Raw genomic sequence first — 230,686 nt, forward strand, 5'->3', positions numbered from 1 at the left:
GGATCATCCCCGCAGGTGCGGGGCACTTGCTACCGCTGCCACCCTCGCACCAAAAGAGGGGGGATCATCCCCGCAGGTGCGGGGCACTTGAACCCGGAACATTCATAATCGGCCAATCAAAGGGATCATCCCCGCAGGTGCGGGGCACTTCTTTTTGTCTGCTAGCGAGCGAGATAAAGACGGGGATCATCCCCGCAGGTGCGGGGCACTTTAGTAGTGGGGTCTTGAATAGTAGCATCCTGCGGGATCATCCCCGCAGGTGCGGGGCACTTAGCGCCCATGAAAATTAATTCATTGATTGAGCGGGATCATCCCCGCAGGTGCGGGGCACTTTCTTTCTCTAGCGTCTCTAGCTGGCAGATCGCGGGATCATCCCCGCAGGTGCGGGGCACTTCGCAACCGGCAGTAAAGCTACCGTTATTGTTCGGGATCATCCCCGCAGGTGCGGGGCACTTGTCTCCAAGCGTCTACGCCCAGCATCAGCCAGGGGATCATCCCCGCAGGTGCGGGGCACTTCCGGTAGCTAGATCAGTGTTAGAGATTATCTCGGGATCATCCCCGCAGGTGCGGGGCACTTTTACTGGTGGTCGTGCCTGGCTTGTCCGTGATGGGATCATCCCCGCAGGTGCGGGGCACTTATAGCGCGGTAGACGCTAGAAAGCTGGGTAGCGGGATCATCCCCGCAGGTGCGGGGCACTTATAGCGCGGTAGACGCTAGAAAGCTGGGTAGCGGGATCATCCCCGCAGGTGCGGGGCACTTTTTGGCTAGAACTATGTGAAGCTGGTCCGCCAGGGATCATCCCCGCAGGTGCGGGGCACTTGTAGCAGAAATGTATATAGACCCATCAGGCAAGGGATCATCCCCGCAGGTGCGGGGCACTTGTTGAGGGCGGCTTTCATCATGCCCTCAGTCTGGGATCATCCCCGCAGGTGCGGGGCACTTCGCGGGGGAAACCCTAGACGCACCTAAACCGCGGGATCATCCCCGCAGGTGCGGGGCACTTGCGGGCGGGCGGGCGGATCCGGTTAGCCTTTTGGGATCATCCCCGCAGGTGCGGGGCACTTCACCGAGCGCCCGCGCTTGCACATGGTCAAGGGGGATCATCCCCGCAGGTGCGGGGCACTTGTCGGCGGCGCGTTCTTGCCAGGTCTGAGGCTCGGATCATCCCCGCAGGTGCGGGGCACTTTAAATCGCGGCTATCCCTCGCCGCTTTAACTCAGGATCATCCCCGCAGGTGCGGGGCACTTCGGGGCAATGCACAGCCTAAACCATGCACCGCCGGATCATCCCCGCAGGTGCGGGGCACTTTAGTAGTGGGGTCTTGAATAGTAGCATCCTGCGGGATCATCCCCGCAGGTGCGGGGCACTTTGGTTAAGGTCATGACTTTTAGAGCCGGGCTTGGGATCATCCCCGCAGGTGCGGGGCACTTCTGTGCATTGCCCCGCCTTTGCGGGGATATACGGGATCATCCCCGCAGGTGCGGGGCACTTGGTAAGTCATTAACGCGCCATTCCGAACGGCCGGGATCATCCCCGCAGGTGCGGGGCACTTATACAAATACCCCCGCGCCAATCGGCGCAGAGGGGATCATCCCCGCAGGTGCGGGGCACTTTGGGCGGGCAATAGTGAAGCGGCGTCTAAGTCGGGATCATCCCCGCAGGTGCGGGGCACTTGGGCTGGTGAATCCAGTGGAGACAGATAAACGGGGATCATCCCCGCAGGTGCGGGGCACTTGGTGAGGTCTTGGGTTAGCTCTTTAACCCAGCGGGATCATCCCCGCAGGTGCGGGGCACTTAGACCTTTCTCCAGGTGGCCGGGACTTTTTCCCGGATCATCCCCGCAGGTGCGGGGCACTTTACTTGCGGGCCTTCCTGCTGAGATAGCTAAAGGGATCATCCCCGCAGGTGCGGGGCACTTGTAAGATTCGCTGCGCCCGTCCGTGTAGATTACGGATCATCCCCGCAGGTGCGGGGCACTTAAGCTAAAAGAACATAAACCCCAAATCGACCAGGGATCATCCCCGCAGGTGCGGGGCACTTGCCTCCCATGCCTACGCCGGCACACACGATTTAGGATCATCCCCGCAGGTGCGGGGCACTTTCTTCCAGCTCAATCTTGTCTAGCTTATTTTCCGGATCATCCCCGCAGGTGCGGGGCACTTGGTGCAGTAAACGGGGCTAGCAGGCTTTGGCAGGGATCATCCCCGCAGGTGCGGGGCACTTGACGCCGTAGCGCTCGATGGGATCGCGCTCGCCGGATCATCCCCGCAGGTGCGGGGCACTTCGCGGCAGTTAATCTTTAGGTTTGCCCGGTCCAGGATCATCCCCGCAGGTGCGGGGCACTTTTAAAGGATATTCGCGCTTCGGATCGTTTGCGGGGATCATCCCCGCAGGTGCGGGGCACTTGGGTAATCCTCCACGTCTACCGGGGCCGCAACGGGATCATCCCCGCAGGTGCGGGGCACTTCTGAGTTTGACTCCATGTATGACACTATCCGGGGGATCATCCCCGCAGGTGCGGGGCACTTTTCCCATGGCGTCCCTACCCTAATAACCTTTTGGGATCATCCCCGCAGGTGCGGGGCACTTATGAGATAAGAACTGAAGTGGGCGCCCCGGCGGGGATCATCCCCGCAGGTGCGGGGCACTTTTATTAACGGTCTGGACGCTATGGCCCCGAAAGGGATCATCCCCGCAGGTGCGGGGCACTTCGCTAAAATCTATAACGCGCTAGACCCCCGCAGGGATCATCCCCGCAGGTGCGGGGCACTTATAGAGGCGGTAAACGCCCGGGTAATAATCGGGGGATCATCCCCGCAGGTGCGGGGCACTTCGTAGAATCGACCTCAGCAAGCCAAGCAGTATCGGATCATCCCCGCAGGTGCGGGGCACTTTTTTTCGGGGTCAATCTTGGTTAACTCCATTTGGGATCATCCCCGCAGGTGCGGGGCACTTAGTTTTTCCGGTTTGGCTTTCGATAAAGTCAACGGATCATCCCCGCAGGTGCGGGGCACTTCAACTGCGTGCCAGATCCGTTCATGTTCTTGGGGGATCATCCCCGCAGGTGCGGGGCACTTACTCGATGAGCTGGGATATCGATCCAAAATATCCGCTCCTATAGCCATCCTATAGGTAGTTACCGAAGATATTAGGGTTTACGCCTACGCATTTTCCGGCGCCTGGCAGCTATTGACCACCCGTAGCCTTCGTTACCTTTGGATACCTCTTGCTGCCAGCCTGGTCCTCGATTGCGCCCCTCCCCTGTCTGACTATCAGACCTAATTCGCTCCGGATGCTGCAGCAAAGTCATTCCTTCGAGTTCAACTGGATTCCATTTATGCCCAGCCGAGCGCAAGGCATAACCCTGCTCATTATTGGTGTTATATATCAGCAGCGCTTTACCCTGTTTCCGCTCCGCAACCACCAAATCCCATAGATTCTCCCTTACCCGGGCAGATAATCTTCCCACGAAAACTCCCGGGGACGCCTCTAACAACCAGCGAGTTATATGTCCGCGCAGCCCCGGCGGGCAAGCCGTCAAGATTAAAACCATCAAAACGGAGCTTCCCCCGTCTCGGCTGCATAATTAGAGCCGCCCTCAACATTTCCTTGATAGTAATCCCACAGGCGAATCCGGTTCTCCTTAACATCAACGGACGCGTCCCGCTCTCCGGTAAGCAAGAAGATAATATCTTGCGCGCACCGTTTCAGCAGTCCTTCTCGAAAAACCCGGTCGCGCAGCTTAATCCGCATTCTGGTAGCAACATCCTGCTCCCCCTCGGAAACAATCTGGAACGCTAACGGGATTACAAATTCCGCCTTGTAAAGATCCGCGATATCAAACACAAACGAACGCGAATGGCCGGTATGCACTATTCCGAGTCCCGGCGAACAACCGAGAGCACAGATGACCGCATGCGCAATTCCATATAAAGTGGCGTTACCAGCAGAAAGCGCTTGATTCACCGGATCGCTTGCCTGAAAATCTTGGGAATCAAACACTCTGCCCGCCCAGGGAACTCTATATTCATCTGCGCACCGTCGGTAGAGCATTTTCATGCGGTGCCCCTCCCGACCCCGCAACTGCCGCATGGACAGCCCTTCCACGTCCTCATCCCCAAAACGCATTTGGTACATTGCCCGGGCAACTTTGATTCTTTCATTTTGCGAGGACGAGCAGTGCGCTTGCAGCTGCAGCAAGACATTCGAGTCAGCCAAGCTGCGCCCACTAGCATAGAAGCGCACCCCGTTTTCGCCAACCCAGACCACGCTTACCCCGGACTCCCCTAATAGGCTCATCGCCTGGTGAGACACCGTAGACCCTGGCCCCAGCAGCAACGCTGATATCGTTGCTGCCGGGACATGCACCGTACCCTGTTCATCCCGCAGGGTCAGAGCATTTTCTGCACGGTGAACGATACAGCGTTCCGCATAGAGGAATGACCAGCGGTCTTCCACCCGCGGCAGTGATTGCCGAGGGACGGGCTTATTTGCGAGGCCACCGCTCATTACTAACCTACCTAGGAGCTAGGGTTAGCAGGCCGCATCCGTACGCCTTCGCTGCTCCTAAACCATTTAGCATGGCGCTGCGCAACAGCTCAGGATCTTTTACAGTCAGAATTCCTTCGAATGCTATCCGGTTCAAGGTAACTAAAGATCCCGGTTTACCCGATTTTCCTCGCTGAAAACGGATGCGCTCTTTTTCCACGATTGCCACCGCCAAATCAGCTGCTTCGCCAGCGCTCGGATCGGCAGACACCTGAGGAATCTCGAACCCCCAACCCTCTGCTCTAGATGCCAACCAATTAATGCGGTCTTCATCCCTAACGATTGGAATCCGCTTAGAGTGCTTCTCCCCTTCAGCTTTCACTGCTCGGGTAGGAGTTGCCACTAGCCTAAAGTTCCAACTGCTTCCCTCCGCGAGTTGCTCTAAGAAATGCTGATAGCTTTTCACTCCGTACGAGGACGCTATTTCTGGCCACCCTGCCTCCTCGGCAAGTTGGGTTAAATCTGGTCGCACCGGAGACTGAATATAAAGGTAGTAGCCTTTTTGGTGTCGATCCAAACGCCAGAGAATCCGCGGTGGTTCCCCTCCCTCCCATTGGGATTCATGGAAACAGTTCTGCAAGATGGCAGCGTGCATCCGCTCCATGGAGGCGAGCAACCTGGCAGCTCCCCGTCTCCGAGGGTTTAAGGCACACCGTGCAAGATAATATTCGCTCACCACATACCTCCCGGATTGTGGGTGGTTAAGAACGATGGCTCGGTTTCGGTAGCTGCGATATCGGTCTCCACCTCGCATTTCCACCTAACTACGTCACGCCATTCATATTGGCGATAACGGGAATTGAAACTGAGCGGAACATCGTGCACTTGGTCAAAAATACAGTCTTCACGCCGCTCCGCCGGTAGTAAATCCAGATCTGCAACTACCTCTAAACTTACTTTTCCATTTTCGAGGTCGAGGGGTGAAGAGGACAACCAGTCAGTTTTCCGTGATATTTTCTTTTGATACCACGCGGCTGCCTGCCAGGGGTAAGCAGCAAGTTCATCTACCAGATTACCTTCTGACAGCTTTGGCCGGATAGGAGTCATAGGAGGAAACGCCCTTCGCCCTAAATACAGCGGAAATTTTGGTTTAACCAAGGCATCATTAAGGGCTTCAATCAGGCTGGTTTCCCCGCTAAGCCCAACGACAAATACCGCGTCTGCCAGGTAATAGCGGTCAGACAGAGGATAGGAAGTCTCGCCATCAAAGGAATGGGTGGTATGAAAATCCCGTTCCCGAGTTCCCGGTTGATCGATGCGAACCGCCATTTTCAGGTCTACTAAATCCTCAACAGGATCCACCCGGCGGCGTCCTTGCGCTGCCGCTAGTAGACCGATGATCCCACTTTTGGAGGGTTCTGAGGAGGTCCTTCGTTTAGTAAATCGAGATGAAGTCCCCCATGACTGCATCGGACCTTTGAGGGTCAAAAGCATATTCTTCATGACTATTCACCTTTGGCAAGCAGTTCAGTCACCAGGTTGTCTAAATCCGAAACTAACTGAGGGAACGCCACTGGTTCTTGGATTTGCCGAAGCTGCTCCCGCGAGTCCCCGACCCCGCAGGTGAACTGGGCATGAGGCTTGACCCCGTATGCATCCTCGATATCAGCTGCCTCTTTTACTAGCCGAGACACGGAGGGCGCCAAGAATCCAGTATCTTCCCGGGAGGTAACCGCGTTCTCGAACGCGCCTACCAGAGAAACTGGCTGATCATCACGCACGGAAACGTAGATTGCTTCCGGTAGCGTGCGATTAGCAAAAGTGTTTTGTTTACCGGTGGGCATGGCTTTAACAAATGCCTGGGCGAACGCATCAACTGCCCGAACCGTGGCATCGTCACTCCCCAGGTTTTCCCGCAGCATATCCAGATTGATAGTGGCGTATCGATAGAGCGTTGAGGAATTAAACTCGACCGTTCCCATCATTCCCGCTCCCGCATCGGTTTCCGCTTGATCTTGGGACTTTACGTCATCAACTGCGGTGAAGAAATCGAATTCGTTTTCTACGCTGTGGGTAGAAATAGCGTGTGCTACCTGGCAGGAGGCATCGACATTCACTGATGCGTCATCAGCTACCATGCGACCAAACAGAGCCAAATCTACAGAGTGATTCCGATTCAACAGCTTTTCAATTTCCCGTTTCTTTGGCTTTTCGTCGTTAGCAGCTTTATCTACCGCGTATTCTGCCAGTTGTCGCAGCTGTAAGGAGGATAGGAACACCAAGTAGGTGGAAACATCATTACCGATCTCTTCCTCGGCATTTTTCTTTGCGCGGGGGGCTTTTAGCTTGATTCCCAGCGCTTTAAATACGTCGACCGCCAGTTTCGCAGACTCCGGTTCCAGATCTGGGTTTTGCGCCGCTATCTGTTCAGCCAGCAAATCCACAATCCGATTGGTCCGATAGCCTAGCTCATCTTGGTTGAGGAAGTCGCCAAAGACTTGCCTAGTCTCCCGTTTCCAACACTGCGAGGAAACTCGTGCCCGGCGTTGTCCTCCAAAAGTTGCAGTCTTGGGGCTTCCGGAATCATCTCGGTTTACGCAGGATGGGGGAACGTTTTGCAGAATATGAAAATCGATAAAGCTAGTCATGATAATCTCCTTTATTTGGTCTGTGAGTTGGTTTCTGATTTTTCGGTTTTTTGTCGGGCGTAGCCTCTCGCCCAGGAGAGGGTAACTTTTTGTCTACCCCCGGGGATTGCGAAGCGATAAAGGTCTTGCGCCAGCAGCCCGTAGTCAATAGCAATCGCGGCACGAGTTGATCCCAGCTGACCGATTAGCCCTTTTAAATGGTTGAAAAACCCGGAAAAAGTTGTGGACATAACCGCGGCGTCGAAATGACGCCGCACCGCTTTCTCGTTATCCATGCCTTCCAGCCATGCCAACCTAGAGACTGCTTCTCCCAGGTTTACCCCCCGTTGATGCATGGGGGTGGTTCTGCCTCGCTGATGGCGAGCATATAGCCATAAAGCCCCGCGAATTGCCTGCTCCTTGGCGGTCAACAAATCTGAAGAGGAATTATTGCCTGCTTCTGGGAGATCCACTAGGTGCCACACCGAGGGTGGGAAAACATAGAGGTCTTGAGATGCCTTGCGTAGCTCAGCCAAATCGGCACGAGCTTGCGGCAAATCGTTTAAATACCTCTGCTGCAAGAACTCCACCCGTTTTAGTACCAGCCACCCCAATTCGTTGTACTGGCTCTTATTCGATTCATCCTTTTGCGCTATATCACTCATGTGTTTCCTCTCCTTCAAGCGATACCGCCATTGTTCGTTTTACTTTTCTAACATCTAAATCAAACCGGTTGATACAGCTAGGGAAATCGATAATCTCCTTTTTTTCATTTACTCGCCCCTTCATGGCTGTACCAGGTACCGCAGCAAGCAATTCAACCTCCATTTTCTTTGCTATCCCATAACCAGATTCCCACAACGAATGAAGGTCATTATTTGCTGCCCCTGTCCCTATAATCCAGGCTCTGAACTCTTCATCAATCTCGGAATAGAAGCGCTCCCGCGCTGTCCGAGTCGCCAGGAAAGCATCCTTACCCTTTTCCTTATTGTCTTTAGCGCCAGTGGCACGCTGTAGATTCTCCGCTAACCTGGCAAGCGCACTAGCTAACTCATCAAGCAGTTCCATCCCGGTTTTCACTAAGTACAAGGATTTTCGGTCTTGGCCGGTCAAAAGACGAGAGGGAAGAACAAGGTAATCACTGACCACTTCCTCGAAAAATGATTTGTTGGAGCCATACACGTACCCGCAAGAACGCAAGCGGTATGTTGCCGATTCCGGCAGATAGCCGTTTGATAGCAACCATCCCAGCCAACGCACGACTGCTGGCGGCAGGCTTGCTGCTACCTGAGTATTTTTGTAGGTTACAGGTTTCCCAGGAAACTCGGGTAACAGGGATGTCAATCCTCTCCACAGTGCACGGCTCGGATCATGCTCAAGCGGCATATAAGTTACCCGTTTATTTTTCCTGGTTTGAGTCTTAGAGAATCGCCAAGCTCCCATAGGTTCTCGGATCTGCGCGTTAGCAAGTGCGGAAGTTTCCTTTTCTCCTAGTCGATCTCCCTGGCAAAGCACCACCCCGATTACTGAGTTACCGTCATCAATCAGCCTTACCCTCCTAGATTGCCAAGTGAGCATATCGGCCAGCCCCTGGGGATAGATTTCTGCCCGTTGCCCTATCGGTTGTTCTTCACGTTCCCAGGCAGGAAAATCTTTTTCCGGATTGGTAGCAACAATTCCAGTAGCCTGAGCTTCCTCGCTTTGTTCCCCGGGAAGTCCGATAGCAAGGGTATTCAGCATCAGAGTTGAAAATAGAGTTTCCCCTTCTACATAAACCCCACCTTGCGCACCTACCCAACCGGTACCAATAGGGGGCACTAAATTCTTATCGTTTCTTCTTTCATCTCCTTCAGCTGCCGGCAAATTTCCAGAAGGAACGTAAGCTTGCAAGTGTATAAGCTGCGCAGCTGCCTCGGGATAGCTTATCCTTTCCAATTCCGTACCTATACGCATGGTGAAAAGTAAGTTATTATCTGGCACATCCGAGAGAAATTTACGTACCCCAAAATGACTACCGTCTATCTTTTTAATCTTGGGATGCTGAAAAAATGGGTAATCAGGGTCAAATAGAAAAAATCTATCTTTCCAGACATCGAGGTATTGCCTTACTAACCTCAAGGTTTCTTTAGAATTTTCATGAGCCTGCTGCCACGCCGTCGCATCCCACCCGCAATTAGCAGTGCTGGCAACATACAGCGTTCGCTGCATGATCGCCACCATGATTCTAAGCACCGCGAAACTTACGGCGTCCTGTCCAAAAGATATTCTCCGAATCTCAGGCGAGCGCGAAAAACAATCCTGAAGCGACAGCATCTGACGCTTTCCATCATCGAACGTAACGTAAATCCAGGGCTCATCAAGTAGGTTAAACTTTGATTTTTCAGTCATTACCCCTCCTCCTCTGAAGCAGTCTTTGGTTCACTTGTAGGTTCTTATTAAAAGGCTAACCACATTTGGAGATTCGCTATTGATTTTGCGTTAATTTCGCATTTTTATGCGAAATTCGCATAAAACGCAGATTCACATACCGGAATCAGTATCAAAAATTTGCAAACCCACGTCTCTCCGGTAGGAAATAGTTTTCCCAGACCCAGTTCGGTATTCCCCACCCTGCAGTGGCAAGATTACTTGGCCTCGCAGCATATAATCTTTTTCCCAATTGACCCCCAGGTCACGAGTTTCCTTTTCCAGCTCGTGAACGAATTCATCAATGACCTCCTCAAGACCTCGGTCTTTCACCCGCAGGCGCATGGAAGGTATAGACACTAAAGACCGCATTATCCGCTCGCGCAGCGCTCCGCTCGGCAATTCTTGTAAATCGATTTCTCGAGATTCTGGGTGGCGATCAGTAGGAATCGTCCCAATGTTTTCTCCGCGCTGTTCTACCAGCAGCACTTCCACTCCGGAATCGCCATCACGAACCCCAACGATTCCCATTTCATCGGGATCACCATCCGGATTATCGCCGCCAAGCCAGCCAATCAAGGAAGCGGTAGCACTATTAGTCGGCGGAGCTAACAGTCCCATAGCTGCGCCCTCGGTTTTAGAAAGCGCTTTATCTTCCTTTTTCTTCTTTGTCCGCTCTAAGGTATCGCTCCATAAATCGGGGGTGACCACGCTTTCCTCATAGACAGCAGCCACCGCCGTCCCGATATCTTCAGGAATCCGCCAGACCTCCCCCGCGTCCTCCCTATCAAGAACATAAGCCGCAGTTCGCAGCAGCACGTCCTCGTCGTAAACATAGCTAGAGCCCGGATCTACTTGCGGCTTTGAATCCTGCTTGCCGGGTACGCCCATTAGGATGCAATGCGGCTGGGCAACCGGAAGAGGGCGAATATCCCTCTCGTGACGATGCACCCGTCCCATACGCTGAAACAGCAGGTCAATCGGCGCCAAATCGCTGTAAAGAACATCGAAATCAATATCTAAACTTTGCTCAACAACCTGGGTTCCCACCACGATTGCCCGCTTAGGTCGGCGAGATTTTCCGGGTTTTCCAAAGGTACGCACCAGCCATTCGTCGTTATCTTGGCGATCTTGCTGGGTGAAACGCGAATGCACCAAACGCACATCCTCCCCGAATATACCCCGCAAAGTTTCATAGGTAAGTTGCGCATTAGCGACCGTATTGCGAACCACCAGGGCACATCCCCCATTTTGGAGTCGCGTTTGAAGATCTGCGACCAGCCCAGCATCCCCCTCCCAATGCTCCACTTCGATCTCTTTGGTAGCTAATACCGGCAGAGGGCGAACTTGAACTCCTGGCGCATCTGAATAAGAAAGCGCTGGATATATGGGCGTTTGCGAGGACGAACCCGCCCCTTCCCCTTTGGCTTGCGCTGCGACTTGTTTTCCTCCCACGCCTACCGGTTTCCGCATCGCCGGAAATACCGAACCATCAAACGGTTCCGAAACTTTGTCCTTCTCTCTAGCAGCTTGCTTCAACTCTTGCCCTTTTTCATAGGCTGCAAACAGCTCTTCGCGCGCTCTCCGGGTGAGAGTAGCCGATAAAGCAATTACCGGAACCCCGAACGCCCCCAGCCATTGCACGGTTCTCTTCAGGAATTGGCTGGTGTAGACATCGTAGCTGTGCACCTCGTCAATAATGACAACTTTGTCGCTAATCCCCAGATGCCGTAAACTCACGTGTTTGGTTTGCAATGCCGAAAACAGCAAATGATCCACTGTACATACCACTACCGAGGCCAGCAGGGCGGCTTTCTTGCTAAACCAGCGATGCACTACTGCCGACTGCCTGCTGTGACCAGACTCTTCATCAATACCCATGGAAGAGCTCTCTCCCGGGGAAACCGCATTGCCGGCACTGGCGATTCTTCCGTATTGGAGTTTCTTATACGCACTGTTCAAAGCCGCGTTTCCGTGCTGCAGTTTTAGGCTAAAACCGGTCTTTGCAGAAGCTTGTGCCCATGCAACTACCCGAGTAAACATCGCGTCCGTAGTAGCTTTCGTAGGCAGGGCTATCAAAACCCCGGAAGTTCCCGCCCGCTTAGCCAAGATGGTGGCCGCCATTAACGCCGCCTCGGTCTTCCCCGCGCCCATAACTTCCTCAATTATCATCATGCCGGGTAGCGTAATTTTTTCAGCGGCTTCTACGGCTGCCACCTGCGCGGGGCGAGCATGAGCATCAGAGCCTAAACCGAATAGGGTTTGCAACAGCTCATCGGGATCTTGAGATAGTATTTCCGGCTGCCAGGAGGGCGGTAAATGCAGCTTCGACCAAGCAGTTTCTGTCCGCTGGCGATGACGCTCAGGAACTAGTAGCCTTTTCGGATACAAATCATCCCAACCAACCAGCGGAAAAAGTTCTTGATTTGAGGAGATCCAGTCTGCCATCACGGTAATGCCTGCCACCAGGCTTTGCCAGGTAGTTGGGAAATTCAGGCCCTGGCACTGATCTACAACCTCTTGGCTGCCAGTCCAGTTCATCCACCATTCTAGTAGCTCCCGGCGGACCCGCCTCCAGCTGTCATCGCCGCTAACCACCGCATGAAGATTGGGATTCGCCATATCACGATGTCGCTGCCAAGACACCGGACGCCCGTGGTGAGCACCGATTATCGATCCCAGTTGTTTGGCACTTCTCTTGGATCGGTTTTCCGGATTCCAGCGCGATTCTAGCCATCTTTCAAACGCTATTTCGCCTATCCAAGAGTGTGGGCTATCTCCGCGCAGTTTCTCTGCCCGCTGGTATTTACGAGGGGAATCGTTATTTTTAAATATCCGTTCATAAAGTTCGGTGTTCTGGGTAAGGAACATAGGCGAGCATTTCCCAATGTCATGCGCGCCCACGATTAGCTTTAGTAAGGCTAAAGCTTTCTCAGAAGGTTCGTTAATCCCCTCTACCCGCAGTAACGGCTCTACCAATATCTTCCGCTGTCGAGGGGACAGATATTTATCCCATACTAGTTCGGCAACTTCTCCCGAATCTGCCATATGCACAGCGAGCGGCAACCATTGCTTACCTACGTCCTCGGGAGGAGCCGAATGCCAAAAATTAGTTTTTGCCCAAATTGACAACGCCGTTTCGGAAAGAAAAAAATCTGAGACCACTCTTTTAGTAAACCCCTTAGGAGGGCGAATATCTCGGGTTTTATAACCTATCCTTTGACCGCTGCAACGGTCATACCATCTCCGTGGCTCGCGTAAGGAAGTAAATTAAATCAGATCGCAGGTAGCGCCCGCGCTCACCCAGGGAAAGATAAATAAGTCCCTATCTGAAAATAACTAGAAAACTACTCTCCATGTAGTTTTTTTTACGTATTAAATGTATTATTTAATACATGAGCGGTATTTTTTTCCCCAGAGGCTTGGCTAACCGGTTGGCAGCTAGCTCTGGTCTGCCGGTACAGATTTTAGAGGGACGACGTGCGGTGGGAAAGACCACGTTGCTACAGAATCTTACGTTAGCTAACGGGGAAAGACCGGAGTATTTCAGTTTTTCTACGGATAGAGAATCTTTGCGCGCCGCAAAGCGTGACCCGCAGGAATGGTTGTCACGTTTGCCGAAGTATAGCGTTATTGATGAGGCGCAACTTTTGCCCGACGTGACCCAGCACGTGAAGTCAGTTGTAGACCCGGTCGAGGATAAACACCGTTTCATTCTATGCGGCTCGGCCGGTATTGGGCGGGCTCGCCAGGGAGAGGCGGATTGGCTAGCAGGAAGAGCACAGCGCTTTGAACTGCTGCCATTTTCCGCTAGTGAGCTTACTGGACGTTCCCTCTTGGACGGTTATTCCCTGGTTGATGCGTTGTTTCACGGGGATTGGGCCTCGGCAGCTGAGCAAAGTTTTGTTTCTTCCGATGCGGATTTGATTGCTGTATTGCGTTATGGGGGGATGCCCTCGTTATGCATTCCGGGAGCGAATCCCGGAATAGTTAATCTAGCTCAGCTGAACCAGCAGGTTCTTTCCGAAAATGAGATGTCACTGGGGCGCGAGTTAGTCCCGGGTCAGGCTGTCGATATTTTGCGGGCGAGAGCGCTCCTTGACGCGCTCCTAGCATATCCTGGTGGCATTTTAAACAAAGATCGTTTAGCCAACGAGCTAAAGATGGATGTTCGTACAGTGGGGCGTTATCTAGATATTTTAACAGAACGCTTTTTGGTATATAGTTTGGCTAACTTTCGAGGCTCGGCGGCGAGTGTGGGGCGGGGAGCTCCAAAAATGCACGCAGTGGACACCTCCACGGTTTGCGAGTCCTTATCGCGCCGCGGGCATGATATTTCTTCTTTCCCTGCTACCGCCGGCCAGGTCTTGGAGAACTGGGTTGCTAATCAGATCAGAGCGGAGATTGGCTGGGCAAGCACCAGCTACCAGTTGGGGTATTGGCGTGTGCGGACGGGGAATCGTGATGACGAGGTAGACCTAGTTCTGTTAAATGACACTTCTGGGGCAGTGGGTGTGGAAGTCAAACTCACCAGCACTCCTAAAAGTTCAGCTTTTCGCGGCTTACGCCGTTTCCGTGAGGAATGCGGCAAGGTCGGGAGAAAATTTCGCAGAGGTTTTGTAGTTTGTACTTGCGAACGAGTAAAGAAAATTGAGGATGGTATGTGGGCAATCCCTTACCAGCTCTTGGGAGATTACCCTGCGCCCTCACCAGAAGAGCTAGGTAAAAAACCTAGGGTGTTAGCTTCCCAAAATAAATCCCTTGTAGAAAGAATAAGTTTGAAACCAACCGAAGTGATCCTCTCCCCCGGACAAAAAACTGGCACCGAGTCCCCGGCCGCAACTATATTTGTTAGCTACGCGCATGCCGACAACGAAACCGTATACGGTGGATTGCTTAAACTGGTTGAAAAAATTGCTGATCAATACGAAATGAAAACCGGCGAAACCCTTAGCATCTTTACAGACAGTGACGTGAAATGGGGGCAATCATGGAAAAAAGTCCTGAGGTCTGAACTGGAGACGACCGCGTTCCTACTGAGCTTTGTCAGCCCTCGTTACCTCAAATCCTCTGATTGCCGCGAAGAAGTTGAGAGATTTGCAATTGCAGCCGAAAAAGCCAAATATAAGGCCATTCTTCCCATACTCATTCAAGCTATTCCTCAAGCATTGCAACAAGATTCTCTATGGAAAAAACTTCAAAGCTACCAGTATGAAGAAGTCAGCGTTACAGACCTTAGGTCTGAGAACCGACAGGTGCTAGACGAAGTGGCTGACAAAATCTCGACTAGCCTGCAACAGACAGTTGAATCCAGGCAAGAACTCGCGGCAACTACCGCTGCCTTGCAAACCAGACAAAAACCCGACGAACCCCAAACCCGCATTACCCTTGAAGAGATCTTGGAAGGAATAAAGGAAGTCTCTGAAACCTTCAATGCAGACGCAGAAACATTTGGCAAAGAACTAGACACCTTAGGTGACCAGTTAAACCAAAGTATCGAAGCCATTACCGTCGGAGAATTTAAACCCGCCATCATAGCTAAGCACGCCCGCCTTTTGGATCCGCAAGCAAATCGTCTGGAAGATGCAGCTTCTAAACTAACCCACGACTGGGAAATGATTAGAGAGCGAATTAATGGTTCCATAGAAATAGGCAAAGACCTGTCAAAAATCGGGGAAGAGGATCTTTTACAAGACCTCAGCATCTCCCTGGAACAGCTTGCTACCCAAACTCGCGTGCCGGAACTGGATACCTTGAAGCAGGTGTTGCCCTTACTTGGACGAATCTCCCGACTCCTCCGCCCCACAGAACAGTCAATTATGGCGGCGCTTCGCACCCTGGAAAGCATCAACACCGAAGTCGACGCCCTGCGCGCCTACGCAAACCAGTCCCGGAAATAAGACGCGCCACCCGATACTTGATTAATCAAGTGAATACGGTGACCATAAACCTAAGAAAGCAACAACTAAAGCGTACGGGTTTCCCGCTGCTTGCAAAGGGGCAATGAGTTAGTCCGCTACTGTTTTAGCTCAGGTTTTTTGCACGGCAAAGATCGCGGGGAAACAGGGATAAATCCAGACCCTGTAACTACAAGCTGGGCAGCCCTTTTACAGCGTAAGACCCACCAGGTGACCGACTGCGCCAGTAATCAGCATGGCGAGGGCGCCGCCGATAATTACCCTGACCACTGCGCGTTCTCGGGGAGCTTCTGAGAGCCATGCCGAGGTGTAACCTGCTAGACCTAGCGCCACCAGCGTGAAAAGGAAAGTGGTGACAAACTTGGAAGCCGGAGGGAACAGTAGGATCGCCAGCATCGGCAAGACTGCGCCTAAGACAAAGGAAAACGCCGAAGAAAATGCCGCGTTCCAGGGGTTAACGAACTCTTCCGAATCGATAGAATAGCGAGCCTCTACCTGTGCCGCTACCGGGTCAATTGCGGAATACTCTTTCGCTACCAAACGGGCAGTCGCAGTTGACAGACCCTTATCTTCGTAGACTTTAATCAAACCCGCTAGCTCCCCCTCGGGATCTTTTGCCAGCCGGCTGCGCTCCTTTTGCACCAGCGCTTTCTCAGTATCCTTTTGGGTAGAGACAGACACGTATTCGCCTGCCGCCATGGAAATAGCTCCGGCGACCACTGCTGCCATCCCGGCAGTAAAGATTGCCACGTTATTTAGCGGATCCACAGCGGCCACCCCGACTACTACCCCCGCAGTAGAAACGATGCCGTCATTAGCGCCCAGCACCCCGGCACGCAACCAATTCAGCTTGGAGGCCGTCTTTACGCTTTCGTCAGCATGCTCGTCACGCTCGTGCGCGCCGGAATAAGTACCGAGAATTCTTTCCCCTACCAAGCTCATTCGACACCCCCATTTATCTGCAAGTTTTAGCTTTCCAGCTATCTTTCTGACTACGCGGTCAGAATAACAAGCTAAGACTTTTCGAGTGCGAAAAAATGGGGATATGAAGGGGGCGCTGCTAAAGGTTAGGTGCAGTAGGCGCGTTCTCTAAGGCAAGGCGGACCAAATGAAAATTCTGGGCTTCCGGGCTCGCGTTCTAGAAAAATGAAAGAGGAAATCGTGCGGCGGGGTCAATCCCCTACATCAACGCGTTAGCTGCCAGGATCTGTCCGTAAATGGATTTTCTGCCGTATCTAACGAAGGAAAGTAGGGCTAACCTTAGTTAAAATTTGCATTGACCAACCAGAGGAAACACCCTGTAACCGGCACAAACACCGCCTTTTTAACCACAAAATTACAGGATTAACGAAAGGGGTGTCTTGCGCAAATCGTTCTGCCTAAAATATCAGGGTCGCAAATACGCAACGCCCTTGAAGGCTACAGTAATGAACCCGTACGCAGGGACTGACTTACGCTTCCCAATTCTCCAGGAAATTCCGCACTGCGGGGGCTCCCCGATATGAGGCTTGCGCGCCCACCTTGGTAGTAGCCAGGGAGGAAACCGCGGCGGCCAAGCAGGCACCATCGGCCAGTGTGCAACCGGCAGCCAGCGCCGAAAGCAAAGACCCCATGAAAGAATCCCCTGCTCCGGTGGTATCTACCGTATCCACTGGGAAAATCGGGATCCGGGTCACCTCACCATTATCTAGCACCAGCGAGCCGTGACCACCCAAAGTCAGCACTACCTGTGTCATTCCTAGTGAATCAACCGCCTCCCGCAACTGATCAAGGTTTTCAACGTCTATTTCCCGGCCACTTAGTACCGCCAGCTCGTGTTGGTTAACAATCAACACATCAACTAGTTTTAGGAGAGAATCAGGCACCTGGGTTATGGGCGAAAAGTTCAGCACTACCTTAACGCCCGCCTCGTGTGCGATTCGAGCTGCTTCCTCAACCGCGTCCATCGGAGCCTCCAGGCACAGCCCCAGGGTTTTCGCCGAGGTTATCAACTTGCTTTCTTCCCGAACTAGATCCGCATTCACCAGTGCGTTTGTCCCGGCTGAGTAAACGATAGTGTTTTCTCCCGCCGCGTCCACAGTGATCAGGGTTGATCCCGATGATCCTTCGCGGCGTTTCACCCCGCTAGTATCTACGCCGGCACTTTTCAGAGAGGCCATTAAGAGGTCGCCATACCCGTCATTGCCAAGCGCTCCGATAAGCTTCGTTTTCGCCTCCAAAAGGGCGCAAGTAACCGCCTGATTAGCGGATTTACCTCCCGGCAAAGTCACCAGGGGACCGCCGATAACGGTTTCTCCAGGGCCTGGTAGCCGCTCGGTTTCTACGGTCAAATCGGCATTGATCGATCCCACCACTGTAACTGGCGCTCCTATAGCATCCAGCACTGTCTGCGCAGTTAGCGCAATGTCTTTCGTCTGGTTCATATTTCCTCACAATTCGTAAAATTTTATTTTGCTAATTTTGGGGTTGAGTCCCGCACCAGCAGTTTCGCGGTAGCGTTCTTTTCTACTGGCTTACCGCTTTTACCAGCTATTCTTTCGAGTAACAAGGTCACAGCCAGATCGGCCATCTCAGTAATTTCAGTATCTATCATGGTCACCGGAGGCGTCATCGCCTCTAACCAGTTTAGACGGTCAAAGGTGGCAATTCCGATATCTACCCCGGGGCGAATCCCGTTTGCTTTTAAGGCCAGCATCGCCCCCAAAGTGATCACCCCAGAGGCACACACCAGAGCATCTGGTGCCTTTTTTGCCAGTACCTGTTTTATCGCCGCGTCTCCTCCGGCCTCTTGAAATGGGGTCGAATAAGCCTGCACCTCGATAATCCCCGCATCCGCGAGCGCCGCGCGCAGCATTTTCTGCCGCAAGTCCCCGGTGCTGGTTGACTCCGGACCAGATAGCACTGCCACGGATTTATAACCGTTGCCAGCGAAATGCGCAGCGAGCTGCGCTACTGCCTGGCTAAAATCGCAGCCGACACTGTCAATCTCGGCTCCAGCAATTTTGCGGTCGACCGCCACCGTTGGCACTTCCTGAATATAGGAAAGCAATTTCGAGGTCGGTTTTCCGGCGGGAGTAAGCAACAACCCATCGATATTCTGCGAAAGCATAGTCGCTACTACATCTGTTTGCGCATGTGGTTCTTCTCCCCCGTTACCCAGCATTATCTGGTAACCCTTCGCTCTGGTTTGCCGTTCGATTCGGTCGGCAAGTTGCGCGAAGAAGGGGTTAACGATATCCCCCACTACCACCCCGATGAGTAGGCTTTTCCCGGCGCGCATCGACGCGGCTCTCACGTCTTTGCGATAACCAAGCTGGTCCGCCATCTGACGTACCCGTTCCTTAGTACTCTCAGGAATCGTAGGGGAATCGTTGAGGGAACGCGAGACCGTAGACACGTTCACGCCTAGTTTTTCGGCGATCTGTCTAATAGTAGTCATCGCGTTCCCCCGTACGATATCTCGCGTCTTAGCTTACGGTTTCGCCTTCTCCAGCTGCCTTCGGAATCAGGAATGAGGTTCCTAAAGCCAAAACCAGCAGGATTCCACCAGCGATAATAGCCCCTAGATGACCGCCGTAGCCTCCACCTAGAGAAGTCATCACCGCATAGAGCACCGCGAAGGAAATACCTGCCCCCAGGTTGAAAGCTCCCGCGTTAAGCCCGGGTAGGTAACCGGGATTATCGGAGGGCGAGAGCACAATCCCTAGCCCGTTGAGCATGATATTCACGGTACCGGCATAGGTTAGACCTGCGAGTATAGATACCAGCAGCAATATCCAGGCGGCAGCGCCGTTCATGGTAAATGCCAATATCGCTAGGGAAATGAGCGCTCCGATGAGGCCGTAACGCAGTACTTTTCGATAGCCGAAGCGTCCCGCAAAGGTGCCCGCGACCGGCCCCATCACTAGACCGGCGAGCGCGTAGGGCGTGAGGGTCCAGAAAGATACCACATCCGCGCCTAGCCCCGCCCCAAACTTGGTGTCTTGGGCAATAGAGGGCACAATCCCGTTCATGATCGCGAAAATACCGGTCATTGTGAGTACGGTAGTCAGCAGCAATGCCCAGGTGCTGCGCGAACGCAGGTAGTGCCGGGTGACAAGCGGATGTTCGGTATTGCCTTCTTGGCGCCAGAAAAGCATGAAAAATATTGCGGCGCCTACTATTAGCCCGATTACCAGCAGCCAGTTGGCATCTTGTAGTTTGGCAATCTCATTGATGGCGGTCAGCGCCGCCCCGACTGCCACTACCAGGTAGAGCGTACCTAGCCAATCCATAGGCTGCGGTTGATTGACAGTGGATTCATCGGTTAGGAAACGTACTGCTACTGCCGCGATTACCGCGATTACCGCCATCGTCCAGAACACTGAGGCAAACCCGAAATTCTTAGCTAACCAGCCGCCAGCGATAGCATCGACACCGGCAATACCACCATTAATTGCGGTGATAACCCCCATGAGGGTGCCGTAGCGTTTGGGATCTGGTACCGCTACCCGCAACATGATTAGACACAGGGGGACGGTCGGACCGGCCACGCCTTGGATAGTGCGACCAATGAATAATAGGGCGACTGAACCGGTAACTCCCGCCAAAGCCGAGATCACACACCCCAGAGCAGTCAGTAACATCATGGCGGTTAGCAGCTTGCGGCGCCCAATCATGTCTCCTAGCCGCGGCAGGAACAGACTGAAGAGGGCGGCTGCCGTAAAGAACACCGTCTGGGTTAGACCAATCATCGCTGCAGTGGTGTGGAGTTCTTTTTCCATGAGCACCAGGGCAGGTGAAAGCATTGAAGCATTTAACTGGAAAGCGAAACACGCCACCAGTAGCGCGGTCATCACCGCGCCTACGGAACGCACTTTGTTCATTAGGCATCACCTTTCTGGACGCGATCGATAGAGTCGATAACCAGATCCCAGAAACGGTCAAAATCCAGGTGGGTAGCCGCCTTGGTGTGGCAATCTTCCCCAGCCGGTTCCCTAAAGTCGGCTACCGTCATCCCCACGGTCAGCTCCCCGTGTAGCTCAATGTCGATGGGTACCCGCACAGTTTCTACGATGGAGGGGTCGATTAGATAGGCAACGGTACAGGGGTCGTGTACCGGCGGGAAGTCAAAGCCTTGTGAATCTTGATAGGCTTTGCTGAAGAACACGAATAGATCCAGTACAAACTGGGCAACCGGGCCGCCAAGATCTTGGATCTTCGCGGTGATTTCATCGGTAGCCAGTGCCTGGTGGGTCAAATCTAAGCCCACCATTACTACTTCCCACGGCTCATTGAATACAATATGGGCGGCCTCAGGATCCACCTTAATGTTGAATTCGGCAACTGCCGACCAGTTACCTACGTGGTACCCCCCGCCCATGAGGACGACTTCGCGTACGCGTTCTACGATGCGCGGTTCCTTACGCACTGCCATCGCGATATTGGTGAGCGGGCCAGTGGGAACCAGAGTGATTTCGCCGGGCTCGTGGCTCATAATAGTGTCGATGATCAGGTCGACTGCATGCTGGTCAACCAGCGGCTGCGGTTCTGGAAGTTCTACCCCATCTAAGCCAGATTCTCCGTGTTGCTCCGGTGCAACCTCGGCCTTGCGAACCAGAGGACGATCGCAACCGGCGGCGATGGGCACGCCCTGCATACCGTAAACGGTGGCTATCCGCTGAGCATTATTGGTGACCTTCGCTAGTGTTTGGTTTCCACCAACGGTAGTTACAGCCAGTAGTTCGATCTCGGGGTTGGCGTGGGCAAGCAGCATGGCAATGGCATCGTCATGACCGGGATCGCAGTCCAGGATAATTTTTCGCGACATCTTTGTCTCCTTTGAGCGATTACTAAATCGTTACGCAAACGTTTGCGTAACTTGAAACTAGCACAAGGATCGTGGAGCCACAAGAGTTTTTAGGAAATTTCCTACTTTTTAACGCTCATCTAAAGAGTGCGTCTAGGCGCATCTCATAAAGAGGGTGCACGCGAACTTTCACCCGCCCAGGATCGCAGCCGCCAACAGATGTTTTTTGTTTCTAAGTCGGCACAGGTAGCGGTTTTATCCGAGCAGGCGCGGCAAGCTTAGAGCCCGGAAAATACCTTTGGTATTTTCCGGGCTCTGGACAGGAGAAAAAATCGCTGCTACGGCAGGGTCGCGGCCGGTAAACAACGTACGAGGACGCAGAGTTAGCGCGGGCAGCGGTTTTATCCGAGCAGGTGCGGTGGGCCCAAGAATTCGGAAAATGCCTGCGGTCTTTTTCCGAATTCTTGGGCGGGAGGAAAAATCGCTGCCCGTGCCGGGTCGTGGAAGCTAACAGCGACACCTTACGACCCCGCACGGGCAGCAAATTCTATTGGCGTAGCCCTCGGCTAGGCCTCTTGCTTCTCTTTGCCGCTACGCTTGTTTTCCTCGTCTGGATGGCCCATGCCAGCGCTGGGGCTAAACCAAGTCCAGGCCAAGAAAACTAAGGCAGTAACGAACAGCCCTACCCCGGAATACATATTGGCGTTGATCGGGGTGTTGTTGATTCCGTCTAGCTTATTTGCCACATAGTCCGGAACCGTGGCGGGCTCAATCACCAGACCGCAAATGATCAGGAAAAGTCCGATAATGCCCAGTACCAGACCACAAATAACTCGAATATCGTAAATGTGAATCTTTCGTTTCATTTCTATTACCTCCCCCTAGTGGAACAACGAGTTCAAGGCGATCACGAGCACTCCGGCCACAATCGCTAACGGAATTGGACGGCGCAGCAGCGGCAACTCGTGGAGCTTCGGATCCACGCGGCGTTCTTTCGGCGTAAGCGACCAGACGAACCCTTCCAGTTCGCGGTAATCCTTGGGCTTGGTGAACATGGAAACTAGCACGTTTACCAACACGCCCACTACGAACGCGGCACCAGCAGCGATGAATGCTTGGCCTTGTCCGGGCAACTCTAAAACCTTGTTCCAGCACAAAACGTTGACAAATAGTGCCGCTAAAGTACCGAACAGCAGACCTGTCCAACCGCCGGAGGGCGTTGCCCGCTTCCACAACATACCGATAATGAACGAGGCGAACAGCGGCGCGTTGAACATGGAGAACAACTGTTGCAGCAGATCCATAATATTGGGGTACAGCGAAGCAATCAGCGCCGTAAATACCGCAACGGTACAGGCCACTACGGTGGCGTTGCGGCCTACTTTCAAATAGTGCTCATCGGATTCATTCGGCTTGAAATAGGCCTCATAAATATCGACTGTAAACACGGTGTTAAACGCAGACACGTTCGCCGCCATACCTGCCATAAAGGAGGCCAACAGGCCGGCGATTGCCAAACCTAGTAGACCATTGGGCAGCAAATCCCGCATCATCAGCAACATGGCATCGTTATAGCTAACTTCATAGCCAGCCGGAACGTGAGAGGACAGGTTCGCGAGCGCTTCCTTGCCTACCCCCATATATTTCGGTCCGCCTTTAAGCCGCACGATTTCGGGAATCAAAACCCCCGCTACCATACCTGGAATAATCACCAGGAAGGGAATAAACATCTTTACGAAGGTTCCGATAATCGGAGTCTTTTGCGCGGCAGCGATCGAGTCAGAGGCCATCGCGCGCTGGACCTCGACGAAGTTAGTGGTCCAGTAACCGAACGCCAAAACGAAACCAAGCCCCATAACCAGACCAAACACTGACATCGCTGGGGAGTTAAACCCGGAAAGCAAAGTACCCGGCCAAGAATGCAGCTGGTTAGCTGGATCCTGATAGACGGGCTTAGTCGCTTCGCCCGCCCACTTGGTGATCTTTTCGGTTAGTCCCTGATATCCGCCTACACGGTAAAGGCCAATCAAAGTAACCGGCAACAGCGCGGCTACAATTACGAAGAACTGCAGCACCTCGTTATAGATAGCAGCTGCCAGGCCGCCGATGCTGATGTAGGTCAATACAATCAATGCCGCGATAACCAAGGAAATCCATAGCGGGATTCCCAACATTCCGTTAACGATTTTACCGAGCAGGTACAGGTTTACCCCGGCGATTAGCAGCTGAGCGAGGGCGAAAGAAAGCCCGTTAATCAGGTGCGCGGCGGTGCCGTAACGCTTGAGCATGAACTCAGGAACCGAACGTACTTTCGAACCGTAATAGAACGGCATCATCACTACGCCTAGGAATAGCATCGCGGGAATCGCGCCTACCCAGAAATAGTGGAAAGTAGGCAGACCATATTGCGCGCCGTTGGCGCTCATTCCCATAATCTCAACTGCGCCCAAGTTTGCGGACACGAATGCCAGGCCGGTTACCCAGGCCGGCAAAGAGCGCCCACCGGTCAAGAATTCATCAGATGAGCTGGCTTTCCGCTTCATCATGAACCCCACGGCCACTACGAACGTGAAGTACACGATAATTGGGAAATAGTCGTAAAACTTGGGCTCAATCAGGGTGGTTGCCTCATTGGGCATCAATAGTATCGGGTGGATCATTCCCTCCCCCTTGCTAAATTTAGGACATCATTATCCCGTCACAGCTTAGGGAAATTTCCGAGAGGGGAATCGCCCGGGGCTTTGGCGGCTATCTGACACTATAATGTGAAAACTAACCCTAAAAAGTAGATTTTACCTAATCTTTTACAACAGTTTTGAACATGGCCGCTGGCTTTTACACTCCCCCCATTGCTTCCCAAGCTTTACTTTAGGTTCTGGTGCTACTTTCTCTCTCCCCCAAGAATCCTGATTTTTCAATATCTTGCTCTGGGTCGTATCCTTTTGGTGTATTTCACCAAGGAGATCGCCCAGTAATGACAACTGAATCGAAAACAAAAGTAAAAGAACTCACTATTCGCGGAGTGATCATCGGGGGCATTATCACCCTAATTTTCACCGCCGCGAATGTATATCTAGGGCTGAAAGTGGGGCTTACTTTCGCCACCTCGATTCCGGCGGCAGTTATTTCGATGGGGATTCTGCGGTATTTCAAGGATCATACCGTTCAAGAAAACAACATCGTGCAGACTATCGCTTCGGCAGCTGGCACTTTATCGGCAATCATTTTCGTGCTGCCTGGCCTAATTATGGTGGGCTGGTGGAGCGGCTTCCCCTATTGGACGACTGCTGCCCTGTGCGCCCTCGGCGGGATCTTGGGAGTCACCTACTCTATTCCCCTGCGCCGCGCCCTGGTAACAGGTTCTAACCTGGCTTTTCCCGAGGGGGTAGCGGCAGCAGAAGTCCTCAAAGTAGGCGACACTCACGAAGGCGCCGCGGATAACCGCCGCGGCCTGCACGTGATTATTTGGGGAGCGATTTCCTCGGCATTCTTTTCCCTGCTCACCAACCTGAAAATCGCGCTCTCCAGCGTGACCACCGCTTTCAAAGTTGGAGCCGGGGGAACCATGGTCGGTACCAGCCTTTCCCTAGCCTTAATCGGAATCGGCCACCTGGTCGGCCTGGGGGTCGGCATCGCCATGGTTACCGGCATGCTAATCAGCTATGGGGTGCTGCTCCCCTACTTTTCTTCCGGCCAGCTCGGCACCGGAGATTTTGCCGAGGGCGTGCAAAGCGTCTTCTCTGGTGACGTACGCTTCGTAGGCGCCGGGACTATTGCGATTGCCGCTATCTGGACTTTCCTGAAAATCATCGCTCCGATTATCCGAGGCATGCGGGAATCCCTGGCTGCATCCCGCAGGCGTAAAGCGGGGGTAGAAGTACCGGCCCAAGAACGCGACCTTTCCCCCGCCTGGGTCGTAGGCATCACCCTTGCTTTGATGCTTCCCATTGGGGTGTTGCTCTGGCTGTTCCTAAAAGGCACCCCTTTGGAACACCACACCGGTGGCCTGATTTTCTTGTCGATTCTGTTCATTTTGGCTCTCGGGTTAGCAGTCGCTAGCGTCTGCGGGTATATGGCGGGCCTAATCGGCTCCTCTAACAGCCCCGTTTCCGGAGTGGGAATCCTAGTAGCAATCTTGACTGCCCTAGTAATTAAGGCAGTAGTGCCTACTGGTAGTGACCCTAAGACCCTAGTTGCCTATACCCTATTCACTGCCGCTATCGTCTTCGGGATCGCCACTATTTCTAATGACAACCTCCAAGACTTAAAAACCGGGCAACTGGTTAACTCCACCCCCTGGAAACAGCAGGTTGCCTTAATTATCGGGGTGATTTTTGGTTCCCTGGTTATTCCTCCAGTACTTCACCTGATGAATAATGCCTTTGGATTCCAAGGAGCTCCGGGAGCCGGCAATAATGCGCTGGCCGCGCCGCAAGCATCCTTGATTTCGGAGCTTACCAAGGGGGTATTCGGGGGCGACATTGATTGGAGTCTCCTGGGACTAGGGGCCTTAATCGGGGTAGCAATCATCCTGATCGACGAGATTTTAAAGCACACCACTTCCCGTTATTCGCTGCCTCCGATCGCCGTGGGGATGGGAATGTATCTGCCTATCACCCTGACTATTCTGATTCCAATTGGTGCTACCTGCGGAGTTCTCTATAATCGTTGGGCAAAAACTCGCAAGAACCCGGAGGCGGCCTCCCGGATGGGCACCCTGCTGGCTACCGGTTTGATCGTAGGCGAGAGTCTATGGGGCGTGGTTTATGCCGCGATTGTGGGCACTACCGGCAGTGAGGAGCCACTGGCTATCGTGCCTGATTCCTGGTCGGGTGTGTCCTCCCTAGTGGGGCTAGTTATCTTCGTGGCTTTAGCCGCCTACGGCTACCGCTACTCAAAGCAGCAGACCGAGGCCTAGAGCCGACCAAGTAGATCGCCCCCCCCCGAGAGGCGGCTTTACGTACTCATAGCCTGCATACAGTTAACACCCACGTTGCTGCGCGGAGGCTTGCGAGGAAAGCGCGGGGAATCGGTTTTATCCGAGTGGGCGCGGTGGGCATAAGAATTTGGAAAACGTCGCCACGTTTTCCAAATTCTTGGGCGGGAGGAAAAACCGATTTTCCGCGCGTCACCAGCCCCAGACGCTCTTATTGATCTGTGTATTGGGGGCACGCAGGCATCTATAGCCAGCGACCAGGGAACTGCACTACGCTGGCCTGCGGCTCCACCAGCTTCACCAGGTCACGATGTTCTATTCCAGCATCCAGGTACGGGTCGCGGGAAGTAACTAGCCGGTAACCAAGCTTTTGATAGAACCCGATAACTGGCACTTGGGCTGCGACTTGTAGTAGCAGTGTCCCGCCACCCTCGGAATTCGCCCAGCTGCTAAGCGCTAAACGTTCGGCGCCGAGTACCAGTTCTTTACCGTTACCGCACCCGCGGGCTGCGGGAAGTACGGCGAAACGTCCTAAATTCCCGGTTATAGTGTCCCGCGGTAACTGAGGAAACATTTCTGCGAGGTCGGCGGGAATCCCGATTTTCGGTGGGGAAATCCGTCCGGCCGCGATAGTGCCGGAGGCATCTTCACCTAAAAGGTGGATGGTTCCCTTAGCAAAGTCGATATCGTCTATTTCTAGGTCAAGGGAGATTCCTTGTTCCAGGTGGAAAACCGCGAGGCGGGTTGCAAAAATATCGAGAATATCGCTCGCGCTTTCAGCTCGGCGTATTTGCATAGCGGTGCTCATATCTTTAAGGATATTTATTTTTTGTTTCTAGGGGAGACTTCCGCGGACTACTTCCAAATAAATGGCACTTATCCCTCCCGGTACATTATCCCCATCATGGAGCGCGGGTAATGCCAGTTGAGCACTCCCGGAGGAGCTACTGCCAGACAGGTGCCACATTCCAGACAGGCCGCGTATTCAATATCAACCGAGCCATCCTTGCGAGCAGTATAAACGTGAGCGGGGCAAACACGTTCTAAAAGTTTTCCGGCACCCGTGGCTTTAGCAAGTTCTTGGTCAATAGAAATATGGGATTCTTCTTCGTCAACCTCGTAAATATTGGCGGTGAGCCTCTCGGACACGCTTTCGGGAAGATATTTAGTCATTTTAAATCGACCTCACTGCTTGTAAACCAAGTTTCACCAGGCGGCGGATACTAAGTGGTGATTTCTTTAGCGCCGCCCGCGCCACCGGTAATAGGCGTTTTCGCGGGGTGGTATCCAGGTTATAGATCCCGTGGAGGATATCGGCCGCGAGCTCACCTACCTGGCCATACAGTTCCTGATTGTGCAGGAACTGGGGAGCTTTGGCGAAAGTTTCCATATCTTTGCCTACGAAAGTTGACTGGTAGTTTTCCAGATATTTATTTAAGGAGGACGCGCTAAAGTTTTCCGCTTCCAGTGCCGCATCAATGGCGCTGGCGGCAGCCTGGGCAGATCCGGCCGCCAAGTCCATTCCCCGAATCGTGAACCCGGTGTTAAGCGTAAATCCGGCCGCGTCTCCTATTAAGACCAGCCCATCGTGCACCAGCCCATGCTGCATGGCTTTACCGCCCTCGGCTACCAGGTGACAGCCATATTCGAGCAACTTTCCTTCCCGTAGGAACGGCTCGATAAAGGGATGCTTTAAGAAATGATCATGCAGGTCAGAGGAGGATAGCTGTTTTTTCTTCAGGTCATCTAGCATGGCCACGATCCCGACAGAAACCGAGTCCCGGTTGGTGTACAGGAAACCGCCGCCAGCTACCCCCTGGGTGCAGTCCCCCACCATTTGGTAGGCGGCGCCCTCCCCTTCTTGCAGATTGAAACGTTCTTTAACCGTTTCTTCGCCCAAATGGATAACGGATTTTACCCCCACCCCCAAGTGAGCGAGGGGTTCTTGGGGGCGAATCCCGGCGTATTGCGCCAGGAAGGAGTTCACCCCGTCAGCGGCCACGATTACTTTGCCGTAAACGGTGTCTTCTCCGGCGCGTACCCCACAGAACTTCCCGTCCTCGCGCACCAGTTCATCAACTTTCATGCCCGGCATGATGGTGGCACCGGCCTCTTCGGCCTGTTCCGCCAGCCAAGGATCCAGTTTGGCGCGCAAAACGCTGACGGCGTTAACTGGTTCTGCTAGGCGCTGATCCCAATACTCCACGTTGACCGCAGACTTCGGGTTCAGGAACGACAAAATGTTCTTGGTGATTTTTCGTTCAAGGGGCGCTTTTTCAATAAAGTCCGGAAAAATCTGGTTCATTACCTGGCAGTAAAACACCCCGCCCGAAAGGTTCTTAGCCCCTACTTCCGAGCCACGCTCAATCAATAATACCTGGTGATCGGCTTTTGCTAATAGGTAGGCACATACCGTTCCGGCGACGCCGCCGCCTACGATAATGACATCGAAATCGTATTCCACGCTCATGTTTATCTAGCTGCCTCCGTCAGGGCGGGTAGTACCTCGTATAAATCCCCAACAATACCGTAGTCTGCCTGTTTGAAGAATGGAGCCTGCTCGTCATTGTTGATAACTACCACGGTATCCGCATTAGACATTCCTGCAGCGTGTTGGAGTTGCCCTGAAATTCCAACAGCGACATATAGCTCGGGGGTAATATGTTGCCCAGAGATTCCTACGTAACGGTCACGTTCTAACCAACCAGCTCCTTCAGCAAGCGGACGTGAACAGGCAACCTCGGCACCTATAGTGTCTGCGAACTGTTCTATCAGCTTTAAGTCTTCAGCATTTTTAAAGCCTCTACCAGCAGCAACAACCCTACGCGCCGCCCCCAAAGGAGTTTTTACGTTCTCAGTTTTGTCTACCGAAAGTACTTGCACTTCGTAAGAAGCAGTAGATCCCTCCTCAATGTTTGGGGTATCTCCCTCGGTTTCAGTTCCCCCATCCATGACTACTACGGCCGGTCCGTTGATTCGGTAAGTTTGCAAGGTTATTCCCCCGTAGCGGGCAACGGTTATTTCACCGGGAATAACTTTTCGAACCCCGAAAAATATCGGAGCCCCAAGCTTTGCGGCTACCGCACCAGCTAACACCCGCGCGCCGGCGGTGTTACCAGCCAGAATAATATCTTCCGACTCAGGTTGCACACTAGCTGCCACTGCGGGAGCTAAAGTTTCTACCGGCTGATCGGGAGCTTTGGGAATATGAATTACCCGATCCACGCCTTTAATATCCGCATCTCCAACCAGTACCACATTAATTTTCCCGCCATAGTTCTCACCCATCTCTACCAGCGAAGAAATTGCGCCACCGGCAGCGATAATCCAGGTATCAGACATTTCTTTTCCTTTCCTAAAGAACGTTCTCGGAGTGTAGTGCAGCAATCAACTCGGAAGCTGCATTCTCGCCAGAGAAGATTTTCTGTTTACGCGTCTTAGATTCTGGTTTGCTGGAGCCTAGAATTTCTGGTTCGATCGAGGCAATATCCAGGTCTGAGATCGAAACAACCTCTAAGGGTTTCTTGTTAGCGGCTAACACCTCCCGCATCGCAGGGGGTTTTACCGTTACCGCATCCGAACTCATAGCCAACACCGCTGGAGTAGAAACCTCGAGAACTTTTACACCTCCAGCTTCAATTTGACTAACGCGATAACCCGCTTCTGCAGGCTCCACGGCGCACACATCTTGGAAACAAGGCCAACCCAAATAGCCAGCAATAAGGGCGGAGGTGATGCGCGCCCCCTCATCTATTGATGAATCCCCGGTTAGCACCAGTTCCACGTCCGGAACTTTTACAACTAATTCAGCTAAAGCAGATGCTGTTTTACTTGCGTTCCAGCTGGCGGTCTCCTCGTCCGCGACAACCAATGCCCTATCTAATCCACGAGATAAGGCTGTCTTCTTTGCCATAGACGAACCTACGCTCTTGCCACCGACAGAGATTCCCACCAAATCGCTACCTACCGTATCAGCTAAACTACGACCGACAGTTATCGCTACCGGATCATAATCTGAAAGTGCCGGTTTAACGCGACTCCAATCGACTTCTCCATCGTCTTTTACCAGTGCATCCTGTGGGTTTGCCGCGTATTTATACGCAACTACAATACTCACGTTTTTCTCCTTCCATAGGTGATGCTTTCGCGACGGCATGCCTACGGGAAAGCCCGTCTAATGACACTGCTACCTCGCTCTTGCATCGCGGGTTTTTCGTTTTTACAATTAGTTTGGTAATAAAATTTTTTTCCGCCAGAACGTGCATTTCCTGTGCTACGGTGAGGGTAGCTAGCCACTTTGAGGAGGATCTGGTGACACCGAAGCCCCAGATAGGTCGCCCCCGCGACACACTTGCTGATGGAAAAATTCTTCGCGCTGCCCTAACGGTATATGGACAATCTGGGTGGGCGGGTTTCAATCTTACCCAGGTGGCAAAAGAAGCTGGCGTAGGAAAATCCACCATGTACAACCGCTTCCGTAACCGCGAAACCCTGCTGATTTCCGCGTTCGAGCACCTAGTTAACGAACACGTTCCTACTGGTGACACCGTCCAAGACCTCCTTTTGGATGAAATTGAGTACCGACTGGATCTCTACTTTGGCCAATTTTCCCAGGCCGTGCGCCGAATCTTTGTGGAAATGGCTTCCAGCGATCAACCGGTGATCGCCAAGATTCATTCGATTACCTACGATCAACCGATTTCTCAGCTGCGCAGCAAACTGTGGAAGTTTAAACAAGCAGGAATTATTCCCGGCGACCAGTCGATCACTCGTTTGTTGGATGCAGTTGAGGGCTCGGTTCTGATGCGAGCTTTTTGCCTGGATCCTGCAAATATTGATTGCTTCAAAACCGAGTTCCACGAATACGCGGAATCGGTGGTAGAAGACCAACTCTCCTTGCATCGAGACCTCCATTCTGACCATAAACGCCTAGTTTCGTAGCCAGTTTCACGGGATAGATTCCTACCCGGGAACACGACCCCCGATCAGCGACACCCTTTCTTACTTAAACTCAATAATTCCCCAGTTCAAATGGGGTTTTGCGCCAGTTACTTCCGCATCCTCATCAACGAGACGGAATCTCAACTCTCCGGATCCTACCTGCCACAACTGAGTCTTCAGAACTTGTCCCGGAAGTACCGGACTGGTAATCCGCGTCTTGAAGCGAGTTATCCTCTCCGGTTCTCCTGGGAAATATTGCGCAATGGCGTGGCGCATGACCATACCGGCATATGAGATTGCGTGCAAAATAGGACGCGGCTGCCCGTTCTCCTTGGCATACTCCCAGTCAATGTGTTGAGGATGCCAGTCACCGGAAAGTCGATAGATTAGAGCTTGGTTTTCGGGAATGCGTTCCGTAACTTCGATATCGGCAGGACGCTCGGGCATCTCAACCAAGTCTTTTGGTGCTTTCGGGCCACCCCAGCCACCGTCATAAATGAGGCAATCCCAGGACTCGTTAGTGAAAAGAAGGTTACCGTCTGAGTCATAGGTTCTTCCTACATGTTGCGCTAGCAAACCTCTTCCTTCACCCCGATCAAATAGGCCTTGCAGTACTACTCTGGTTTCTAAGCGGTCGGACATTTTGGTAATTGGCTGCTCGAAGCGAATATCAAAACCCCAATGCAAAGACCCGGCATAGTTATACCCATAATCGATAGTGCGAGTTACCTCTTGATCGACAATCAGCATTGCTCCGAACATGGGAAGTACTTTGAGCTTGGGGGAACGGGGATCACCCTCGTTTAAATATTCCAGTCCCTCTTTTCCATCAATACCTGCTCCGCATCCTAAGGCGAATAACTCAAGATCACGGAAATTGTAGTCCCGAATGAAGGGACCGAACTCTTTGCCTACCATTTCTGTTTTTATGCGAGCCATGATTCTCCTTTGAATTTGTTTTAGGCCAACTTATTCTTTGCAACTTTGCCGTAATTTCCTTGCGGGAGTTCCCTGCGAAATTCCACCAAACTGGGAACTTTGTAATATGAAAGATTTTCTTGCGCGTAACTAATGATTTCCTCTTGCCTATATTTGACTCCTGACTCCAATACAATAAATGCCTTGATAGCCTGGTCTCGAATACTATCCGGCACTCCGATGACTGCTGCTTGCCGCACCCCTGGGCATTGCATTAAAACATTTTCGACTTCTGCCGCAGACACATTTTCCCCACCTCGTTTAATAAGATCCGAGTCCCGCCCTAGAAAGTAGTACCATCCGTCCCGATCTTGCAAAGCATAGTCATCAGTTCTTAACCATCCGTCCTTAGAGAGTACTCGCCTAGTTTCTTGCGGGTCCTCCCAGTAACCTGCCATCAAATTAATTCCGGGAGTTCCTTGAATTTCGATACGACCGCCCTCTTTACCTGAAACTTCCTCTCCCTGTGAATCCACCAAACGTACCTGATAAGTAGGGCCAACTTTGCCAATCGCGGGCCAACGTCGCTTTGTGTGAGGCCAATCAGTTATTACCCCAACTAGGCTTTCGGTTAACCCATAGTTATTCAATAAGGTAACCCCGAATCGAGCACAAAATTCTTGTTTTTCCCCAATCGTTACGGGCAGAAAATAGTGCATGTCTCGCACGCAGTGCTCCTGCTCTTCCAACTTTTTCGGCTGGCGGAGCATTGTCCGCACGATCATGGCCATACCCTGCACTAATGTCGCGTGACGAACCCGAGTTTCCTCCCAAAATCGTTTTGCGGAATAGCGAGACTGTAAAACCAGCGTTGCACCAGCGGTAATCACCGGGGCTAGCGCTGAGAGTTGGAAGTTGACATGAGAAACCACCATCGAAGTCAGGTAGCGGTCTCGATAAGTCATGCTCAACTCCCAATTCACATACAAACCAGAAAAAACTGCATTAGCGTTGGTAAGCATTACTCCTTTGGGAGACGAAGTAGTACCGGAAGTAAACATGATCTCCCAGAGATCAAGCGGTTCGACCTCCGTTGCCGGCGCTGTTTTATTAGCTTTTTCCAGCTCACCTAGTAAAGAGTTCTCCCCATGATCATCTATCAGTATGGCTGGGGGAGAAAAATCGGATAGCCCTGCTTTTCGATAGTAGTCTCGTCGCGTAACTACCAGACTTGGCCGAGTTTTGTTAACAATGTAGAAAAACTCTTTAACTGTCGAAGCTGCATTTACTGGTACGATCACCACCCCACTTTTGGGAGCAGCAAGTAGCGCGACCAGAAATTCGACGCAGTTATCTAGATAGACACATAAACGATCCCCCTTTCCTAACCCGCGCTCGCCAAGCAAGGCCGCGAATTGCTCGGTAAGATGATCAAACTCTTGATAACTGTAGGTCACAGATTCTTGAGTGTCAGTATTGACGAATACTAAGAAATGACGCTCAGGGAAGGCACTGCACTGTTGTCGCCAGATATCCCTAATCGTTGTTTCCTTAGCGGTGTCAAACATAGCTGAATCATTACGCGCGCCTACAATTTGGGCCGTGTCCTGTTCACTCCCCATCGAATCGAATATTGCCGGACTGTTTAAAACGTTCAATGTCTTCCGCGCTGAACCCGGCGCGTTCCAATACGTATCTGGAATCGGCGCCCAAAGCAGGCATCGGCCTCCAGAAACCACCAGGATTATTAGTAAACTTCGGGACAGTGTTCAATCCCTTGATTACCTGTCCTTGCGCGTTATCCCATTCGATAAAGCATTCTCTCTGCTTAACATGAGGCTCACTAAGTAGATCATCGAACTCATTGACCACCTGCGCCGCAATCTTGTGGGCAGAGAAATCTTTCTCGACCTCGAATTTAGACTGTGTTTTTAGATATTCCTCTAACTTTCTCTGAATCAAATCAGCCTGCGGACTGTCCAACCATAGGGCAGACGTGTCCTCGGGATAGTCGGCACTGCCCCATAAATCGCCCAGCCCAATTGTCTCAAGCAGATATTTGTTCTGAGGCACTCCATATACGCAAAGGCCAATGAAACCATCTTTACATTCCCACTCGCCAATAGCGCAAAGGTTTTGATGACGGGCACCAGGACGCGGGTATGTTATCCCTTCATTTAGGTAATCCATCATGTAGTAGGTTCCAACGCGAAGAATAGTTTCATACATGGCAACGTCAATGCTTTCCCCTTGCCCTGTTAATCGCGATTTGTGCAAGGCTGCCAAACTGGCGGCGATAATCATCAAGGCATTAAAGTAATCCGCGCCGTAAGGAGCAATGTTCATAGGCTGTTCGGGGCTTCCATTTTGCGCGATCAAAGCGGCATAAGCAGCTACCGTGAGATCATAGGCAGCGGTGTTAATTCTTGATGTGTCACCCCACTGACCATAACCTGATACATGCACGATAACTAGAGAGGGGTTGACCTCCCACAGCTGCTCATCGGTAATTCCTTTACGTTTCCATACCGGACCTTTAGATGCCTCGATAAAAATATCGGTGTCCTTGATAAGCCGTAGGAGTACCTCTTTGCCTTCGGAAGTAAAGGGATGGATAGAAAGAGAGCGCATATTTCGCCGTTCCATTTCTTTGACCCACTTGGTGTCCCGCATGGAGTCACCAGTCCAAATATTCTCCATCCAGGTCACATCCGCTCCCCACTCACCCATTATTGCTGCGGCGGTTGGCGCGGCAATTTCGACTGCGGAGTACAGAACCCTTACATCATCAAGCGCTCCGAATGAAGGCTTTTCTGTATTCATTTCTTTCCCCTAGCGGTAAGGACGCAGCGCCATAAAGGCAGTGTCCAGAATCATCATTTCGTCGGTTCCGCCAGAAACCCGGTCTACCCGTAAATCACGCCAGAACCGCTGTACTCGATGCTCACCTGCAATACCTATTCCCGCCAGTACCTGTAAAGCCTCGTCTACCACTTCGAATGCTGCATGCGAGCAGTAGTACTTAGCCATAGAACCCTCGCCGCGTCCGAGCAAACCTTGATCGTGACGCCAGGCAATTTCATAGAGCATATTTCTCATGTTGGTTAGTTTTACTTTCATATCAGCAAACTTCAGTTGAACCAACTGGTACTTTCCGATTGTGCTACCTCCTTGTTCACGCTGGTTGGCATACCGCGCCGCGTCCTCATAGGCGCAATAAGCCGTTCCGTAATTCGTTAAGGCAACTAAGAAGCGCTCCAGGTTAAAATCACCGACTACACGACGGAAGGCACCTCCCTCCTCTCCAAACCTGTCGGACTCCTCTAGTTCAACGTTTTCAAAATAGAGCTCGGCACATGAATCCATGCGGAGACCGAGTTTTTCTAGTGGCTCCTTGGTTATGCCGGGTTTAGACATATCTACAAACCACTCGGTGTATCTACTGGTGTCCTCACTGTCGCATGCCATTACCGCCATGTAAGGGACGTGCATTCCCGAAGTTTGGAAAGTTTTGTGACCATTTAGGTAAACTTTCCCATCGCGGCGAGTGTAGGTGGTCCGCATATCATCAAAAGACGAACCCGCTGACGGTTCAGTCATCGCATAGTTCAGTACTTGCTTACCGGTACCCAGGTAGGCAAGAACAGTTTCCTTTTGCTTGTCGGTGCCGTTATTCAAAACGGTCTCTAGCGCCGGTAGCTGATAGAGGACGTAGGTGGGGCCTCCCAAGCGCCCCAGCTCCTCATAGGCCGCGGTCATGGTGACCCAGTCCAAACCTAGACCGTCATATTCCTCGGGAATCGTTATCCGGTCAAAACCAACCTCGCAGATAGCTTTGACCCATTCCTCCGGGTAGGTATGGGTTTGGTCGCATTCGTGAAAATAGGTTTCCCAAGCTCTAGATTCCATAACTTCGCGAAAAGCATCAACCATTATCTGTTGATCTTCATTCAGTGAGAACTCCAATGATCTCTCCTTTCAATTAGGATGTTTCTAGGGCACTGGAAAGTTTTCCAGTGCCCAAGAAACCTCTGGTTTTACCGGGCAAATTTCTGGTAGAACTTACCCGCATTTTCGATAGCTTCGTTCGCTGCTTTCAGCATCCTGGAATGATGCAAAAAGGCGTGGATAGTCCCTGCAAACACATCTAGCTGCACTGGTAACTTATTCGCTTCCAGTATTTTCGCGAGCAGCCGGGAATCGTCCAGTAAAGGATCCAGCTCTGCGGCCGCCAAATATACTGGAGGCATCTGTTTGGTCAGATCGTTGCGGAAAAGATCAACGTAGGGTTGTTTAGTCTCGGACATATCCTTCAAAGCTAAACTTTTATAGAAATCAAAATCATCCTGGGTGAGTCCATCCCACCAGCCACCTAGCAGGCGGGCGCTTACTGAGTCATTTAGTCCAAACCACCCATAAAACAGCAGCAATGAGCGGATATCGTCAAGGTTTATTCCTTCCTCTCGCAAGGCCAAGAAGGTGGCAAGAGAAATATGTGCCCCGCCGGAATCCCCAGTAATTGAGAAATCCCGTGGATCTATTCCCCACTCTTCATGGTTTTCTTGCAAATAATGAAAAACCTTTACTGCCTCTTCGATCGGTTGCGGATATTTAGCTTCTGGCGATAGCGAGTAATCAGTCGCTACCACAGCTGCACCGGTTTCCTTGGCGATTAATTTGGCCATTCGATCGTGGGTATCAAGATTGCCCAGCACCCAGCCGCCGCCATGGAAAAACATGACACAGGGAAGCGTCTTCGCCTCAACCGGTCGGTACTGCCTGATTCTAACTTCGCCTGTATCGGTCGGGACCGTGTCATCGCGTACGTCCACCATTTCAGGGGGATTTTGGTTCCAGTATGCCCGTTCCTTGTTGTAAGCAATCCTCATTTCTTCAAAGGACTGATCCGTGGAATAGACTCCCTTTGCTAATTCTTCTTGCTTTGCTACCGCGCGCTCAGTCTCTTGCGACCACAAATGTGGTACATCAAGTTTGTTTACCATAACTTCTCCTTAGTTGTTCTTCTTTGAATGGGCCTCGTCCTCTAAGGCGGATTCTCCGAGTTTTTCTTCCACTTGTTCCAGCTTGACCTTATTCTTACGCACATAAAGTAGCAGGGCACCAGCAAATAGCACCGCCAGTAGAGCTGAAGCTGCGAGGATCAAGAAAATTTGCGGATATGCTCCGTTACCGTGTTTATCGATAAGCACCCCAAACCACGTAGAAGAGAACGTATCAGGGGCGAAACCGATAACTGAGAGGAGACCTGTAGCTGTACCGAAAACTGAGATTGGAACCTTACCCTCCGATAGCTGGGATGAAGCAACACCGTAGGCACCATTAGCCACAAAACCAAGCAAAATGGTAACGATAGCCCCGAATACCGCGAAACTAGCTTTGTGGGGCAGAAGCATCAAGCAAAGCATCCCACAAACTACGATCACAGAACCCCCAATAATGGCCTTTGAAGGAGAGCCTATCCGTTTAGTGATTACTCCAAAGATTGGTCCTGATATCAGGGTTACCGCGTAAGTACGAACGATAGAGACGAAAGATACTACAACCAGAGATGCGCCAAGTACGTTTTGCAGGTAAGGCGTAGTGTAAGCAACCCCGGTGTAATAGAAGTAAACGAAAAACATGGTTCCGGCGGACAACCAAACTACCGGCATCTTCAAGGCGGTCAGTACCATCGAAAAGTCGAAACCAGATGCCTCTGCAGATCCGATCTCCCCCACAAACTTAGGTACCAGGAAAATCGAAAGAATCCCCATTAGTAGCAGCAACCCCCCGATTACTGCGAGAGTGGTTGAAACTGCTAGGTCGAACTGTTTCCCGAACAGGCTAATAATTCCCATTTGTAAAAAGCCACAAACGAGGCCCACGGCTCCATATATACCGTAGGAAACGCCAATGTTGCGACCATAGGATTCTTCCTCCGAAATCAGCCTTACCAGCTTGAAGCGCACTCCCCACCAAACCAAGATGGTAGTGACCCCCATTGCCACAAAAACCAGCATCAGGGTACCAACAGATGGAAGCAGGGCAAATACAAATGTTAGGGCGGCAGTGGAAATTAATCCAGCAGCATTTAGAGTTCGCATTCTAAATTTGTCGGCCACTATCCCTGAAGGCAGATAACAAATTAAGGCAGTTGTCGCATATGCAGATGTCAATACCCCAAGATCGGCATTTGTACAGTTCAATGCCTTCATTAACGGGTCATAAAACACTATTTTCATATATGGAGGTAGATAAATCATTGAACTGGCCATTGATACTAATACCAACAGCATTACGCGTCTACCCCGGGAAAGGTCCAAGGCAGCAACTTCGCCGCTTCCAAATAGTTTCATAATGATTCCTTTCAAGTTATCCCTGAGGAAATTGGTATTGATAGGGTCGGAATAAAACCCTTTTTTCTTCGACGCTGAAGAAAATATTTTGATCTATTAAATAATGGAAATTACCATTTAAAAGACCAATTTTTAGATTTTCAATTACATATTGAAAAGTAAAAAGTTTCAGACGGCAATAGTCCAAAACTCTTTTATTTAGTCGCAATTCCCCGCCCCGGAGGCGGTGAGGCTCGTACGCACCTTTACGTACTTTACAAGCCGGCCTTTGCAGCCATGCCACGAACTAAGTTTACAAGAGCACCTAGCGCCTCGCAAGGATTTTTATGATATTTTATTTTAGAATCTTTTCATATTTTCATAAAGGCAAAACTACTGAGCCCCAATGCGGGACTAAAGTACCTTTATATTAATTTAAAATTCTACCAACTGGAACAATTTAACTGATATTCATTAATAAGTTAACGCTAATTTTTAAAAATTATTTTACTGTGAGCCAGAACATGCCTTATGGACGCATGCAGTCTTTAAATATCTGCTGATTATTACCAGGCTTCGCTCCCCTCCAACTCCTTGGAATCAAACTCTTCCCGCGCTGAAATAGCGAGTGATTCGCAAAATAATCAGAAGCAGAAAATTACCCTCGCCTTGTGGATTGTTAGACTGGCTTTACAGCGGTAAGGGAGGGCGATGAGCGGGCAACAGGCAGCTAGCGAGCCGGATCAGCGGGCTAAGCGACGCGAAAAACCGCGCGAAAAGAGTAACCGTCCTGCCCGTAACCGCGCAAAAGCCTTAAATAATGCGCCCGCTACTATCTCCTACCCCGAGGAACTTCCGGTTAGTGCGCGGCGGCAAGAAATCGCCGAAGCCATCGCCAACCACCAAGTGGTAGTAGTTTCCGGGGAAACTGGTTCCGGGAAAACTACGCAACTGCCCAAAATTTGTTTACAGCTAGGCAGAGGACGCGGAGCTTTAATCGGACACACGCAGCCGCGCCGGATAGCTGCCCGCTCAGTGGCTACCCGGATAGCCCACGAGCTGGGAGAAGACCTGGGAAAAACCATCGGTTTCCAGGTGCGATTCACCGACGTGGTGTCCGGCAAAACCATGGTCAAGTTAATGACGGACGGGATTTTACTAGCGGAAATCCGCACCGATCCCCTGCTGAAACGCTATGACACTATCATCGTGGATGAAGCCCACGAACGCTCCCTCAATATTGATTTCATTTTGGGGTATTTGGCGCGCTTGCTGCCCCGCCGCCCCGATCTGAAAGTTATTATCACCTCGGCAACTATTGATTCCCAGCGCTTTGCCGAGCATTTTTCCCGCCCCGGTTCCCCAGTCCCGATTATTGAGGTTTCCGGGCGCACCTACCCGGTTCAAGTGCGCTACCGCCCCCTGGATGGCTCCGATAGCACGGATGAGGACGCAGAGGGCGATGAGGAATCCTTCGAAGAAAACCGTAAGCACCTCCCGCACCAACAGAAAGAAGGAGCCACCCGCGGTGAAATAAAAGACCAGACCGAGGGAATCTGCCAGGCAGTTGATGAACTCTTTGCTTGCGGACCCGGCGATATTTTGGTGTTTTTGCCAGGTGAGCGAGATATTCGGGACACCGAAGCCGCCCTCGCCGCGCATTTAGGTTCCCGATACGTGCGCGCCGGGGAGCGCTCAACCGCTCCAGGCGCAGTAGAAATCCTGCCGCTATTTGCACGGCTATCCCCGGCAGAACAGCAACGAGTATTCGCCCCCCATCCTTATCCGCGGATAGTGCTGGCCACCAATGTGGCGGAAACTTCGCTAACTGTGCCCGGCATAAAATACGTAATCGATCCCGGTCTGGCGCGGATTTCTCGCTATTCCCAACGCACCAAAGTGCAGCGCCTGCCGATTGAAGAAGTCTCTCAAGCTAGCGCCCGCCAGCGGGCGGGGCGTTGCGGACGGATTAGCGACGGGATTTGTATCCGACTGTATTCGGAAGAAAATTTCCTGGAGCGTCCCCGTTTTACCGAACCAGAAATTTTACGCACCTCCTTGGCGGCAGTGATTTTGGCGATGGCCTCGTTAAACCTAGGGAAAGTGGCCGATTTTCCCTTTATCGACGCCCCCGATCCTAGGCAAGTCCGTGACGGGGAACAGTTGCTTTACGAACTGGGTGCCCTTTCCGAGCGAGACGAAAACTCAGCGGGTTACCGCCTCACCAAACTGGGGAAACGACTAGCGAAGTTGCCGATTGATCCTCGTCTAGCCCGGATGCTGATAGAGGCTGACCGGCGCGGCTGCGTATCAGAGGCGCTAGTAATAGTTTCGGCGCTTTCAATGCAAGATGTGCGCCTGCGCCCGCTAGAACACCAGGAAGCCGCCGATCAAGCTCATTCCCGTTTTTTGGATTCCAGTTCCGATTTCCTGACTTATCTGAATCTTTGGCGCTACCTGCGCACCCAATCCCGTGATCTATCCGGGAGCGCCTTCCGGAAAATATGTCAGCGCGAATTTCTGCATTACCTGCGTACTCGCGAATGGCAAGATCTTACTAACCAGCTGCGGCAACTATTAAAAGAACTGGGAATTAGCGCCCGCCCCTTGGCGAAACCATCCCGCTCGAGCTATCAGCCAGATCCGGAATTTCGCGAACTGATTGCGGCCTGCAAAAACCTCACCTCGAAATATTCTGACACGGATGCTATTCACCGTTCTCTGCTGGTAGGGATGCTTTCCGGGATTGGGAACTGGGACCAGCGCGCCAAACAGTACCTGGCTCCGCGCGGCGCCCGGTTTACGATTTGGCCAGGCTCGGGGCTCTCTAACCGCACATTCGATTGGGTAATGGCTGCCGAACTGGTAGAAACCTCCCGGCTTTTTGCCCGCAACGTGGCCCGGGTTAACCCCGATTGGATTATTCATGCCGGAAAACACCTGGTGAAACGCTCCTATGGGGAGCCGTATTGGTCGAGTAGGAAAGGCACTGCGCTAGTGCCGGAACGGGTCACCCTCTACGGGCTTACGATTGCCGCGGAGGTGCCGGTGCCTCTGTCTCGGCTGGGAAATAAACCGATGCCGACGCTATCGCCTGCGGCAAATAAGCTGGATCTGCCTGGCGAGCAGACCCCGCAAACCGCCCGGGAGTGGGCGCGTGCCTTCTTTATTGCTAATGCCCTGGTCAGAGGGGATGCCCCCTTGAACTATCCCTTCCTGAAACGCAATGAAAAGATGCTGGAGCGCGCCCGGGAAGTTGAGCAACGCACCCGCCAGGCGGGAATGGTGGCCGGTGAGGAAGCTTTGGCGGCTTTCTTTGCGCAGCGCTTGGGCAAGGAAGTAACCAATCCGGGAACTTTCGCGGCCTGGTTTAAACGTCAAGATGACCCCCATGTTTTGGATTACCCCGAGGACGTGGTGCTCACCCCCGCTGCCACCCAAAAAGCGCCCCGCAACTATTCCAGTGGTAAAGCCGCGGATCATTCGATTGGGGGCAGAACCGATTTGGCGGGCAAACTTACTCGGCTGTCTCGCGCCGGGTTCCCCGATCGCTGGATAGGGGCAGATTTTAGTTTGCCCCTGCAGTATCACTTCGCCCCGGGGAAGGAAGAAGATGGGATCACCTGCCAGGTTAGCTTGGAGCAGTTGCCCTACCTTAATCCGCAAGAGTTTCAATGGACAGTCCCGGGACTGTGGCCAGAGCTGTTCACCGCGCTAATCCGGGCATTACCGAAAACGGTGCGCCGCCAGCTAGTGCCTGCCCCCCAGGTGGCTGCGGAAGTCAGCGCGTGGATTGAGCGCGAACTGGCTAATCCCGCGGCTCCTGCTGGCGCTGCCGAAAGCCGCGAGCCTACCCCGGTACAGATTAAGCAAGAGGAAGCGCTGCAGGCATCTTTGGGGCGTTTAGCTGCTTGGGCAGGGATTGAGAAAAGTAAAAATAACGCGTCTACCAGTGAAAATCAGCCTAAAGTCCCGGGGAATGAAGACAGCGCGAAGAACGCCGATCCGGACCCTTCGGAGAGCGCAGAACAGGGAGAAAACGGGGACTTATCGAGGACAGGGACTCCCCAAGCCACTACAACCGCAGCGGCGGATACCTCTAAACATCCTGGCCATCACGGTCTAAAGGAAGTTTCGCCAAAGAAGAAGCAAACCGCCCCCTTGCGTCCGCTGGCTTCGCTGTTTATCGCGGCTCTCGACCAACTGCGCGCCGTAGAGGTAACCGCGCAAGACTTTTCCCAGGCGGTCACGGCTTTGCCCGCGCATTTACGGATTCGCTTTGCGCTGCGGGTGGGGAAGGAACAGATATATTCTCGCGACCTCGAAAAACTGCAAAAGCGTTACGGAAAGAAAGGACGCGCAGCCCGCAAGCAAGTAATCCGCGACGCGCTTTCGCAGGTGAGCAAAGCCGAAAGCGGAAAGAAAAACTCGACACCTTCGAAAAGGACTCGGAGCCGCGACGCAGCTAATAAAGCCGGCGGCCAACGTTTTCCGGAAACAGATTTTTCTCCCACTTGGCCACAAATACGAGAAAAAGCGGCAGTTTTACCTGCTGAGATAACCACTGCTGCTGGCGGGGTACCTGGTAAGGCCTTCCCGGGCTTACTGCCACAGCGCCTTCCCCGTCCCTTCGGATTATCACTGCTTTCGGGTCCGCAAAAAAACCGCTACGAAAACCCGCCTTCCGCCCAAACGAACAGCGAGAACCGCAGTCAGCAGAATTCCGCTTCCCCCACTTTCCCGGTGCGAGTAGCGCGCTTTGGAAACTTGCCGCAAGCTCAACGCTCCCACCACTTTGGGGTTACCTGTTTGCTTTGCTCCCAGCTCTGCCTGCCGCCTGGACGGATTTCCACCCGTTGGCCAGCGCATTTAGCCTTAAATCTGGCGGCACTGCCCTACGAAAAAGCGGATTTACTTGCAGATCTGCAGCTGGTAGCCACTTGGCGTTGCCTTAAAAAAGCCCAAGTCGATACCTGGCAGGTACGCGATGCTTCAGCATTACAGCAGTTAGCAGCAGATTTCCGGGACCGTTTCGAGGACGAGGTTTACGCCCTCGCCCGCGAAATTGGAGAGGTTGGAGCCAGCTATCGAGAAATATCAGCCGCGCTAGCTGGACATTTCCCTCTCAGCGCTTTAGCGGAAGTTACCCAGGTGCGCTCCCAGCTATCGCAGCTAATCTACCCGGGTTTCCTCTGGGATTTATGCGAGGGAGCTGCAGATTTAGGGCGTTACCTGAAGGCAATCGTTACCCGTCTTCAAAAGGCGAGCCAGGGGCAAAACAAGGGGAACCACCAGGAAGAACAGGCTTTAGCAATCTGGGAAGGCGCGCGCGAAAACCTGGAAAACCGAGAAGACCTAACCGCAGATCCTGCCGCCGTATCCACCCTCATCCATGGGTGCTGGCTGCTAGAAGAGCTGCGGGTTTCACTATTTGCCCAGCCCTTGGGTACGCGGGAGCGGGTATCCCTCAAGCGCCTGAGTAAGCTACTAAAGGATACCCATCTTTAAGCGACTCTCTTAAAGCAACAGTAAAATAGTGGCCGCGACCAGGGTGATTAGGGCGCCGATCCCTAAGCCGATCGCCACTCCCCCTAAGATTTCTTTAGCTACACTCGAGCGCGGACTCGGCGCCCCCAGGCGGGGAGAAGCACTCGACGAATGCTCGATAAAATCTGAACTGTTTTCCCAGGCTCCTAAAGTTTGCTCATTTGCAGACCCCTCCCGCTCCCGCGGCGGCGAAAAGGCCCCAGGAGATCCAGTTCCCGCCCCGATAGCCTCCTCAGTATTAACCATAATCGCTGGCGGTAAAGCTACCGGATGCCAAACGGGGGCCGCCGGTTCCACCTGCCCGCGAGCAGTCTGCCCCGACTGGGTTTCGGCCTCATCGTGCGCGGGAATAATCGGTTTTGCCGACGACAAGGAAGTCTTAGCATCCGCTGGGGCAACCCTCACTACCTCCTCCAGCGGTTGCGGCGGTGGGGGCTCCTTTAAAATTGGCAGAGCATCGAGGGTGCGCACCTGGTCAACTACTGACTTTAAGAGGGCGTAGGTCTGGGCAGCGCTGGGGCGAACTGAAGTCTCTTTCGCCAGCATTTGGGTAATCACATTCCACAGGGGGCCAGGAATTCCGGGCAGCATTCCCGGCATATCGTAGAACTGATGGTTTAAAACTTCCCCTACCGAGCCTCTAAAAGGGGTGATTCCGCAGAGCAATTCATAAAGGATCACTCCCAGGGAATAAATATCGGTTTTAGAACTGACTCCTTTGCCTTCAATCATTTCGGGAGCCATATAGTAGGGCGTCCCCGAGCGTTTAGTGGTCTGAATTTCGTAGCGGGGATCAATCCACCTGGCTAAACCGAAATCCGCGATTTTTGGCACCAGGTAGCCCGCTTGCCGTTTCAGCAAAATATTGGAGGGCTTCAAATCGCGATGCACAATCCCGGCGTGATGAATCGGGGAAAGACCAGCGGCAATCCCCATGCAATAGTAGACGGCATCTAAAGGCAGCAGCGTACCCCGCTTTTTTAGCAGCTCCCCCAAATCCCCGCCATCGGTATATTCCATAATGATTGCCATGTACTCCGGAGTTTGTACCAGATCATAAACTTCCACAATGTTTTGGTGACGCACCCCGGTAACCAGGTCTTTCTCCATCCGAAAACGCTGCACAATCCCGGGTTTAATCGCCAAGTTAGAACGCAAAATTTTGGCGGCATAAAGGTTCCCCCGCGAATCCGCGACCTTCCACACTTCCCCCATGGTGCCCGAACCTAGGGCTTTGAGCAGACGATAACCGGCGATATGAAACGGGATTTGCGAAACAGTGGAGCCGCCTTGGTTTACGGCTGGCATCGAGGGGGACCTATAGCCGGCCTCGTTGCCGAGCGTTCGCGGATCTGGTTCGAGATGCTCACTCACGTTCTATCTCCTGGATCTCGACAGTGGAACGGTGGTTAAGACCGCAAATATACCGTAAAAACCGATTAAGATCCCCAGGTTAGAGAGCCATCTTCCTTTATCCGGTTTCCATCGCTGATGCTTTTCCGGAATAGTGATGGGCTCTGGTTTCTCTAAGGTCTCCGCCTGGGGAGGCGCTTGTCCTAAGGTCTCAGCCTGCTGTTTAGCATCCTGGTTACGTCGATCAATCTTAGCTTTATTGTCCGCATAGGTTTTGTCCTGTTTTTGTTGTGCATCTATGGCTGACTGTCGGTGAATACGATTCAAATCGACCGAGGCAGCACCAGCTGAATAAGCCCATTGCGAGGAAACCGCGGAAGATACCACGTGTCCCGCGCTAGAATCCGCAAAATCGATAACGCCCCCACACATCACCAGCTGCACCATGAGCAGCACAATCATCACCGGAGTAGTTTGTTCCGCGCTGCGCACTAAAGCAGAAAAGAACAATCCTAAAGAGGACGCCGACAAGGTGGCCAGCAAACAGGCCAGGAAAAGTTCCCAACGGAAAGGCAGCGCCACCCCTCTATGAGGAACTCGATTTATTAAAGTGATTACCAGCGTGAGAATTCCCGCCTGCACCACTGCCGAAAGCCCGAGGCTGATGATTTTTGATAGCAGGTAGGCCCCAAGACGCAATCCCACCGCTGATTCCCGGCGGAAAATAGCGCGCTCGCGCACCAGTTCTCTAATCGCGGGAACCAGCCCCATCAGCACCGCCCCAAAGATCACGATTACCAGCAGCATTCCTGGCGATTTAATTCCCTCGGTATCCGTGCTGCCCACGAACCCGGTTTTGCCGGGAACGACTAGAGACAAAACCGCCATCACTAGCGGTAGGGCCACCGTAAAAATCACTACCAGCGGATCGGCCATCATCAGTCGCATTTGGCGGGAGAACAAGGTGCGACTTTGCCTAAGTAGAGAATGCTTTTTGGGGTTAATCAATTGTTTTTGCGCCGGAGCCGCCTTACTGCCCGCATGAACTCCGGCGAGCGTTAGCGACCTCCTTATATCATGGAGATTCAGCCGTCCCGAGGAGGCAAACATGGCTTGCATCTGGTCGGGAGCCTGCGAAAGTAAATCGTAGATTTCCGGAAAATCCTTCACCCCCAGGGGAGCAAAAAACCCTTTGATTCCCGCCGGCGGACCAAAGTAAGCCACTTTCCCCCCGGGAGCTAGCAGTAAAACATTATCCGCCATATGCAGATTGGCAGTTGAATGGGTAATAACTACCACGGTACGTCCTGGTTGCCCGTTTTGGCCGTGCGCCAGTTTAGCTAAAAGCCCCATTACTTCTCGATCCAGATTAGGATCCAGCCCCGAAGTGGGCTCATCCAAGAACAGCAAATCGGGTTCATCTAAAAGTTCCATTGCCGTCGATACCCGTTTGCGTTGCCCTCCCGACATCCGTTTTACTTTCGTATCTGCATGCGCTTGCAGATCAAGCTGATTAATGGCTCTCTGCACCGCTTCCTCGCGAACCTTGGCGGGAGTATTATCCGGAAAGCGCAGTTTAGCTGCGTAATCTAAAACTTTTCGCCCGGTCAAATCCAGATGCAATAAATCATCTTGGGGAACTGCAGAAATCCGCTCTGAAAGCGCCGAGGCATATTGGCTCATCTCCAAACCTTCAAAATAGGTGGCGCCCTTTTGCGGTTTAAGCTTACCCATCATGCAGTTAAGGAGTGTCGATTTCCCCGCTCCCGAAGGCCCAATTACCGCCAACAAAGAATCTTTTGGAACCGCAAAAGATACCTGGTCTAAAATAGCCTTTTTCGCCCCCGCCCCCTTTTGTCGTTCACTCGCGGTCGTGGGCACCTGGAAAGACATGTTGTCCACAATCAGGGTGTCGTGGCGGGGACCCTCAGCCACTATCCCCACTCTGACCAGCTTATTTTCCTGTAATCGTAGCGAAATCCTCCCCACGGTGAGTACATCACCCGGATGAATCCGCGCAGTACGTACCCGGAATCCGTTAATGAATACTCCGTTAGTTGACCCCAGATCAGTAACTGTTAACCCCCCATAACTGGTCGAAATCACAGCGTGATGGGAGGAAACCAACGGATCGGGCAGCACAACTTCGTTGTCAGCACCACGGCCGATATGGAAAATCTGTCCCGGAGCGGGAATCGGAATTTCGTTACCGGCACCCACTATTTCCCGGTTATCCGTTCTACCCAAATTAGTGGGAAGCCGGGCCGGGGCGGGGCGGGGCAGTTTTTTACCGACACCCAAAGTTGTCCACCCGCGAGGAACGAGCATATCGGAACGAGATAGAGACCGAGAGGGAGTATTAGCGGCGGTTTGTGGTATCGCTACCGGCGGCGGAGGCGGAATCTTCTCCACCCCTTTGGGGGTGGCAACTCGCGGCGGCAGAGCCGAAGCCGGTCGTAAAGACACCGCTGGAGCGGCACCCTTTTTCAGATTGTTGCCCACCATTTGCTCTTGATAGGTAATTACCGGAGCCGATGCTTGCATCCCCAGATGGAGCTGTCCGGTTCCTTCTAATAGATATTCCGCGCCGGGGCGTAATCTTTGCCCGCCGATGTATACCCCGTTAGTTGATTTAAGATCGGTAACTGTCCATCGCCCATTCAGGGAGGAAATTTTTAGATGGCTACGGGAGACTAAGGGATCTTGTATCCTCAACCCTGCAGATTTGTCCCGACCCACCACAATGGTCTGGCCAGAAGAGAGGGCAAGCGCTTTTCCTCCCCACTTCACCAATAGCTGCTTGCCCATGTGTCCTCTTTAGTGAAATCCTAAACTTTACTTTTTCAAGTTTACGGACTTGAGCGGCGAAAAGTTGCATCTGAATGGTTTAGCCTGGTTCATACGCTCAATTTTGCGAAGTTCCCGCAGATAGGCGGGGTGGTGGGGTGGAGGTCCTCCCCGGTATGTCCAAGTAAAAATATTTTCTACTTTGAAATCACGAGAGCATTCAGAGCAGGCTAGCACCCGGGTAGGGGTACGGAAACGCTCAACGCGGTGCCCGGCTTTACAGACCCCTATCCAGGGGGCGGGCAGGGAGGGCGCATCCGGGGATACTGTCCGCTCGCCACTTCCTCCTAGAGCTTTAATAGCTTGCTGCCACCGTTTTCCATGGCCCGCCCGCGGCCCCACCTGGGCGTGCGCCACCTCGTGTAAAACTACTTCCCGAGCGGCAGCAGCATCATATAGCGGTAGCAGATAGCGGGAAAAACTAATCCGTTTATCCCCAAAATGGCAGGCTCCGGCACGGCGGCGAGCATGATCGCAGCTCACTTCCCAATCCTGCAGTCCGCACGCATCTAGAGTGCGACGTGCCAGGTCTAATACCTCGTCCAACTCGCCTACTTTCAATAAATGCATTTAAAAACATAAACTAGGGCTGTTCCCCATGAATCCTAGCGGAGGCAAACTCGTAAATGACAACCTCACCCCAAGTAGCGCCAACGGTCTCTGCGCGGCGTGAAGTCACCCGGCAAAAACTATTCGCTGCCGCCCGGGAACTGTTCGCCAAAGAGGGACTAGGGAAAACCGGGGTGAAAACCCTATGCGAGGCGGCCGGTTTCTCCCGCGGCGCCTTTTACTCTAACTTCCCCGACTTTTCCGAATTTTTACGCCAATACGTCCGCGGCGAATTCACACAGGTATCCAAACAACTATCTCGGGCACAAACCCTTATTAACCAGAAATTACCCATCGGATCCGCAGCCTTAGAAGGTAGCTTCTTAACTACCCACTGGCCCCTGATAAGTGAAACCATCTCCTCCACCATGCTGTTTGAGCGAGATTTCGTGTTAACGCTGACCGAATTACGGGTCTATGCGGCACGCAACCGGGAATTTTTACCGTTTTTACGCAAAGAAATACTGGTACTTGAAAAGCAATTGGCGGAAATAATCACCGGCTGCCTACGTACCCAGGGTTTGCGGCTACTCGTCGATCCTCTCGACTGTGCTTTTGTGGTGGTTGCCCTCTGGCAAGCAGACCTGGTAAACCGTTCCGGTGGGGTTGCTTCCGGACAAGTTGTGCGCCCCTCCAGTCACTTCTTGGAAGTCGCCCTCCCGCGTTGCCTCGCCGGCATGGTTACCAGCGAATAGGCCCGGCAGCGCCCCTAGTGCCCCAAACCCTCTGCGGTAACCGGAGGTAGCGTCGACCAGGGGAAATTAATCCACTTATCGGTGTGCTTAAGTACGTAGTCGGGTTTAATAATCGACCGGGACTTTACATAGATACAGGCGCTTCTCGCTTCAGAAACCGTTACCCGCTCGCCCTCTTGCCCAGAAGGAATCCCGCGTTCGCGAATCAGCCGCATTACTAGCTCTAAAGTTTTCCCGGAATCGGCAACGTCATCTACTACCAGTACTCTCTTACCGGACAGAGCCGAAACATCCATCAGCGGGGGAATCAAGACTGGCTCGGGCAAGGTTTCTTCAATATCGGTGTAGAACTCTACGTTCATGGTGCCGATTGCTTTGAGCCCTAGCGCGTAAGAGAGAGCGCCGGCAGGCAACAACCCGCCACGAGCTACCGCCACCACTAACTCCGGCATCCACCCGGAATCTACGATATTCTGCGCAATTTGCCGAGTTGCGTCCCCAAAACCTTGCCAGGTGAGCACTTCCCGATCTTTAGTATCTGCCATAGAACTAGCCTAGCTATTTTTAGTGAACTTTTTTTGACTGGGAAAGAGCTTTTTCTTTTATCTATCTCCCCCACCGCCTCCACCTGGGAAAATAGTGCGTGTTCACCCGCAACAATCTGCTGCCAGGCTTAAACCCCTCCCCCTTTTGCTTTCTTTGCACTAAGCTGGGTAGCCGTGCGCTTTTTAAATGGAATGTCAGCGCCTTATGAGCTGACCTATGACGACGTGTTTATGGTTCCCTCACGTTCGGGAATCGCTTCCCGCTTCGACGTGGACTTATCTTCTGACGACGGCACCGGCACCACGGTACCCATCATCGTCGCGAATATGACGGCGGTTGCCGGTAAGCGCATGGCGGAAACAGTTTCTCGCCGCGGAGGCCTGGTCACCCTGCCTCAAGACGTTCCCGGCGACATCATCGCGAAAACCGTGGCCGAGGTTAAAGCCTGTCACACCGTCTATGACACTCCGGTGGTACTAGGTCCCCACGACACGGTAGCGGCGGCGCTTTCCCTGATTTCTAAGCGATCCCACCGCGCGGTACTAGTTACAGATGAGGAAAACCGCCCCATCGGGGTAGTTCCCGAGTCGGCATTGGCCGGGGTGGATCACTTTGCGCAGCTCCACACGGTAATGGATACCCATACCCTGCTCTTGCCGGAAGGGATAGGTCCCGAGGATGCCTACCGCCAGTTAGCCGAAGAACACCTAGGCCTCGGGGCGGTAGTCGATTCAGAGGGACGCCTAGTGGGGGTAATGACCGCCCCCGGGGCAGTACGTTCCTCTATCTACACCCCGAACACCGACCGGAACGGCAAACTGCGGGTAGCGGCGGCAGTCGGAATTAACGGTGACGTGGCTAGCCGCGCCTGTCAGCTGGTGGCAGCAGGCGTAGATGTGCTGGTAGTCGATACCGCGCACGGTTATCAAGACAGAACCATCCGGGCTTTGCAGGCAGTACGGGCTACCGGAGTGGAAGTACCGATCGTGGCCGGAAACGTGGTCACCGCAGACGCGGTATCTGAACTGGCCGCAGCGGGAGCCGATATTTTGAAAGTAGGAATTGGACCGGGCGCAATGTGTACCACCCGGATGGCTACCGGTGTTGGTCGCCCCCAGTTCTCGGCGGTGCTCGAATGTGCCAGCCGCGCCCATGAACTCGGGAAATCCGTGTGGGCTGACGGTGGCGTACGTCATCCGCGAGACGTGGCCTTAGCGCTAGCGGCCGGAGCCTCTAACGTAATGGTCGGTTCCTGGTTCGCTGGTACCCACGAATCACCTGGCGATATTGTGCGAGACGCGGATGGACGACCCTATAAGGAAAACTTTGGGATGGCTTCCCGCCGGGCAGTTCGTAACCGCAACGCCACTTCCCGTGGTTTTGAACGCGCCCGTAAAGAACTATTTGAGGAAGGAATTTCTACTTCCCGGATGTATCTGGATCCCGTCCGTCCCGGGGTGGAGAACCTAATCGACCAGATCCTGGCAGGAGTGCGTTCCTCTTTCACCTACGCAGGAGCGGCTAATCAGGCAGAATTCCGGGAAAAAGCAGTTGTCGGAATTCAAAGCGCCGCCGGATATAAAGAGGGCGCCCCCGTAGAAAGCTCCTGGTAAAAACGCTTCTAGGTAAGCGGTTACCCAATCAGACACCCAATAACTGACTAGCGAAAGGAATCACCTTGACCCGGGTATTGTTCGTATGTACCGGCAATATCTGCCGTTCAGTGATGGCGCAGGCGGTTGCCGCCCAAAAGGCTGAAGAAGAGCTACTAGATAATCTAATTTTCGATTCAGTGGGCGTTTCCGATGAAGAACACGGCAACCCCCCGGATTATCGCGCCGTACATATCCTGGAAGAGCGCGGGTGGTTGGTTCCCGACCACTACGCCCGTCAGATTAATCGCAATGATTTCCAGGATTTCGATCTACTTCTGGCCATGACCAGCGGTCATAAGCGTGCCCTCACCCGCCTAGCACAGCGTTGGGGAGCCGATGAAAGCAAAGTCCACCTCTACCGGGAGTTTGATCCCGAGGCCAGCTCGGACGATCTGGAAGTTCCCGATCCCTGGTATGGAGGCGAGCGCGAATTCGCCGACACCATCGAAGTTATCGAGCGGGTAACCCCAGTACTCCTAGAAGTCCTCTCCGAGCTCTCCTAACCCTTCTCACTAAATGTCCTCAACCTCGATAGAGACTTGTCTCCGCGCGCACTCGCATAAACGCGGGGTCAGGTTTTCTCCCCTGTAGACGTCCGCGCACAGGGGCGGATTTTGCCTCGCGCCCCGAAATCCGGAAAATGCTCTGGCATTTTCACGGATTTAGTGCCCGAAGCCTACCCTGCGGCATAAATCCGCCCCTGCACGCTAGTTGCGTACCTCGCGTGAGTCTCGTACCAACTATGTCCCTAGCGAGGGCTTTTACCGAGCCAGACCCAATACCGGAGGAAAAGCTAATCACGCGCACATAGGTGCGGTTTGCTTAGATTTGAGGTTTAGCGCTTAAAATCGAGGAAACGAAAAGTGATCGATAAGGGAACGCCAATGCCGAAAAAACCAGTCGAGGTTGAGGACATTATCAATAAGCATTCGGGAGGGTTGCAACGCAACCTTTCGAATCGGCATATCCAGTTAATCGCGATCGGTGGGGCGATTGGCACCGGACTGTTTATGGGGTCCGGGCGCACTATTCACCTAGCGGGCCCTTCAGTACTGCTGGTTTACGCCATTATTGGGGCAGTGTTATACCTGGTAATGCGGTGCATGGGGGAACTACTGGTTTCTGATCACAAGTATGGCACCTTCGCCGATTTCATTACTGACCTGCTGGGGCCAGGCGCCGGTTTCGTAGTGGGCTGGACATATTGGCTGTGTTGGATAGTTACCGGGACTGCCGAAGTGATCGCGATTGCCGGATACTTCAACTTTTGGTGGCCTGATCTGCCGCGCTGGATTCCCGCGATTGCTACCGTGGCCCTATTGTTTTTCCTCAACGCCCTCACGGTGAAAGCTTTCGGGGAAACCGAGTTTTGGTTCTCGATGATAAAAATCATCGCCATTATTGCTTTGATCTGCTGCGGGGCGGTAATGGTGATTATCGGGTTTACCTCCCCCGATGGTCAGCGCGCAACCATTACTAATCTCTGGTCGCATCCGGGGGTTACCGGCTCTGGGTTTTTCCCGAATGGTTTTTGGGGATTCCTAGGGGGATTCCAGCTGGCAATCTTTAGTTTCGTAGGGATCGAACTGGTAGGTACCACTGCCGCCGAAACCAAGGACCCCGAAAAATCTCTTCCCAAGGCCATTAACTCGATTCCCCTGCGGGTATTGCTGTTTTATGTTTTGGCGTTGGCGGCGATCATGTCGGTGACTCCTTGGGATTCTCTAGACCCCGAATCCTCCCCCTTCGTGGGACTATTCTCGCTGGTGGGGCTGGTATTTGCGGCCTCGCTAGTGAACCTAGTGGTAATGACTTCGGCGGCCTCGTCGTGCAACTCGGGAGTTTATTCCACCTCCCGAATGATGTACGCCATGGCACTGCGCAGTGATGCCCCAAAGATCTTCCGGAAGCTTTCCCGCCGCTCCGTACCCTTAAATGCCCTGATTGTTACCTGCCTGTTCTTGCTTACCTCCATTGCTCTGATGGCAGTAGGCGGCACGGTAATGGAAGCGTTTACCCTGGTAACTTCGGTGGCCTCGGTGCTATTTATGTTCGTGTGGGCCATGATCGTGGCCTCCTACGTAGAGTTTCGCCGTCGCCTGCCGCAAAAGCATGAAGAATCGATATTTGCCATGCCGGGCGGATATTTTTCTATCGCGGTAATCAGTGTCTTTATTGTGGCGATGGTATTAGTCCTTGCCCTCGATCCCGCAACGCGGTTCGCCATGTTGTCCAGCCTGCTGTGGATTGCTATCACCGCTGGGCTATCGTTCCTGGCAAGCCGCAGTCCCCACAACGCGAAAATCCGCGCCGAGTTTGCTGACCGTCGCCGCCGGGAACTAGCAGCCGCCCGTCAACACCGCACCAAATAACCGGACCCACAGATTCTAGATCCTTCCGCTTGCAGTTTCCCGCGCGGAGCCTAGGTAGCGCCTCGTTTCAGGTCGGTCGGTAAAAGCGCTCGGGGGACCCCAGTGACCCTCGCTTCGCTCGGCTCAAGCCCCCTCTCGCATCTTTTACCACCCGACCCTTATGCACGGGGAGTCCTATCGCCAGCGCTTTGAAAATAAAACAATACAAAGCAGTTCACTTGTTAGGTGAGTATCCGATGCCTTCAATGATGAGTTCCTGTTTGTCCTGCGTCATAAATCCGCCCCTGCGCGCTCCGTGCGTACCTCACGGAATTCCCGCACCAGCCGCAACCCTTGCGCGGGCGCTAGGTTTTATCCGAGTGGGTGCGGTGGGCATAAGAATTCGGAAAACGTCGCTACGTTTTGCGAATTCTTGGGCGGGAGGAAAAACCTAGCCCCCGCGCTGAACTAGCCACAGGTTCGCATCGCTGGGGAAAAAGAGAGAACCTACTCCCTCGCAGCATGAGTGCTTTTACCGACCGCGACCCGACATCTGCGGGGGAATTAACGGGAGACTTGGACTGAGTGGGCTTTTAGGTGGCGATAGCGACAAAGCGCCGCGAAAATGTCTTGGAGGCGGGGTGCCGCCAGGAAGGCCGGATAACGACCGGCAGCGAAGGCATCCCAAGCAGAGGACGCGAACTTGGCGTCGAAGCGGGCACACGCATCCGCAATGCTTTCTTTGCCGGTGGCGTCAGTGGCCAAAGCGCGGATGGCATAAGCAATGGCTTCTGCTTGCCCGGGATCAACTACTTGGGCGAGGGCGGAAATATCGATTTCTTCGCGGTTCAAGCGTAAAGTGGCGGTACCTTCGGCGCGAGTTTTTTCGCGCCGCCCCGAGGCAGGAGGCGGGCAGGCTAAAAGCAAGCGCTTCCTCACTGCCGGATCCGGCCAGGGAGCAGCTTCACTACCCGCGCTGCTGGCGGCGCTATCGGAGCTGCTCACCTCGTGCGCCTTAGCGGTGGCATCGTAGGGCAAATAGTTTTCTAGCAGCAGCACTTGATCCGCTAGATCCAGGAAATCGCCCGAACCTCCCATCACCATAATGGTGGATACTCCCAATTGGTCCCGGATGCCTCCCACCCGGTCAATTAGGGGAATAATCGGTTCGCTGCGCACCAGCTGCCGCATCCGGCTATCGCGCAGCAACAGGTTAGTGGCGGAGGTGTCTTCGTCAATCAGCAGCGCCTGCGAGCCGCACTCAATCGCCTCGGTAATCGCCGCGGCCTGCGAAGTTGAGCCTGAGGCATTTTCGGTAAAGAACTCCGTGGTGTCAGCCCCGCCGGGCAAAGAACCTATGAATAGGGAAATATCAGAGGCAGTTATCGCCCGTCCGTCCTCGGCGCGCACTTTTATCGCATCGGGCAAAGTGGCGACTAATTCGCGTCCATCCCCCGGAATATGGGGGTACACCGCGCGCTCTAAAGCTTCTAGCAGCGTGGATTTTCCGTGATAGCCGCCGCCCACAATCACAGTGATTCCTTTAGGGATCGCCATTCCCGATATTTTCCCCGCATGGGGCAGCTCTACGCTTTGAACTAGAGGCGAGGGAGTGTCCTGACCTAATACCGTCGGCAGCTGGAAAGGAACCGCACCTTTCATCGGTAAATCACTGATCCCGGAGGCCCGAGCCAGCAGTGCCCCATCAGCCACGAAGGCCACCCACCCGCGCTCACTAAGAATCTTTTGCAGGGCCACATGATCTTTCAGCGTGTGCATATGATGAGTAAGGTCGTCTAATTTCGGGCCGTCGTCCTCACCGAAACATACGGTTTTATAGACCAGTTCGCACAGGTCATAGTCCAAGAAGCGGGCAAAGTTACGCCCTAAAATTCGCCGCCCCGCCGCGGGGAAAGGTACTTGCACCCGCAGTTCCAGCCCTTCCGAACTCAAGGTTACCGAGGAGCGGGGCAGAATTTCTTGCCCGACCGGCGCGATCCGCAGCTGCGCTTCAGATTTCCCACCCGAACGCCGCGCCCCGAAAATTTTGCGGGCCCGCCGCGCCAAAAAATCGCCGGCAGCTATCCGCCCTAACTCATCAGCTGCAATCTCTGCGGGAATCTCGGTAGTAGCTAGCGGCACCAACACCCGGCAGGCCGAAGGCGGAGCAAAGGGGTCGGACTGTACGCGGTCGATGGAGAAAGTAAAATCTCCAAAACTCCATTGTCCGATTAGCTGTTTATAGCCGCCATAAGAGCGTCCGTCTAGTGATCTAGTTTTCCGAATTAGCTCATCTGCATCCCGCATAGTTCCCTATTCTATGCCGTACGCTGACTCGCCTTGTAGACTAGCTAAGTACCATGAGGCATTTTCCGAGCGCCACTAGGCGGCTGCACGGGTATTTCTGAGGATGAAAGGGATTTTTCGTGACTGACAAGCTGAAACTGGTTGACACAATCCAGGCAATCAACTGGAACGATATCCAGGACGATAAAGATCAGGAAGTTTGGGATCGGCTCACGGGGAACTTCTGGTTGCCAGAAAAGATCCCGCTGTCGAACGATTTGCCTTCCTGGAAAACCCTGAAACCGGAAGAACAATTGATGACTAACCGGGTGTTTACCGGCCTGACCTTGCTGGATACTCTGCAGGGTACGGTGGGCGCGGTTTCGCTGATTCCGGATGCCCGCACCCCCCACGAGGAGGCGGTTTACACCAATATCGCCTTTATGGAGAGCGTACACGCGAAATCGTATTCTTCGATTTTCTCCACCCTGCTTTCTACGACCGAGATTAATGAGTCGTTCCGCTGGAGTGAAGAAAACGAGAATCTGCAGCGTAAAGCGCATATCATCATGAACTACTATCAGGGGGATGATCCGGAAAAACGCAAAGTCGCGTCTACTCTGCTGGAGTCTTTCCTGTTCTATTCCGGTTTCTACGCCCCCATGTACTGGTCTGCGCACGCCAAGCTGACCAACACTGCGGATTTGATTCGCCTGATTATTCGCGATGAAGCAGTACACGGTTACTACATTGGCTATAAATACCAGTTGGCGGTCAATGAGTCCTCGCCCGAGCGGCGCGAAGAACTCAAGGACTACACCTTTGACCTGTTGTCAGAGCTGTACGACAATGAAGAATCCTATACCGAGGATCTGTATGATCCGCTGGGGCTGACCGAGGATGTAAAGAAGTTCTTGCGTTACAACGCTAATAAAGCCCTGATGAACCTGGGGTACGAGGCACTATTCCCCGCGGATTCTACCGATGTTAACCCCGCGATTTTGGCGGCACTTTCGCCTTCGGCAGATGAAAACCATGACTTCTTCTCGGGATCAGGTTCTTCCTACGTTATTGGCGAAATCGTCGATACCGAGGATGATGACTGGGACTTCTAAGTTGCTTTCAATGGGCGAGGACGCGGGGATGTTTTCACTTACCGTGGCCTAGCAACCCTATGCAAGAGCTCAAATCTGCTTTTTGACCCGCTTGCCTGTTAGGCAGGCGGGTCAAAATATTTACCGTTTTAGCTTTTAACTCCCCCACCCACAGCCTCCTTAATAGGGCTATCGTAAAGGTATGAGTGATATTCCTTCTTACCCACAGCCTCGTCCCGCTTCTCGCGTCCTCGTCACCGGAGCTTCCTCCGGTATTGGAGAGGCAACGGTGCGGCAACTGCGCGCCAGCGGCTGGGCAGTGATTGCGGTAGCGCGCCGGCGTGACCGCCTGGAAAAACTGGCGGAAGAAACTGGTTGCGAATTTTATAGTTGCGACTTAACGGACCGCGCCGCCGTTGATGAAATGGTCTCTAAACTGTTAGCAACCGGCCCGCTAACCGCAGTGGTTAATAACGCGGGCGGGGCGATTGGGACCGATTCGGTGGCCGCGGGCAAAGTGACGGACTGGGAACAGATGTACCAGCGCAACGTGGTTACGGCCTTGAACGTCACCCAAGCTACTCTGCCGGCGCTACGCAAAAATGGCGGTGACCTGCTGTATGTCACTTCTACCGCTGCCCTCGATACCTATCCGGGAGGCGGCGGATACGTAGCCTCTAAGCACGCCGAACAGATGATCCCCCTGACTTTGCGGCAAGAACTGGTAGGCGAGCCGGTACGGGTGATCGAAATCGCGCCAGGCATGGTGAAAACTGCGGAGTTCTCCCTGAACCGCTTGGGTTCGAAAAAGGCCGCGGAAGAGGTCTATCGCGGGGTGGCGAAGCCTTTAGTCGCCGAGGATGTCGCCGACTTAATCAGCTGGTGCCTGTCGCGTCCTCCCCACGTAAATATTGACCGGGTAATTATCCGCCCAGTCGCCCAGGCTACCAATACCCTGGTAGCCCGCTCTGAGGAGTAGACCGCACGTTGCTCGCTCGCGAGACTCTGCCCTCCCGCGGGCGATAGCGTGCAGCGCGGCCGCAAGCGCGCACAGGTTTGATCCCCGCAGGTTCCACCCGGTAAACGGGCTAGCCCGACCTCTAGGAAGCCCGCAAGAGGCCTAGAGCATACAGGAAACGCAGCCTTCGACTTCGGTTCCTTGCAGGGCGTGCTGACGCAACCGCATATAGTAGAGGGTCTTGATCCCCTTGCGCCAGGCATAAATATAGTTTTTGTTGACCTCGCGGGTAGTGACCGTATCCGGGTAGAACAAAGTAAGGCTGAGCCCTTGGTCTACGTGCTGGGTGGCAACCGCATAGGTATCAATAATCTTTTCCGGCCCAATCTCGTAGGCATCCTGGTAGTACTCCAGGTTGTCGTTATCCATATAGGGCGCCGGATAGTAAACCCGCCCGATCTTTCCTTCTTTACGAATCTCGATCTTGGACACAATCGGGTGGATCGAGGAGGTGGAGTTATTGATATAGGAAATCGACCCGGTTGGTGGCACCGCCTGCAGATTCTGGTGATACATTCCGTATTCGCGGACTTTTTCTGCCAGTTTCTTCCAGTCTTCGCTACTCGGCACCTTAATCGAAGATTTTTCTAGCAGCTGGCGGCACTTTTCAGTCTTGGGAGTCCAGTCGCCATTAATGTATTTTTCAAAATACTGCCCGGAATAGTACTGGGAATCTTCGAAACCTTCGAAGCATTCCTCGCGTTCTTTGGCAATCTTGCAGGAGGCTTTTATCGCTTCAAACGCCACCGTCAGGAAATACATATTGGTGAAATCCAGGGCTTCTTCGCTGCCGTAGTGTACGTGTTCGCGCGCCAGGTAACCATGCAGGTTCATCTGCCCCAAGCCGATGGCGTGGCTCATCCGGTTGCCTCGCTCGATCGAAGGCACCGCCCGGATATTAGATAGGTCAGACACACTGGTCAAACCGCGAATCGCGGTTTCAATAGTGGCGGAAAAGTCGGGGGAATCCATAGTTTTCGCGATATTTAGCGACGCCAAGTTACAGGAAATATCTTTACCCACCGTCGCATAGGTTAGATCCTCGTTGAACTCGCTCTTTTCCGATACTTGCAGAATCTCCGAGCACAGGTTCGACATGGAAATCCGCCCTTTAATCGGGTTAGCCCGGTTCACGGTGTCCTCGTAAACGATATAGGGATAACCGGACTCGAACTGGATCTCCGCCAGGGTCTGGAAGAAACGGCGCGCATCAATCTTCTTCTTGCGGATCCGTCCGTCCTCTACCATTTCCCGATAGTGCTCGGTGATGGAAATATCGCTCATCGGTTTGCCATATACCCGCTCCACGTCGTAGGGGCTAAACAGGTACATGGGTTCTTTATTACGCGCCAAATGGAAAGTAATATCGGGGATTACTACCCCCAGCGACAGGGATTTAATCCGGATTTTCTCGTCCGCGTTTTCCCGCTTAGTGTCCAAGAATTCCATAATGTCGGGGTGGTGGGCATTTAGATAAACCGCGCCGGCTCCTTGCCGCGCCCCCAATTGGTTGGCGTAAGAGAACGAATCCTCTAGCAGTTTCATTACCGGGACTACCCCGGAAGACTGATTCTCGATCTTCTTAATGGGAGCGCCCGCTTCCCGCAAGTTAGTGAGCGATAGGGCAACGCCGCCTCCCCGTTTAGAAAGCTGCAGCGCAGAGTTAATCCCGCGTGCGATCGACTCCATATTGTCTTCGATACGAAGCAGGAAGCACGAAACCAGTTCCCCCCGTGCTTTCTTACCCGCATTTAAGAAGGTGGGAGTGGCCGGCTGGAAACGCCCAGACATAATCTCGTCTACTATGCGCTTGGCGAGCTCTTCATCCCCGCGCGCCAGGTAAAGACCCACCATGCATACCCGATCTTCGAAACGTTCCAGGTAGCGTTTACCGTCAAAAGTCTTCAAGGTGTAGGAAGTGTAATACTTGAATGCCCCCAGGAAAGTGGGGAAACGGAATTTATAGGCATATGCCTGCTTAAACAGATCTTTGACGAACTGGAACTGGTATTGGTCGAGAACTTCCTGCTCGTAGTAACCCTCGCTAACCAGGTACCTCATCTTTTCTTCCAGGTCATGGAAGAACACGGTGTTCTGGTTTACGTGCTGGAGGAAATACTGGCGGGCGGCCTGTTTATCGGCCCAAAACTGGATCTTCCCGTCTTTGTCATACAGGTTCAATTCGGCGTTTAACGCGTGATAGTCCAGTTCTGGGGAAGGGGCGGTTTCCACTCCGGTGTCAGTTAGATTTTCTGCCAAAACTCACTCAGTCCTTTACGGCATATCTCAACATCCTGGGAGGTTCCCAAGAGTTCGTACTTGTACATAAACGGGATTTTCAATTTTTGGGCGAGAATATCGCCGGCAATGCAATACGCTTTGCCAAAATTGGTGTTTCCGCTGGCAATAATCCCTACGCAGTGTTCGCGGTTGCTTTTTTCATTTAAGAACTTGATTACCTGCTTGGGAACGGCGCCCTTAATATTTCCGCCCCCATAGGTGGGCACCACAATCACATAGGGCTCGTTGACATACAGGAAAGGGTCGCGAGGACGCAGGGGAATCCTTTTATTGCGAAAGCCTAGTTTCTCTACAAAACGCTTGGTGTTATTAGTCGCGGAAGAAAAATAGACCAGCAGAGGTTCCGAATCGCTCACCTTTGACCTGCCTTATCGCTCTTAATTTTCGCTAATATCTATTCTCACGCGTACGCGCTGTCACCGCTGCCGGAGCACTCCGCTTCTTAGCGCCGGGTACTTCGCGCGGTATCTTTTGTTTCTATTTCTTGAGGGCGCGGTTACCTTAAGCAGTAGCTGCTGCGCGAGCCGCGATTGCTAGTCCCTTGATTTTATCTGGACGGAACCCGCTCCAGGAATCGGCATCAGTTACCACTACCGGAGCCTGCACGAAGCCCAGGGACTTGACGTGTTCAAGAGCGTCCGGGTCCTGGCTCATATCAACTTCCGCGTAAGAAATACCCTGCTTCTTTAAGGCGCGCTTAGTCGCATCACACTGCACACAACGGGGCTTGGAGTAAACGGTGATCGACATTTTTCTGCGCTCCTTATTTTCGCTTTCTTCGTCTGCGCTATTCAAAGAATAACATCATTGTAGTTTTTCTGCCGCCAGATTTAGGCGATGAAGTAAACACTACACCTAGTAGTTACTTAACACCAGCACCCCAAGATAATGTGTTTGGGGATAACCGGTGGAAAGATGGCGCTTTTCTGGGGATACCCAGCAACCCTAATCAATCTACTAGCTGGCTACCCGGCACCTGCCTGCTTTTTAAGCAAATTTCTCCTTCAAGACGATTGGTGAGCGGTTCCACCAAAATTGTGGATAAAAACTGCCTTCGGCGTGTCGCAGGGATCCACGCGCCCGGCCAGATTTTACCTCCTGTAGCGGGTCTGGCTCGGTAAAAGCACTCCGGGGACCCCATGAGCTTCGCAAAGCTCAGCTCAAGCCCCTCTCGTATCTTTTACCGGCCGCGACCCGCGGACGGAAACCTCTATTACCAGCGCTTTGAAAATAAAAGAATACTAAGCAGTTCACTTGTTAGGTGAGTATCCGATGCTTTCAGTAATGAGTTCTTGTTCGCCCCTGCGGTATAAATCCGCCCCTGCACGCTCAGTGCGTATCTCTCAGTTCTTGTTCCCGCTGAGATGTTTACGTGTGTGGTACCAGCGAGCGTGGAGCCTAGGTTTTATCCGAGTGGGTGCGGTGGGCATAAGAATTCGGAAAACGTCGCTACGTTTTGCGAATTCTTGGGCAGGCGGAAAAACCTAGGCTCCGCGCGGGAAATCGCAGGAAGACAAATTTTCCCCGCGCTCACCCCAGCCCCGCAATGACGGCAATCTAGCCCCCCCCACGCGCGGATGAATGTAGATAAGGTGGTACCCAGAACAGCTACACAGTAAGGAGCAGGCGATGAGTGAGCGCATGAACGTGGAATCTTTCAACCTTGATCACACGAAGGTGGTGGCTCCTTTTGTGAGGGTGGCGGATCGTAAACGGCTACCGGGCGGGGATGAACTGGTCAAATACGATGTGCGTTTTTGCCAACCAAACCGGGAGCACCTGGAAATGGACACGGTGCACTCGATTGAGCATTTAACTGCGGAACTGATGCGCAACCACACCGATAAGTTGATTGATTTTTCGCCTATGGGTTGCCAAACCGGCTTTTATGCCCTGATGCTAGGGGTAGAACCGGACGAGTTTACCCAGCTCTTAGCACTGACTTTTGAGGATATTCAACGCGCTGACCAGGTTCCCGCAGCAAATGAGAGGCAATGCGGCTGGGGCGCGCACCATAGTCTGGAAGGAGCGCAGCAAGCCACTGCGCAGTTCTTAGCGGCTCGCGATAGCTGGAATCAGATCTACGCTTAGGGGATAAATAGGTTATGAACAGCTACGATACTGTTATTATCTGCGCGGAACTTACCGAGCTAGCTCCTTTGGTGAGCCGTGCTTGGCTTCAGGAATGTTTATTACACGGTTTGCAAACGTCCTACCAACCATCTAACCCCGAAAAAGCACTTTCCAGTCCGGTTAGGGAAGTTTCGGGGCTGCGTTTTTATTCCTTGGAGTTGCCGGAGATTCCTGGACGCGTCCTCGGGGTACAAAGCGGGGTGGGGATAGTGAACGCTGCCCGCGCCGCCACTATTTCCATCGAAGTTTTGGGAGCCCAGCAAGTGCTTTACTCGGGAACCGCCGGAGGGTTAGCTGCAGATAGCCAGGTGGGGGAAGTTGTTTTCGGCGACAACTACGTATTCCATAATGTGGATGCGACTGCCTTCGGGTATCCACCCGGGCAGTTACCGGGGATGCCTGCCAGTTACCCGGGCAGTGAGAAACTAGTTTCGGCTACCCACAGCCTTTTGCGCCCTAGCCCAGATGCAGGGAAGTCGGCTGGCGAGAACCAGGGAAAGATTAGGCTTAACCTGGCTTCCTTGGAAGCCGCGGGAGGAAATAGAGAAAAAGACGCGCTAATAAACGGCTTAGAAAATATTCCAGCGCGCTGCGGAACTATCGCTACTGGCGATTCTTTTATTACCGACGCCAATGTTTCCGAGGTTCGCTCGGCATTTCCGGCGGCTTTAGCTGCAGAAATGGAGTCAGCCGCCGCAGCCCAAGTCGCCTATTTATCCCAGGTTTCTTTCTTGGCGGTTCGCTGCGTTTCTGATCTCTGTTCCCCGCAAGGTCAAGACGTCTACCACGGTAACGCGGCGGTTTGTGGGGCAATCGCTGCGGCTGCCACCATTTGTTTACTCGGCACCGTCTAAATACTTACTAGCTGTATCTAAGTTTTTGTACCAGAATTTTCGCTGCCGTTTACACCCGATTAGCACTGCTTTCAAAAATACGGGTTAAGATATCCTAGTAACCTGTTTCTAAGTGGGAGAAAGTCATGAGCTCGTCTCGTCGTCGTAACCTCAAAGTAATCATCGGGGTAATAGTGGGGGTCGCCTTACTATGTTCGGCTATTGTGGTCGCTTACGCGGCAACTAGAAATTCTGCAGCCCCGAAAGCCGCAGCTTCGGCCACGCAAACTAAAACTACTCCCGCTAAAGCCAAGACTCCCAAGGCTACTCCCAGCACCACCACTCCCACCCCTACCCGGCCGGCAGTTGACTGCACCAAGGAAAAGTGCGTGGCGCTAACTTTCGACGATGGTCCCGGACCCGACACTCCCCAGCTCTTGGATACTTTAAAGGCAGAAAATGTTCCGGCCACTTTCCTATTGGTGGGCAAGATGGCTGCTACCTATCCCGATTCGGTGGCGCGGGAATTCAAAGAGGGGCACGCTCTGGGGGCTCATACCTGGAATCACCCGGACTTGAGAAAGCTTTCTGACGACAAAGTAGCCAGTGAAATCACTAGCACAGTAGATGCGATTAAAAAGGCTGCCCCGGATGCGCAGGTTACCTTTACTCGCCCCCCCTACGGGGCTTATAATCCCCGGGTCATTTCCATTTTGAAATCCTTGAACCAAGCGGCGGTGATTTGGGATGTCGATACTTTGGACTGGAAACATCGGGACCCGAATGCAGTGTTGGCAGCAGTACAAAAGGAAACCAAACCGGGTTCTATCATTTTGATGCACGATATTCACCGCACCAGCGTTCAGGCAGTGCCCGCGGTTATCAAGTATTTGCATTCCCAGGGATACACCATGGTTACGGTCCCGGAGTTGTTTGGGGGATCGCTAACTCCCGGCAAGATTTATTTTGATCAGAATATGGTTCGGGGAGATTAAACGCGGTTCCCCCAGGTTTCCTCGCGATTCCGGTTGAGAGTTTTTATTCCCTGACCTTTAGGGCTCCGGGGTGGTCATTGTATCTAGTTCCGCATCCGGATGCGCGGTAATCAGGTCATTCAAGGAGGACGCCGAAGCAATCATCCGGGCCATTCCGTGGGTGCCCACTACCCCGGCTAAGGCGGTTCCTAACCCCATCTCGGCGAGAGCGTCGGTTTGCAGTCCCGGCCAACCGTGCAATCTGCTTTGCAGATCGGTGGGGATTTGTGCGAACCCAATTCCGGCTGCAAATAACGCCCCCACTAGCCCCGCGATAGTCTCGGTTGCTCCTCCCAACTGCACCGCGAGGGAAATGGCACGTCGGAAGGCATCTTGTCCACTTAAGGGGATCTCTGAATGCTCGATTTTCACGGCTCGTAAGATTCCCACCACTGCTTGCAGGGCGGTAACCGCATCAGTGTTATCACGTGGCGGTTTGAAGTAGGTTTCCTCAGCCTGCTGTAACCACTCGCGCCATTGTTCACGGCGGGAGGGCGCGAGCAGAGCTATTCCGCTACCCAGATTTATCCGGCTTGCCCAGGACTCATCAGCCGGGAGCGGGTCGGTGACGGCGCGCCGAATCGCTTCCGCATAGATTACTGCTGCTTCGCTGGCTAAAGGATCCACATGAGTAAGTTCGGTTACTGCCCGCACTGATTCTGCTGTCCACTGGGGATCTTTTATCCGGGTGAGCCCCAAAATAGCGCAGCGGCTAAGCGGACCCGCTCCGCTGGTGCGGCGGGTACGCATATGAAAATAGGCGGCGGCGGAACGCATTTTTCGGGCGGGGTTCATATTGGAGATGTCATTGCCGGTGGTTTCTAGTACCACCCGGGTGGGAGCATCTACTTTGCGAGTTCCTCCCCGATACCAGGCCAAATAACGCGCAGCAATCGCATCTAGTCCTTCTTCGGTGGTTAAATCAATTCCGGTGACCGCTACTTCCGCTAAGCAGATCCCCAGCTGGGTTGCTTCCGACCATTCCCCTGGCCGCAACCGTCCCGCAGCTCCCAGCATTCGCGGAGTTCCCTCTAAAGGAGGAGTTCTAAACTCGTAGCCAACCCCGAGCACATTACCGCAGGTTTGCCCCACTAGGACGCCGCTAGCCCGATCCGCCATGATCGCTAGGGGTGCTTGTCCACCGCGCCGGACCAAATCATTTGGTTGCGCGGCGCGTTCCGGGTTTATTTCGCGTGCATCAGCCACCCTTTCAACTCTAATGCACCTGCCACCCGATAGGCGAGATTCCCCTGGCTAGAGCGCGTGGTTAGGGCCCTAGCCAGGGGTGAGAAAAACTATTTGTCTTTGTCAGCGAGCAATCTCACTTGCGGCGAGCCCGATGAGAAACTAACAGTCCCCCGCATCCTAAAGCTATTAACCCTACCGCCAGCGGAGCAGAAGTGCTGGCGCCGGTGGCAGACAGTACCGTCGGCACCTGCGGTGGCGAAGGAGGATTATTAGGTGAGGTAGGGGGAGGAGGTGTCTTTGGGAGGGCATATTGTTCATCAATTTCCGTCTCCGAACTTCGAAAAGCCTGCGTCCGCGAGTCCCCCTGATAGGTGGTGACGAACACGTAGGTGTCTTTACAGTTCAACCGGTCTAGGCTGAGAGGGTTCCCGTCTTTGTCTTTATCTACGGTATAAGTTCCGTTCTTAGCTGGTAGTTCAACCCTAGCTAAGGGTTCTATCCCCTGCGCATCTTGATCTTTAATAGGTTGGGGCAAACAGTAAAGGTCGTTATGTACTATCTGCTCGTCGGTTTTCCATTTACCACTACCGCCAAACTCTGGATGGTCGTCAGGGAATCCATTCAGCTCCACCTGGTCGGTCAGTATTTTGCTCTCTTTATCTGCTACTACTTTTGCCTGTGTTTTTACCCCGGGGGTAAACGGCAACACTTGAGTCTCCGCTTCCTCGAAGAAGTCGGGTACATAATCAGTTTTTAAGTAGGTACCTTCCGGCTGGGAGGTGCGATAAGCGGCAGCTACGAAGGTATAGAAACCGGGCTTGTCTATTTTATAGGGATCGGTTTCGTTAGAGATAGTGACCCCATTTTCGGCCTCTTCCGCATTTTTGGGGGTTGCGCCGAGCTGCCAAGTTTTTAATGGCTGGGACTCTGCCGGGATCTGTCCCGGGCCGCGAGCTGAGCTAAACGGTCCGTAAACCGACAGGTCGATCATCACGGTTTGCCAGGTGTCTTTTCCGGTATTTTTACCCCACTTTTCTTCCGGTTTCACCAATATGGAGTCGGTTAGTTCCGCTCCCTGTGTTAGCGGTTTCATTTGTGATTGTGTCTGCGTTTTTACTGCGAAGAATTGACGCGGTTCCACATTGGTTGCGGTGCTGGCAGCTATTTGCGATTTAGGCCCGGCGATCAGCAAATCCTGCCACCGCGCGTGTTCCCAAATTTCATAACTAACCGGCGGTAGCCCTGCCACCTGGACCTGGGCGCTAACTTTACCGGGGCCGGTTACCTCGATCGGGAGCTCTTTAACCCCGCTCGCGGAAGAAGCGGTTAGGGTTTTAGGCTGGCCCTTACTGGAAAAATGCGCCGGCCCCGATAAGGTAATGTTTTCGCGCAGACCGCTCATTGGGCGACCAGCCGCGCTTTGGAGTACCGGCAAGCGCAGAGTCCCTTGGGTTGTTCCCGGATTAGTTTTTATTTCTGGTGCCCCCATTCGGTAGGGGCCCGCATAGGCAGCGGCCTGATTCAAGAGCTGTTGGGCCCGGCGCTTGATCTGGGCGGAGGGCTTTTGTTTGGGGGTTAGACGCCCCGATAACGAATGAATTGCATATACGGTAGCCCCCAGTTCAGGGTCTCCTTTATCAATGGCACCGCGAAGTTGTCCGGCTAGGTAAGCTACTCGGTATTCTTGCGCTGCCGGAAATACTACAGTCGTTCCTTTTGCTTTGTCTTTAACTTCAAAGGTAGCTCCGTTAGATCGATATGCTTGCCCCGCACCGATTACTCGTCTCCCCTGGTAGTTAATCCACTTGTTGCGCGGAGAGTTAATCTGACGATCAGTGGCACAGACGGCCACTTTGCTACCATCTGTAGATTTACGAGCATTTAACTCTATTTTGGAGTTTCCATAGTTTTTCCAAGCCGCTCCGGGCCCTGCGGCTTGGGAGGTGTCTTGATCGGTAAAAACCATCGCTGAAGTCATTATGGCGATGGCGGCAGCTAACCCGATGAGGCTGAGGTGTTTTCGTCTCTGGGCTCGCTGCCGACGTCGAGGACTAATCCTTGAGGAGGAACCGGTGATCTGATTATTTCTTGCGGAAGGGTTACCGCGGTTTTTTGCTGTTTTCATATTCTCAGATTCCACCGTGGAAACCGGCAAAGCGAGATCCGAAAAATCTTTTCAGGGCATTCGGTAGCGGCTTGCCCTTGGGGACAATTTCCCGGGCGTATCCCCTAAATAAGTCGATTTTTTTCGAAAGTAATAGCCCATTTTTTACAAAACGGCTGGACAAATTAGCCGAAATATACTTTAATCACAATAGAAACATATGCAACACTCGCAACTTACACAACAAGATGGTCCCAATGGTTAGTAAGAAAAACAGTTTTAAAATAGCAGCCGGCATTCTCGCCATGTCCCTAGCGATACTATTGATTCCCCTGTCATCCGCATTTGGTGAAAGCGGTTTCCGGGCGGGAAACATTATTTCTGATGCCAATATGTACCAGTCGACCCCCTCCATGTCTGCGGCGGAGATTCAAAAATTCCTGAATACCCAAGGGGCAGCATGCCGCGGAAATGGATGCCTAAAAAACATCCGCCTAAACACTAGATCCTTCCAAGCGGACACGTTCTGTAAAGGTAGCTATCGGGGCGCAAAAAATGAGCCAGTTTCACAGGTTATCTACAAAGTCTCCCAGGCCTGCCAGATTAGCCCCAAAGTATTATTGGTGACCATTCAAAAGGAACAGGCCGGAATTACGCAGAACTTAACGACTGCTAAACAAAACAAACTTACCGGTTACGGATGCCCGGATGGAAAACCGTGCAATCAGGCATATTACGGGGTACAGAACCAAATTTATCAGGCAGCACATCAGTTCCAGCGCTACCGTATCAAGTCTGGGAACTATAGCTTCCGGGCCGGCATAACCACCAGTATCCCATTTTCTTATCAAGACGGTTGCGGCGCTTCCAAAGTAAAACTGGAAAACCAAGCGACCGCATCGCTCTACAATTACACGCCTTACCAGCCCAATCAAGCTTTGCTTTCCGGAAAGTCCGATAAATGTTCTTCTGACGGAAACTACAACTTCTTTACCATTTACAAGAACTGGTTCGGCAATCCGCGCGGCTCGAGCCCCGCAGCTCCCCCTACGAAGAAAGTTACCGTTCCCAAGGGCGGGTACACCGGTAGCTCTAACAGCACTAAAGCCCAAGCCGCCAAAGAGGTTCCTAACACCCCTCGAGCTACCAGCAGCAACGCTAACGCCGCTCAAAAGGTAGGCACGGCGAGCTCTAGCTCCTCCCGCACTGCTACAACTTCAAACTCTCAGGCTACTGCCAGCCGCCAGTCGGCTAACACTTCCAAACCTGCCGATAGCTCCCAGGCTGCGGCCGCTCAAAACGCCGCTGTGAAGGCCGCCGAGCAAGAAAAAGCACAACAGGCAGCAAAGGCCGCAGCGGAAGCAGCTCAACAGGCTGCCCAGGCTGCAGAAGCAAAGAAAGCTGCAGCCGCGGCTGAGCAAGCACGCGCTGCAGCCGCCCAGAAAGAAAAACAAGCCCAGCCAAAATCGGATTCCCAAGCCGCTAAGTCTCAGAACGAAGCGTCGGTGGGGCCCCAGGCGACTACCGCCAACTCGCACAAAACATTGCCAGCGAAGGCGGCTGCTAAGCCAGCAACCTCCAGCAATAGTCCGGCTCTGGCCAGTACCGGTACCGTCGGTGGCTCGGTGGCTCTTTTGGCGATTGCACTGGTAATCGCGGGTTGGCGGATTCGCAAGAACGTAATCGACAACCGTCCGATCCGCGTTAACTGTTAACGGTGGCCAGTACCTGCGCGATAATCTCTTGGGTCTGCTCCGGCCCGGAAGTCGCGCGGGTCTGCACACCAGTACGCACCGCCGGATAGTCGTTTCCATCCGGGTCCAGACGGTCTCCTACAAATATAACTTGGGCAGGTTCCAAGGTAGTTTGCGCCAGGAACTTTTCCACCCCGTAGGCTTTATCAATACCGCGCATGGTGATATCCACGGAAGTGGATCCCCCGGAAAGCACCGTTAGCTCTGGAAGGAGCTCTGCGGCGCGAGCGGCTAGCTTAGCCCGCTTAACCCCGCTGGGATCCCAGGCATCTTTTTCTGCTTTACCCGCCTGCTGCCCCAAAGCAGAGTAGGTAAGTTGCGAACCGCGATTTTCAATGATCTCGCCCACCGGATTCTCACACCAATAACCGAAAGTGCGAGCGACTTCTGCAATCACTTTTTCCGCCCTCTTAGCTAGAGCTGGATCCATGTCGAGGACGTATTTTGCCTGCCAAGTACCATCGACAAACCGGTAGTAACGAGTCCCGCAGGTGGGCATCAAATGTAGATTTTGAGGCCTAAGATTATGCAGGTCTAGAGGGGCTAAGAGCTGGCGGGAAAACTGCTGAAAGGATCCTCCACTAATTACTCCCGTGGGCAAAGATCGAGTAAGACGCGCAAATACCCTTGCCATTTCGGGTTCCATCTCCTGTTTAGAGGGGGTCAGGGTGCCATCGAGATCAAAAACCATCGCCTTTATCGCGCCCACTCTTCGCCTTTCTGCCGCAGTTTCGCAAGGTAGTCAAGCAGCCATTGTAAGGCTAAAAGCTAGAGGAAGACTGATTTCCCCGCGAAAACTTGGGTCCAGTCTCTTATATGGGCCCTGCAGAAAAACCGATACCCTCGCCCTGCACGCAACTATCTTCTGGGGATAGACCCTGAAAAACCAGTTAAACAGTATCCCTGCAATGGTTTTTTATAGCTCTGTAATCGTTTTCACAAAAGCGATTTTAATCTAAAACGTCCCCTATCTACCAGGCATTTTACCTCATTTTTGGCCAGAAAAGAGGCCGGGGTTCTCATATTTATTACCTAAGCATTGACTCTAACCGAAATCCGCCCCTATAGTGAATATGTAAACGTTTCCACGAAACGGAAAGTCTCACCGGATTTTTCGAATCGTAAGAACAGAAAGAGAGAAAATAAAAATGGCTACTTTCATTGCACCTTCGCTTCCGATGGCTTCTACTCAGCTAGAAGACCCCAAAACCGTTGCTGCTATCAACTTCATTGCATTATTGATTTCAGGCGTAGGGATTGCCTTGGTCGGCATTATCGCCGGCTACATGATCACCACAGTTTTAGGTGGATTACTTGCCGTTGGCAGCACCGTCGGTCTTGTGTGGTCGCTACGTTACTTCCAGGGCAAAGACAAGTAACTTTAGGCCACAACCAGCTTTTAGTTGTCCATAAAATTAAATAGGAGTCGTCACCAGCGACGCACCAAGTCTCGCCAAGCTGAGTATAAACAGGGCTGTAAGCTGCTTGACAGGTTGCGATTTGCAAACATGCAAGCAGCTTAGAACAGCTTCAGAGCTAGGCAGACTCTCTCAAGACTGTTAGATAGTGGGGCGGATGGATTTCCATCCGCCCCACTTGCAATTGCAAACACTCGCCCCACACATCGGTTATTTAGAGGCAGATTTACAGCATTGAGTACCGATTTCTAAGTTACTTACTGTAAATGTGCTGCATATAGGATTCGATTTCCTCCAAGGAACGCCCAGAAGTTTCCGGCATTATCTTGAACAGCACCACCGCAATGATCAGATTTAACAGCCCATACAGCGCGTAAGTTGTCGCTCCTCCTAGAGCGGCAATCATCGGGGGGAACGTCCAGGTAATGATGGCGTTCATAATCCACATACAAAAAATGGCAGTCCCGTTCATAATCCCCCGCACATTCGCCGGGAACATTTCACCCAGCATAGTCCATACCACAGTGCCGTTAGAAGACTGCACCACCAGCATGAATAGTGCCATCATGGCCAACACCAGGTAGCTGGCCCAAACCGGCACCTCGGCGTGTGAACTATGCGGAGCGATTACAAACTGGAATATCAAGGCGATTCCGATCAGAATAAACCCGACCAGGCTCACGTCCCAGATCAAAATGGTGCGCCGTCGAAACTTGGCCATCAGGATTAAACCGAATGCCGCCCCCACTACGCTCATCACTCCGTTAGCTACATGGGCAGTAATCGCGGCAGAAGTTCCCATCCCCGCAATATTCAAGACTTTCGGAGCGTAATACATAACCGTATTCACCCCGGTGGTCTGGTTGACAATCGCCAGGAAAATTCCCACGAACATTAGCTTCCGCAGCCAGGGAGTGCTCATCACCTCTCGGAAGGTTCCTTTTTTGCCGCGCTCTAGGCTCTGACGAGCCGCAATTATCTCGTTCAATTCCTCGGTGAGATCACCATCTTTTTGGGGATCTCGTACCCGCTTGAGAGAACCGATAGCCGCGTACACTTCCTGCTGCAATACGTACCAGCGGGAAGATTCCGGCATCAGGTGCATCCCCAACCACAGGGCAACTGCCGGAAGCGAACAAAGAACCAGCATCCAGCGCCAGGCTGCACCATTACCAGCAGACACGGTCATATTGGAGATGAACTCATGCACCACTTGGGCATCAGCATTGTTCAGATGGTTAGAAACCATCTGGTTCAAAGCATCCCAAGAGTAGACTCCGGCCCCCACTACCCCGCTTGGATCGGTTTTCACGGTTACCTGCGGACCGCCGTGAGCCAAGTTGATAATCGCATTCATCGAGAAGGCTAATAGCTGCCCAAACACAATCATCAGCTGATCAGCGGCGACCACAGTGCCGCGGATGCGCTTAGGTGCGGTTTCCGCCAGAAATACCGGCACCGTAGCCGAGGAACCACCGACTGCCATCCCCAAGATCAGGCGGAACGGATACATTACCCAGATATTGGGGGCAAAAGCATTTCCAAGAGCGCCGATTATAAATAGGATAGCCAGCAAAATCAGGTTGTGACGGCGGCCGTAACGGTCAGAGAGGCGTCCTCCAAATAGCGCACCGAAAGCTGCCCCCAGCGTGAGAATGCCACCAATCGCACCCTCTTGCAGCGGGGTAATTCCCATGCCGCCCGCGCCCTCGGGCATATACATATAGGGTAAAGCTCCGGAGATAACCCCCGTGTCATACCCGAACAACAGCGAACCCAAAGTGGCGACCGCGGTCACCGCAATAACTTGATAGCGCTTACCAGACGGTGGAGTTTCCTGCACCATCTGCTGAAGTTTTTCTTTACTCAACCCATTCAGAGGAGTTTTTTCCCTATTTATTTCCAATGATCTAGCTTCCTCTTTTAGTAGGTAAAGCCTACATATTGTAGGTGATGAAGCCCTTTATCTTGGCTACTTTATCCCATTTTCCTGCTTCTTCTAACGCTACCGCAGCCTCGGGGATAAAAAATATAAAAACGCGGGGTGAGTTACCCGGGAAATACCCGAATAAACTCACCCCGCGCCTTGCAGCTAAAGGAATCAGCTCAGAGGATTTTGTAGTCCTCTAGCGTTAACGATTACCTCGAAAAGCGGTAAAACTACTTGGCTTTCTCGATGATTTCGCTAACCCGCCAACGCTTGGTCTTGGACAGAGGACGAGTCTCCATAATCCGTACCAAGTCGCCGGTGCCGCATTCGTTGTTCTCGTCATGCACCTTGTAGCGCTTACGGCGGTTAATCACCTTGCCGTACAAGCGGTGCTTTACACGATCTTCCACCTGCACCACTACGGTCTTGTCCATTTTGTCGGACACTACGTAGCCCTGCAGCACCTTACGGTGATTACGCTCTGTAGTAGCGGTTTTCTCTGTTTCTTCGCTCATGAATCCTACTCCTCAACCTGCGGAGCGGTACGAATACCGAGCTCCCGCTCTCTAGCGATGGTGTAAATGCGGGCAATATCGCGACGCAACTGTCCGATCTGTCCGCGATCTTCACCGGCACCAGTGGCCAGTTGGAAACGCAGATTGAACAGCTCGGTCTTAGCTTCGTCTAGTTTCTTGGACAGCTGTTCTTCATCCAGCACATCCAAATCAGACATTTTCAGGCCCTTTGCCATTACTGATCACCGCCTTCACGACTGATGAACCGAGTCTTAATCGGCAGCTTGTGCTGCGCACGGCTCATCGCTTCCCGAGCGATATCTTCGGACACGCCCGCCAGTTCGAATAGCACACGACCCGGCTTTACCGGGGCCACCCACCATTCGGGAGAGCCTTTACCGGAACCCATACGAGTTTCGGCCGGCTTCTTGGTCAGCGGACGGTCAGGGAAAATGTTGATCCACACTTTACCGCCACGCTTAATGTAGCGTGTCATCGCGATACGAGCGGCCTCAATCTGCCGGTTAGTAATATAGGCGTGATCGAGTGCTTGAATCCCGTATTCGCCGAACGCCAGTTCGGTACCGCGCTTAGCCATGCCCTTACGATTGGGGCGATGCTGTTTGCGCCATTTAGTCCTACGAGGAATTAACACGTTACTCCTCCGTTCCGTTTTCTTGCGGCTTCTCGGCCTCGGCTACCGGCTTCTCAGCGGGAGCCTCAGCTGCGGGTGCCTCATTTTCCGAGGGCGCAGCTTCAGCTTTTTCTGCCTTGGCTTGATTAGCGCCCTCTTGACGGCCTTCACCGCGTCCTGCGCGACGTCCACCGCGGCCGCCTTCACGACCTGCGCGCCCGCGACGAGCGCCACCGCGTCCCCCGCGTCCGCCAGATTCGGCCTGTTTGCGAGCGAATTCGGTCTCGGTGAGATCGCCTTTATAGATCCACACTTTCACGCCGATACGGCCAAAAGTGGTGTGAGCTTCATAGAAGCCGTAGTCGATGAGGGCGCGCAGCGTGTGCAACGGCACCCGACCTTCACGGTAGAACTCTGAACGGGACATTTCTGCCCCGCCGAGGCGGCCCGAACACTGCACCCGGATGCCCAAGGCACCCCCGCGCAGCGCCGACTGCATACCTTTACGCATTGCGCGCCTAAAGGACACGCGAGCAGCCAGCTGTTCAGCAATACCTTGCGCCACTAGCTGGGCATCAATCTCGGGGTTCTTCACCTCGAGAATGTTCAGCTGCACCTGCTTACCGGTGAGTTTCTCCAGATCGCCACGCAGGCGATCCGCCTCTGCGCCCCGCCGGCCTATTACGATACCGGGGCGGGCAGTGTGCAAATCGACCCGTACCCGATCCCGGGTGCGTTCAATATCGATCTGGGAAATACCGGCGCGTTCCAGGCTCTTTTCCATGATCCTGCGAATGCGCACATCTTCATCAACGAAATCACTGTAACGCTGTCCCGGCTTAGTGGAGTCCGAGAACCAGCGGGAACGGTGATCGGTGGTGATACCTAACCGAAAACCGGTGGGGCTAACCTTTTGTCCCATTAGTCGTTCTCCTCTTCCTGTTTGCCGTCAGAAACCTCGATAGTGATGTGGCTGGTTCGCTTGAGGATCTGGCCAGCACGCCCTTGAGCGCGCGGCCGGAACCGCTTCATCGTGGGACCTTCATCTACGTACGCCCGCGAAACTTTCAGTTCCGCAAACGTATCTTTTCCGCCGGGCCGATCAGCTTGAGCGGCGGCGTTGTACATTGCGCTGCGAAGCACCTTGCGAACATCAGTTGCGACCGCCTGAGGAGCGAAACGCAGGATGTCGTAGGCCTCGAGGGCGTTCTTGCCGCGAATCAAGTTCACGACGCGACGCGACTTCTGCGGCGTAGAGCGCACGAAACGCGCTTTCGCCATGCCTTCCATCTTTGCCTTCTTTCTCTTCGGGCGCGCCTAACGACGGCGTGCCTTTCGGTCGTCTTTGTCATGTCCGCGGAAGGTACGAGTGGGCGCAAACTCGCCCAACTTGTGACCAACCATATTTTCGGTGACGTACACCGGAACGTGTTTGCGTCCGTCGTGTACCGCGATTGTGTGCCCAATAAAATCGGGGGTAATCATAGAGCGGCGTGACCAGGTCTTGATAACCGACTTTTTATTGGCGTCATTCAGAGCGTCGACTTTTTTCATCAGATGGTCATCGACGAAAGGACCCTTCTTTAGGCTACGTGCCATGATTTATCTCCTACCTAACGCTTCTTGCCGGTCCGGCGACGACGCACAATCAGGCGATCGCTGGCCTTATTCGGACGGCGGGTACGACCCTCGGGCTTACCCCACGGGCTAACCGGGTGACGACCACCGGAAGTACGGCCTTCGCCGCCACCGTGCGGGTGATCAACCGGGTTCATAACCACACCACGTACCTTCGGACGCTGCCCCTTCCAGCGGATGCGTCCGGCCTTACCCCAAGTGATATTGCCGTGGTCAGAGTTGCCAACCTCACCGATAGTGGCGCGGCAAGCAGCCTCTACGTTACGGATTTCACCGGAGGGCATACGCAGCTGGGCGTATTTGCCTTCTTTCGCCACTAGCTGCACGGAAACTCCCGCGCTGCGAGCGATTTTAGCTCCCCCACCAGGACGCATCTCCACCGCGTGAATCACAGTACCCAAGGGAATGTTGGTCAGCGGCAAGCAGTTGCCAGGCTTAATATCGGCAGCCGGCCCCTGTTCGATGCGGTCGCCCTGATGCAGTTTGTTAGGGGCGATGATGTAACGCTTGTCGCCGTCTGCATAGTGCAGGAGAGCGATATTGGCGCTGCGGTTCGGATCATATTCGATGTGGGCAACCTTTGCGGGCACCCCATCTTTGTCGTGACGACGGAAATCGATCACGCGGTAACGGCGCTTATGCCCCCCGCCACGCCGGCGGGAAGTGATACGGCCGTCGTTGTTACGTCCACCGGTTTTGTGGATAGGACGCAGCAGAGACTTCTCCGGATGGTCGCGAGTGATTTCCGCGAAATCGGAAACCGATGCGAAGCGACGCCCGGGAGTAGTCGGCTTGTATTTACGAATACCCATTACTTGTTCACCCCTTACGCAGACGCTTCGTTGAAGATATCGATTGTGCCTTCGGCGAGGGTAATAATGGCGCGTTTGCCATCTTTCCGCTTGCCATATCCGGTGCGAGTACGTACCCGCTTACCTTTGCGCGCAATCGTGTTTACGGTCTTTACTTTCACATCGAAGATTTTTTCGATGGCGATCCGAATCTCGGTCTTATTGGCTTTGGGGTCTACCTCAAAAGTGTATTTCCCCTGATCCATCAGGCCATAGGCTTTTTCCGAGACGATCGGGCGGTAAATAATATCCCGCGGGTTCTTAGTAACCTCGAGTGCCATTGCTTTACGCCTCCTGTCCGGTCTTATCGGCGATGAACTGGCGAATCGCGGCCTCGGTGAAGATAACGTCCTCGTTATTGAGTACGTCGTAAGTATTGAGCTGGTCAACCATCAGCAGGTGAACCTGCGGCAGGTTACGCAGCGACAAGATTTGCTCTTCTTCCGGGCGGGTAAGCACTACCAGAACGTAGCGCTGATCTACCAGGGATTCGATGTGTTCGCGGCCAGCCTTGGTCGAGGGGGTTTCCCCGGCAACCAACTGGGACACCAAGTGCATACGATCCTTGCGTACCCGATCAGTCAGGGCGCAAGCCAGAGCCGCGGCCTTCATCTTCTTGGGGGTGCGCTGGGAGTAATCGCGCGGGTGCGGGCCATGTACAACTCCGCCGCCCCGCCACTGCGGCGCGCGGATGGAGCCTTGACGGGCCCGACCGGTGCCTTTCTGGCGCCACGGCTTCCTGCCGCCACCACGTACCTGTCCGCGCGTTTTAGTCGAGTGCGTACCCTGACGGGCTGCCGCGAGCTGCGCGTTAACTACCTGGTGCATTAAAGAAATATTGGGATCCCGATCAAAGATGCTGGCGGGCAGGTCAATGCTGCCTACTTCCTTGCCAGCGGGATCAGTTATGTTTAGCGAAAGATTAGTCATAGTTACGCACCTTTCACTGCACTACGAATCAGAACAATGCCGCCCTTGGGACCGGGAATAGCTCCGGTAACCAGGACAATGCCCTTTTCAGCATCGATTGCCTGAACTTTAAGATTCTGGATGGTCCTGCGGTCCCCGCCCATGCGTCCGGCCATGCGTAGGCCTTTAAATACGCGTCCGGGGGTGGCGCAAGCGCCGATAGAACCAGGCTTGCGGTGGTTACGGTGAGCACCGTGGGAGGCAGAAACGCCGGCAAAACCGTGACGCTTCATAACCCCGGCGAAACCTTTACCTTTGGTCTTTCCGGTAACATCCACTTTCTGGCCGACTTCAAAAATGTCGGCAGCCAGTTCCTGGCCAAGAGTGAAATCGTCATTTCCTCCGGTACGCACCTCTACTAGGTGGCGACGGGGGCTGACTCCTGCTTTATTAAAATGGCCGGCAAGGGGCTTGGTGACTTTCCGCTGATCGATCTGCCCGAAACCGATTTGAATGGCGGTGTAGCCATCGGTTTCCTGGTCTCGAATCTGCGTCACCACGTTCTTGTCGACCTGCACGACGGTGATGGGAACGACTTTTCCGTCCTCGTCCCAAACCTGCGTCATGCCTAGCTTGCGGCCGAGAAGTGCCCGAGTGGGTACTGCGGCAGCCGGCTGGGTCTGCGTGGTCATAATTATTTTCCTTAGAGTTTGATCTCGATGTTTACGTCAGCGGGCAAATCGAGACGCATTAGCGAATCGACTGCCTTAGGCGTCGGGTCGACAATGTCGATGAGCCGTTTGTGCGTACGCATTTCAAACTGCTCTCGGCTGTCCTTGTACTTGTGTGGCGACCGAATCACGGTGAACGTGTTCTTTTCGGTCGGCAAAGGTACTGGGCCTACCACTGTGGCGCCCGCGCGCTGGACCGTTTCCACGATCTTTTTCGCGGACGAGTCGATGACCTGGTGGTCATATGACTTCAGCCGGATGCGGATTTTCTGTCCCGCCATTCCGTCTACCTCTTCTTCTTCCGTAGATGTTTCCCCGGTGTTTATCCCGGGCCTGCCAGGGGATTTCCTCCCTTGCTTGCGCCAAGACCGCAAGGGCGAACTTGGCCGGTTGCAAGCGCAAGAATCCCTAAAAAGTTTAGGGAGGTGATCTTCCCGGACGAACTAGGTCACCGGGCACGAATCGATTCCTGCGTTCTTGCTGCCGGGCGCTAGGAGAGCGGGTACGCAGAGCGCACCTTTCAACTAGAGCCAGTAAACTACTTTAACGCGCTTGTAAGAACCCTTTCAAGCTGCGGTCATGTGAATGACCCCACGTCCACGCATCCGGGCGTGTCGCAGCACTCATTTTCTGCCGCGCATGGGGTGCTTTTCGTAACGTCCTGCGCGGAAACTAGGTTTTCCCTCCCTTCCGCGCGACAGCAGGATCCTCCACGACTGACGCATCGGGGCTGCCGCGGTAAAAGCGCTCGGGGGACCCCAGTGAGCCTTGCTTCGCTCGGCTAGAGACATTATCTCACTGAGACAAATAGGTGCGTTTCCGATGTTGCGATTAGTGATTGCAACCGGTCTCTCGCATCTTTTACCATGCCAGCCCATTCGCAACTTCAGCACTTGCGGCTGTGTGACACCGTACCGCATGCGGGGGGGGGAAAGTTTTATCCGAGTAGGTGCGGTGGGCATAAGAATTCGGGAAACGTCGCTACGTTTTCCGAATTCTTGGGCAGGAGGAAAAACTTTCCCCCCGCGCGCACCTAGTAGAGGTTAGCTCCCGCGCGTGAACTGGCGCGGTTAAAGAACAGGTGTTTGGCAATGCTTGCGAATCCGTCTCATAGACCGCACTCTTCCCATAATTCTTCAATGGGACGTGATTTGCGACCATCGCGCTCGTATTCCTCAAGAGCTTCGCGCGTTATTTGTAAATCGTATTCGTCTTCTAGCCGCTCAAAGAAAGCCTGTTTAAAGGCGTCGCCAAGAGAGATTGAATGAATGCGCGCATAGCTGGAGGCTAGACGTTGTTCTTCGTCAGTCAAACTAATAGATATCGACATAATACAATCTCCCCTTTCCTTTACTTCATAGTATTCCGGTTATGGGCAAACACATCAGATGTCTGTTTCGGAAAGGCACGTAAGCGGCGAATTGCCTTTGTCGTCTAGTGCCGGGGCACTCAGTTCCCCAAACATCACCCGGTAGAGGACTTCTTTTTCCAAATCCATAGCTGCCATATCTACCACGTATGGCGTGGGGTTAAACGCAGATGCGCCGTGACCCCCAGGTTCACCTGCGAGGAAGGGGGTCAAAGGTTTAGCTTTCTTATTTCTTTTATGAATTGTTTATTCAGTTCTTTTGTTCTAAAAAACATATCCTCACTGTTTGAAAGCTGGTGACGCTTCGCTTTAATGGAAACTAATTCTAAGGTGCAAATGTAGTCAGCAAGCTGGAATAGCCTATAATCGCTCGGTTTAACTTCCCTTTTGGTCTCGACATCTAACAAGGTGTTAAAAACGGTATTGAGTACCAATCCAAGCTCACTTTGCCCGTTGTCATAATACAAAGCTCTCGAATCGAAGGACTGGAAAAATGCAAGATTATCTCGACAAAACTCCGCAAGTTCTTTCGCAATTCGAGCCTGAAGCTTGTCTTTGCTGTCCCAAAGTTTTTTATCGAAGGAAAAGGTCTTTACTTTTACAGGTAGGTGCCTTGCGAAATTTCGCATCACGAACATCAGGTTGCGTCGGGTTTCGTAACTGTAATTAAAATACTCGTTTTCATTACGAATGATGGGGGCGGTGTGAATGCAATGATTGGCGAACCCTAGGTCGGCTAAGCGGCGCTCTAGAGTTTCGAGGTATTCTGTGAGATTTTTTGATTGATCGTGTAAAACCAGAGTAAATAGATAGAAGGAAGAGGATCCTTTTTTGAAACCGAAATCTCCTGATTCGTCTACGAAAATGCTGATTCTTCGGTCGAGCAAACAGGCTTCCCCTCGGTAAAAGAAATGGCGGGAGATGTTCCCGCCAATGTAGGACCCGGTTCTCACGAACAGCCCTAGTAGTGCCATTCTACAGTATCTTCCCAGCCAAAACAACCCCCCGGGGCTCTTGGACTGCTTTTACCGAGCCAGACCCGGGCGGGCGAAAATCCCGGGCTCACGGTTCGCAGTAGATTCGACGCAGAGTAATCCCCCGCGCAGGCTTGGATACCGCGCGGGGGAAAAGAGTATTAAGTTGCGGTGGAGTTTCTTTAAGCTTCCGCGGGGGCTTCATCCTCTTGGCGACGGCGCCGCAAGGCGGCAACCAGGATGCCGGTACTAAAGAGTACGCCCGCTGCAATCAGGAATGGCACCACGTAGACACCGGTTTTGGGCATGTGCGGCTTGGCCGGGGGCGGGGGCGGGGTCGCGGGGGCCGGAGTTTGTTCCGCCATCATCTTGGGGGCAATCGAAATGTTAAAAGTCCATACGTGCAAGTCCGGGTTACCGGACGGCATGGTTATCAGGAACGGCTTAATCCGACCATATTTATGGGTAGTGTCTGCCGGTTTCTGATCGCTTACCAGGTACAGTCCGACCGGCAGGTCAGCGAAGGTAACGTTGCCTTGATCATCGGTGATCATGGTTTTTGCCGGCTCTAAGCCTTTGGTTTCGGCCTGCTTAACCGTCATCTTCTGCAGTTGCGTCCAGTCGGCGGTAGGCAAATCTACCCCTTTGACCCGGTTAATCTGAATCACCTGTCCCCCAGCCGGGCCATTAGGCAAGGCTCCCGGTTTAGGGTCATCATAGGGATTCGCAGCAGTCTTAGTTATATGTAACTGTCCGAGGCGCGCGGGATTGAAACTTGCGGGATCGAGGCCGGTGATGTCACCCACTACTACTGGTTGATCCGATTGCGGTGAAGCCATCGCTGAGGTTGGTACCAGGGCAAGCATTAGTGCGGCCAGCAGCCCCAAGCCTGCTTTCAGCTTGCGTCGCGTGCTGTTCACTGTGTCCTCCTTGCTTTTCGTGGCGGGTAATATGTAGTTATTTCGGCGTCGGTGGCGGGGATTCCCTCCCTGCCAATCGGGGGTGAAGCCCCTGAAGCTTTTTCTTCGTCCTCATTGCGGCGACGCTGTCTCCACAGCCACCAGCCGAGCAGCAGAGCAGCTAGGCAAGCCACAAAAATTATGGCTCCCATCCACCACGGCCATTCCAGCTTCCCGGGTCCGGCGAAAGGCTTACTTTTATCCATCGGCACCCGTACTCCAGTCACTAACAGCCGGTGGCTGTTAATACCGTAGGGCGTGCAGGTGAGGACGGTTAAAAGATCCTTGCCTTCTTGCCGCTGCAGGCTTTGCACCTGGTCGGGACGAACTACCCGAATCCAACGCACCTGGTATTTAAGCTCTTGCCCCGCTACCTGCACATAGATAGCGTCACCTTTCTTAACCTCGGTCAGGTTATCAAGCAAAGTGGCTGTTGAGAGCCCGCTATGCCCGGTGAGTACCGCGTGCGTTCCTTTACCCCCTACCGGGAGGGAGGATCCGTACAGATGCCCGATTCCGCGTTCTAGGGTGTCTGGCTGGGAACCGTGGTAGATAGGTAAATCTACTTTGATTCCCGGGATTATCAGACGCCCCATTTCCGGGACGATATTTAGTTGTTTTAGATACACCTGATAGGGGTTGTTGTCTTTGGCAACCCGCGCCAACCAGGGATCCAGGATGGGAGCCCCCGGGGTGTGCTGGTTATATGCCTGGGCTGCCTTAAAAGAATCAGACAGCTGCTGCCTATCAAGATGTTTTTCTGCTTTTGAATATTCGTAGGCGATCTGGAGTTGGCGGGCATTGTTCCATTGGGTTGCCACCACGGGGTATAACAACACCGCAATACCCGCCAACGCCAGGATTACGGGGATCAGAGTGGAACCGCGGCTGCGCTGAACTTTGCCTTTACGCTGCTCGGTGGCTCCGCTGGTTTTCTCTTTCTTCCCCAATTTTCGCCTTGCTATTTAGTGTCGGGGAGCAGGGTTGCTCCCCGACACTTTATTTTAGTTACGCGCGTACCCGATTGCGACGAGCATAGTAGTATGCTCCGCCCAGTAATCCGGCTGCCACAATCAGGAAGAGGGCAATGCCCGCTCCACCGGTTAGCGGTAGCTTCGAGAGGATATCTGAGCTCTTTAGGGTGTTCTGGTACTCGACCTCTACTGGTTTGTTCTGATCAGCAGCGGCTTTAACCGTGGCCTTATCGAAACCGACTTTCTCCACAGAGCTACCCAACTCGTAACCGGTAGGTGCCTTGGTCTGTACCACGCACAGACTATTGTCACGAGCCGCTAGGGGTTCTGAACTAGCTACTCCGGCTTTCAACCCGGTCGCGATTGCGGCACCAGTGGTGGAAGGATCCCCGGTAGCTGCATCGTCACAAGCATAGACGCTAAACTCTGCGTTTTTATTGTTGATATCGGTTTGTCCGTCCTTGTTGTTTACCTGCAGCTTAGCCATCGGAATATCCGGCTGGTCTTTAGGATCAGTTTCACTGCCGCCGTTTTCACCTTTCTCCGAGTCATAGTTGTAGGCTGCTTTGTTCTTAATGACCCAGTTACTTGCCGGTTGACTCCAAATGGGGTCACCTGCGGGGGCAATCTTACCGGTCAGGGTCACTCGTAGGGTCTTACCTGAGTTGGCATCCAGCTTGGCAAGGCCCGTGGCAGTCAGCTGAATTCCGTAGGGGTTTTCAATAACTGTGTAATCAGCAGCTTCTAGCGCTGTCTTGGTGTTCCCATCTACAATCTCGACCTTCTCAATCGTAGAGTTGGCCTTATCAACCTTCAGCGGCCCCGAAGGAGTATCAGTGACTTTGTAGGTCTTTAACTTGTCACCTTGAGCTTTCGCGGTCAGAGTAGGAATCGGGGAGTCAATCTCGAAGGTCATCTTGGAACCCGGTTTAACTACCTCGTCTTTAGGGGTGATGTCCTTCTTGGTGATCTTGCCCGCGGAACCGTTCTTGGGGTACACGGTTACGGTATCCATCCAGGTTCCATTATCCGGATCAGTCATCGGAATCAGGATTATGGACGGGAGCGCCGCCTTGTAGCCGGTAGGAGCCTTGGTTTGGGTCAAACGGTACAAACCGGGCTTGACCGTAAACGAAGTCTTGCCATCGGCACCCAAGTCTTTCGTCTCTTCAACTGCCGGGCTTGCCGGAGTGAAGTTAGCGGGAGTCGCCTTGGTGGCCGCATTGTAACCAGCGGTAGTGGTCACATCGTAGTCACCTTTTTCCAGCTTGAAAGTACCCGAGGGCAGTTTATTAGCTGCATCAAAATGACCGCTCTTACCATCGGCGGGAACTCCGCCTTCACCAATCTGGGGCTCTACCGAAATCGTGTAATCTTTGTTGGCATCGATCGCGGGGGCGGCGCTGGCGCCAGGAGCGCCCACTGCTACTAAGCCCAGGGCAGCCATGCCCAAGGCGGCAGCTAGTGCCATCCCCCTCCGAACAAATTTCTTAGTGTTGGAAAACATTTTTACCTCATTTATGTTTTTCTGTTTATTTACGTTTGGAAATTTTCTTAACTTCTTTGTTTTAAGATGTTTGCGCGTTACCCCCTGTTAACCCGGGGTCGGTGCCAGACCGGAAAAATCTTTCACGAGCTAAAGACTGTCTCCAGGCGGCAAGCATCCATCCCGCGGGTAAGCGTGGCAGGCACGCGCGGTGAATTATTTTCATTCGCGCCTCCTATGCCACATCACGGCTGCCGAAGCGGCCACCAGGGAGATTCCCACCAGCCACAACCAGGGCAAATAGCCACCGGTCAGGGGGAGATTCCCAACTCTTACGTCCGCCAATTCGATCTGCCAAGCCTTGACGGTATTGTCCGGCGCATAGGTGGCTATCAGACCGGAACTGAAAGCTTCCGGATCGAGCTTGACTACGGTGTCTTGCTCCGCTTTCTGATCGGCAGGATCTAGGGCGACGGCAAACTTCCAGCCGAAGGGGAACCTTTCGCCCGCATTCGTGCCGGCATTGGTATTCCCCAGCAGGTAGTTGCCAGGTGGCAGTTCGGTCTTCGATTCATACACACCCGGCTGGCCCTCAACTGGCACCAGCTCGATCGGCGTCCCGGCACTTTCGTCTGCCTTTCTCTCATATAGGGAGAAGGTAGCATCCGGAACCACCTGTCCGTTAGGCTTGGGAGCCGTTGCCTTATAGATACGCACTTTGGTGCCGTTGCTGTAAACCGAGTACAACACCACGCCCTGCTTGGTGGTTCCATCCAAAGTAATCTCGAAGGTGCCCTTGCCAGGATCCGTATCCTTAACTGCCAGCTTGGTCTTGTTAACTTGGGAGAAATCCATGTTGTCATAGAAATAGAATCCCAGTTTATCCACGTCCCAAGGCACCCAGTTGCCTGCCACTTTCAGGTACGGTTTCGCCGAGGTATCCGGTTTGGTACCGGTCAGCTTGCAGGTGGTACCCACCGGCACCAGCGGGAGCCGCACGAAATTGCCGCGCCCTGCCTCGGCGGTACCGGCTATCGCGGGATAGCCCCCATCGGGTACCGGCAAACCAGCCGGGCGAGTACAGGTGTAGTTGTACGCGTACTTGTTGGTTTCCGGCAGTACCTCATCGCGGCGCTTGCCCTCTACTGCGGTACCTATCTGATATTGATCGAAAGGCACCAGATAGAAGTCCTCGAAGGTAATAGTAGTTTCCTTCTTACCTTCGGGGTCCAGACTGAGCGGGGTGACCTTTAAGGCATCCGGGGTTTGCGAGTTGCCCAATGCCTCAGTTTGCTCGGTAGCCCCCTCGGTTACTACTTTGGCACTGGGGTTCAAGTACACCTGCGGATCCTTGTACTTGGCAACCGGGTCTTTCCCGGTCTGGTTTTCATGCCAGATCTTACAAGTGGAGCTGGCGGGGACGAAGTTACCGCCGTCCTCACCGGAGAGCAAGGTGAGTTCACCAGTGCTCAAGGTGGTCTTATCGTTAGCGCTCAAATCCATAGAGCCCTCGTACACCTGGGGGTTACCCTGAGCATCTCGCAGATACTTATCGGTGCATTGATAGTGCGCCCTATAGCCAACTTCCCCTTTGTCTACCAAGGCTTGCCCCACGGACATATAGGAGGCCGCATCATCTTTTCGCACCTTCTGCACCACTTTTAGTTTGGCGGCAGGACGCACGAAATCGTTATTGATGGTAAAGAGGGATTGTTTTTGTGTACTCCCCTCGCCACTAACATGATTGGGGTGCACAATGAAGCCCACAATTCCCTGGTCACCACTCATTAGATTCAGGTTAGAATCATCATCTACCTGCGAATTTTTTCCTTTGTTATAGCTAAATAGAGCCCTCAATCCGGCGGCATCTGCGGTCTGCGTGTCTTGGGTTGGATCCTTCGCAATGGTGGTAGTCACCTTGGCATCCAACTCTGGGAACTTTTCCTCTGCCAAAACACAGCGATACCCGACTGGAATCAGCTGGTTGGCAACAGCATCCTCCCACTTTCCAGGCTCAGTGGCACTTTCTTTAAAGCTCAACGCCACTCTAATAATGGCGGCAGCGCTACTATCGGGAGGCAACTCCGCGTCTCCGGCTCCAATTAGGGGCGGCGGCCCGCAGTAGAGGCGAGCGTCAAAGGTCTTACCTCTAGCTAAGGGCGCCCCATTGCCGGTATTAGTCAAACTTACTTTCACCTGGGTTTTTTCGAAGACATAGTTATTCCAAGAAACCATAGCGCCGGCAAAGTTCTCGGGCAGGGTGCTGGGAACTACCGGGTTACGGGGATTCCCATTCTCATCTTTTAAGTTGTCCCCGACAGTGGGTTTATTGGGATCATTGGGTGTGAATGCTCCGTTTGGCCCTGCTTTTCGGTCACGAGGCAAGAGCACCTGGACTTTAATCACTCCGCCCACATTTTCGGCGCGGCACTTATCGGAAGCATCCGTACACTTTTCGTTTCCCTCCCGGTCACGACCGCGGTAACCATTGGTAATCTCCCAATAGTGACTCCATACGGTTTCGTCTACTTTGGCACCATCGGGATCTTCAGTGACGGTACAAACCGCGCCCGCCGGCAGGGCATCAATCACGTGCCATTCACCCTGTTGGAAACGACCCATCTCAGTGCTGGCACTGGGATGCAGGTCTTGCAGCCTAGAAGCCAGGTCATCGCCGAAAGTAGCTTGGGCATCGGTTCGTAGCCCAATGTCACGGGGCGCGGGGATATTGATTGGCTTTCCATTCAAGGAGCAAGACCAGCTCACCGGGAAGTGCTTATCACCAGAAACAATAGTTACGCCTTCGCCACCGACTTTCTTCTTCAGGTTGAAAGTCGCCAACTGCAAGCGGTAATCCCGTTGCAAAGTGATTGTTTGCCTATCAGCAGGGGTTTGCCCATCGGCAGAGGTCCACTGATAACTATATTTATCCGCGCTGGCAGTGCCCCCGGCACCTGACCAGGCGGGATCCTGCAAATCGGTTCCAGGAATCTTCAAAGTCGTTTCGTTGGTGGTAGCCGTACAGTCCCAATTGGCGGGTACTTCCAGGGGCGTAACGGTACCCTTATTAGACAGCTCCGGCGAAAAAGTTGCCGTAGATGTTACCGCGCCATTTTTGTACTGGCACTTAACCTCAAGAGGAACCTTGGTGCTATCAGCATCATTGGGGGCAATCCCCAGGACGGCTTTACGCCATTCATCCGGAACAGTAATCCGGTCGCCGGTGGCGGTACTATTGGCATCCTTGGAAGTCCACATGCTGGAGTTAGCTGCCAGATTTACCGTGGTAGTCTTGGCCTTAGCCCATAGTCGAATAACCACGCTAACGCTGCCACTTCCGCTAGGAGAAGTGAATTGGGTGTTGATAGGGGCGGGATTTGCCTGGTTGATATCATCAACATTCGCCCACTTCCAATCTATTCTGCCTTCTAAATCGGCAAGCGGAGCCTCCACCCGGCAATCCGACCCCTCGGGGATAGTAGTGGAAGGGACGATGGTGCTAGTACCATTCTTCAAATCAAGCGTGATGGGTACGGGCGTTATGTCCGCTCCGGCGCTTGTTGTACATTTAACCTGCGCGTCCAAAGTATCGGGAATACTCAGGGCATCGTACTGGGGACGAGATTTCACCAGCCCCTGTACCGAAATGTCACCCGCGCGTGGCAGCGAATACTTGGTTTCCAAATTGGCGGTAGATTCGCTTTCGGCGATCGTCACCGTCTGTGGAGGAGCCTGGTACCTAACATTCAATCCCGCAATGTCTTGCGGCTCTGATTGAATGGTGCACTGGGAACCAACCGGCAGGTTCTCCAAGGACTTGGAAGTAGTCTCGGTGCCATTTGCCGGGATGACTAACTCATTGACTGTCTGCCCCGCTTCTCCTGGCAGCTTACAGGACACCGTAACTTTATTATCCTTACCTTTTATGGTGTCCTGCATGGTGGAATCCGGGATCGGCTGTCCCCAGGCTATCTTATGGTTTATGGCCAGGTTAGCCAGCTTATAACTAAGGTCGTTATTGACGGTAACCGGAGTTTCAATCGTGGTGTCAGTTATGGTGGTGCTGATTGGACCCGGCATCACCAGCTGGGCGTTGGGCACAGCAGCGGGAGCCCCGATCGAATCCTCGGTAAGATCACATCTAACCCCGGCCGGCACCTTTTCCACTAGCTTAGACTCGGTGGACTTAACGCCAAAGCTTAAAGTGTCTTGACCGTCAATCGGCAGGGTAACTCCCTCGTCGGTGCATTTCAGATGCATGGGGAAGGTCTGCCCAATACCCTGGTTAGCGGCCTCGCCGGTAAGCTCTTTAGTTACCCGCAACTTGCCTTCCAAGCGTTGCAAATCCTCGGTTATGTTAATAACTTGTTTGCCGGGAGAGTGTACCCAGAAGTAGTTGTTGCTGCAGGCTTTAGGAGTTTTGGGTTTGGTATCGTGGTCTGCCTGACAGATAGTAGATTCGTAACTGTCCCTCACGACTACGCCGGGGATATTTACCGACTCGCCCACCCCGGTACCTGGTCCGTGAATGTTCTGGTTCGGGGGTACCGTTGAAAGTAAACAGTGAGTACCGACCGGCCAGGCATCCTTGCCGTTTTTATCCTTCCCCAGGATAACTTTGGCGGTACCATCGGTTTCCACCCCTACCCAGTCGACTCCTACGTAGCCGGGATAGGTTCCGGTATTTGTCTCCGGCAACTCCGGGAGTTTAGTGGGGTCAGCCATGAACCGGCAGTTATAGTACACCGGAACCTTTTTAGGTAATTTGCCCTCTGCGATTTTTTTCGCCAATGCGGGATCATTCTTGGAGTTAGAGAAATGCAGGGTAACTTCGACGTGCGCTCGCAGGGAGTTATACACAGTATGCGAAACCAGCTGCGAGTCTTTTTCGGTGGTGACAGTGGGATCCTGAAGCTTGATTTTACCCACGATGATATTCTTTACCGACTGCTTTTGATCTTTTATTTTCTGGGTTTGAGCCTCGTCTACCGCAAAGTTAGTTCCAATAAAATAGCTGTCAGAAGTAAATTTCATACTCGCGGTAGTGACGTCATACCCCTCGGGCATCTCGATGGTTTCCGTGATAGTACACTGGGTGCCTACCGGAACTGGCGTCGGAGTTATTTGAAGTTTGGCCAACTTGGCGATAATGTTCAACTCTTTAACCTGTTGGGGACCAGCGGTCGTGGGGGCAACAACATAGTCATCCGGGTTGTCTCCCAGGGGATCTTTACACTCCCACTTATACGAGTATTTGGCGCCATTAGTGTAGTGAGGAGGCTTGCCCCCGACTTCGTAACGAATCTGATCATTAACTGCTGAAACGGTCTTTTCAAAGGTCAACTTTTGCAGCGGGCGCGAGTAAGTCCCACACTTAATCGAGAAAAGCTCACTAATCTTATTCGCAGGGATCTTAAATCCGACTTTATTGTTTGCCGGATCATCTATCTCATCAGGCGTGAAAGGTGCGCTCTGTCCATTGGTTCTACTCAAACCATTACAGCGGACAATCTTCCCCTTAAGTTTAGTATGCCAGTATTCAGTGGTATGCCGGGGGAAAGTAATATCCACCCCGCCGGTCATCTTGGCCTTAGTAAGGCTGATTACCAAGCGACCATCTTTACCAGTTATATGGTTCTGGGGGGGTGCTGCGGAGGTATCTACGGGGGTGAAATCAACCCGTTGACCAGCATTGGGTTTTACATAGCGGAAATCTTGATCTACCAGGTCAGAAGTGAGGGAAAAGTGGGTATCTTCCCACATCCAACGGCGCATAGTGTTCTCAAAAGTACCGTTGGCTACGCCGTCCTTCCATGGATTTTTGAAGTAGTCTCCGTTTGGATAGCCGTAATAACCGCCGGGAGACCCGCCGGCGTTATCAGAGGGGAAGGGTACGTATTGATAATTCGGCGTCGATTGAGCTGGGTCCTCCGCACCGGTCAACGCGCGTAGGAACATATGCCGGGTGGATTCACCACCACCGTCTGGATTAGGAAATCTGTCGACCCAGTCCCCCATACCCATAGTGCGAACATCCGCTCCCAGACCGCGAATCATCCGCGCAACATCTAACATTCCGGCGCGACCGGGATTAGCTTCCAGCGGAAGCCATTTCCACTTACAATTATGGAGATTCTCGCTGTCTACGTTTTCGGGATCATCAACGAAATTACCCTCTTCGTCATGAACAACATTCCAGTTGGGATATACACCATTATTGGTATTAACACATCTGCCGTCACCCGGACTCGTGTACACAGATTTACTAAGGTGCCAGTGAGGATCTGACATCGACATGATAATGATCTTGGAATAAAGCGGCCGGGGCACAAAATTGGGGTCACCGGCATGCTCAGCTAGTTGTGCCTGCTTGTAGCGGTACATATCGCGATAGAGCTTACCCAGCCCCCACTCACCATTGCCACCATAGCCACTTTGGATATTGCCGCCTTCGCCATTGGTGGCATCTAAGGACCAAACTTTATCCATTACCTTGTTATATCCAGCCTCATCTGCCAGGGAGGTCGCTTGCAAGTCGGGAGTGTTATTCCCGTAACGCCCCTCATCTTGCTTGCGGGCATAGTGATAGATACCTACAGACAGCGGGGAGCCTTTGAGCTTCTCAATTACATTCGCTACTGCCTGGTTTTGATCCCAGTTCCGGCAATTAGCGTTCCGAGCTCCCCCATTAAGACGCTTTCTATTCGCAGGTATCGCTGGGTAATCCTTCGGGCAATCTTTATTTGCAGTACCGGTAATGCCGCCGCCCATGGTTTGGTAACCATAGAAAGACCCGAACTCAAACACTAAGGCAATAGAACCAGCGCTCTTGATGTCCTGGGATTCCGCTTCCCGAGGAGGATCCGAGGGCCAGGGGTCATCTGGTCCCCCAATGATGGGGTGAGCCGGGTCAGAGGGTACTGCCTGCGCTTTAGGGAGCGCCAATACCGCCACCGGAATCAACGCGAGCACCAGCCCCAACAGGGTCAGCACCGCGGTCAGCTTTTGATATCGCTTATGTCCTGCCACGTTGCACCTAACAATCCTAGTAAAACTACGCCCCCCCCGGGTTACCCGGCAAGGGGGCGAGCAAGATACCTTTGGAGTCAATCCTAAGTTAAAGCGCATTAACCCGTCAAGCACTTTTAAAGATCACGTTCAGCGTGCTCAGATAATGAGATGGATAAAAAAATCGCACCCCGAGAGGTAACTCTCGGGGCGCGATTTAAACTAAAAGGTTAGTTTACAGATCGATCTTGGTTACACGACCAGAACCAACGGTGCGGCCACCTTCACGAATAGCGAAGCCCAGGCCGATCTCCATAGCGATCGGCTGAATGAGCTCCACCGAGATTTCGGTGGTGTCGCCGGGCATAACCATTTCCTTGCCCTCGGGCAGGGTGATAACGCCGGTAACGTCGGTGGTACGGAAATAGAACTGGGGACGGTAGCCAGAGTAGAAGCTCTTGTGGCGGCCACCCTCGTCCTTCTTCAAGATGTAGACCTGACCCTCAAACTTGGTGTGAGTGGTGATCGAACCGGGCTCTACTACAACCTGGCCACGCTCCACGTCTTCACGCTTGGTGCCGCGCAGCAACAGACCGGTGTTGTCGCCAGCCTCGGCCTGATCCATCGACTTGTGGAAGGTCTCGATACCGGTAACCGTGGTCTTCTGCGGTGCGCGAATACCCAGGATTTCCACCTCGGAGTTGAGCGGGAGCTTACCGCGCTCCACACGACCGGTAACCACGGTGCCACGACCGGTAATGGTGAAGACGTCCTCGATCGGCATCAAGAACGGCTTATCCAGGTCACGAACCGGTTCCGGAATGTATTCGTCAACCGCTTCCATCAGTTTCTGAATCTGGCCAACCCACTTCTCGTCGCCTTCCAGCGCCTTCAAAGCAGAAACCTGAATGACCGGGGCGTTATCCCCATCGAAGTCCTGGCTGGACAGCAGGTCGCGGCATTCTTCCTCGACCAGTTCCAGCATTTCTTCGTCGTCAACCATGTCGCACTTGTTCAGAGCAACCAGGATGGCGGGGACGCCCACCTGACGAGCGAGCAGTACGTGCTCACGGGTCTGAGCCATGGGGCCGTCAGTTGCGGCAACCACCAGGATCGCGCCGTCCATCTGAGCTGCGCCGGTAATCATGTTCTTGATGTAGTCGGCGTGACCGGGGGCGTCTACGTGTGCGTAGTGACGCTTCTCGGTCTGGTATTCCACGTGGGAAACGTTAATGGTAATCCCGCGTTCGCGTTCTTCCGGAGCGTTGTCTACGTCCTCGAAAGGAGTAAACGCGTTCAGTTCCGGATAGGTGTCGTGCAGCACTTTGGTGATAGCCGCGGTCAAGGTGGTCTTGCCGTGGTCAACGTGCCCAATAGTACCAATGTTAACGTGCGGTTTATTCCGCTCGTACTTAGCCTTAGCCACTTAATGTCCTCCTGGACTCGGGTAGTTATCTATCGCTTGGTTGTCAAAGTAAAGGTTAACACCCAACGCGAATGATCTCCTACGGGTTTTTCTGTGATTTTTAATAAATTAAAAGGTACCCGCGAGGGCTATTCGCCTCGGGTCTTAGCAATGATTTCCTCAGCAACTGAGCGGGGGACCTCATCGTAGCTGTCAAACTGCATGGTGTAAACGGCGCGACCCTGCGTCTTTGAACGCAAGTCACCCACATACCCGAACATTTCCGACAGCGGAACCTTTGCCCGGACTTCCTTCACTCCATTGACATCGTCCATGGACTGAATAAATCCGCGGCGAGAGGAAAGGTCGCCCATCACGTCGCCCATATACTCTTCTGGCGTCCGGACCTCAACGGCCATAATCGGCTCCAGCAAAGTGGGCTTAGCGCGGCGAGCGCCCTCCCTCAAAACCATGTTACCGGCAATCTTGAATGCCATTTCTGAAGAGTCGACGTCATGGTAAGCACCATCCGTCAGGGTCGCTTTGATACCGGTTAAAGGATAACCAGCCAAAACGCCCCCCTCCATGGCTTCTCGAATGCCCTGGTCAACCGAAGGAATATATTCACGAGGAATACGTCCGCCGGTAATCTTATTAACAAACTCGTACGGTTCTTCCGCATCCGTGGGAAGCGGCTCGAAAGTAACCAGTACCTTTGCGAACTGGCCAGAACCACCGGTCTGTTTCTTGTGGGTGTATTCCACATCCTCGACCGTCTTGCGGATGGTTTCGCGATACGCAACCATAGGCGCGCCCACGTTTGCTTCCACATGGAACTCGCGTTTCATCCGGTCAACTAGCACGTCCAGGTGCAGCTCGCCCATACCGCCAATCACGGTCTGGCCGGTCTCGTCATCTAGACGCACGGTAAAGGTCGGGTCTTCTTCTGCCAGGCGCTGAATCGCAATCCCCAGCTTCTCCTGGTCAGCCTTGGTCTTGGGCTCGATGGCCACGTGAATAACCGGATCCGGGAAGTTCATCGATTCTAGAACTACCGGCTGATCACTCTCACACAAGGTATCGCCAGTGGTGGTGTCCTTCAAGCCCACAAAGGCGTAAATGTTACCAGCGTGCGCAACCTCAATCGGATTTTCCTTATTGGAGTGCATCTGGAAAATCTTGCCGACGCGTTCACGCCGTCCCTTGGTGGCGTTCAGCAGCGGGGAGCCCGCCTTGATGTGCCCGGAGTAAATCCGGACATAGGTCAGCTTGCCATAGAAGGGGTGCGCGGCAATCTTAAATGCCAGCGCCGCCAAGTGGGCGTTCTCGTCCGGAGGACAAAGAATTTCTTCTTCCTCGTTATTGGGGCTGTGTCCTTCCAGAGCCGGAACATCCAGCGGAGAAGGCAGGTAACGCAAAACGCCATCCAGAACCGGCTGTACGCCCTTGTTCTTGAAAGCACTGCCCGCAAACACCGGGTAGATTTCGCTCTTCAAAGTGAGTTCGCGAATACCGGCGATGATTTGATCATTGGTGAGCTCACCGTTTTCTAAGTAAGCCTCCATCAATTCGTCATTGGCTTCGGCCGCCGCGTCAATCAGTTTCTCGCGGTATTCTTCAGCGCGATCTTTCAGGTCAGCGGGGATTTCTCCATATTCGAGAACCGCACCCAAAGTGGGGTCTCCCTTGGATACTTTCGCGCCCTTCTTATTAGCCTCTGCAGCCTGCTCTTCGCTGAAAGTTTCCGGGAAGTAAACAGCCCGCATTTCCAGCAGGTCAACGATTCCCTTGAACTCGGCCTCGGCACCAATCGGCAGTACCATTACTACCGGCTTTGCGTGCAGACGATCCTCAATAGTCTTTACCGAGTAGTAGAAATCAGCACCCAGTTTGTCCATCTTGTTGACGAAGCAAATACGGGGTACGTCATACTTGTCGGCCTGACGCCACACGGTTTCAGATTGGGGTTCTACACCCTCTTTACCGTCAAATACGGCCACGGCACCATCGAGGACGCGCAGGGAGCGCTCTACCTCTACGGTGAAGTCAACGTGACCAGGGGTATCAATGATGTTGATCTGTTGGTCATGCCAAAAACAGGTGGTCGCCGCGGAGGTAATGGTGATCCCGCGTTCCTTTTCCTGCTCCATCCAGTCCATGGTTCCGGCACCATCGTGGGTTTCCCCAATCTTGTAGTTGATGCCCGTGTAGTACAGGATGCGCTCGGTTACAGTGGTTTTACCGGCATCAATGTGAGCCATGATGCCGATGTTGCGAACCTTAGATAGGTCAGCAAGCACTTCTAATGCCACAATTGTTCCTTCCGGTCAGAGTTACCAGCGGTAATGGGCGAAAGCCTTGTTGGACTCCGCCATCTTGTGCATATCTTCACGACGCTTCACCGCAGCACCCAGGCCGTTGGAAGCATCCAAAATTTCGTTCATGAGGCGTTCGGTCATGGTCTTTTCGCGGCGCTGCCGGGAAAAATCAACCAACCAACGCAGCGCCAAAGTGGTCGCCCGCGAAGGACGTACTTCCACTGGCACCTGATAGGTAGCGCCACCGACGCGGCGAGAACGCACCTCTAGGGCAGGACGAACATTTTCCAGGGCGCGCTTTAGCACGCTGACTGGTTCCTGCTCGGTACGTTCACGCACGCCCTCGAGCGCGCCGTAAACAATACGTTCCGCCAAAGATTTCTTGCCGTCTAGCAGCACCCGATTCACTAACTGGGTGACGATGGTCGAGTTGTAAACCGGATCAACTGCCAAAGGGCGCTTGGGAGCTGGACCTTTACGAGGCATACTACTTCTTCTCCTTCTTCGCGCCGTACTTAGACCGACCCTGGCCACGGTCACGCACACCCTGGGTGTCAAGCGCGCCGCGCACGATGTGGAAACGCACACCGGGCAGGTCCTTTACACGTCCACCGCGCACCAGCACGATGGAGTGTTCTTGCAGATTATGTCCCTCGCCGGGGATGTAAGCGGTCACTTCAATGCCGCTGGACAGACGAACACGCGCCACCTTCCGCAGTGCCGAGTTCGGCTTCTTCGGGGTGGTGGTGTAAACACGAGTACAAACGCCGCGACGCTGGGGCGAGCCCTTTAGCGCGCGAGTTTTACTCTTCGCCTTCTTAGTTGAGCGTCCTTTGCGGACCAACTGTTGGATGGTAGGCACTACTTCTCCTGTTACTTAATGTCGAAACACTTGCCACGCGGTACCGAAATATCTGCCCCAGAAACGGGCATACTGCACCGCCGGGGCCGGCCCGCAAGGTTAAGGCTGCACAGGATGCTGGCCTAGGTAATCAGCGGATCGCGCCTAACTGACTTACCCTTAACGTCCGGAGCTCAACGGAGAAGAGCCCGTGCCAGAAAAATCTGGCTAGTTCGGGGCCCGGTATCGCGGGCACCATGATTAAAATTAGCCAGCCACCCTGTCGCTGGTCAAACCGGATTAGCAAATAAAAGCCCTTTTGTGACTGATTCCATGAGTAAAGCTCCGATTTTGGGATCCTGCGTCAATATTACAGGCGGGTTCGTGTCGGGTTGGTTCCTGGCTTATTATGAGGAATCGTGTGTTCATCTAGCCTGCCCGCGAGCGAAGATTTGCAATACCGCGTATCTAGGCTAAGCAATCGCGAGTGCAGCTTTGAGCAGGTATTTGAGCTTTTAGAGCAATATCAGCATTTGCTTTCACCTGCCACAGCTGAGCGCAGCACCCTTACGGTTTGGAGCGGGGAGCGACTCAAGTTGGCGGGCTTAGGAATAGCTTGGCAGGCCAGCTTTAGCGGCGAAAACAGATTTGCGGCTGCCGAGGACGCCTGGCGGGATCTGTGTGAAACTAGCCAGCATACGACTGGTAGCGAAGTTGAAAGTTCCGAGGTAGCTGCCGGTTTCTCGCGCGAACGAGCAGGACAAATAAGCTGGCCGTTGGTTTTAGGGAGTTTCGGGTTTACGCCCGCTACCCCCTCGCTGCTGCTAGTACCAGCTTTAGCGGTGGTTTCCAGTGGCGGTAACACTTGGCTGTGGCAGGCTCGCTTTCAGGCAGGGCAAGAAGATTTCCGAGGAAGCCGGGGAAATTCTGGCGCAACTGCCGAGAATGTGCAAAAGGCGGCAGGGAATAATAGGGAAGAAGCCCAAAGCGAAGCCTCGGGCACTAGGGCAGAAGCAACAGAAAACACGCAGGTTGGCAGCCCCTCCTTGGGCTCTTGCCCCGCGCGAAATACCAACGTAGCAATTCCCCCGCAACCATCCCCGCTCTCCCCCTCCCTCCCCGCGCAGGTAGTTAGCGAAACGTACCCGCATTTGCAGCCGGATGCATGGATGTCGGCAGTGGGGCGCGCTGCCGAGGAAATTCGCGCGGGGCGAGCAGAAAAAATCGTACTTGCCCGCGATAAGGAACTCCGCTTTGAACAGGATGTTTCCTTGGTGCGAGTTACCAAATACTTGGCTGAAACCTACCCCACCTGCTGGACTTATGCGATTGGCAACCTGGTGGGAGCCAGCCCCGAAATGCTCGCCAGCGTCAGCGAAGGGAGGCTGCTGTGCCGCGTCCTCGCGGGCTCGGCCCTTCCCTCTCAGGAGCAACGCCTGCTAAGCGACCCTAAAGAGCAACTTGAGCACCGGTTGGCAGTTCAAAGCGCCGAGGAGTCGCTAACTGGTCTCGACTTAGATTTAGAGGTGCCTGCTCCGCGCTTGCTGCACCTGGGGTATGTTACGCATTTGGCGACCGATATTACCGATGAAAACCTTGCTGATCAGGGAGTTAGCTCTTTGCGTGCAGCGGCGGCACTTCACCCCACGGCAGCGGTTTGCGGAAAGCCCCGCGAAGTAGCTGCTGCGCGCCTGGCCTCCCTAGAGAATATGGATCGGGGTCGCTATGCCGCCCCGATTGGATGGATGGATGCTGCCGGCGAGGGCGAATGGGCAATTGCTTTGCGGTGCGCCGAGCGCGACCCGGCTCGCGCTGATACTTATCGCCTGCTTGCCGGAGCGGGGATTATGGGAGATTCCGATCCGCAGCGCGAGCTGGCCGAAACCAAAACCAAAATGTCACCGATGCGCCGCGCCCTCCAGGCATAAACGAGGTTAAAGGGCAGCTAACTCCCGAAGGATTTCAGATTCCAAAGCGGCACGCCGAGAACGCAAATCCGGCAGGTAAGCATTGATTTCCACGATTTCCCGGCGCGGATCCCCACGAAGAATCGCTTTCAGTTCCTCGATATCCTGGGCGCAGCGGTATTCCCACCCCAGGCCGGCCGCCAGGGCGGAGAGATCGAAATGCTGCGGCGTCAAGAAGTAGCGCTCGAAGACTTCCTGGTCACTAGCTTCACCGTGTTCGAGGGTAGCGAAGATGCGTCCTCCCCCATCGTTAAGGACCAGCACCTGCGCGGTGGGCTCATTTTCGAGTTGCCCAGTTAATAACCCGGTCAAATCATGCAGGCAGGTCAGGTCCCCGATAATCAGCCGCACCCCGCGCCCCGTTCCAGCAGCCAGTCCCAAGGCGGTCGCGATATTTCCGTCTATGCCTGCCAGCCCGCGATTCGCGCAATAGGTAATCCCGCGGTCACCGCGTGCTGCCAAATCGAAAGCACGAATCGCGTTGGAGGCACCGAGCATAGTCAGTGGAGGCGCACAGGTGGCAGCCACTTTTTTCCCGTCCGGTTGCGCAAGCGCGCTATTGCCGCTCCCCGAGCAGCCCTCACCATCGGCATCTCTCACGCTATCGGTGCTGTTCGGGGAGTTAATGCTTTTCTGGCTAGTTTCCCAAGAAGCATCGGGGTCACGATTAACCCACTCCTCATAGATATCCTCGTAAATACGGGCGAGGGCATAAGGATCTATCCCCATTTCCAGTTCTCGCAGGTTATCCGCTAGTTCCGGGGTACCGTCAGGGGAAGTCATGCGGAGGCGGTGGGCAACTTCGTTCGCGGTTTGTCCGCCTTCACTCGAGGTAGCAAAAACATGCTTTTTTACCTGCCCCGCTCCCGTGACCTGCACATCCCCTGCCCCTTCCGGAAGACCGCGAGGGTCGAGCGCAGCATAGTTGGCGTTTTGCCAAACGGTGACCGCCCGGCGATCTATACAGCTGCGGTAGGCGCGCTCAACCGCTTGCGCGGCCTCGCGCCAACGCGCCAGCCAGCTAGGACTGGAAACCGCCGGGAAAACCTTATCTACCTGTGTGGAGGTAGTAGCTATATATTTTCCAGTGAGGTTAGTTGCCATTCCCAAGCTGGGCAGGCAATAGATCGGGATATCCTCTCGGGAAAGCAGCGCAGTTACCGGACGGGACAAAGTAGCATGACCAGCTATAATCACCTGCTCTACTTCACCTGCGAGGGCGGGGAGCACTTGCGCCGCGTGCGCGATCTGCACTGCGTTTCCTGGTTTCAGGGTAACGGTCGGCTCCGCCAACACCGGCAGTCCCCATTGTTGCGCTGCCTGTGCCACCTGCGGGGGACATTGATCCGCTAAAACGACCAGAGTCTTTGCGATTTTCCGGGGAGCTTCACCGGCACCCTCCGCCACTACCTGAGTTTTTAAGGGGTTTTCTAAGGATGCAGCGCTTGCAGCTTCACCTAAAGCAAGACCTTGCAGCTCGGCAGGAATCTGCCAGCTGGTGGAGCTCACTAAGGGCGGCGCGAAACATAAATTCAGCTGTAACGGGCATAGCTGCCCGCGTTTTTTGCTACCCGTGCCCCAGGCCTCCTCAAAGGCATCACTAAGACTTTCTTTTACCGTATCCAGGTCGTCCTCGCTGGCGTCAATATCTAGCGCCATTGGACAGGCAGCCCCAAAAATTCCCTTTTGCCAGGTAGTTTGATTCGCACCAGTTCCGCGAGCGGAGCGGGGACGATCAGCGGTCACAGCTACCAGCGGAATTCCGCAGTGCAAAGCTTCTAGCATTCCCGCATGCAATTCGGCGACCGCAGTACCGGAGGTCACTACCAGGGCTACCGGGGTGTAGGCCGCGTCCTCGCCTTTATAAATTCCGGATTTCGCCAACCCGAGGGCGAAGAAAGCTGCAGAGCGTTCATCCAGGCGCACATGAGTACGGACTACCCCTGCCTGCGCTAACGCCGCCAAAGCATAGGTGAGAGGCGCAGACCGGGAACCGGGAGAAATCACAAAATCGCGCACTCCGGCGCGCACCAACTCGCTAACTGCCAGCCGCGCCAAGGCGGTGGCCGACTCTAGAGTTTCTCCGGCCGGATCCAGGTTTTTATTATTTTGAGAGCGGCGGGAGGGAGTGGAGAGGAAAGAAACATCACTCACCTACTAGCTACCTCCGCTACATCTCGCATTCGCTGATCCCAACGTTTAACCAGGTCGCGGCGATCATTATCATCTGGGGCGCTAATTAAATCCGCATTTATTTCCACTTCCTGCACCTCTAGCTGCCCCTCTTTAACCTGCCAGGGCTGGCGGGAAACATCGGATTTGAGCAGTTGGCTAGTCGCCAGGCCGCAGGCATGGGGGAGCTGGTTCATCGCGGCGGCGGCGCGCACCCCCAGTCCGATACCGACCGCGCTATCAACCGCGGAAGAAACCACCACGTCCATGCCGCGTGCATTAGCTTTTTTCGCCAAATCAATAACCGCGGAGACGCCCCCCAAGGGCTGGATTTTCACGATCATCACATCGGCGCAGCCTGCCGGCAAGTCAGAAAGCGGATCTGGGGAGCGGCGAATCAACTCATCGACCGCGAGCGGCACCGAAGTGGCGGCACGTAACTCCAACAAATCTCCTGCGCTCTTGCAGGGCTGCTCCACATATTCCAGCCCCCAAGCTGCCTCATCTAGGGCAGCAATCGCGGTTTTGGCTTCTGCCAGGTTCCACGCGCCATTAGCGTCTACCCGGATTCGATAATCCTCACCGAATTGATTTTCGAGGGCGGCGCGCACTGCTTTCACCCGCTGAACGTCATCGGCAAGTTCGGTGCCCCGATCTGCGACTTTAACTTTCGCAGTCCGGCATCCGCCGCTTTGCTCTACGATTTGGGCGGCGCGCCCAGAGGAAACCACGGGCACGGTCACGTTCACGGGAACGCTGGCTCGCACCGGGTCTGGCAGCTCTTCCGTCAGGGCATTAACCGTTGACCACAACCAACGTTTGGATTCGTGCGGGCCATAATCCCAGAAGGGCGCGAACTCGCCCCAGCGGTTCCCCGAGCGTAATAACACGCCCTCACGCACTATTATCCTGCGGAAACGGTTTACGAGAGGCAAAGAATAAACGAGCGCCTGGTCAATTTCAATCGGAGGAAACTCGGAATTATCAAAAAGTTTACTGAGGTCACTGACCTGCGAAGCCGGTACCTCAACTAGCATTGGAGTGCTGATGTTTCCTGCCATTATTTTCCCTTAAAACCTCGTGTTATCGTTTTACTTCCGCAAACGATACTTTTTCGCTTACCACTGCCTATTTCGGTCTTTCTACTTCCTATTGTGGGTCTTTTTGCCCTGAAAACCCTAATAGTAGTAGGGAAAAGTTGACCAATCTGGTTCCCGGTGCTCCAAGAAGGCGCGCCGCCCCTCCTCGGCCTCATCGGTAGTGTATGCCAGGCGAGTAGCCTCCCCCGCGAACAACTGTTGTCCCAGCAAACCGTCATCTGCCAGGTTGAACGCATATTTTAGCATCCGGATAGCCTGCGGGGATTTGCGGGCAATAGTCAGCGCCCACTCTAAGGCCACGGTTTCTAGTTGCTGGTGCGGCACTGCCGCGTTGACTACTCCCCAATCTGCGGCCTGCCGGGCATCATAAGTGTTCGCCAGGTAAAAAATTTGCCGCGCGCGCTTGTCCCCCACCTGCCGCGCCAGGAGCGCCGAGCCATAACCCGCATCAAAAGAACCCACATTCGCGTCAGTTTGTTTAAACCGGGCATGCTCCTGGCTGGCCAGCGCCAAATCGCACACCACCACTAGAGAGTGCCCACCCCCGGCAGCCCACCCGGGAACCGCAGCGATTACCGGTTTAGGCATCGAGCGAATCAGGCGCTGGACTTCCAGGATGTGCAGGCGCCCAGTCCGGGCCAAATCCAAGTTTTGGCGGCGCTGGGAAACTTCCGCATCCGGATCGGCGCCCTGCTGCTCGTAGCGATAGCCACCCCGGTCACGAATCCGCTGGTCACCACCGGAACAAAAGCTGTAGCCTCCATCGGAGTCGGAGGGGCCATTCCCAGTTAGGATTACCGCCGCCACATCGGCGGCGCTACGCGCATATTCCAGGCAAGCCAGCAGCTCGTCCACGGTATGCGGACGGAAAGCATTGCGCACCTGGGGACGGTCAAAAGCAATCCGCAAAACTGGTAGTTTATCCCCGTTTTCTCCGGAATCAGCCAATTCAGTGGCCGCGAAATCAGTTAGTTCATAGCGGTCACGCCCCGGTTTATAGGGTTTGTGCTGCTCCTGAGCTTCAGATGAGGACGAGGCGCTATCCTCCCCTCCCACTTTCACTACTGCTCGATGAAAAGTGAGGTCAGTTAGCTTTTCAAAGCCGGGAACTGGAATCCACCGTTGCTCATCGAAAGTGTCAGAAACATATTCAAGCTGGCTCATACCCCCACCCTACCGCGCAAGCTGCTACCCGATTTCCATGCAGTGTCATTCCTGCGCAGACCCTAGGTTTTTCCTTATTCGTCGGGTCTGGCTCGGTAAAAGCACTCCGGGGCAAACGCAGGGGATCAGTTTCCCCTGCAGTTCCCGCGCGGAGCCTAGGTTTTTCCTCCTGCCCAAGAATCCGGAAAACGTAGCGGCGTTTTCCGAATTCTTATGCCCACCGCGCCTACTCGGATAAAACCTAGGCTCCACGCTGGCTGGTATGAACTGCGTAAGGGTCGAGCTGTAAAAGATGCGAGAGGGGGCTTGAGCCGAGCGAAGCGAGGGTCACTGGGGTCCCCCGAGCGCTTTTACGGCCCGACCCGCCCCGGGAGAAAAACTATCCCTCACGATTGAAATGGGATAGTCGAAACTGGCGATAGACTAGGCGCTGACGGCTATTTTCGGAGGTTGGCTTTGCGTATTGTTCCCTCACCGAGCACGGACGCTCGGGCAGCCAGCGAAGTTTTAGCTCCTCAAACCAGCAATGGCGGTAAAGATTCCCAGCTTGAGGAAACTGAAAACACTCCGCAAATTGTCTGGTTACAAAGCGAACCGAACGTAGAGAAAAAATTGGGGGAGAAAACTGAGGATTCTGCCCCACGCGCGCGGCCGCTGATTTTCTTGCCGGTATCCGATGATCCCGCTCGCGATACCTTATTTTTTACCGCGCTACGCACCGCCCTCTGGCCGGACAAATTTACCTCCCTGCCCACTATTGATTTGTCGGCAGTTGCCGTGCCGGCGAAACCTTTTTTTGCGCTGCGGATCCTGGCGGATTACCACCCGATATTTTTCCCGGCGCGTACCGAGCGTCTGTCCCGCTCTTGGGCTCGCCAGCAAGCATTGCGGTTGCAGCGCCTGCCGGAGCAGGTAAGTTTTATTCTTTCAACTTCCGGCTCCACCAAGCCTGGAGGGCGTCTCGTGGGGATTTCGCTGGCGGCTTTGCGCGCTTCCCATCAGGCAACCGCGCAGCGTTTAGGGGGTACTGGCATTTGGGTGTCGGCGCTGCCTCGGGATCATATCGCCGGTTTCCAAGTGATTGCCCGCGCCTATGCGGGGGGAACCGAACCGGTAACTATCGACATGACCGGCGGTTTTAAACTTTCACGCCTGAGGGAGGCACTGCAAAACCTTTCTCCGGCGGGCGTCCCTATTTATTTATCATTGGTTCCCACTCAGCTGACCCGCGCCCTCGCTGATCCAGAAACCCTCGCGGCTTTGCGCCTTTGTTCCGCGATTTTGGTAGGCGGAGCGCGCATCTCCTCCTCGCTGCTAACTGCCGGGCGCGAACAGGGGTTGAACCTGGTCACCACCTATGGGATGACCGAAACTTGCGGAGGCTGCGTCTATGACGGTGTTCCCCTGCCGGGAGTCAAAGTTGCGGTTAACGAGGGCAGGATTTGGCTGTCTACCCCCACTTTGATGAACGGCTATTTAGAGGCAGAATCCGACCCAGAAATCCAGGTTTTCGAGGGGAAACCCTGGCTGGCTACCAATGATGCCGGCAAGATAATTTTTGAGGGCGCGGATACGAGCAAAACGGCAACCCAAACTATTGATGACTCCACCCCAGCTCACCTGGAGGTGCTCGGACGCTTAGATGACACCATCATTTCTGGCGGGGAAAATATCTCTCTACCGCGGGTGACCCGGGCAGCGGAACAGGCGGGATTTGCAGGGATTGAGTTCTGCGGGCTAGCAGATGATGAATGGGGACAGCTACTCTGCGCGGTTTTTTCGGCAGCCTCTTTACCCGCCACAAAGCCCGAAAATCACCGCAACCTTGCCCATTTAGGCCACCAGCTGCGCGAATCCCTCAGACAGCAGTTACCGCCCTCGCATCTGCCCCGCGCGGTGGCGCTGCTCCCCCAATTTCCGCTGCTGCCCAGTGGGAAACTAGATCGCCGCGCCCTGCAAGCGGATGCCCGCGCCGCCGATAAAGAAAACCGCACCTGGCGCAAATAAATGGCTATTGACCAAATTGGCATTAGCCCCAAATAAGGAGAGGCGGCGAGGACAACCCCGCCGCCTCTACCAGTAAGTTCAGTTACTTCTTTAGCACCTGGTGGTAGGCCGCCAAGTCCAGCACCCCGTTACCGGAAAGCCCAATCAGCATCACCTGATCATCGCCGGCCTCCCCGGAACGAATGAAGTCCAGCGCCCCCGCAATCGCGTGGGTGGATTCGGGAGCAGGAATAATCCCCTCAGCACGCGCGAACTCTAACCCAGCCGCAAAAGTCTGTTCTTGCGGATAGGCACGCGCCTCCATCAATCCCAAGTGATAGGCGTGCGAAACCATTGGCGCCATCCCGTGGTAGCGCAAACCACCGGCATGAATGGGATCCGGCACGAACTCATGCCCCAGGGTGTACATCTTCATTAAGGGGGTCAGACCCGACATATCCCCGAAGTCGTAGCGGTATTCGCCTTGCGTCAGCGAAGGACAGGCTGCCGGCTCACAGGCGACCACCCGCGCATTCTTGCCTTCCCGCAGATTCTCGCCGATAAAGGGAGTAGCCAGACCACCCAGGTTAGAGCCACCCCCGGCGCAACCGAAAATGAAGTCCGCGCCGGATTCGCCCGCTTTAGCCAGTTGAACTTGTGCCTCCAAGCCAATCACCGTCTGGTGGATAATCACTTGATTCATTACCGAGCCCAAAGCGTAGTGCGCCTGCGGATCCGAAACCGCAGATTCGACTGCCTCCGAAATTGCCATCCCTAGAGAGCCGGAAGTATCGGGGTTTTCAGCTTGTATCCGGCGGCCTGCCTCGGTGCGATCGGAGGGCGAACTCCAACATTTTGCGCCGTAAGTTTCCATTTGCATGCGCCGATAGGGCTTTTGATCATAGGAGGAACGTACCTGCCAAACTTCACATTCCATTCCCAGCATGGCGCAGGCCATCGCCAGGGAGGCACCCCACTGCCCAGCCCCAGTCTCGGTGGTGAGACGTTTAATCCCGGCCACCGCATTGTAGTAGGCCTGCGCTAATGCCGAGTTCGGTTTATGGGACCCGGCCGGAGAATTACCTTCATATTTGTAGTAGATGCGGCATTTAGTGCCGAGCTTTTGCTCCAAGTTGTGCGCGCGATAAAGGGGCGCGGGACGGAAATTGGTATAGAGTTCCCGGATTCGCTGGGGAATCTCGATATAGCGTTCCTTGCTCATCTCCAGTTCGATGAGCCCGGGAGCAAACAGAGGTTCCAAATCTTTCGCGGTAATAGGTTCGCGGGTCTGCGGGTTCAGGTAGGGAGGCATCGGCTCCGGGAAGTCCGCGACCAGGTTGTACCAGCGAGCAGGGATGTGGTTATCGATCGGAAATCCTAAGGGTTGGATTCTAGGGTTATCAGTCATCTTGTTTTGCTCCTCATTGAAATATCACTTCTATTAAATAGTTTCCGCTGGCGGGAGACAAAAAAATACCCGCCACCTGGCGGGTTCTATAAATGCCTGAAAGAAAGGACCCGCCTAGGCGAGCCACCACCACTGAATCGACTTGATCGCTGTTTCTTCCATGCCCCTATGCTAGCGAAAACGTGATAGCTACTACAAGCCGTCTCAAAAATTGGCGTTTTGCTTTTCGGGGCTTTAATCTAAACGTAGCCATCAAGAGCAGTGCAGAGACCTGGCTCGCGCACTGCAGCAACCGATCAGACGGTGCTAATGCCAGGACCGATGGGAAGGTACTTATGAGCGACGCTAATGTGGAAAAGCCGCTGATTGAGCTGCGGGACGTCTATAAAATTTATCCCCGCAAGAAACAGGATAAGCTGCACGCCCTCGACGGTATCTCCCTAAAAATTGGGGCCGGGGAAATCCACGGCATCGTGGGGCAATCGGGAGCCGGAAAATCTACGCTTATTCGTTGCCTGACCGCTTTGGAACATCCCACTTCGGGAGAAATCCTGGTGGCGGGACAAAACCTTTCGACCCTTTCTGAAAAGCATTTGCGTCAGGCACGCCGTTCTATTGGGATGGTGTTTCAGGCGGCTAACCTGCTGGATTCACGCACTGCTGCCGGCAATATTGCCTATCCACTTTATTTGGCGGGACAAAAGCGCGGGGATCGCCACGAGCGGGTTCAAAAACTGCTAGATCTGGTGGGGCTGCATGACCGTGGTTCCTCTTATCCCTCCCAACTTTCCGGGGGGCAACAGCAGCGAGTAGGGGTCGCCCGCGCACTTGCCGATGAGCCGCAAGTCTTGCTATGCGATGAACCCACCAGCGCTTTGGATACCGAATCCACCCAGCAGATCCTGCACTTAATCAAGGACGTGCATGACCGCCTGGGCGTAACCGTGGTGATCATTACCCACGAAATGAGCGTGGTCCGCGAGATTTGCACCCACGTCACTTTGCTAGAAGGCGGAAAGATCGTACAGACCGGTTCGGTAGAGGACGTAGTCAAGGATCCGTCTTCGCGACTGGCTAAAGACCTGGTTCCGCCCCCCAATGTTGACGAAGAAGTAACTTTAGACGGCGAGCCCGCCTCGGTAGTAGATATTGCTTTCACTTCTTCGCCAGGGGTGCCCACCGGATCTAAAGTTATGGATCTGGTGGCTAGCCTGGGCGGCGATATCGTGGCCGGAACTTTTGAAACCGTGGGAACCACGCAGGTTGGTCGTCTAGCTCTGGGAGTTAAAACCACGGAACTGGACGGCTTTATTCGGGAACTGGAAAATCATCAGATCTATACGGAGGTGCGAGCATGAGTCTTATCGCTACTACCTCACAGGTTGTGACCTTGATGCCTCTGACTGTGGAGGCTTCCGGCAGGTGGTTTTCCAATCCGGTGATTACTAATAATCTTCTGGACGCCACTTTAGAAACCATCTACATGTCGCTATGGTCGGGATTTTTCTCGATTCTGCTGGGGCTGCCGATTGGTTTGCTGCTGGTAGCTACCGCTCCGGCGGGGCTACTGTCAGGATCGAAGATCGCGCGCGTGCTCTACTCGGTGTTGGGATTCATCGTGAACGTAGGCCGCTCGCTGCCCTTCGTTATTTTGATGATTTCGATTCTTCCTTTTACTCGCCTGCTGGTGGGCACCACTTTGGGGTGGAAAGCGGCAGTAGTTCCGCTGACCCTGGCGGCGGCGCCGTTCTTTGCCCGCCTGGTGGAATCCAATGTGCAGGGGGTAGAAAGCGGCAAACTAGAGGCCGCTAAAATGGCGGGTGCTTCTAACTGGCAAATCATGATGGGGGTGCAGGTGCGCGAAGCACTGCCCGCCCTAATTCAGTCAGTTACCGTCACCTTGATCTCTTTGATTGGTTACGGCGCGATGGCAGGTACTTTGGGTACCGGCGGCCTGGGGGCGCTTGCCATAAACTACGGTTACAACCAGTTTATGGGTGACGTTATGCTGGTCGTGGTTATCGACATCCTGCTGATCGTGGTCATCGTGCAGTGGGTGGGCGATATGCTTAGCCGGCTGGTAGATCACCGCTAAGGGAAAACCAGTCGGAGATTCTTACCGCTCTTAGCGGTTTTCGATAAAACTTTCATTCCTTGGCTACCCGCTGGGTAGCTGGAAAAGTCCCGTCCTCGTCCGCTTGGTAGACGCCGGCGGGGACAGGCAAGGAAACTTTGTAAACTACCTAAAAAACAACTAATTAAAAGGAAAAGAAAATGAAAACTTGGAAGAAAATTGTGACCGCAGCTGGAGCTGCTGGTCTGGCCTTAAGTCTGGCTGCCTGCGGCGGTAGCTCCTCTGGCGACAACAATAAACTGATCGTAGGCGCTTCCCCTGATCCTCATGCGAAGATCTTGCGTTACGTGGCCGATAACTTGGCTAAGAAACAGGGCATCGAGTTGGAAGTTAAAGAGTACACCGACTACGTCCAACCGAATGAAGCTCTGAATTCTGGGGATCTGGATGCCAACTATTATCAGACGGTTCCCTACTTCGATGATCAGACTGCCAAGCACAACTGGCAGTTCGATCACGGTAAGGGAATCCACCTAGAGCCGCTAGGAATTTATTCCGAAAAGATCAAGGATATTAAGGATCTGAAGGACGGCGCCAAGATTGGGATCATCAATGACCCCACTAACCAGGCGCGTGCTCTAAAACTACTGGCTGACAATGGTTTAATTAAGTTGCCGAAGGATGAGAAACAGCAGAAGGTATCGGTGATTGCCAAGTCTAAAGAATACAATCCGCGCGGCTTTGAGCTGCCTGAGGTGGAAGGTCCGCAGTTAGTACGCGCCCTAGCTGACGTAGAAGTCGCGGTGATCAACGGTAACTTTGCGCAACTTGGAGGCAAGGAGCCCTCTGAAGCCTTGATCTTGGAGTCTACCAAGAATAATCCTTCCCTGAATATTCTGGTTTGGAAGAAAGATTCCGAAAAGGTAGAGGCAATTAAGAAGCTGGACACTTTACTGCACTCTCCGGAAGTCAAGGCTTACATTGAGAAGACTTGGCCGAACAAGGCAGTGCTACCTGGTTTCTAATCCGACTAATCTTGTCGCTTTAAAAATCTAATCGCCTTAAATCTCCGGGGCGGGGCAGAAGATATTCTTCGCCCCGCCCCTTTTTGTGTCTACTTTTGTGTCTACAAGTCGCTTAGGCGATTACCCTGCAGTTATCAATAGCCGCAAGAATAGCTGTCAGATTTCAAAGTATCGCTTAGCGGGGTTACCCACGCAGAGTAACCTGACATAGCGGGGATCCGGCATGCACCTCACCTGGCGTGAAGTCGAGGGTTTTCACTTGATCACGTCCGATAAACACCACCGGGGTCACCGGATCTTTTTCTAGCACGAGCAGCCGAGGGATATCGACCTCGACTAGGGGCTGCCCGGCACTAACCTCTTCGCCCTCGCCCCGCAGTAGCTTAAAGCCCTCGCCCTTAAGCGCTACGGTATCTAGTCCCACATGTACCAGCACTTCTAGGGCTCCAACCTCCCCCACCAGCACGAAGGCATGTCCGGTTTTAAAAAGTTTTACGATTTTCCCACTAACCGGAGCCAAAACCGACTGCACCTTCGGTAAAGGACGAATAGCCACACCCTCCCCCATCATCTTTTGGGAAAAAACCGGATCTGGAACCGCGGTTACGGGGATAACTTCTCCACTAAGGGGAGCCAGTATCGATACGGTGGTGTTCATTTCTTATCCCTTTACCTCAAAAGTATGCGGCTAACTTCCCGACGGTTGTTTTCATGGGTTTCCCCGCGAGGAATATCGCCGGAAACAGCAATACCCAAATATCCTATGTTTCCGGCCATCCGCAATTTTTATTTCCCAGCTTCCTTCGAAGCCTATCGCTAGATTGCTCACTAGCGACAAACATAATAGCTGGCGAAAGCGAAAGGCGTAGAATCGCATCCTCCAATAAATACCTATTTCCCCACGTTAGTTTGTAAAGTAGATGCTTAGAGGGAAAAAGCGCCGCTTAGCGCCGCGACCCAGAAGGCTAGGTACAGAAAGAGGGAACGGAAAATGGAAACCGCTAACACTTCCAACGTCCAGGAATCAAACGAGCTTAAAGAGCGGGTGGCACTGAACCGTCAACTCGCGCAGATGCTCAAGGGGGGCGTGATTATGGATGTCACCACCCCGGAGCAGGCGCGGATTGCCGAGGACGCAGGCGCGGCGGCCGTTATGGCACTAGAACGTATCCCCGCCGATATTCGCGCAGCGGGCGGCGTTTCCCGGATGAGCGATCCGGCAATGATCAAGGGGATTCAAGAGGCGGTTTCTATTCCGGTGATGGCGAAGTGCCGGATCGGGCATTTTGTTGAAGCCCAGCTACTGGAAGCTATCGAAATCGACTATATCGATGAATCGGAAGTCCTCTCCCCCGCCGACGACATCTACCACATTGATAAAACCCAGTTCAAAGTACCTTTCGTGTGTGGGGCACGTAACCTGGGCGAAGCGCTTCGGCGCATCGGCGAGGGTGCCACCATGATTCGTACCAAGGGCGAGCCGGGAACCGGCGACGTAGTACAGGCGGTTAGCCATATGCGCGAGATGAACGCGGAAATCCGCCGGGTTTCCAGCCTGCGCGAAGATGAGATTTTTGAGGCCGCCAAGCAGCTAGAAGTACCACTGGCACTGCTGAAAGAAGTGCACGATTCCTCGCGTCTGCCGGTGGTAAATTTCGCGGCCGGCGGGGTAGCCACCCCAGCGGATGCGGCGTTAATGATGCAGCTAGGTGCTGAGGGCGTGTTCGTGGGGTCGGGTATTTTCAAGTCCGGTAATCCCGCGAAACGTGCCAATGCCATTGTCAAGGCAGTCACTAACTTTAAGGATGCGAAACTGATCGCCGAATTGTCCGAAAATCTGGGTGAAGCCATGGTGGGTATTAACGAAAGCGAAATCGACCTGCTGATGGCCGAGCGCGGAAAGTAAACGGTCAGAAAACAGGACAGCGGTAGCAACGGACAGCTTGCTACCGGCACTAATAGTAGGCGAAAAATAGATGGAAAAAGTTGGCGTCCTCGCAGTTCAAGGTGCCTTCATTGAACATGAACAGTGCCTGCGGGAACTGGGGGCTCAGGTAGTTCAGCTGCGCGAAGCCGCAGACCTGCGCAGCGGTTTTAACCGCCTGGTATTACCGGGCGGAGAATCCACGGTGCAATCAAAACTACTGATTGAACTGGGAATGGCTGATCGGCTGCGGGAAATGATTACTGCGGGAATGCCGGTTCTAGGTACTTGCGCAGGATTAATCTTGCTGGCCAAACGAATTATGGGCAAGCGCAGCGTAGATCGCACGGCGCTAGGTACCTTAGACGTAACCGTAGAGCGTAATGCCTATGGGCGCCAACTCGGTTCCTTTAACGCCCGCGCAGACTTCGCGGGAATGGAAGATCTGCCGATGACTTTTATTCGTGCCCCTCGTATTAGCGAAGTGGGACCGGATGTAAAAGAACTCGGGCGGGTAAATGACCTGATTGTGGGGGCGCGAGCCGGCAATCAGATCGGGGTTACTTTTCATCCCGAATTGACCGGCGACCCGCGCCTGCACCGAATGTTTTTGAACCTCTAATTCGCTTAGCCCGATGCCTAACTAGCACGGTAACTGCCGCTAGTTTGGCAGGATACAGCTGACGTTACCAGGTACCCGCAAGAGTATGGGTTAGAGTTAGAGCATGCTTCTCCATCGCCCCCGCAGGTCCGGCAAATTCATGGTCTCAATTTTGGGGTTCATAGCAGTGGGCACCCTAACCCTTACTGCTTGCAGCCCGGCGGTAAATCCGGGACCTGTTCCCTCCCCCTCCCCCTCATCATCGCGAGCCACCACCGCTGCTCCCAAAGCTAAGACGCCCGCCAGCCCGACTACTCCTGCCACTTCCGCCACCCCGACAACTCCCGCCGCTAAACCACTGACTGGAAAGGTCATCGTGGTGGACCCCGGTCATGGCAAGGGCAGGCAACTGAGCAACCCGATTTCCAATGGACGAGGCGGACGTAAGATTTGCAACACCTCCGGCACCGCCACTAATGCCGGTTATCCGGAGTATAAATTCACTTGGCATGTTGCCGACTATTTACGCAATAAACTGCAGGAACAGGGTGCCACAGTGGTTCTTACTAGAGATAATGGACCTAATGCCGAGATCTGTGTCGATCGGCGCGGCAAACTCGCGAACGAAAAGGGTGCCGCCGCCTTGATATCTATTCACGGAAATGGCTCTGAGTCCAGCGCTCCTCACGGATTTTTTGTAATGGTTTCCAGCCCCCCGCTAAACGCTGCCCAAGGTCAACCCTCTAAGCAGCTGGCACGCGCAGTTTCTGGGGGTCTTAAAGGCGCCGGACTTACCCCCTCCACGACTTTTGGATCAAACCCGGTTCCCCGCTCTGACCTGGCTACTTTAAATTTTGCGCAGGTGCCGGCGGTTATGGTGGAGCTGGGGGAAATGCGTAACCCCCAGGATGCGCGGCGGATGTCGAGCCCCGAGGGACAACAGCAGTACGCCTCCGGCCTCGCCCAAGGAATTTTGAGCTACTTCTCCGCCGGTTAGCCACCGAAGGGAAAGAACCTCGCCTTAAAGATGCGTTCCGGCTTCCGGAATCTTAAAGCCCCAGGCAACCCAGGGGAATAACAGCGATCCCATCTTTACGCATATAAGCCTGCTTTCCACCGTAAAGCACCGCGGCGGCACGCATTTTTTCACCGGCACGTTCCCGCAACCAGACTAGATGCTTAACATCGTGGTCGCCGACCCGATTCGCGGTTTTCACTTCTAGCGCCACTAGCGATCCGCCCCGCCCTTGCAGAACCAAATCAACTTCATGCTCACCCGCTCGAGTACGAAAATGCCCCACCGTAGCCTCCAGAGCCTGAGCGTAAACCCTCACGCACAGGAGGGCGAGAGATTCAAAAAGCGCCCCATAAATATTGCCACCACCAGGACGCAATAGATCCGTGGCTTCGAGGTCCAAAAGGCGTGCCGCAAAGCCGGGATCTACTAGGTGATGTTTAGGGCTGCTGGTCAAACGTTTCCAGCCCGTCCCCAAAGGCTGCCAGGCCTCTAGGGGTTCCAGAATCCAGAGTTTAGTCAAGAAATCTCGATAGGTGCGGGTAGTTTCGGAACTGGGTTTATCTCCCTCGCCAGCGGTTGCCCCTTCTACTATCTGCGCATAGGACGCGGTAGTGGCGGTAGCCTGCGCATAGGAGCGTAACCAGGCGCGGAGAGTATGCGGAGTGCGAGTGAGATACCCCTGGGTGAGGATATCTTTATCAATCACGTCACGCAGGTAAGAATCAATGGACAAGCGCAAAGCCCGTCCTCGCAAATGTTGAAATCCCGGCAATCCGGTTTGACAGATAGCTTCAGCATAATCGGAGGCAGCCAGGTCACTGGTGCCGGTTATCTTTTCGGTGCCGGCAAAAAGGTCACGCAAACTGACCGTGGGAGTAGCAATTCCCCGCTCAGAAAGAGTCAATGGCCGCATCCTTAAAGTAACTATTCTTCCTGCTCCCGAATGGGTTTGCACCCCGGGTTTGGGGCTGGCGGAACCGGTCAAGAGAAAACTTTCGGGACGTGCACCATCATCAACCGCGCGGCGCACCGTGTCCCAGGTTTCCGGCAGCAGCTGCCATTCATCCAGGAGTACCGGCGGTTTTTGCTGTAGGAAAAGCTGCGGATCGGCCTGCAAAATAGTGCGGGTGTCGACTTGGTCTAGCTGATAAGTGGTGCGAGCCCGCCGCTTAGCGGTCTCGGTTTTACCCACTCCTTTAGCTCCGGCAATACACAGCGCCGGCAGTTGTGGAAAAACTTGGGCTATCTCGTAGTCAATTACCCGTTTTAAGTAGTCAGCCATATTTTCAGTATACTCTATCCACCTGTTTGCCGGAGAGTTATCCACCTGTTTGCCGGAGAGTTATCCACCTGTTTACCGAAAATAGGGGGCAGGAGGAAGCTGGCAGGTGCTGGGCGAGCGCAGTAACTTAGCGACGGCGGGCGAAGAAGTCTTTTAATTGCGCGGAACATTCCTGCTCTAAAACCCCACCGATTACTTCGATGCGGTGATTTAAGCGACTATCGCGCAGAACATCGCGGACAGAGCCAGCAGCTCCCGCTTTGTCATCCCAGGCACCGAACACTACCCGCGAAACCCGAGCGTTCACCAAGGCGCCGGCACACATAGTGCAAGGCTCCAGATTAACTACCAGGGTGGTGCCGGTCAGTCTCCAAGTGCCTAGTCTCGCCGCCCCTTGTCGCAAAGCCAGAATCTCGGCATGGGCAGTGGGATCAAAGGGAAAGGTTTCCCGTTGGTTAAAACCGCGTCCGATTATTTCCCAAGAGCCGAGATAGGAAGCGTCCTCACCCCCGGGAGCCAGCGCGCCCTCGTCGGTAAAAAAATCGGTGTTCTGGGTATTAATAGGCAAGGTATTGTCGGCCCTAGGTGCAAGTAAAACTGCCCCTACCGGCACATCCGCTTGCCGCTGGGCTTGGGTCGCCAACCCCATAGCCAGACGCATTTCCTCGTCAAAGCGATCCATGTCCTCAATTTACCTGGCATTTTGCACTTATAAAACTTTGCCGTTTTCGCAGACAAACAAACAAATAAATGAAAGACTGAGTACATGTTTGAAAGAGCCGGGCAAAAAGCCAAACCAGAAGATTTAATCAATGTCGATGACCTCCTAGCCGCCTACTATGACCTGGAGCCAGATCCCAAAGAACCTAGCCAGCGGGTTAGTTTCGGCACCTCGGGACACCGCGGCAGCGCCTTCGACCACGCATTTAACGAAGCCCATATTGTCGCCATCACCCAGGCGATCGTGGAATACCGTCGCAAAGAAGGTATCAACGGGCCCCTATTTATCGGGCGCGACACCCACGCCCTCTCCGAACCTGCCCATCGCAGCGCCCTGGAAGTGCTGGTAGCGAACGGAGTCGATGTGTGGGTTGATTCCCGTAACTCCTATGTCCCCACCCCGGCAGTTTCCTTGGCGATCCTGCAGGCCAACGGAGCGCCCGGCAAGGTACGCACCTCAGGCGCGGACGCGGCAGATGGAATCGTAATCACTCCTTCTCACAACCCACCGCGCGATGGTGGCTTCAAATACAATCCCCCCACTGGCGGACCGGCAGACGTAGACGCTACCGGCTGGATTGCTGACCGCGCTAACCAGATCCTTGAGGACGGATGGCGCAATGTGCCTCGCTCTACGCTGGCAGATCTAACTAGCGCCGAATGTGTTCACCCCCATGATTACCTCCACGAATATGTAGATGCCCTGCCCAGCGTGATTGACTTGGATGCTATTCGCTCTGCCGGAGTGCGCATCGGGGCGGATCCGCTAGGTGGGGCATCGGTGGACTATTGGGGCATGATTGCTGAACGTCACGACCTGAACCTGACGGTAGTTAACCCGGATGTGGATCCCGCGTTCAGCTTCATGACCTTGGATTGGGACGGAAAAATCCGGATGGACTGCTCCTCCCCCTATGCAATGGCATCGCTGCGGGAAAAGATGGCGCCCGACGAGGACGGGGTTACGCCTTTCGATATCGCGACCGGCAATGATGCCGATTCAGATCGCCACGGGATCGTTACCCCGGACGGTCTCATGAATCCGAACCACTACCTGGCGGTAGCAATCGAATACCTGTACACCCATCGGCCAGAGTGGGGTGGGGATTGCGGAGTCGGCAAAACCTTGGTTTCTTCTTCGCTGATCGACCGGGTAGTGGCCCATATGGGTCGCAAACTGGTGGAAGTTCCAGTCGGCTTTAAGTATTTCGTTCCGGGATTACTTTCCGGAACTATCGGTTTTGGTGGCGAGGAATCCGCCGGGGCCTCTTTCTTGCGTAGGGACGGCTCAGTCTGGACCACCGATAAAGATGGCATTATTTTGTCGCTGCTGGCTTCCGAAATCCTGGCAGTAACCGGTACCTCACCTTCTCAGCTACACAAGCAGCAGGTGGAGCGTTTCGGGGCTTCCAGCTATAAGCGTTTCGAGGCCGCCGCCACCCCGGAGCAGAAAGCCAAGCTCAAGAAACTTTCTTCCGAGGATGTCACCGCCGAGAAACTCGCCGGCGAAGAGATCACTGACAAACTGGTGCGCGCCCCCGGTAACGACGCCGAAATCGGCGGACTCAAAGTGGTTACCAAGGACGCCTGGTTCGCGGCCCGCCCCTCGGGTACCGAAGATATCTACAAGATTTACGCGGAGTCTTTCAAGGGCGACGAGGACGTAGATCAAGTGATCTCCGAAGCGCAAGAGGTAGTAGGCGCCGCCCTCTCGTAGTCGGCTCTAACTCTTATACCGCAAGGGCGGAGATTACTTTTGTCTCCCGCCCAAAGAAATTGGGCAATACCAGCGTATTGCCCAATTTCTTACGCCCGTCTAGCCTGATCGCCAAAAAGTAATCACCGCCCTTTACTGTTTGCCGCCACAAGTACCTAACCGGCGTGAGGAACAGGTTGTATCCGCGCCGAGTGACTGCGGGGGGCGGGGGATAGATTTTATCCGAGTGGGCGCGGTGGGCATAAGAATTCGGTAAATACCTTTGGTGTTTACCGAATTCTTGGGCGGGAGGAAAAATCTATCCCCTGCCCTTACTGCGGGAGACAAAAGTGATCCTCGCCCTTAATATCGGGTTGGGAGGAAAAATCTAGGTTCCGCCCCTACTACGGGAAATGAAAAGTAATCGGCACTTTTAACGGCGGGAGCGGAGCTGGCGGTTGGTGGCAGCGGTCGCGATAGCAGCGCGGGGATCCTCTGGCCAAGGATGCTTGCGGTACCTACCCCGCATTTCTGCTCGCACCTGCGGATACACCTGATCCCAGAAGTGATCCAAGTCTGTGACTAACGCCAGCGGCCGCCCCGCAGGCGAGAGCATCTGCATCGCCAGGCTAACTTTTCCTCCCAGGATTTTAGGTGCGGATTGCAGACCAAAGAATTCTTGCAGTTTCGCCTGCACCCGGGGCGGGCCGCTAACGATATCGTCTGGATAGCTGATGGCGACGCGCCTGCCCGAAGGGAGTAAAAACTCGTTGGGTGCCTCGCGTTCGAGAGCACGCCGAGCTTCATAGTCGAGGATGCCATCCAACCAGGTTGTGACCGGGGCGTTGGTGGCGTTTTTTCCGTCTGCAAAGTAACCCACCAGTACCAGCCAAAAGCGGGGATTATCTCGTAAATCCTGGTCGCTAACTGCGGGAATATCCGGCAAATAGTGCGATCCCCAGCGCAGGCGGGCGCGCAAGCGATGGGCTTTAGGGCTCCAAGACAGAAAATCTAGTCCCACCCGCTGATATTCGCTTTCGAGGACGCGTTCGGGTTCTCGGATTTTGGCGCGCTGACGCTGCAGGGGGATTTCCCCTAAACTCTTTTGTTGCCAAGCGTAGATTTTTCCTTCTCGAAACTCTTCAAGATGTCTTCCTTGCAGTAGATGACTTCCCAGCTCAAAGGCTAGTTCCTCAGTTAAGGGTGCGGCTAGGCGAATTAGATCATCTCCGCCGGCACGCGCTCCAATTTCCGCAATCGCCAACCATTTGCTGGTGGATAAAGAACTGTTATTTTCTAGGCGAGCTGCTCCCGAACCAGATAGTTGATAGACCCCTTCTTTACCGGCTACCCGACCTATTTGGTCAGGATATGCCATCCCCACCACTAATCCGGCGCTTAAATCCGCTGCAACTTTTTCCAAGGATACTGGCGGTTTCTCAGCTTTGCCACTCGCAGCGTTTTGCCCCCGCTGCCCTGCGCTATCCAGGAGCGAATCAGAGATACCGACACTACCAGCATCGATATCTTGATAACGCCGTGCCAATTTTTCAAATCGGTTGCGCTCGGCGCGGTAAGTTCGATCTCCTTGGCGTTCCGCGCGGCGAATAGCTGCCCATAAGTCACCATCTGAGCTGCGTAAATCTGCCTGCAAAGCCGCGACCACCTGGGCGGCGCGGCGCTGACCCACTAAGCGCGCCCCCAAAATCAGGGCACGCGCCAGGCGGGGATGGGCTGGAATTTGAACCAGGTGGCGTCCAAAAGCGGTAATTCGGCAATCAACATCGAGGGCGCCAAGTGCCTGTAAATCCTTCTCCGCCTGCTGCCAGGCAGCAGGCGGAGGGGCAGTTGGCAGTGCCAGAACTTCCAGGTCGGTTTGCCCCCAATCCGCCAATTGCAAATAGGTCTGGGCAAGGTCACTCCGCAATATTTCCGGCTGGCTATCGGGTTCCATGCGCGCATAAGTCAGCTGGTCATAGGCGCGAATCACATATCCGGGTCCCAGCCTCGCGGCGCGTCCTGCGCGTTGAGTGGCAGTGGCCCGCGAGCAGCTCAAGGTGCTCAGTCCTCCGGCATTTCCGCGCAGCCGGCGGCGAGGAACCCGCGATAATCCGCTGTCAATCACTTGGCGAACCCCGGGGACCGTCAGCGCCGATTCAGCCACCGAGGTGGCCACAATAATCCGCCCCTCGCCCGCCTCTAGGGGGTTGTCAGCAACCGAAAATGCGCCCTCAGAAAGCACTTTTGACTGCTCGCGCGGAGATAGCTGCCCATGTAAGGTCATTATTCGTTCCGGGTGACGAGCTCGCAAACGCACGGCACTGGCAATCGCCTCTACATCCGCGATTGCGGGGGCAAACACCAAAGTGTCAGCGTTAATGCGATGTTTTAGTGCCAAATCGGCCAAATAGTCGCGGAATTCCCAGGACGTTCCCCGCTCGCTGATCCGTCGCACCCGCAACGGTGGCGGCGCGAATACCTCTTGCAGAGGAAAAAGTTTTCCTTCCGCTTCCAGCACCGGGGTATCCTCACCCAAGACCTTCCGGAAGAGCTCGCTATCTAAAGTCGCAGACATCACCACTATCCGCAGCTCCGGGCGCAGTTGCTGCACCTCGAAGAGCAGGGCTAATAAAATATCGGTGTCTAAAGACCGCTCATGAACCTCATCGATAATCACCGTACCGATACCCGAAAGTTCCGGATCCACCAGCAGACGCCGCAAAAACAGTCCAGCAGTCGCAAAATCCAGGCGAGTATCGCGCCTGCGAGTAGATTCTCCTCGTACCGAAAACGCCACTTTAGCAGCCAGGTTATCCTGATTTTGAGGTAGCAGGGTCTGCAGGTAACTGGCAGCAGCTCGGGCAGCGATCCGGCGGGGCTCGGTAACTACAATTCCCGCCGCTTCCTCGTGATTTTTAGCCCGCGCGTCCTCTAACGCCCAGCAAAAGGGAGGAACCAAAGTGGTTTTCCCCGACCCGGGCTCGGCAGTAACGATCGCTTTCCCTACGGTTTCAAGGGCGACTTTCAGATCCGGCAGAATCTTCGCTGCCGGAAGCTCAGGGGCAAGAGCGCGTGCCTGGGAAAGCGTAAACATGCTTCTATTGTGCACCGAGGCAGATAAAAGCGAATACTTCCGGCAGCGGGACGGCTGAATAGGAAAATAAACGCAAAATAAGCACAATAGGCTCATGGGGTATTACTGGTCACGCAGGCGCCGCCGACGCCGAGGGAGGGGGTCCTGGGGAAACCGGATCATCGCTACCCTGATTATCGCTCTGTTAGCCTGGGCTTTTATTCCCGGTTTAGGTCCGGATCTAGCGGGACTTTCCCAAAAAGGCATCCCTAAAGCAGGACTACCCAATTGGGGGAAAAGCGCGGATCAGATCCTCTCCGAATCGGTGCAAACTGACTTGGTAAAAGCAGTCGCGAACCTACCCGAGGGCGAGTGGGAAAGCGCCGCCCCCTATCAGCGTTCCCAATTCGGAATCCGTTGGGCAGATGTTGACCGCAACGGTTGCGACACTAGAAACGATATTTTACGGCGTGATCTCTCTAAGGTGCAGACCAAAGCGGGAACTCGGGGCTGCGTGGTGCTATCCGGAGAATTTACTGAGCCTTACACGGGGCGTTTCCAACAATTTCGCAAAGGCGCAGATACTTCCAGCAAAATCCAGATTGACCACGTGGTGGCGCTATCTAATGCCTGGAAAACTGGGGCCAGCAGGTGGGATACCAAAACTCGCGAACAGTTTGCCAATGATCCGTTGAATCTGCTGGCAGTTGACGGACCCGCAAATCAAAACAAAGAAGATAAGGATGCCGCTAGTTGGCTACCCCCTAATCAGGGGTTTCATTGCCAATATGTGGCTTTACAGACTGCGATTAAACAAAAGTGGCGGCTGTGGGTTACTCCGGAGGAAAAGCGGGCGATGGCGACAGTGGCGGCGTCCTGCCCCACGCGGCCCATCCCCGCTGGTTAAATCACTACTCCGCGCGCGCTGACAGCTGTACCCAAAGAGCCGGTTTTTCCTCCTGCGCCCCTACCCATCGGATCCGAGCCTGGCTCGGTAAAAGCACTCCAGCTATTTCGGCGCGTAGGGGTGGGTTTTTCCTCCTGCCCAAGAATTCGAAAAATGCCTAAGCATTTTTCGAATTCTTATGCCCACCGCGCCTGCTCGGATAAAACCCACCCCTACGCGCCCACCGCACCCACTCGGATAAAACCGGCTCCTGCGGGTATCGAAACTCGCATACCCTGCGAAAATAATTTTTCGTACGCCCCAACCACCGGACCTGCCCAGATAAAATCTACCCCTGCGAATATCTAGCCTCGCTACTGGTGACTTACTACGCAATAAGCTTTCTGCGCGAGCGAATACCGACAATGGGCGTTCCCTTACGGAGGCTCCCTCGCATGGAGGCGGGTCTGCTCACGGAGAAAATTATAAATTCTGGTTGCTTAAGTTTCTTAATGGTTAATATACTTAACTATATGAATGATAATTCGGGATTGGCCAATGCGCGCACGGAACAGTTAGATCAGCTCCTCTATGAGCTACATAGATTGGTTTTTGCTTCAAATGACCTGATCAGCCAATATTCCTCGAAACTGGGGCTGCATGGCAAAGATGGGGAAGCCTTACTGCAAATCTGGCAGGCAGAACTTGCCGGTGCTGCCCTATCCCCCTCGGAATTAGCGGAGCAGCTGCACATCACTAGGGCGGCGGTTAGCTATCTGACGGATCGACTGGTGGAATCCGGTTACGTGAATCGGGAAACCAACGAGGCTGACCGGCGCAAGACCGTCCTGCGCATCTCGGAAAAAGGCGGGAAAATCGGACACGATTTCACCGCCCCCATGGAGGCCGGAATTAGCGGACTATTCGCAAAACGCAGCGAAAAGGAACTGAAAGTATTCACCGATATGCTGCATCAATTTCTAGAATCACTGGACACTTCCCACGGCCTCGAAAGCTAAAAGCTCCCGCCAAGAATCATTGGCAACCTTAAGGATCAAAAATGAGTAATCTACTTGGCGCCTCAAATGCAGAGGCAACAGAAGAATCAAAGAAATCCACCAAAACCGAAGAAACAATAAATAGCGACGCCAGCAGCGATTTTATTGCCCCTAAACGTTGGAAACTCGTCCTCGTCCTCTATTTAGCGGGGATTGGGATGGGCGCCCTCGATATGGGCATTGTGAACCCGGCTCGTACCGTTATTCAAAATGGGCTGGGAGTAGGTGACAAGGTCGGAGTTTGGGTTTTCACTATCTACACCCTCGCCTATGCAGCCGCGATTCCAGTTATCGGAAAGATTGCGGACATTATTGGACGTAAACCGGTATACGTGCTGGCTATCGGGCTATTTGGTATTGGCTCGTTAGGGTGCGGACTGGCACAAGACTTCTCCTCCCTAGGGCTGCTGCTCGTATCGCGCGCCATTCAAGCAATCGGAGGCGGCGGAATGGTGCCAGTGGCAACCGCGGCGGTGGGCACGATTGTTCCTCCTCCCAAGCGCGGCATGGCCTTGGGACTGGTAGGCATGGTTTATGGCGTTGCCTCTGTGTTCGGCGGCTCTGCTGGTTCGCTAATTTTGGATATCGCCGGGCAGCAAAACTGGCAGTGGATCTTCTACATTAATGTTCCGATTGCAGTAATCGTGGTAGCCCTCGGGATTTGGGCTTTGCCGCAAGAAACCCAAAGCTCTGACCGCAAACTGGATTTACCTGGAGTGTTTATCCTGGTAACTATGATTACCGCCCTGTTGTGGGCATTCCAAAACCTAGACTTCACTAAGATCGGGGAATCCCTGGGAGATCCCAACGTATGGATCGGGTTACTCATTTTCCTAATCATGGTGCCGGCATTTTGGGTAACGGAAGTGCGCGCAGATGACCCCCTCATTGATTTTAAATACTTTGCCACTATCAATGTCGGAACTACTTTGCTGTTCGGTGCCGTATGCGGCATTTTGATGATGACCGTGATGTTCATCCCCCAGTTCGCAGAAAACTGCATGCGTCTGCCCTCAGGACGCGGCGGGTATCCCACGATTATTATCGGCTTAGCTTCCGCTATCGGTGCTCCTTTGAGCGGAAGATTAACTGACCGCTTCGGCCCCCGTTTGGTATTGGGAATCGGCGTGCTGATTTCTGCGATTTCCGGATTCATGTTGATTTACTGGGCCAGCTCTTACCCGAGCTTCATTTCTACCTCGGTTTCCATTTTCGCTATGGGCCTGGGACTAGGGTTCCTAATGGGTGCGCCATTGACCTACCTAATCTTGCACTTGATACCGGAAACTGATGCTAACTCGGGACAAGCGACCCTCTCCCTAATCCGCTCGCTGGGTACCACTTTGGCACCCGCAATCATGGTAGGTTTGCTAGCCACTGCCATGGGCGGACTTTCCGGTAAAGTCATGGACGCCATGCCCGCCATGGAGATGCCGAAAATGCTGACTATGACGGCTCCGGCTCCCGAGGGCGCGGGCAAAGGCATGCCGCAGGGTATGTCTCCGCAGGCTCAAGGCAATGGCGAAGGTATGCCACCTAGCGCGCAGGATAATCCAAAGGCAATGCCCCCACAGGCTCAGGGTAACCGGGAAGGAATGCCCGAAAAAATGGGCGAGGGCGAGCAGACTATGCCGTCCGAAGCCGTAGCTAACGGACAAACCATGCCCCCAAGCACCCAGGCAAATGCCTCGGCAGAAAAGCCCAGTCCGAAAGCTGCCAACCCCGTGGCGAAAGCGGATATGGGATTCAAGATGTCCGATATGCCCGCCTCCCTACAAAGCAAAATTAAAACCGCTGATGTAACCAACGTGGTAGATCGCACTAAGGAGGTAGCGAAATACATGTTCGCGCAGCAGGAAAAGAAGATGAAAGCCAAGATGGGGATGGTTCCGCCAGGCGTGGATAAAATGCAGGAGCAATATCTAAAAGATATTGAATCTAACCGCGACAAGATCGAGACCGCCTTCCAAATGGGGCTAAATGAAGGATTCTCTCGCCTCTTTTGGTTCTATACCATCTTGTCAATGGCAGGGATATTACTGCTGGCAGGGCTGCCTTCTAAGCGAAAAATTGATGCCGTAATCTCCGCTTAAATACAGTGATCGGTAGCTAAATCCCGCAGGGGGAGATTTTTCCTCCCGCCCCAGAATAATGAGGGCGTCCCCGCAAATCCTAGCCTGGCTCGGTAAAAGCACTCCGGGGACCCCATGACCTGCTACGCAGGTCAAGCCCCTCTCGTATCTTTTACCGGCCGCGGCTCGTACGTCCACCGCACCCACTCGGATAAAATCTCCCCCTGCGGTAATAAGTTTTTCGCACACTCTCTTTCCCATCACCATCGCGCCTACTCACTGCACTGCCCAAACTCCGATAAAAGCCCTCTCCTGCGCATCTACATGCCTCAAAACGGAGAGAAAGCTGGGGCGACGATAAATCCATGAGTGGAAAAAATAGAGTGAAACCATAAAGATAGAGGTATGTCTGCCAGTGCCTTTGGTCCTGAAGTTCTGGAAATAGTATTCCGGGTAGTCGACGTGACCGGAGTGTTTTGTGCCGCAGTGATCGGCGCGAAACTCGCTCGTGAACGCCGCTTCGATGCGATAGGATTCGCTACCCTCGCGGTTATCTCCGCCCTGGGTGGCGGGATGGCCCGGGACGTGCTGCTCCAACAGATTCCGGTAGCCTTTACCGATCCCTTTTATCTTGGAGGCGCCCTCTTTGGTGCGACCGTGGCATTTTTTTGGCGCCTAGAATCAAAATGGACAAACCGGTTGATAACGGTAGCCGACGCCCTCTGCCTCGGGTGTTGGGCAGCTACGGGCGCCCAAAAAACCCTCGCCTTGGGATTAGGGGTACTACCTGCGATGATGATGGGGCTGACTACTGCGGTAGGCGGAAGCATTATCCGCGACGTGATGGTGGGAAAAATCCCCAAAATTTTTGGAGGTGCTAATCTTTACGCCACGCCTGCTGCCACCTCCGCAGTCATAATGGTGGTGTTTTTCAAACTGGATATGCCGGTAACGGGGATGGCAGTCTCGATTATTGCTGCACTGATATTCGTGCTTTTATCCCAGTGGCGAGGCTGGATCCTTCCCGAGGCACCAGATATCAGGATCACTCTAACTCCCCGTCAGTTTCGGCAGCTGCTACGAGTGCGTGATAGCCGGAAACGGAATCTCAAAAACACCGACCCGGAAACCAAAGATGAAAACAACTCGGGTGGCAATCAGCAGCGAGCCAGTAACGAGGAAGGTAGCACAGAAGATTCACCCGGAAGCCAAATCGAGAAGTAAACGGCCTACAGCTGGGTGCCGATAGCCAAACCCAAAAGGTAGGTGGCACCTGCCGCCCCATAGCCAATCAAAAGTTGCCGCAACGCTTTGGGCGCGGGATCTGTTCCCGAAAGCAGTCCTACGATTCCACCCACGATTATTAGAGCCAAACCCACAAAAATCACGGCCGCTATCGCGCCTTGTAGGGGAGAAAGCGGCAAGAGGAATGGAAACAGCGGAATAAATGCCCCGATAGCGAAGAAAGTAAATGAAGAAATCGCGGCTTTCATGCCGGTTCCGATTTCTTCATAATCCCGATTTCCTGCCTCTAAATAGGCATGACCACCGGTCTGAATCTTGGTAAAAGCAGCGGCGGCTTTGCGGTCAGCAGTCTGTGAATCGTCTCCGCGCGCCCGAAACACCAGTGCCAGTTCATTTTGATTCATATTCAGTTTATCGATGGCATGTTCAGACTCGGGATCTGGCGAAGAAGAAGCCAAAAGCTCAGTTTGCGAACGCACCGATACGTATTCCCCCGCACCCATGGAGAGAGCTCCGGCTAGCAAGCCCGCCAGCCCAGTGACGATAATGGTAGTTTTAGAAACTCCAGTACCAAAAATCCCCAGGATTAGGGCGCAGGTGGAGACCAGGCCATCGTTTATTCCAAAAACTGCAGCCCGAAAACTACCCGAAATCGTGGCACGTTGGCGAGCAGCCAGACCGCGCACCACCTCGGAATGAATTTTTTCATCCGCCACGATTTCCTTGGGAACATCCAGGTCAGCCTCATAGTCGTGCCGCTGCTCCGCCCGTTGCATCATCGCCAACATGAAGATGGTTCCGAAAATCCGGGTAAAAAAGTTCAACATCCGCGAGCGCAGGCTAGCCCGAGGAGTAGGGAGCGCATCCTCCCCCAACAGATTTAACCAATACTGTTCGTGTCGTTCTTCGGCGATTGATAACTCTTGGAGTACTTCCCGCTCATCGCCACTACGCCGGCGGGCCAAGTAACGATAGGTGTCGGCCTCTAGGCGCTCTTCCGCGAGGTATTTTCGCCATCGATGCAACTGTTTTTTAGAAACAGGAGGCGTCTGACTCTGGGAAGCACCAGCGCCTACATCAGCGGAATTAGCCATCTTAAAGACGTGAATCCGGCCCTTCAACGGTTATTTCTTCGATTTCAACATCTACAAATTCCGGATCGCCTTTTCGGGCCGGCGCCACTCCGAAGATCCGTTCTTTTACCGCATCCGCAATCTTGTCGGTGACGGCCTCTCCTTGACGACGGAAAATCTCGGAAGCTTTTTGTTTGGTGGCATCTCCCGCCCTACGCACCTGCGGATTAGAAGTCACCGCATTAACGGTTTTGGCGACTCCACCCTCAGGATTTTCTTTGATTTCCCGGCGTACCAGGGCTATACCTGCGCCGATGCCGAGGACGGTCAAAAGTTTCTTTCCCACGGCTAACACCTTTCGAATCGATAAAAAGCAGCTGCTAGTTATTCTATAGCACGGATCCGTCAGAGGATTATCGGGACATATTTGCGGCTGGCCTTAAGTATTTTTTATGTTTTTTCACAACATATTCTATGCCCAGCGGTTTACGGTGGATATATGAGTGAAATCAGTATCCACACTTCTCGTGGGGTAACCTTGGCGGCCGACTTGGTAGTTCCGGTAGACTCCAGCAACCGCGCGGTGATTTTCGCACACTCTTTCTTACTGGATCGCCATAATCTAGGGTGGTTCGATGTTTTTGCAAAGTCCTATCGCTCTGCAGGATACAGTACTTTGCAATTAGATTTTTCTGGTTGTGGGCAAAGCTCAGATGACGTAATCAGCTTGGAAAATCAGATTGAAGACCTCAAGGCGGCTTGTGGCTGGCTCTCTGAACGGGGCTTTGACCAGCAAGTTATACATGCAGACGGCTCGGGGGCGTTGGCCGCATTACGCGCGGTTCCGGATAAGGTAAAGGCGTTGGTACTGACCGCACCGATTTTAGGGCCGGCCGAAGTACCTTGGGAGGACGTGTTTTCTCCCTCGCAGCTAGCGGAGTTAGAGAGGGTGGGGCACACTCGGATCCCCAATGATCAGGGGGCATCCCGGCCCTATTTCGTGATCGGCAAGCAGACCTTGGCGGAACTAACTATGGTCGATACCGAAAAACTGCTTCGCGATATTGCTCTACCGAGTTTGTTCGTAGTAGACCCCCAGACACTAGCTTCGCAATGGTTTGAGCCGTTGGTAGATGATCCCCAGGCGTTGCTGCCTCCCAATTGCGAACTGCTGTTCCTTGAAAAACTCAGCCTGTACGGAGAATTGCCGGCTAACTATCGTAAACCTGATGGCCCCTACCCTTCGGCAGAGAAAGTAGATTTTCTGCGTGACCAGATTATTTCGTGGGTGACCCGCCTAGTTCCCCCTGCCGGGCAATAGGCCAATCGAAAATAGCTGGGTTTCCCCACTTTCAGAAAAAATTTTCGACTTTCAGATACTTCTTGGGAAAATTACCGCGAACGCCCAGAAATAACTTTTAACTGCAGCTTTTACCAAATATAAAGCTGACTCTCAGGTTTGTTTATATGATTTTCCAGACGAGTGTCTTACTATTAATACCAGCAATAAGGATTAAGCGATTGAGCGTTTGATATCTCCTTATTTGCTTGAGATGGGGAACAAAAGTGGGGGCGGATTCCAATGGAATCCGCCCCCACTATCCGTTTACAGAGCTCGGCGCCCCAGGCTCAGCTCCAGTAGGGAGAAGTCTAGGGCGGCGGCAGCTTAGGGCTTACCTTTGACGGCTCATCCGGGCTCCGGCAGTAGCGGCCATACCCGCTAAAGCGCAAACCAAAGCGATAGCTAGAGCACTAATCCCAGCAGCTCCGGTTGGCGGCATCTTCTGCTTCACTTTAGACTCAGGCTGCGGAGTTTGAGTTTTAGCTGCTTCTTTCACCGTGATCTTCGCGGTGGCAGATACGCTTTCCCCGTTCATATCGGTCAAAGTGAATTTAACTTCGTAAGTGCCCGGTTTATCCGGATCGAAGTTCCCTTTTTCAATCACTACTTTACCGGCGAGGTCAGCTCCGTCCTCTTCATCAAATGCCTTAGTAATCAGGGAACGTAAATCAAGTTTGTCGCCAGCGGTAATAGTGGCGTCTTTAACCTTAAGCACCGGAGCAGTGTTCGGGCCGTACACGGGGTAGACCGCCATATCCGACATAACTACGGTTTCCGCGTCGAAGGCTTGTCCGCTGCCATCAGCCTTGGTGTTCCATCCTTTGAAGACCTGTCCTGCGGGAGCCGCGGGAGCAGCAGGTAGGGTCTTCGGTAGACAAGTCTTTCCGTCACTTAGGCAGTTAGTGCCAAGAGAGTGGCGGTAATAAACCTGCTGGGTCGCCAGCACTTCAGGTTCTTTACCTTCCTCAGGCGCGCCCTTATAGAAAGTAACTTCCGGAATATACTGATCTAGCATTACGGTAAAGACGCTGGAGCTATTGAACCGCTTCAAAGTATTTACCTGGTCCTTACCTTTCCACCACTTCAGATATCCAAAACCGTCATGGCATTTAACCGCGGAAATCGAAACTCCATTGTTCTTATAATAAAAGTAGTATCCTCCAGGCTTATATCCTTCGGCAGCGAGCTTATCGGCCTCTGCCGGGGTAGGTTGTACCACCTGGCAATGTTTATCGATTGGCTTGAGCACGTAGTCGCTGCCCTCTTGATATTTTGGATTAAGACCGGTGACCTTGCCCTCAGCATCTAGAATGAAAAGATCCTTGGCTACTTCCGGGTTCTTCGCATACGCAATCTGCACAATATCCATATGGAAGCGGGTTTCCGCAATCGGGTTAGAGTTGGTAGCGGCATTTGTGGCGGACTGGGAGTCTTTGCTTACCGTCATCAGGTCAGTTTCTCCCCCTGTAGCCCCCGAATACCCAGATTTTAGGGCTGTGAACCAGGAGTGATATCCGTTTGGCAGCGTGGAGGGATCCACCTTTACGGTATAGGCCTTCCCCTGCGGGTATGGCCCCAGATATTTAGCTCCACTCCAACGATTCTGATCTCCAACCGTACCCTTAGTGGTTTCGATTAGTTTTCCGTCCTGGTCATAGACCTGAAAAGCAACATTCTTCCAAACTTCCAAGGCGTTCCCTTCGGGGGATCCACCGAAAACGTTTAGTGAGCGTCCTACCCCGATAGTGTCCTCGGATTTGGCGAACAATTCGTTGCCGCTGGGTTTGAGAAATATTTCCGGCAGGATTTCAATCCGCACGTTTTTCCCGGAGTTACTATCTTCGGCGTTGGCGCTTTGCAGCTGCGTGACGGCAAGTAACCCCATCCCCACTAATAACAGCGGGGCAATCAGGAAACTGATCACTCTTTCCATAGTTTTTGGCATTTTCCCTCCGTGTGATCCTTCTTCAGGAACACTAAATTTTTTATGTTCTCTCTAATGGTATGACTTTTGATACAACAAATGCGATATAAGTAAGCAAACTCATCTGCTGAAAAAAGCGCTATTCCACCAGCGTTTTGGGCTAAGGCGCGGGCGTCACCACTCGCTGGGATCTCCGGTAGGAGCGGCACTGATTTCAAACAGTAGATCCCCCGCCTCAACTTGGTTACCTTCCACCCGGAGATTTTCAAGGTCAGAGGGGGTGGTATCCAGTACCACCACCGGACAGAGTGGGGAGTGACTAGCTTTTTCAATCCGTTTAACTGAGAAAGTGGTGATAGGATCTCCGGCCTTTACCTTTTCATTTTCGAGGGCATGGCAGGTAAAACCTTCCCCGCGCATTTTTACGGTGTCAATCCCCAGGTGCACCAAAACGGTCTGTTCCCCGCTGGCAATCATAAAAGCATGCGGGAACAGCTTAATTAGCCTACCGGAGATGGGTGCTACCGCCGTCACCTTTTTGGCTCCTGGCAGTGGTCGCACCGCAATCCCGGCGCCCACAATCATGCCGGAGAACACCAAATCTGGTACCTGATGCAGCCCCACTAACCGCCCTGGAATCGGCGAACACACCTGCAGACATGGTTCCTCCATGCTTCACCTCAATCCCAAAAAACTAACTTTCTTTCTAAACCAGCCTAGCCCGCCCCTCGCCCTCCAGAAAAACCTATCGCTTTCCAGAGATCCAAACGCGGTACTAGCGGTCATCGGAAATAGCTACACCGCCTAACCGTCTAAAACGAGGAATAATTCACCGGACTCAAGCAATGGATTCTTCGAAGAAATCTTCATCGATACTGTAAAGAGTGAACTGCTTCGTCTGATGGACTGCCACTCCGTAGCTAAGCATCAGTTCAGTGAGCTTAATCCCGTTAATCAAGATAATTTTCCCATGTCGATAGTTTTTTGCAGTAGTGACTGCGCGGGGCTGGAAGTCCGAGGTAGTGATAAACACCCCTAGGTTGGCGCCGCGTGAATCCAAGGAACCTATAAAATTGCGGATCTCCGGATCCCCGACTTTGTTGGTATCTGCGTAACGTTTTGCCTGGATATAGATGTTGGTTAGTCCCAATGCATCCTGGCGAATAATCCCGTCGATACCTCCGTCACCAGAGCGACCGACATGCTGTTTACCCCCGTAGTCACCGCCGTATCCCATAGCCCACAACAAGTCGATTACCGCTTTCTCGAAAAACTCTGGCGAGGAATCTTGCAGATATTTCCGAAGCTCAGTTTCTATTTGCGCATTAAAATCGCGCTCGGCGTTACTCATTACCTCAATCGGATTACTGCTAGGATCAGTCGCTGCTTCCACCTCCCCACTTTTCGTCTTTCGCCGAGCAATCTCTTGCTGATATTTCGCCCATACTTCCCATTCGAGCATGTCTTTATCGGTATAAATGGAAAGATTACGCTCAGCCACCTGTAGTCCAGCATCGGTAATCTGGCAATGCCCCCGCCGAGGGCGAGTTATTAGACCCGCATAAAAAAGACCAGAGCACGCCCAGTTAATGCGGTTCTGATAACGAGGTTGCCCCGAGGGAATAAGCTCTTGACGCACCTGCTCGCTTAACCCCATAGAGCCAGCGACAAGTTCGCAGATTTCGCGCACGTGTCGCACCTGACCGTCCTGCAGAACTCGAAGAACCACGGGTCTAAATTCGTCGATAGTTGGGGTATTATCTATGCTCATTTTTCGCCTACCTGGTTATCTTCTGCTCTCAAGTCGATCTTATCGGGTTTTGCTTTAGGGCGGGGTCCTCGGTCCCCTGTGGAAGTTAATCCAGCTCGGCGGCGGCGGCCAGCATTTTTTCTATCTCTGCGCGGTATTTTCCGTCTGCGTTCCGGATTTCCCCACTGTCTTCTAGGTAGGCGGTAAGGAACTTCTCTAAGGGCCGTGCTAAACCCAGACCCTGGAGACTGCCGGTACTGGTATCGATTCCCGCGTGAGCGCGCCCTCCGAAACTGATAAGCCACATATCCTGCCCTACCGGCACGTTTGGGCTAAGGCGCGGCATTACGAAAGGAAAGTCCAGGCGTTTGGCTCCCAGGCGCTGGTAGAAAGCCCAACGACGCTTCGGGTCACCATGATCTTCCGAGGCGGAGTGGCTGGTGGGGTCCTCAATCTCTCCTAAAATCAGAAGGGGATGAGTGCTTGATTCCAGAGCGGAAATCGCCTGGCGGAAAAGGCTGGATCCCACTCCATGTCCGCGAGTGCGGGGACTGACTGCCAGCCAACTCAACAAAGTAACTTCGCTGGTAGCCGGCCAGGATATCGCAGCCCCTAGCGGGCGCGTCCCCTCCCAAGCAGAAAAAGTCTGAAACTGCCCACCACGCAGTTGGGCGATTAAATCTTGCGGCTCCCCCAGCTCTTCAGGGCCAAAAGCCTGTTCCAAAAGTTCATGAACCAGGATTTCTCCCTGCCCCGGTTCCAGGTGGTTTTGATATTCGATTTGCACTCCTTAACCCTAGCTCAAAACCAAGTTAGGATTTTTGCAGGCGATAGTTAGCAGGTGGTCTTGTTGACTCTATTTAGGGTTGTAAGATTTCCAGGTCTATGTACTTTTGATACCGCCGGGAGATTTCTTCCGGGATAGGTCCTATTCTTCCCATAGTTGCAATTGCTCCTTCAAGAACTCCTATGGGGTCTCCTTGCAGGTCTATTCTTATGTTCTGGATTTCTTCATCAGCCACAGGGTCGATATCTCGCCAACATTGGATAATGTCTTCCATGTCTTTTTCCTCTTGCGGAGTTGGTTCCACATAAACCGAACCATCAGACATGACTTCACGCCGATCCTCCATCTCGCTCCCCCCTCTTCCCCTGGCTAAAAATCCGCGTCCTTAAGAATCATTTTTTCTTGCTTACTCGTCAGCGACAACTAGATCTTCTAAATCCATACGATCTAGCTTGTCTTGATCCATATAATGACGATAATAATCAATGACTCCCCTGGGAACCGGGGCGTCCTGATTGATGGCCTCCATCATGGAGCAAATAAAAATGGTATCCGGTTCCGAAGGTAAAAGTTCTAGTTCTGATTTAACGATATTGCCGAAGGGTGAATCTATTTCAGACTGGTTAATAACAAAGTCCCAGATTTCATCGAGCTCTTCCTCCCTGGGTAGAAAATCTTCATCATGGTAATCCATAGTCGTCATCCTAGCGCCGCCCCCCGCATTCACCACCAGGCTTGCGGGTTAGCTGCTGGCTATATTTTTAGGGTTGTAAGATTTCCAGATCTATGTAGTGCTGGCACCTATCTTGTATTTCTTGAGGAACCTCAATCTCGTTCAAATAACAATAAGCAATGAGTATGTCTAGAACAGTGGTAGGTTCACCGTGTGCTTCCATCCGGATGTTATCTACAACCTTTGCAAAATCGGGGGCTAACTCTTTCCAGCGGACAGCAATATCTTCCATGTCTTTTTCCTCTTCGGGAGTTGGCTCCACATACACCGAACCATCAGACATGACCTCACGCCTATCCTCCATCCCACTCATCTCCTTTCAGCTTCTAGCTGCGGCATACACGAGATTTAATACCTTTTCCTATTTGTAATACGGGGTGTAGTAAAGTTAAGCAACGTTTGGTGGGAACTTTTTTCTTGTAACCAAAATCTAACCTACAGCTACCATTACGATGACAGCGGGGGTTCAAAATAAAGCAAGTATCTTGAACCCCCCGCAACACCTCTAAATTTACCCCACAAACAAGAAGGTGACTAGATATGAAAAAAGCAATAAGCGCAGTAATCCCCCTAGCCGCTATCTTCCTAGCCCTGCTCACTTTTTCTAGCGATATGCCCTTCTGGATGGCGTGTACCTGCTGGGCTCTATGGGGAACAGGACTAGGGGCAACCATTATCGGTACCGCATGGAAAGGACGGGAAACCAAGTGACCAAACACTACCTATCCAGAATGCAATTCGCCGCCCGCATCGGAGTAAAACCTGCCTCCCTGTCCCGCTACAAACTACCCACCCCAGACGTGATAGTTGGCCCCGATACCCGCCCCGTGCAAGGATGGAGCACTGAGACAATCGATAAATGGAACGCAGCCAGACCAGGACGCGGAAGCCGAACCGATCTCAAGCAGTAATGCCATGGCAACAACCGCTAGCGTTAACTAGCCTTCGAGGCAGACATCCGCTTATTGTTACACAGATTCCAGCTCTGCAAGCTCAGAATGACCGTAGGAACGTATCCGCGCAGACGGTAAAATTTCTGGAACCAAAACGCCGTCCGCTTGAGATTCAACATAATCAATAAAAAGCCCCACGCTTGTCAGACCCGATGGTGGGTTATAACGACCTGGAATAGTGCTTTGCTGTCCACTTATCTGCTCAACTCGTCTATTACGATTCTTATTGAGCCCCGCTAACAAACTCACCTGCCTTAACGAGGACCCTCTTGTCCCTTCCGCCAACTAAGACTCCCTCGCTTCACCTTGCCTACTCGTCAGCGACAATAAGCTTGCTCAGATCCATATAGTCTATTTGGTCTTTATCCATAAAGCCGCGGTAATACTCAATAATGCTTTTTGAAACCGGGACTCTTCTATTAACCGCTTGGAGAAGGCAAACCCAGAAAATAGTCGTAGGTTCTGGAGGAAAACTCTCCAGTTTCGCTCTAGCAATCCTGCCGAAAGGTGTATCTAACTCAGACTGTGCAATCAGGAAGTCCCAGATTTCATCTAGTTCTTCCTCACTAGGTAGAAAATCCTCATCATGGTAATCCATATCCGTCATCCTAGCGCCGCCTCCCGCCTTCACCATCAGGCATGTGAGTTAGTTTTTGGCCTATATTTTTAGACTTCTAAGATTTCCAGGTCTATGTAGTGCTGGCATCTATCTCGTATTTCTTGCGGAACCTCGACATTATGCCAATAACAATAACCTAAGAGCGCTTCTAGGACAGTGGTTGGTTCTCCGTGCACTTCCATCCGGATGGCATCGACATCCTTTGCAAAATCGGGGGCTAGTTCCTTCCAGCGGACAGCAATGTCTTCCATGTCTTTTTCCTCTTCGGGAGTTGGTTCTACATAAACCGAACCATCAGACATGACTTCACGCCGATCCTCCATCTCGATCGCTCTCCTTCACTGGCTAAAATTCCGAATCCTTAACAATCATTTTTTCTTGCTTAGTCGTCAGCGACAATAAGCTTGCTCAGATCCATATAGTCTATTTGGTCTTTATCCATAAAACCGCGGTAATACTCAATAATACTTCTAGGAACCGGAATTTTATTATTACTTGCCCGTACAAGGCTGGTATAAAAGACAGTTGTAGATTCCGGAGGTAAACTCTCCAGTTTCGCTTTAGCAATCCTACCGAAAGGTGTATCTAACTCAGACTGTGCAATAAGGAAGTCCTGGATTTCATCGAGCTCTTCCTCGCTGGGTAGAAAATCTTCATCATGGTAATCCATAACCGTCATCCTAGCGCCGCACCCCACATCTACCTTGAATATCAGCAATCTTTACTCTGCCCGACTTTGTTCCGAACTATTGACAAACTGATTTTTGTTCCGAATAATTGACAAGGTGGAGATTTTTGACAGCGCCCTAAAACACGGCGTTAGCAAAGAAGATATTTTCCACTCTTTACGTAACCCCATACGACTGTACGGACTCGGGAATGAAGTTGAAATGCTGATAGGAGCAGCAAGGAATGGCTCGCTACTAGAAATAGGGATAGCCGATAAGACACGAATAATCCACGCTATGAAAGCTCGTAGCAAATATACGAGGTGTTTGAAATGAGTGAACCCCGAAAAAACATGAGTGATGAAGAATTAGCAGATTGGTTCGAGTTTCAGGCAGAGCCTGAAGACTTTGATTATGTTATTGAGGGTGACCCGGTTAAAGCTCTGATGCGCGTGCGTTTAGAACGAGCGAGAATAGAAAAAGACGAAAAAGATGCCGTCACTATCGCCCGTAAACAAGGGATTACCTGGGAGGTTATAGGGCAGGCTCTCGGGATGTCTCGTCAAGGAGCTTTCCAAAAATATGCCCCTCTACTTTAAGTAAAGTTAAGAGATTCCAGCTAGTTCCCATTTAGGCATCCACTCTGGAGCAACGAGCGCGGGGGGCTAGGTTTTATCCGAGTGGGTGCGGTGGGCATAAGAATTCGGAAAACGTCGTCACGTTTTCCGAATTCTTGGGCAGGAGGAAAAACCTAGCCCCTGCGCCGAAACCTCCCCGCGCCAGCCCTCACGGGTTCGAATCCCAAAGCTTAAAGCGGTGATACCCCGGCACAAGGCCGGGGTATCAGCATCGTGCTAGCAACACTTCGTGTTGCGCACGATTTCGTCGTCCTCACTAATAAAAAAGCCCAAACGGCTTTTTCACCGTTCGGACTCCTCATCGTGGAGCTAAGGGGATTCGAACCCCTGACCTTCTCATTGCGAACGAGACGCGCTACCAACTGCGCCATAGCCCCTAGGTACTCTCAAAAGCCTAAGCGGGTAACGGCCAAATTTGCAAACTATAAAGCTGTGGGATTGCGCTCAAGAAAAATAACCTGGTTATGCCACCCCTAACAAGCTGATTTAATACGATTTAACTAAGCATCGGAAGAATAGAGGAGAATCCATGGATCCTATTGATCAGTTACTAGAAAATGAAGCCGCCTACGCCGCGAAATTTCCGGGGGAAGCCCCCCATCTGCCTCAATTAAAGGTGGCCGTAGTAACCTGCATGGATTGCCGTATTGATGTGGAAACTATGCTCGGGGTAGAGCCTGGACAGATCCACGTTATCCGCAATGCTGGCGGCGTAGTTACTCCCGACACTATCCGCACCCTGACAGCTTCACAGCGCAGCTTGGGAACCAAGTACGTGATGCTGATTCACCACACTGATTGTGGGATGTCGAAGACCGATGACGAAGAATTCCTCGCACAAATCGAAAAAGAAACCGGGCAGCGTCCCGATTGGAGACCCGGAGGATTTAAGGACGTGGAGGAATCCGTTAAAACCGATATGAAGAAATTGTTAGACAGCCCCTTTGTCGGCGGTACTATCCGCGGCTTTGTCCTGGACGTCAAGAATGGCGGACTTAGCGAGGTCACCCTTTAATCGCAGACCCGCCTGCAGGAAAGTCGCGACTATCCTGCCTTAACCTGCCTGTTTAGAGTACTTTCGTCGATAGATTTCCCGCATCAACAGGGCCTCCGCCTTCTTTAGAGGCTTCGCGCCGCAAACTCGGGCATAGCGCGCCGCCAGCGCATTTTTTTCCAGCACGATCTGGGCACTGTGGGCAGCATCCAAATCGGCCCCGATGCAGTAGGCCGCGCTATTAGTCAGTACCGCGTTACCTCGGGTGGTGTCATCAGCTTTCAGCCCGATAATCTGCGCAAAATCATCCAGGTAGGCGGGCAGTTTTCCTCCGAAAAAGTCCGCTACCTGCGCGTGGTGGCAGGTGACAATAGCGCCAACGTCAGGGCGCTGTCTATAAATACGCAAGTGATTCGTTTGCGTGGCCGCATCGGGCGTGGTGGGACGGCCTTGCTCATCAACCCAGACCAGGCCATCCCCTTCCCCCTCACGCTGAGAAGTAAGCGAACGCGCAGACAAAGACGGCAGACAGGAAAGCTCCCGCTGATACAAATCCTTGGCCACCTTTTCTAAAGCATTCGCCAGCCGCCGCGCTTGGCAAGCACTTTCTGCCCAGATCATGGCGCCATGGGCTTTCATCAAAATCACTTGCGCCCCGGTACGCTGCAGGGTTTCTTCCACCCCGCGGTGCAACTTCTTGGTCGAGGGCAACCCATAGGGAGCCACCGGCAACACCTCTTGCCCCAACGCTGCTTGCGCCTCGTCATCCAACGCGAAATCCTTTTTCGCCAGCGACAGGGCTGATGCATAGGGCTGGTGAGTATGAATCACCCACCGCGCCTGCGGAAATAACCGATAAGTGAGGGCGTGCATCGGGTACTCGGAGGAAGGCTTATAGGGGCCGGACCATTCCTTGGGGCCGGTGCATAAAGCCAGTTCCTCCTCGGTCATGGTTTCGTAGCGACGCCCCGAGGGGGTAATCAAAAATTCGTCCGCGCTGCCTCGCACAGAAAAGTTTCCCCAGGTGCGCACCACTAAACCGTCGGAGAGCAGCTGATGGGACAGCTCAACTAGCTTTGCGCGTTTGGTATCTTCGTCGCAGTTCACAGCTTTACCACCTTTTGGAATACCCGCTCAAAGGCGGCAAGTGCCCGGTCGATATCTTCTTCGTTATAAGCAGCGGAGGTATATAGCCGGGAACCCGCCAAAGTCACAATGCCTTCCGCCATATAGGCCGCGCCCATATGTTCCATTTCTTTCTTCCGCTCACTGGTGGCTTTCAACACGTGCGGAATCTGCCAGGGTTTCTTCCAGTTGATCGCAAAGTGCATAGTCCCCACGGTCTCCAGGTGGCATACGCTGCGCTGGTTAAACGCCACGAACGGCAGGCGATATTGCTTGATGAGGGCGCGCAGCCCATCGGTTAAGCGATCCCCCATCTTGGCGGCGCGGTCACACGCCGCGGTCTCCGCAATCTCTTTAATGGTGTAGTAGCCGGCTAGCGAGGAGAGCGGATTCGCAGTCATAGTTCCCCCGACCAGCGCTTTCTTCACTTTATCTCCGGTTTGAATACCGGCGGCTAGGTAGCGCATATATTCTTTGCGTCCTCCTAGTCCCCCAGCAGAGGGGTAGCCACCGGCGATAACTTTACCGAATACGGTCAGGTCAGGCATTACTTTGAAGTAGCCCTGCGCCCCATGCTCAGAAATGCGGAAAGCGGTCACTACCTCATCAAAGATAAGTAGCGCCCCGTATTTATTGGCGAGTGCCCGCGCCCCTCGTAAAAATTCTTGGGTAATAGGACGAGTACCGGATTCCGGCCCGATGGGCTCGATCATAATCGCAGCGGTACCGCCAGTCAGTTTCTTGTGTTTCAGTTTGCGTTCCAGATCGTCCAAGTCGCCGGGGAAGAACTCATCGGTCAGCGACATACAACGTAACGGAATTCCGCTGGCCTGGGTAAACTTTGATCCCGGAATCCGAATCCCATAGGCTAGCTGGTCTGACCAGCCATGATAGGCGCCGCCCATTTTTAGGACGTGGCGATGCTTAGTAGCCAGGCGCGCCACTCGGATGGAGGCCATACAGGCTTCAGTTCCTGACCCAAACGCCCTAAACATATCGACTGAGGGAATCAGGTCGCGTACCAGAGCGCCCAGTCGGTATTCGTATTCATGGAAAAGCCCGGTGGAAGGACCGCAAGTATTGAGCAGGTCAATAACTTTTTCCCGCACCTGCGGCGGGTTCGACCCCAGGACTGTCGGTCCGCCCGCCTGCAGGAAGTCCAGGTATTCGTTACCGTCCAGATCCGTCAGTTTATTGCCATTAGCGGCGGTGAACACCAAGGGGAAGGGATGGTTAAATGCCAAGTTATGCTGCACCCCGCCCGGGATTACCTCTTGCGCTTCTCGGATCATCTGCCGCGACTTGGTGCATTTTTTTCCAAAATATTCGTCCTCATATTCGCGTAAAGCGGAAGGAGAAATCGAGTAAATTGGCTGCTTAATTAGTTCATCTAGCTCGCGCGTTACCTGCCGCGCTCCGGGACGATTAATATCCATTTTGACCCCCATTGGACCGTGTGAGCGCTTACTCACAGCAATGTGACCTAGGTTAATCTTTAGGGGCGATTCTGTCAATGGCTCCACCCTCGCTCTCCCTACCCAAAACCGTTTTACTCTGCGATGACAGGGGCTTTGGTGAGAAAATATCCCCGATTTCCCTGCGTAAATACCGAAATTGTACTTAGAGGACGCCCAGACGTGCTAGTATCGCGCCATGCGAGTGAGGTGTCACTCACCGATAAGAGCTATTCGACAAGAGGCAATCAACATGGAATGGGCAACGCAGCGGTTCCGCCAGTTAGATTCGGAAAAAGCACAGCGGATCGTTGATGCCGCAGTCAGCGAGTTTGCGGAAAAAGGTTATGAGGCGGCGAACACCAACCGGATTGCGAAAGCCGCCGAAATCTCAGTCGGGTCACTGTTTCAATACTTTAAAACTAAGGAAAACCTATTCCGATATGTGATTCATTTAGGGGCCGGGATTATCGAAACCGATATCGGCGCGATATTAAAAGAGGAAATCAGCGGGCGGGAAAAAATCCATAAACTGATGCTGCTAACCGTAAACTCCTGCGAACTATACCCAGAATACCAGCAGCTTTACCATGAAATTACCGCTACCGGGAATCAGGATTTTATCGTTGATATCGCCCGTGAATTGGAAAGTTATGCCGCCGCGGGACTGGTTGAACTAATCAAGCAGGGACAACAACAAGGGGATATCCGCACCGATTTGCCCGCAGAGGTTCTGGCCTTCGCTGTAGATAACGCCATGATAATGATGCAGTATTCCCTGTCTACCCCTTATTTCAAAGGACGCGCCCAGCTTTACCAAGTGGCGGCACCCAGCGAGTTCGCCGAACAGATGACAGAAATCCTCTGGTCAGTCCTAGAAAAGAGGTAGCAGTGTATTGCTTAACCTATGACGTGGGAACTACCGGCGTTAAAACCTGTTTATTTGAGGTCAGTGACCAGATTCGCCCAGTGGCCAGCGCCAGTGAAGGCTACGGCTTACAAGTAGTTGCCGGGGGCGGTATCGAGCAAAACCCGGATGACTGGTGGCAGGCGATGGTCAGCACCACCACCCAAATAAAAGCCCAGGCAGAGGCGGAACTAGCGCAAATCAAAGGAATCAGCTTCTGCTCCCAGATGCAATCCCTGGTGCTGCTAGACGAAAACACTCGCCCAGTGCATCCTTCGATGTCCTATATGGATCAGCGTGGCGGCGCTCAGCTGCGGAAAATCGCCGGCCAGGCTCCCCGGATAGCCGGGATTAACCTGGTGAAACTACTGCGCAGCCTCTACCATACCGGCGCGGTTTCTGCCTCGGTAAAAGACCCGGTCTGGAAATACCATTGGATGAAAGAAAACCGGCCAGAAGAGCTATCCAAAGCCTACAAATGGCTTGATGTTAAAGATGCGATCATTGCCCGGATGACCGGGGAATTTACTATGAGTGAGGATAGCGCCTTTTCTACCCTGCTCTACGATATTCGCTCAAAAGAAAAGCGCTTCAGCCCCGCCATGTTGAAAATGATGCAGGTAGATCCGAAACTGATGCCACCGATTGTGGCCTCCACGGATATTGTGGGCTCCCTGCGTCCTCAGCAAGCCCGTGAACTCGGCCTGAAAGCGGGAGTACCGGTCTTTTCCGGAGGAGGGGACGCCTCCCTGATCCCGGTAGGCGCCGGTGCTGCTGGGAAGGGCGACACCCATGTATATATGGGAACTTCTGGCTGGGTGGAAACCGTAACCGATAAGATCACGATTGACACTTCCGCCATGATTGCCACGGTAGTGGGGGCAATCAGCGGAAATTACAACTATTTTGCAGAGATGGAAACTGCCGGGAAATGCCTGGAGTGGGTACGCGACCATCTGGCCAAAGATGAAATCCATATTTACCTGGACCAGAAAGATGTGGCGGAAGACCCCGAATCGGAGTTCCATTCTCTCTACGAATACATGTCGAAAGTAATTGACTCCGCACCTGCCGGAGCAGGTGGAGTGCTATTTGCACCCTGGCTGCACGGAAATCGCTGCCCCTTTGAAGACCCGAATGCTCGCGGCGCTTTTATCGGGATCGGATTAGAGACCGGGAAAACTGAACTGCTGCGTGCAGTGGTGGAGGGCGTGTGCTACCACGTGCGCTGGTTCCTGGAAACCCAAGAAAAGAAAGTCAAGACCGCTCCCCGGTTGCGATTCGTAGGCGGCGGAGCGCTGAGCCCAGTTACCTGCCAGATTCTTGCCGATATTACCGGCAAACCGGTAGACACGGTAGCCAATCCCCAAGATGTAGGAGCGGTGGGTGCCGCTTTGGTGATAGCCGCGGGACTAGGAGAAATACCTTCGCTAGCTAAGGCTTCTTCCCTGGTTCCGGTGACTGCCTCCTATGAGCCGAATCCCGAACACAAAGATCGCTATGACCAAATGTTCGCTACTTTTAAGGACATTTATCCCGCAAATAAGAAAATTTTCACGCAATTGGAGGCGATTCGATGACCGCGGAAGGAAAATTTCCCTCGGAAACAGAGGGGGAACCAGCAGCTACCGCAAAAACAGCCCTGCCTGGGGAGGCCGCTAAGGGTAAAGACGCCGCCATCCAAGCTTTAAAGTTCACTTTGCTGTCGATTTCTGCCGGGGTGGTGGAGGCCGCCAGTTTCTCGCTTTTGGAGTGGCTAACTCCCCTGCCCTATGCCTGGACGCACTTTATTTCCATCACGCTTTCGGTGATCTACAACTTCACCCTCAATCGGCGTTACACCTTCAAATCCGCTAATAACGTACCAATCGCGATGATAAAAGTCGCGGTTTTCTACGCCTTCTTTATCCCCATCACTATGTGGCTAGGGGCGCTGGCGGCTAACGCAGGCATCAATGATTTCATTATCAAGGGCGTAACCATGATCCTGAACTTCATTGGCGAGTTTGCCTGGTGGAAGTGGGTGGTGTTCCGCGGCACCGAAAACACCAACGACCTAGCACTTAAGTAGACACCAGGGCTGGGTACCGCCGGGGGCTGAAAAGCACTCGGGGGACCCCAGTGACCCTCGCTTCGCTCGGCTCAAGCCCCCTCTCGCATCTTTTCAGCTCCCAGCTCAGCTACTCAGCCGTTACTACTCGTCAAAACTGCTTATCTAAACGCACGCTGGTAGCGTGACCCTGCCCGACAAAAAGCACTCGGGGGACCCCAGTGAGCCTTGCTACGCTCGGCTCAAGCCCCCTCGAGTATCTTTTTGCCAGTCAGCTCAGTAATACCTCAGGTAACTGCTATTCAAGGCTTTAACCGGTCACCCGACTTACGTCACGCGCGCCGCCTTGGTCGGCGCTGAGGGCGCAGGCAGCGTAGAGTTTCAGCGCGTCAGAAACTGTGCGTTTGCGGCTGAGCGGAGTGTAAGGATGGGGACGCTGCTCCATCTGTTCGCGGCGACGATTCAGTTCTGCCTCGGGAACCTCTAGGGTTAGGGATTCAGCGTTGACATCGATAGTGATTTCATCCCCGTCCTCGATCAAGGCAATCAACCCGCCATCGGCGGCCTCGGGAGAAATATGCCCCACCGAAATCCCGGAAGTGCCCCCCGAGAAACGCCCATCAGTGATCAGGGCGCACTTCTTGCCCAGTCCCCGCCCTTTAAGGAAGGAGGTCGGATAGAGCATTTCTTGCATTCCCGGCCCACCGGCCGGTCCTTCGTAGCGAATCACTACCACGTGACCAGGCTTGACGCTGTGGTCTAGGATTTTCTCGATGGCCTCTTCTTGGGATTCCATCACAATCGCTTTACCGCGGAAATGGTAAAGGTCGCTGTCGATTCCAGCGGCTTTAATAATGGCGCCTTTTTCTGCCAGATTCCCTCGCAAAACCGTCAATCCCCCGTTTGCCGAGTAGGCGTGGGCAGTATCGCGGATACACCCGCTGGCGGCATCGGTGTCCAAATCTTTCCACTGGTTAACAGTGGAAAATGGCTCGGTGGTGCGCACTCCTCCGGGCGCAGCCTTAAACAATTCTTCAGCTTGCTCGGTAGCGGAGCCGCCGCGTACGTCCCAATCGGCAAGCCATTTCTCTAGCGAGGGAGCATGGATCGAGGTGACCTCGCGGTTTAATAGCCCGGCGCGGTCAAGTTCTCCCAGCAATGCGGGAATGCCTCCGGCGCGATGCACGTCCTCCATATGGTAATCGTTGTGGTTAGGAGCCGCCTTGCACAAACAAGGTACGCTGCGCCCCAGACTCGAAATATCTTCCAGGTCAAAGTGCACCCCCGCCTCCCGGGCAATCGCCAGCAGGTGTAGCACCGTGTTTGAGGAACCCCCCATCGCCATATCTAGGCTCATAGCGTTCAGGAACGCCTCGCGGGAAGCGATTTGCCGGGGCAAAACCGCGTCCTCTTCTTCCTGGTAATAACGCTGACACAGCTGCACGATTAGTTTGCCTGCCTGGGTAAATAATTCGCGGCGTGCAACGTGAGTTGCCAGAGTGGAACCATTCCCGGGCAGCGCCAACCCCAGTGCCTCCGTCAGGCAGTTCATCGAGTTAGCGGTGAACATTCCCGAACAAGAACCACAGGTGGGGCAGACCGCCTTTTCAATCTCGGTCAGCTGTTGATCAGAAATCTTCTGGTCAGCGGTAGCATTCATGACCGTAATCAGGTTGCCGTGCCCGCTTTGGGACGGCCCCACAATCATTTCGGGGTCGATACCCCGCCCAGCCTCCATGGGGCCGCCAGACACAAACACCGTAGGAATATTCAGCCGCATAGCGGCGATCAACATTCCCGGGGTGATTTTGTCGCAGTTAGAGATACAAACCAGGGCATCCGCGCAATGGGCGTTCACCATATATTCCACGCTGTCCGCGATGATTTCTCGACTGGGCAAAGAGTAGAGCATCCCCTGGTGCCCCATGGCGATCCCGTCATCAATGGCGATGGTGTTGAACTCTTTCGCCACCCCGCCCGCAGCTTTAATAGCCTCCGCCACCAGCGGGGATACCTGATTTAGGTGTACGTGACCGGGCACAAACTGGGTAAAGGAGTTGGCAATGGCGATAATCGGTTTCCCAAAATCACTGTCACTCATGCCGGTTGCCCGCCACAGTGAGCGTGCGCCCGCCATATTGCGGCCGGCAGTCGAAGTTCTTGAACGAAGCGGATAAGCCATTTTCTCTCCCAAACTAATTGTCTCTGGTTGCGGGGGTGCGGTTACAAGGACGAGGACGCGCGAGCTAGAATCCCGGCCCGCGCCCCTAAAACGCGAGCGCTGCAGATTTTTCCGCCCGCGTCCTCAGCACCGCTAGTCACAAAGGTGATAAGTCCAGCCGTAAGGATCGGGCGCTTCTCCGTTTTGGATATCTACCAGGCGCTGATGAATACTGGCGGTGACCGGCCCGCAAGGTACTTCCACTTCGAAATCATCGGAGCCCAGCCTGCCGATCGGGGTTACTACCGCGGCGGTTCCGCAGGCAAATACTTCACTCACTTCACCCGAGCGAATATCTTCTACCAGCGATTCTAGAGAAATATCGCGTTCGAAAACCGGGGTGCCACTATCGCGCAGCAGACGGCAGATCGCCGAACGAGTCCCGCCCTCTAGAATTACGCCGGTTAGACGCGGGGTATGTACCGAACCATCCCTGCGCACCACAAACACGTTCATACCGCCCAGTTCTTCCAGGTTGGTGTGGGTGGTATCCAAGAAACAGACCTGCTCATACCCTTTTTCGGCTGCCATGTTTTGGGGCATTAGCGAGGCCGCATAGTTGCCTCCGCATTTAGCTTCCCCAGTTCCGCCTGGCCCCGCCCGGTGGTAGTGGCGGTCAACCCAAATGGACACCCCTTTGGCTTCCCCACCTGAGAAATAGGAGCCAGACGGAGAACCGATCACCAGGTATTTAACTTCACTGGCAGAATGCACTCCCAGGTAGGGCTCAGTTCCGATCATGAAGGGACGCACATAGAGGGAAGTGTTGGGGGCAGTGGGCACCCAGCGTTTATCGGCGCGCACCAGGTCTACTACCGAAGCCACAAAGTCCTCTTCCGGAATTTCCGGTAGAGCCAGGCGGCGCGCAGACGCATTCAGGCGGGCGGCGTTGTAACGAGGACGGAAAGCCCAGATAGATCCATCTTTATGGCGATAAGCTTTTAGACCCTCAAAAACTTCTTGACCGTAATGGAACACCACGGCTCCCGGTGAGAGGCTCAAGTTTTCGAATGCCTGGACGCGGTGCCTGCTCCACCCTTCGCCGGCTTTCCAGTCAGCAACCGCCATATGATCGCCGAATTTTCTGCCAAAGGACAAAGAACCCATAATCTCGCGGTATTCTTCCTCGCTTGCTGGGTGCTGGTTAGGCTGCAAAGTAAAGCGTCCCGCCAACTCATCCGCGCTCGGCAGCGGAACCTGTGATGCCGCCTCTAACTTAGTTGGCACATGGGTTAAACCATTTTCGCTCATGATTGTGTTCTTTCCGGCTCCTGGGAGCCTATTTTTTGTTCCTAAACTTGGTTTCTAGGTCACTGGGTGGCCACGTCTTTACATTTCTCGCGGTCAGTAGCGATTATCCGTTTCTCCTAGAGGCGGGCAGCAATCGCGTCCCCGATCTGGCTGGTGCTGCGTTGCAAGGGGTTACCTTGCTCCGCGGCGAGGGCGCGTTCCTCCATATCGGCAGCGATCGCGGCGCGAATATTATCTGCAGCCTGCACCGCGCCCTCGTTTTCTAGCAGCATCGCTACCGAAGAAATCGTGGCCGTGGGATCAGCGATTCCTTTACCAGCGATATCGGGTGCCGAGCCATGTACCGGCTCAAACATAGAGGGGAAGGTGCGATCCGGATTGATATTTCCTGAGGCCGCCAGCCCAATCCCTCCGGTAATCGCGCCCGCTTCATCAGTCAAAATATCGCCAAACAGGTTGTCGGTGACGATCACATCAAAGCGTCCCGGATCCTGCACCAGGTAGATAGTAGCGGCATCTACATGCGCATAATCCCAAGTCACCTCCGGGTATTCTTCCGCGACCCGCTCCACCAGACGCCGCCACAGGTGTCCGGCGTTAACCAACACATTGTGCTTATGCACTAGGGTTACATGCCGACGCCGCTTGGCGGCCTGCGCAAACGCAAAACGCACCACCCGCTCGACTCCAAAAGCAGTATTGACGGAAACTTCGGTGGCGATTTCTTGATCGGTACCCACCCGAATAGCCCCGCCATTTCCGCAGTACAAGCCTTCAGTTCCTTCCCGCACCACCAGAAAATCAATCTCGCCGGGATTCGCCAGCGGAGTAGGGACTCCCCGGTAGTAGTGGGCGGGCCGCAAATTCACATAGTGATCCAGGCTAAAACGCAGCTTTAGTAGTAAGCCTCGCTCGAGTACTCCAGAGGGAACCGAGGGATCACCTACTGCCCCCAACAAAATCACGTCGTGGTTCTTAATGCTTTCCAGCTCGGCATCCGGCAGGATCTCCCGGGTTTCCCGATAGCGAGCAGCCCCCAGGTTGAATTCAGTTTTATCAACTGCAATCCCGCTATCAGCCAAGGCAGCGTCCATGACCTTTAGGCCTTCGGCCACTACCTCTCTACCAATCCCGTCCCCGGGGATAACCGCGAGTTTAATGGTTTTCTCCATAGTTCTTACTAACCTTCCTCAACGCTACCGTTTGCCGATCCCCGAAAAGTGTTCGGGGGACCCCGGTGAGCCTTGCTTCGCTCGGGAATAACGGAGCAAAATAACTTCACAAGGGTCTGCCCATATCACTGTCACAAACAAGGATTACTTACAACCTACCGAAAGACAATGTGTCCGATTCTGATAGCAGCAGATAACCCATTGGCTCACATCTTTTCGGGAACCGGCCACAATAGTTACTACTGTGGTGACTAGGCTAAATACCCGGTTAGCGCTGGGCGTGACCTTCCTGGTAGTCATCGTCACTTTGATTCCACGAGAACATGGCACGCAGTTCGCGCCCAACTTTCTCGATGGGGTGGGCTTCTTCTGTTGCACGCATCTGTTTGAACTCCTGAGCTCCGTGGTCTTGATCATTGATGAAACGTCTGGCGAAAGAACCATCGCGAATATCAGACAAAATACCGCGCATAGCCTCGCGAGTTTGTTCGGTAATCACTCGCGGGCCAGACACATAGTCGCCATATTCGGCGGTGTCCGAGCATGACCAGCGCTGCTTGGTAATTCCACCTTCGTTGATTAGATCCACGATCTGTTTCATTTCGTGGCAAACCTCGAAATAGGCGATCTCCGGCTGGTAACCAGCCTCGGTCAAAGTATCAAAACCCGCTTGGATCAGGTGCGATACCCCGCCACAGAGTACTGCTTGTTCGCCGAAAAGATCGGTTTCGGTTTCCTCGGTAAAGGTAGTTTTGATTACTCCTGCCCGAGTAGCTCCCAGGGCTTTCGCATAGGCTTTCGTTACCTGCCAGGCGTTGCCGGTTTCATCCTGTTCCACCGCGATAACCGCCGGGGTGCCATATCCTGCCTCATAGGAGGCACGTACCTTGTGACCAGGCCCTTTAGGGGCTACCATGCACACATCATGACCGGCACCCGGCTGAATATAACCGAAACGGATGTTAAAACCGTGGGCAAAGAAAATCGCGGCATCCGGTTTTAGATTCGGGGCAATTTTCTCGGCATAAACCGTGCGTTGCACCTGGTCAGGAGCTAGCACCATGACGATATCGCCCTCGGCGCTAGCTTCCTCGATTGATTTGACCTCTAGCCCTTGCTCTTTAGCTTTAGCTACCGAGGACGAGCCTTCCCGGAGCCCCACGACTACCTCCACCCCGCTATCGCGCAGGTTCAGGGCGTGGGCGTGACCTTGCGAGCCGTAACCGATAATGGCAACCTTCTTGCCCGAAAGTGCGGCCATATCCGCGTCAGTGTCGTAAAAGATTTCAGCCATTGTTACTTCTCCTTTAATTGATCTGTGATTGAACGCGGGCCACGGCCAATGGCGACCGCCCCCGATTGCACGATTTCGTTGATTCCATAAGGCTCTAACGTCTCCATCAGCGCCTCCAGTTTTGATTGCACCCCGGCAGCCTGAATCACCAGGGAGTCGCGGTGAACATCTATTACCGAGGCACGGAACAAATCCACGATCTGCAGCACCTGGGAACGGTTTTCGGCGTTAGCCTGCACCTTGAACAACACAAACTTGCGGGTAACTGAGTCTTGGGGATGAAGCTCTACCACTTTCAACACGTTTACCAGTTTATTTAGCTGTTTAGTTACCTGCTCAAAAGGCAAATCCTCCGCATCTACCTGCACGGTCATCCGGGAAATCGATGGTTCTTCGGTTTCCCCCACCGCCAGGGAATGAATATTGAAGGCTCGCCTGGTAAACAAAGCAGCTACCCTAGCGAGGACGCCGGGCTTGTTTTCCACCAGAATGGAAAGAGTATGGCGATTGCTATTCACGATCAGTCCTCACTTTCCCAGACCGGACCCTGCCCGGCTGCGTAGATCACGTTGTTATTGGATTCCCCTGCCGGTACCATCGGCCAGACTTGGGAATCGGTAGAGACTCGAAAATCGATCACTACCGGACGATCATTGGTTTCCATCGCCAGCGCGATTACCTGGTCAACTTCTTCCTTAGTGCGGGCACGCAACCCCAGGGCTCCATAGGCTTCCGCCAGTTTCACAAAGTCGGGAATATCCCGACCGCCTTCGCCATCGTGCAGCAAAGTGTTAGAAAAACGCGCGTCAAAGAATAACTCCTGCCACTGATGCACCATGCCCAGTACCGAGTTGTTAATAATCGCCACTTTGATCGGCAGCTTCTCTAAGGTAGCGACCGCGAGCTCTTGATTGGTCATCTGGAAACAACCATCCCCATCAATCGCCCATACCTGAGCCTGGGGGTTAGCTACTTTCGCCCCGATCGCCTCGGGAATCGCCACCCCCATGGTGCCCAAACCAGCAGAAGTGAGGAAGCCGCGGGGGTTCTCGTGCGGTAAGAATTGCTGCGACCACATTTGATGTTGTCCCACGCCAGTGCAATAAATAGCGTCCTTACCAACCATTTCCCCGATACGTTTAACCACATATTGGGCGGGGAGGAGTCCGTCATCGGGTTCATCATAGGCAAGCGGGTAACGCTCACAGATGTAATCCAAATGGTGCTTCCAACCGGAAATGTCACGCGGGTTACGCTGCATTTCCGCTTTAACTTTCGGCAGTAGTCCCTGTAGGGTCTGCCGCAGATCTCCCACAATCGGCACATCCGCTACTCGGTTCTTCGAGATTTCCGCGGGGTCAATATCGGCGTGAATCACTTTGGCATCGGGAGCGAAAGCATCCAGACGGCCAGTTACCCGGTCATCAAAACGCGTTCCTAGCGCCACCATCACGTCGGCGCGCTGCAGCGCAGTCACCGCCGGCACTGAACCGTGCATTCCCGGCATCCCCAGGCAATGCGGATCCGAGGACGGGAACGCGCCTTGGGCGGTCAAAGTGAGTACCACCGGAAAATCGGTTACTTCTACCAGTTCCTTTAGCTCTGCCGTCGCCTCGGCGGCCAACGCTCCCCCGCCCACATAGAGGACGGGCCGTTCTGCTTGTGCCATCAGTTTCGCGGCCGCTTTTAGTTGCTTGGCATGCGGTTTGCTCGGCACCTTATATCCGGGCAATTCCACTTTTACCGGCCAAGAAAAATCGAACTGACCATTTTGGGCGTTTTTGGCGATATCGACCAGAACCGGCCCTTTACGCCCGGTAGAGGCCAAATGGAAAGCCTTAGCGATGGTGGAGGGGATCTCTTCCGGCTCGGTTACCAAGAAGTTGTGTTTGGTAATCGGCATCGACACTCCTACCACATCGGATTCCTGGAAGGCGTCAGTACCGATTGCACTGGCAGATACCTGTCCCGAAATCGCTACCAACGGCACCGAATCCATATGGGCGTCCGCCAAGGCGGTCATCAGGTTGGTTGCCCCCGGTCCCGAGGTTACGATTGCCACTCCAGTTTTCCCGCTTGAAAGTGCATAACCTTCCGCCGCATGTCCCGCGGCTTGTTCGTGACGCACTAGGATCTGGTTGATCTGCGAGTCATAGAGCGCATCGAATACCGGCATGATAGCCCCGCCTGGTAAACCGAAAACATCGGTCACCCCCAGGCGTTCCAGGGTAGCGACCACTGCCCCAGCCCCACTCATCCTTTTGGGAGGAGGCGCCGCGTCCGGTGATTGCTCCTTGCTACTCATCGTTATCCCCGTTCTGATAGATATTTTCTCGATTTTTATAAATAAAAAAGCCCCAGGTTGTTTTACCTAGGGCCCGCTACGTCTGGAAACGCTTTTTAGACGCGACTAGCCCACCCGGGTACTACCAGCAGTACCAGGCCGACTAGGTTCATAATTCGTTTCGTCATAACAAGCTAAACGCTACGCGCAGCGACGCGTGCGAGCAGAAGTGTCTCAGCTTTTGATACAGGGCACTGAGCTTCAGCCGGTAAGAGAATGAAACCGGAGGTACATAGTGACAAACTCCTCGCTAAATCTGCCGTGTCAGTGGACTTTGGTCTGACAAACAAAAAAAGGGGTGTGACATCATAGAATTACTCGTGAGGTTTTTTAAGGAGGCACCGTGCAGACAGTCTTCCAGTATTTGGCAGAACAACCTGTACTCGTACTTTTCGGATTAATTGGGATCGGAATGTACCTGGGACATTTCCGGTTCAAAGGAATCGGCTTGGGTGCAGCCGCCGTACTCTTCCTGGCTATTGGGATCTCCGCCTGGGGTACTTCAACGGGCGTAGACATGCTTGCAGATTTCCCGCATGCTTTCGGCAAACTGGGTCTTGCTCTTTTTGCCTTCGCTATCGGGATAAACTCCGGGAACTCTTTCTTTGCCTCTTTTAAGAAATCCCTGGGGATTATGGCGGCGACCTTCGCGGTCCTAGCAGGAGGGGGCGTAGTTGCCTACGTACTCGGCAAGCTTGCCGGGATGGATATAGCCACTATCGGCGGTACTTTCGCCGGCGCCATCACTAACACCCCCGCCCTGGCAGCAGCGGGAGCGGCCTCGGGCAATGAACAAGCTGCAACCGTCGCCTACTCAATCTCCTACCTCTTTGGGGTTTTCGGGATGCTAATCGTGGCTACCCTGGCGCTCAACTACGGCAAGAACGATAAAGACCGCCCGGTTGCGCTGGTTTCCCGCACGGTGCGGGTGGAACGCGATGACCTTCCTTCGGTGCGCGATATTCGCGCCCACGTAGACGGAAACGTCCGTTTTTCCCGACTCCGCAAGACCGAGGATGGACCAATCGTGCGTCCGACCGCTGATACTAAACTGGGTAAAGGGTTCCTAGTCACCGTGGTTGGCCCACAGAATCTAGTGGTAGAGGTAGTTTCCGAACTGGGGCATGGCTCCTCTATTTCGCTTTCTGCCGATCGCACCGATTGGGACTATCGCCGAATTACTATTTCTGACCCCAAACTTTCCGGGCGCACCCTGGGCGAGCTCGGCTTGGAGGAACGCTTCCAAGCTACGGTATCGCGGGTACGCCGCGGTGACACTGACATGCTGGGTCGTCCTGACCTGGTATTACAGATGGGTGACCGGGTGCGGGTAGTTGCCCCCACTAAAAATCTAAAAGAACTTTCTAAATACTTCGGTGACTCGTCCACTGGTTTGACCTCGATCAACCCGGTTGCCCTGGGTATCGGCATGGTGCTCGGCCTGTTGATCGGCGAGTTCCCGATCCTCACCCCCAGCGGCGAATACTTCACCATCGGTTCTGCTGCCGGCACCTTGCTAGTAGGACTGATTTTCGGCAAGATCGGGCGCATCGGTCCCTTCCCCACCGCGTTGCCCTACACCGCCTGCCAGGTATTATCAGAGTTTGGTTTGCTGGTGTTCTTGGCACAGGCGGGATACAACGCCGGCAGCCAGATCGAAAAAGCGTTTACTTCCGGCGCCTGGCTAGGGATCTTACTGGTAGGGATGGCGGTGACTCTCACCGTTGGTTTGGGACTGTATTTTGTGATGCGCTATGGCTTCAAGATGGGCGGAACCCGCCTGTCTGGTTTGCTGGCAGGTGCCCAAACCCAGCCCGCCGTCCTCGCCTATGCTAATAACCGTACTAACTTTGATCCCCGAGTAGCGTTGGGATATTCCCTTGTCTACCCCTTAGCGATGGTGGGTAAGATCCTAATCGCACAAATCCTCGGGGGTCTGTAAGCAGCGATCACCCAGAATTAGGGGCGCAGTGTAAGGGAAATCGCGTCCGTTATGCCCCTTCGTCCCGTGCAAAACACTGATTGAGGGAACATAATTCGCTTATGAAGAATTTGCACCCAGATGATAGTTCCTCTCGCACACCCGAATCCCGGCCCCCGCAAACCGCGGAGGCGGATTCCAAGGGCGATACTCTTAACCCTCATGGCAGTGAGCATGACCAGCTGCGCGAGTTACGTGATCGCCTGGCTACCCAATCCGGGATGGTGACTCGCCTGGGACGTGCCCTCCTGGCAGCAGGTGCCAGCGCCTATATGGTCAAATTTTCTATGGCCAGGCTGGCTAATGCCATCGGGATCGAGGCTCAGCATTCCCAAGTTACGTTCTCGGAGATCGTCACCTCGGTTTATGCGCATGGAACCTTCCGTACCGAGTCTCATGAGCAGCGAGTTTTCGGCACCAATGCGGCTCGGCTCGATGATTTACGCCTATTTGTGCGTTCTCTCAAACCGGGCCTTTTGGTTGAGGACGTGGAGCGGCGCTTCGATGAGATTATCGGACGAAAACCTCCCTATTCAGCGGTTATTAACTGCTTGGCCGCGGGAGTTGCCTGCGCGGGATTCTGTTTCTTGAACCGTGGCGGTCTGGTCGAATGCAGCGTGGTAGGGATCGCGGCGCTTTGCGGACAAATATTGCGCCGCTTGATGCTGGGGCGTAAAGCTAACCATTTCGGAGTGTGGATGCTGTGCGGACTGGTAGCTTCCCTGATCTATATGGGCATTAGTCAAGCCTTGTTACTGACTGGATTAGTATCCGTTTCTCACCCCCAGGGAATCATTTCGGCAGTATTGTTCCTGGTCCCCGGATTTCCGCTGGTAACCGCGATACTCGACCTGGTAAGAATGGACTTCCTGGCAGGAATTTCTCGCATGACCTATGTGGTGATGCTGGTGATTTCTGCTGGGATCTCAGTTTGGATCGTTGCCACTTTATTCCAATGGCATATTGACCCGCCCGGCACCTTCCCAGTCAGTGGTCCGGGACTGTACCTGCTGCAATTTGTTTGTTCTTTAGTGGCTTCTTTCGGATTCGCAGTGTTGTTTTCCATCCGCCCACAGGTAGCACTATGCGCAGCTCTAGTGGCGGGATTTGTCAATGTGGGACGACTATTCCTGGTGGCGCAGGGAATGTTACCGCAGGCAGCGGTGGGATTAGCGGCACTAACTATTGGGATCATAGCGCATTTTATTTCCCGGATAAGTGGATTTAAGTTTTCACGCACTTCGCTAACAGTCCCCGCTGTAGTAATCATGATTCCGGGGGTGCCTCTTTATGCGGCGATTACCCACCTGTCTAACGGTGATATTCCGCAAGCTACTGCAGCCTTAGTGCAGGTGTTTTTTGTGGTTTTATCGATTGGAGTAGGGTTGGCGATTTCACGAATGCTCACTGATCCCGGCTGGCGAATTGACCGCGATACCGCTCAACCCCGGCTGCTAGAAAAAACGGGATGGAACGACGGCGATCGCCGTTTCCAGATGCGCTAATGCATAAGCATGGGGGCCGCTGATAAATATCAGCGGCCCCCATCCACATTTTTTATTTGTATTATTTTTCCAGGTAGCTAGACAATCTTTAAGGTGAAAATAAACTGCGCATAGCAGCTAATTTTTATTCACTCCTAATAGCCAGCAGCTCCGGTGATTATTTTTCCCGGGGAGTGGCCGTGGCGTCTAGGCGAATCACCCCATAGGTCCAGCCTCGACGGTGGTAAACCGCGCAAGGTTGCATGGTTTCAGAATCGATAAACACGAAGAACGGGTGCCCCACCAGTTCCATCTGGTAAAGAGCTTCACTAACTGTCATCACTGACGCTTCGTGCAGCTTTTGCCGCACCACCACTGGGGAATCCCCTAGATGGCTTTCATCAGCCACTCCGATTTTTCTTTCCCGCGGAATATCAGGAGAAAACTCCTCATCTTTCGGGGTGACCGCCTTAGCGGCATCTCGCAAATTGAGCTCCTCAATCTTTAAAGGCTCTTCGCGGCGGTGAGAATCGCGGTGACGGCGATGATCCTTAGCCCGATCCCGGGCGCGACGCAAACGCTCATAGAGTTTGCCACAGGCAATATCCACCGAGGCGTAACGGTCAGACGAACTGGCTTCCGCGCGGATAATCGGCCCCTTGCCGAAAACCGTCAGTTCCACTTTTTCAGAGGTATCTGCTTGCCGCTGATTTGGTTCATGAGTCAGCTCTACATTTACCCGCTGTACCCGCGGATAAAATTGTTCAACCTTAGCGACTTTTTCCTCAGCGTATTGGCGGAAATTGGGATGGATTTCGGCGTTTCGTGCTTCAACGATAATTTCCATTAGTGTCCTCCAGGGCACGGTCTGGGGATCAAAGATCCCGAATCGATGCGAACCGGATCATTCCGGTCGCGGTGATTGCAGCTACCACCCCCCTCGCCCATCTTTGGGCTTTCAAGTACCAGAATTTTACCGCATTACCCGGGGCAATTACCCCGTTTTGGGGTTTCCTTCGGCTACGCTAAGCGAGAATATTGCCTTTACCTGTGCCTGTTCCCCATCTAATACTCGGATTGCTTCCCGGATGGTGGCACCGGTAGTGATAACGTCATCGACCAGCAATATTTCCTCACTAAAATCCAAATCTGCTTTCGAAGCTATCCGCATGCTACCCGTCCGTCCTCGAATCCGCTCTTCAAAGCGGCGGCCCGCTTGCTTTTTACTTCCCGGTTTGAGCTCTAGCAGACCTGAGAGTCTGGCCTCCACCCCTGCCGCCATCAGAGAGGAGGTAATGCCGGCGGCCAATCTGCCCGCGGTGGAAGAGATCGCGGTTTTACCAAACCGGAAGGTCGAAGGCGCCGGGCAGACCAGCAAAGGGCGCGGAAAACTAGCGGCGATACTTTTACCTGCCACTGCCCCAAAAAAGAAGGGAAGTTGCTGGTAATAGTAGGATCGTGAATGTTTCATTGCCAATACCACTTTCCGGCCTGCTCCCCGGTAGGGACAAAGTGTCCAGATGTTTTCTACCCCCTCATCTAGCGATATAGCAGCGCCCACCCTGATAGGAGGGCGTAAAAATATCCCTCTACACCGGTCACACAATAGCGTATCCAGCTGCCCGCAGCCGGGGCAGTTTTCGGGAAATAACAGGGTAGAAAACGCCCGTAATGATTTAACAAACTGCGCACTGACAAGTGCCGGAAACTTGGGAGAAGTTAGGGAAAAAGTATGCGTGCCCATAGCTAGAGTTTGTCGCTTGAATCCGCAGCGACGTCCTCAAAAATAATTTTTCCGGGAAAACTCGCGCTAATTTACTTTGGGGGACTGGCTGCGGCGGGTTCCCGGAAAAGAACCCGCCCAAAAACAACCACTACAAATAATGCAGGTTTACCCGGTCCTGGAAAATGCGGGATAGGAAACTCCACTTCCTAGCGTTCGCCACGACTGTTGAATGTGGCCCATTCGCACCCCACGCTCAGTAACTACTTGCACATCCCCATCGGGAGGATTTGGTACCAAATATTGGGATTTGGGCGCCGCCTCAAATGATTCCTCATAAGAATTAACCGCCAAAACCAGTATTTTTGGAGTATCACCTGACTGTAAGATCGCCACCTGACCAGAATCTGTCCAGGCCACTGAGGTTACATCTGACAAAATATCAGTGCCGCGCTCACCGGTGACAATCTGAATAGGAGTACCATCTGCAGACCGGATTACCGTTACCCCTTTTCCTTGGAAACTGTAACCCATCTGCCACACGATTAGACCGCGCACTCCGGGAGAACTTAGCGCAAAAAATGGGATTTTCCACCTGTCTCCATCAGGAACTTTCACCCGCACCACCTGGGAACGGCTGTTAACAGCCACTAAATCTCCCGTTTGGGAGACATCGCCGGTCCACGCCCAGCCCCAAGGATCCACTTGGGGGGGCCGTAGATTCTTCCCCTGGTAGAGAACCTGAGGGGATTTACCGCGTTGCAGGCGCACCAGCTCCTTGCCGTCGCGAATCGCTACCTGAAAATCACTGCCGGCAGCTCCGGGGGTAGGCCACGTGATTTCTCCTGCCAGTGCTTTTGCCGCTGTAAATACCCCGCTGCGGGTATCAGATTCCTCGACTACCTCTCCATTCTTGACCCCCAGCATCGTCTGTTTCTTTACTGGAGCTGGTTGTTCCGGAGGTTCAGGCAAAGCTCTACCGTTTTGCGAAACTGTGACCTCATCAATTCCTGCGATATTCAATAAAGTTGCACGCACCTGCTGATATAGCCGCGTCATTTCCGTTTCAGAACGTAATCGCAAAGTATCCGGCAATTCCACCATCGCCTTGCGTCCCTGTACAGTAACCAAATTAGAAGGAATTTTGGTCATCGACTCTGGGGCACTGACAGCCCCTAGTAGATCACTGCTAGGGGCGGAAAACAGTGCCGCCAGCAAGTACTGAACAATGTTCTTACGGGGAAGCCACCGGGGATCAGGAATCAAGAAACGATGATCGTTAGACCAGTAGTAAACGTCGGGTTTGGAAAAAGCATTTTTAAAAGCCGTATTGGTTAGCACTACCCCGTCAGGCAGCGAGCTGATCCGCCACTGTCCGCCCTCTTTCACCAAGGCATATTTGAAAGTTTCTCCTTGACGGAAGTTACTGGCCTCGCCAACTTTGTTTACCCGCAATACCGGTTGCCCGCTGCCGATACCCTCATTCGTCCCCTCGGAAAAAGCTATTTTGAGTTCCGTTTTGGGTTTGAGCACCGTTACTTGCGATTGCGGGTTCCAACTGCGACGGGTAGCAGAGGTCAAGAACTGCCGAGCAATCCCGTAATCATCGTAAGTTCCGGCCGCACAGGCCAGCTGGAAATCAGCAAGTAGTTTTTCGGGACTAGAGCCATCGATGGGCCCGCTAGCCAACTGGGCGAGTGGGTTACGAGAATCCGGATTCACCTCACCTTCGTGCACCGGACCAGAGTCAGGCAAAGCCGCACAAGCGGTAACCGTAAAAACTAGGAAGGATACCAGCATGCTCAAGCCCAGATGCTTCAGATGCTTCCCGGTCCCATTTTTTCCAGTTCCGGAGGGAGCAGTGATCCTGCTATTAGAGACGATCGATTTGTCTCGCCGCGTCCGGCGTAGTTTGTTTCCCCGGTCCTGACGCCGGTGGCTTAACCAGATCATAAGGTTTCCCCCTGGGGATGCCGGTTTGGTTCTGCGGCGTTATCCGATTCGAGATTCTTAATCCGCTCTTGAATATCAATCGCGGTCTCTGCCGGCGGCATATGCGGCAGGGGATGAGCCGCAGTGGCCTCAACCATATCTGCCGGTAGCTCCCCTGGCATATGCGGCAAACTATCTGCCGCGCTAGCCGGGATTTCTTGCTGGCCGGCCTCACTGCCTTCCAGTTCTCGCACTTGCAGGGAAGAATCCTCTAAATCCTCCGATAAAATAATCTCTTCGGGATGGGTGGTTGCCCACTGGGAGCGAGCAGCAATCAAATCCTGGTTTTCGACTTGCTCAGGCAAATCCGCTATCTCCTCTCCCTGATGGCGAGGAAGCAACAGAGTAAAAGCAGAACCTTGTTGGGGGCAAGATAAAACCGTAAGCAACCCGGAGTGCAACGCCGCGTCCTCGGCAGAAATCGCCAGCCCCAGACCGGTACCACCGGTGGTTCGTTTCCGGGAAGGATCCGCGCGGTAAAAACGATCGAAAACATGTTGCGCAACCGCATCAGTCATTCCGGGACCGTGATCGCGTACCTGCAAAGCTACCGCGCTTTGCGAGCCGGCCACCGTAATCTGTACTGGTTTACCTTCCGCAAACTCTATGGCATTCACCAGTAGGTTTTGGGTAATCCGGGTAACGCGGGTTTCATCTACCTGGGCCACAGTGTCGCCAAAGGTGTCTAAAAGTACCTCAACCCCCAAACTTTCGGCCAACGCCCGATTAGATTCCAAAACCCCGGCTGCTAAAGAAGCCAGGTTAACCTCGGATAGAGAAAGTTTCGCTACTGACGCATCAATTCGGGAGATCTCAATGAGGTCCGCGAGCATCTTGTCAAAACGATCAACTTGGCGATGCAGAATCGTAGCTGAGCGGGCATTGGTTTCCGACAGCTGATCACGCTCATCATAAATCAAGTCAGCCGCCATCCGAATAGTGGCTAGCGGCGTACGCAACTCATGGGAAACATCTGATACAAACCGCTGCTGTAAAGTTGAAAGTTCTTCATAGTCACTTATTTGTTCGCGCAGGTAAGTAGCCATACCATTTAGCGCTTGGGATAGCTGTGCTAACTCATCACTGCCGCGTACCGGCAGGTGGATTTGCAGATTGCCGGCCGAGACTTTGCGCGCTGCCTTCGCCGCTCGCCGCGCAGGAGCCATAGTCGAATAAGAAACCGCCGCCATCAGTACCGTTAATACCGCTAAGAGCACCACGGTTCCGAAAATGAGCACCTGGTTTACCATATAAATGGTTTGCTGTTCATATGCCAAGGAATAAACCATATAAACTTCATAGCTACCCACCAGCGGAAGGAACACCCGTGAACCCACTACAATCCCGGGAGTTTTCTCTGCTTGCGAGTTTTTTAAAGATACAGATTGCCAATGAACTCCCCCTTTTTGCTCCACCGCTGTGCGTAACTGGGGGGTAATTAGGGAGCGCTGTTCGGGGTCAATAATCTCGTTGATAGCTAGGGGACGAGTCTCATTAGGATCCCGCAGCAGCATCGCCCCCACCCCACCGGCACCTGCCGAGGCATCTCGCTGATCAGACATCAAGGTATAGGCCGCATCTTGCAGTCCGCTAACCGAATCGGTCACCGTGGCGTCAAAGGCAGCCTGCAAGCTTTCGGTACGCATAGATGCATCTTGCAGCACAATATTTAAGCGTTTTTGAAAAATCCCATTCGAGACATGGGAAGTCACCGAAACGATCAATATCACCATCATCATCGCAGTTGCCAGCGCCATTAAAGCCGTTAACCGCGCGGAAATGGAAGAAAGAAAAAAGCGGATAACCGGCCAGTTAGAAACTTGGTTTCCCAAGAGGATAAAGGCCTCTCGCCATTTCTTTTCCCGCAGCAATCCCCAAAAACTGCTGGATGCTTCGATTTGCGCCGTTGTCTGCGCTGGGGGTTCGCTGGTCATCTACGCCTAGTTGCCTCCAGCGCGGTAGCCGACTCCCCGCACAGTACGTACAATCCGGGGATGCTCGGGATCTTCCTCAATCTTGGCACGGAGTCTTTGCACGTGCACATTAACCAAACGAGTATCCGTGTTGGCGTGGCGGTAGCCCCAAATTTCTTCTAACAATTCTTCTCGGCTAAAAGCTTTCCAAGGCGAACGACCCAAAGTTAGTAACAAATCAAACTCTAAAGGAGTGAGATCTATGCGTTCATTGCCGCGAAAAACTTCATGAGCAGCCACATTGATATGTAGATCCCCGAGATCTACGTCTTCTTCCTGCCCCTCGCTACTGCGTCCCCTTAGCCGCGCTTTAATCCTGGCCACCAGCTCTTTTGGTTTAAAAGGTTTGGGAATATAGTCATCCGCTCCCGCCTCTAGACCTGCGACTACATCAGCGGTATCTGATTTGGCGGTGAGCATGATAATCGGCAAGTCCGATACTGCGCGAATCTGCCGGCAGATTTCCACTCCGTCCTTGCCCGGCAACATCACATCCAGCAGCACTAGATCTGGTTGGCTTTCCTGGAAAATCTTAAAAGCTTCGTCACCGTGGTGACAGAACACTGATTTATATCCCTCGGTTGACATCACAATGCCCACCATTTCCGCGAGTGCCTCATCGTCGTCCACTACCAAAATTTTCACGGTCATGAGTCCTATTGTGCCATGCCGAAACTAGTTTTGGTTTTATTGCGGGCGCCCATCCACATTTATGGACCGGTATTATGAAATAGGCTTTTCGCTATTCGCTCGCCTGGTCCGGTAACCCTCCCGGTAATAAGCGTAAATGGCCCCGACGTCGCTCTTGAGCTTTTCGAGGCTGCACAGGTATCCCCTGTTTTGCGCCCGCATCATATTCGTGTCCCACGTGTCCGCTGCCTCCACTGGTCGCTTCCGGGCTAAGACGCCCATCCCAGTTTTTATTAACTTTCACCGTGGGAAGATGCCGCCGTTTGGAAGCCTCGCGCACCACGTTCGCCAGGGCCTCCAAATCGTCATCACTGGGCTCACCAGGAGTAAATTCGCTGGCTAAGCGAACTACTTGCCATCCCCGCGGGGCGGTTAAAGTGTTCGCGTGCTGAGCGCACAAATCATAGGCGTGCGGCTCTGCCTGGGTAGCTAGCGGGCCGAGGACGGCGGTGGAATCTTTATACACGTAGGTCAAGGTAGCGGCCGCCACCTGGTTGCAGCCATTTTTGGAACACGATCTAGTTACCCGCACAATTGCACGTTAGCGGCGCGGGAAATAAAACCCAAGTCTAACTCGCGGTAAGGTGCGTTCTCGTGAGGGGTTTGACACGAATCCAACGAGATCGCCATGGACGTGGCGAACGCGGAGTTACTTTCCTGCCGATGATTCCGGCTTGGAGGACGCGGCGAGAAAAATTTGATCAACTTGTGGTCGACTGGGCTACCTTAGCCGCCCGCAAACACCCAGAAGTGGGTCGCATCGAATTTGGGGTGGAAGATATTCCTCCTTCTGACCCGGCAGAATGGGAATCACCGCGCGCGGTATTGGGCCGCCTATTTCCTGCGGATAGGGGCGGAAAACTAGCTACCCGGATTGTGGTCTACCGCCTGCCAATCCAATGGCGTTGCCGCACCTCAGAAGAAATCAAACAGGCAGTAAAAGCCGTACTCGCCGAGCATTTAAGCAGCGAGATTAACTGCCTACCCGAAGAGGTTTTTCCCGACTTGCCCTAATTTTTACGTCTGCACCCCTACTTTTAGGCGAACGTCGCAAAAATGCTGCCCGTCCTCCAGCGTAATTATGGAAGCTGCACGAGCGCTAGGGGTTAACCTTTACCATAATCGCCGCTACTTCTTGGGCTGCTTTCCCGATTCCGGTAGTGCGGAAAGTTCCCGCGGGATCTCCCACTAACTGCCCGGTATAGCAGGCATTCTCACTTTGCCACTGCCAAATTCCCTTAGGTACTTTCACCAGGGTTAAGATTCCTGATTTAAGCGCCACCTCTTGAGTTTTTCCGGCGGAAGTCAAAGTGATTTTTTGAGGGGCACTACTTACAAACGCCAAGTTAGCAGCTTGCGCGCTAGTAAGCACCGCTCCGGAGGTACCCGAGGTTACTGAGGGATACACTGCCTGGGTTTTCTGATTAGTGAAGACTTCCTGAGCGAAAACCGCCGCCACCACCGGTTGATCAGATTTAAGTTTCACCGCCCCCAAGCCATCTTTAACTCCCCCGAGCGGAATATCGAAAACTGCCCCGCGAGCCACCTGCAACTTTTTGGACGTCGACACCGGAGTTTCGCCTTTTGCATCCAGTAAAGATACCTGCAAAGTTGCCACTGCAGCGCTGGGATTAAGTACTCGCAAACTGGCATTACCGGTAATTTTAGCTGCCGGGATTACGGTTTGCAGGGACGGTGGTGCCAGCGCCGAGGAATGCGCAGCGCCCTCCTTTTGGGCACCAGTGGCCAAAGTCGAGCTTACCCAAGAGTTCAGTCCGGCCCCCTCCGCCTCCACTAGTATCCCCAGACGGTTATACCCGGGTGCCTGTCCATCTAAAACTAAAGAAGCACTACTGCGTGCGGGAACTGTTTGCGTCACTTTGGCACCCAGCGGGCCCTGTTCGGTCCAGATCTGAATCCGCGCTGTTACTGGTGCTCCTGCCGGGTTCACCAGATGCAAAGTAGAAGTATTGCCAGTGGTAGTGCCGGGGGTGAGGAAATAGGCGCGATTAGTGGGGGCAGTGCAATGGTCCGCAAATAATCCATTCTCGCCCTCTTTCCCGCTGCCGCTAACGTATCCCACAACTGCAGCATTTTTCCCAGCCACCGGTTTAACCTGCAGTTTCAACCCAGATGCGGGTACTGCTTGAGCGGTATCCGTGCGAATTGCTTTCCCAGAGTAATCAGTAATCTCTGCCGGTCCTGACGGAGAAGTTCCCTGCACCCAGGCATTGGCGACACCAGGCAACCCCGGACAGACCACTCCTCGCACCCCTGCCGGTAGCGATACCTTACTTGCTTTGCTATTAGGGCTGGAGGGGGCAGGAAGCATGTTGGCAGCTAGCAGAGAGATCGCCAAGGTAGCCAAGAGGATAACTAGTGCTGAAACCAGCGAAATCCCGGATTTATAGGCGGGCTTCTTCATTTTCGCTCCCTCTTTTCCCCTAGCGAAACCCAGGCGACTGCTGAGCCTAGATAGACCAGCAGGAATCCCGCTATCGCCAGATAACGTCCGGGGGCAGCGAAATACACTTCAAGTTCCCCGGAAGCACCAGCTGGAATAGAAAAGGTTTGCATTCCCCCTGCGGATCTCGAGGGTAGCGTGCGCCCGTCTAACTGGGCTTTCCAAGCCGGGGAGGGTGATTCTGCCAGCAAAATTTGGCGTTCTCTTGCGGAGGAAGCAATGGTTTTTTCGGCTTGTAGCACCCCCGCGGGCATGGTCTCTTGGTGCTTACCAGTGGAGATTCGCACCCGCGCATCCGAGCGTGGCGGAGAAAATTTGGAAGTGTCTAAGCGCCACACGCTGTAATCATCGTTAGTGAACACCGGATGGTAATAACCGGAGGCAGCTAGTTTGGCATTCAGCCCCTCCGCGGCTGCCTGCTTAGTAACCAGCAGCTGTTCTACCGCTAAATCGGCACATAAAGTAGCCCCCTGGCGGTCATTTCCCGCTATTAGTGCCGCCAGCACCCGACTTTCGGGACCGCCGATCTGTTCAGGTGATTTGGCCCGAATTTCCCAGTTGGTGGCCAGTAGTCCCGGGCCGGAATCTCGGCGCATCGCCACCTGGTAGTCACGTTCCCCCCGGTCAATTAGCAGCATCCGGGTGCGCTTGTCTGAGGCCGACAATATCGAAAAAGCCACCGGGGCTCGGTCCGGCCCGGCCTGCAAGCCAGCGTTTACAGTCGGCACCGCCCAAGTAGCTAGGGTGGCCACTGGCAGTACTAGCGCTACCGAAACTAGACCTGCCAACAGGTAACGGCGAGGTTTAGAGGGTGAGAGCGCACTCCATCCCAACGCGGCAGCCCCTAGCAACCCCATCAGCAGTACCGAAAATGCCGGCATTAGCCAGGGTCTTTGTCCGGGCGCCACCATCTGCGTCGCAGAGCACCCCCCTACTAAGATGCCTAAAATGGTAAACAACCAGGCCACGCGAGTAGCTAGCAGCTCTCTTCCGGTAAATAAAGCCCCGGCAGCGGCCAAAGCAACGCCAGCCAAGGCTCCTATCCCCAAAAATAGGGGCGCGCCCGACAATACCTGCCCCATAACCTGCAGTTGAGAACCCATGGATAGCGGAGCAGAAGCCGAGGGCGTGAGAAACAGATAAGCCCGCAAACTGTGGGTTTGCAGCGCCCAAATAAAAGACGGCAATAACGTAACCAGGGCTGGCATCAGTATTGCTAGGCCGCCACCTAGCCTTAAATACCCGCGTCGCCACGCAAAATGCTTTTTTATCGCCACACTTAGGGCGCACCCTAATACCAAAGCTAGCGCCACTAGCCACAGCCACGGAGCCCCCGCGGTTACCACCACTAGGGACAGCGCCCCCAAACTTCCCGCTAAAGCGCGGGAATAGTTAGGTAGATACTCTTCGGTATCCATAACTCCCGCTAAACGGTAAGGACGGCGCAAATCGAAATAGGAAAGCACTCCCCAAACTGCCAGCGGGAGGAAAACGTGGCTCAGCGCAGCAGAAACATTTCCGGCCTGCACGGAAAGTAAGAAAGGGAGCGCCCCACCCCAGCTGAGTGCCATCAAGGCACGCAAGGGATTGACTCGGGTAAATGCCGCCGAAGCCAGCCAGGCGCTCATCGCTGCCCCCAGGGGAGACAGAATCAGTAGCCAACGCAAAACCGTGGTGGGGGGTATCCCAAAAATAGCGAAAGGCGCAGTGATAACTAGCAAGGGATAGGCGACCGGGTCAGGAGGGCCACTTACCCCGGTAGAAAAGGTACGCCAAGAATTGGTAGCCAAAATCCAAAAGTCATGCCAGTTTCCAGGCAATACGGTCCAGAAGCCGCCGTGCATCCCCCCTAGGAAAGCTCGCATTCCCAAAATACTTATGACCAGAAACAACAGGGCGAGCGAGCAAGCAATTGTTCGGGCATGCCAAGTGATGTTTTCCAACTGGGATTTAGCTACCGCTCCCAGTTTGAGGACCGCCTGCCCCCGTTCGCGGTTCACCCGTCGAATCAGGCGACGATTTTCTCGCAATTGACTGGTAGGAACTTCCAGGCGCGCAAGCTCGCGCCGAGAAATCTGGGATTGACGCCGCTGAATCCGCCGCGCCGAAAAAATCTTCCCTAATGATCCCCAAACCTGCTTAGCCGCATTGATCTCTACCGTCGCCCGCGGGCCCTGAGAGTTCATCACCCAGTACAGGGCTAGCAGCAGTGATTTAAGCGGAAGAAACAACACCCATAGTGGCAGGAGCAACGAGTTTATAGTTAGGGCGCGGTAGAGATAACTGTCGGTGCGCCGCGCGGCCCAGGATTTTTCCTGGTTCCGGGATACCGTAGCAGCCACCAGAGTAATCGGAACCGGATCATAAACATAAACCGGTTGGTGGGGAGTGGGGGCATCCAGGTCTTCCGGCTGGCTCTCTCCGTCGGTTTCCTCCTGTTCATCAGCCTCAGCTACCTCTTTTTTCTTCTTTGGGGAGGTATCCGCCGGAGATAGGGAGTCTGCGGTATCACTGGGGCCTACAGACGGTAAAGATGACCCCTCTGTCGGCTGGTTTTCTTCTGAATTCGCAGTCTGATCCCCTTGCTCATCCGTCTGTGCGGTGATCTCAGGGGACTTCTCCGCGTCCTCCTCCGCGTTAGTTTCGGTATCTTTTTCGGCATCAGCATTGGCTAAGTTTTGATCCTGAAGATATTCTCGCAACCCGAAGAGGCCGGCTTGAGCGTGGTATATCCGTGCCGCCGGAACCAGACAAACTCGGTAGCCCGCCATGCGCGCACGGCGTCCTAGTTCCAAATCTTCAGTGAATGGTCCCAGTAGGGGGCTAGTTCCCCGCAGACGGTCCCAAAGTTGGGCTTTTATCAAAAGTCCTGCAGTATCCACGGCCAGTACATCGCTAATCCCGTCATATTGTCCCTGATCAACTTCGCCCGGATCGAAGGGGGTGAGGCGCTGGCCGCCGCGCGTGGCGTGGATACCTACCGAGGCGAGAGTCTCCGGTTTATCCCAATCCAGGGCTTTAGGGCCGGCAATCCCCAAAGTGGTGGAGTTTTCAAAAGCCTGGACAAGTTCTCCCAGGCAAGAGGAGTCGGGGGCAGAGTCATCGTGAAGCAGCCACAGGTAATCCACCGCTTCCAGATTGTCGGCGCGGGCAGCGCTGACTGCTTGCCCCAGATTGTCGGCTTTTACCCGACAGTAGTGTAAGGGAGCATAGGGACGCAGGTGGGCGGGAGTGAGCTTGCTAGCGGGATCAGTATCGACTACCACCAGAGAAGTTACCGGATAGCGAGAGGTACGCAGTGCTTTTAAAGTTTGCTGCAGGTAGGGGGTGCGTCCTCGAGTAGCTACGAACACCTGGACACTGGGGTACCGGTAGCCGGCGGTAGCATCAGAGGCGATGGCCACTGCGCTACCCTACGTTGCGCCGCAGTCTGCGCCGTTCCCGCTCTGACAAGCCGCCCCAGATTCCGAAGCGTTCGTCATTTTCTAAGGCATAACTGAGGCATTCATCGCGAACTTCACAGAGCTCACAAACCGCTTTCGCTTCCCGAGTGGAACCGCCTTTTTCAGGAAAAAACGCTTCGGGGTCGGTTTGGGCACACAGTGCTTGTTCTTGCCAGGAGAGGGGGCCTTGGTCATCCTGCCCAATTTGCCAGGACTGCGGATACGGCGAGATGGGGCCCTCGCCAAATATGTTCCACATATTCTTCTCCTCGCAAAAATAGGTTTCTCTAAGAGTATAAACTACATGCGTGTCATTCGGGGAAGTCAGCTAAAAAAATGGTATGTATTTTTTATGGTTTCTACCCCTATTAGAGGGCACCAAAGCCTGTCTACCTGCGGTTTAGTTCAATAATTTTGACGATATGTTCCAGAGAAGAAATTTTCTGGATTTCACCACAATTTGGCTCTAGGACTACCGCGGCGCCCTGATAACGCCAAATCTGCCCGATAACTAAGGCTAAAGCTTGCGGATTCGAATCCGCGGTTAGTTTGATTAGGATTCGGCGTCCCGGACAGTTTAGTTCACACCAGCGAGGAAAATCAGCTATTGCTTTTCCGTCTGCGCTCACCTTGAAATCGACGTCCGCCAGCGCCAGGCTTTCACCAGATAAGGGATAAAGCAGTTGGTCAGCTTGGGAGAGTACTTCCCGGTTGCCATCAAGGAATCCCTCGGGTAAGGCACCGGGGTAGCGCCAGGCAAGCGGCGAGGGGCTAACCAGGTAGGTTTCGATTCCGCCGTCTCGGAAACAGGCACCGATTTCCGGGTTGGTAACTGCGCAGGCAACTACCTCCGGATTAGCGGCTAGTTCCTGGTTGGCAGCCGCCGAATCTGTCAGGCTTTTTACGGTCAATCCCAATCCCCAGCCCGCAATTCGCCAGAGCAGATCTCGCCACGAAAGCCCTAACCCCAAAGCTAATACCCCGCCGGGCTCTGCGGCTAAGTCACCGGCCAAAAGATTTTGGGTTTTGATTACCCAGTTACTGACTACCTGCCCCGATAGTTCTATGCGCTGCTCACCGTACCAGGTAAGACGGGGGGCAGGAATCCCGGCGAGGGCGCTCCCCCAGTGGTTATCCCAGGAATACTTCGCTTCCATTAGGGCACTCCCGCCTGCGCTAGTTTTCCGTTTCCGCGGCAGCGCACTGCACTCTCGGAAGCAGAGATAAAAATGGCTTCACCGGTGCGGATAGTTTCTATGGATCCCCCAATCCCCACTTCCAAATCCCCGGAGATTCCCAATAGAATCCGCGGTCCGCGCCCGGGAATCGGAATCCATTCCCCGCCGGTAATCTCGGATACGGAAAGTTCGAAATCGTCAACCGGCGCATAGTAGATCCCGGTGCCACGCCCGTTCATCTCCGGGGCAATCCGCACCGGGGGTGCCCCGTGGAAATCCATACACCGTAGTGCTTCGCCGGCATCGATATGCTTCGGAGTTAGTCCGGCACGCAACACGTTATCGGAGGAAGACATCACTTCAATCCCGAGACCGGAAACATAGGCATGAACCGCCCCCGTAGGGATAAATAGCGCCTCTCCCTCGCGTAAAGTTACCGGGTTGAGCAGCAATGATAGTACCGCGCCAGGATCGGATGGATAGGTGCGCGCGAGGGCTACGGCTTGGCGGTCTACCCGCAGCGAGGGCGAAGTGCCGCGATCAAGGCGATCTTGGCAGGCGGTGATGACTGCCTCTATTTGGGTCTGGCGTTCCTCGTCCAGGGGTGCTAAAAGTTTACGCGCTACTGCCCGCAAGCCTCGATATCCGGGGTGAGCGCGCAAAATTGCCAACATTTCCCGCGCTAAAGGAGCATTTAGATTCTCTAATACCTCGATAGCCCGCCGGGGCGCGCGAAAACCCGCGAAAGCCTCAAACGGCGTAAGCGCAAAAATCATCTCCGGTTTATGGTTGCGATCTCGATAGTTTCGCCGGGGACTATTCTGGGGAATACCGGATTCTTCTTCCGCTTGAAAACCAGCCTCTGCCAGTTCCTTACCCGGGTGTACCTGCAAAGATAGTGGCTGTTCGGGGGCAATCAGTTTCAATAGAAACGGTAGTTGCCCGTCAAAGCGTGCTGAAACGTCCTTGCCTAAAACCCCGTCTGGATCGCTGGATATGATTTCCGAGAGCGGGCGGTCTCCCGCTAAGGTTTGTGCCCCGTTATGGGCACCAAACCAAAGCTCGGCCACCCGCCGGCCCCCGAAATCAATCCCGGTAAAGTCACTGATAGCACTGATAGAACCCCAAGCGTAATCTTTAACCGCCCCAGAAAGCCTCAGCACTTTACGAACCTTCCCTGCGTTAAACCAGCCTGGCCCCGTCCACCAGGGACTGCAGTTTCGCCCAGGCGATTGAGGAATGCAAACGCCCGCCCAGGCCGCAGTCAGTGGAGGCGATTACCCGCTCGGGGCCAACTGCTGCTACGAAGCGCGACAACCTATCGGCTACCAACTGGGGATGCTCCACGATATTGGTGGAATGGCAAACCACCCCGGGAATTAGCACTTTGTCCGCCGGCAATTGATATTCATGCCAGATGCGCCATTCGTGGGCATGACGCGGAGAAGAAGCTTCGAAAGTGTAGCCCCCCGCATCTACTCGCAGCACGTCCTCGACAATATCGGCGAAAGGAATATCGGTGGTATGCGGGCCATGCCACGATCCCCAACACACGTGGAAACGAGTAAGCTCCGTGGGAATATCTTTTAATGCCCAGTTCAAAGCCTCGATACGCACCCCGATGAATTTTTTGTAGTCCTCTAAGGAAGGCTCCGGATTAATCTGATCCCAGGATTCCGCGATGGAAGGATCATCAATCTGCACCGTGAGCCCCGCATCGGTGATGATCTTGTATTCTTGGCGCATCGCATCCGCGCATGCCCAAACCACTTCCTCATCAGTGCGGTAATAACGGTTATCTACCCGCGCACAAGATCCAGGCGAAAGGGCGGCAATAAAACCGGAAGAGGCATCTAAACCATTGGCTTGCAGTCCTTTGAGCAGTAGATTCACATCTCGCCTGGCAGCGTCCGCCCCAATATAGCTAAGCGGGCCCGTAATCACCGGGTTGCCGACTGAGTTGCGGTTACCAAGCACTCCCGAATCCGGATCCTCATAGGCTTCGCGGAACAGGTTGCGATCACGCCGGTCAGTGAAGGTGGTGAGGCGGATTTTGCCCGGTTCAGAGCGAATAACCTCGGTTTTGGCCCAGCGATCCTCATCAGTTTGAGTAAGACCCCCCAGGCGAGAGAAAGAATAATTCCACCAGGCGCCATAGTCGACTGCCCCCGAGGTTATATGGCCGTACTCGCCTTCGTTGACGATATCGATCCCGATTTCGCGTTGCTTGGCCACCACTTCCGCGGCGGCACGTTCTATCACTTCTTCGAACTGCTGGGGGCTGATTTTTCCGGCGGACAGCAGGTTATTGGCTTCTAGCAGCTCCGGAGTTCGCGGTAAGGAACCCACATGAGTAGTTTTTACGGGCATTGTTATTCCCTTCCTAATTACTAAAATAAAACTTTTGGAGGGCGCGGACGGATTTGCGACGCGCCCGGGTTCTTTAAATCCGCTTTACCAGCGGGAACGTGATGGTTTCCCGGATTCCCAGACCGGTGATCGCCATTAGTAGGCGGTCAAGCCCCATTCCCATACCGCCGGCTGGCGGCATTCCCGCTTCGATGGCCTGCAAGAACTCTTCATCAACTTGCATGGCTTCGGGGTCGCCGTTGGCGGCGTCTAGGGATTGCGCTTCGAAACGTTCGCGCTGAATCACCGGGTCGTTCAGTTCCGAGTAACCGGTGGCCAGCTCGAATCCGCGTACATACAGATCCCACTTTTGTACCTGTCCGGGTTTTTCGGGATGGGATTTCACCAGTGGAGAGGTGTCCTCGGGGAAGTCTGCTACGAAAGTGGGGGCATAGAGGTCATCTCCCACTTCCGCTTCCCACAGCAGTTCCACCAGTTTGCCGGGAGAATAGAATTTTTCGACTTCAATCTCGCGCGCCTGCGCCAGTTTCACCAGTTCGTCTCGCGGGGTGCGCGGGGTGATTTCCTGGTTCAAAGCCGCGGATAGCGACCCATAAAGGTCAATCCATTCCCATTCTCCCCCCAGGTCATAGGATTCCCCGTTCGGCAAGGTAGCAACGGTAGAGCCCAGGGCGGCCTGCGCTGCGTTTTGTACCAGGTGGCGGGTGAGTTCCGCAATCTGGCGATAATTCCCGTAGGCCTGGTAAGCCTCGAGCATGGTGAACTCGGGGGAATGGGAGGAGTCTGCGCCCTCATTACGGAAATTGCGGTTGATTTCAAAAACCCGGTCAATCCCGCCTACCAAGCAACGCTTCAAGAACAGTTCCGGAGCGATCCGCAGGTAAAGGTCAGTGTCATAGGCGTTCATGTGGGTAACGAAGGGACGCGCGGCCGCCCCGCCGTGCAGGGTTTGCAACATGGGGGTTTCGACTTCAATGAAGTCTTCCCCGGCCAGGGTAGCGCGCAGAGACGCCACCACTTGCGCGCGGGTCCGCACCATTTCGCGAGCAGCTGCCCGGGTAATCATGTCAACTTCCCGGTGGCGTACCCGCTGGTCTTCAGAGAGGGAAACTTCCTGCCCATCCTCGGTTTTAAAAGTTTTTGGCAGCGGCCGCAAAGATTTTGAGGTGAGTTGCCAGGCGGGTTGACCATCCGCGCCCGGCTGCGCCATTACTGACAGTTCCCCCCGTTTGGAGGCGATCACCCTCCCGTAGACAAAAAGGTGATCTCCCAGGTCAACATCGGCTTTGTAGTCACTCAAGGATTCTTTGCCCACCTGGGCGGCAGAAAGCATAGCTTGCAGGCGAGTACCATCGCCTTGCTGCAAGGTTACGAAACAGAGCTTGCCGGTATTGCGGGAAAACACTACCCGCCCGGCGACCCCCACGAAATCTTCGGTCTCTTCCCCGGCGGCTAGGTTTGGGTATTTTTCCCGCACCTGGCTAAGGGTATGGGTGATGGGAACCGCGATGGGATAAGGGTTGCGACCATCATCAATCAGGCGCTGACGTTTCTCAGCGCGGATACGAATCTGTTCAGGCGCACTTTGATTATTAGCTTCACTCACGCCCTCCATGTTATCTGTGAGGAGTGAAACCGTTCAATCTTGACAGATTGACCTGGCTTAGGGGCGGGAAAGCACCACTAACTGGTTATCGCTCAGACGCACCTCGCCCAACTTAACCGCGGCGATGAGGCAGGCGGTACTAGGGCCATTTGCCTGCCAAGGCTCAAAGGAAATCGGATCCACCAAATCCAGGTACTCAATTTCGGTATCACTATCGCCAAGTGCTTCCCGGGTTGCCGCCATTACTGCCGCTCCCGATCCGGTGGCCGCCGCCTGGCGTACCCCCGCAAAGAGGGCTTTTGCAAAAGCGGCAGCATCCTCACGCCGGGTAGCAGAAAGTGCCAACGTAGTTTGGGAAACCGTAAGCCCGTCTAAATCTCGGAAGGTGGGAATCGCCTCTACCGTAACTGGAATATCCAAATCCCGCACCACCAGACGAACTGCCGCTAATAACTGGGCATCACACTGTCCGATAAACACCTTGTGCGGACGAACGATGCCCAGCATTTTCACCAATTGGGTTAGCCGATCCAGCAACTGCTGAGGGTGGTGAGCACCTTCGTATCGACGAATAATCTGCCCCGGGTCAAGCACAGTGTGCGCCGCCCCGAAGGGATAGAAAGCCTCCGTTGAGGGCGCGAAAATAATATCTACCCCGCTGTGCGCCGCTAGCTGCATATCGGCGGAGCTAATCATATCGGAGGTAGTCTCAAATGCCGGCCCTACCGGATCTGTATAAACCGATGCCACCAGGGTATCTACCCGCCCGCTGGCCTCAGTGAAAGCAGCCTGGTGTCCGGGATGCCAATTGCCACGAGTAACGATCAACCCCACGGTTCCGGCATTTTTCTCTGCCCGCGCCAGAGTCTGGCGATCATGTATTACCAGCGGTTCTTTCGGATTATTCACGCTATTTTCCCTCAATTTATCTTTTCTTGTTGGCTTGATTCTACCCGCCAGCGGCCGGGATTAACACCCGAACCTTTTAAGCCCCCACCCACCCCGCTTCCAGAATCCATTCAGCTACCATCCAGATTTTCTGGTAATAATTACCGTATGACTACTAAAAACGCTGCCCGCCTGCTGGTAGTAGACGATGAGCCCAATATCCGTGACCTCCTCGCTTCTTCTTTGCGCTATACCGGATTCGAGGTTTTTACTGCCGCCAATGGCTCTGAAGCTATCAAACAGGCCGAATCTACCAACCCGGATCTGATTGTGCTGGACGTAATGTTGCCGGATGTTGATGGATTTACCGTGACTCGCCGCCTCCGCGAAAATGGTTTCACCACCCCCATCCTCTTTTTAACTGCAAAAGACGATATGAGCGATAAAGTCCAGGGCCTAACGGTCGGCGGGGATGATTACGTAACCAAACCCTTCGGGCTAGAAGAAGTAGTCGCCCGCATCCACGCAATCTTGCGACGCACCCGCGGAATCGACGGGGAAGAAGCGGTAATACGGGTGGCCGACATTGCTTTGGACGAAGACGCGCATGAGGTACGCCGCGCAGGGCAAGTCATAGACCTCTCCCCTACCGAATTCAAGCTACTACGCTACCTGATGATTAACGAAGGGCGGGTAGTTTCTAAAGCCCAAATCCTTGACCACGTGTGGGAATACGACTGGAACGGCGAGGCCGCCATCGTGGAATCCTATATTTCCTATCTGCGGCGCAAACTAGATGTGCCCGGATCTTGCGGGGATATTATTACCACCCGCCGCGGAATCGGCTACATGATTCGCAGCGGAAAGCACTAATGTCCTTGCCGAAAGCCGGTAAAGCAGCAGAGGGCGCTGCCGAAAACCGGGTACCTAAATACAGCAAACAACACCGGAGCTATTGGCAACGAATCCCGCTAACCTGGCGTTTAGTGTTGATTATTATGGCGCTATTGGCCGGAGGACTGGGCGGAACCGGAACTGCGATGCTGGGGATTTTACATTCCCACTTGGCGGCACAAATCGATTCCAATCTGAAAGCTACCGCCTCCCGGATAAAAACTAATGATTTGGTAGATCTGCTGGATAAAGGTACTTTTCAAGGCAACCAGCCCACTAACTATTTCGTGAGAGTCAACTACGGCGGGCAGGTTGCGGAAGCCACCTCCTCTATTGCGGCTTCGGATATGGGGCGTCCGGATCCTAAGGCCCTAGAGCTCGCAGAAAAATCACGAGAGCTCTCCTGGGAAAAGCCCTTCACGATTGCAGGCGAGTCTTCCTCGGCTTGGCGTGCAATTATGCTGCCGATTCGCAGCGGTGAGGACGCTAAAATCACCGGAACTTTGACGGTGGCACTGCCGCTGCAAACCGTTACCCAAACAGTTACTGCTACCGGCATTAACGTATTGGGAACTTCCATCATCATTATTTTGATAGGTGGGGTTTTAGCCTACGTTTTGGTGCAAGTCTCCCTACGTCCTCTGCGGCAAATGGAGGAGGTCGCCGGAAAGATTTCCTCTGGTGACCTGCATGAACGTATTGATTTATCCCAAGTGCGCGCCGGGGAGGTTCTGTCGCTGGCGTCGGCGCTAAACTTTATGCTTTCTCGAATTGAGGAAACTATTGTTACCCAGCAGCGCAGCGAGCAAAAAGTGCGCCAATTTGTTTCTGACGCGTCCCACGAGTTGCGCACCCCTCTGGCTGCTATCCGCGGCTACGGAGAGCTTTATAAAATGGGCGGAGTACCCCCGGAGCGGGTTGATGAAGTGATGGGACGGATCGAATCAGAGGCCACCCGGATGGGGATACTGGTGGAAGATCTGCTGAAACTGGCTCGTCTGGATGAGGGTCGAAAGATAAAGATGGGGACAGTCGATCTTTATCGGATTGCTGCTGCCGGAGCTCTAGATCTGACTGCCCTTTCGCCCGAGCGGGAGATCAGCCTGTTACATTTGGACGGCTCCCCCCTGGAGTTAGATAGGGGGGAAAGCGCGCTAGTGCTAGCCGATCGCGACCAACTAACGCAGGTAATGACCAATCTGATTGGCAATGTGGAACGCTATACTTCTGCGCAAATCCCGGTAGAGATTTTGGCCGGGATTAGCGGTGGGGAGGCGATTTTAGAGGTGCGCGATCACGGCGAGGGAGTACCCGCGGAGGAGCTGGATAAGATTTTTGGACGATTCTATCGCCGGGACGGCTCCCGGTCGCGAGAAACCGGCGGCACCGGCCTCGGCCTCTCAATTGTGGCAGCTATCGCCGCTGTTCATGGCGGAACCGCCCAGGCGATAGCTACTGCCGGCGGGGGACTTACGATAAGGATCTCGTTCCCGGCGCTTGACCCCCCGGAAATTCATAAGAATAAGGGGAAGAAAGCAGGGAAAAATAATAAGAAAGGGACCGCTAAGAAAACCTCCCGGAACACCGAGCACGAGGCCCCGAAAACTATCGAAAAATAGTCGCGACGGTGGACGTTGTTTGCACTGCATTTTCTCTACAGCGGTTTTAGCCGTAGGATAACCACTGCAACATTCAATCGTCGGGGGTACAAAGGCTATGCCAGGTGCACCATCTTGGCTGCAGACGGGATTCGTCAAAGCTATGCGGGAACTGGGGATCACCAACGACAACCTCTTGCGCAAAGAAGCCGGTAAACTGCTGGAAATGTGGCAGTCTGCCGGACGTGAATTTCACACCAAAAGCCATTTGATCCGCCTACTGACCTGCCTGGACCATTTTACAAACACTTCGCAACAACCCGCAGTCTTAACCATTGCCGCCTGGTATCACGGGGTAATCACCCAGTCGCAGACACGCGCAAAAAATACTACTAACTACGAAAACTATCCCGCCTCTGCCGATTTTGCGCTCAGACGCCTATTAGAGATGGGGGTGCAAAAAGAGTTGGCGATTCGGGTCGGGGAACTAATCTTGATGCTGGAGGGACGCCAACCACCGGAGGGCGATCTGGATGCCTGCGTTTTCGTTGATGCCTCCATGTCTTATTTGAGTGCTTCTCCTCAGGATTACCGCAGTTACTGCCAGTTGATGCAAGCCGAAATGAATACTATGGAACCGCTCCGTTACGCGCGGCTACGCAGATCGCTAATCTCGAAGCTACTGGCGCGAGACACGATTTTCCACTCCCCCTTGGGCAGCGGTAATGAGAATGCCGCGCGCCAAAATTTAGAGGGCGAGTACGCGAAGCTATCGGCGTTGATCCCCGGAGACGCTTCGGGCAGTCAACGTCTGGGACTGCGTGCTCGCAGTAAGGAAAAGATACGCGGTGCAGACACTTCCGAAACCGTGGTTATCAAAGGAACACCCGCGCGCGCGACTGCGCGACGCTCCATTTTTCCTGGGGGATTGAAATCGAGTTCTCCGAAAAATTTACCAACGAAAATCTCTGCCACCGAGAGGAAAAATATCGAGGAGCGCACCGCCCGGCTACGAGCCGAGGCCGTCAGCAGTGATAGCGAGAACGGGCTATCCTCTATGGAGAATGTGGCTGACCAATTTTCTACTTTGACGATGCGGAAAGTCGCTGGCAAAAATGGTGACTACTTCCGGGCAGAGCCCCTTCCGGAAGAAGAGTTGGAAGAGGACGCAAAGCCAGTTTCCACCGAGGAAGATGAAGTGGAAGAAACTATGTATTCTTCCGCCGACGACGAAGATTCACTTACGGAATTTTAAGGCTTCTTTCCTGAGGATCGTGCCGCTGAGGTTTAGAATTCCGCTTTCCCCAAAGGCAGATCAAGCTGCGATTTCCTGAAATTATTATCGCGTACCTATTACTGGAGTTTCTCCGATTCTAAATTGGGGACGTTGCAATCAACCATTTACTTTAAGGAGAAACCAATATGGCGCAATTCAATGTAGATTCCGGACAGGTATCGGCGGCCGGTGCCAGTGCGGCCGCAATCGCTGGGCAGCTGCGCACTGACGCAGCTGCCATGATGGCACAGGTGCAGTCCCTGCAAGGTTCCTGGACCGGGGCTGCCGCCAGTTCCTTCGCCGATTGTGCAACCCGTTGGCGCGCTGCCCAGGCCCAGATGGAAGCCGCCTTGGATTCCATCGCGCAGGCACTCCAAGCTGCCTCTGCCAGTTATGAAGAAGCTGAAAGCGGAGCCGCCGCCATGTTTGCCGGCTAGCTTTTTGCCGACCCTTGCTAGCAGATCGTGCCAACGTCATCTTTTGCTGCCGCTTAGCTATTGTCTGCTCGCCGGTCCTAGCTGGCGGTGTCACTTGCGTCCCTACGTGAGTTACCCAGAAAGCTAAACAAAGTGGGGGGTGAACCTTGCGGTTCACCCCCCACTTCTTGCTATCGGTTTTTCTGGTAGTTACCCACCAGGCAGTCGCAGCGCGGTCTAGTACATTCCGCCCATTCCGCCCATTCCGCCAGCTGCGGCAGCGTCATCAGCACCAGCCGCTGCCGGAGGCTCCGGCTTATCAGCCACTACTGCTTCGGTGGTCAAGAACATACCCGCAATCGAGGCCGCGTTCTGCAGGGCAGAACGAGTGACCTTGACCGGATCAGCAATATTGCTCTTGAGTAGGTCCTCGTACTCTCCATTGGCGGCATTCAGCCCCTGACCGGCAGGCAGGTGTGCTACCCGTTCGGCCACTACCGAGCCTTCCAGACCAGCATTTTCGGCGATCTGGCGCATCGGGGAGGACAGCGCCACCCGCACGATGGAAGCGCCGGTCTCCTCGTCACCCGCGAGCTGTAAGCTGTCCAAAGCCTTCAAGCCGGACTGCAGCAGAGCGACCCCGCCCCCGGCTACAATGCCTTCTTCAACGGCGGCTTTAGCGTTTCGAACCGCGTCTTCAATCCGGTGCTTGCGTTCCTTCATTTCCACTTCAGTGGCAGCACCAGACTTGATAACCGCGACTCCGCCAGCCAGCTTGGCTAGACGCTCCTGCAGCTTCTCACGATCGTAATCAGATTCGGTGTTTTCAATTTCTTGGCGAATCTGCTTGACCCGAGCCTCGATATCTTCGGAAGCTCCCGCGCCCTCTACAATAGTGGTCTCATCCTTGGTAACCACAACTTTGCGGGCAGTGCCCAGCATATCCAGTTCCGCGTTTTCCAGGGTGAGCCCCACGGTCTCGGAGATTACCTGGCCGCCGGTTAGAATCGCCATATCCTGCAGCATTGCCTTGCGGCGGTCACCAAATCCCGGAGCCTTTACAGCTACAGTCTTGAAGGTGCCGCGAATCTTGTTAAGAACCAGGGTAGTCAGCGCTTCCCCGTCTACGTCCTCCGCAATAATCAGCAGCGGCTTGCCGGTGGCCATTACCTTTTCCAGCAGCGGCAGCAGATCCTTAATCTGGGAAACTTTCGATTCCACCAGCAGGATGTAGGGATCTTCTAGCACAGCTTCCTGACGATCCGGGTCGGTTACGAAGTAACCGGAGATGTAGCCCTTATCGAAACGCATACCCTCGGTTACTTCCAGGTGAGTACCAAAGGAGTTGGAATCCTCAACGGTAATGACCCCTTCGTTGCCTACCTTTTCCATGGCGTCCGCAATCAAGGCCCCAATTTCAGGGTCATTGGCGGAGATAGAAGCGGTAGCCGCGATCTCGTCACGGGTCTCAACTTCCTTGGCATCGGCGTGCAGCTGATCTACAACTGCCTGAACCGACTTGTCAATGCCGCGCTTCAGAGCAATCGGATTAGCCCCGGCAACTACGTTACGCAGTCCCTCGCGCACCAGTGCCTGAGCCAATACCGTAGCGGTAGTAGTACCATCACCGGCCACGTCGTCGGTCTTCTTGGCGACCTCTTTGACCAGTTCAGCACCGATCTTTTCGTAAGGATCTTCCAGTTCGATTTCTTTAGCTACAGAAACGCCATCTTTGGTGATGGTGGGGGCGCCCCACTTCTTTTCCAAAACTACGTTACGACCACGCGGTCCTAGCGTTACTTTCACCGTGTCAGCCAGGGTGTTTAGACCCCGCTCCATTCCCCGACGAGCTTCCTCATCAAAAGCAATAATCTTGCTCATATGCTTGTATTCCCTCCATCGCGACGCGCTCGCGCCGCGCGGTTAGATCTTTGACCCAGCCTTGATGCCCGCGACGGACGAGAGCGTCGCGCCGATCCTGTCTCGGAACGTCGCTCCCTCATCAAAAGCTCAGTTTTTATCACTCTCTAGGTTCGAGTGCTAACTACGATTTTGGCACTCTCCTACTCCAAGTGCAAACTATTACCTGTCAGCAGGTGCGAAATATCCTGATAGAGAAATCAGTCTTACGGAACCAGCACCGGTTACTCCCGGCGAAAACCGGGGGTTAGCTAGTCGATCAGATAAATGGCAATGTCGGTATCTCCGATTTGATACCGGCCCCCTTCGGCATTTTCTACCCGGGAAATCCCGGCAACCTTAGCGGCTTCCTCAGCGGCGGCCTTATTTTCTTCCCCATGATAAAGCACTATAGATCCGCTTAAACCCCGAGCTCGAGAGTTGGTGGCCACCGGATTACTAAAGCCTGCAGACTGTAAATCATCAGCTACCTGCTTCGCCCATCCCGAACGTTTAGATGCATTGAGTACCCGTACCCGGACATTGTCTTTTTCGATGGCCGAGGCGCTCGGCTGGGAACTCTCGGTATTATCTGGGGAGGTAGAGTCTTCCGGTTTAGCAATCTTCGTCGGCTCGGTGCTAGGGATAGTTACACTTGCACTGGTACTGGGAGTGGCAACCGGCTTAACCTCGTCAATCTTGCCGGTAGTTTTCATGAGCGCTACCCCAGCCCAGGCCAAAGCCGGCCCTAAAACCAGCACAATCAAGATGGGAAGCACGGTTTGCCACCGCCTAATAGGACGGCGATGAGCACCCGAGGGACCTTCTTCCCCCATCGCGTCGAATTCATCTGGCGGAAACTCTTGTTTGCTCACATGCCCACATTAACCGCATCTGCAGAGCTGTCGCATACCTGCCACGCCGAAAACCCCTATTTGCCCATCGTGGTTTATCGGCTCCCACAGGGTAAAGTAACAGCATGAGTACCAACCTGGAAAAAATCATGGACCCTTCCTGGGTGCCAGCCATGGAACCGGTAGCTGGCAAAATCAGCGGAATGGGCAAAATGCTACGAGATGAAGGAAATAACTATTTTCCTGCGGGCAAAGACATTTTTCGGGCTTTTACGTACCCGTTTGATCAGGTAAAAGTGTTGATCGTGGGGCAAGACCCCTACCCCACCCCCGGAAATGCGATGGGGTTGTCGTTTTCGGTAAAACCGGGAGTAGCTATCCCTAAGTCGCTACAAAATATTTTCAAGGAACTTCACGACGATTTAGGTTGTTCTATCCCCAGCAGTGGAGATTTGCGTCCCTGGGCGCAGCAGGGAGTAATGCTGCTAAATCGGGTGCTTACTGTCACTCCTAATGAAGCGGGCTCTCACCGCGGTCGTGGTTGGGAAGAGGTAACCGACTGCGCAATTTCTGCCTTGGTACAGCGAGATCGGCCCCTAGTCGCTATTCTGTGGGGCAAGCAGGCGCAATCTTTGCGCCCCGCCTTGGGGAAAACTCCTTGTATAGAGTCGGCTCACCCCTCACCTTTGTCTGCCTCGCGTGGGTTCTTCGGTTCCCGACCATTCTCACGTACCAACTCTTGGTTGCAACAGTTAGGGGCCAGCCCAATAAACTGGCAACTTCCCTGAATTCTTATCCAAATCGTTACAATTTGCCGTCGACAGCATAAAGTAGGACACGTGAGTTCACACAAGAAGAGCGCGAAAAACTATATTGGGCGTATTCGCCATGCCGCTAATCCGCCATACCCTCCTAAGATTCGTCGCGCTTTGACCAGCGCACTGGTTTTTTTACTATCGTTCTCGTTAACTGCGGGTCTTTTGATTTACATAGACCTCTCAGGCAGGTTAAACAATCTGGGAACCGCCTCTTTACTGGGTCGTACCCCTCCAGATTCCTACGATGGGCGACCCATTAATATTTTGATAATTGGGTCTGATTCGCGTTCGGGCAAAGGCAACCAAACTTTAACCAATAATGAGGACCCCACTGAACGTTCCGACACCACCATGGTTATGCATATTTCTAAGGATCGGTCCCAGGTAAATGTGGTTTCTATTCCCCGAGATCTGATAGTGGATATTCCCGCCTGCCAACATCGAGATGGCAGCAAATCGAAACCCCAAAGAGCTCAATTTAACTGGGCGTATTCTATTGGTTCTGCAGGTAGTAACGACCGCTCCTCGGCGGTGGTATGTACCTGGAGAACGGTGGAAAAACTTTCAGGGATGCGCATTGATGAATCCATCGTGGTGGATTTCAATGGTTTTTCATCGATGATCGACGCCCTAGGGGGAATTAACATTTACGTCCCCACCAAAATAGATGACAAAGCCAACTCCGGATTAGTCCTAGAGCCCGGGTGTAAACATTTCAATGGGAAAGAGGCCTTAGCCTACGCTCGGGTGCGCCACGGCGTTAAAGGATCTGACGGTTCTGATATCCAACGTATTCAGCGCCAACAGGCAGTAATGGGAATTATGACGCGCGCTGCCTTGCAAAAAAATATTCTTACTTCCCTAAATCAGCTCTATGGTTTCGTAGGTAATGGTTTAGGCGCTTTGACCATCTCCGAGGGGTTGTCATCAGTTTCCAAGTTGAGCGGGTTGGGCTGGTCCTTACAATCGATTAAGCCGGATAAGCTGCGGTTCGTCACCCTACCTGTCTATGAGGCACCTTTTGACCATAATCGGCTATTACTTTCCGAAGATAAAGCCGAACCGATTTGGGATGCCTTCATTAATGACACTCCCTTACCTCCCGGGGCTGAAGTTCGAGATGGGAACAGCAAGGTTTATACCATTCCCGAAGACCCCAATCCTTCCTCGTCGCCCTCTCCCGCGACAAGTGCCTCTGGGTCCTCTACCCCAACTGCGACTTCTTCTACTTCTGAGTCTGTGTCCCAAGACCTGAGACCAGCAGCAGACCTGAGACAAAGCGGATCGCTTAACTCCGAGCTCAGCGCCGAGGAACTAGCTGAACTGCAACGTAAATGCGAAGCGAGAAACTAAAGCGCCAATCCGGTTAACAGTTAGGAAGCAGTAACTTGAGTGAGCAAAACCCACCGGAGTCCTTCCCGCCCCCCAAAAGGCGGCGCCCTCGGCCTAGTCAGACAGTTCCGCCTTCCTATGCTCCGGCGCTAAAGCGGCATCGCTCCCCCGCTACTGTCAATCACACCGATATAGAACCTAAGGGAATAGCACAACGTTCCCAGGGTGCTCATTCCTCTTCTGGGGCTCGCCCCTCACGTCCGGCTATCTCCCGACGCCTCAAAGATCAAGACACTAGCGGGGCTTCTTCCGGTTCCGCGGCACAAGAAATTCCGATCCAGCCGCGCAGTGAGTCGCGTTTTGCGGGGCGCGTGGCGCCTACCCGCACCCGGGTGATGCTAGCAGATCGTCTCCCAGCAGATCGTCTCTCGGTGGACTCTGAAACGCGCCAAAGCCGGCCGGATGAGCCCCAGCTGGAGCCAATCCCGCCTGCCCGTCCTGCCCGAATACATCGGCCCCGCTTCCGGGGACGCCGACTTCTTAAACCCGCCCTCACTCTGTTCCTAATTTTTGTTATCGCTTGGCCGCTATATCTGTGGTATTTAGTAGATTCCCAGCTGAACCGAGTCGATGCTCTCTCAGCTCTCCCTGCAGGCGAGGGCGAAACTTGGCTGATCGCCGGCTCTGACCAGCGTTCCGACGGCAACGATGGAGGAATCCAACAGCCTTGGGTGCAGGGAGCCCGCGCCGATAGCATCATGTTGCTGCGCAAGGTTAACGGGGTGGCAGAGTTGGTATCCCTTCCTAGAGATACCGCAGTCAATATTCCGGGACACGGCCTCAATAAACTCAACGCCGCCTACGCTCTTGGCGGACCTAAGCTGCTGGTAAGAACCGTAGAAGGAGTAAGTGGAGTCAAAGTAGACCACTATGTCGAGGTAACCATGGGAGCCGTAACCCAACTAGTCGATGCCGCAGGAGGAGTGGAACTCTGCCTGGACTACGATGTTGACGATGCCGATTCTGCTTTGAAATGGAAGAGTGGCTGCCATCAAGCCGATGGCGCGACCGCCTTGGCATTTGCGCGGATGCGACATCAAGATCCGCGCGGAGATATTGGACGGGCAGAGCGGCAACGTCAAGTAGTTTCTAAGCTGTCACAAACTCTGGCGACCCCCTCGACTTTTCTCAATCCGTTTAAGCAGCGCGATCTGGCAAACTCGGGAGCAGCCAACCTTACCTGTGATTCCGATTCGGGAGCCTGGGCGCTAGGAAAAATGGTATTCGCCTATCGCAGTGCCGCCAGCAATAACCTATCCGGGGTGCCTCCCATCGCGAAAATGGCCTATTACCGCGGAGGACATGGGGCAATGGTGTTGCTCGATGAGCAAAAGACTCCCAGTTTCTGGGCCGCGTTCCAAAAAGGCACCTTGCAACCTAGCCAGTATCACCAGTTCCAGTAGTTTCCTGTCGGGACGAGCGAGAAGGAAATATCGACCTAGGTAGTAGGAAGACGAAAAGCGTGATGGGGGACAGGCAGCGAGGTTCCTTGCCCCGCCCCTAAATTTGTGCGCGTAGCGACGCTCTAAAAGTTGCCGTTCGCTTAAACGCCCGCGATCTTATCTGGTCCGGCCTGCCAGGCACTCCAAGCTGACTCCAGGATTTCTTTGATTCCGTTTTCGGCTTTCCAATCCAAATCAACCCGAATCCTGGTGGTGTCCCCGATCAGCTGCGCCGGATCACCGGGGCGACGCGGATCTTCGTCCACCTTGAAATCAATCCCGGTTACTTCCCGAATACCATCGATTATTTCGCGAACTGAAGTTCCTTGCCCAGTACCCACGTTGAAAACATGATGCTCCATCTCCTGGCCAGAGGCAACATAATCTAAGGCATGCAAGTGGGCATCGGCGAGGTCGCGCACATGAATATAATCACGAATACAGGTGCCGTCCGCAGTGTCGTAATCGGTACCGAAAATCTTGGGGTTTTTCCCTTTGGATAGGCGCTCCAGCACCATCGGAATCAGGTTGAGGCGAGCGGGATCGCCCAGTTCGTCCCAACCGGATCCCGCTACGTTGAAGTATCGCAGTCCGATCCAGCGCAGGCCCCAGGCGCGTTCACAATCTGCCATCATCCATTCGCCAATCAACTTGGTTTCCCCGTAGGGGTTAATGGGTTTACCGGCAAGTTCTTCGGGGACTACCGGCACATCCGGCTGACCGTATACTGCGGCCGAGGAGGAGAAAATCATTTGCCGGGTACCGGCATCGCGCATGGCAGACATGACATTGGCTAATCCTCCTACGTTCTGCTGGTAGTACCACATCGGCTTTTCCACCGATTCACCCACCTGCTTGCGCGCCGCGAAGTGAATAACTGCCGTTACGTCCTCGTCGATGAGAGTTTGAAAAATTTTCTTGCGCGCCCCGGAGGCAGCCACATCTAGTTGTACCAGTTTTGCGTCGCCGATCCGATCCGCAGTTCCATAGGATAGATCATCTATGACCACTACTTTTTCACCGCGTTGGGCGAGTAGTCTTACTACGTGAGCACCGATATAACCGGCGCCTCCTACAACTAAAACACTCATACGAACAGCGTACCCCAGAAGGTCTACCTGGTTATCGTTAACCAATCTGTAGTTGCACATTTTAGACAGGTTTTAGGGGACTTTCCGACTTCAAAGTTTGTTAAAAATAGGTTAGAATGGGCTAAGGAGTATTTAGGTGTTCCCGAGTTGGACGGGAGGTGACCGGGGTGCGCGATGCCACGTCTATACGTCGCATAGGTTTACAGGTAGCGCTGGCCGTAGTAGCAATATTCCTTGCCCTGGGCGCACTGGTTATTGCTCCCACCACCTCCATTGCAGGAGCCGTAAAGCCCACCTACCAAATCACGCTAACACCGGTAAATCCCCAGCCCACTACCAGTACTCCTACTTCAGATTATGATCCGGTAATGCCAGGTCCTTCTCCTACTCCTACCTTTAACGGTCCGCGGATCATCCTTTCTTTGCGTCCGGTGCAACCGGGTCCTTCTCCGGTTCCAACTTTTAACCAGAGCACCTCCCCCTCCGACACGGTACAGCCGGTGGGAGTCGCTGAGGATTTACGACGTGCCTCTGCCTCCGGCTCCTTTGCCTGCGGGCTGCGCACTGATGGAACCGCCCGCTGCTGGGGAATCAACGACTCTGGGCAACTTGGGGTACCCATCACCCGACAACCAGCAATATTACCGCAGACGGTAGCTAACCAGCCGGTGAAATTCACACAAATCTCAACCGGCCGCGATTACACTTGCGGCTTGGGCACTGACAAGTTTGTTTATTGCTGGGGGGATAACGCCTTCGGGCAACTGGGACAGGTTAAATCTCGAACTCAGCTGTCGGGATCTTTCAATCCTCTAAGGGTAGCCGCCCTGCCAGCAGATACCGCCCAAATTGCTACTGGAGGGCGCCATGCTTGCGCCCTTTCTAACTCTGGAGTGCTTACCTGCTGGGGAGCCAATGAAATGGCCCAAGTTGGTAACAGCACTAACATCGGGAATCAACTAAAACCGGTAGCGGTAATGACAGATGTTAAAGAGGTCGCCACCGGTAATGACCATACCTGTGCCTTGAAACAAGACGGCATGGTGTATTGTTGGGGCGTAAAAGCAGGCTGGGACGATTGGAATAACCGGCTGGCGCTAAGCTATCAACTGCGACCGGCACCAGTTTCAAATATGAAGTTTATTTCTTTGCGTGCCGCCGGGGATCGCAGCTGCGCAATTGCTGAAGATCAGCGGCTTTATTGTTGGGGAATCAATACTGACGGTCAGGCAGGTAAGCCCGGAAACATGTCCACCAAGGGCCAAATGCTGCAGCCGGAACTGATCAGTTCCCTACCTCAGGTAAGCCAGGTTTATCTCGGCTACTACGGGGGCTGCGCGATTACTCCCGCAGGTAGCACCTACTGTTGGGGGCGCAATGACTTCGGGCAATTGGGTCCGGGGATTGCTTTGACTAAACGAGTGGCCGCCAATAACACCCAAAATATTGGGGCAGCTCCCACCCTCAGTGGTTTAGATGCCCGGCTGGCTGCCAATACCCGTTCCACCCTAGTTATGGGCAACACCTTTACCTGCATGCTTGATAAACAGAACAATATGTACTGCCTGGGCAACTGGGCACAAGGTCAACTGGCTGATGGACGGCGCAGCGATCGGCTTTCAAACGCGCGAACGGCCCAAATAACTCCGGTATATTCTCGTCTCTAACTAAGAACCGTGGGAAAACTCTACTCCTATCTGCGGGCCCCCGGACGCCTCACCCGAATCATTAAGTTCTGTCTGGTAGGCGGGATGAACTACCTGGTAGATGTGTCAGTTTTTAATCTGCTAATGCTCGGTTGGCTTTCTTCCCATCCCCTGACCTCCAAGATTTTAGCCGCAGCGGTAGCGACTGTATTTTCTTGGGTAGTAAATCGGTATTGGACCTTCCGCAACCAACGCACCGATAACCGCTTGCAAGAATTTATGGGTTTCGCGGTGGTTAACGTACTGGGGATGCTGCCTGCAGTTATTTGCTTAGGGATTAGCCACTACCTGTTGGGATTCACCTCGCTCCTGGCTGACAATATCTCCGCCAATGTGATCGGACTGGTATTGGGAACTATTTTGCGTTTTCTCCTCTACGAACACACTATTTTCACTGGCACTAAACAGTAGGTCCTGCAAGTAGCTGCCCAACGGACAACCTTGGGAAAAATTGGCGGGAAGAGATTGATCTGCTTGCACCAAGGGGGTAACAAATTATTTCTCGACGTCGAGATGCCCTATTTTATCTGGAGTTTTATTGCTATCGCTGAAAATTAGCACTAGCAGATGGCACCTCAAAGAGTTAGGGTTAAAGCATAAGTCTACTTGGCTTGGCCGGCCGCGCGCGGTCGGTAAGAATATTTCTCACTGAAGGAGAATCACATGGCAGAATGCTGCTGCAAGAAACCCGTTACCGTAACCGTTACTGGTGCCGCCGGTAATATCGGCTACGCCCTACTGTTCCGGATTGCCTCGGGTGCGATGCTGGGACCCGATCAGCCGGTGAAGTTAAACCTGCTGGAAATTCCGCAAGCAGTTAAGGCGGCGGAAGGTACCGCAATGGAGCTAAACGACTCCGCTTTCCCGCTGCTAGCGGGCGTGGATATTTATGATGACCCCAACCAGGCTTTCGAGGGCTGCTCCTACGGCTTGTTGGTGGGAGCTCGTCCCCGCAGTAAAGGTATGGAACGAGCAGATCTGCTAGCCGCCAATGGTGGGATTTTCGGCCCCCAAGGCAAGGCTATTAACGATCACGCGGCCGATGATATTCGGGTACTGGTAGTGGGCAACCCCGCTAACACCAACGCCTATATCGCTGCCAAGTCGGCTCCAGATGTTCCGGCAGAACGCTTTACCGCGATGATGCGTCTGGATCACAACCGCGCTATCTCCCAGTTGGCAGAAAAGACGGGAGCTGCGGTCAAAGACATCAAGAAGATGATCGTGTGGGGTAACCACTCCGCCGACCAGTATCCCGATATCACTTTCGCCACCGTTGACGGCAAGCCGGCTCCGGAACTGGTTGATGCGGCTTGGCTCGACGACTACTTCGTACCCACCGTAGCCAAGCGGGGCGCGGCCATTATCGAAGCGCGGGGCGCTTCTTCGGCGGCTTCGGCGGCTTCGGCGGCTATCGACCATATGCACACTTGGGCACTGGGCACTCCCGAGGGCGACTGGTCTACTTTCGCCGGTCCCTCCCACGGGGAATACGGGGTTCCGGAAGGCCTCGTCTACGGTATGCCAGTCATCTGCAAAGATGGACAGTACCAGGTAGTAGAAGGGCTAGAACTACCTGAAAAGACCAAGCAGCACATCGTAGCAAATGCAAAGGCAGCTGAAGAGGAAATCGCCACCGTGAAGGAACTGGGAATTCTCTAAGCTGTTTCGCTTCTCCGCCCCTAGGGGTTGGGTAAAAGCATAAAGATTGGGGGGTTGGGCAAATAGCCCAACCCCCCAAAATTATTTTCAAGACAACTGATTGAGAAAATCAATAACCGCCCAGCGCAGCGCCCTAGATTTTTTCCATGGGCGCTAGGCGCAGCAGTAAGCGTTTGGTGACTCCCCCGGCGAACTCCACTTTCGCGCTCTTCGAACGCCCGCGACCTTCAATCGCGATCACCGTGCCTTCCCCGAACTTGTCGTGACGTACCCGATCGCCAGTGCCTACCTCGGTGGCTTTACCGATAGAAGCATTAGCATCCGTGCGCGCACCCAGCTGCGTGCCAAGACGTTTCACCTTCCCGGTTTCCCGCCGCTCCACCTGGTCCGTGCGACCGGAACCAAAGGCCGGACCCCCGGCCTCGTCCTCACGGTAGCGCCTAGATACCTGCTGTTTGCGATAGCTGCTTGCGCGGCTGCCAAATCTGGAGCCCGCTGCGCCCGCGCGAGAGCTATTACCCCAGCTGCGCCCGGCAGCCCATAGGGAATCTTGATCAGAAAAATCAAACTGTCCATTACTTTTACTTAACTGCTCTGGTTGATCCATCAAGTCGGTCGGCACTTCTAACAGGAAGGGAGAAAGTGGCTGCCAGCGAGTTTCCCCCCACATCTGCCGATTATGAGCCGCAGTCAAATATACTTTTTTCTTCGCGCGGGTAATCGCCACATAGGCCAGGCGCCGCTCCTCCGCCATTTCTCCAGCCTCACCCAAGGCACGCGAATGGGGGAAGGTTCCTTCTTCCAGGCCGGTAACAAAGACTACCGGGAATTCTAGGCCCTTCGCCATATGCACAGTCATTAAAGTAACCTGCCCGCGCTGGTCACCCGGGAGTTGATCCGCATCTGCCACTAGGGCGACCCGCTCTAAGAAATCCACCAGAGTACCTTCGGGTTCCTCTTCGCTAAACTGGGAAGCCACGTTATAAAACTCGGAAAGGTTATCCAAGCGCACCCCATCTTGGGGATCTTTAGAGCCCTCCAAAGATTTCAAATATCCCGATTCGGTCAGGACTGTCTGCAAAATATCCTTTAATGGTGCGCCTTGCACATAGGCCTCGCGGGCGGCAACTAAACAATCCCAGAACTGGGCAATATTGGTGCGTGCCCGCGGAGCCAGCCCGCTCACCTCGGCATTTGCGGGCGTCGCTTCACTGACACCGGAAAGGTTGGAATCAGCTGCGGCACCCGGGCGCTGCTCCCCCAGCTCTTGCATCCACACTAGAGCTGCCGCGCGCCCGAGGGACACCTCATAAGTATTGGCAGCCGCCTGCAGAGCCTCCTGCGCCTTGTTCCCCAGGGAACGCTTGGGAGTGTTGATCACCCGGGTAAAAGACACGGTGTCATCGGGGTTTACTACCAGTTGCAGATAGGCGATCGCGTCTTTGATTTCTTTGCGTTCATAGAACTTGGTACCACCGATAATCCGGTAGGGAATCCCCGCATGGGTCAAAGTTTCTTCCAGGAGGCGGGAGTGGGCATTTATTCGGTAAAAAACGGCGATATCACCGTAAGTGTAACCCCCACTTACCAGCTTATTTATCTCTTCCACCACGGCTAGCGCTTCATCGCGGTCCCCGGAAGATATCCGTACCCCTACTTTTTCGCCCTCGCCAGAATCTGTCCACAGCTTTTTCTTGTGTCGGCTCTGGTTATGCGAAATGACCGCATTGGCTGCCGCCAAAATATTTCCGCTGGACCGGTAGTTCTGTTCCAGGTAGATAGTGCGCGCTCCCGGGAAATCTTTCTCGAATTCCTCAATATTGCGCACGGTAGCGCCCCGGAAAGCGTAGATAGATTGGTCAGAGTCCCCAACTACTGTAAGTTCCGCCGGGTTAACCGGTTCACCCTGTACCTGTTCTGGATGATTAATTGCCGCGCCTGCTACCCCAGATAACAGTTTTACCAGCACATACTGCGCGTGGTTAGTGTCCTGGTATTCATCAACCAGGACGTGGCGAAAGCGGTGACAGAAACTGGATTGCACCAGGGGATTACTTTGAAACAACTGCACCGTGCGCATAATCAGATCATCGAAATCTAGAGCGTTAGCGGCGCTCAGGCGACGCTGGTATATCGGGTATACCTTGGCCACTACCTCCGCATCTGGCCCGGGGCCGGCACTAGCGAGATAGGTATCCGGATCAATCAAAGAGTTCTTCAAATCCGAAATTCGCCCTTGAATTTTCTTAGCTGGAAACCGCTTAGGGTCTAGCTGTGACTCTTTTAGAATCATAGAAACTAGGCGAGTTGCATCGGCCTGGTCGTAAATCGTGAAAGAGGACTTAAGGTTAGCGGCCTGAGCGTAGCGGCGCAATATTCTCACGCAGGCGGAGTGGAACGTAGATACCCACATTTGACTGGCTTGCGCACCTATCAGTGAACTAACCCGCTCCCGCATTTCTGCAGCCGCTTTATTGGTAAAAGTAATCGCCAAAATTTGCGAGGGATACGCACGGCCGGTAGCCAAAAGGTAGGCAATGCGGCGAGTCAAAACCCGGGTTTTACCGGAACCGGCTCCTGCCATCACCAACAACGGGGTACCCTGATGTTCTACCGCTTGTCGCTGGGGATCATTCAGACCCGAAACAATATCCTCCGGAGTCGAGGGTGCCGAGGCCTCAGCATCATCTGGGAAAGAGAAAACTCCCCCGGGGAGGATACTTTCAGGCGCGGGAGTATCGGCAGAAAAAAGAGCGTTAAAATCGATCATTAAACCTGGTTATTAGGAATTATTTTCTGGAAAGTAGGCCGGCTCGCCGCAATACTTGCCGTTGTTCTTCTTCGGTTGCATTCCAACCGACCGCGAGATATTTCAAAGCCAAGGAATCAATGCAGAATGCGGCCACTGAAATGCCGGAATCAGTTTCGTAAGCTACCGCAACTATCCGAATATCTTCCAAAGACACCACGTCTAACGCATTCACCGGCTGGGAGGTAAAGGGAATAATCCCTAATAGTTCGGAAGCGAAATCAAACATGGAACGCACAGTTCCCTGCCCATTTTGGTCGGGTGCCACCGCCAGCATTACCCGGGACTGTTCAGTGTGTTCGGGAGCGGAATAGAATGCTCGTTCTACCGCTGCCGGCAGCGTCTTACCGAAAGCCTTTTTCCCTAAAGGCTCCGTGAAACTGCGGCCCCCATCGGCAGAGGCATAGGCGTTGAAAGTTAATCCCTGATCGGTTTCCTCGACACAGCCCATCACTAGTTTCCCGTCGGCAAGCTCAGTAATACTTGCCTGCACAACCTTTTCACCAGCGAATTTACCTGCCCACCAGGAGATTCCTTGGTCATCGGAACAAACTGCAACCGCGCCCCGTTTCCCGTCAGCTTCGGTTGCTACCGCTACATAGGCGAGCCGGCCGGTCCAAATCCCGTGACGCAGCTGTACCCCATGACCGTGGGCGGTGCGCCGTGACACCCAGCTTTGATCGCCATCAACTAGGCTGGTCAAATCGCGGTACCGCCAGGTATCGCCCTCATCGTCACTTAAAGCTACCGCAATATGGTTTTTGGAGTCATCGTCATCAGTGCGGGTAGTAACTGCGATGAACACCCGGCCAGTCACCTGAGAAATAATTATCTGGGGATCAGTGAAAGCCTGACCAGAATCGGTGTAGGTTTCCGGATCAAAGAGGACGCGCGGTTCTTCCCAACTAATTCCGTGATCATTGCTGCGGGTATACCACACCTGGGCCTGTCCCCCCGCCGGGCGCTTTTCAAAAGCTAAAATCAGTTTCCGCCCGGGGGTGCGGTCAATCGCGGGTGCCCCGTAGCTTTCTTCACCATTAGATGCACAAATATCGGCAGTCTTCACCCCCTGTACCGGAAGCTTCCGGTCAGGTTCCACTACTGGTTCTACCGGGGGTTCCGGGGACTCTGCTTCCACGGACGCGGCGGGGGAAGCAGCTGGTTCCGGCTCAGGCTTTGAATTTGCGGCATCCACCTCTGGAACAGCAGTTTTTGTCTGCGCAGCAGCGGCAGGTTCGGATTGCTCAGCGGTCTCGGCTGCGGCAGCCTCTGCGGGGGTCGCAGTTTTTTCTTTCGCCGGGCTAGCCGCGGCAGAATCAGCACTAGCGTCCTGGTCTTGGCTATCCGCTAGCGTGGGATCTTCTAAAATCACCACCCCGGATGATTCGTAAACTTTACGCTCACCCTCGGTTTTATCCGCTTCTTTATCAGCACTTTCCAAGGCTAAAGGCAGGTGGGAGTCGCGCTCGTTATCACGGGCAGAAGACCCCAGAAAGAGTCTTTTCAAGCGTTGCCAAAACCCAGCCACGTACCTTCTCCTTTATGCCTCAGCTCTTAAGCGAGCCTGGCTAATTCCTCTTCTATAATCTCAGGTTCTAGCTTCTGAAACACGGGTTTGGGTTTAGAAACCGACCTTCCGACTTGAATTTCATGCCTTCCCCACCTCGGAACCTCGCTGTAATCGCCCGTAATAATGGGGTAGGTGAAATCTGAACCGTCTTCTCTAGTTTGGTCTAAATCTTTAACTTCTTCAATACGAGGCATCGGGGCAATTTCCCCCGCTCCCCCGAAAACGCGGTCAACGGCATTAGCCGAGGACGGCAAAAACGGTGAAAACATCAGATTCAAGTCCGCGATCACCTGCGCCAACACCCATAAAATAGTGTGGAGCCGTTCCTGAGTTTCCGGAGTTTTCAACTTGAAAGGCTGGGTAGTGGCCACATATTGATTAGCTAGTGACACTAGATGCATAACCTGCTGTAGTGCTGCTTTTTGCCGATGAGTTTCAATAAGTTCCCCCACCTCAGCAAAGCCCGCTTCTACCTGGTCTAATAACCGCTGATCTTCAGGTTGTAACTGCCCGGGCTGAGGAATGGAACCAACCCGCTTATGAATCATGGAGGCCACCCGGTTAACCAGGTTCCCCCAAGCGGCTACCAGTTCATCATTAGTACGGCGTACAAACTCTGCCCAAGTGAAATCAGCATCCTGATTTTCCGGTCCAGCTGCGGAAATGAAATAGCGTAAGGCGTCAGCCTGGTAACGCGAAAGCATGTCCCGTACATAAATCACCACAGATTTAGAGGTAGAGAACTTCTTTCCTTCCATGGTCAAAAACTCTGAAGAGACCACTTCGGTGGGCAGGTTGAGCCGTCCCATTTCTCCGGGCTCACCGCCCTTATCGCCCTCACCGTTGTATCCGAGCAGCTCGGCCGGCCATACCTGGGAGTGGAAAACGATATTGTCTTTACCCATAAAGTAGTAGGAACGAGCCTGAGGATCATTCCACCATACCCGCCAGCGTTCTGGCTGGCCGATACGCCGCGCCCACTCAATACTGGCAGATAGATATCCCACCACTGCATCGAACCACACGTAGAGGCGTTTGCTGGGTTGATCTTCCCAACCGGGAACCGGAATCCCCCAGTCAATATCGCGAGTCATAGCACGCGGTTTGATTTCCGCCAGGATGTTCTTGGAAAAACGGATTACGTTAGGTCGCCAAGTCCCGGAGGCCTCGCGTTCATCTAGCCATTTCCCGAGGGCGTCCGCGAGAGCGGGCAAATCTAGGAAGTAGTGAGAGGTTTCTTCAAACTTGGGGGTTTCGCCATTGATTTTCGAAACCGGGTCAATCAAGTCAATGGGGTCTAGCTGCTTGCCGCAGTTGTCACATTGATCTCCGCGTGCGCCGCTGGCACCGCACAGCGGGCAAGTGCCTTCGATGTAGCGATCAGGTAGCGCCCGACCATTAGAGGGACTGATAGCGGCCATTGTCCGCTTTTCAATCAGGTATCCGTTCTCGCGCACCTGCGCAAACATGGCTTTGGTGACTGCAATATGGTTACCGGTAGTGGTCCGGGTAAACAGATCATAGGACAGCCCCAGGTTCACCAGATCTTCCACGATGAGTCGGTTGTTACGATCGGCGAGTTCTTGGGGGGAGATCCCCTCGGCTTCGGCCTGCACCAAAATCGGGGTGCCGTGTTCATCGGTTCCCGAAACCATCAACACCTCGTAGCCTGCCATCCGCATATAGCGGCTGAAAACATCGGAGGGGACGCCAAAACCGGCTACGTGCCCAATATGGCGCGGACCGTTGGCGTAGGGCCAAGCAACAGCGGATAAAACATGAGTCATACCTCTATCCTAATGCCCCGCTGCCGGGAGCAAAATATACCTTAAGACCTGGTTATTTTCGCTCGGCTAATGCCCGGTTATAAAGCGTCTTAGCACTAAGTCCGCATTGTGCCGCCACCGCCTTAGCGGCGTCCTTTAGTCTTTCCCCTTCTGCGACCCGGCCCAGGACGAGCTTTACTGCTTCCTCCTCTTCCAGGGGAGCCTGCGGAGAAGCTCCGGCCACCACCAGCACGATTTCTCCGCGTACCTCTTTAGCTTTTTCTTTAAGCTCCCTCAGGGTTCCGCGCCAGACTTCCTCGTGCATCTTGGTGAGTTCGCGGCAAACTGCGCCGAATCGAGAAGCCCCAAAAACCTGGGCCAGTGCCCCTAAGCTGGCCGCTAGGCGGCGGGGAGATTCCAAGAAAATCATGGTGCGCTCCTCGCCGGAAAGCTCCTCTAAACGCCGCATTAGGGCCGCTTGTTTGCGGGGCAGGAACCCTTCGAAGCAAAAACGATCCGTAGGCAGTCCGGAAAGGGCGAGGGCGAGCAAGGGCGCCGAGGGACCGGGCAGGACTGTCAGCGGGATCCCCCGTTTAATCGCCGCCTGCACGATCACATATCCCGGGTCAGAGACCGTAGGCATCCCCGCGTCAGATACCAGCAGAACCCGCTGACCTTGCTCGGCCTGCGAAACTATTTGCTCGGCTTTATCGGCTTCGTTATGTTCGTGACAAGAAACTAGAGGGGCACGTCTAGTTACCCCGAGGCGTTCGCGCAGTAACCCGGTGCGACGAGTGTCTTCAGCCGCAATCAAATCTGCCTGTTTGAAGGCGCTAACTAGGCGGGGGGTGGCATCGGCAAGATTACCAATCGGAGTAGCTGCTAAAGCTATGGTGCCTGCATCCCAGGAAAACTGTTCCACTCTCACAATTATGCCCTATCCGGCTAATATCGAGTACATGCAAGCAATGCCTGGACGTCCCGCTCCGCCCCCGCCGGCAGCGGCACGACAAATTTTGACGAAAAGCGACAGGCGGAAAACTAAACGCCGTCGCCCACGTCTGCACGCGCCTCTATGGACTTCTATTACCCCACTACCTCGACTCTACCTGCGTGGATGGCGCGGGCAGCGGGCTAGGGAGGCAATCGAGAACCGCCGCGCCTGGCTAGTTACCGTTATCGTCTGCGTGATCGCAGCGATCGCCCGCCTGGTACGTCTGGGTTCCACCCGCAAGCTAATTTTCGATGAAACCTACTATGTGAAGGATGCCTATTCCCTGTGGCGTTTTGGTTATGAAACTAACTGGCCTAAAGGTGTGGACGCTAAGTTCGCGGCGGGTGATTTTGCGGGGGCAACGGCCGACCCGGCATTTGTAGTCCATCCTCCCCTGGGTAAATGGATCATTGGGCTGGGCATGAAGATATTTGGCTGGTCAAACCCCTTTGGTTGGCGCATAGCTACCGCTATTTGCGGGATTATTTTGGTCTACCTGACCTGCCGTCTGGCTTGGGCATTGTTCAACTCCTGGATCCTGACTGGGATTGCCGGGATGTTTATCGCCACCGATGGAGTGGCAATTTCTCTTTCTCGCGTGGGACTCCTGGACGGGATCCTTGCCGTATTTTGCCTGGCGGGGGTGCTCTGCGTGGTTTACGACCAGTTGCGGGTGCGGCAGAAACTGACTCGCTGCCTGCTAGGAGCAGAGCTAGGCAATGACCTGGCAGGAGTGCGCTGGTGGCTGGTGGCGGCCGGAATCTGGCTAGGGTGTGCCTGCGCGGTGAAATGGTCGGGGCTTTACCTGCTAGCTGTATGCGGGATTTTCGTGTTCTTGCGGGATCTGACCCTACGTCTTTCGGCGCTGCGGATATCTCCGCGCTCCCTCAGTAAGCAATACCCCGGGGTAAAGGGCAAACAACGCGCCTGGCTGGGAGCGATTGCAAGAGGAGGACTGCCCGCTTTTGCGCAACTGGTGTTAGTAGCCTTCGGGGTATATTTGCTGAACTGGTGGAACTGGTTTAGCCATTCTCGCGCTTGGGGTCATGGAAAGACCGCGGCCGCCGCCGGGCATTCTTCCTGGCTAGACCCGATTTCTGATTACGTCACCTATATGAGTGAAGTAATGACCTTCCATACGGGAGTAACCAGTAAGCATCCTTACCAGTCTTATCCTTGGCAATGGCTGATCAATCAGCGTCCTACCTCGATGTTGTTCGAAAAACCGCATGGTGATAATGGAGATTTCACGGTAGAAGCCATGTCTTCACTGGGTAACCCGATGCTATGGTGGGTGGGGGTAATCGCCCTGGCAGTGATTATTTACTGTACTTTTGTGCGCCGCGATTGGCGGGCGGGAGTAATCTTGGTCGGCTACCTAGGGCTGTGGGCTCCCTGGATGCTTTACTGGTACCGCACCATTTTCATGTTCTATATGGTGGTGCTAACCCCGTTCCTAGCCTTAGCGGTTACCTACCTGATTGGGCTTTTACTGGGGCTGCTGCGCCCTCTGCCCGAGCCCCTGCTAGCTTGCCGAGATCGGCTGGTTCCCCCACTTTACCGGACCCCTGATATCGCGGTTTCAATGGGAATCTCCCTGGTGATTGTGATTTTATTGGTCGCGATCTTCTTCTACCCGGTAGTAAGCGGAATGCCGATTCCCTATTCTCACTGGAGCTGGCGGATGTGGTTTAGTTCCTGGATTTAGCGCGCTTGTCGTCTTCTTTTAGATAGGCGAGAAGGAAAACGTAGCTAGGGCAAGATAGAGAGGGCAATGCCGTCTAAAATATCAGTTTCGGAAGTCAAAATTTCTTTCAAGCCGGACCCGTCTGCTTCGATTTCCCCGTTGATGCGTTCAATAATCCGCGACCACACTAACGCGCCTGCTCCGATAACATCTGCCCGCCCGGTGGGCATATAACCGAGAGCAGCACGTACCGCTACCGGCTGATTCATCATCCAGTTGCACGAACGCAGCATTTGCGCAGGCGTGATCCGCGAGCCGTGAATTTTTTCGGGCTGATACTCTTCTAAACCGAGGGCGTGGGCGGTGATAGTAGTAACCGTGCCGGCCACCCCAATCAAGGTACGCGCCCGGTCCAAGCCCAGTTTCTTATCGGCCTCATCAATCAGTTCATCAATCGCAAAAGAGGCCTTTATTAGGGCTTTTGCGATACCGGGTGTTTGCTGCGGATCCAGGGAGCCATCCCCTTTCTTTGCCGCCGAAATCACCGGAGCCAGGTAGCGCTCAAAAATCCGTACCGACCCCATATTGGTGGAAATGGTGTCTATTACCCTCCCGCGCTGCCCGAGAACAAACTCGGTAGAGCCTCCGCCGATATCGACTACCAGCACCGGTTCGTCCTCGTCTTTAAAGGAGGAAGTGGCACCCTTAAACGATAGGGTGGCTTCTTCCTCTCCCGAGATCACTTCCGGGGTTACCCCTAGGCGTTCTTTAATACCGTTGAAAAATTCGTCCCGATTTTTGGCGTCCCGGCTAGCCGAGGTGGCAACGAAACGAATTTTATCCACCCCATATTTGGAGATTATCTGCGCATACTCTTCGGCCGCCGCAAAGCAGCGCTCCAGGGCAGCGGGGGCAAACTGCCCGGTCTTATCGATGCCCTCCCCCAGGCGCACAATCCGCATTTCCCGCGTGCGCACGTTTAGGGGCGCGCCGACTTCTTCCCGGTCAGCAATGATTAAACGAATCGAGTTGGTGCCACAATCAATACCTGCAACTAAAGCCATACCCCCTATTTTTCCACGGAATCGGTATTGGAAACTAATAGAAAGGACTAAAGATCAGGGGCCGCAGCTAACCGCAGCCTTATTCGCAGTGGCAGTGTTGGCTGTCCCATAGCCCGCTGGCAGCCAGGTCGGCTAGCGCTAAGTCACCGATGGGATTAACCCCTTTACGGGCGGCGAGGGCGTGTCCGACCAGGGCGTGCAGGCATTTGACCCGCTGGGGCATTCCGCCAGCACTCACTCCCGCAATTTCGGGCACCTCTCCGATTCCAACCTGTTGCCCCACGTATCCGCGAGCGGCAATATAGGCCAGGTGGGCGCGTTGATATCCGGCAGCTAGGGTTTTATCTTCAGATAGTAACTGCTGGTAATCAGCCATTTTACCGGAGGCTTCTACGGTAGACAGAGCGCGCACTAGCGAGGGAAGGGTCAAATAGAAAGTGGTGGGAAACGGGGAGCCATCCTCTAGACGGGGGGCGGTCACCACCACCGCTGGGCGGCCGCATACACAGCGCGCGGCTACTCCCACTACCCCGCGGGGGATCCTCCCTAACTGTAAAGATAGAGTTTGCAGATCGGCGGGGGTGGCTTCGTTAAGTTCAAAAGTCACTTCTTTTTCGCCTTTTCTTTTTGCGGGGTGGCTCCCGGTGCCGGTTCCGGGAGGGTTTGCGCAGAAGCATCCGTAGCTCCCCCACGCTTGCCTGCCATTTTAACCGAGTGGGTAACCGCTAAATACCAGGGACGCTCCGGAAGCTTTTCTAGGCGCGCTTCCCGGCGAGCCTGATAGTCCTTGCCGGGATCCACCACCGCATAGCGGGTTTCCCCCGGTTTTACGTAACCGAGCCGCTCGCGCGCCTGCTGGGTTAAATAGTCCGAGTTGTTCCACAACTCTAGTTCCCGGTGTAGATCCCGGTTTTCTTGCTTAGCTGTCACTAGTTGCGCGTGTACTTTGTTGCGTTCTTCCAGCTGACTTACCAAATCGAAAAGCGGAGATCCCACCAACAGTAGAAAAATGGAGGCTACCACCAAGATGGTGCCTACGGTTACCGAAAAGCGCGAACCTACCTTGACACGCCGGTTAGCCGCTTTAAGGACCGGGGAACGTCCCCGATTACGCCGCGCGGTGCGCACCAAAGGAGAAACCGACCGAAAAGCAGAGCTCTGCTTCCGGGTATTCTCTCTTTGCACACTTTTTGGCGGTTGCGGCGACTTCACGGCTTCATTATTCCATTGTTATCAGCGATTGGCAGTCAGGCATCCGGAGAGTAGCTGTTATTGGCTTCCAGCTACCATCCAGAGCGGTTAGCGATTTCCTTTCCCGCAAGGGGTAACGGGATCCACTCCGGGAGCTACTGCAACCCACTCGTGTTTTTGGATAGGTTCCCCCACGCTCCGACAAACCTGTTTGCGTGCCTCCGCAAGAGAATGCGGATACAAAGTTGCCACTCCTTTGTCTCCCCCGATTAGATACCCGGCGGGAGTATCGGCGATAGCGTAAGGGATCTGATCCATCTGCACCGAAAGGTAAGGATCGGGGTTTAGCGGATTGAGATTCCAAACCCATAGTTTTTTATCCGAAGAAATCCCGAACAGATATTCTTCATCCAAAGAAACATCCAATTCGTTGACCGAGGCTTGCAAACCCCGCAACTGGGTCACTAGGCGCGGCTTCTTCGGGTTTTGGACATCATTGACTGTGATCCTGCCTCCGGTCTCCCCCACATACAGGTATCCGCGTTTAGCGTCATAGTGGAAGGCAGACGCTAGGGATTCAGTTTTTATAGTCCCTATCCGTTTAGGGTGGGCATCGAGGGTAAAGATCGCCACCGAAGCATCTTCAGCGGCAGTCGCCATCAGTCCCCTGTCACCTAAAATCCGCATTATGTAATGCTGCCCCGGTAGTTCCCCGTACTGTTTCCAGCCGTGACCATCCCATTTCAGCAGGTAAACCCCGAGTTCATCGGCCTTGGATACCGCGGCGGTCTTATGGTCACTGGAGAGGCGAATTTCGCCTAGAAACTCATCCCCAATCTTGGAAACGATAGGATTGCCGGCTCCTTCTTTAGTCAGTGGCCAGGTGATTAACTCTCCGGTTTGAGTTCCGGTAACTAAAAATTCTCCGTCTTCGGCGATTTCGGTTCGCGTTGCAGATTTCAATCCCGCGGGCATAACCGGATCCTTCATCAGGCGTAAACCATCTTTTTCAGTTTTAAACAACGCCGGAGTCTTTAGGCGCCGGGAAACAAACACCCAGTTCTTTCGATCAGTGTGGGAATCAATCAGGTAGCCGTCCTCGTTAACTAAAGGAAGCACAGATTGCGGCCAATGTCGCAGCTGCCCGTCAACACTTCCGGTAATAATCCGGTTCCCCACTTTGGTGGCGGCAGTGATGATTTCCCGACCCGGCAGGGAAGTGAGTTTGCGACCTGCGCGATCCCAAATCGTGGTGGTGGTATCCGAGCAGCCCACAATGATCTGATCCTGGTCGTATTCCAGGGTATTCACGAAGGAAAAGAACCCACCAAGGCTACTCAAGGCAGCATTGTTGCCCCGAGCTTGCCAGCGGCGAACCTCTCTGCTGGTCAGCGCCGCCCCTAGCTCTTGGCCATCGGGAGAAAACTTTACGTCTAGAGCGGATCCTTCCCCCAGGTCAAGTAGTTTTTTATTATTCCCGTTAAGGTCGGAAAGATAGAGTTTGCCGGGCTGCCCCCCGTAGGCTATCTGGCTTTGATCCGGGGAAATAGCTAGGGCAGTCACCGAAGTGGGGGTATCAAGCTGGAACGAGGACGCCGGGTTAGGTTTATCGATCTGATCCAGCTCCCAAAGGCTGGCTTTCCCATTCAGGAATCCAAATCCTAAATACCGATCAGTTAACGCTACCGAATAGGCCACGTTATCTGCCCCGTATTCTCCTATCCGGCGGGGCTTCCCAGTGACATCCCACAGGGAAGCAGTTTTTTGCCCTCCCACCGCCAGTAGAATTCTACCCGCGGTTTTATGCACAGCTAGGGTAAAGAGCTGGCCAGAACTAGGCGAAAAAGTCTCGGGTTTTTCTTTGATGTTCCCACCTCGCCACAGGCTGACCACTCCTTTAGAATCAGCGCGGGCAATCATTTTGCCGTCCCTAGTGCCGGCTACGCGCACCGTACCGCCCTCACCCAAAATGCGTTCGGGAATCGGAACCGAGGTAGTTTCGATCAGCGCTGACCGCGCCTCCCGGGTATTAGCGATATTCAGCCCCGCCAACGCAAATTGTGCAGCTAGGTTAGTATCCGAATTGCGCACCTCTCGCGAAATCAACGCCATTTGCCGGGATTCTGCCTCCTTCTTGGAGGCAGTTGCCTGCTTTTGGTAGTGATACGCCTGGAAGAATCCGGCAATCGTAGCTACCAAGAGCACTCCGGCCACCGTCGCGATAACGGTAACTACCCGGTTCCGACGGCGTAAATCTCCGATTCGCTTTTGTTGTTCTTCTTCCTGGCGATTTGCTTCCCGTCTGCAGGCTGCTAAGAATTCCTCTTCCTGCTTAGTAAAGGCTACTTGACCAGTTATTTCCCGATTTTGCCAAGCTAAATAGAGGGAGGGACGTAAAGCCTCCGCGGATTTTTCGGATTCTGCCCACAGCTGGGCGGCGATTTGAATCTGTCGCACCAGCCCGAGTTCGATCCGGGATTCTTCAATCCACCGTCTCAGAGTTCCCCAACTAGAAAGCAAGGCATCATGGCTGATCTGCGTGTGATTCCCATCGATTACGACCAAGCGTTCCCGGCTGAGACTTTCCAGTATTTCCAAATATTCTTCGGGAATATCGCTAAGCGCTATTACGCGCCGCGTCACTTGATGCTCGCCCACTGCCACCATAGAAAGCAGCAAAGAACGCAGTTTTCCCCGCTCGGAAGCCGCGAGCTTTTGGTAAAACTGGTCGGCTAGTTTTTCCAAGCTACCCGCCAATCCGCCGACTTTCAGGTAGTCACTAACGGTCAATAGGGAGTTATTCGTGGACTTCCAAACCATCAACAGCAGGTTAGATAATTGGGGAAGTACGCTGGCGTCCTCGGCAGTAGATTCCTCAATCTGAGAAAGCAGTAGTTCTTTGAGCTCCGGGGTGATCTTTCGCCCCGCATCAAGGGCGGGACGGGAAATAATTTCTCCATATTCGACGGCACTGGGCGCCGTCACGATCAGCGGATTTGATAGGGCGCGGGAAAAGCGAGAATCATGCAATAGTGCTTCCAGAGCATCCGAACGTACCCCCAATACCACGACCTGCTTTTTTGCCAGCTCGCAGAGGGCGTCCAAGGCGGTAGTAACTTTATCCGGGTTCGCAATTAGGAAGTCCTCTAACTGATCCACAATCAGTAAAGATTTCGCCCATTGGGTTCTGCCATTGGGTTCTAAGAGTTGGGCAAGTTGCTTTATCACCTCTCCCACCGACAAAGAGAGGGGTCGATATTGACTAAGCCGCCCGGATGACTGACAGGATTTACCCACTAAACCCGCCGAGAGCAGTGAGGTTTTGCCCGAACCGGAGGCGCCTAGCACTATTACCAGTTTAGAGTGCTTACCTTGAGCAGCGATGACGGCGTTTTCTAGTTCTGCCAGCAGCCTTTCGCGACCGTAAAACACGCTTTCGGTCTGGGCACTATAAGGCAATAATCCCTGGTAAGGGCAGCCGATCCACCCCTGTTTAGAACGCGAAAGAGTTTCTAAGGTGCGCTGCCAGAAAGATTCATTGTCCTCGGAGGTTAGTAGGCCCAGTTCATCGAGCAGTTGCATAAATTTCTCGCGTAGCGCGAGGGTGGGCAGATGCGCACCCTGTAACCACCCCTGCAGGGTGCTAGGTGCGAGGTCAAGACGTTTGGCGAGGTCACGAATAGAGTAGCCTTTTTCACCCGCCGACACTTTCGTCTGACGAGCCTGATTTAGAATAGCTGCCAATTCTTGAGCGGAATATATTTCTAGCATCACGACACTTGAGATGGGATTAATCTGTTTCTTTCGATTCTAATCGACAGCGGCGAGACGAAAGAATAATTTTATGGGCCTAAAGTCCTTAGATGGGAGTGATTGTCAAAAGGTTCGGTCAGAGTCGGTCATGTGCGAACCTAGGCATAAATAAACCGATGAAAATGCCTCTACCTGCCCGTACATTGTCTAAGTATTAAGTCTGAATCCACCGGAAATTAGACTTGATTTTCTCTAATCTAACAATTATCACCTCCCCCTGAAATAGGGTGTCTAATTTTTGAGACAGGAGAAAAATGCTCAAATCGGTAGCCGTATTGGATGAACAACCCGCAATCGGCCTGGGGATTCGCGAGGTGATTCTAGGAGAGACCGCCCTGAGCTTTTTGGGAACTTTCAACACTATTAATGGTTTCTTACAGACTATCTCGGAAGAAAAACCGGATGAAAACTCCTCGATTGCAGTCATCCTAGCCGGTAAATTAGCTGATGAATCGCAACTTCTAGATAACCTAGACAAACTATGTGCCCGCGGTTTTGCGGTTCTGCCCTACCTACAATCCGCAGAAGTCTCCTTGGTACCCGCGGTCACCAAGCGGCCCTGCTGCAATAAAACGATTTTCAAATGTGAGCCGCTAGCACACTTGCTTTCTGTGCTCTGCCCACCCCCCGAAGGGGAAAACAGTTATCCCAACCGCAAGACCGAGGAAACTACCGGGTCACCCTGTCCTAACTCTTTACTGCTTAGCCCCAATGAACTACGGGTATTAGAACTCTACGGTTTTCGGGGACTACCAGCAAAAACGGTTGCCCGCCAGCTGGGGCTCACTACCAACACGGTGAACACTTACGTACAGCGCATTCGGCGTGCCTATGCAGCCCAAGGCAGACCTGCTTCCTCCCGCCTGGATCTTTATCACCGTTTTAAGGAAGACTTTCCCGAGTATTCCAAAAACGAGGAGCCCCAGGAGTCAGCCGATGGCCAAGCTGGCACCAAGGGCGAATAGTTTGAACCAATAGCAGGGGTGGGGGCGAAACTTAGTTTCGCCCCCACCCCTTTATGTTTTATTAAGTTATTATCTGCGTCAGCTACTAGGCTTTGAAACGCGGAAATGCGCTGCGACCCGCATAGACAGCGGCGTCACCGAGCTCATCCTCGATCCGGAGCAGCTGGTTGTACTTCGCGACCCGCTCGGAGCGTGCCGGAGCGCCAGTCTTGATCTGACCAGAGTTGGTGGCTACCGCCAGGTCAGCGATAGTTACATCTTCGGTCTCGCCACTGCGGTGAGAAGTCACCGTGGTGTAACCGGCGCGGTGCGCGTCCTCTACCGCCTGCAGAGTTTCGGTCAGGCTACCAATCTGGTTCACCTTTACCAACAGAGAGTTAGCAATCCCCTCTTTAATGCCCCGGGCCAAACGCTCAGGGTTGGTTACGAACAGGTCGTCACCTACGATCTGCACCCGGTCACCAATATGATCGGTGAGCGCCTTCCAGGCATCCCATTCGTCCTCAGACAGTGGATCCTCAATGGAAACGATCGGGTACTTGGCGATTAGTTCGTCGTAGTACTTCACCATGTAATCGGTGTCGCGAGCTTCCCCTTCAAAGGTGTACTTGCCGTCCTTGAAGAACTCTGAAGAAGCCACGTCCAGTGCCAGGGCTACATCCTTGCCCGGTTCGTATCCGGCCTTCTTGATGGCCTCGCAAATCAGATCCAGGGCTTCGGCGTTCGAATCCAGGTTGGGGGCGAAACCACCTTCATCACCTAGGCCGGTAGACAGGCCGCGATCTTTAATAACGCCCTTCAAAGTGTGGTAAACATCGGCACCCATGCGCAGTGCTTCCGCGAAAGTCTCGGCACCGATGGGGACGATCATGAACTCTTGAATATCTACATTGGAGTCCGCGTGAGATCCACCGTTCAAAATGTTCATCATCGGAACTGGCAGCACATGCGCGTTCGGCCCGCCTAGATACTTGAACAACGACATATCGGCATCTTCCGCTGCGGCATGGGCAACCGCCAGGGAAACACCCAAAATCGCGTTCGCACCCAGTTTGCTCTTATTCGGGGTGCCGTCTAGACGCATCATAATGTCGTCAATATGGCGCTGGTCGCTAGCATCCTCGCCGATCAGTTCGGGGGCGATATCGTCAATAACTGCCTGTACGGCATCCTGTACGCCCTTACCCTGGTAGCGACCCTTGTCGCCATCGCGACGCTCTACCGCTTCAAAGGCTCCGGTAGAAGCACCGGAGGGAACCGCGGCGCGGCTAGAGGCACCGGAATCCAAGAGGACTTCTACTTCCACTGTGGGGTTTCCGCGAGAATCCAGAATCTCACGGGCATTAATAGCAACAATTAGTGACACGGTCATGCTCCTTATAAATTTTATTGATGACTTAACTACAGTCTACTGGAAGCAAAGCGAGTCGGCAGGTTGCAAAAGTCCCTTTCTGTCTCGGAAAGGAGCAAATTTTTATTTAGCGGGCTGCATATTTTGCTGCATTTGGCTTTGTAGCGCCTGCTCAGCATTAGCTAAACCCTGTAGTTTCACTCCTGCACCCAGGTCAGGTTCTAGCACTGGTGTCCCGGTTGACGCCGACAACACTTGAGTTAATAGGGGATTGGTTTTCAATCCCGCAGCCTGTTTGGCACCCTCTTTTTGAGCAGCCAGGAGTTTCGGCTTAATTCGTTTCGCTAAATCCGGGTTTACCTTGCCCTGTTGCTGATCGCTAGATAATTTTTGCAGCCGCCAGAAATCTAGGGTGTCCGTAGAAAAATCTGAGTTCCGCAAAACCCCTTGTTTCACCTGTTCAGAAAGCCACTTATTAATATCGGCATCGGTGTATCCGGGCTGGTTCCGAAGTTCTTCCTTGGCGACCTGCATCGCAGCTGCCCACGCGACGAGGGATTGGGTAGGTATTTCTCCCCTTTCAAATGACTCCCAAACAGCTTGGGGATACACTCCGGTTCCCAGCTGTTTTTGCACGTCTAAACGCATCTCCCGAATACCGGCTGCTTGCTGCGTGTCAGTAGGGGTGACAGCGTTTAACTCGGAAGCCACCTGTTCCACGGGGAAACTATCTTTCGCCTTTTCAGAGGAAGAACATCCCCCAAGCCCCAGCCCTAGCAGGGCAGTGCCGGCACAAATACCAATGACGCGAAGAACTTTGTTATTCATAAGACTGTCTTTCTGAAGCTAATAGCTAAGGTTAGCTTATCAAGAGGGCGCGGCCGGCTCTATTTTTGGGCACCTGTTTTTACTTTCCCAAAGGGAGTAAGCACATTTTGCAACAACTGCGATACCCACTGCGCTAACGGTTCATCATGGAGCGAGCCTTGCCCCAGCTTTTCCCCCTTGGGGGCGGGCACCAAAATTTGGCGTACCGCCGGTTTAATCACCGTTCCCGGATGTAACCGCTTGATCCGCAGCATTTGGGAATCTGCCAAGCTAATCGGGGCAAAACGCACGAACCGCCCTTGCGCCACGATTTCTTTGATTCCCAGGACGCGCGCATGCATCCGCAGCTTCGCCACCGTAAACAGCAGCTGCACATTGGCCGGAGGCGCCCCGTAACGGTCAGTCATTTCTTCGCACACCGCATCTAGCTCTTTTTCTTTCCGCACGCTAGAGAGCTTTTGATACATTTCTAGGCGCAGCCGCTCCGAATCCATATATTCGGGGGGAATATGGGCATCAATCGGCAGTTCAATCCGAACTTCGCTGTCTTCTTCTTCCGCTTCCCCGCCCTCTTTAAAGCCGCGCACTGCCTCCGATACCATCCGAATATAGAGGTCAAAGCCAACCCCGGCGATATGGCCGGACTGTTGCCCACCCAATAGGTTTCCGGCGCCGCGAATCTCCAGATCTTTTTGCGCCACCGCTGTTCCTGCCCCGAGATCGGTATTAGCGGCAATGGTTTGCAGGCGTTCTTGCGCAGTTTCTGTCAGCGGTTTATCACCTGGATAGAAGAAGTAGGCGTAGGCGCGTTCCCTCCCGCGCCCTACTCGCCCTCGTAACTGGTGTAGCTGGGAGAGTCCCATCCGATGCGCTCCGGAAACAATCAGGGTATTGGCGTTGGAAATATCTAGCCCAGTTTCTACAATCGTGGTACAAACTAGTACGTCCGCCTGGTGGTTCCAGAAATCAACCATCACCTCTTCCAGTTGCTTTTCGTGCATTTTCCCGTGCGCCACCGCGACCCGGGCTTCGGGCACCAGTTCTGCCAGATGCGCGGCCACCCGGTCGATTGACTCTACCCGGTTGTGAACATAGAAGACCTGCCCATCACGCAAAAGTTCCCGGCGAATTGCCGCTTTTACCTGTTTATCCTGGTAGGCACCAACAAAGGTGAGCACCGGGTGGCGCTCTTCCGGCGGAGTCGACAGCGTCGATAGTTCCCGAATCCCAGTGACCGCCATTTCTAGGGTGCGAGGAATCGGGGTAGCGGACATGGAGAGCACATCCACATTGGTGCGCAGAGCCTTCAAAGTTTCCTTGTGTTCGACCCCAAAACGCTGCTCTTCATCGATAATTACTAACCCCAGGTTCTTAAACCCCACTTCCCCGGTAATCAAACTATGGGTTCCGATCACCAAATCGATTTCTCCGCCGCGCAACTGGTCTTTGACTTCGCGCGCCTGCGCAGGGGTAGAAAAACGCGATAGCTGCCCGATTTTCACCGGGAAGGGGGCAAAGCGGTCAGAAAAAGTTTCAAAATGTTGTTTTACCAGCAGCGTGGTCGGAACCAGTACCGCGACTTGGAAACCTTCCTGAATAGCTTTAAAGGCCGCCCGCACCGCCACTTCGGTTTTCCCGAACCCTACGTCTCCGCTGAGCAGCCGATCCATAGGGGCAGGTTTTTCCATATCTGCCTTGACCTCATCAATAGTGACCAATTGGTCGGGGGTTTCCTGATATTCGAACGCATCCTCGAGTTCCTTTTGCCAAGGCGTGTCCGGGCCAAAAGCGTGTCCTTTAGTAGCTTGCCGCGCCGCATAAAGGCGGATTAGTTCGGCGGCGATTTCCCGGGTGGCTTTGCGGGCCCGATTCTTGGTTTTCGCCCAGTCTGCTCCCCCCATCTTGTTGAGCTGGGGAGTATCCGAGCCAGCATAGCGGGACACCAGATCCAAAGAGTCGGTAGGTACATAGAGTCGGTCGCCAGCTTGTCCCCGCCGCGAGGGCGCATATTCAATCACCAGGTATTCGCGGGTAACCGCATCTTGACCTTTACCGATAGTGCGTTTAGTCATTTGCACGAAACGTCCCACTCCGTGCTGGGAGTGCACCACATAATCCCCGGGTTTTAGCGAGAGGGGATCGACTATTGATTTTCCGCGCCGACTAGCCAATTTGCGAGGAGCTTGTGCTAGGCGCGGAGACCGGCCGGTCAGATCTGCTTCGGCCAAGACCAGCAGCCGAGAGGCTTTTAAGGCGAAACCACCGACGATTTTACCGGCGGTGACCAGTACGCTTCCTTTTTCTATATCTGAGGACGCAGCCAAGGTTGCTACCGCTTTGGCCGGTAGTCCCGCCTCGGAAAGATTAGCCGCAAATCGGCTGGCCAAGCCGCGCCCGGAACAACATAAAATAACTTTCCAACCGGCATTTAGATACTGACTTAACTCTTTAACAGCCTGGTCGATATGTCCGCGATAGCCTTTGGCCGCCCGCGCCTTTAGGCTGCTTTGACCCTTATAAACATAGGTAGGACGAGTGGTTTCACTCAACCCATTTTCTTCTTCGCCGCCGCTTAGTTCCCCCGCGAACTCTGCCGCTTCTTCCCCAAGATCCGCGGGTTCCTCCCCCGCCGCTTCCTCATTTTCAGCGGCCAAAATATCCGCGCTAGGCAGCCCGGTTAGCTCCCACCAGCCTAAACCTTTATCGCGAGCCTCCTGGTTGAAATCGTTGAGACTTTGGAGGGCGCGGGAGGCTCGAACCGGAATTTTTCCTCCGCCAGCGGCCGCTTGCCATGCGGCCTGCTCAAACTCATGGGAAGTAGCTAGCAAGTCTGCTGCCCGGCGGGCCACTTTCCCCGGTTCGTCAATCACGATGGTGGTATCTTTTGGCAGCAGAGAAACCACGCTTTGCAGTCCCGGCGCCAATACCGGAGCTAAGGATTCCATCCCCTGTACCGCTATTCCCTGGCTGATCAGCTCTAACATATCTGCCACCCCGGGCAGGGAGGCTTGCAGCTCGCTAGCGCGGCGCTTCACCTGGTCGGTCAGTAACAGTTCCCGGCAAGCCGGCGCCCATACTCCTGAAGGACTTTTTTCTAGGCTGCGCTGATCAGAGAGGGAAAAATAAGTTACTTCCTCGAGAGTGTCGCCAAAGAAATCTAGCCGCTGGGGATGGGATTCCCCGGGAACGAAGACATCGACGATTCCTCCCCGCACCGCAAATTGTCCCCGGCTGGACACCAGATCGGTTTTCTCGTATCCCAGGTCTAGTAGCCGAGCAGCCAGTTCATCCAGGGGATAGTCTTCACCCTCGGTAATTATTAGGGGTTCAATCTCGGCTAGACCGGTTACTACCGGTTGCAATAGCGCCCGGATAGGGGCTACCAAAATAGAAATCGCTTCCCCCGGCCCGTTTTTTTCCGGATGGGTCAGGCGGCGCAAGGCGGCGATCCGTTGTGACATGGTGTCGGCACGGGGCGAGAGGCGTTCGTGAGGCAGAGTTTCCCAGGAGGGGTAACGAGCGACCCGCGGCAGGTAACCCGCCAGTTCTGCCTCTGCCTGTTCGGCGGAACGCCCCGAAGCAGTTACATAGAGGATTAGGCCGCGCCGCTTAGCGGCAGCGCCTGCAGGCCCGGCAGCTGGTTCCGTTTTTTCGGATGAGGAAGGCAGCGGGGAAAAGATTCCCTTACTTACATCGGTTTGTGCTGCTGCCGCGGCTAACGCGGGTCTTAGCCCCGCAGGACAATACAGGGACTGGACGCTGCCGGGGTGAGAAAAAAACTCTTTAGCTGCCGGCTCGCTAGCTACTTGTTCTACTACGGCTTGCAAACTCATCGTGTCCATCCTAGAGGAGACGGCCGACTAGTTCACTTTCGCTAAACGATCACGGTAACCGCAATTTTGCGAGGGTGCACCCTCGCCTGCAAATAAATAGCTGCTATCTACTTGGTGTAAACGTCGAAATGGTTACCCCGGGTGCCGCGGTCATAGACCTTGCCGGGCGCACCAAACGGAGTATTAATAACCGTGCCTTTGGGGGCACTATTCGCCAGCACAATGTATCCGTCTGCATCGGTTACGTATCCACCCGCATTTACGTGGCGGCCCGGAATCCTCAGACCCCCACCAGGTAATACTTTTTGAGAATAGTAAGTGAACTTATAGCCACTCCAATTAACCACTCCCGCCCGCTGCAGCGCCCGCAAAGAATATTGCCCAGTTGAAGAGGCCGCGCCGGCTGCTGCCGCTGGTGCAGTTGAAGAGGCCGCGCGGGCTGCTGCTGGGGTGCCCGCGGGGGCTCCGGGAATAGCTTCCGCCACGGCCTCCGGGGTTACTTTCGCGTTAACAACCTGCAGCCCCAGTTCTCCCCCCGCTGTTAAGGCCGGGTTAGTGGCGGAAATAGTTTGCGCGGCCATTTCCGGCACCGGCTGACCGGCAGGGAGTGAGGAAGAATGCAGAGCTACCGCCCCGGAAGTGCCGACCGCTCCCGCGATCACTGCAGTTGCTAATCCGGCCTGCCAGAGCAGATGGCGGAATGGTTTCTTTTCTTGGCAATGACGTTCCACGATTGTCCCATTCAGTCGATACAATAACCTGCCTGTTTTTATCAGGCGAAAATCAGTCTAAACCAATACGCAACCGTTTCGCTACCAAATCGTTATAATCGTGGCCCGTACCACAGTTTCACCAGAAAACAGCATGTGCCCCGCCAAGAAACGGCGGGGCACATGCTGTTTTATCTGTTTAGTTCTAAGATTTAAAATCCGCTAGCTGCTGGTAGCTAGACCTGGGTACTCATCTTGGCAATCATCATTAAGAACTCCGCATTGGAGTTAGTGTTCTTCAGTTTAGAGAGCACAAACTCGGTAGCCTGCTGGGGTTCCAAAGCGCTGAGCATCCGCCGCAACTTCCAAGTGACCTGCAGCTCTTCCTTGTTCAGCAGCAGTTCTTCCCGGCGAGTACCCGAAGCGTTCACATCTACCGCCGGGAACAGGCGCTTATCAGCCAGTTGCCGTGATAGCCGCAGCTCCATATTGCCGGTGCCTTTGAACTCTTCGAAAATAACTTCGTCCATCTTGGAGTTAGTTTCTACCAGGGCGGTGGCCAGGATAGTTAACGAACCACCGTTTTCAACGTTGCGGGCCGCCCCGAAGAACTTCTTGGGAGGATAAAGCGCCGAAGCGTCCACACCACCGGAGAGGATTCGTCCCGAAGCCGGGGCCGCCAAGTTATAGGCACGTCCCAGGCGGGTAATCGAATCCAGCAGTACCACCACGTCTTGACCTAGCTCTACCAGGCGTTTTGCTCGTTCAATCGCTAGTTCTGCTACCGAAGCATGGTCTGAAGCTGGCCGGTCGAAGGTAGAAGCAATAACTTCGCCCTTCACCGTGCGCTGCATATCGGTAACCTCTTCGGGACGTTCATCTACCAGCACTACCATCAGGTGACATTCCGGATTATTCGTAGTGATCGCGTTGGCAATCTGCTGCAAAATAATGGTTTTACCCGCTTTAGGCGGAGAAACGATCAAGCCACGCTGACCCTTACCGATGGGGGCAATCAAATCGATGATCCTCTGGGTAATGTTCTTGGGAGTGTTCTCCAAGCGCAGCTGTTCATTGGGATAGAGCGGCACCAAATCTTTGAACTGGGTACGCGCCCGCGCGTCCTCAATACTCATCCCGTTTACGGTGTCCAAACGTACCAGGGCGTTGTATTTTTGCCGGCGGTTATTATCTCCCTCTTTAGGCGGACGCACCGCGCCCTGTACCGCGTCCCCGGAACGCAAGCCCCACCGGCGCACCTGGCCGAGGGTGACATAGACATCATTAGGGCCGGCGATATAGCCGGAGGTACGCACGAAAGCATGGTTGCTTTGCACGTCCAGAACCCCCGCGATCGGCAAGAGTTCGTCCTCGTTTTCCTCGCTGCCATCCTCTTCATTATCGAATTTGCCGCGTCCGCGGTTTTCCCCGCGATTGTCATTCCAATTATCATCACGACGACGATTCCGGTCACGACGACGATTCCGTCGGCCGCGTCCGCGTCCTTCCCCGCGATCTTCATCTTCCGCGCTGGGCAGGGCGATCTCCTCAACCGAATGCGGGGTGTCACCCTTGTTCTTCCGTGCCTTACGCTGGTTATCTTTCTTACCGGCGCGCTGCGCCAAATCTTTCTTCAGCTGTTCCTTCGCGTCCTTTTTAGCAGCTGGCTCTTCACGAACCGCTTCGTGGCGCCGCCCTTGGCGTCCCTGAGTCTTTGCGCTCTGCTTAGGGGCTTCGGCTTGCTTGGCCATATGCTTCTCAGCTTTCTCAGCGACATCGCCAGAAGGTTGAGCGGAGCGAGCTTCACTAATTTTTTCGATCAGCTCGTTCTTTCGCAGCCGGGAAATCCCGCGCAAATGCATGTTTGCAGCTAGGGCCTTTAGCTCATCCAGCTTCATAGTGCGAAGATCATTAGCATTCTCGTTTGTGCTCACAAACTTTCCTTTTGAATGTAGGTATGACGCAGATGCGCCTGGGTATTAAGAACCGAGAGAAATAGGTCTCGATTTTGAAGGCTGGAACTGAGCGATCCTGGCGGTAATCCCACTAGGTGCTTTCGCCTCCGTGTGTTTAGCTTACCAGGATTTGCGCGCGGTCGTTAACTCGCGTTTAGTGAACCTGGCCATGGAATCCGTCTGATGCTCAAGCCCCTAAACTGTAGCTAGAGCTTTAAAGCTGACGCACCCCGCGAGTATCCAAATCCAGGGTACGCACCTTCCACCCCGCTTTTTCCGCTTGTGCTTTTACCTGGTCACCCACGCTCGCCAGTGCTAAAACACACGGTCCCGCCCCGGATACAACCGCCGGCAACTGTTGGGCCCGCAACCAATACATCAAATCTAGAGAAGCTGGCATGGCCGGTCTCCGATAGTTTTGGTGTAGATAATCGGTGGTGGCAGCCATTAATAGTTCGGGATGGTCTTGGAGGGCGCGCACCAACAGCGCGGCGTTCGCCACGTTTTGGGCAGCATCGGCGTGAGGAACCTGCTCGGGCAGGAGGGCGCGCGCCTGAGAAGTATCCAACTCGAAATCAGGGATAAACACCGTGGGACGCAAGCCGTATTGGTTCTCGATTTTCACTGCCCAAGTCAGCGGAAATTCCCGGTTTAGGACGCTCTGGTCAGATTCTGTATCCGGTTCCTCTTCACCCTCTTCCCCCATTTCTAAAAACGGCGAAGTCAGTTCCTTGGTAGTGGCGGCCTCTTCGCTGGAAGTGCCGTGTATTCCCGCTAGGGTGATTCCCCCATAAATCGCCGGCGCCAGGTTATCGGGGTGTCCCTCCAGGTAGGTCGCGATTCGCAGCATGGTATCGGCATCCAAAACCTCGGGGTCAGAAATAATCGCCCGCACGATAGCCAAACCGCTAACGATCGCGGAAGCCGATGACCCCAGGCCTCGCGATTGAGGAATCTGGTTTTCTTGCCAAAGAGATACCCCCACTTGAGAGGCCCCTACCGCATCAAGGCCAAGGCGGATAGCCCGCACTACCAGGTGATTGTCGTCCTCAGGCAGCTGATCTTTACCTTCCCCGCGCACATGCACCTGGGTTTTCCCGACCGTCGCCCGAAAACGTACTCGGTCGTGAAGGGACACCGCCAGCCCCATACAGTCATATCCGGGGCCGAGATTAGCCGAGGTGGCAGGAACTTTTACTTCCGCTTCGTCCTTAACAATTCGCATCTTGCCTGCTTCCAGTTACTTCAGGTCGAGGGCGCGCAGGGCGGCCTCGAGAGTAGGCGCGATCACCTGCGGATTAATATCGCGATCTCCCAGCGCGGTGGCGGTATCCTTCAAACCATTGCCGGTCACGGTACAAACAATAGTGGCATCCTCAGGCACTTTACCTGCACCGGCTGCCCAAAGCAGTCCGGCTACCGAGGCCGCCGAAGCGGGTTCTACGAAAATACCGGTACTGGCCGCGAGCCGCGCCTGCGCCGATAAAATATCTTCGTCTGTGACCGCGGTGATGAAACCGTGGGAATCATCCCGCGCCGCCGAAGCGTAATCCCAGGAAGCGGGGTTACCGATCCGGATGGCAGTGGCTACCGTTTCCGGGTTCTCAATCGGGTGTCCAGCTACGAAGGGAGCAGCACCTTTGGCCTGAATACCCCACATTTGCGGTACCTTGCTAGCGCGTGCCACCCCTAGCTGAGTTTCTTTTTCTAAAGAGGCCGCGGTGCGCCGACCAGCGTATTCGTTATATCCCATCCAATAGGCTGAGATGTTTCCGGCGTTTCCTACGGGCAGTACGTGAATATCAGGGGCATCCCCCAAGAAGTCGACGATTTCAAAGGCCGCAGTCTTTTGCCCCTGCAGGCGGTAGGGATTAATCGAGTTCACCAGGGCTACCGGATATTTTTCGGTGAGCTGACGGGTAATGGTCAGGCACTGATCAAAGTTTCCATCCACTGCTACCAACCGTGCGCCATGCACAATCGCTTGGGCAAGTTTACCGGCGGCGATTTTCCCCGCGGGTAGGATCACGGCGCATTCTAGCCCGGCTTTCGCTGAATAGGCGGCCGCCGAAGCAGAAGTGTTTCCGGTAGAGGCACAGGCCACCATTTTTTGCCCGCTCGAGACCACTTTGGTCATGGCCATGGTCATCCCGCGGTCTTTAAAAGAGCCGGTGGGGTTCACACCCTCGACTTTGATATAGACTTTCGCCCCTACTTCACCAGACAGATCATCCGAATAAACCAGCGGAGTGCCACCTTCCTGTAAGGTGACGATTTCTTCTTCGTCCTTTACCGGGAGCCAATCACGGTATTCGTTGATTATTCCCTGCCAAAGATGCGCCATTTTTTAGCCCTCCATACTGATTACTTGGATTACCCGGCTCACCGGCTCCGCGGCTTCCAAATCTTTTACTGTTAAGTCTATGGCGTCCGCCCGCGCCCAGGCAGTCGATAGGGAAACTACCGCTTTACCGGATTCGCTGTCATTGCTTTGGCGCACCTGCTCTATCGAGATTCCGCGCCGGGCAAAAATCCCTGCTACCTCCGCTAATACCCCGGTTGCGTCTTCTACTTCTAGGCGGATGCTGTACTTAGAACGCACTTGTGCGGCGGGCATTTGCGGCAGGTCGGCGTAGGCGGACTCGCGGGGCGCACTGCCCCCAGATACCAGGTGGAACGCCGCCGCTACCACGTCCGAGAGCACTGCCGAAGCGGTCTGTACCCCGCCGGCGCCTTGCCCGTAGAACATTAGTCTGCCGGCGGCCTCGGCATCAATCACAATCGCGTTAAAGGCTCCCGCAATACTAGAAAGCGGATTTTCCGGTTTCACCAGTACCGGTTCTACCCGGCAAGATACGCATTCGCGTCCTTGCTCATCTTGCGCCAACTGGGCAATGGCCAGCAGTTTAATAGTGTGGCCGGATTCTTTAGCGTCTTGAATATCGTCAGCAGTAATATGACGAATTCCCTTCACCGCTACTTGATCTAGGGAAACCCGAGTGTGGAAAGCCAACTGCGCAAGCAGGGCGCATTTGGCGGCGGCATCAAGTCCATCTATATCGGCAGTCGGGTCAGCTTCGGCATAGCCCAGTTCTTGCGCAGTCGAAAGTGCCTGGTCAAATGACCATCCTTTCTTTTCCATCTGGTCAAGCATGTAGTTGGTGGTGCCATTAACGATTCCTTGCACCACCTCGACGCGATCCCCCGCCAGGGATTCGCGCAGACCATAGACTACCGGGATGGCGCCCGCGACTGCGGCCTCATAGTAGAGGTCGGCTTCGCGCTCGCGAGAGAGATCAAAAAGTTCCGGGCCGTGTTGCGCCAGCAGGGCTTTATTGCCGGTGACCACGGATTTTCCGGCTTCGAGGGCGCGGGTAATGTAGGTGCGTGCCGGCTCGATTCCCCCGATTAGTTCAATCACCAGGTCCGCTTGGTCAATCAAGGGTTCCGCCTGGTCGGTGAGCAGATCGCGGCTAATAAAATCGGGGCGCGGGGCAGCCAAATTATTTACACAAATACCGATAATCTCCAGACTGGCTCCACACCTAGCCTGATAATCGGCAGCGCGCTCTTGCAGTAGGCGCACTACCTGGGCGCCCACGGTTCCGCACCCGAGGACTGCTATTTTCACCGCTTGCTTCATTTACACCCTCTTTTCACCTTGTCCGCGCGGGCGTTTTTACCCGCCGGGGCTTTCTACTCTAACGGTTATTTATCTTCTAGCGCGTCCGAGATTTTTCACTGAGATAGACCGCGCGCTCCGGTATCAAGTCGCAGCAGGTCATCCACGGTTTCTCGCGCAATGATGTAGCGTGGGGGTGTTTTACAGCTAAGCCCCACCACCCCGGGGCGAGGCACCAGGTTGTAATTGGAGGCCATCGCCCTCCCGTAGGCTCCGGTAGCGGGAATTACCAATAAATCACCAGCGCAAATATCGGCAGGCAGGGCAATCTCGGGCACTAAAATATCTCCGGATTCGCAATGCATTCCCACTACCCGGCAGCTGGCCGCAGGCGCGTCTGAAACCCGCGAGGCCAAGGTGGCCACATAGCCAGCGTCATAGAGGGCGGGGCGAATATTGTCACTCATGCCGCCATCTACACTCACGTATTTGCGGATACTGCCGTCCTCTAACTGCACGTCCTTAACCGTTCCCACCTGGTACAGGCTGACGCATACCGGACCGGCCAACCAGCGTCCAGGTTCAATCGAAATATGGGGAATATCGCTGCCCGCCTGCTGGCAGGCTTTCTTTACCGAGGCCGCCAGGGAGCGCGCATATTCGCTGGCAGTGGGCACTTCCTCCCCCTCATAGGAGATAGCTAAGCCCCCGCCGAGGTCGACCTCCGGGACAGGCTCGCCTAGCTTTTGTACCTGGGCGCGGAATGCCAACAGTCTTTCCGCCGCCACCTGGAAGGATTCTAAATCTTTGATTTGGGAGCCGATATGGGAATGCAGCCCCACCAGGCGCAGATTTGGGGCAGCAATAATTTTCTTGACTGCTTGGAGGGCGGCTCCAGATGCCAGGGAGAGGCCGAATTTTTGATCTTCGTGGGCAGTAGCGATAAAGCTATGTCCCCCAGCGTGCACTCCGGTGGTTACCCGCACCATAACCGGAGCAGTGGCGTTTTCGCTCTCGCTCAGGGATTGCAAAAGATCGATTTCAGAAAGGGAATCTACAATTATTCGCCCAATCCCGCTGCGCAGTGCCAAGCGCAGACATTCGACAGATTTATTATTCCCGTGCAGCCCGATTTTCTTAGGTTCAGCTCCCATCGCCGGATCGAGCGCGACTGTAAGTTCTCCCAGGCTGGCGGTGTCAATCCCCATTCCCGCCTTGGTGATAGCTTCCCCTAAAGCGGTACACAGGAAGGCCTTGCCCGCATAGTAGACACTGGCGCCGGAAAATCCGTAACCTTCCCAAAATTCTTCGGCCATCGCCGAGGCAATAGTTTGGGCGCGGGCCGCGAAATCATCCAGGTCAAATAGGTAGGAGGGGGTACCGAAACTCTGAGCCAGCTCAGTTACTTTTTGTCCGGCAAAAGACAGTTGCCCATCTTCCTCTCGCTTGGCTCCCCCGGGCCACAGCACGGGATTAGCGGCAGGTTCGGGACAAGTGAGCATCAGCAAACCTCTCAAGTATCTAGGTATCTTCCCTTAAAGTATCGCCAAACCGCTATAAGCTTGCAAAACCTTTCCCGCAGGCTGGATAGAATCGAGAACGTGTAAAAAATTCATGGATTTTTTTACACGTTTTCTTGATATGTAAAACTGCTTTACATATAGAGCGTGTATCTAGCTCACTACTGTCATTAAAAATACGGTTTACGTCTAGGGCGCGGCTGATATACAGGGTTGGTTAGGACTTACTTTGGCAATGGAGTGGTAAACAAAATATCCAAGTAGCGGTGATTAATAAGGATTACGCTTTTTCCTACTTTTATCCGCTCAAGCATTCCCATTTCAGACAGAGAGCTCGCCCATTTGGCGGCTGTGGGACGGCTTACCTGCAGCCCAGAAACCAAATCCGCATACCGTAGATAGGGCTTGGAAAAAAGCAGGAATGCTAAATCTCTTGCCGGTAGATTGGTCTGACTCAGTTCGAAGATCGTCTGATCCAGCAGGTTGTAAATACTGGTGATTAGAGAATCGGTCCACCTTGAAGTTACGTCAACTGCGTTAAGGATGAACTCTATCCATTCGCCCCAAGCCCTTTTTTGCGTTACCCCATTTAGCAGTCGGTAGTACTCATCTTTGTGTTCCACTATGTATCCAGACAGGTAAGTAATGGGTTGATCTAGGAGGCCGCTTTGCACCAGATACAGCACATTTAAAATCCGTCCGGTTCTGCCATTCCCATCGGAAAATGGATGTATCGCCTCGAACTGATAGTGGAGCAACGCCATTTTTATCAGGGGATCCAGCCCAGATTCTCGCTCATGGGCAAAGACTTCCCAACGGGAAAGATGCTCAAGAATAGTTTCTTTACCTTGCGGCGGTGTGTACACATGCTCTCTGGTTGCTGGATTACCTATGAAAGTTCCCGGTAAAGCGCGAATATCAGTTGCAAACCCAATAATTTTTGAACACACAATTTTTGCCAGGTTCACTGAAAATGGGTGCTTCTCTATGTAGCTGTACCCCTCATACAGAGCCTCCCGATATCGCAGAGCTTCTCGAGCCGCAGGCGATGCCGGTTCTACATTATGAGCAGCCCGAAATAGTTCATCATTGGTAGTTACGATATTTTCAATTTCGCTCGAAGCTTTGGCTTCCAAAAGCGGGATAGCATGAATCAATATTGACGGGTCCGGAAGCCGTTTAGCAGACGCATTCGCAGTAGCAAGGGCGCGAGAGGCAGATATCACCCTATTAACCACCTGACCTGTTTGTAACTCCCGGGCAGGAGGTAGGGGCGGCAAGTCCTGGTAGGGCTTCTCGGGGTTCACAGACATACCTAGAATTTACCGCAAACATAGAAAACGTGTAAAAAATTCGGCGATTTTTTTACACGTTTTCGCGATATGTAAAACTGCTTTACATATAAGTCGCGGTAGCGGCTATTGGCGCTGCTCGCGCGCCAGGGTTCGCGGCAGCAACGTTCTGCAAGTCCTACCATTCAGGCATTTACACAAGGGATGACAATTGTTGATGTACGCAGCGCTCGTATCGCTGCGATCTCCCTTAAATAAGTTTTTTCACGCAGCCCAAGATTCGCCACAATCTTGACAAATACCCATCTTCTTAGTCACTGTCTTAGTGCGATTGGTCCCTTTGCTCTTCTTCCAAATCAAGTTAGACATTCCCAATGTCATCAGCGCGGTGGTGCCTCGCGCCGCATTATTGAGGTTACCCCCTAAACCAGCACCACGTCGACTCGTGCGTTGTCCTTTTTCGACGAACTGAACGTTTACATTGTTACTTCCACATGATGGGCATTGCATAGAATCTCCTAAAAACTCGCGCACCGTTGAGCACTTACTTATTAAAAAAGTACGCCACCCCCATCCCGAAATCAACCTCCCCCGAGAGAAGTAGGGAGCATGGAATCTGAACGAGCTGTTCAGGACATAGATAGCAGCGAGAACGCTGCTGCTACGGTTGAGAACACCTCGGTCGGATATTTGGTGAATTACTACGAATGTTTCTCACCCGTCAACGCTGTTAACAATTCCCGTTCACCCCGCCTACTGTCATTTTTGCGTTCTGATAGAAAATCTGGTCTACGCAATATTGAGCAGAGCCCAAGCAGCATTTGAGAGCGCACTCGTTTAGCTATCTTTGGAGGACGCAGCTTCCTCGGCCAGATGTAAATCAACTGTCACCAGGCGGTGTTTATAGGCACGGCGCAACGAGTTGCGCAGGGGCAAAGAACCCGCCATAACTACCGCCAGGATTGCCCAGGCGGAGCCGATAACCACCCACAGCCCCGCGCGCGCACCTCCGGCATCAACTACATTGCCCCCGATCCAGGCACCAGCAGAAATCCCCAGAGTGAAGAAAGTGTTCAGCCAGGCCATACCTTCGGTGAAACGAGAAGGGGGAACCACACTAGCTAAGATATTGGTCGCGTTGGTCATGGTGGGAGCGTAGGTGGCACCGGTTAAGGCCAGACAGATCCCCAATATCCAGGCATTGGAGGCAAAAAACAGGGTAGAAAATCCGAGCGCCATCAGGATAATTCCCCCCACGAACAGGCGCAGAGCCGAAATTCCCCATTCTTTGGCTCCATAGATCACGGCGGCTGAAAAAGAAGTTACCCCAAATAGAGCCAGCAGAATTCCAGCGATTTGCGGCAAACCGATTTCGCGGCAATAAGCCACCACGGTTAAATCTAAGGCGCCAAAGGTCAGGCCGCAGAGCATGAAGATTGTCCCCAGCACTACCATCGCCTCCGATTTAAGTAGGGGTTTTGCTTCCTCGGGAGAAAAATCGGCTTTCCCGCGCGGAGTGGGTTCAGTTCCCCGTTGCGATAAGAACCAGAAACCCCCAATCCCGGAGGTTAGCAGGCAGGCAACTATTCCGGCTGCTGGGTGCACCAACGTGGCCAGGACAGTAGCGATTATGGGGCCGAAAATAAAAATTACTTCGTCAAGGGCAGCCTCGAAAGCATAGGCGGTGTTCAATTTGCGCGAGCCCGCTAAAAGATGCGTCCACCGCGCCCTCACAAACGCCCCGAAAGACCCGGTAGTCGCCCCCGAAAAAGCCGCGATTACATACAGCGTCCACCGCGGCGCATGGTAGAGAGTAGCCACGGTTAAAGCAGCCAGCAAAACCAGGGAGGCAGCTACCAGAGGACGCAAGATTTTTGCTTGCCCATGTCGATCCACCAACTGCGCCTGAATAGGCGAGGCCGCCGCCATAGTGATTACCACTACCGCGTTGACCTGCCCGGCCAGTGAATATTCCCCGTAGAGGGTAGAAATCATTAGCAGGGTCGAAAGACCGGCCATGGCCATCGGGAAACGCGCGATCGCCCCGGCGATAGAAAAACTCAGCGCACCGGGGTAGGCAAAAATTTCACGATAGGACTTGAACACAACTCTAACCCTAACCGGTTGACTACGTTCTACCCCACCCGCCCAGTTAGACTGAGGCTATGGGTTTGTCGAATAATCGTCTCTGGCGCCGCGCTTGCACGGCGGCATTAATCGTAGCGATTATTGGCATTGCCCTGGTGGGATTTATTGGGCACCCGGTGTTTGCCTGTCGCATGTTTTCACTGATGTTACTGCTGCTCGGGGTCTACCGACTTCTGGATCGCTCCCCAAATGCCTGGTGTGCGGTGCGTTCCTGGTGGCTTGATTGCCTCGCCCTGTTCGCCCTTTCAGTAGCGCTGTTAATCTTGGCTCCCTACGGCGGCATTATTATGCCTACCGGGATTTAACGCGGGGAGCGCGCAGGGATTTTACCCTCACGCCCTCACCTAGGTCGCACCCGCGTCCTCTACGCTGGCGCCCTGAGCTAAAAGCCCGGATAAGGCTATTAGGCCAGCGATCCCATCGGATCCCAGGCAGGCAACACTATCGGCTCGTCCTTAGAATCGATAACCTCCCGGTATTGTTCGGGAAGCCGGTCACGATGCACCGCGATTTCGAAAACGTACTCGTCGAACCAGGAATCGTTCATAGTATAGAATCCTTCGTCAGCACGGTCTTCGCAGCCCCAAGAGTTCTCTACCCGCCAGCGGCGCGGTTTGCCGTCCAAAATATCGACCCCCACGAACAACATGGCGTGAGTCATTAGGGATTCGTGGGAAAGCAGGCGTTCTTGCTTATCCATCCCGAAATGTACCCCATAAACCTCACCATAGTCGTAGAGATTCTTGTCCCACAGAGAAAATTCCCGATCCGCCTGCTGCTCGGTGTCACAGCCAAACCACACCGGTTTTCCTGCCTGCAACACGGTGGATGCACAATCCTTCATTACCGACATCGGCACATTTAGGTACCGCACCGGGGCGCCGCCGAGTACGTTACCCAGGCGATCTACGGTGTAAGTCTTTCCGTAAGGGTTAGCTTCGCGCGGATCATTAACTAGGCAAACATAGTTGCGCAGGTCATTGACGATATATTTATCTGCGAACTGTTGCGGAGTCACTTCCCCTAGCCGCTCAAACTTATTATCTTTATCGTTGTACTGCCACACGAACTTTTCCGGCGGAGTTCCCAGGTGGATATTGAGAATCCGATGTACCCCGCCCAGTAGGCTCGCTTTAACTTCTGCTACCGCTTCGGGATTTTTTTGCGCGGCTTTTCGCAGTACCAGCGCCCCTTCCCGCAGGTAGCGTTCCAAAATCCGATCCATTTTCTTCGAGTTAGAGGAGGATTCGGTTTCCGGCATTGCCCACTTAGGGACCACCCCATATTTATCGACTAGCGCCACGAACATATTCCACTGTCCCCCATCCCCAATCGGGTCGGACAGCAAGTGAGCGACCGTGCGATCATCGATATCCCGATCGGCCAGCTCAATCTGGGATTCAAAGAAGTAGTTCGCTTTTTCTAGTTTGTCCCAATAGAACAGGTAGGTCTGGGAAAATTCGAAGTTCTCGACATTTAGTCGTTTGATCATCGAAGAGCGCAGCAGATTAAGACCGGCGAACAGCCAGCAGCGCCCCGATTTCTTTTGGTTAGCCACCGGCCAGGCATCTAGCTTGTGGGACATGGAACGATCCGCGTAAGCCACCACTTGATGATTTTGCGCCACCTGGTCGATATCGGAGTTAGTTACCGCGTTTTGCATTAACCTACCGCGAGGATCCGTATTAAAACCTTTGCGCAGTTCAGATAGTATTTCCGGGGTTAGCGTCACTTCGCGTTCGCTCACTGTTCCTCCTAAAGTTGGGCGGACACCCGCCATGCTCAAGGGCGTATCTCGCGGGGCCACTACCCCGGTTTCGCCGTTTTATTCTTTGCTTCCAAAATATCCCATCGCCCCCGCATAGTTAATTTGGGGGCGTTTTATCTCTCCGGCAGCCGCGGTGTTTCTGAGAAAAAGAAAACCTCTGTAGGGAGGACGCAACGTTTCCTGCTAATGGAGAGTTAGCTCCCAGGCGAGGACGGGCGAGGCGCTTCCCTCGACAAACGGAATCACCGCCTGGCTTTAGCGACTAATAACCTACTTTTCGTCCTCTAAAGCCGAAAGCAACTCGTCAACCTGTTTAATCCAAATTTCGCCGGAAATATCGGAGGGCATCCGGAGGTCACCGCGTGGGCTGAGACCAAACCCGGAAGTTATTCCCGGACCGCCAGGCACACAAGTCCGTTTGAACTGGGAAGTGAAAAAGCGGCGCAGAAACTCGCGCAGCCAACGCAAAATAGTTTCCAGATCGTATTGGTGGCGATCTGATTCCGGCAGGTCTGCCGGCCATAGCCCCTTTTGCTTATCTGACCACGCCTGGTGTGCCAAATAGGCAATATCGCGGGGTTCGCGCCCTAGAAGCAGGTGGTAGAGGAAGAATTCATGCAGTTCGTAAGGGCCAATAGTGTCCTGGGTAGATTGCAGTTTTTCCCCGCCTCCCGGAATCAGTTCCGGGGAGATTTCTTGCGCCAAAATATCTTTCAGCACTGTCGTGCAGGCATCGCCGAACAGATTTTGCCGGCAAACCCAGCGAATCATGTGTTGGAGCATGGTTTTGGGGATTCCGGGGTTAACCGAATAATGCGACATATGGTCGCCCACCCCATAGGTGCACCACCCCAGCGCACCCTCAGATAAATCCCCGGTCCCAATCACCAATCCGCCCTGGTGGTTGGCAATCCGGAACAGGTAATCGGTGCGCAACCCGGCCTGTACGTTCTCGAAAGTCACGTCATATTGGGCGGCGCCTTCGGCGAAAGGATGCCCCATATCGGCGAGCATTTGCCGGGCAGCGGGGCGAATATCTATTTCTTCGCACTTAATCCCTAGGGATTCACACAGTTTAAAGGCGTGAGATTTGGTACCTGCCGAGGTGGCAAAACCAGGCAGGGTATAGGCCAAGATCTGGGATTTATCGAGGCCGAGGCGGGCGGCCACCTGGGTACACACCAAAAGTGCCTGAGTAGAATCTAGCCCTCCCGATACTCCCAACACCATCTTGGGGTTGCCGACGGCCTGTAGACGTTTTTGCAGGCCGTAAACCTGAATCTGGAATGCCTGCTGACAGGCGCGATCAATGCCCTCTTGATCGGCGGGTAGGAAGGGGAACCTTGCCGGGGCGGGGCACAGCGCTGTCGGCGTTTCCTCCAAGGTGGCAGCGTTAGATAGATTTGCCCAAGGATCAAAGGTCACTGCCGCGCCCGGAGCCCCCACGCCCAGCCGAATGTCTACCTCCCAGAAATTACCGCCTCCCCGAACTGCCTTGGCATCGGTAAATCCACTTTCACGCCGCCTGCGGCTCGTGATAGCAGTTAAATCAATATCGGCGAGGGCGATCTGGGTTTCGCTGGGGAAAGGCTCAGTTTCCGCTAGCTTAGAGCCGTCTTGGTAAATAAAGGTTCGTCCTTCCCAGGCAGCATCGGAGGAAGATTCCCCATTTCCGGCTCCCGCGTGTATGTATGCGCAGATCCCGCGCCGGGAAGTGGCCCCAGCTAACAGTTCCCGCTGCTCGCCACTCCCTAGGGTGACAGGATAGGCCGCGGGATTAGCGATCACGCTTGCACCCTGTAAAGCAAGCGATAGCGCCGCTGAGTGCGCCGCAGCGCTGTCACTGCCTACTTCTGCCCCGACCGCTAGGCCAGCCACGTCCTCAATATTGATTATCCCGTTCCCAATAGGAGCCTCGCTGGCTCCCGGAATCTGGGGTGCCTCCCAGCGAGCATCCTCAGAAAGGTGCGCACCGGAAGTAAAGTAGCGTTTTTCATAAGCAGCCCCGGAGGGGAAAACTTTCGGAGTCATGGCAACTACTCTTCCGCGTGCCAAGAACACCGCGCAATCATAGATTTGTCCCGCTATCCGCAAGGGGGCTCCCACCAGTATTAGCTCGGCGCAATCCGAAGTGGCTTTGGCCAGCAGCTCTATCCCTTTTTCCACACTTGCCAGCAGACGCTCAGAAAACACCAGGTCATCGAGGGTGTAACCCGAAATACTCATCTCGGGAAATACCGCTACACATGCACCTTGGCGGGCAGCTTTGCGAGCTGCCGCCGCGATTTCCTGGACATTTCGATCCGGCTGACCGGGATGGCTGGGAATGGTAATGGCCGCGACACGAGCGAAACCGTGCGCATAAGGGCTAGCAAAAGTCATGTTCATATTATTGCACCCGCCTTCCCTAGCGTCTGCCTCCTTAAATGTAATCAGCGTCTAATTAGAGGGCATTGATTTAGTAAGCGCCGGGGTAAATGTGTAGAATCGTTGAAGTCCAGCCCCGATAGCTCAGTGGATAGAGCGTTCGCCTCCGGAGCGAAAGGCCGCAGGTTCGAATCCTGTTCGGGGCACCAAAAATTTTTTACGAAATTGTTCCCCTATCTGCTGATCGTTTCCCCTACCTGTAACCGTTGCAGCGGCTCAAACTTGCTGAAAATGGGAAGTTGCTGACCTTTACCTTGCAAGGAATCGCATGGTACCGAGGTCGTGCGGGAAAAACCTTTCCCCGCACTCGACACTCGCCTAAAACACGCCGTCAGTGACTAAGTAGCTAATGCACTTTTGTTAGGCGGACCCGCATAAGCGCGCATTACCTGGGTTTTCCCCATAGGGTGGAAGTAGCCCGGAAACTGTCAGACGTCCCCTTTGGCAGGTGTCCCCTACAAGGAGCAGCAATGCGCAAGTTCGCTTTTTTGGATCTAGACGGAACCATAATTGACCACAACCAGACGATTAGCACCAAGGTAAAGGAAGCTATCGCCGCGGCTACCGGAGGCGGCCACAAAGTATTTATTGCCACCGGGCGCTCCTATCCCGAACTTTATCCCTCCCTATTTTCTCTGCCCTTTTCCGGGCTGATTACCGCCAACGGCGCCTACGTAGAATTGGGAGGCCAGGTGCTAGCTGATCATTCTATAGACCAGGCTGGCATCGCCGAGTGGACAGATTATTTCCGCCGCTCCGGTGCCACCTGGATTTGGCAAGGTAAAGAGCACTTTTACCCCTCCGAACATTTTTTGGATTTTTTCCGACTCTCGGGCAAATCTGACCGCTCCGCCACCGGTAACTGGTCCACCTACCTCGAACAGATCACGCCTTATCTAGCCACTGGTATCCCCTCTTCTGCCGGTAAATGCATGTTCTATCTCTCCCCCGAAGCGCCTTCTAGCTTTGAGGAAGCCCACCGACTGTTCGGGGACCGGTACATGGTGATTCCCGGATCGGTTCCTGTGCGCATCGGTGAAGTGGTGGAACTGGGAGTAAAAGGTGTCAATAAAGGTACCGCGGTGCGCGAAGTGCTCCGGCACTTTGGAGCCGACCCTTCCCAAGCAGTCGCCATTGGTGACTCGGTAAATGACTATGAGATGGTGCGCGAGTCGGGCATCGGGGTGTGCCTCGCGGGCGGGGCAGAAAAACTGAGCGAGATTGCGGATTGGATTGCTCCCCCGATTGAAGAGGACGGGGTGGCAGCCGCCTTTGAACGTTTCGGTTTACTGGATCCCGCCTAGGGATTAAAAGAACTTATATCCTTCCAGATCGGTGAAGGTGAAACCTTTACCGGTAGAAACATTTACACAGGTAGCATCGGTGCCTCCGAAAGTGCAGGCATATTTACCTAGCTGCGTGTATTGGCCTGGTCCAAGTGACTGCAGATCAAAGCGTTTACCACTGTTATCGGTTTGACCAGATTTAACATCTTGATACAGCGGAGTGGTACCGTTCACGCACCCACCGATACCGGAGGAAGTGTCCCACACCCCCAGCACAGATAGGCGCAAATCACCCTGCTTACACTTTCCCACGTTACCAGCGGCATCAAAGTTGCTGGCGGTAGCGCAAACCACGCCACTACCACTAGCAAGTGCCCCCGAGCCATCTGCTGCTAGCGGCACCAGCGGAGGCGGGGTGTCTTCGAGTTTTTCCGCAATCGTACAAACCACAATTCCGGATTGAGAACGGAAGGTTACCCGCTTTTTGTCCCCTCCCAACTGTGCCGGGGTCACCGGTTGTGCCGCTAACACCTTTTTCACCTGTTCAGTTTGGGTAGTGGCGATTGGTTTCGGCTCGGGAGCTGCCACGGTTTCAGTGGCCTCTGCTTGCGATCCCAAGGGAACCGCCGAAGGTACTTTTCCGGTACTAAGCCGCACTATCTGCCAACTCACTAAAGCGATTAAAACCATTACTACCAGCCCATATAGCAGCCACAGCGGGGAGCGTCGAGAAGATTTTACTTCCTGAGGATTATCGTCTGCTTCTGGCGAGTTGGCTGGCGTCGACAGCGAGGTAGAAGCCGCCGTCGAACTAGTTACCTCCGGAGAGCTAGCTACAGTTGAGCGCGACTGCGAGGCAGTGAAGTTACTTGGCGACGCCGCAGCGTTACTGGGCAAAGTGCCATAAACCGAGGCGGGCGCGTCGCGATCCCCCGCCGTAAACGAGTCAGAACGGGGACTTACCGGCTCTGATGCAGGATAAGGAGCGGCCGGCAACGGATCCGGAACGGGATTAGCTTGCGGATAGTTTGCAGCTGGTTGGAGACTTTCCGGGACGCGGGGGACGCTTTGACGTGGAGGCATAGCCGAGCGGGGGGCTTCTGGCTGCCCTTGCGGTGGTTGCTGGTACCGATTAAAATCCGGAGTTTCTGAGAAAGGAACCTGGGGAATCCCGCCCTCTGGCAGCGGCGGCTCCGCAGGCGACTGCGGCTGGCGACTGGCGGAGCGGGGAGGGAAATAGCGTCTTCCACCGGATGGAGTTTCCTGTGGATTGGCTGGTGGCTCGCCCTCTCCGCGATAGCCGTAACCATACTGCTCACTCACGCTAGCCACTCCTCGTTTATATCGGCCCTACGCCCTTTCGACTGTAAATACTGGTTAAAATGCTGCGCCCATTCTCGGTATTGCACCCGCTGGTAATCCTGCAGCTGCCTCAAATCCATCTGCCCTAATTGGGGATAGGAGGTGCAAAGCGCCCGCAAAACCGCGATAGTTTGCCGCACATCAACCAACGCATCGTGCAAGTCATCTTCCCCGCGCACCTGGTAAAACTCTGCCAGTGCCTCCAGGGTACGTTTGCCGCGCCGATAGCGATCTAGCGCCCGATCCAGCACCAGGGGATCGATTATTGGCAAGAACTCTACCCGCTCATTCATAGTGGGCTGCCCCAAACGCTTCAGGTGATTATCCAGCAACGGCAAATCAAAGGAGGCGTTATAGATGACCACCGGGATCTGTGCTTTACCGCAGGCCTCTAGCACCTGGGCGACTTCGGTCACCACTTGCTCTAGTGGGCGTCCATGCTGACGGGCATACTCGGTGGAAATCCCGTGAACCTGCTGAGCTTGTTCGGGGATAGCAACCCCTGGATCCGCCAGCCAGGTCTGTTCCCGGGTTTGTCCATGCCGCCACTCCACGCAGGCTGCGGTAACAATGCGATCGGAGGCAGGTTTTACGCCTGTGGTTTCGGTATCGAAACCCATAAACGGACCCTCAATCCAGCCCACCGGTTACTCCTTACCTTGTCTGCTTTTACGGCACTTTCGTTTCAAATAATACGTGGTTATTTAACTGCCGAGTGGTAGTTAGGGGCTTCGGCGGTCATCTGTACGTCGTGGGGATGAGATTCGCGCAAACCAGCACCCGTAATTTTCACAAACCGACCCCGTGCCTTCAAGGTGGCAATATCGGAGGAACCGGTATAGAACATGGATTGCCGCAATCCCCCGATCAGCTGATAGAGCACCGCCGATAAGGCACCAGAGAACGGGACTTGCCCCTCGATGCCCTCGGGAACGATTTGAGAATCACTGGTTACCTCCGCCTGGAAGTAACGATCCTTGGAATAGGACTTGCGTCCGCGCGAACTCATTGCCCCAAGCGATCCCATTCCGCGGTAATGCTTGTACTGTTTGCCGTTAACAAACACCAGTTCACCTGGGGATTCTTCACAGCCTGCCAGCAGGGAACCCAGCATCACGGTATCGGCGCCTGCCACCACCGCTTTGGCGATATCTCCCGAATATTGCAGGCCGCCATCAGCAATCAGAGGCACATTCGCTTTCGAACAGGCCTGAGCAGCCAAGTTAATCGCGGTAATCTGCGGCACCCCCACTCCGGCAACAACCCGGGTGGTGCAGATAGAACCGGGCCCTACCCCGACTTTCACCGCATCTACCCCGGCATCAATCAACGCTTGTGCTCCCTCGGCAGTGGCTACGTTCCCGCCGATAATGTCAATACCAGCAAAAGTGGGGGAGGCTTTCAGCTTCCTAATCATTTCTAGGGCGAGCTCTGCCCCGCCATTGGCGGTATCCACCACCAACACATCTACTTCCGCTTCTGCTAGGGCTTCGGCGCGTTCCCAAGTATCTCCCCAGTATCCCAGGGCGGCCCCCACCCGCAAGCGACCTTCTTCGTCTTTTGTGGAGTACGGATACTGTTCGGTTTTCACGAAATCTTTGACCGTAATTAGTCCGGTCAAGCGACCTTCATCATCAACTAGCGGCAGTTTTTCAATTTTCTTTTCGGCCAGCAGAGCCCGCGCTTCCTCACGAGGCATCCCTTTGCGGCCGGTAGTAAGCGGCATCGGGGTCATGGCGTCACGAACCTTAACTGTGGCCCACTTGCTGGCAGGGATGAACCGCAGGTCTCGGTTGGTGATAATCCCTTTCAGTTTGCGATCCTCGTCCACTACCGGCAGTCCAGAAACCCGATAGTGTCCGCATTCTTTGTCTAGTTCCAGTAGAGTTGCGTCCGGGCCAATAGTGACCGGATCGGTAATCATTCCGGATTCGGACCGTTTAACCTGTCGTACCTGCGCCGCCTGTTCCGCTATGGGAAGGTTGCGATGCACGATTCCGATGCCGCCTTGGCGCGCAATCGCGATCGCCATATTGGCTTCGGTAACCGTATCCATGGCCGCAGATACTACCGGGGTATGCAGGGTAATCCGTTTGGTTAACCTGCTGGAGGTATCGACTGCAGAAGGAACCACATCGGTGGTTTCCGGAAGTAAAAGAACGTCATCATAAGTTAGCCCTTCCAGGGCTTCCAGGTGTTCGGTAATCACCTTTTTAAGGTTAGCCCGAATCGTCAGCTTGCCGCTACTTTTATTTGCCTATTAACGCTTATTTCAGCACTTTTAGTGCTGGATGTGACTGGTCTTACCTAGAAATGGCGATTTTTGCCGCGCCCCTGATCTTCAGGTGATAGGGAGCACCGGTTAACGTTAGACTCTTCTTCTCTGCCCTGTTCGCTGAGCGCTAATTGCTCGGTCTCGTCCTACTGAACTGCAAATTAAACTTTTATTAACCGACTTTTCACCGCAGAATAGTTATTTTTTCAGGGAACCGTAAGCTATCTACTTCATACTGAACCATAACCTGCAGGGCTATATAGGAGGCTTGATGAGCGACTTCTCGCGACTTCCCGGACCGGTGGCAGATTTATGGGAGTGGCAATACCAGGGCGCTTGCCGCAACCTTGATTCCGAACAATTCTTTCATCCTGAGGGTGAACGCGGGGGAACTCGCCGGCGGCGCGACGAGGCCGCAAAAGCTATCTGTGCCCAGTGTCCGGTAATCGCCGAGTGCCGGGAATATGCACTGGCTGCTCAGGAACCCTATGGGGTATGGGGCGGCCTTACCCAGGAGGAACGTCGCGAGCTTATTCGACAAAGTCACCAAGTAGCGCAGCGACGCACCGCCTGAAGTATTGTTTTCCCCATCCTCACTGCGTATGACCGGACCAGCACAGAGGATAGAAAATAAAAATGGATCCAGGCAGCTCCTGGATCCATTTCGCACTTTCCGCTACTTCTTGTTGCGGCGCTGGTGGCGAGTCTTGCGCAACAGCTTGCGGTGCTTCTTCTTGGACATGCGCTTGCGGCGCTTTTTAATTACCGAGCCCACTAGGTTCTCCTTTTGCTTCTTGGTGCGCGCGCGGCGCAGCTATTACCCGGAGGTATTTTTCTCGCCCTACTATACAACAACTTAAGCGGCGGCTAACTATTGGCTACGTCCGAAGATTGTTCCCAGTCACCAAAACCCTGCCCCATCATCTGATCAATCGCTGCTGCGGGCACTCTAAATGACTTGCCAACCCGAACTGCAGGAATATCACCAGCGTGAATCATGCGATAGACCGTCATTTTGGACACGCGCATTAGATCCGCGACCTCTGCCACTGTTACGAAGCGCGGAGCTTGCTGCTGTGCCATAATGTTCCGTCCTGAGTTCGAATCCGTACCGGTTAGGGACTATTAATAAGCTTAAGCCGTTGACCTAGAAAAATTCTAGAGTTTCAGGCATCCATGTATAAAAATACCCCAAGAGACCCACTTTTCTCAACTGTCACAGGAAAGTCACTAAAAAAACTTCATTTCCGACAATATTTTAGGCGTATTTTATAAATATTTACGCTACCTTTACTTAAGATAATTTCTGAGCTCCCCTTTTCACATCCGCGGAGCGTAATTTTTCCCTCGCCCTAACCGAAAATCTAGACAGCGGGTTAATATCTAGGCAGGAAACATTTCTGCCGGCAGTCCCAGGGAGGTGCAATGGCAAAGAAGCGGCGGGTATCAAAACGCGCAAAGCTTAGAGAATCAATAGACCACCTTGCCCGCACCTCACCTGCCCGCCTAGTGGTAATGGTGTTCGCTGGCATCATTTTCGTCATGACGGCGCTGCTGTGCTTGCCGTTCGCTACCACCACCGGTAAACCGGCTCCTCTAGTTGACGCAGTTTTTACCGCTACCTCGGCAGTTTGCGTAACCGGGCTGACCGTGGTGAACACCGCCTCCTACTGGTCCTTTTTTGGACAAGTCGTGATTATGCTGGGTATCCATATTGGCGGCCTGGGGGTAATGACCCTGGCATCAATCTTGGCGCTGGCGGTATCGCGTCACATCGGACTGACCCAAAGAATGCTGGCCGCAACCGAAAAGACTGCCTCTCTGGGTAAAGTTGGCGCCCTGATCCGCACAGTTATCGTCACCTCGTTCACCTGCGAAGCTATTATTTTCATTGCCCTTTTGCCCCGGTTCTTAACTTTGAACGAGTCAGTGGGCTCCGCTATCTGGCACGCCCTGTTTCAATCCATCTCTATCTTCAACAACGCGGGGCTAATCAACTTGCCGGAGGGCATAGATGCCCATATGGGAGATTGGTGGATGGTCACACCGGTGATCCTAGGAACTTTCCTGGGCGCCCTAGGATTCCCCGTGATGCTAGACGTGAAAGAGAACTGGCGCTCCCCCCACAAGTTAACCTTGCATTCGAAATTAACCATCACCACCTACTTGGCTGT

At 53.8% G+C, this 230,686-nt stretch carries 188 protein-coding genes, 2 tRNA genes and 1 CRISPR repeat array (1 of these 191 cut by a window edge); of the genes, 56 read left to right on the top strand and 134 right to left on the bottom strand.

Going from position 1 to position 230,686, the window contains the following annotated elements; all coding sequences use genetic code 11:
- Positions 1-60 precede the first annotated feature (60 nt).
- Positions 61-3,078: a CRISPR direct-repeat array (repeat unit 29 nt; unit sequence GGGATCATCCCCGCAGGTGCGGGGCACTT).
- 71 nt (positions 3,079-3,149) lie between these two features.
- The 8 genes from cas2e to cas3 all read right to left on the bottom strand — a co-directional run bounded on the left by cas2e (position 3,150) and on the right by cas3 (position 12,687).
- Positions 3,150-3,554: a type I-E CRISPR-associated endoribonuclease Cas2e gene (cas2e, locus tag AC1EKS_RS02670; RefSeq protein WP_481008704.1), complete on the bottom strand. Its 405-nt coding sequence runs from the start codon at positions 3,552-3,554 to the stop codon at positions 3,150-3,152.
- Positions 3,554-4,510 (bottom strand): type I-E CRISPR-associated endonuclease Cas1e, encoded by a 957-nt coding sequence (cas1e, locus tag AC1EKS_RS02675; protein ID WP_481008705.1) that lies wholly within the window; start codon positions 4,508-4,510, stop codon positions 3,554-3,556. The genes cas2e and cas1e overlap by 1 nt, the downstream gene beginning before the upstream one ends.
- 7 nt (positions 4,511-4,517) lie before the next feature.
- Positions 4,518-5,225 (bottom strand): type I-E CRISPR-associated protein Cas6/Cse3/CasE, encoded by a 708-nt coding sequence (gene cas6e, locus AC1EKS_RS02680; RefSeq protein WP_481008706.1) that lies wholly within the window; start codon positions 5,223-5,225, stop codon positions 4,518-4,520.
- Complete coding sequence (gene cas5e, locus AC1EKS_RS02685; protein WP_481008707.1) at positions 5,222-5,992, bottom strand: type I-E CRISPR-associated protein Cas5/CasD; 771 nt, start codon at positions 5,990-5,992, stop codon at positions 5,222-5,224. The genes cas6e and cas5e overlap by 4 nt, the downstream gene beginning before the upstream one ends.
- A gap of 2 nt (positions 5,993-5,994) precedes the next feature.
- On the bottom strand, positions 5,995-7,137 hold the full coding sequence (cas7e, locus tag AC1EKS_RS02690) for a type I-E CRISPR-associated protein Cas7/Cse4/CasC (protein WP_481008708.1): 1,143 nt from the start codon (positions 7,135-7,137) through the stop codon (positions 5,995-5,997).
- A gap of 11 nt (positions 7,138-7,148) precedes the next feature.
- On the bottom strand, positions 7,149-7,781 hold the full coding sequence (gene casB / locus AC1EKS_RS02695) for a type I-E CRISPR-associated protein Cse2/CasB (protein ID WP_481008709.1): 633 nt from the start codon (positions 7,779-7,781) through the stop codon (positions 7,149-7,151).
- Positions 7,774-9,504 carry a type I-E CRISPR-associated protein Cse1/CasA gene (gene casA / locus AC1EKS_RS02700; RefSeq protein WP_481008710.1) on the bottom strand — a complete coding sequence of 577 codons (1,731 nt, stop codon included), beginning with the start codon at positions 9,502-9,504 and terminating at the stop codon, positions 7,774-7,776. Before casA ends, casB begins: the two co-directional genes overlap by 8 nt.
- Positions 9,505-9,636: 132 nt before the next feature.
- Positions 9,637-12,687, bottom strand: coding sequence for a CRISPR-associated helicase Cas3' (cas3, locus tag AC1EKS_RS02705; RefSeq protein WP_481008711.1), 3,051 nt, complete (start codon positions 12,685-12,687; stop codon positions 9,637-9,639).
- Between the two features lie 230 nt (positions 12,688-12,917).
- Here cas3 and AC1EKS_RS02710 point away from each other — a divergent pair, with 230 nt between their 5' ends.
- Entirely contained in the window at positions 12,918-15,422 is a 2,505-nt protein-coding gene (locus AC1EKS_RS02710) for a DUF4143 domain-containing protein (protein WP_481008712.1), read from the top strand.
- 207 nt (positions 15,423-15,629) lie between these two features.
- Here the strand turns inward: AC1EKS_RS02710 and AC1EKS_RS02715 are convergent, their stop codons facing one another.
- The 7 genes from AC1EKS_RS02715 to AC1EKS_RS02745 form a co-directional block, all read right to left on the bottom strand.
- Entirely contained in the window at positions 15,630-16,382 is a 753-nt protein-coding gene (locus tag AC1EKS_RS02715) for a VIT1/CCC1 transporter family protein (protein ID WP_481008713.1), read from the bottom strand.
- Positions 16,383-16,891: 509 nt separating this feature from the next.
- Positions 16,892-17,863 (bottom strand): ribokinase, encoded by a 972-nt coding sequence (locus tag AC1EKS_RS02720; protein WP_481008714.1) that lies wholly within the window; start codon positions 17,861-17,863, stop codon positions 16,892-16,894.
- A 23-nt stretch (positions 17,864-17,886) separates the two neighbouring features.
- A complete protein-coding gene (locus tag AC1EKS_RS02725) occupies positions 17,887-18,879 on the bottom strand; it encodes a LacI family DNA-binding transcriptional regulator (protein WP_481008715.1) in 993 nt (330 codons plus the stop codon).
- Positions 18,880-18,907: 28 nt separating this feature from the next.
- On the bottom strand, positions 18,908-20,305 hold the full coding sequence (uriT, locus tag AC1EKS_RS02730; RefSeq protein ID WP_481008716.1) for a uridine transporter UriT: 1,398 nt from the start codon (positions 20,303-20,305) through the stop codon (positions 18,908-18,910).
- Positions 20,305-21,249 carry a uridine-preferring nucleoside hydrolase UriH gene (uriH, locus tag AC1EKS_RS02735; RefSeq protein WP_481008717.1) on the bottom strand — a complete coding sequence of 315 codons (945 nt, stop codon included), beginning with the start codon at positions 21,247-21,249 and terminating at the stop codon, positions 20,305-20,307. The genes uriT and uriH overlap by 1 nt, the downstream gene beginning before the upstream one ends.
- A gap of 545 nt (positions 21,250-21,794) precedes the next feature.
- Positions 21,795-22,094 carry a hypothetical protein gene (locus AC1EKS_RS02740; RefSeq protein WP_481008718.1) on the bottom strand — a complete coding sequence of 100 codons (300 nt, stop codon included), beginning with the start codon at positions 22,092-22,094 and terminating at the stop codon, positions 21,795-21,797.
- A gap of 15 nt (positions 22,095-22,109) precedes the next feature.
- Positions 22,110-23,888, bottom strand: coding sequence for a sodium:solute symporter family protein (locus AC1EKS_RS02745; RefSeq protein WP_481008719.1), 1,779 nt, complete (start codon positions 23,886-23,888; stop codon positions 22,110-22,112).
- Positions 23,889-24,202: 314 nt separating this feature from the next.
- Here AC1EKS_RS02745 and AC1EKS_RS02750 point away from each other — a divergent pair, with 314 nt between their 5' ends.
- On the top strand, positions 24,203-26,146 hold the full coding sequence (locus AC1EKS_RS02750) for an OPT family oligopeptide transporter (RefSeq protein WP_481008720.1): 1,944 nt from the start codon (positions 24,203-24,205) through the stop codon (positions 26,144-26,146).
- A 262-nt stretch (positions 26,147-26,408) separates the two neighbouring features.
- Here AC1EKS_RS02750 and AC1EKS_RS02755 read toward each other — a convergent pair whose 3' ends face one another.
- The 5 genes from AC1EKS_RS02755 to AC1EKS_RS02775 form a co-directional block, all read right to left on the bottom strand.
- The gene (locus tag AC1EKS_RS02755; protein WP_481008721.1) at positions 26,409-26,972 is read right to left on the bottom strand and encodes a GNAT family N-acetyltransferase; all 564 of its coding nucleotides are present in this window, start codon (positions 26,970-26,972) and stop codon (positions 26,409-26,411) included.
- Positions 26,973-27,040: 68 nt separating this feature from the next.
- Positions 27,041-27,337 carry a ferredoxin family protein gene (locus AC1EKS_RS02760; protein ID WP_481008722.1) on the bottom strand — a complete coding sequence of 99 codons (297 nt, stop codon included), beginning with the start codon at positions 27,335-27,337 and terminating at the stop codon, positions 27,041-27,043.
- Position 27,338: 1 nt separating this feature from the next.
- Positions 27,339-28,634 carry an FAD-dependent oxidoreductase gene (locus AC1EKS_RS02765; RefSeq protein ID WP_481008723.1) on the bottom strand — a complete coding sequence of 432 codons (1,296 nt, stop codon included), beginning with the start codon at positions 28,632-28,634 and terminating at the stop codon, positions 27,339-27,341.
- A gap of 2 nt (positions 28,635-28,636) precedes the next feature.
- Positions 28,637-29,506 (bottom strand): electron transfer flavoprotein subunit alpha/FixB family protein, encoded by an 870-nt coding sequence (locus AC1EKS_RS02770; RefSeq protein WP_481008724.1) that lies wholly within the window; start codon positions 29,504-29,506, stop codon positions 28,637-28,639.
- A 13-nt stretch (positions 29,507-29,519) separates the two neighbouring features.
- Positions 29,520-30,281: an electron transfer flavoprotein subunit beta/FixA family protein gene (locus AC1EKS_RS02775; RefSeq protein WP_481008725.1), complete on the bottom strand. Its 762-nt coding sequence runs from the start codon at positions 30,279-30,281 to the stop codon at positions 29,520-29,522.
- A 194-nt stretch (positions 30,282-30,475) separates the two neighbouring features.
- Between AC1EKS_RS02775 and AC1EKS_RS02780 the strand changes: the two genes are divergently transcribed.
- Positions 30,476-31,105, top strand: a complete 630-nt coding sequence (locus AC1EKS_RS02780) for a TetR/AcrR family transcriptional regulator (protein ID WP_481008726.1) — start codon at positions 30,476-30,478, stop codon at positions 31,103-31,105.
- Positions 31,106-31,165: 60 nt separating this feature from the next.
- On the opposite strand, the gene AC1EKS_RS02785 is transcribed toward AC1EKS_RS02780, so the two are convergent.
- The 7 genes from AC1EKS_RS02785 to AC1EKS_RS02815 all read right to left on the bottom strand — a co-directional run bounded on the left by AC1EKS_RS02785 (position 31,166) and on the right by AC1EKS_RS02815 (position 38,662).
- The gene (locus AC1EKS_RS02785; RefSeq protein ID WP_481008727.1) at positions 31,166-32,044 is read right to left on the bottom strand and encodes a MaoC/PaaZ C-terminal domain-containing protein; all 879 of its coding nucleotides are present in this window, start codon (positions 32,042-32,044) and stop codon (positions 31,166-31,168) included.
- Between the two features lie 20 nt (positions 32,045-32,064).
- Entirely contained in the window at positions 32,065-33,645 is a 1,581-nt protein-coding gene (locus AC1EKS_RS02790; protein WP_481010195.1) for an AMP-binding protein, read from the bottom strand.
- Positions 33,635-34,846, bottom strand: coding sequence for an L-carnitine CoA-transferase (gene caiB / locus AC1EKS_RS02795; protein ID WP_481008729.1), 1,212 nt, complete (start codon positions 34,844-34,846; stop codon positions 33,635-33,637). Before caiB ends, AC1EKS_RS02790 begins: the two co-directional genes overlap by 11 nt.
- A gap of 9 nt (positions 34,847-34,855) precedes the next feature.
- Positions 34,856-35,989 carry a crotonobetainyl-CoA dehydrogenase gene (gene caiA / locus AC1EKS_RS02800; RefSeq protein WP_481008730.1) on the bottom strand — a complete coding sequence of 378 codons (1,134 nt, stop codon included), beginning with the start codon at positions 35,987-35,989 and terminating at the stop codon, positions 34,856-34,858.
- 71 nt (positions 35,990-36,060) lie between these two features.
- Positions 36,061-37,026, bottom strand: coding sequence for an acetyl esterase (gene aes, locus AC1EKS_RS02805; protein ID WP_481008731.1), 966 nt, complete (start codon positions 37,024-37,026; stop codon positions 36,061-36,063).
- Between the two features lie 9 nt (positions 37,027-37,035).
- Positions 37,036-38,379 (bottom strand): MFS transporter, encoded by a 1,344-nt coding sequence (locus tag AC1EKS_RS02810; protein WP_481010196.1) that lies wholly within the window; start codon positions 38,377-38,379, stop codon positions 37,036-37,038.
- Between the two features lie 16 nt (positions 38,380-38,395).
- Positions 38,396-38,662 carry a hypothetical protein gene (locus tag AC1EKS_RS02815; protein WP_481008734.1) on the bottom strand — a complete coding sequence of 89 codons (267 nt, stop codon included), beginning with the start codon at positions 38,660-38,662 and terminating at the stop codon, positions 38,396-38,398.
- Positions 38,663-39,069: 407 nt separating this feature from the next.
- Here AC1EKS_RS02815 and hrpA point away from each other — a divergent pair, with 407 nt between their 5' ends.
- Positions 39,070-43,866 carry an ATP-dependent RNA helicase HrpA gene (gene hrpA, locus AC1EKS_RS02820; RefSeq protein WP_481010198.1) on the top strand — a complete coding sequence of 1,599 codons (4,797 nt, stop codon included), beginning with the start codon at positions 39,070-39,072 and terminating at the stop codon, positions 43,864-43,866.
- Positions 43,867-43,875: 9 nt separating this feature from the next.
- Here the strand turns inward: hrpA and AC1EKS_RS02825 are convergent, their stop codons facing one another.
- From AC1EKS_RS02825 to AC1EKS_RS02835, 3 genes are read right to left on the bottom strand one after another with little or no spacing between them, the layout of a single operon-like run.
- On the bottom strand, positions 43,876-45,279 hold the full coding sequence (locus tag AC1EKS_RS02825) for a serine/threonine-protein kinase (RefSeq protein ID WP_481008736.1): 1,404 nt from the start codon (positions 45,277-45,279) through the stop codon (positions 43,876-43,878).
- A gap of 3 nt (positions 45,280-45,282) precedes the next feature.
- Positions 45,283-48,066, bottom strand: a complete 2,784-nt coding sequence (locus AC1EKS_RS02830) for an FHA domain-containing protein (RefSeq protein WP_481008737.1) — start codon at positions 48,064-48,066, stop codon at positions 45,283-45,285.
- A 27-nt stretch (positions 48,067-48,093) separates the two neighbouring features.
- A complete protein-coding gene (locus AC1EKS_RS02835) occupies positions 48,094-48,675 on the bottom strand; it encodes a SprT-like domain-containing protein (protein ID WP_481008738.1) in 582 nt (193 codons plus the stop codon).
- A gap of 56 nt (positions 48,676-48,731) precedes the next feature.
- Between AC1EKS_RS02835 and AC1EKS_RS02840 the strand changes: the two genes are divergently transcribed.
- Positions 48,732-49,409, top strand: coding sequence for a TetR/AcrR family transcriptional regulator (locus AC1EKS_RS02840; protein ID WP_481008739.1), 678 nt, complete (start codon positions 48,732-48,734; stop codon positions 49,407-49,409).
- A gap of 14 nt (positions 49,410-49,423) precedes the next feature.
- Here AC1EKS_RS02840 and AC1EKS_RS02845 read toward each other — a convergent pair whose 3' ends face one another.
- Complete coding sequence (locus AC1EKS_RS02845; RefSeq protein WP_481008740.1) at positions 49,424-49,954, bottom strand: phosphoribosyltransferase; 531 nt, start codon at positions 49,952-49,954, stop codon at positions 49,424-49,426.
- Positions 49,955-50,128: 174 nt separating this feature from the next.
- On the opposite strand from AC1EKS_RS02845, the gene AC1EKS_RS02850 reads away from it, so the two are divergent.
- The 3 genes from AC1EKS_RS02850 (at position 50,129) to AC1EKS_RS02860 (ending at position 53,982) form a co-directional block, all read left to right on the top strand.
- The gene (locus tag AC1EKS_RS02850) at positions 50,129-51,568 is read left to right on the top strand and encodes a GuaB1 family IMP dehydrogenase-related protein (protein WP_481008741.1); all 1,440 of its coding nucleotides are present in this window, start codon (positions 50,129-50,131) and stop codon (positions 51,566-51,568) included.
- A gap of 65 nt (positions 51,569-51,633) precedes the next feature.
- A complete protein-coding gene (locus AC1EKS_RS02855) occupies positions 51,634-52,113 on the top strand; it encodes a low molecular weight protein-tyrosine-phosphatase (protein WP_481008742.1) in 480 nt (159 codons plus the stop codon).
- A 381-nt stretch (positions 52,114-52,494) separates the two neighbouring features.
- The gene (locus tag AC1EKS_RS02860) at positions 52,495-53,982 is read left to right on the top strand and encodes an amino acid permease (protein WP_481008743.1); all 1,488 of its coding nucleotides are present in this window, start codon (positions 52,495-52,497) and stop codon (positions 53,980-53,982) included.
- A 543-nt stretch (positions 53,983-54,525) separates the two neighbouring features.
- Here AC1EKS_RS02860 and AC1EKS_RS02865 read toward each other — a convergent pair.
- Entirely contained in the window at positions 54,526-56,268 is a 1,743-nt protein-coding gene (locus AC1EKS_RS02865; protein WP_481008744.1) for a P-loop domain-containing protein, read from the bottom strand.
- Positions 56,269-56,387: 119 nt separating this feature from the next.
- On the opposite strand from AC1EKS_RS02865, the gene nrdF reads away from it, so the two are divergent.
- Together nrdF and AC1EKS_RS02875 are read left to right on the top strand one after the other, a co-directional pair.
- Complete coding sequence (nrdF, locus tag AC1EKS_RS02870; RefSeq protein ID WP_481008745.1) at positions 56,388-57,362, top strand: class 1b ribonucleoside-diphosphate reductase subunit beta; 975 nt, start codon at positions 56,388-56,390, stop codon at positions 57,360-57,362.
- A 181-nt stretch (positions 57,363-57,543) separates the two neighbouring features.
- Complete coding sequence (locus tag AC1EKS_RS02875; RefSeq protein WP_481008746.1) at positions 57,544-58,320, top strand: SDR family NAD(P)-dependent oxidoreductase; 777 nt, start codon at positions 57,544-57,546, stop codon at positions 58,318-58,320.
- Between the two features lie 141 nt (positions 58,321-58,461).
- Here the strand turns inward: AC1EKS_RS02875 and nrdE are convergent, their stop codons facing one another.
- The 3 genes from nrdE to nrdH all read right to left on the bottom strand — a co-directional run bounded on the left by nrdE (position 58,462) and on the right by nrdH (position 61,410).
- Positions 58,462-60,618, bottom strand: a complete 2,157-nt coding sequence (gene nrdE, locus AC1EKS_RS02880) for a class 1b ribonucleoside-diphosphate reductase subunit alpha (RefSeq protein WP_481008747.1) — start codon at positions 60,616-60,618, stop codon at positions 58,462-58,464.
- Complete coding sequence (gene nrdI / locus AC1EKS_RS02885) at positions 60,603-61,016, bottom strand: class Ib ribonucleoside-diphosphate reductase assembly flavoprotein NrdI (protein WP_481008748.1); 414 nt, start codon at positions 61,014-61,016, stop codon at positions 60,603-60,605. Before nrdI ends, nrdE begins: the two co-directional genes overlap by 16 nt.
- 145 nt (positions 61,017-61,161) lie before the next feature.
- The gene (gene nrdH, locus AC1EKS_RS02890; protein WP_481008749.1) at positions 61,162-61,410 is read right to left on the bottom strand and encodes a glutaredoxin-like protein NrdH; all 249 of its coding nucleotides are present in this window, start codon (positions 61,408-61,410) and stop codon (positions 61,162-61,164) included.
- Positions 61,411-62,289: 879 nt separating this feature from the next.
- Here nrdH and AC1EKS_RS02895 point away from each other — a divergent pair.
- The 3 genes from AC1EKS_RS02895 to AC1EKS_RS02905 all read left to right on the top strand — a co-directional run bounded on the left by AC1EKS_RS02895 (position 62,290) and on the right by AC1EKS_RS02905 (position 64,621).
- Positions 62,290-62,751 carry an S-ribosylhomocysteine lyase gene (locus AC1EKS_RS02895; RefSeq protein WP_481008750.1) on the top strand — a complete coding sequence of 154 codons (462 nt, stop codon included), beginning with the start codon at positions 62,290-62,292 and terminating at the stop codon, positions 62,749-62,751.
- 14 nt (positions 62,752-62,765) lie between these two features.
- Positions 62,766-63,647 carry a 5'-methylthioadenosine/S-adenosylhomocysteine nucleosidase gene (locus AC1EKS_RS02900; protein WP_481008751.1) on the top strand — a complete coding sequence of 294 codons (882 nt, stop codon included), beginning with the start codon at positions 62,766-62,768 and terminating at the stop codon, positions 63,645-63,647.
- A 125-nt stretch (positions 63,648-63,772) separates the two neighbouring features.
- Positions 63,773-64,621, top strand: a complete 849-nt coding sequence (locus AC1EKS_RS02905) for a polysaccharide deacetylase family protein (RefSeq protein ID WP_481008752.1) — start codon at positions 63,773-63,775, stop codon at positions 64,619-64,621.
- A 57-nt stretch (positions 64,622-64,678) separates the two neighbouring features.
- Here the strand turns inward: AC1EKS_RS02905 and AC1EKS_RS02910 are convergent, their stop codons facing one another.
- A complete protein-coding gene (locus AC1EKS_RS02910) occupies positions 64,679-65,866 on the bottom strand; it encodes an ADP-ribosylglycohydrolase family protein (protein WP_481008753.1) in 1,188 nt (395 codons plus the stop codon).
- A 115-nt stretch (positions 65,867-65,981) separates the two neighbouring features.
- Positions 65,982-67,973: a hypothetical protein gene (locus tag AC1EKS_RS02915; RefSeq protein ID WP_481008754.1), complete on the bottom strand. Its 1,992-nt coding sequence runs from the start codon at positions 67,971-67,973 to the stop codon at positions 65,982-65,984.
- 236 nt (positions 67,974-68,209) lie between these two features.
- Here AC1EKS_RS02915 and AC1EKS_RS02920 point away from each other — a divergent pair, with 236 nt between their 5' ends.
- Positions 68,210-69,667 (top strand): hypothetical protein, encoded by a 1,458-nt coding sequence (locus AC1EKS_RS02920; RefSeq protein WP_481008755.1) that lies wholly within the window; start codon positions 68,210-68,212, stop codon positions 69,665-69,667.
- Here the strand turns inward: AC1EKS_RS02920 and AC1EKS_RS02925 are convergent.
- Complete coding sequence (locus tag AC1EKS_RS02925) at positions 69,657-70,415, bottom strand: HAD-IIB family hydrolase (RefSeq protein ID WP_481008756.1); 759 nt, start codon at positions 70,413-70,415, stop codon at positions 69,657-69,659. The genes AC1EKS_RS02920 and AC1EKS_RS02925 overlap by 11 nt on opposite strands.
- Before the next feature lie 439 nt (positions 70,416-70,854).
- Between AC1EKS_RS02925 and AC1EKS_RS02930 the strand changes: the two genes are divergently transcribed.
- On the top strand, positions 70,855-71,085 hold the full coding sequence (locus AC1EKS_RS02930) for a hypothetical protein (RefSeq protein ID WP_481008757.1): 231 nt from the start codon (positions 70,855-70,857) through the stop codon (positions 71,083-71,085).
- Between the two features lie 292 nt (positions 71,086-71,377).
- Here AC1EKS_RS02930 and AC1EKS_RS02935 read toward each other — a convergent pair whose 3' ends face one another.
- The 23 genes from AC1EKS_RS02935 to rpsL all read right to left on the bottom strand — a co-directional run bounded on the left by AC1EKS_RS02935 (position 71,378) and on the right by rpsL (position 95,687).
- Entirely contained in the window at positions 71,378-72,970 is a 1,593-nt protein-coding gene (locus tag AC1EKS_RS02935) for an MFS transporter (protein WP_481008758.1), read from the bottom strand.
- A gap of 314 nt (positions 72,971-73,284) precedes the next feature.
- Positions 73,285-73,569 carry a 30S ribosomal protein S17 gene (rpsQ, locus tag AC1EKS_RS02940; protein ID WP_285371370.1) on the bottom strand — a complete coding sequence of 95 codons (285 nt, stop codon included), beginning with the start codon at positions 73,567-73,569 and terminating at the stop codon, positions 73,285-73,287.
- A 5-nt stretch (positions 73,570-73,574) separates the two neighbouring features.
- Positions 73,575-73,805 carry a 50S ribosomal protein L29 gene (gene rpmC, locus AC1EKS_RS02945; RefSeq protein ID WP_071128797.1) on the bottom strand — a complete coding sequence of 77 codons (231 nt, stop codon included), beginning with the start codon at positions 73,803-73,805 and terminating at the stop codon, positions 73,575-73,577.
- Positions 73,805-74,224: a 50S ribosomal protein L16 gene (rplP, locus tag AC1EKS_RS02950; protein WP_024059446.1), complete on the bottom strand. Its 420-nt coding sequence runs from the start codon at positions 74,222-74,224 to the stop codon at positions 73,805-73,807. Before rplP ends, rpmC begins: the two co-directional genes overlap by 1 nt.
- Before the next feature lies 1 nt (position 74,225).
- Positions 74,226-75,125, bottom strand: a complete 900-nt coding sequence (gene rpsC, locus AC1EKS_RS02955) for a 30S ribosomal protein S3 (protein WP_481008759.1) — start codon at positions 75,123-75,125, stop codon at positions 74,226-74,228.
- On the bottom strand, positions 75,125-75,493 hold the full coding sequence (gene rplV, locus AC1EKS_RS02960) for a 50S ribosomal protein L22 (RefSeq protein ID WP_285371368.1): 369 nt from the start codon (positions 75,491-75,493) through the stop codon (positions 75,125-75,127). The genes rpsC and rplV overlap by 1 nt, the downstream gene beginning before the upstream one ends.
- 27 nt (positions 75,494-75,520) lie before the next feature.
- A complete protein-coding gene (gene rpsS, locus AC1EKS_RS02965) occupies positions 75,521-75,802 on the bottom strand; it encodes a 30S ribosomal protein S19 (protein WP_022864274.1) in 282 nt (93 codons plus the stop codon).
- Between the two features lie 14 nt (positions 75,803-75,816).
- Entirely contained in the window at positions 75,817-76,653 is an 837-nt protein-coding gene (gene rplB / locus AC1EKS_RS02970; protein ID WP_481008760.1) for a 50S ribosomal protein L2, read from the bottom strand.
- A 14-nt stretch (positions 76,654-76,667) separates the two neighbouring features.
- Positions 76,668-76,973, bottom strand: a complete 306-nt coding sequence (rplW, locus tag AC1EKS_RS02975; RefSeq protein WP_024059450.1) for a 50S ribosomal protein L23 — start codon at positions 76,971-76,973, stop codon at positions 76,668-76,670.
- 4 nt (positions 76,974-76,977) lie between these two features.
- Positions 76,978-77,622, bottom strand: a complete 645-nt coding sequence (gene rplD / locus AC1EKS_RS02980; protein WP_481008761.1) for a 50S ribosomal protein L4 — start codon at positions 77,620-77,622, stop codon at positions 76,978-76,980.
- Between the two features lie 2 nt (positions 77,623-77,624).
- Positions 77,625-78,293, bottom strand: coding sequence for a 50S ribosomal protein L3 (gene rplC, locus AC1EKS_RS02985; protein ID WP_481008762.1), 669 nt, complete (start codon positions 78,291-78,293; stop codon positions 77,625-77,627).
- A gap of 11 nt (positions 78,294-78,304) precedes the next feature.
- The gene (gene rpsJ / locus AC1EKS_RS02990) at positions 78,305-78,613 is read right to left on the bottom strand and encodes a 30S ribosomal protein S10 (RefSeq protein WP_022864279.1); all 309 of its coding nucleotides are present in this window, start codon (positions 78,611-78,613) and stop codon (positions 78,305-78,307) included.
- Positions 78,614-79,440: 827 nt separating this feature from the next.
- Positions 79,441-79,662, bottom strand: coding sequence for a type II toxin-antitoxin system RelB family antitoxin (relB, locus tag AC1EKS_RS02995; protein WP_481008763.1), 222 nt, complete (start codon positions 79,660-79,662; stop codon positions 79,441-79,443).
- Positions 79,663-79,716: 54 nt separating this feature from the next.
- On the bottom strand, positions 79,717-79,914 hold the full coding sequence (locus tag AC1EKS_RS03000; RefSeq protein WP_481008764.1) for a hypothetical protein: 198 nt from the start codon (positions 79,912-79,914) through the stop codon (positions 79,717-79,719).
- Positions 79,911-80,675, bottom strand: a complete 765-nt coding sequence (locus tag AC1EKS_RS03005; protein ID WP_481008765.1) for a DUF3800 domain-containing protein — start codon at positions 80,673-80,675, stop codon at positions 79,911-79,913. The genes AC1EKS_RS03000 and AC1EKS_RS03005 overlap by 4 nt, the downstream gene beginning before the upstream one ends.
- A gap of 182 nt (positions 80,676-80,857) precedes the next feature.
- Positions 80,858-81,595: an LPXTG cell wall anchor domain-containing protein gene (locus tag AC1EKS_RS03010; protein WP_481008766.1), complete on the bottom strand. Its 738-nt coding sequence runs from the start codon at positions 81,593-81,595 to the stop codon at positions 80,858-80,860.
- Positions 81,592-82,584 (bottom strand): class C sortase, encoded by a 993-nt coding sequence (locus tag AC1EKS_RS03015; protein ID WP_481008767.1) that lies wholly within the window; start codon positions 82,582-82,584, stop codon positions 81,592-81,594. The genes AC1EKS_RS03010 and AC1EKS_RS03015 overlap by 4 nt, the downstream gene beginning before the upstream one ends.
- Positions 82,585-82,642: 58 nt before the next feature.
- Entirely contained in the window at positions 82,643-84,115 is a 1,473-nt protein-coding gene (locus tag AC1EKS_RS03020; protein WP_481008768.1) for a SpaH/EbpB family LPXTG-anchored major pilin, read from the bottom strand.
- Between the two features lie 201 nt (positions 84,116-84,316).
- Positions 84,317-91,123: a DUF5979 domain-containing protein gene (locus tag AC1EKS_RS03025; protein ID WP_481008769.1), complete on the bottom strand. Its 6,807-nt coding sequence runs from the start codon at positions 91,121-91,123 to the stop codon at positions 84,317-84,319.
- Between the two features lie 214 nt (positions 91,124-91,337).
- On the bottom strand, positions 91,338-92,528 hold the full coding sequence (gene tuf, locus AC1EKS_RS03030; RefSeq protein WP_481008770.1) for an elongation factor Tu: 1,191 nt from the start codon (positions 92,526-92,528) through the stop codon (positions 91,338-91,340).
- A gap of 128 nt (positions 92,529-92,656) precedes the next feature.
- The gene (fusA, locus tag AC1EKS_RS03035) at positions 92,657-94,819 is read right to left on the bottom strand and encodes an elongation factor G (RefSeq protein WP_481008771.1); all 2,163 of its coding nucleotides are present in this window, start codon (positions 94,817-94,819) and stop codon (positions 92,657-92,659) included.
- A 21-nt stretch (positions 94,820-94,840) separates the two neighbouring features.
- Complete coding sequence (gene rpsG / locus AC1EKS_RS03040; protein WP_481008772.1) at positions 94,841-95,311, bottom strand: 30S ribosomal protein S7; 471 nt, start codon at positions 95,309-95,311, stop codon at positions 94,841-94,843.
- Position 95,312: 1 nt separating this feature from the next.
- A complete protein-coding gene (gene rpsL, locus AC1EKS_RS03045; protein WP_022864284.1) occupies positions 95,313-95,687 on the bottom strand; it encodes a 30S ribosomal protein S12 in 375 nt (124 codons plus the stop codon).
- 398 nt (positions 95,688-96,085) lie between these two features.
- Here rpsL and AC1EKS_RS03050 point away from each other — a divergent pair, with 398 nt between their 5' ends.
- Positions 96,086-97,594 carry an isochorismate synthase gene (locus AC1EKS_RS03050; RefSeq protein WP_481008773.1) on the top strand — a complete coding sequence of 503 codons (1,509 nt, stop codon included), beginning with the start codon at positions 96,086-96,088 and terminating at the stop codon, positions 97,592-97,594.
- A gap of 6 nt (positions 97,595-97,600) precedes the next feature.
- On the opposite strand, the gene AC1EKS_RS03055 is transcribed toward AC1EKS_RS03050, so the two are convergent.
- From AC1EKS_RS03055 to AC1EKS_RS03065, 3 genes are all read right to left on the bottom strand, one after another.
- A complete protein-coding gene (locus tag AC1EKS_RS03055; protein WP_481008774.1) occupies positions 97,601-99,787 on the bottom strand; it encodes a thiamine pyrophosphate-binding protein in 2,187 nt (728 codons plus the stop codon).
- Positions 99,784-100,866 carry an o-succinylbenzoate synthase gene (locus AC1EKS_RS03060; RefSeq protein WP_481008775.1) on the bottom strand — a complete coding sequence of 361 codons (1,083 nt, stop codon included), beginning with the start codon at positions 100,864-100,866 and terminating at the stop codon, positions 99,784-99,786. Before AC1EKS_RS03060 ends, AC1EKS_RS03055 begins: the two co-directional genes overlap by 4 nt.
- 117 nt (positions 100,867-100,983) lie before the next feature.
- Positions 100,984-102,069 (bottom strand): 1,4-dihydroxy-2-naphthoyl-CoA synthase, encoded by a 1,086-nt coding sequence (locus AC1EKS_RS03065; RefSeq protein ID WP_481008776.1) that lies wholly within the window; start codon positions 102,067-102,069, stop codon positions 100,984-100,986.
- Between the two features lie 450 nt (positions 102,070-102,519).
- Here AC1EKS_RS03065 and AC1EKS_RS03070 point away from each other — a divergent pair, with 450 nt between their 5' ends.
- Complete coding sequence (locus tag AC1EKS_RS03070; RefSeq protein WP_481008777.1) at positions 102,520-104,076, top strand: AMP-binding protein; 1,557 nt, start codon at positions 102,520-102,522, stop codon at positions 104,074-104,076.
- An 82-nt stretch (positions 104,077-104,158) separates the two neighbouring features.
- Here the strand turns inward: AC1EKS_RS03070 and AC1EKS_RS03075 are convergent, their stop codons facing one another.
- Positions 104,159-105,463 (bottom strand): TrpB-like pyridoxal phosphate-dependent enzyme, encoded by a 1,305-nt coding sequence (locus AC1EKS_RS03075; protein ID WP_481008778.1) that lies wholly within the window; start codon positions 105,461-105,463, stop codon positions 104,159-104,161.
- 335 nt (positions 105,464-105,798) lie between these two features.
- Here AC1EKS_RS03075 and AC1EKS_RS03080 point away from each other — a divergent pair, with 335 nt between their 5' ends.
- The 3 genes from AC1EKS_RS03080 (at position 105,799) to AC1EKS_RS03090 (ending at position 108,562) form a co-directional block, all read left to right on the top strand.
- Positions 105,799-106,821 (top strand): methionine ABC transporter ATP-binding protein, encoded by a 1,023-nt coding sequence (locus tag AC1EKS_RS03080; protein ID WP_481008779.1) that lies wholly within the window; start codon positions 105,799-105,801, stop codon positions 106,819-106,821.
- Positions 106,818-107,558: a methionine ABC transporter permease gene (locus AC1EKS_RS03085; RefSeq protein WP_481008780.1), complete on the top strand. Its 741-nt coding sequence runs from the start codon at positions 106,818-106,820 to the stop codon at positions 107,556-107,558. Before AC1EKS_RS03080 ends, AC1EKS_RS03085 begins: the two co-directional genes overlap by 4 nt.
- 179 nt (positions 107,559-107,737) lie before the next feature.
- Positions 107,738-108,562, top strand: coding sequence for a MetQ/NlpA family ABC transporter substrate-binding protein (locus tag AC1EKS_RS03090; protein ID WP_481008781.1), 825 nt, complete (start codon positions 107,738-107,740; stop codon positions 108,560-108,562).
- A gap of 184 nt (positions 108,563-108,746) precedes the next feature.
- Here the strand turns inward: AC1EKS_RS03090 and AC1EKS_RS03095 are convergent, their stop codons facing one another.
- Positions 108,747-109,220 (bottom strand): PTS sugar transporter subunit IIA, encoded by a 474-nt coding sequence (locus tag AC1EKS_RS03095; protein ID WP_481008782.1) that lies wholly within the window; start codon positions 109,218-109,220, stop codon positions 108,747-108,749.
- A gap of 333 nt (positions 109,221-109,553) precedes the next feature.
- On the opposite strand from AC1EKS_RS03095, the gene pdxS reads away from it, so the two are divergent.
- The 3 genes from pdxS to AC1EKS_RS03110 all read left to right on the top strand — a co-directional run bounded on the left by pdxS (position 109,554) and on the right by AC1EKS_RS03110 (position 112,084).
- Positions 109,554-110,468, top strand: coding sequence for a pyridoxal 5'-phosphate synthase lyase subunit PdxS (gene pdxS, locus AC1EKS_RS03100; protein ID WP_481008783.1), 915 nt, complete (start codon positions 109,554-109,556; stop codon positions 110,466-110,468).
- Positions 110,469-110,538: 70 nt separating this feature from the next.
- On the top strand, positions 110,539-111,108 hold the full coding sequence (gene pdxT / locus AC1EKS_RS03105) for a pyridoxal 5'-phosphate synthase glutaminase subunit PdxT (RefSeq protein WP_481008784.1): 570 nt from the start codon (positions 110,539-110,541) through the stop codon (positions 111,106-111,108).
- A gap of 139 nt (positions 111,109-111,247) precedes the next feature.
- Complete coding sequence (locus AC1EKS_RS03110) at positions 111,248-112,084, top strand: N-acetylmuramoyl-L-alanine amidase (protein ID WP_481008785.1); 837 nt, start codon at positions 111,248-111,250, stop codon at positions 112,082-112,084.
- Positions 112,085-112,136: 52 nt separating this feature from the next.
- On the opposite strand, the gene AC1EKS_RS03115 is transcribed toward AC1EKS_RS03110, so the two are convergent.
- Positions 112,137-113,387, bottom strand: coding sequence for an ATP-binding protein (locus tag AC1EKS_RS03115; protein WP_481008786.1), 1,251 nt, complete (start codon positions 113,385-113,387; stop codon positions 112,137-112,139).
- Between the two features lie 127 nt (positions 113,388-113,514).
- Positions 113,515-114,069 carry a tRNA adenosine(34) deaminase TadA gene (gene tadA, locus AC1EKS_RS03120; RefSeq protein WP_481008787.1) on the bottom strand — a complete coding sequence of 185 codons (555 nt, stop codon included), beginning with the start codon at positions 114,067-114,069 and terminating at the stop codon, positions 113,515-113,517.
- An 84-nt stretch (positions 114,070-114,153) separates the two neighbouring features.
- Between tadA and pgm the strand changes: the two genes are divergently transcribed.
- Positions 114,154-115,824 carry a phosphoglucomutase (alpha-D-glucose-1,6-bisphosphate-dependent) gene (pgm, locus tag AC1EKS_RS03125; RefSeq protein ID WP_481008788.1) on the top strand — a complete coding sequence of 557 codons (1,671 nt, stop codon included), beginning with the start codon at positions 114,154-114,156 and terminating at the stop codon, positions 115,822-115,824.
- A gap of 412 nt (positions 115,825-116,236) precedes the next feature.
- Here the strand turns inward: pgm and AC1EKS_RS03130 are convergent, their stop codons facing one another.
- A complete protein-coding gene (locus AC1EKS_RS03130) occupies positions 116,237-118,897 on the bottom strand; it encodes an ATP-dependent helicase C-terminal domain-containing protein (protein WP_481010200.1) in 2,661 nt (886 codons plus the stop codon).
- Positions 118,898-118,991: 94 nt separating this feature from the next.
- Between AC1EKS_RS03130 and AC1EKS_RS03135 the strand changes: the two genes are divergently transcribed.
- The 4 genes from AC1EKS_RS03135 (at position 118,992) to AC1EKS_RS03150 (ending at position 124,116) form a co-directional block, all read left to right on the top strand.
- The gene (locus AC1EKS_RS03135) at positions 118,992-119,783 is read left to right on the top strand and encodes an HNH endonuclease family protein (protein ID WP_481008790.1); all 792 of its coding nucleotides are present in this window, start codon (positions 118,992-118,994) and stop codon (positions 119,781-119,783) included.
- 512 nt (positions 119,784-120,295) lie between these two features.
- Complete coding sequence (locus tag AC1EKS_RS03140) at positions 120,296-120,781, top strand: MarR family winged helix-turn-helix transcriptional regulator (protein ID WP_481008791.1); 486 nt, start codon at positions 120,296-120,298, stop codon at positions 120,779-120,781.
- 41 nt (positions 120,782-120,822) lie between these two features.
- Positions 120,823-122,913 carry an MFS transporter gene (locus AC1EKS_RS03145; protein WP_481008792.1) on the top strand — a complete coding sequence of 697 codons (2,091 nt, stop codon included), beginning with the start codon at positions 120,823-120,825 and terminating at the stop codon, positions 122,911-122,913.
- A gap of 384 nt (positions 122,914-123,297) precedes the next feature.
- Positions 123,298-124,116 (top strand): trimeric intracellular cation channel family protein, encoded by an 819-nt coding sequence (locus AC1EKS_RS03150; RefSeq protein WP_481008793.1) that lies wholly within the window; start codon positions 123,298-123,300, stop codon positions 124,114-124,116.
- A 5-nt stretch (positions 124,117-124,121) separates the two neighbouring features.
- Here AC1EKS_RS03150 and AC1EKS_RS03155 read toward each other — a convergent pair whose 3' ends face one another.
- Positions 124,122-125,231, bottom strand: coding sequence for a VIT1/CCC1 transporter family protein (locus tag AC1EKS_RS03155; protein WP_481008794.1), 1,110 nt, complete (start codon positions 125,229-125,231; stop codon positions 124,122-124,124).
- A 1-nt stretch (position 125,232) separates the two neighbouring features.
- Positions 125,233-125,556, bottom strand: a complete 324-nt coding sequence (locus tag AC1EKS_RS03160) for a YtxH domain-containing protein (protein WP_481008795.1) — start codon at positions 125,554-125,556, stop codon at positions 125,233-125,235.
- Between the two features lie 153 nt (positions 125,557-125,709).
- On the opposite strand from AC1EKS_RS03160, the gene AC1EKS_RS03165 reads away from it, so the two are divergent.
- Positions 125,710-126,531 carry an alpha/beta hydrolase gene (locus AC1EKS_RS03165; RefSeq protein ID WP_481008796.1) on the top strand — a complete coding sequence of 274 codons (822 nt, stop codon included), beginning with the start codon at positions 125,710-125,712 and terminating at the stop codon, positions 126,529-126,531.
- 352 nt (positions 126,532-126,883) lie between these two features.
- On the opposite strand, the gene AC1EKS_RS03170 is transcribed toward AC1EKS_RS03165, so the two are convergent.
- From AC1EKS_RS03170 to AC1EKS_RS03200, 7 genes are all read right to left on the bottom strand, one after another.
- On the bottom strand, positions 126,884-128,497 hold the full coding sequence (locus AC1EKS_RS03170; RefSeq protein ID WP_481008797.1) for a bacterial Ig-like domain-containing protein: 1,614 nt from the start codon (positions 128,495-128,497) through the stop codon (positions 126,884-126,886).
- A 153-nt stretch (positions 128,498-128,650) separates the two neighbouring features.
- Positions 128,651-129,148, bottom strand: coding sequence for a PTS sugar transporter subunit IIA (locus AC1EKS_RS03175; protein WP_481008798.1), 498 nt, complete (start codon positions 129,146-129,148; stop codon positions 128,651-128,653).
- A 166-nt stretch (positions 129,149-129,314) separates the two neighbouring features.
- On the bottom strand, positions 129,315-130,247 hold the full coding sequence (locus tag AC1EKS_RS03180) for a restriction endonuclease (protein ID WP_481008799.1): 933 nt from the start codon (positions 130,245-130,247) through the stop codon (positions 129,315-129,317).
- A gap of 85 nt (positions 130,248-130,332) precedes the next feature.
- The gene (locus tag AC1EKS_RS03185) at positions 130,333-131,013 is read right to left on the bottom strand and encodes a GNAT family N-acetyltransferase (protein ID WP_481008800.1); all 681 of its coding nucleotides are present in this window, start codon (positions 131,011-131,013) and stop codon (positions 130,333-130,335) included.
- Positions 131,014-131,086: 73 nt separating this feature from the next.
- A complete protein-coding gene (locus AC1EKS_RS03190) occupies positions 131,087-131,359 on the bottom strand; it encodes a hypothetical protein (protein WP_481008801.1) in 273 nt (90 codons plus the stop codon).
- Between the two features lie 60 nt (positions 131,360-131,419).
- Entirely contained in the window at positions 131,420-131,707 is a 288-nt protein-coding gene (locus tag AC1EKS_RS03195) for a hypothetical protein (protein ID WP_481008802.1), read from the bottom strand.
- Between the two features lie 67 nt (positions 131,708-131,774).
- Positions 131,775-132,050, bottom strand: coding sequence for a hypothetical protein (locus AC1EKS_RS03200; RefSeq protein ID WP_481008803.1), 276 nt, complete (start codon positions 132,048-132,050; stop codon positions 131,775-131,777).
- A gap of 236 nt (positions 132,051-132,286) precedes the next feature.
- On the opposite strand from AC1EKS_RS03200, the gene AC1EKS_RS03205 reads away from it, so the two are divergent.
- Both AC1EKS_RS03205 and AC1EKS_RS03210 read left to right on the top strand, forming a co-directional pair.
- Positions 132,287-132,457, top strand: a complete 171-nt coding sequence (locus AC1EKS_RS03205) for a hypothetical protein (protein ID WP_481008804.1) — start codon at positions 132,287-132,289, stop codon at positions 132,455-132,457.
- A complete protein-coding gene (locus AC1EKS_RS03210) occupies positions 132,454-132,657 on the top strand; it encodes a transcriptional regulator (protein WP_481008805.1) in 204 nt (67 codons plus the stop codon). Before AC1EKS_RS03205 ends, AC1EKS_RS03210 begins: the two co-directional genes overlap by 4 nt.
- A gap of 352 nt (positions 132,658-133,009) precedes the next feature.
- Here the strand turns inward: AC1EKS_RS03210 and AC1EKS_RS03215 are convergent, their stop codons facing one another.
- From AC1EKS_RS03215 to AC1EKS_RS03225, 3 genes are all read right to left on the bottom strand, one after another.
- Positions 133,010-133,297: a hypothetical protein gene (locus AC1EKS_RS03215; protein ID WP_481008806.1), complete on the bottom strand. Its 288-nt coding sequence runs from the start codon at positions 133,295-133,297 to the stop codon at positions 133,010-133,012.
- A 68-nt stretch (positions 133,298-133,365) separates the two neighbouring features.
- Entirely contained in the window at positions 133,366-133,641 is a 276-nt protein-coding gene (locus AC1EKS_RS03220) for a hypothetical protein (RefSeq protein WP_481008807.1), read from the bottom strand.
- A 59-nt stretch (positions 133,642-133,700) separates the two neighbouring features.
- Positions 133,701-133,988: a hypothetical protein gene (locus tag AC1EKS_RS03225; RefSeq protein ID WP_481008808.1), complete on the bottom strand. Its 288-nt coding sequence runs from the start codon at positions 133,986-133,988 to the stop codon at positions 133,701-133,703.
- A gap of 330 nt (positions 133,989-134,318) precedes the next feature.
- Between AC1EKS_RS03225 and AC1EKS_RS03230 the strand changes: the two genes are divergently transcribed.
- On the top strand, positions 134,319-134,585 hold the full coding sequence (locus tag AC1EKS_RS03230) for a hypothetical protein (protein WP_288292602.1): 267 nt from the start codon (positions 134,319-134,321) through the stop codon (positions 134,583-134,585).
- 343 nt (positions 134,586-134,928) lie between these two features.
- Here the strand turns inward: AC1EKS_RS03230 and AC1EKS_RS03235 are convergent.
- Positions 134,929-135,001, bottom strand: a tRNA-Ala gene (locus tag AC1EKS_RS03235).
- 152 nt (positions 135,002-135,153) lie between these two features.
- Here AC1EKS_RS03235 and AC1EKS_RS03240 point away from each other — a divergent pair.
- On the top strand, positions 135,154-135,639 hold the full coding sequence (locus tag AC1EKS_RS03240; RefSeq protein WP_481008809.1) for a beta-class carbonic anhydrase: 486 nt from the start codon (positions 135,154-135,156) through the stop codon (positions 135,637-135,639).
- Positions 135,640-135,678: 39 nt separating this feature from the next.
- On the opposite strand, the gene AC1EKS_RS03245 is transcribed toward AC1EKS_RS03240, so the two are convergent.
- Together AC1EKS_RS03245 and AC1EKS_RS03250 are read right to left on the bottom strand one after the other, a co-directional pair.
- The gene (locus AC1EKS_RS03245) at positions 135,679-136,725 is read right to left on the bottom strand and encodes a class II aldolase/adducin family protein (protein WP_481008810.1); all 1,047 of its coding nucleotides are present in this window, start codon (positions 136,723-136,725) and stop codon (positions 135,679-135,681) included.
- Positions 136,722-138,179 (bottom strand): aspartate aminotransferase family protein, encoded by a 1,458-nt coding sequence (locus AC1EKS_RS03250; protein ID WP_481008811.1) that lies wholly within the window; start codon positions 138,177-138,179, stop codon positions 136,722-136,724. Before AC1EKS_RS03250 ends, AC1EKS_RS03245 begins: the two co-directional genes overlap by 4 nt.
- 271 nt (positions 138,180-138,450) lie before the next feature.
- Here AC1EKS_RS03250 and AC1EKS_RS03255 point away from each other — a divergent pair, with 271 nt between their 5' ends.
- From AC1EKS_RS03255 to AC1EKS_RS03265, 3 genes are read left to right on the top strand one after another with little or no spacing between them, the layout of a single operon-like run.
- Positions 138,451-139,086 carry a TetR/AcrR family transcriptional regulator gene (locus tag AC1EKS_RS03255; protein ID WP_481008812.1) on the top strand — a complete coding sequence of 212 codons (636 nt, stop codon included), beginning with the start codon at positions 138,451-138,453 and terminating at the stop codon, positions 139,084-139,086.
- A gap of 2 nt (positions 139,087-139,088) precedes the next feature.
- On the top strand, positions 139,089-140,684 hold the full coding sequence (locus AC1EKS_RS03260; RefSeq protein WP_481008813.1) for a xylulokinase: 1,596 nt from the start codon (positions 139,089-139,091) through the stop codon (positions 140,682-140,684).
- Positions 140,681-141,175 carry a GtrA family protein gene (locus AC1EKS_RS03265; protein ID WP_481008814.1) on the top strand — a complete coding sequence of 165 codons (495 nt, stop codon included), beginning with the start codon at positions 140,681-140,683 and terminating at the stop codon, positions 141,173-141,175. The genes AC1EKS_RS03260 and AC1EKS_RS03265 overlap by 4 nt, the downstream gene beginning before the upstream one ends.
- A 289-nt stretch (positions 141,176-141,464) precedes the next feature.
- Here AC1EKS_RS03265 and ilvD read toward each other — a convergent pair whose 3' ends face one another.
- From ilvD to AC1EKS_RS03295, 6 genes are all read right to left on the bottom strand, one after another.
- Entirely contained in the window at positions 141,465-143,336 is a 1,872-nt protein-coding gene (gene ilvD / locus AC1EKS_RS03270) for a dihydroxy-acid dehydratase (protein WP_481008815.1), read from the bottom strand.
- Between the two features lie 132 nt (positions 143,337-143,468).
- Positions 143,469-144,626, bottom strand: a complete 1,158-nt coding sequence (locus AC1EKS_RS03275) for a branched-chain amino acid aminotransferase (RefSeq protein ID WP_481008816.1) — start codon at positions 144,624-144,626, stop codon at positions 143,469-143,471.
- Positions 144,627-144,742: 116 nt separating this feature from the next.
- Complete coding sequence (locus AC1EKS_RS03280) at positions 144,743-145,798, bottom strand: 3-isopropylmalate dehydrogenase (RefSeq protein WP_481008817.1); 1,056 nt, start codon at positions 145,796-145,798, stop codon at positions 144,743-144,745.
- A gap of 268 nt (positions 145,799-146,066) precedes the next feature.
- A complete protein-coding gene (gene ilvC, locus AC1EKS_RS03285) occupies positions 146,067-147,092 on the bottom strand; it encodes a ketol-acid reductoisomerase (RefSeq protein WP_481008818.1) in 1,026 nt (341 codons plus the stop codon).
- A 2-nt stretch (positions 147,093-147,094) separates the two neighbouring features.
- Positions 147,095-147,610 (bottom strand): acetolactate synthase small subunit, encoded by a 516-nt coding sequence (gene ilvN, locus AC1EKS_RS03290; RefSeq protein ID WP_481008819.1) that lies wholly within the window; start codon positions 147,608-147,610, stop codon positions 147,095-147,097.
- Positions 147,611-147,612: 2 nt separating this feature from the next.
- Complete coding sequence (locus AC1EKS_RS03295) at positions 147,613-149,397, bottom strand: acetolactate synthase large subunit (protein WP_481008820.1); 1,785 nt, start codon at positions 149,395-149,397, stop codon at positions 147,613-147,615.
- A 382-nt stretch (positions 149,398-149,779) separates the two neighbouring features.
- Between AC1EKS_RS03295 and AC1EKS_RS03300 the strand changes: the two genes are divergently transcribed.
- Positions 149,780-151,378, top strand: coding sequence for an aspartate:alanine exchanger family transporter (locus tag AC1EKS_RS03300; RefSeq protein ID WP_481008821.1), 1,599 nt, complete (start codon positions 149,780-149,782; stop codon positions 151,376-151,378).
- Positions 151,379-151,479: 101 nt separating this feature from the next.
- Positions 151,480-152,922 (top strand): threonine/serine exporter family protein, encoded by a 1,443-nt coding sequence (locus AC1EKS_RS03305; RefSeq protein ID WP_481008822.1) that lies wholly within the window; start codon positions 151,480-151,482, stop codon positions 152,920-152,922.
- 157 nt (positions 152,923-153,079) lie between these two features.
- Here the strand turns inward: AC1EKS_RS03305 and hpf are convergent, their stop codons facing one another.
- The 6 genes from hpf to AC1EKS_RS03335 form a co-directional block, all read right to left on the bottom strand.
- A complete protein-coding gene (hpf, locus tag AC1EKS_RS03310; protein ID WP_481008823.1) occupies positions 153,080-153,748 on the bottom strand; it encodes a ribosome hibernation-promoting factor, HPF/YfiA family in 669 nt (222 codons plus the stop codon).
- Between the two features lie 147 nt (positions 153,749-153,895).
- Positions 153,896-154,462, bottom strand: a complete 567-nt coding sequence (locus AC1EKS_RS03315) for a ComF family protein (RefSeq protein ID WP_481008824.1) — start codon at positions 154,460-154,462, stop codon at positions 153,896-153,898.
- A gap of 330 nt (positions 154,463-154,792) precedes the next feature.
- A complete protein-coding gene (locus AC1EKS_RS03320; RefSeq protein ID WP_481008862.1) occupies positions 154,793-156,424 on the bottom strand; it encodes an LpqB family beta-propeller domain-containing protein in 1,632 nt (543 codons plus the stop codon).
- 149 nt (positions 156,425-156,573) lie between these two features.
- Complete coding sequence (gene mtrB / locus AC1EKS_RS03325) at positions 156,574-158,550, bottom strand: MtrAB system histidine kinase MtrB (RefSeq protein WP_481008825.1); 1,977 nt, start codon at positions 158,548-158,550, stop codon at positions 156,574-156,576.
- Positions 158,551-158,556: 6 nt separating this feature from the next.
- A complete protein-coding gene (gene mtrA, locus AC1EKS_RS03330; RefSeq protein WP_481008826.1) occupies positions 158,557-159,240 on the bottom strand; it encodes an MtrAB system response regulator MtrA in 684 nt (227 codons plus the stop codon).
- 91 nt (positions 159,241-159,331) lie between these two features.
- On the bottom strand, positions 159,332-159,811 hold the full coding sequence (locus AC1EKS_RS03335; RefSeq protein ID WP_481008827.1) for a DUF3499 domain-containing protein: 480 nt from the start codon (positions 159,809-159,811) through the stop codon (positions 159,332-159,334).
- 71 nt (positions 159,812-159,882) lie between these two features.
- Here AC1EKS_RS03335 and AC1EKS_RS03340 point away from each other — a divergent pair, with 71 nt between their 5' ends.
- The gene (locus tag AC1EKS_RS03340) at positions 159,883-160,293 is read left to right on the top strand and encodes a metallopeptidase family protein (RefSeq protein ID WP_481008828.1); all 411 of its coding nucleotides are present in this window, start codon (positions 159,883-159,885) and stop codon (positions 160,291-160,293) included.
- Positions 160,294-160,378: 85 nt separating this feature from the next.
- Here the strand turns inward: AC1EKS_RS03340 and AC1EKS_RS03345 are convergent, their stop codons facing one another.
- The 8 genes from AC1EKS_RS03345 to AC1EKS_RS03380 form a co-directional block, all read right to left on the bottom strand.
- A complete protein-coding gene (locus tag AC1EKS_RS03345; RefSeq protein ID WP_481008829.1) occupies positions 160,379-161,704 on the bottom strand; it encodes a DUF5719 family protein in 1,326 nt (441 codons plus the stop codon).
- The gene (locus tag AC1EKS_RS03350; RefSeq protein WP_481008830.1) at positions 161,701-165,147 is read right to left on the bottom strand and encodes a glycosyltransferase; all 3,447 of its coding nucleotides are present in this window, start codon (positions 165,145-165,147) and stop codon (positions 161,701-161,703) included. Before AC1EKS_RS03350 ends, AC1EKS_RS03345 begins: the two co-directional genes overlap by 4 nt.
- Positions 165,148-165,151: 4 nt before the next feature.
- Entirely contained in the window at positions 165,152-165,445 is a 294-nt protein-coding gene (locus tag AC1EKS_RS03355) for a WhiB family transcriptional regulator (RefSeq protein ID WP_481008831.1), read from the bottom strand.
- Positions 165,446-165,575: 130 nt separating this feature from the next.
- Positions 165,576-166,343, bottom strand: a complete 768-nt coding sequence (locus AC1EKS_RS03360) for a TIGR03089 family protein (RefSeq protein ID WP_481008832.1) — start codon at positions 166,341-166,343, stop codon at positions 165,576-165,578.
- Positions 166,343-167,527, bottom strand: a complete 1,185-nt coding sequence (manA, locus tag AC1EKS_RS03365; protein WP_481008833.1) for a mannose-6-phosphate isomerase, class I — start codon at positions 167,525-167,527, stop codon at positions 166,343-166,345. The genes AC1EKS_RS03360 and manA overlap by 1 nt, the downstream gene beginning before the upstream one ends.
- Before the next feature lie 19 nt (positions 167,528-167,546).
- Positions 167,547-168,734, bottom strand: a complete 1,188-nt coding sequence (locus tag AC1EKS_RS03370) for a cobalamin-independent methionine synthase II family protein (protein WP_481008834.1) — start codon at positions 168,732-168,734, stop codon at positions 167,547-167,549.
- Positions 168,735-168,807: 73 nt separating this feature from the next.
- The gene (gene lysS / locus AC1EKS_RS03375) at positions 168,808-170,349 is read right to left on the bottom strand and encodes a lysine--tRNA ligase (protein ID WP_481008835.1); all 1,542 of its coding nucleotides are present in this window, start codon (positions 170,347-170,349) and stop codon (positions 168,808-168,810) included.
- A 48-nt stretch (positions 170,350-170,397) separates the two neighbouring features.
- On the bottom strand, positions 170,398-171,249 hold the full coding sequence (locus AC1EKS_RS03380) for a pantoate--beta-alanine ligase (RefSeq protein WP_481008836.1): 852 nt from the start codon (positions 171,247-171,249) through the stop codon (positions 170,398-170,400).
- Between the two features lie 147 nt (positions 171,250-171,396).
- Between AC1EKS_RS03380 and AC1EKS_RS03385 the strand changes: the two genes are divergently transcribed.
- From AC1EKS_RS03385 to AC1EKS_RS03400, 4 genes are all read left to right on the top strand, one after another.
- A complete protein-coding gene (locus AC1EKS_RS03385) occupies positions 171,397-172,101 on the top strand; it encodes a response regulator transcription factor (protein ID WP_481008837.1) in 705 nt (234 codons plus the stop codon).
- Positions 172,101-173,741, top strand: coding sequence for a sensor histidine kinase (locus tag AC1EKS_RS03390; RefSeq protein WP_481008838.1), 1,641 nt, complete (start codon positions 172,101-172,103; stop codon positions 173,739-173,741). Before AC1EKS_RS03385 ends, AC1EKS_RS03390 begins: the two co-directional genes overlap by 1 nt.
- 97 nt (positions 173,742-173,838) lie before the next feature.
- Positions 173,839-174,975: an HD domain-containing protein gene (locus AC1EKS_RS03395; RefSeq protein ID WP_481008839.1), complete on the top strand. Its 1,137-nt coding sequence runs from the start codon at positions 173,839-173,841 to the stop codon at positions 174,973-174,975.
- A gap of 167 nt (positions 174,976-175,142) precedes the next feature.
- On the top strand, positions 175,143-175,433 hold the full coding sequence (locus AC1EKS_RS03400; RefSeq protein WP_481008840.1) for a WXG100 family type VII secretion target: 291 nt from the start codon (positions 175,143-175,145) through the stop codon (positions 175,431-175,433).
- Between the two features lie 216 nt (positions 175,434-175,649).
- On the opposite strand, the gene groL is transcribed toward AC1EKS_RS03400, so the two are convergent.
- Entirely contained in the window at positions 175,650-177,293 is a 1,644-nt protein-coding gene (groL, locus tag AC1EKS_RS03405; RefSeq protein WP_481008841.1) for a chaperonin GroEL, read from the bottom strand.
- Between the two features lie 290 nt (positions 177,294-177,583).
- A complete protein-coding gene (locus AC1EKS_RS03410; RefSeq protein WP_481008842.1) occupies positions 177,584-178,186 on the bottom strand; it encodes a LytR C-terminal domain-containing protein in 603 nt (200 codons plus the stop codon).
- 104 nt (positions 178,187-178,290) lie between these two features.
- Between AC1EKS_RS03410 and AC1EKS_RS03415 the strand changes: the two genes are divergently transcribed.
- From AC1EKS_RS03415 to AC1EKS_RS03425, 3 genes are read left to right on the top strand one after another with little or no spacing between them, the layout of a single operon-like run.
- Entirely contained in the window at positions 178,291-178,953 is a 663-nt protein-coding gene (locus AC1EKS_RS03415) for a uracil-DNA glycosylase (RefSeq protein ID WP_481008843.1), read from the top strand.
- Positions 178,954-179,004: 51 nt separating this feature from the next.
- Complete coding sequence (locus tag AC1EKS_RS03420; RefSeq protein ID WP_481008844.1) at positions 179,005-180,336, top strand: LCP family protein; 1,332 nt, start codon at positions 179,005-179,007, stop codon at positions 180,334-180,336.
- Positions 180,337-180,371: 35 nt separating this feature from the next.
- Entirely contained in the window at positions 180,372-181,778 is a 1,407-nt protein-coding gene (locus AC1EKS_RS03425; protein ID WP_481008845.1) for an LCP family protein, read from the top strand.
- 140 nt (positions 181,779-181,918) lie between these two features.
- Here the strand turns inward: AC1EKS_RS03425 and galE are convergent, their stop codons facing one another.
- Positions 181,919-182,908 (bottom strand): UDP-glucose 4-epimerase GalE, encoded by a 990-nt coding sequence (gene galE, locus AC1EKS_RS03430; protein WP_481008846.1) that lies wholly within the window; start codon positions 182,906-182,908, stop codon positions 181,919-181,921.
- A 167-nt stretch (positions 182,909-183,075) separates the two neighbouring features.
- Between galE and AC1EKS_RS03435 the strand changes: the two genes are divergently transcribed.
- The 3 genes from AC1EKS_RS03435 to AC1EKS_RS03445 all read left to right on the top strand — a co-directional run bounded on the left by AC1EKS_RS03435 (position 183,076) and on the right by AC1EKS_RS03445 (position 186,276).
- Positions 183,076-184,575 carry an RCC1 domain-containing protein gene (locus tag AC1EKS_RS03435; protein ID WP_481008847.1) on the top strand — a complete coding sequence of 500 codons (1,500 nt, stop codon included), beginning with the start codon at positions 183,076-183,078 and terminating at the stop codon, positions 184,573-184,575.
- 9 nt (positions 184,576-184,584) lie between these two features.
- Positions 184,585-185,025, top strand: coding sequence for a GtrA family protein (locus tag AC1EKS_RS03440; RefSeq protein ID WP_481008848.1), 441 nt, complete (start codon positions 184,585-184,587; stop codon positions 185,023-185,025).
- 252 nt (positions 185,026-185,277) lie between these two features.
- Entirely contained in the window at positions 185,278-186,276 is a 999-nt protein-coding gene (locus AC1EKS_RS03445) for a malate dehydrogenase (RefSeq protein ID WP_481008849.1), read from the top strand.
- 133 nt (positions 186,277-186,409) lie between these two features.
- Here the strand turns inward: AC1EKS_RS03445 and AC1EKS_RS03450 are convergent, their stop codons facing one another.
- The 4 genes from AC1EKS_RS03450 to rsmI are packed head-to-tail and all read right to left on the bottom strand — an operon-like array spanning position 186,410 to position 193,349.
- Positions 186,410-189,046 carry an ATP-dependent helicase gene (locus AC1EKS_RS03450; protein WP_481008850.1) on the bottom strand — a complete coding sequence of 879 codons (2,637 nt, stop codon included), beginning with the start codon at positions 189,044-189,046 and terminating at the stop codon, positions 186,410-186,412.
- Positions 189,047-189,065: 19 nt separating this feature from the next.
- Positions 189,066-190,613 (bottom strand): sialidase family protein, encoded by a 1,548-nt coding sequence (locus AC1EKS_RS03455; protein ID WP_481008851.1) that lies wholly within the window; start codon positions 190,611-190,613, stop codon positions 189,066-189,068.
- Positions 190,614-190,639: 26 nt separating this feature from the next.
- On the bottom strand, positions 190,640-192,442 hold the full coding sequence (gene metG / locus AC1EKS_RS03460) for a methionine--tRNA ligase (RefSeq protein WP_481008852.1): 1,803 nt from the start codon (positions 192,440-192,442) through the stop codon (positions 190,640-190,642).
- A gap of 52 nt (positions 192,443-192,494) precedes the next feature.
- A complete protein-coding gene (gene rsmI, locus AC1EKS_RS03465; protein WP_481010203.1) occupies positions 192,495-193,349 on the bottom strand; it encodes a 16S rRNA (cytidine(1402)-2'-O)-methyltransferase in 855 nt (284 codons plus the stop codon).
- A 31-nt stretch (positions 193,350-193,380) separates the two neighbouring features.
- Here rsmI and AC1EKS_RS03470 point away from each other — a divergent pair, with 31 nt between their 5' ends.
- Positions 193,381-195,123, top strand: a complete 1,743-nt coding sequence (locus tag AC1EKS_RS03470) for a dolichyl-phosphate-mannose--protein mannosyltransferase (protein WP_481008854.1) — start codon at positions 193,381-193,383, stop codon at positions 195,121-195,123.
- 44 nt (positions 195,124-195,167) lie between these two features.
- Here the strand turns inward: AC1EKS_RS03470 and AC1EKS_RS03475 are convergent, their stop codons facing one another.
- The 4 genes from AC1EKS_RS03475 to AC1EKS_RS03490 all read right to left on the bottom strand — a co-directional run bounded on the left by AC1EKS_RS03475 (position 195,168) and on the right by AC1EKS_RS03490 (position 201,128).
- Positions 195,168-196,166, bottom strand: coding sequence for a Ppx/GppA phosphatase family protein (locus AC1EKS_RS03475; RefSeq protein WP_481008855.1), 999 nt, complete (start codon positions 196,164-196,166; stop codon positions 195,168-195,170).
- Between the two features lie 79 nt (positions 196,167-196,245).
- Positions 196,246-196,773 (bottom strand): DUF501 domain-containing protein, encoded by a 528-nt coding sequence (locus tag AC1EKS_RS03480; RefSeq protein ID WP_481008856.1) that lies wholly within the window; start codon positions 196,771-196,773, stop codon positions 196,246-196,248.
- Complete coding sequence (locus AC1EKS_RS03485) at positions 196,770-197,378, bottom strand: FtsB family cell division protein (RefSeq protein WP_481008857.1); 609 nt, start codon at positions 197,376-197,378, stop codon at positions 196,770-196,772. The genes AC1EKS_RS03480 and AC1EKS_RS03485 overlap by 4 nt, the downstream gene beginning before the upstream one ends.
- An 87-nt stretch (positions 197,379-197,465) precedes the next feature.
- Entirely contained in the window at positions 197,466-201,128 is a 3,663-nt protein-coding gene (locus AC1EKS_RS03490) for an nSTAND1 domain-containing NTPase (protein ID WP_481008858.1), read from the bottom strand.
- Between the two features lie 296 nt (positions 201,129-201,424).
- On the opposite strand from AC1EKS_RS03490, the gene AC1EKS_RS03495 reads away from it, so the two are divergent.
- Positions 201,425-202,135: a helix-turn-helix transcriptional regulator gene (locus AC1EKS_RS03495; protein ID WP_481008859.1), complete on the top strand. Its 711-nt coding sequence runs from the start codon at positions 201,425-201,427 to the stop codon at positions 202,133-202,135.
- 85 nt (positions 202,136-202,220) lie between these two features.
- On the opposite strand, the gene eno is transcribed toward AC1EKS_RS03495, so the two are convergent.
- From eno to AC1EKS_RS03555, 12 genes are all read right to left on the bottom strand, one after another.
- A complete protein-coding gene (gene eno / locus AC1EKS_RS03500; RefSeq protein WP_481008860.1) occupies positions 202,221-203,501 on the bottom strand; it encodes a phosphopyruvate hydratase in 1,281 nt (426 codons plus the stop codon).
- 108 nt (positions 203,502-203,609) lie between these two features.
- Positions 203,610-204,314 carry a hypothetical protein gene (locus AC1EKS_RS03505; protein WP_481008861.1) on the bottom strand — a complete coding sequence of 235 codons (705 nt, stop codon included), beginning with the start codon at positions 204,312-204,314 and terminating at the stop codon, positions 203,610-203,612.
- A 59-nt stretch (positions 204,315-204,373) separates the two neighbouring features.
- A complete protein-coding gene (mfd, locus tag AC1EKS_RS03510; RefSeq protein ID WP_481009822.1) occupies positions 204,374-208,147 on the bottom strand; it encodes a transcription-repair coupling factor in 3,774 nt (1,257 codons plus the stop codon).
- Between the two features lie 107 nt (positions 208,148-208,254).
- Entirely contained in the window at positions 208,255-208,902 is a 648-nt protein-coding gene (locus tag AC1EKS_RS03515) for a hypothetical protein (RefSeq protein WP_481009823.1), read from the bottom strand.
- A 191-nt stretch (positions 208,903-209,093) separates the two neighbouring features.
- Entirely contained in the window at positions 209,094-210,755 is a 1,662-nt protein-coding gene (rho, locus tag AC1EKS_RS03520) for a transcription termination factor Rho (RefSeq protein ID WP_481009827.1), read from the bottom strand.
- A 271-nt stretch (positions 210,756-211,026) separates the two neighbouring features.
- A complete protein-coding gene (thrB, locus tag AC1EKS_RS03525) occupies positions 211,027-212,037 on the bottom strand; it encodes a homoserine kinase (RefSeq protein WP_481009824.1) in 1,011 nt (336 codons plus the stop codon).
- A gap of 15 nt (positions 212,038-212,052) precedes the next feature.
- A complete protein-coding gene (gene thrC, locus AC1EKS_RS03530; protein WP_481009825.1) occupies positions 212,053-213,156 on the bottom strand; it encodes a threonine synthase in 1,104 nt (367 codons plus the stop codon).
- Between the two features lie 3 nt (positions 213,157-213,159).
- A complete protein-coding gene (locus tag AC1EKS_RS03535) occupies positions 213,160-214,455 on the bottom strand; it encodes a homoserine dehydrogenase (protein ID WP_481010205.1) in 1,296 nt (431 codons plus the stop codon).
- Between the two features lie 95 nt (positions 214,456-214,550).
- Complete coding sequence (lysA, locus tag AC1EKS_RS03540) at positions 214,551-215,936, bottom strand: diaminopimelate decarboxylase (RefSeq protein ID WP_481009836.1); 1,386 nt, start codon at positions 215,934-215,936, stop codon at positions 214,551-214,553.
- Between the two features lie 242 nt (positions 215,937-216,178).
- Positions 216,179-217,267: a Fic family protein gene (locus AC1EKS_RS03545; protein ID WP_481009837.1), complete on the bottom strand. Its 1,089-nt coding sequence runs from the start codon at positions 217,265-217,267 to the stop codon at positions 216,179-216,181.
- 243 nt (positions 217,268-217,510) lie between these two features.
- Entirely contained in the window at positions 217,511-217,756 is a 246-nt protein-coding gene (locus AC1EKS_RS03550; RefSeq protein WP_481009838.1) for a hypothetical protein, read from the bottom strand.
- 327 nt (positions 217,757-218,083) lie between these two features.
- Positions 218,084-219,352 carry an MFS transporter gene (locus AC1EKS_RS03555; RefSeq protein WP_481009839.1) on the bottom strand — a complete coding sequence of 423 codons (1,269 nt, stop codon included), beginning with the start codon at positions 219,350-219,352 and terminating at the stop codon, positions 218,084-218,086.
- A 59-nt stretch (positions 219,353-219,411) separates the two neighbouring features.
- Here AC1EKS_RS03555 and AC1EKS_RS03560 point away from each other — a divergent pair, with 59 nt between their 5' ends.
- The gene (locus AC1EKS_RS03560; protein ID WP_481009840.1) at positions 219,412-219,699 is read left to right on the top strand and encodes a hypothetical protein; all 288 of its coding nucleotides are present in this window, start codon (positions 219,412-219,414) and stop codon (positions 219,697-219,699) included.
- Between the two features lie 98 nt (positions 219,700-219,797).
- On the opposite strand, the gene AC1EKS_RS03565 is transcribed toward AC1EKS_RS03560, so the two are convergent.
- On the bottom strand, positions 219,798-221,141 hold the full coding sequence (locus AC1EKS_RS03565; RefSeq protein WP_481010207.1) for a C1 family peptidase: 1,344 nt from the start codon (positions 221,139-221,141) through the stop codon (positions 219,798-219,800).
- Positions 221,142-221,432: 291 nt separating this feature from the next.
- On the bottom strand, positions 221,433-223,544 hold the full coding sequence (locus AC1EKS_RS03570) for an NAD(+) synthase (protein WP_481010209.1): 2,112 nt from the start codon (positions 223,542-223,544) through the stop codon (positions 221,433-221,435).
- A 118-nt stretch (positions 223,545-223,662) separates the two neighbouring features.
- On the opposite strand from AC1EKS_RS03570, the gene AC1EKS_RS03575 reads away from it, so the two are divergent.
- A tRNA-Arg gene (locus AC1EKS_RS03575) sits at positions 223,663-223,738 on the top strand.
- Between the two features lie 321 nt (positions 223,739-224,059).
- Positions 224,060-224,893: an HAD family hydrolase gene (locus AC1EKS_RS03580; protein ID WP_481010211.1), complete on the top strand. Its 834-nt coding sequence runs from the start codon at positions 224,060-224,062 to the stop codon at positions 224,891-224,893.
- 3 nt (positions 224,894-224,896) lie between these two features.
- Here the strand turns inward: AC1EKS_RS03580 and AC1EKS_RS03585 are convergent, their stop codons facing one another.
- The 3 genes from AC1EKS_RS03585 to guaB are packed head-to-tail and all read right to left on the bottom strand — an operon-like array spanning position 224,897 to position 228,446.
- Complete coding sequence (locus AC1EKS_RS03585; RefSeq protein ID WP_481009846.1) at positions 224,897-226,198, bottom strand: hypothetical protein; 1,302 nt, start codon at positions 226,196-226,198, stop codon at positions 224,897-224,899.
- Positions 226,195-226,881, bottom strand: a complete 687-nt coding sequence (locus tag AC1EKS_RS03590; protein ID WP_481009845.1) for an exonuclease domain-containing protein — start codon at positions 226,879-226,881, stop codon at positions 226,195-226,197. The genes AC1EKS_RS03585 and AC1EKS_RS03590 overlap by 4 nt, the downstream gene beginning before the upstream one ends.
- Before the next feature lie 56 nt (positions 226,882-226,937).
- Positions 226,938-228,446, bottom strand: a complete 1,509-nt coding sequence (gene guaB / locus AC1EKS_RS03595) for an IMP dehydrogenase (protein WP_481009844.1) — start codon at positions 228,444-228,446, stop codon at positions 226,938-226,940.
- Positions 228,447-228,783: 337 nt separating this feature from the next.
- Here guaB and AC1EKS_RS03600 point away from each other — a divergent pair, with 337 nt between their 5' ends.
- Positions 228,784-229,086: a WhiB family transcriptional regulator gene (locus tag AC1EKS_RS03600; RefSeq protein WP_481009843.1), complete on the top strand. Its 303-nt coding sequence runs from the start codon at positions 228,784-228,786 to the stop codon at positions 229,084-229,086.
- Positions 229,087-229,188: 102 nt separating this feature from the next.
- On the opposite strand, the gene AC1EKS_RS03605 is transcribed toward AC1EKS_RS03600, so the two are convergent.
- Together AC1EKS_RS03605 and AC1EKS_RS03610 are read right to left on the bottom strand one after the other, a co-directional pair.
- Positions 229,189-229,287 carry a 30S ribosomal protein bS22 gene (locus tag AC1EKS_RS03605; protein ID WP_005504750.1) on the bottom strand — a complete coding sequence of 33 codons (99 nt, stop codon included), beginning with the start codon at positions 229,285-229,287 and terminating at the stop codon, positions 229,189-229,191.
- A 92-nt stretch (positions 229,288-229,379) separates the two neighbouring features.
- Entirely contained in the window at positions 229,380-229,595 is a 216-nt protein-coding gene (locus tag AC1EKS_RS03610) for a helix-turn-helix domain-containing protein (protein ID WP_481009842.1), read from the bottom strand.
- Positions 229,596-229,937: 342 nt separating this feature from the next.
- Here AC1EKS_RS03610 and AC1EKS_RS03615 point away from each other — a divergent pair, with 342 nt between their 5' ends.
- Positions 229,938-230,686, top strand: the 5' portion of a protein-coding gene (locus tag AC1EKS_RS03615; protein ID WP_481010212.1) for a TrkH family potassium uptake protein. Its footprint extends 628 nt past the window's final position; only the first 749 of its 1,377 coding nucleotides appear in the window; its start codon is at positions 229,938-229,940; its stop codon lies off the right edge, out of view.

Source organism: Varibaculum sp. C0165D1 (assembly GCF_056590355.1).

Coding starts and splice junctions, on each gene's coding strand:
- AC1EKS_RS03190 (WP_481008801.1), bottom strand. CDS start 131,359: ATGGAGGATCGGCGTGAAGTCATGTCTGATGGTTCGGTTTATGTGGAA.
- AC1EKS_RS03075 (WP_481008778.1), bottom strand. CDS start 105,463: ATGACTGATAACCCTAGAATCCAACCCTTAGGATTTCCGATCGATAAC.
- AC1EKS_RS03580 (WP_481010211.1), top strand. CDS start 224,060: ATGCGCAAGTTCGCTTTTTTGGATCTAGACGGAACCATAATTGACCAC.
- AC1EKS_RS03140 (WP_481008791.1), top strand. CDS start 120,296: ATGAATGATAATTCGGGATTGGCCAATGCGCGCACGGAACAGTTAGAT.
- AC1EKS_RS03305 (WP_481008822.1), top strand. CDS start 151,480: ATGAAGAATTTGCACCCAGATGATAGTTCCTCTCGCACACCCGAATCC.
- AC1EKS_RS03220 (WP_481008807.1), bottom strand. CDS start 133,641: ATGGAGGATCGGCGTGAAGTCATGTCTGATGGTTCGGTTTATGTAGAA.
- rho (WP_481009827.1), bottom strand. CDS start 210,755: ATGAAGCTGGATGAGCTAAAGGCCCTAGCTGCAAACATGCATTTGCGC.
- rplD (WP_481008761.1), bottom strand. CDS start 77,622: ATGACTAATCTTTCGCTAAACATAACTGATCCCGCTGGCAAGGAAGTA.
- AC1EKS_RS03275 (WP_481008816.1), bottom strand. CDS start 144,626: ATGAGCGAAAATGGTTTAACCCATGTGCCAACTAAGTTAGAGGCGGCA.
- cas7e (WP_481008708.1), bottom strand. CDS start 7,137: ATGACTAGCTTTATCGATTTTCATATTCTGCAAAACGTTCCCCCATCC.
- AC1EKS_RS03495 (WP_481008859.1), top strand. CDS start 201,425: ATGCTCAAATCGGTAGCCGTATTGGATGAACAACCCGCAATCGGCCTG.
- AC1EKS_RS03345 (WP_481008829.1), bottom strand. CDS start 161,704: ATGAAGAAGCCCGCCTATAAATCCGGGATTTCGCTGGTTTCAGCACTA.
- rplB (WP_481008760.1), bottom strand. CDS start 76,653: ATGGGTATTCGTAAATACAAGCCGACTACTCCCGGGCGTCGCTTCGCA.
- AC1EKS_RS03295 (WP_481008820.1), bottom strand. CDS start 149,397: ATGAGTAGCAAGGAGCAATCACCGGACGCGGCGCCTCCTCCCAAAAGG.
- AC1EKS_RS02755 (WP_481008721.1), bottom strand. CDS start 26,972: ATGAGCACCGCTATGCAAATACGCCGAGCTGAAAGCGCGAGCGATATT.
- galE (WP_481008846.1), bottom strand. CDS start 182,908: ATGAGTGTTTTAGTTGTAGGAGGCGCCGGTTATATCGGTGCTCACGTA.
- AC1EKS_RS03545 (WP_481009837.1), bottom strand. CDS start 217,267: ATGTCTGTGAACCCCGAGAAGCCCTACCAGGACTTGCCGCCCCTACCT.
- hrpA (WP_481010198.1), top strand. CDS start 39,070: ATGAGCGGGCAACAGGCAGCTAGCGAGCCGGATCAGCGGGCTAAGCGA.
- thrB (WP_481009824.1), bottom strand. CDS start 212,037: ATGCGAATTGTTAAGGACGAAGCGGAAGTAAAAGTTCCTGCCACCTCG.
- AC1EKS_RS03170 (WP_481008797.1), bottom strand. CDS start 128,497: ATGCCAAAAACTATGGAAAGAGTGATCAGTTTCCTGATTGCCCCGCTG.
- AC1EKS_RS03060 (WP_481008775.1), bottom strand. CDS start 100,866: ATGGCAGGAAACATCAGCACTCCAATGCTAGTTGAGGTACCGGCTTCG.
- rplC (WP_481008762.1), bottom strand. CDS start 78,293: ATGACCACGCAGACCCAGCCGGCTGCCGCAGTACCCACTCGGGCACTT.
- mfd (WP_481009822.1), bottom strand. CDS start 208,147: ATGAGTTTGCAAGCCGTAGTAGAACAAGTAGCTAGCGAGCCGGCAGCT.
- mtrA (WP_481008826.1), bottom strand. CDS start 159,240: ATGACCGTGAAAATTTTGGTAGTGGACGACGATGAGGCACTCGCGGAA.
- AC1EKS_RS03560 (WP_481009840.1), top strand. CDS start 219,412: ATGGGTTTGTCGAATAATCGTCTCTGGCGCCGCGCTTGCACGGCGGCA.
- AC1EKS_RS03415 (WP_481008843.1), top strand. CDS start 178,291: ATGAGTACCAACCTGGAAAAAATCATGGACCCTTCCTGGGTGCCAGCC.
- metG (WP_481008852.1), bottom strand. CDS start 192,442: ATGACTCATGTTTTATCCGCTGTTGCTTGGCCCTACGCCAACGGTCCG.
- ilvD (WP_481008815.1), bottom strand. CDS start 143,336: ATGGCTTATCCGCTTCGTTCAAGAACTTCGACTGCCGGCCGCAATATG.
- AC1EKS_RS02905 (WP_481008752.1), top strand. CDS start 63,773: ATGAGCTCGTCTCGTCGTCGTAACCTCAAAGTAATCATCGGGGTAATA.
- mtrB (WP_481008825.1), bottom strand. CDS start 158,550: ATGACCAGCGAACCCCCAGCGCAGACAACGGCGCAAATCGAAGCATCC.
- rplW (WP_024059450.1), bottom strand. CDS start 76,973: ATGGCACTCGAGGTTACTAAGAACCCGCGGGATATTATTTACCGCCCG.
- AC1EKS_RS03505 (WP_481008861.1), bottom strand. CDS start 204,314: ATGAATAACAAAGTTCTTCGCGTCATTGGTATTTGTGCCGGCACTGCC.
- AC1EKS_RS03065 (WP_481008776.1), bottom strand. CDS start 102,069: ATGAGCCAGCTTGAATATGTTTCTGACACTTTCGATGAGCAACGGTGG.
- AC1EKS_RS03355 (WP_481008831.1), bottom strand. CDS start 165,445: ATGTGGAACATATTTGGCGAGGGCCCCATCTCGCCGTATCCGCAGTCC.
- AC1EKS_RS03180 (WP_481008799.1), bottom strand. CDS start 130,247: ATGAGCATAGATAATACCCCAACTATCGACGAATTTAGACCCGTGGTT.
- AC1EKS_RS03385 (WP_481008837.1), top strand. CDS start 171,397: ATGACTACTAAAAACGCTGCCCGCCTGCTGGTAGTAGACGATGAGCCC.
- AC1EKS_RS03225 (WP_481008808.1), bottom strand. CDS start 133,988: ATGGATTACCATGATGAAGATTTTCTACCCAGCGAGGAAGAGCTCGAT.
- AC1EKS_RS03610 (WP_481009842.1), bottom strand. CDS start 229,595: ATGGCACAGCAGCAAGCTCCGCGCTTCGTAACAGTGGCAGAGGTCGCG.
- AC1EKS_RS02895 (WP_481008750.1), top strand. CDS start 62,290: ATGAGTGAGCGCATGAACGTGGAATCTTTCAACCTTGATCACACGAAG.
- AC1EKS_RS02830 (WP_481008737.1), bottom strand. CDS start 48,066: ATGGGCAAGCAGCTATTGGTGAAGTGGGGAGGAAAAGCGCTTGCCCTC.
- AC1EKS_RS03550 (WP_481009838.1), bottom strand. CDS start 217,756: ATGCAATGCCCATCATGTGGAAGTAACAATGTAAACGTTCAGTTCGTC.
- AC1EKS_RS02790 (WP_481010195.1), bottom strand. CDS start 33,645: ATGGGGAGTGAACAGGACACGGCCCAAATTGTAGGCGCGCGTAATGAT.
- AC1EKS_RS02765 (WP_481008723.1), bottom strand. CDS start 28,634: ATGAGCGTGGAATACGATTTCGATGTCATTATCGTAGGCGGCGGCGTC.
- AC1EKS_RS02845 (WP_481008740.1), bottom strand. CDS start 49,954: ATGGCAGATACTAAAGATCGGGAAGTGCTCACCTGGCAAGGTTTTGGG.
- AC1EKS_RS03020 (WP_481008768.1), bottom strand. CDS start 84,115: ATGTTTTCCAACACTAAGAAATTTGTTCGGAGGGGGATGGCACTAGCT.
- pgm (WP_481008788.1), top strand. CDS start 114,154: ATGTTTGAAAGAGCCGGGCAAAAAGCCAAACCAGAAGATTTAATCAAT.
- AC1EKS_RS03080 (WP_481008779.1), top strand. CDS start 105,799: ATGAGCGACGCTAATGTGGAAAAGCCGCTGATTGAGCTGCGGGACGTC.
- AC1EKS_RS03150 (WP_481008793.1), top strand. CDS start 123,298: ATGTCTGCCAGTGCCTTTGGTCCTGAAGTTCTGGAAATAGTATTCCGG.
- AC1EKS_RS02740 (WP_481008718.1), bottom strand. CDS start 22,094: ATGAAACGAAAGATTCACATTTACGATATTCGAGTTATTTGTGGTCTG.
- AC1EKS_RS03090 (WP_481008781.1), top strand. CDS start 107,738: ATGAAAACTTGGAAGAAAATTGTGACCGCAGCTGGAGCTGCTGGTCTG.
- AC1EKS_RS02725 (WP_481008715.1), bottom strand. CDS start 18,879: ATGACTACTATTAGACAGATCGCCGAAAAACTAGGCGTGAACGTGTCT.
- lysS (WP_481008835.1), bottom strand. CDS start 170,349: ATGGAGGGCGTGAGTGAAGCTAATAATCAAAGTGCGCCTGAACAGATT.
- thrC (WP_481009825.1), bottom strand. CDS start 213,156: ATGGCGCATCTTTGGCAGGGAATAATCAACGAATACCGTGATTGGCTC.
- AC1EKS_RS03370 (WP_481008834.1), bottom strand. CDS start 168,734: ATGCCCGTAAAAACTACTCATGTGGGTTCCTTACCGCGAACTCCGGAG.
- AC1EKS_RS03395 (WP_481008839.1), top strand. CDS start 173,839: ATGCCAGGTGCACCATCTTGGCTGCAGACGGGATTCGTCAAAGCTATG.
- uriT (WP_481008716.1), bottom strand. CDS start 20,305: ATGAACAAAGTGCGTTCCGTAGGCGCGGTGATGACCGCGCTACTGGTG.
- nrdH (WP_481008749.1), bottom strand. CDS start 61,410: ATGTCGATCACCGTTTACTCCAAGCCCCGTTGTGTGCAGTGTGATGCG.
- AC1EKS_RS03265 (WP_481008814.1), top strand. CDS start 140,681: ATGACCGCGGAAGGAAAATTTCCCTCGGAAACAGAGGGGGAACCAGCA.
- AC1EKS_RS02900 (WP_481008751.1), top strand. CDS start 62,766: ATGAACAGCTACGATACTGTTATTATCTGCGCGGAACTTACCGAGCTA.
- relB (WP_481008763.1), bottom strand. CDS start 79,662: ATGTCGATATCTATTAGTTTGACTGACGAAGAACAACGTCTAGCCTCC.
- AC1EKS_RS03450 (WP_481008850.1), bottom strand. CDS start 189,046: ATGATCGATTTTAACGCTCTTTTTTCTGCCGATACTCCCGCGCCTGAA.
- AC1EKS_RS03115 (WP_481008786.1), bottom strand. CDS start 113,387: ATGGCTGACTACTTAAAACGGGTAATTGACTACGAGATAGCCCAAGTT.
- rpsS (WP_022864274.1), bottom strand. CDS start 75,802: ATGGCACGTAGCCTAAAGAAGGGTCCTTTCGTCGATGACCATCTGATG.
- AC1EKS_RS03175 (WP_481008798.1), bottom strand. CDS start 129,148: ATGGAGGAACCATGTCTGCAGGTGTGTTCGCCGATTCCAGGGCGGTTA.
- AC1EKS_RS02715 (WP_481008713.1), bottom strand. CDS start 16,382: ATGAGCTTGGTAGGGGAAAGAATTCTCGGTACTTATTCCGGCGCGCAC.
- AC1EKS_RS02930 (WP_481008757.1), top strand. CDS start 70,855: ATGGCTACTTTCATTGCACCTTCGCTTCCGATGGCTTCTACTCAGCTA.
- AC1EKS_RS03165 (WP_481008796.1), top strand. CDS start 125,710: ATGAGTGAAATCAGTATCCACACTTCTCGTGGGGTAACCTTGGCGGCC.
- AC1EKS_RS03470 (WP_481008854.1), top strand. CDS start 193,381: ATGCAAGCAATGCCTGGACGTCCCGCTCCGCCCCCGCCGGCAGCGGCA.
- AC1EKS_RS03195 (WP_481008802.1), bottom strand. CDS start 131,707: ATGGATTACCATGATGAAGATTTTCTACCCAGGGAGGAAGAGCTCGAT.
- AC1EKS_RS02770 (WP_481008724.1), bottom strand. CDS start 29,506: ATGTCTGATACCTGGATTATCGCTGCCGGTGGCGCAATTTCTTCGCTG.
- AC1EKS_RS02760 (WP_481008722.1), bottom strand. CDS start 27,337: ATGACTAAATATCTTCCCGAAAGCGTGTCCGAGAGGCTCACCGCCAAT.
- ilvC (WP_481008818.1), bottom strand. CDS start 147,092: ATGGCTGAAATCTTTTACGACACTGACGCGGATATGGCCGCACTTTCG.
- caiB (WP_481008729.1), bottom strand. CDS start 34,846: ATGAATACAGAAAAGCCTTCATTCGGAGCGCTTGATGATGTAAGGGTT.
- aes (WP_481008731.1), bottom strand. CDS start 37,026: ATGGTAAACAAACTTGATGTACCACATTTGTGGTCGCAAGAGACTGAG.
- AC1EKS_RS03240 (WP_481008809.1), top strand. CDS start 135,154: ATGGATCCTATTGATCAGTTACTAGAAAATGAAGCCGCCTACGCCGCG.
- AC1EKS_RS03110 (WP_481008785.1), top strand. CDS start 111,248: ATGGTCTCAATTTTGGGGTTCATAGCAGTGGGCACCCTAACCCTTACT.
- AC1EKS_RS03145 (WP_481008792.1), top strand. CDS start 120,823: ATGAGTAATCTACTTGGCGCCTCAAATGCAGAGGCAACAGAAGAATCA.
- AC1EKS_RS02785 (WP_481008727.1), bottom strand. CDS start 32,044: ATGGCTCGCATAAAAACAGAAATGGTAGGCAAAGAGTTCGGTCCCTTC.
- AC1EKS_RS03200 (WP_481008803.1), bottom strand. CDS start 132,050: ATGGAGGATAGGCGTGAGGTCATGTCTGATGGTTCGGTGTATGTGGAG.
- pdxS (WP_481008783.1), top strand. CDS start 109,554: ATGGAAACCGCTAACACTTCCAACGTCCAGGAATCAAACGAGCTTAAA.
- rplV (WP_285371368.1), bottom strand. CDS start 75,493: ATGGAAGGCATGGCGAAAGCGCGTTTCGTGCGCTCTACGCCGCAGAAG.
- AC1EKS_RS03250 (WP_481008811.1), bottom strand. CDS start 138,179: ATGGATATTAATCGTCCCGGAGCGCGGCAGGTAACGCGCGAGCTAGAT.
- AC1EKS_RS02835 (WP_481008738.1), bottom strand. CDS start 48,675: ATGCATTTATTGAAAGTAGGCGAGTTGGACGAGGTATTAGACCTGGCA.
- rpsC (WP_481008759.1), bottom strand. CDS start 75,125: ATGGGACAAAAGGTTAGCCCCACCGGTTTTCGGTTAGGTATCACCACC.
- AC1EKS_RS03255 (WP_481008812.1), top strand. CDS start 138,451: ATGGAATGGGCAACGCAGCGGTTCCGCCAGTTAGATTCGGAAAAAGCA.
- cas2e (WP_481008704.1), bottom strand. CDS start 3,554: ATGGTTTTAATCTTGACGGCTTGCCCGCCGGGGCTGCGCGGACATATA.
- AC1EKS_RS03535 (WP_481010205.1), bottom strand. CDS start 214,455: ATGAAGCAAGCGGTGAAAATAGCAGTCCTCGGGTGCGGAACCGTGGGC.
- AC1EKS_RS03135 (WP_481008790.1), top strand. CDS start 118,992: ATGGGGTATTACTGGTCACGCAGGCGCCGCCGACGCCGAGGGAGGGGG.
- AC1EKS_RS03130 (WP_481010200.1), bottom strand. CDS start 118,897: ATGTTTACGCTTTCCCAGGCACGCGCTCTTGCCCCTGAGCTTCCGGCA.
- AC1EKS_RS02875 (WP_481008746.1), top strand. CDS start 57,544: ATGAGTGATATTCCTTCTTACCCACAGCCTCGTCCCGCTTCTCGCGTC.
- pdxT (WP_481008784.1), top strand. CDS start 110,539: ATGGAAAAAGTTGGCGTCCTCGCAGTTCAAGGTGCCTTCATTGAACAT.
- AC1EKS_RS03475 (WP_481008855.1), bottom strand. CDS start 196,166: ATGGCTTTAGTTGCAGGTATTGATTGTGGCACCAACTCGATTCGTTTA.
- hpf (WP_481008823.1), bottom strand. CDS start 153,748: ATGGAAATTATCGTTGAAGCACGAAACGCCGAAATCCATCCCAATTTC.
- rpmC (WP_071128797.1), bottom strand. CDS start 73,805: ATGGCAAAGGGCCTGAAAATGTCTGATTTGGATGTGCTGGATGAAGAA.
- AC1EKS_RS03155 (WP_481008794.1), bottom strand. CDS start 125,231: ATGGCTAATTCCGCTGATGTAGGCGCTGGTGCTTCCCAGAGTCAGACG.
- rpsJ (WP_022864279.1), bottom strand. CDS start 78,613: ATGGCGGGACAGAAAATCCGCATCCGGCTGAAGTCATATGACCACCAG.
- AC1EKS_RS02710 (WP_481008712.1), top strand. CDS start 12,918: ATGAGCGGTATTTTTTTCCCCAGAGGCTTGGCTAACCGGTTGGCAGCT.
- AC1EKS_RS02865 (WP_481008744.1), bottom strand. CDS start 56,268: ATGCGGGATGCAGATGAGCTAATTCGGAAAACTAGATCACTAGACGGA.
- AC1EKS_RS03400 (WP_481008840.1), top strand. CDS start 175,143: ATGGCGCAATTCAATGTAGATTCCGGACAGGTATCGGCGGCCGGTGCC.
- AC1EKS_RS02750 (WP_481008720.1), top strand. CDS start 24,203: ATGACAACTGAATCGAAAACAAAAGTAAAAGAACTCACTATTCGCGGA.
- AC1EKS_RS03230 (WP_288292602.1), top strand. CDS start 134,319: ATGAGTGAACCCCGAAAAAACATGAGTGATGAAGAATTAGCAGATTGG.
- lysA (WP_481009836.1), bottom strand. CDS start 215,936: ATGCTCACTTGTCCCGAACCTGCCGCTAATCCCGTGCTGTGGCCCGGG.
- casB (WP_481008709.1), bottom strand. CDS start 7,781: ATGAGTGATATAGCGCAAAAGGATGAATCGAATAAGAGCCAGTACAAC.
- rpsQ (WP_285371370.1), bottom strand. CDS start 73,569: ATGAGCGAAGAAACAGAGAAAACCGCTACTACAGAGCGTAATCACCGT.
- AC1EKS_RS02720 (WP_481008714.1), bottom strand. CDS start 17,863: ATGAACCAGACGAAAGACATTGCGCTAACTGCGCAGACAGTGCTGGAT.
- casA (WP_481008710.1), bottom strand. CDS start 9,504: ATGACTGAAAAATCAAAGTTTAACCTACTTGATGAGCCCTGGATTTAC.
- cas5e (WP_481008707.1), bottom strand. CDS start 5,992: ATGAAGAATATGCTTTTGACCCTCAAAGGTCCGATGCAGTCATGGGGG.
- AC1EKS_RS02920 (WP_481008755.1), top strand. CDS start 68,210: ATGGTTAGTAAGAAAAACAGTTTTAAAATAGCAGCCGGCATTCTCGCC.
- AC1EKS_RS03280 (WP_481008817.1), bottom strand. CDS start 145,798: ATGGAGAAAACCATTAAACTCGCGGTTATCCCCGGGGACGGGATTGGT.
- AC1EKS_RS03490 (WP_481008858.1), bottom strand. CDS start 201,128: ATGCTAGAAATATATTCCGCTCAAGAATTGGCAGCTATTCTAAATCAG.
- AC1EKS_RS03445 (WP_481008849.1), top strand. CDS start 185,278: ATGGCAGAATGCTGCTGCAAGAAACCCGTTACCGTAACCGTTACTGGT.
- AC1EKS_RS02810 (WP_481010196.1), bottom strand. CDS start 38,379: ATGAAACTATTTGGAAGCGGCGAAGTTGCTGCCTTGGACCTTTCCCGG.
- AC1EKS_RS03600 (WP_481009843.1), top strand. CDS start 228,784: ATGAGCGACTTCTCGCGACTTCCCGGACCGGTGGCAGATTTATGGGAG.
- AC1EKS_RS02915 (WP_481008754.1), bottom strand. CDS start 67,973: ATGAAAACAGCAAAAAACCGCGGTAACCCTTCCGCAAGAAATAATCAG.
- AC1EKS_RS02935 (WP_481008758.1), bottom strand. CDS start 72,970: ATGGTGCAGGAAACTCCACCGTCTGGTAAGCGCTATCAAGTTATTGCG.
- AC1EKS_RS03390 (WP_481008838.1), top strand. CDS start 172,101: ATGTCCTTGCCGAAAGCCGGTAAAGCAGCAGAGGGCGCTGCCGAAAAC.
- AC1EKS_RS02745 (WP_481008719.1), bottom strand. CDS start 23,888: ATGATCCACCCGATACTATTGATGCCCAATGAGGCAACCACCCTGATT.
- AC1EKS_RS03205 (WP_481008804.1), top strand. CDS start 132,287: ATGAAAAAAGCAATAAGCGCAGTAATCCCCCTAGCCGCTATCTTCCTA.
- AC1EKS_RS02840 (WP_481008739.1), top strand. CDS start 48,732: ATGACAACCTCACCCCAAGTAGCGCCAACGGTCTCTGCGCGGCGTGAA.
- AC1EKS_RS03085 (WP_481008780.1), top strand. CDS start 106,818: ATGAGTCTTATCGCTACTACCTCACAGGTTGTGACCTTGATGCCTCTG.
- AC1EKS_RS03005 (WP_481008765.1), bottom strand. CDS start 80,675: ATGGCACTACTAGGGCTGTTCGTGAGAACCGGGTCCTACATTGGCGGG.
- AC1EKS_RS03360 (WP_481008832.1), bottom strand. CDS start 166,343: ATGGAAGCGAAGTATTCCTGGGATAACCACTGGGGGAGCGCCCTCGCC.
- AC1EKS_RS03320 (WP_481008862.1), bottom strand. CDS start 156,424: ATGCTGGTATCCTTCCTAGTTTTTACGGTTACCGCTTGTGCGGCTTTG.
- groL (WP_481008841.1), bottom strand. CDS start 177,293: ATGAGCAAGATTATTGCTTTTGATGAGGAAGCTCGTCGGGGAATGGAG.
- AC1EKS_RS02860 (WP_481008743.1), top strand. CDS start 52,495: ATGCCGAAAAAACCAGTCGAGGTTGAGGACATTATCAATAAGCATTCG.
- AC1EKS_RS03095 (WP_481008782.1), bottom strand. CDS start 109,220: ATGAACACCACCGTATCGATACTGGCTCCCCTTAGTGGAGAAGTTATC.
- AC1EKS_RS03215 (WP_481008806.1), bottom strand. CDS start 133,297: ATGGATTACCATGATGAGGATTTTCTACCTAGTGAGGAAGAACTAGAT.
- tadA (WP_481008787.1), bottom strand. CDS start 114,069: ATGGATCGCTTTGACGAGGAAATGCGTCTGGCTATGGGGTTGGCGACC.
- rpsG (WP_481008772.1), bottom strand. CDS start 95,311: ATGCCTCGTAAAGGTCCAGCTCCCAAGCGCCCTTTGGCAGTTGATCCG.
- AC1EKS_RS03570 (WP_481010209.1), bottom strand. CDS start 223,544: ATGACTTTTGCTAGCCCTTATGCGCACGGTTTCGCTCGTGTCGCGGCC.
- cas1e (WP_481008705.1), bottom strand. CDS start 4,510: ATGAGCGGTGGCCTCGCAAATAAGCCCGTCCCTCGGCAATCACTGCCG.
- uriH (WP_481008717.1), bottom strand. CDS start 21,249: ATGTCGCGAAAAATTATCCTGGACTGCGATCCCGGTCATGACGATGCC.